Annotated in this window: 208 protein-coding genes, 2 tRNA genes, 2 pseudogenes and 1 riboswitch (2 of these 213 only partly in view); of the genes and pseudogenes, 86 read left to right on the top strand and 126 right to left on the bottom strand. The window is 66.6% G+C overall.

All coding sequences use genetic code 11. The annotated features are described in order from the left end of the window. From D106_RS0105300 to D106_RS0105275, 6 genes are all read right to left on the bottom strand, one after another. Positions 1 to 1351, bottom strand: partial view of a hypothetical protein gene (locus D106_RS0105300; protein ID WP_018879426.1) — the 5' portion only. The gene continues 377 nt to the left of window position 1, outside the view; 1351 of the gene's 1728 nt are visible here — the first part of the coding sequence; the start codon lies at positions 1349 to 1351; its stop codon lies off the left edge, out of view. A gap of 280 nt (positions 1352 to 1631) precedes the next feature. Next, entirely contained in the window at positions 1632 to 2186 is a 555-nt protein-coding gene (locus D106_RS0105295) for a sugar transferase (RefSeq protein ID WP_026280580.1), read from the bottom strand. 247 nt (positions 2187 to 2433) lie between these two features. After that, positions 2434 to 4149 carry a bifunctional sulfate adenylyltransferase/adenylylsulfate kinase gene (locus D106_RS0105290; RefSeq protein WP_018879424.1) on the bottom strand — a complete coding sequence of 572 codons (1716 nt, stop codon included), beginning with the start codon at positions 4147 to 4149 and terminating at the stop codon, positions 2434 to 2436. Positions 4150 to 4199: 50 nt separating this feature from the next. After that, positions 4200 to 5645: a hypothetical protein gene (locus tag D106_RS0105285; protein WP_018879423.1), complete on the bottom strand. Its 1446-nt coding sequence runs from the start codon at positions 5643 to 5645 to the stop codon at positions 4200 to 4202. A gap of 39 nt (positions 5646 to 5684) precedes the next feature. After that, positions 5685 to 6929 (bottom strand): hypothetical protein, encoded by a 1245-nt coding sequence (locus D106_RS0105280; RefSeq protein WP_026280579.1) that lies wholly within the window; start codon positions 6927 to 6929, stop codon positions 5685 to 5687. Positions 6930 to 7113: 184 nt separating this feature from the next. Then, complete coding sequence (locus tag D106_RS0105275; RefSeq protein WP_231372853.1) at positions 7114 to 8208, bottom strand: MraY family glycosyltransferase; 1095 nt, start codon at positions 8206 to 8208, stop codon at positions 7114 to 7116. 411 nt (positions 8209 to 8619) lie between these two features. Between D106_RS0105275 and D106_RS15250 the strand changes: the two genes are divergently transcribed. The 3 genes from D106_RS15250 to D106_RS0105260 are packed head-to-tail and all read left to right on the top strand — an operon-like array spanning position 8620 to position 12250. Next, a complete protein-coding gene (locus D106_RS15250; RefSeq protein ID WP_231372852.1) occupies positions 8620 to 9474 on the top strand; it encodes a hypothetical protein in 855 nt (284 codons plus the stop codon). Beyond that, entirely contained in the window at positions 9471 to 10304 is an 834-nt protein-coding gene (locus D106_RS0105265; protein WP_018879419.1) for a class I SAM-dependent methyltransferase, read from the top strand. The genes D106_RS15250 and D106_RS0105265 overlap by 4 nt, the downstream gene beginning before the upstream one ends. After that, positions 10301 to 12250 (top strand): ATP-grasp domain-containing protein, encoded by a 1950-nt coding sequence (locus D106_RS0105260; protein ID WP_018879418.1) that lies wholly within the window; start codon positions 10301 to 10303, stop codon positions 12248 to 12250. The genes D106_RS0105265 and D106_RS0105260 overlap by 4 nt, the downstream gene beginning before the upstream one ends. 125 nt (positions 12251 to 12375) lie before the next feature. On the opposite strand, the gene D106_RS0105255 is transcribed toward D106_RS0105260, so the two are convergent. The 3 genes from D106_RS0105255 to D106_RS0105245 form a co-directional block, all read right to left on the bottom strand. After that, positions 12376 to 13146 carry a hypothetical protein gene (locus tag D106_RS0105255; protein WP_018879417.1) on the bottom strand — a complete coding sequence of 257 codons (771 nt, stop codon included), beginning with the start codon at positions 13144 to 13146 and terminating at the stop codon, positions 12376 to 12378. Positions 13147 to 13175: 29 nt separating this feature from the next. Next, a complete protein-coding gene (locus tag D106_RS0105250) occupies positions 13176 to 14063 on the bottom strand; it encodes a class I SAM-dependent methyltransferase (RefSeq protein ID WP_018879416.1) in 888 nt (295 codons plus the stop codon). Positions 14064 to 14486: 423 nt separating this feature from the next. Then, a complete protein-coding gene (locus D106_RS0105245) occupies positions 14487 to 15419 on the bottom strand; it encodes a glycosyltransferase family 2 protein (RefSeq protein ID WP_018879415.1) in 933 nt (310 codons plus the stop codon). 297 nt (positions 15420 to 15716) lie between these two features. On the opposite strand from D106_RS0105245, the gene D106_RS0105240 reads away from it, so the two are divergent. From D106_RS0105240 to D106_RS0105220, 6 genes and pseudogenes are all read left to right on the top strand, one after another. Next, complete coding sequence (locus tag D106_RS0105240; RefSeq protein ID WP_018879414.1) at positions 15717 to 16643, top strand: glycosyltransferase family 2 protein; 927 nt, start codon at positions 15717 to 15719, stop codon at positions 16641 to 16643. A gap of 31 nt (positions 16644 to 16674) precedes the next feature. After that, on the top strand, positions 16675 to 17361 hold the full coding sequence (locus D106_RS0105235; protein ID WP_018879413.1) for a sulfotransferase family 2 domain-containing protein: 687 nt from the start codon (positions 16675 to 16677) through the stop codon (positions 17359 to 17361). A gap of 293 nt (positions 17362 to 17654) precedes the next feature. Further along, positions 17655 to 17879: pseudogene (locus D106_RS15245) on the top strand (transposase); the annotation flags it as partial. A 276-nt stretch (positions 17880 to 18155) separates the two neighbouring features. Continuing rightward, positions 18156 to 18548, top strand: a pseudogene (locus tag D106_RS14195) (IS5/IS1182 family transposase); the annotation flags it as partial. Positions 18549 to 18793: 245 nt separating this feature from the next. Beyond that, on the top strand, positions 18794 to 19330 hold the full coding sequence (gene xrtH / locus D106_RS0105225; RefSeq protein WP_018879411.1) for an exosortase H: 537 nt from the start codon (positions 18794 to 18796) through the stop codon (positions 19328 to 19330). Further along, complete coding sequence (locus tag D106_RS0105220) at positions 19299 to 19934, top strand: exosortase H-associated membrane protein (RefSeq protein ID WP_155986314.1); 636 nt, start codon at positions 19299 to 19301, stop codon at positions 19932 to 19934. The genes xrtH and D106_RS0105220 overlap by 32 nt, the downstream gene beginning before the upstream one ends. Before the next feature lie 245 nt (positions 19935 to 20179). Here D106_RS0105220 and D106_RS0105215 read toward each other — a convergent pair whose 3' ends face one another. Beyond that, positions 20180 to 28066 (bottom strand): isopeptide-forming domain-containing fimbrial protein, encoded by a 7887-nt coding sequence (locus tag D106_RS0105215; protein WP_231372851.1) that lies wholly within the window; start codon positions 28064 to 28066, stop codon positions 20180 to 20182. 187 nt (positions 28067 to 28253) lie between these two features. On the opposite strand from D106_RS0105215, the gene D106_RS0105210 reads away from it, so the two are divergent. Continuing rightward, a complete protein-coding gene (locus D106_RS0105210) occupies positions 28254 to 29261 on the top strand; it encodes an IS481 family transposase (RefSeq protein ID WP_018879409.1) in 1008 nt (335 codons plus the stop codon). Positions 29262 to 29417: 156 nt separating this feature from the next. Here D106_RS0105210 and D106_RS0105205 read toward each other — a convergent pair whose 3' ends face one another. The 18 genes from D106_RS0105205 to gspE form a co-directional block, all read right to left on the bottom strand. Continuing rightward, a complete protein-coding gene (locus tag D106_RS0105205; protein ID WP_026280574.1) occupies positions 29418 to 32732 on the bottom strand; it encodes a glycosyltransferase in 3315 nt (1104 codons plus the stop codon). A gap of 17 nt (positions 32733 to 32749) precedes the next feature. Beyond that, on the bottom strand, positions 32750 to 34663 hold the full coding sequence (locus D106_RS15235; RefSeq protein ID WP_231372850.1) for a glycosyltransferase family 2 protein: 1914 nt from the start codon (positions 34661 to 34663) through the stop codon (positions 32750 to 32752). After that, positions 34660 to 35478, bottom strand: coding sequence for a hypothetical protein (locus tag D106_RS15230; RefSeq protein WP_231372849.1), 819 nt, complete (start codon positions 35476 to 35478; stop codon positions 34660 to 34662). Before D106_RS15230 ends, D106_RS15235 begins: the two co-directional genes overlap by 4 nt. 126 nt (positions 35479 to 35604) lie before the next feature. Beyond that, a complete protein-coding gene (locus D106_RS0105185; protein WP_018879405.1) occupies positions 35605 to 36309 on the bottom strand; it encodes a sulfotransferase in 705 nt (234 codons plus the stop codon). Positions 36310 to 36409: 100 nt separating this feature from the next. Further along, positions 36410 to 38245 carry a hypothetical protein gene (locus D106_RS0105180; RefSeq protein WP_018879404.1) on the bottom strand — a complete coding sequence of 612 codons (1836 nt, stop codon included), beginning with the start codon at positions 38243 to 38245 and terminating at the stop codon, positions 36410 to 36412. A 223-nt stretch (positions 38246 to 38468) separates the two neighbouring features. Then, entirely contained in the window at positions 38469 to 39413 is a 945-nt protein-coding gene (locus D106_RS0105175) for a peptidylprolyl isomerase (RefSeq protein WP_026280572.1), read from the bottom strand. 256 nt (positions 39414 to 39669) lie between these two features. Then, positions 39670 to 41205, bottom strand: coding sequence for a hypothetical protein (locus D106_RS0105170; protein ID WP_018879402.1), 1536 nt, complete (start codon positions 41203 to 41205; stop codon positions 39670 to 39672). Between the two features lie 538 nt (positions 41206 to 41743). Beyond that, positions 41744 to 44062, bottom strand: coding sequence for a type II secretion system secretin GspD (gene gspD, locus D106_RS0105165; RefSeq protein WP_051077449.1), 2319 nt, complete (start codon positions 44060 to 44062; stop codon positions 41744 to 41746). 86 nt (positions 44063 to 44148) lie between these two features. Then, entirely contained in the window at positions 44149 to 44709 is a 561-nt protein-coding gene (locus D106_RS0105160) for a hypothetical protein (RefSeq protein ID WP_018879400.1), read from the bottom strand. After that, positions 44706 to 45293: a type II secretion system protein GspM gene (gspM, locus tag D106_RS0105155; protein ID WP_018879399.1), complete on the bottom strand. Its 588-nt coding sequence runs from the start codon at positions 45291 to 45293 to the stop codon at positions 44706 to 44708. The genes D106_RS0105160 and gspM overlap by 4 nt, the downstream gene beginning before the upstream one ends. Then, the gene (locus tag D106_RS0105150) at positions 45290 to 46492 is read right to left on the bottom strand and encodes a PilN domain-containing protein (protein ID WP_018879398.1); all 1203 of its coding nucleotides are present in this window, start codon (positions 46490 to 46492) and stop codon (positions 45290 to 45292) included. Before D106_RS0105150 ends, gspM begins: the two co-directional genes overlap by 4 nt. Positions 46493 to 46665: 173 nt before the next feature. Next, positions 46666 to 47517 carry a general secretion pathway protein GspK gene (locus tag D106_RS0105145; protein WP_018879397.1) on the bottom strand — a complete coding sequence of 284 codons (852 nt, stop codon included), beginning with the start codon at positions 47515 to 47517 and terminating at the stop codon, positions 46666 to 46668. 44 nt (positions 47518 to 47561) lie between these two features. Continuing rightward, a complete protein-coding gene (locus tag D106_RS0105140; RefSeq protein WP_081620058.1) occupies positions 47562 to 48251 on the bottom strand; it encodes a prepilin-type N-terminal cleavage/methylation domain-containing protein in 690 nt (229 codons plus the stop codon). Continuing rightward, positions 48248 to 48640: a prepilin-type N-terminal cleavage/methylation domain-containing protein gene (locus D106_RS0105135; protein WP_018879395.1), complete on the bottom strand. Its 393-nt coding sequence runs from the start codon at positions 48638 to 48640 to the stop codon at positions 48248 to 48250. Before D106_RS0105135 ends, D106_RS0105140 begins: the two co-directional genes overlap by 4 nt. Beyond that, the gene (locus D106_RS0105130; protein ID WP_018879394.1) at positions 48640 to 49110 is read right to left on the bottom strand and encodes a GspH/FimT family pseudopilin; all 471 of its coding nucleotides are present in this window, start codon (positions 49108 to 49110) and stop codon (positions 48640 to 48642) included. The genes D106_RS0105135 and D106_RS0105130 overlap by 1 nt, the downstream gene beginning before the upstream one ends. A 159-nt stretch (positions 49111 to 49269) precedes the next feature. Then, positions 49270 to 49707 carry a type II secretion system major pseudopilin GspG gene (gene gspG / locus D106_RS0105125; protein WP_018879393.1) on the bottom strand — a complete coding sequence of 146 codons (438 nt, stop codon included), beginning with the start codon at positions 49705 to 49707 and terminating at the stop codon, positions 49270 to 49272. Between the two features lie 122 nt (positions 49708 to 49829). Continuing rightward, a complete protein-coding gene (locus D106_RS0105120) occupies positions 49830 to 51035 on the bottom strand; it encodes a type II secretion system F family protein (protein WP_018879392.1) in 1206 nt (401 codons plus the stop codon). 2 nt (positions 51036 to 51037) lie between these two features. Next, positions 51038 to 52759: a type II secretion system ATPase GspE gene (gene gspE, locus D106_RS0105115; protein ID WP_018879391.1), complete on the bottom strand. Its 1722-nt coding sequence runs from the start codon at positions 52757 to 52759 to the stop codon at positions 51038 to 51040. Between the two features lie 244 nt (positions 52760 to 53003). Here gspE and rfbB point away from each other — a divergent pair, with 244 nt between their 5' ends. Genes rfbB through rfbD form a run of 4 tightly spaced genes read left to right on the top strand, consistent with a single transcriptional unit; the run spans position 53004 to position 56472 of the window. After that, positions 53004 to 54092, top strand: coding sequence for a dTDP-glucose 4,6-dehydratase (rfbB, locus tag D106_RS0105110; protein WP_026280568.1), 1089 nt, complete (start codon positions 53004 to 53006; stop codon positions 54090 to 54092). Positions 54093 to 54131: 39 nt separating this feature from the next. Beyond that, positions 54132 to 55046, top strand: a complete 915-nt coding sequence (gene rfbA / locus D106_RS0105105; RefSeq protein WP_018879389.1) for a glucose-1-phosphate thymidylyltransferase RfbA — start codon at positions 54132 to 54134, stop codon at positions 55044 to 55046. Further along, a complete protein-coding gene (rfbC, locus tag D106_RS0105100) occupies positions 55043 to 55609 on the top strand; it encodes a dTDP-4-dehydrorhamnose 3,5-epimerase (protein ID WP_018879388.1) in 567 nt (188 codons plus the stop codon). Before rfbA ends, rfbC begins: the two co-directional genes overlap by 4 nt. Then, positions 55606 to 56472 carry a dTDP-4-dehydrorhamnose reductase gene (rfbD, locus tag D106_RS0105095; protein ID WP_018879387.1) on the top strand — a complete coding sequence of 289 codons (867 nt, stop codon included), beginning with the start codon at positions 55606 to 55608 and terminating at the stop codon, positions 56470 to 56472. The genes rfbC and rfbD overlap by 4 nt, the downstream gene beginning before the upstream one ends. Positions 56473 to 56635: 163 nt before the next feature. On the opposite strand, the gene D106_RS0105090 is transcribed toward rfbD, so the two are convergent. From D106_RS0105090 to D106_RS0105070, 5 genes are all read right to left on the bottom strand, one after another. Then, complete coding sequence (locus D106_RS0105090) at positions 56636 to 57136, bottom strand: thioredoxin fold domain-containing protein (RefSeq protein ID WP_018879386.1); 501 nt, start codon at positions 57134 to 57136, stop codon at positions 56636 to 56638. Positions 57137 to 57345: 209 nt separating this feature from the next. Further along, positions 57346 to 57987: an OmpA family protein gene (locus D106_RS0105085; protein ID WP_018865885.1), complete on the bottom strand. Its 642-nt coding sequence runs from the start codon at positions 57985 to 57987 to the stop codon at positions 57346 to 57348. A 426-nt stretch (positions 57988 to 58413) separates the two neighbouring features. Then, positions 58414 to 60078 carry a chaperonin GroEL gene (gene groL, locus D106_RS0105080; RefSeq protein WP_018865886.1) on the bottom strand — a complete coding sequence of 555 codons (1665 nt, stop codon included), beginning with the start codon at positions 60076 to 60078 and terminating at the stop codon, positions 58414 to 58416. A gap of 50 nt (positions 60079 to 60128) precedes the next feature. Then, entirely contained in the window at positions 60129 to 60419 is a 291-nt protein-coding gene (gene groES / locus D106_RS0105075; protein ID WP_017942807.1) for a co-chaperone GroES, read from the bottom strand. A 150-nt stretch (positions 60420 to 60569) separates the two neighbouring features. Next, positions 60570 to 61052: an FxsA family protein gene (locus D106_RS0105070; RefSeq protein WP_018865887.1), complete on the bottom strand. Its 483-nt coding sequence runs from the start codon at positions 61050 to 61052 to the stop codon at positions 60570 to 60572. A gap of 217 nt (positions 61053 to 61269) precedes the next feature. Between D106_RS0105070 and D106_RS0105065 the strand changes: the two genes are divergently transcribed. The 7 genes from D106_RS0105065 (at position 61270) to ubiA (ending at position 68503) form a co-directional block, all read left to right on the top strand. Continuing rightward, positions 61270 to 61809 carry a thioredoxin family protein gene (locus tag D106_RS0105065; RefSeq protein ID WP_018865888.1) on the top strand — a complete coding sequence of 180 codons (540 nt, stop codon included), beginning with the start codon at positions 61270 to 61272 and terminating at the stop codon, positions 61807 to 61809. Positions 61810 to 61844: 35 nt separating this feature from the next. Continuing rightward, on the top strand, positions 61845 to 63221 hold the full coding sequence (locus D106_RS0105060; protein WP_018865889.1) for a TolC family protein: 1377 nt from the start codon (positions 61845 to 61847) through the stop codon (positions 63219 to 63221). A gap of 38 nt (positions 63222 to 63259) precedes the next feature. Continuing rightward, entirely contained in the window at positions 63260 to 64057 is a 798-nt protein-coding gene (locus D106_RS0105055) for an efflux RND transporter periplasmic adaptor subunit (protein WP_018865890.1), read from the top strand. A 3-nt stretch (positions 64058 to 64060) separates the two neighbouring features. Continuing rightward, positions 64061 to 64402, top strand: coding sequence for a divalent-cation tolerance protein CutA (gene cutA, locus D106_RS0105050; protein WP_018865891.1), 342 nt, complete (start codon positions 64061 to 64063; stop codon positions 64400 to 64402). Further along, on the top strand, positions 64390 to 66720 hold the full coding sequence (gene dsbD / locus D106_RS0105045; RefSeq protein WP_018879385.1) for a protein-disulfide reductase DsbD: 2331 nt from the start codon (positions 64390 to 64392) through the stop codon (positions 66718 to 66720). Before cutA ends, dsbD begins: the two co-directional genes overlap by 13 nt. Beyond that, complete coding sequence (locus tag D106_RS0105040; RefSeq protein WP_026280567.1) at positions 66717 to 67283, top strand: peroxiredoxin; 567 nt, start codon at positions 66717 to 66719, stop codon at positions 67281 to 67283. The genes dsbD and D106_RS0105040 overlap by 4 nt, the downstream gene beginning before the upstream one ends. Before the next feature lie 350 nt (positions 67284 to 67633). After that, positions 67634 to 68503, top strand: a complete 870-nt coding sequence (gene ubiA / locus D106_RS0105035) for a 4-hydroxybenzoate octaprenyltransferase (protein ID WP_018879384.1) — start codon at positions 67634 to 67636, stop codon at positions 68501 to 68503. 27 nt (positions 68504 to 68530) lie between these two features. Here ubiA and D106_RS0105030 read toward each other — a convergent pair whose 3' ends face one another. Further along, positions 68531 to 69301, bottom strand: coding sequence for a ComF family protein (locus D106_RS0105030; RefSeq protein WP_369773047.1), 771 nt, complete (start codon positions 69299 to 69301; stop codon positions 68531 to 68533). A gap of 36 nt (positions 69302 to 69337) precedes the next feature. On the opposite strand from D106_RS0105030, the gene D106_RS0105025 reads away from it, so the two are divergent. The 5 genes from D106_RS0105025 (at position 69338) to D106_RS0105005 (ending at position 73463) form a co-directional block, all read left to right on the top strand. Beyond that, positions 69338 to 69796, top strand: a complete 459-nt coding sequence (locus tag D106_RS0105025) for a hypothetical protein (RefSeq protein WP_026279170.1) — start codon at positions 69338 to 69340, stop codon at positions 69794 to 69796. Beyond that, positions 69793 to 70788: a biotin synthase BioB gene (gene bioB, locus D106_RS0105020; RefSeq protein ID WP_018879382.1), complete on the top strand. Its 996-nt coding sequence runs from the start codon at positions 69793 to 69795 to the stop codon at positions 70786 to 70788. The genes D106_RS0105025 and bioB overlap by 4 nt, the downstream gene beginning before the upstream one ends. A gap of 12 nt (positions 70789 to 70800) precedes the next feature. Further along, positions 70801 to 71553 carry a methyltransferase domain-containing protein gene (locus D106_RS0105015; RefSeq protein WP_018879381.1) on the top strand — a complete coding sequence of 251 codons (753 nt, stop codon included), beginning with the start codon at positions 70801 to 70803 and terminating at the stop codon, positions 71551 to 71553. Between the two features lie 28 nt (positions 71554 to 71581). Next, the gene (gene bioF / locus D106_RS0105010; protein WP_018879380.1) at positions 71582 to 72763 is read left to right on the top strand and encodes an 8-amino-7-oxononanoate synthase; all 1182 of its coding nucleotides are present in this window, start codon (positions 71582 to 71584) and stop codon (positions 72761 to 72763) included. Between the two features lie 121 nt (positions 72764 to 72884). After that, positions 72885 to 73463: a glycine zipper domain-containing protein gene (locus D106_RS0105005; RefSeq protein ID WP_018879379.1), complete on the top strand. Its 579-nt coding sequence runs from the start codon at positions 72885 to 72887 to the stop codon at positions 73461 to 73463. A gap of 27 nt (positions 73464 to 73490) precedes the next feature. Here the strand turns inward: D106_RS0105005 and radC are convergent, their stop codons facing one another. Both radC and ilvD read right to left on the bottom strand, forming a co-directional pair. Then, complete coding sequence (gene radC / locus D106_RS0105000; protein WP_018865901.1) at positions 73491 to 74162, bottom strand: DNA repair protein RadC; 672 nt, start codon at positions 74160 to 74162, stop codon at positions 73491 to 73493. An 85-nt stretch (positions 74163 to 74247) separates the two neighbouring features. After that, a complete protein-coding gene (gene ilvD, locus D106_RS0104995; protein ID WP_018879378.1) occupies positions 74248 to 76101 on the bottom strand; it encodes a dihydroxy-acid dehydratase in 1854 nt (617 codons plus the stop codon). A gap of 82 nt (positions 76102 to 76183) precedes the next feature. On the opposite strand from ilvD, the gene D106_RS0104990 reads away from it, so the two are divergent. The 3 genes from D106_RS0104990 (at position 76184) to argA (ending at position 78401) form a co-directional block, all read left to right on the top strand. Further along, entirely contained in the window at positions 76184 to 76456 is a 273-nt protein-coding gene (locus D106_RS0104990; protein WP_018865903.1) for a heavy-metal-associated domain-containing protein, read from the top strand. A gap of 3 nt (positions 76457 to 76459) precedes the next feature. Then, a complete protein-coding gene (locus tag D106_RS0104985; protein ID WP_018879377.1) occupies positions 76460 to 76933 on the top strand; it encodes a DUF192 domain-containing protein in 474 nt (157 codons plus the stop codon). Between the two features lie 100 nt (positions 76934 to 77033). Further along, positions 77034 to 78401 (top strand): amino-acid N-acetyltransferase, encoded by a 1368-nt coding sequence (gene argA / locus D106_RS0104980; RefSeq protein ID WP_081619355.1) that lies wholly within the window; start codon positions 77034 to 77036, stop codon positions 78399 to 78401. A 7-nt stretch (positions 78402 to 78408) separates the two neighbouring features. Here the strand turns inward: argA and dksA are convergent, their stop codons facing one another. Then, on the bottom strand, positions 78409 to 78834 hold the full coding sequence (gene dksA, locus D106_RS0104975) for an RNA polymerase-binding protein DksA (protein WP_018865906.1): 426 nt from the start codon (positions 78832 to 78834) through the stop codon (positions 78409 to 78411). A gap of 161 nt (positions 78835 to 78995) precedes the next feature. On the opposite strand from dksA, the gene D106_RS0104970 reads away from it, so the two are divergent. Genes D106_RS0104970 through murU form a run of 3 tightly spaced genes read left to right on the top strand, consistent with a single transcriptional unit; the run spans position 78996 to position 81454 of the window. Beyond that, positions 78996 to 79766: a phosphodiesterase gene (locus D106_RS0104970; RefSeq protein WP_018879375.1), complete on the top strand. Its 771-nt coding sequence runs from the start codon at positions 78996 to 78998 to the stop codon at positions 79764 to 79766. Continuing rightward, positions 79763 to 80758, top strand: a complete 996-nt coding sequence (locus D106_RS0104965) for an aminoglycoside phosphotransferase family protein (protein ID WP_018879374.1) — start codon at positions 79763 to 79765, stop codon at positions 80756 to 80758. The genes D106_RS0104970 and D106_RS0104965 overlap by 4 nt, the downstream gene beginning before the upstream one ends. 21 nt (positions 80759 to 80779) lie before the next feature. Continuing rightward, on the top strand, positions 80780 to 81454 hold the full coding sequence (gene murU / locus D106_RS0104960) for an N-acetylmuramate alpha-1-phosphate uridylyltransferase MurU (RefSeq protein ID WP_018875994.1): 675 nt from the start codon (positions 80780 to 80782) through the stop codon (positions 81452 to 81454). Positions 81455 to 81499: 45 nt separating this feature from the next. Here murU and D106_RS0104955 read toward each other — a convergent pair whose 3' ends face one another. From D106_RS0104955 to D106_RS0104945, 3 genes are read right to left on the bottom strand one after another with little or no spacing between them, the layout of a single operon-like run. Next, a complete protein-coding gene (locus tag D106_RS0104955; RefSeq protein WP_018865910.1) occupies positions 81500 to 81988 on the bottom strand; it encodes a DsrE family protein in 489 nt (162 codons plus the stop codon). A 22-nt stretch (positions 81989 to 82010) separates the two neighbouring features. Then, positions 82011 to 82835, bottom strand: a complete 825-nt coding sequence (locus D106_RS0104950; protein ID WP_018875993.1) for a hypothetical protein — start codon at positions 82833 to 82835, stop codon at positions 82011 to 82013. Then, positions 82825 to 83388, bottom strand: a complete 564-nt coding sequence (locus tag D106_RS0104945) for an RNA polymerase sigma factor (protein ID WP_017942834.1) — start codon at positions 83386 to 83388, stop codon at positions 82825 to 82827. The genes D106_RS0104950 and D106_RS0104945 overlap by 11 nt, the downstream gene beginning before the upstream one ends. A 148-nt stretch (positions 83389 to 83536) precedes the next feature. Here D106_RS0104945 and D106_RS0104940 point away from each other — a divergent pair, with 148 nt between their 5' ends. From D106_RS0104940 to D106_RS0104930, 3 genes are read left to right on the top strand one after another with little or no spacing between them, the layout of a single operon-like run. Then, positions 83537 to 83995, top strand: a complete 459-nt coding sequence (locus D106_RS0104940) for a hypothetical protein (RefSeq protein ID WP_018875992.1) — start codon at positions 83537 to 83539, stop codon at positions 83993 to 83995. Between the two features lie 3 nt (positions 83996 to 83998). Beyond that, positions 83999 to 85438 carry a glutamate-cysteine ligase family protein gene (locus D106_RS0104935; protein ID WP_018875991.1) on the top strand — a complete coding sequence of 480 codons (1440 nt, stop codon included), beginning with the start codon at positions 83999 to 84001 and terminating at the stop codon, positions 85436 to 85438. Between the two features lie 8 nt (positions 85439 to 85446). Continuing rightward, entirely contained in the window at positions 85447 to 86460 is a 1014-nt protein-coding gene (locus D106_RS0104930; protein WP_018865914.1) for a M14 family metallopeptidase, read from the top strand. Between the two features lie 48 nt (positions 86461 to 86508). Here D106_RS0104930 and D106_RS0104925 read toward each other — a convergent pair whose 3' ends face one another. From D106_RS0104925 to D106_RS0104910, 4 genes are all read right to left on the bottom strand, one after another. Continuing rightward, a complete protein-coding gene (locus tag D106_RS0104925; protein WP_018879373.1) occupies positions 86509 to 86718 on the bottom strand; it encodes a hypothetical protein in 210 nt (69 codons plus the stop codon). Positions 86719 to 86884: 166 nt separating this feature from the next. Next, a tRNA-Met gene (locus D106_RS0104920) sits at positions 86885 to 86961 on the bottom strand. A 65-nt stretch (positions 86962 to 87026) separates the two neighbouring features. Then, on the bottom strand, positions 87027 to 87332 hold the full coding sequence (locus tag D106_RS0104915; protein WP_018865917.1) for a ferredoxin: 306 nt from the start codon (positions 87330 to 87332) through the stop codon (positions 87027 to 87029). Between the two features lie 97 nt (positions 87333 to 87429). Then, positions 87430 to 88167, bottom strand: coding sequence for a YdiY family protein (locus D106_RS0104910; protein ID WP_018879372.1), 738 nt, complete (start codon positions 88165 to 88167; stop codon positions 87430 to 87432). A 103-nt stretch (positions 88168 to 88270) separates the two neighbouring features. On the opposite strand from D106_RS0104910, the gene D106_RS0104905 reads away from it, so the two are divergent. Further along, positions 88271 to 89464: a (Fe-S)-binding protein gene (locus D106_RS0104905; RefSeq protein ID WP_018879371.1), complete on the top strand. Its 1194-nt coding sequence runs from the start codon at positions 88271 to 88273 to the stop codon at positions 89462 to 89464. Between the two features lie 63 nt (positions 89465 to 89527). Then, complete coding sequence (coq7, locus tag D106_RS0104900) at positions 89528 to 90169, top strand: 2-polyprenyl-3-methyl-6-methoxy-1,4-benzoquinone monooxygenase (RefSeq protein WP_018865920.1); 642 nt, start codon at positions 89528 to 89530, stop codon at positions 90167 to 90169. A 57-nt stretch (positions 90170 to 90226) separates the two neighbouring features. Here the strand turns inward: coq7 and speD are convergent, their stop codons facing one another. Further along, a complete protein-coding gene (gene speD / locus D106_RS0104895) occupies positions 90227 to 91036 on the bottom strand; it encodes an adenosylmethionine decarboxylase (RefSeq protein WP_017942843.1) in 810 nt (269 codons plus the stop codon). A gap of 86 nt (positions 91037 to 91122) precedes the next feature. After that, on the bottom strand, positions 91123 to 91551 hold the full coding sequence (locus D106_RS0104890; RefSeq protein WP_018865921.1) for an OsmC family protein: 429 nt from the start codon (positions 91549 to 91551) through the stop codon (positions 91123 to 91125). 233 nt (positions 91552 to 91784) lie between these two features. Between D106_RS0104890 and crp the strand changes: the two genes are divergently transcribed. Next, complete coding sequence (gene crp, locus D106_RS0104885) at positions 91785 to 92432, top strand: cAMP-activated global transcriptional regulator CRP (RefSeq protein ID WP_018865922.1); 648 nt, start codon at positions 91785 to 91787, stop codon at positions 92430 to 92432. Positions 92433 to 92526: 94 nt separating this feature from the next. Here the strand turns inward: crp and trpC are convergent, their stop codons facing one another. From trpC to purE, 13 genes are all read right to left on the bottom strand, one after another. Further along, positions 92527 to 93342: an indole-3-glycerol phosphate synthase TrpC gene (trpC, locus tag D106_RS0104880; protein ID WP_018879370.1), complete on the bottom strand. Its 816-nt coding sequence runs from the start codon at positions 93340 to 93342 to the stop codon at positions 92527 to 92529. After that, a complete protein-coding gene (gene trpD, locus D106_RS0104875) occupies positions 93339 to 94373 on the bottom strand; it encodes an anthranilate phosphoribosyltransferase (protein ID WP_018879369.1) in 1035 nt (344 codons plus the stop codon). Before trpD ends, trpC begins: the two co-directional genes overlap by 4 nt. A 28-nt stretch (positions 94374 to 94401) precedes the next feature. Then, positions 94402 to 95580: a multidrug effflux MFS transporter gene (locus tag D106_RS0104870; RefSeq protein ID WP_018875973.1), complete on the bottom strand. Its 1179-nt coding sequence runs from the start codon at positions 95578 to 95580 to the stop codon at positions 94402 to 94404. Positions 95581 to 95612: 32 nt separating this feature from the next. Then, a complete protein-coding gene (locus D106_RS0104865; protein WP_018879367.1) occupies positions 95613 to 96206 on the bottom strand; it encodes an aminodeoxychorismate/anthranilate synthase component II in 594 nt (197 codons plus the stop codon). A gap of 142 nt (positions 96207 to 96348) precedes the next feature. Further along, complete coding sequence (locus D106_RS0104860) at positions 96349 to 97149, bottom strand: triacylglycerol lipase (protein WP_018879366.1); 801 nt, start codon at positions 97147 to 97149, stop codon at positions 96349 to 96351. Between the two features lie 11 nt (positions 97150 to 97160). Continuing rightward, the gene (gene trpE, locus D106_RS0104855) at positions 97161 to 98648 is read right to left on the bottom strand and encodes an anthranilate synthase component I (protein WP_018879365.1); all 1488 of its coding nucleotides are present in this window, start codon (positions 98646 to 98648) and stop codon (positions 97161 to 97163) included. A 102-nt stretch (positions 98649 to 98750) separates the two neighbouring features. Continuing rightward, positions 98751 to 99434 (bottom strand): phosphoglycolate phosphatase, encoded by a 684-nt coding sequence (locus D106_RS0104850; protein ID WP_018879364.1) that lies wholly within the window; start codon positions 99432 to 99434, stop codon positions 98751 to 98753. Between the two features lie 23 nt (positions 99435 to 99457). Further along, positions 99458 to 100147: a ribulose-phosphate 3-epimerase gene (gene rpe, locus D106_RS0104845; RefSeq protein WP_018865930.1), complete on the bottom strand. Its 690-nt coding sequence runs from the start codon at positions 100145 to 100147 to the stop codon at positions 99458 to 99460. 190 nt (positions 100148 to 100337) lie between these two features. Further along, positions 100338 to 100661 (bottom strand): c-type cytochrome, encoded by a 324-nt coding sequence (locus D106_RS0104840; protein WP_018879363.1) that lies wholly within the window; start codon positions 100659 to 100661, stop codon positions 100338 to 100340. 143 nt (positions 100662 to 100804) lie between these two features. Next, complete coding sequence (locus tag D106_RS0104835; RefSeq protein WP_018879362.1) at positions 100805 to 101470, bottom strand: energy-coupling factor ABC transporter permease; 666 nt, start codon at positions 101468 to 101470, stop codon at positions 100805 to 100807. A gap of 2 nt (positions 101471 to 101472) precedes the next feature. Then, the gene (locus tag D106_RS0104830; RefSeq protein WP_018875969.1) at positions 101473 to 102090 is read right to left on the bottom strand and encodes a class I SAM-dependent methyltransferase; all 618 of its coding nucleotides are present in this window, start codon (positions 102088 to 102090) and stop codon (positions 101473 to 101475) included. Beyond that, the gene (locus tag D106_RS0104825; RefSeq protein ID WP_018879361.1) at positions 102087 to 103256 is read right to left on the bottom strand and encodes a 5-(carboxyamino)imidazole ribonucleotide synthase; all 1170 of its coding nucleotides are present in this window, start codon (positions 103254 to 103256) and stop codon (positions 102087 to 102089) included. The genes D106_RS0104830 and D106_RS0104825 overlap by 4 nt, the downstream gene beginning before the upstream one ends. Then, positions 103253 to 103768 (bottom strand): 5-(carboxyamino)imidazole ribonucleotide mutase, encoded by a 516-nt coding sequence (gene purE, locus D106_RS0104820; RefSeq protein ID WP_026280565.1) that lies wholly within the window; start codon positions 103766 to 103768, stop codon positions 103253 to 103255. Before purE ends, D106_RS0104825 begins: the two co-directional genes overlap by 4 nt. A gap of 266 nt (positions 103769 to 104034) precedes the next feature. Between purE and D106_RS0104815 the strand changes: the two genes are divergently transcribed. Further along, positions 104035 to 104931: a phosphoribosylaminoimidazolesuccinocarboxamide synthase gene (locus tag D106_RS0104815; protein ID WP_018865936.1), complete on the top strand. Its 897-nt coding sequence runs from the start codon at positions 104035 to 104037 to the stop codon at positions 104929 to 104931. Then, the gene (gene bioD / locus D106_RS0104810; protein WP_018865937.1) at positions 104928 to 105632 is read left to right on the top strand and encodes a dethiobiotin synthase; all 705 of its coding nucleotides are present in this window, start codon (positions 104928 to 104930) and stop codon (positions 105630 to 105632) included. The genes D106_RS0104815 and bioD overlap by 4 nt, the downstream gene beginning before the upstream one ends. On the opposite strand, the gene D106_RS0104805 is transcribed toward bioD, so the two are convergent. From D106_RS0104805 to tkt, 6 genes are all read right to left on the bottom strand, one after another. Further along, complete coding sequence (locus D106_RS0104805) at positions 105572 to 106348, bottom strand: lipid-binding SYLF domain-containing protein (RefSeq protein ID WP_018865938.1); 777 nt, start codon at positions 106346 to 106348, stop codon at positions 105572 to 105574. The genes bioD and D106_RS0104805 overlap by 61 nt on opposite strands. A gap of 104 nt (positions 106349 to 106452) precedes the next feature. Then, positions 106453 to 107517, bottom strand: a complete 1065-nt coding sequence (gene fba / locus D106_RS0104800) for a class II fructose-bisphosphate aldolase (RefSeq protein ID WP_018865939.1) — start codon at positions 107515 to 107517, stop codon at positions 106453 to 106455. 78 nt (positions 107518 to 107595) lie between these two features. Then, on the bottom strand, positions 107596 to 109026 hold the full coding sequence (pyk, locus tag D106_RS0104795) for a pyruvate kinase (protein ID WP_018875965.1): 1431 nt from the start codon (positions 109024 to 109026) through the stop codon (positions 107596 to 107598). Between the two features lie 38 nt (positions 109027 to 109064). Beyond that, a complete protein-coding gene (locus D106_RS0104790) occupies positions 109065 to 110243 on the bottom strand; it encodes a phosphoglycerate kinase (protein ID WP_018865941.1) in 1179 nt (392 codons plus the stop codon). Positions 110244 to 110381: 138 nt separating this feature from the next. Next, a complete protein-coding gene (gap, locus tag D106_RS0104785) occupies positions 110382 to 111380 on the bottom strand; it encodes a type I glyceraldehyde-3-phosphate dehydrogenase (RefSeq protein ID WP_018865942.1) in 999 nt (332 codons plus the stop codon). Between the two features lie 41 nt (positions 111381 to 111421). Next, complete coding sequence (gene tkt, locus D106_RS0104780) at positions 111422 to 113422, bottom strand: transketolase (protein ID WP_018865943.1); 2001 nt, start codon at positions 113420 to 113422, stop codon at positions 111422 to 111424. 405 nt (positions 113423 to 113827) lie between these two features. Here tkt and metK point away from each other — a divergent pair, with 405 nt between their 5' ends. The 4 genes from metK (at position 113828) to D106_RS0104760 (ending at position 118246) form a co-directional block, all read left to right on the top strand. After that, positions 113828 to 115000 carry a methionine adenosyltransferase gene (metK, locus tag D106_RS0104775; RefSeq protein ID WP_018865944.1) on the top strand — a complete coding sequence of 391 codons (1173 nt, stop codon included), beginning with the start codon at positions 113828 to 113830 and terminating at the stop codon, positions 114998 to 115000. A gap of 33 nt (positions 115001 to 115033) precedes the next feature. Then, positions 115034 to 115115: riboswitch (S-adenosyl-L-homocysteine riboswitch) on the top strand. A 19-nt stretch (positions 115116 to 115134) separates the two neighbouring features. Beyond that, positions 115135 to 116547 (top strand): adenosylhomocysteinase, encoded by a 1413-nt coding sequence (gene ahcY, locus D106_RS0104770; RefSeq protein WP_018875962.1) that lies wholly within the window; start codon positions 115135 to 115137, stop codon positions 116545 to 116547. Positions 116548 to 116642: 95 nt separating this feature from the next. Next, on the top strand, positions 116643 to 117497 hold the full coding sequence (gene metF, locus D106_RS0104765; RefSeq protein WP_018865946.1) for a methylenetetrahydrofolate reductase [NAD(P)H]: 855 nt from the start codon (positions 116643 to 116645) through the stop codon (positions 117495 to 117497). A gap of 5 nt (positions 117498 to 117502) precedes the next feature. Beyond that, positions 117503 to 118246 carry a 16S rRNA (uracil(1498)-N(3))-methyltransferase gene (locus D106_RS0104760; protein WP_018865947.1) on the top strand — a complete coding sequence of 248 codons (744 nt, stop codon included), beginning with the start codon at positions 117503 to 117505 and terminating at the stop codon, positions 118244 to 118246. Positions 118247 to 118276: 30 nt separating this feature from the next. Here D106_RS0104760 and D106_RS0104755 read toward each other — a convergent pair whose 3' ends face one another. The 6 genes from D106_RS0104755 to D106_RS0104730 are packed head-to-tail and all read right to left on the bottom strand — an operon-like array spanning position 118277 to position 128061. Then, positions 118277 to 118768, bottom strand: coding sequence for a hypothetical protein (locus D106_RS0104755; RefSeq protein WP_018879359.1), 492 nt, complete (start codon positions 118766 to 118768; stop codon positions 118277 to 118279). After that, entirely contained in the window at positions 118765 to 124521 is a 5757-nt protein-coding gene (locus D106_RS0104750; RefSeq protein ID WP_018879358.1) for an Hpt domain-containing protein, read from the bottom strand. The genes D106_RS0104755 and D106_RS0104750 overlap by 4 nt, the downstream gene beginning before the upstream one ends. Positions 124522 to 124536: 15 nt before the next feature. Continuing rightward, positions 124537 to 126627, bottom strand: coding sequence for a methyl-accepting chemotaxis protein (locus D106_RS0104745; RefSeq protein WP_018865950.1), 2091 nt, complete (start codon positions 126625 to 126627; stop codon positions 124537 to 124539). A gap of 36 nt (positions 126628 to 126663) precedes the next feature. Further along, positions 126664 to 127245 carry a chemotaxis protein CheW gene (locus D106_RS0104740; RefSeq protein WP_018865951.1) on the bottom strand — a complete coding sequence of 194 codons (582 nt, stop codon included), beginning with the start codon at positions 127243 to 127245 and terminating at the stop codon, positions 126664 to 126666. Beyond that, positions 127242 to 127607, bottom strand: a complete 366-nt coding sequence (locus tag D106_RS0104735; RefSeq protein ID WP_018865952.1) for a PleD family two-component system response regulator — start codon at positions 127605 to 127607, stop codon at positions 127242 to 127244. Before D106_RS0104735 ends, D106_RS0104740 begins: the two co-directional genes overlap by 4 nt. A 37-nt stretch (positions 127608 to 127644) precedes the next feature. Beyond that, positions 127645 to 128061 carry a PleD family two-component system response regulator gene (locus D106_RS0104730; RefSeq protein ID WP_026279175.1) on the bottom strand — a complete coding sequence of 139 codons (417 nt, stop codon included), beginning with the start codon at positions 128059 to 128061 and terminating at the stop codon, positions 127645 to 127647. Between the two features lie 184 nt (positions 128062 to 128245). On the opposite strand from D106_RS0104730, the gene gshB reads away from it, so the two are divergent. The 11 genes from gshB to D106_RS0104675 all read left to right on the top strand — a co-directional run bounded on the left by gshB (position 128246) and on the right by D106_RS0104675 (position 136968). Continuing rightward, positions 128246 to 129193: a glutathione synthase gene (gene gshB, locus D106_RS0104725; RefSeq protein ID WP_026280564.1), complete on the top strand. Its 948-nt coding sequence runs from the start codon at positions 128246 to 128248 to the stop codon at positions 129191 to 129193. Positions 129194 to 129198: 5 nt separating this feature from the next. After that, the gene (locus tag D106_RS0104720) at positions 129199 to 130236 is read left to right on the top strand and encodes an FAD:protein FMN transferase (protein WP_018879356.1); all 1038 of its coding nucleotides are present in this window, start codon (positions 129199 to 129201) and stop codon (positions 130234 to 130236) included. Then, positions 130233 to 130607, top strand: coding sequence for a NusG domain II-containing protein (locus D106_RS0104715; protein WP_018879355.1), 375 nt, complete (start codon positions 130233 to 130235; stop codon positions 130605 to 130607). The genes D106_RS0104720 and D106_RS0104715 overlap by 4 nt, the downstream gene beginning before the upstream one ends. A 5-nt stretch (positions 130608 to 130612) precedes the next feature. Beyond that, positions 130613 to 131164 (top strand): Gx transporter family protein, encoded by a 552-nt coding sequence (locus D106_RS0104710; protein ID WP_018877222.1) that lies wholly within the window; start codon positions 130613 to 130615, stop codon positions 131162 to 131164. Positions 131165 to 131233: 69 nt separating this feature from the next. Further along, positions 131234 to 132175, top strand: coding sequence for an energy transducer TonB (locus D106_RS0104705; RefSeq protein ID WP_018877221.1), 942 nt, complete (start codon positions 131234 to 131236; stop codon positions 132173 to 132175). Positions 132176 to 132237: 62 nt separating this feature from the next. Further along, on the top strand, positions 132238 to 132816 hold the full coding sequence (locus D106_RS0104700) for a YqgE/AlgH family protein (RefSeq protein WP_018877220.1): 579 nt from the start codon (positions 132238 to 132240) through the stop codon (positions 132814 to 132816). Positions 132817 to 132818: 2 nt separating this feature from the next. Next, positions 132819 to 133214 carry a Holliday junction resolvase RuvX gene (gene ruvX, locus D106_RS0104695; RefSeq protein ID WP_018865960.1) on the top strand — a complete coding sequence of 132 codons (396 nt, stop codon included), beginning with the start codon at positions 132819 to 132821 and terminating at the stop codon, positions 133212 to 133214. Continuing rightward, a complete protein-coding gene (gene pyrR / locus D106_RS0104690) occupies positions 133211 to 133729 on the top strand; it encodes a bifunctional pyr operon transcriptional regulator/uracil phosphoribosyltransferase PyrR (RefSeq protein WP_018865961.1) in 519 nt (172 codons plus the stop codon). The genes ruvX and pyrR overlap by 4 nt, the downstream gene beginning before the upstream one ends. A 19-nt stretch (positions 133730 to 133748) precedes the next feature. Further along, on the top strand, positions 133749 to 134762 hold the full coding sequence (locus tag D106_RS0104685; protein ID WP_018865962.1) for an aspartate carbamoyltransferase catalytic subunit: 1014 nt from the start codon (positions 133749 to 133751) through the stop codon (positions 134760 to 134762). Further along, positions 134759 to 136063: a dihydroorotase gene (locus D106_RS0104680; protein ID WP_018879354.1), complete on the top strand. Its 1305-nt coding sequence runs from the start codon at positions 134759 to 134761 to the stop codon at positions 136061 to 136063. The genes D106_RS0104685 and D106_RS0104680 overlap by 4 nt, the downstream gene beginning before the upstream one ends. Beyond that, the gene (locus D106_RS0104675) at positions 136060 to 136968 is read left to right on the top strand and encodes a dihydroorotate dehydrogenase electron transfer subunit (protein ID WP_018875957.1); all 909 of its coding nucleotides are present in this window, start codon (positions 136060 to 136062) and stop codon (positions 136966 to 136968) included. The genes D106_RS0104680 and D106_RS0104675 overlap by 4 nt, the downstream gene beginning before the upstream one ends. 51 nt (positions 136969 to 137019) lie before the next feature. Here D106_RS0104675 and D106_RS0104670 read toward each other — a convergent pair whose 3' ends face one another. From D106_RS0104670 to D106_RS0104660, 3 genes are read right to left on the bottom strand one after another with little or no spacing between them, the layout of a single operon-like run. Further along, positions 137020 to 138138, bottom strand: coding sequence for a PilT/PilU family type 4a pilus ATPase (locus D106_RS0104670; protein WP_018865965.1), 1119 nt, complete (start codon positions 138136 to 138138; stop codon positions 137020 to 137022). 24 nt (positions 138139 to 138162) lie between these two features. Continuing rightward, positions 138163 to 139335, bottom strand: a complete 1173-nt coding sequence (locus D106_RS0104665; protein ID WP_018865966.1) for a PilT/PilU family type 4a pilus ATPase — start codon at positions 139333 to 139335, stop codon at positions 138163 to 138165. A gap of 53 nt (positions 139336 to 139388) precedes the next feature. Continuing rightward, positions 139389 to 140423 (bottom strand): type IV pilus twitching motility protein PilT, encoded by a 1035-nt coding sequence (locus tag D106_RS0104660; protein ID WP_018865967.1) that lies wholly within the window; start codon positions 140421 to 140423, stop codon positions 139389 to 139391. Positions 140424 to 140564: 141 nt separating this feature from the next. Here D106_RS0104660 and D106_RS0104655 point away from each other — a divergent pair, with 141 nt between their 5' ends. After that, on the top strand, positions 140565 to 141266 hold the full coding sequence (locus D106_RS0104655; protein ID WP_018865968.1) for a YggS family pyridoxal phosphate-dependent enzyme: 702 nt from the start codon (positions 140565 to 140567) through the stop codon (positions 141264 to 141266). Positions 141267 to 141275: 9 nt separating this feature from the next. Then, complete coding sequence (proC, locus tag D106_RS0104650; protein ID WP_018865969.1) at positions 141276 to 142094, top strand: pyrroline-5-carboxylate reductase; 819 nt, start codon at positions 141276 to 141278, stop codon at positions 142092 to 142094. Between the two features lie 604 nt (positions 142095 to 142698). On the opposite strand, the gene D106_RS0104645 is transcribed toward proC, so the two are convergent. Further along, a complete protein-coding gene (locus D106_RS0104645; RefSeq protein ID WP_018879353.1) occupies positions 142699 to 143607 on the bottom strand; it encodes a fructosamine kinase family protein in 909 nt (302 codons plus the stop codon). A gap of 68 nt (positions 143608 to 143675) precedes the next feature. Between D106_RS0104645 and D106_RS0104640 the strand changes: the two genes are divergently transcribed. Next, a complete protein-coding gene (locus tag D106_RS0104640) occupies positions 143676 to 144059 on the top strand; it encodes a group III truncated hemoglobin (RefSeq protein ID WP_018879352.1) in 384 nt (127 codons plus the stop codon). A gap of 268 nt (positions 144060 to 144327) precedes the next feature. On the opposite strand, the gene D106_RS0104635 is transcribed toward D106_RS0104640, so the two are convergent. The 14 genes from D106_RS0104635 to D106_RS0104570 all read right to left on the bottom strand — a co-directional run bounded on the left by D106_RS0104635 (position 144328) and on the right by D106_RS0104570 (position 159275). Further along, the gene (locus D106_RS0104635) at positions 144328 to 146394 is read right to left on the bottom strand and encodes a transglycosylase SLT domain-containing protein (protein ID WP_018879351.1); all 2067 of its coding nucleotides are present in this window, start codon (positions 146392 to 146394) and stop codon (positions 144328 to 144330) included. A 114-nt stretch (positions 146395 to 146508) separates the two neighbouring features. Next, entirely contained in the window at positions 146509 to 147048 is a 540-nt protein-coding gene (locus D106_RS0104630; protein ID WP_018879350.1) for a pseudouridine synthase, read from the bottom strand. A gap of 10 nt (positions 147049 to 147058) precedes the next feature. Continuing rightward, positions 147059 to 147718 carry a DUF1007 family protein gene (locus tag D106_RS0104625; RefSeq protein ID WP_018879349.1) on the bottom strand — a complete coding sequence of 220 codons (660 nt, stop codon included), beginning with the start codon at positions 147716 to 147718 and terminating at the stop codon, positions 147059 to 147061. After that, positions 147715 to 148671 carry a 5'-3' exonuclease H3TH domain-containing protein gene (locus D106_RS0104620; protein ID WP_018879348.1) on the bottom strand — a complete coding sequence of 319 codons (957 nt, stop codon included), beginning with the start codon at positions 148669 to 148671 and terminating at the stop codon, positions 147715 to 147717. Before D106_RS0104620 ends, D106_RS0104625 begins: the two co-directional genes overlap by 4 nt. Continuing rightward, positions 148655 to 149578 (bottom strand): malate dehydrogenase, encoded by a 924-nt coding sequence (gene mdh, locus D106_RS0104615; RefSeq protein WP_018879347.1) that lies wholly within the window; start codon positions 149576 to 149578, stop codon positions 148655 to 148657. The genes D106_RS0104620 and mdh overlap by 17 nt, the downstream gene beginning before the upstream one ends. 30 nt (positions 149579 to 149608) lie before the next feature. Next, positions 149609 to 150829, bottom strand: coding sequence for a malic enzyme-like NAD(P)-binding protein (locus D106_RS0104610; protein ID WP_018867772.1), 1221 nt, complete (start codon positions 150827 to 150829; stop codon positions 149609 to 149611). A gap of 81 nt (positions 150830 to 150910) precedes the next feature. After that, the gene (locus D106_RS0104605) at positions 150911 to 151777 is read right to left on the bottom strand and encodes a M48 family metallopeptidase (RefSeq protein ID WP_018867771.1); all 867 of its coding nucleotides are present in this window, start codon (positions 151775 to 151777) and stop codon (positions 150911 to 150913) included. 15 nt (positions 151778 to 151792) lie between these two features. Further along, positions 151793 to 152623, bottom strand: coding sequence for a hypothetical protein (locus D106_RS0104600; protein ID WP_018879346.1), 831 nt, complete (start codon positions 152621 to 152623; stop codon positions 151793 to 151795). A gap of 49 nt (positions 152624 to 152672) precedes the next feature. Continuing rightward, a complete protein-coding gene (rpmE, locus tag D106_RS0104595) occupies positions 152673 to 152879 on the bottom strand; it encodes a 50S ribosomal protein L31 (protein ID WP_018867769.1) in 207 nt (68 codons plus the stop codon). A 367-nt stretch (positions 152880 to 153246) separates the two neighbouring features. Continuing rightward, complete coding sequence (locus D106_RS0104590) at positions 153247 to 154128, bottom strand: NAD(P)-dependent oxidoreductase (RefSeq protein ID WP_081618364.1); 882 nt, start codon at positions 154126 to 154128, stop codon at positions 153247 to 153249. A gap of 9 nt (positions 154129 to 154137) precedes the next feature. After that, positions 154138 to 155760, bottom strand: coding sequence for a BCCT family transporter (locus D106_RS0104585; RefSeq protein WP_018867767.1), 1623 nt, complete (start codon positions 155758 to 155760; stop codon positions 154138 to 154140). 179 nt (positions 155761 to 155939) lie between these two features. Next, positions 155940 to 156551: a 16S rRNA (guanine(966)-N(2))-methyltransferase RsmD gene (gene rsmD, locus D106_RS0104580; protein ID WP_018879344.1), complete on the bottom strand. Its 612-nt coding sequence runs from the start codon at positions 156549 to 156551 to the stop codon at positions 155940 to 155942. Continuing rightward, on the bottom strand, positions 156538 to 157848 hold the full coding sequence (locus D106_RS0104575; protein ID WP_018879343.1) for a pitrilysin family protein: 1311 nt from the start codon (positions 157846 to 157848) through the stop codon (positions 156538 to 156540). Before D106_RS0104575 ends, rsmD begins: the two co-directional genes overlap by 14 nt. A 14-nt stretch (positions 157849 to 157862) precedes the next feature. Then, positions 157863 to 159275 (bottom strand): pitrilysin family protein, encoded by a 1413-nt coding sequence (locus D106_RS0104570; RefSeq protein WP_026280562.1) that lies wholly within the window; start codon positions 159273 to 159275, stop codon positions 157863 to 157865. Positions 159276 to 159330: 55 nt separating this feature from the next. Between D106_RS0104570 and ftsY the strand changes: the two genes are divergently transcribed. The 4 genes from ftsY (at position 159331) to rpoH (ending at position 162940) form a co-directional block, all read left to right on the top strand. Further along, positions 159331 to 160338 carry a signal recognition particle-docking protein FtsY gene (gene ftsY / locus D106_RS0104565; RefSeq protein WP_018867763.1) on the top strand — a complete coding sequence of 336 codons (1008 nt, stop codon included), beginning with the start codon at positions 159331 to 159333 and terminating at the stop codon, positions 160336 to 160338. A 10-nt stretch (positions 160339 to 160348) separates the two neighbouring features. Further along, positions 160349 to 161026 (top strand): cell division ATP-binding protein FtsE, encoded by a 678-nt coding sequence (ftsE, locus tag D106_RS0104560; RefSeq protein ID WP_018867762.1) that lies wholly within the window; start codon positions 160349 to 160351, stop codon positions 161024 to 161026. Continuing rightward, positions 161023 to 161952 carry an ABC transporter permease gene (locus D106_RS0104555; protein WP_018879341.1) on the top strand — a complete coding sequence of 310 codons (930 nt, stop codon included), beginning with the start codon at positions 161023 to 161025 and terminating at the stop codon, positions 161950 to 161952. Before ftsE ends, D106_RS0104555 begins: the two co-directional genes overlap by 4 nt. 121 nt (positions 161953 to 162073) lie before the next feature. After that, positions 162074 to 162940, top strand: coding sequence for an RNA polymerase sigma factor RpoH (gene rpoH / locus D106_RS0104550; protein WP_018879340.1), 867 nt, complete (start codon positions 162074 to 162076; stop codon positions 162938 to 162940). Positions 162941 to 163237: 297 nt separating this feature from the next. Here the strand turns inward: rpoH and ccoS are convergent, their stop codons facing one another. The 10 genes from ccoS to D106_RS0104495 all read right to left on the bottom strand — a co-directional run bounded on the left by ccoS (position 163238) and on the right by D106_RS0104495 (position 173888). Next, positions 163238 to 163459 carry a cbb3-type cytochrome oxidase assembly protein CcoS gene (gene ccoS / locus D106_RS0104540; protein WP_018867758.1) on the bottom strand — a complete coding sequence of 74 codons (222 nt, stop codon included), beginning with the start codon at positions 163457 to 163459 and terminating at the stop codon, positions 163238 to 163240. Positions 163460 to 163501: 42 nt separating this feature from the next. Beyond that, entirely contained in the window at positions 163502 to 166042 is a 2541-nt protein-coding gene (locus D106_RS0104535) for a heavy metal translocating P-type ATPase (protein ID WP_038045567.1), read from the bottom strand. A gap of 17 nt (positions 166043 to 166059) precedes the next feature. After that, on the bottom strand, positions 166060 to 166893 hold the full coding sequence (locus tag D106_RS0104530) for a FixH family protein (RefSeq protein ID WP_018879338.1): 834 nt from the start codon (positions 166891 to 166893) through the stop codon (positions 166060 to 166062). Positions 166894 to 167007: 114 nt separating this feature from the next. Next, on the bottom strand, positions 167008 to 168408 hold the full coding sequence (ccoG, locus tag D106_RS0104525; RefSeq protein ID WP_018867755.1) for a cytochrome c oxidase accessory protein CcoG: 1401 nt from the start codon (positions 168406 to 168408) through the stop codon (positions 167008 to 167010). Positions 168409 to 168587: 179 nt separating this feature from the next. Continuing rightward, the gene (gene ccoP, locus D106_RS0104520) at positions 168588 to 169517 is read right to left on the bottom strand and encodes a cytochrome-c oxidase, cbb3-type subunit III (protein ID WP_018879337.1); all 930 of its coding nucleotides are present in this window, start codon (positions 169515 to 169517) and stop codon (positions 168588 to 168590) included. Next, entirely contained in the window at positions 169514 to 169732 is a 219-nt protein-coding gene (locus D106_RS0104515) for a cbb3-type cytochrome c oxidase subunit 3 (RefSeq protein WP_026279315.1), read from the bottom strand. Before D106_RS0104515 ends, ccoP begins: the two co-directional genes overlap by 4 nt. An 18-nt stretch (positions 169733 to 169750) precedes the next feature. Continuing rightward, a complete protein-coding gene (gene ccoO / locus D106_RS0104510; protein WP_018867752.1) occupies positions 169751 to 170485 on the bottom strand; it encodes a cytochrome-c oxidase, cbb3-type subunit II in 735 nt (244 codons plus the stop codon). A gap of 19 nt (positions 170486 to 170504) precedes the next feature. After that, the gene (gene ccoN, locus D106_RS0104505) at positions 170505 to 171989 is read right to left on the bottom strand and encodes a cytochrome-c oxidase, cbb3-type subunit I (protein ID WP_028485053.1); all 1485 of its coding nucleotides are present in this window, start codon (positions 171987 to 171989) and stop codon (positions 170505 to 170507) included. Positions 171990 to 172194: 205 nt separating this feature from the next. Further along, entirely contained in the window at positions 172195 to 173067 is an 873-nt protein-coding gene (bioC, locus tag D106_RS0104500; RefSeq protein WP_018879336.1) for a malonyl-ACP O-methyltransferase BioC, read from the bottom strand. Beyond that, complete coding sequence (locus D106_RS0104495) at positions 173064 to 173888, bottom strand: alpha/beta fold hydrolase (protein WP_026280561.1); 825 nt, start codon at positions 173886 to 173888, stop codon at positions 173064 to 173066. The genes bioC and D106_RS0104495 overlap by 4 nt, the downstream gene beginning before the upstream one ends. Before the next feature lie 47 nt (positions 173889 to 173935). Here D106_RS0104495 and plsY point away from each other — a divergent pair, with 47 nt between their 5' ends. After that, positions 173936 to 174550 carry a glycerol-3-phosphate 1-O-acyltransferase PlsY gene (gene plsY, locus D106_RS0104490; RefSeq protein WP_018875941.1) on the top strand — a complete coding sequence of 205 codons (615 nt, stop codon included), beginning with the start codon at positions 173936 to 173938 and terminating at the stop codon, positions 174548 to 174550. Between the two features lie 30 nt (positions 174551 to 174580). On the opposite strand, the gene tsaD is transcribed toward plsY, so the two are convergent. Together tsaD and D106_RS0104480 are read right to left on the bottom strand one after the other, a co-directional pair. Then, positions 174581 to 175612, bottom strand: a complete 1032-nt coding sequence (gene tsaD / locus D106_RS0104485; RefSeq protein ID WP_026279313.1) for a tRNA (adenosine(37)-N6)-threonylcarbamoyltransferase complex transferase subunit TsaD — start codon at positions 175610 to 175612, stop codon at positions 174581 to 174583. Between the two features lie 76 nt (positions 175613 to 175688). Beyond that, on the bottom strand, positions 175689 to 176888 hold the full coding sequence (locus D106_RS0104480; protein ID WP_018867746.1) for a class I SAM-dependent methyltransferase: 1200 nt from the start codon (positions 176886 to 176888) through the stop codon (positions 175689 to 175691). Between the two features lie 82 nt (positions 176889 to 176970). Here D106_RS0104480 and D106_RS0104475 point away from each other — a divergent pair, with 82 nt between their 5' ends. From D106_RS0104475 to D106_RS0104465, 3 genes are all read left to right on the top strand, one after another. Further along, on the top strand, positions 176971 to 177693 hold the full coding sequence (locus D106_RS0104475) for a pteridine reductase (RefSeq protein ID WP_018867745.1): 723 nt from the start codon (positions 176971 to 176973) through the stop codon (positions 177691 to 177693). A gap of 64 nt (positions 177694 to 177757) precedes the next feature. Beyond that, a complete protein-coding gene (locus D106_RS0104470; protein ID WP_018867744.1) occupies positions 177758 to 178018 on the top strand; it encodes an accessory factor UbiK family protein in 261 nt (86 codons plus the stop codon). A 58-nt stretch (positions 178019 to 178076) separates the two neighbouring features. Beyond that, positions 178077 to 179582 (top strand): YifB family Mg chelatase-like AAA ATPase, encoded by a 1506-nt coding sequence (locus D106_RS0104465; RefSeq protein ID WP_018879333.1) that lies wholly within the window; start codon positions 178077 to 178079, stop codon positions 179580 to 179582. A gap of 81 nt (positions 179583 to 179663) precedes the next feature. Here the strand turns inward: D106_RS0104465 and D106_RS0104460 are convergent, their stop codons facing one another. Then, entirely contained in the window at positions 179664 to 180539 is an 876-nt protein-coding gene (locus D106_RS0104460) for a c-type cytochrome (RefSeq protein WP_018879332.1), read from the bottom strand. A gap of 184 nt (positions 180540 to 180723) precedes the next feature. On the opposite strand from D106_RS0104460, the gene D106_RS0104455 reads away from it, so the two are divergent. Both D106_RS0104455 and D106_RS15345 read left to right on the top strand, forming a co-directional pair. After that, a tRNA-Arg gene (locus tag D106_RS0104455) sits at positions 180724 to 180800 on the top strand. A 617-nt stretch (positions 180801 to 181417) separates the two neighbouring features. Continuing rightward, positions 181418 to 181552: a hypothetical protein gene (locus D106_RS15345; protein ID WP_018875935.1), complete on the top strand. Its 135-nt coding sequence runs from the start codon at positions 181418 to 181420 to the stop codon at positions 181550 to 181552. Between the two features lie 127 nt (positions 181553 to 181679). Here the strand turns inward: D106_RS15345 and D106_RS0104445 are convergent, their stop codons facing one another. The 3 genes from D106_RS0104445 to D106_RS0104435 all read right to left on the bottom strand — a co-directional run bounded on the left by D106_RS0104445 (position 181680) and on the right by D106_RS0104435 (position 186425). Continuing rightward, positions 181680 to 182729: a DmsC/YnfH family molybdoenzyme membrane anchor subunit gene (locus D106_RS0104445; protein WP_018867740.1), complete on the bottom strand. Its 1050-nt coding sequence runs from the start codon at positions 182727 to 182729 to the stop codon at positions 181680 to 181682. A 25-nt stretch (positions 182730 to 182754) separates the two neighbouring features. Then, entirely contained in the window at positions 182755 to 183450 is a 696-nt protein-coding gene (locus D106_RS0104440) for a 4Fe-4S dicluster domain-containing protein (protein ID WP_026279312.1), read from the bottom strand. A gap of 68 nt (positions 183451 to 183518) precedes the next feature. Further along, positions 183519 to 186425, bottom strand: a complete 2907-nt coding sequence (locus D106_RS0104435) for a molybdopterin oxidoreductase family protein (protein ID WP_018879331.1) — start codon at positions 186423 to 186425, stop codon at positions 183519 to 183521. Positions 186426 to 186652: 227 nt separating this feature from the next. Here D106_RS0104435 and moaA point away from each other — a divergent pair, with 227 nt between their 5' ends. After that, a complete protein-coding gene (gene moaA, locus D106_RS0104430; RefSeq protein WP_018875933.1) occupies positions 186653 to 187657 on the top strand; it encodes a GTP 3',8-cyclase MoaA in 1005 nt (334 codons plus the stop codon). Positions 187658 to 187849: 192 nt separating this feature from the next. Here moaA and D106_RS0104425 read toward each other — a convergent pair whose 3' ends face one another. Then, positions 187850 to 188338, bottom strand: coding sequence for a universal stress protein (locus D106_RS0104425; RefSeq protein ID WP_018880902.1), 489 nt, complete (start codon positions 188336 to 188338; stop codon positions 187850 to 187852). Positions 188339 to 188602: 264 nt separating this feature from the next. Here D106_RS0104425 and D106_RS0104420 point away from each other — a divergent pair, with 264 nt between their 5' ends. Continuing rightward, entirely contained in the window at positions 188603 to 190108 is a 1506-nt protein-coding gene (locus D106_RS0104420; protein ID WP_026280560.1) for a SulP family inorganic anion transporter, read from the top strand. 248 nt (positions 190109 to 190356) lie between these two features. After that, complete coding sequence (locus D106_RS0104415) at positions 190357 to 191085, top strand: rhomboid family intramembrane serine protease (RefSeq protein ID WP_018877195.1); 729 nt, start codon at positions 190357 to 190359, stop codon at positions 191083 to 191085. Positions 191086 to 191355: 270 nt separating this feature from the next. On the opposite strand, the gene D106_RS0104410 is transcribed toward D106_RS0104415, so the two are convergent. After that, on the bottom strand, positions 191356 to 193467 hold the full coding sequence (locus D106_RS0104410) for a TonB-dependent receptor (protein WP_231372860.1): 2112 nt from the start codon (positions 193465 to 193467) through the stop codon (positions 191356 to 191358). 225 nt (positions 193468 to 193692) lie between these two features. Between D106_RS0104410 and D106_RS0104405 the strand changes: the two genes are divergently transcribed. Next, positions 193693 to 194712, top strand: coding sequence for a porin (locus tag D106_RS0104405; RefSeq protein ID WP_018879328.1), 1020 nt, complete (start codon positions 193693 to 193695; stop codon positions 194710 to 194712). A 289-nt stretch (positions 194713 to 195001) separates the two neighbouring features. Here the strand turns inward: D106_RS0104405 and D106_RS15180 are convergent, their stop codons facing one another. The 6 genes from D106_RS15180 to D106_RS0104375 all read right to left on the bottom strand — a co-directional run bounded on the left by D106_RS15180 (position 195002) and on the right by D106_RS0104375 (position 199488). Beyond that, the gene (locus tag D106_RS15180) at positions 195002 to 195166 is read right to left on the bottom strand and encodes a hypothetical protein (protein ID WP_017942944.1); all 165 of its coding nucleotides are present in this window, start codon (positions 195164 to 195166) and stop codon (positions 195002 to 195004) included. A 90-nt stretch (positions 195167 to 195256) separates the two neighbouring features. Further along, positions 195257 to 195769, bottom strand: coding sequence for a peptidylprolyl isomerase (locus D106_RS0104395; protein WP_018877191.1), 513 nt, complete (start codon positions 195767 to 195769; stop codon positions 195257 to 195259). 16 nt (positions 195770 to 195785) lie between these two features. Continuing rightward, on the bottom strand, positions 195786 to 196136 hold the full coding sequence (locus D106_RS0104390) for a hypothetical protein (protein WP_018867728.1): 351 nt from the start codon (positions 196134 to 196136) through the stop codon (positions 195786 to 195788). Between the two features lie 157 nt (positions 196137 to 196293). Then, a complete protein-coding gene (gene aprA / locus D106_RS0104385) occupies positions 196294 to 198195 on the bottom strand; it encodes an adenylyl-sulfate reductase subunit alpha (RefSeq protein ID WP_018877190.1) in 1902 nt (633 codons plus the stop codon). Further along, complete coding sequence (gene aprB, locus D106_RS0104380; protein ID WP_038028264.1) at positions 198195 to 198674, bottom strand: adenylyl-sulfate reductase subunit beta; 480 nt, start codon at positions 198672 to 198674, stop codon at positions 198195 to 198197. The genes aprA and aprB overlap by 1 nt, the downstream gene beginning before the upstream one ends. 37 nt (positions 198675 to 198711) lie before the next feature. Beyond that, a complete protein-coding gene (locus tag D106_RS0104375; protein ID WP_018867725.1) occupies positions 198712 to 199488 on the bottom strand; it encodes a hypothetical protein in 777 nt (258 codons plus the stop codon). 583 nt (positions 199489 to 200071) lie between these two features. Between D106_RS0104375 and sat the strand changes: the two genes are divergently transcribed. Then, positions 200072 to 201262, top strand: a complete 1191-nt coding sequence (sat, locus tag D106_RS0104370; protein ID WP_018879327.1) for a sulfate adenylyltransferase — start codon at positions 200072 to 200074, stop codon at positions 201260 to 201262. A 65-nt stretch (positions 201263 to 201327) separates the two neighbouring features. Here the strand turns inward: sat and D106_RS0104365 are convergent, their stop codons facing one another. Further along, entirely contained in the window at positions 201328 to 201930 is a 603-nt protein-coding gene (locus D106_RS0104365; protein WP_018867723.1) for a CBS domain-containing protein, read from the bottom strand. A gap of 154 nt (positions 201931 to 202084) precedes the next feature. Further along, complete coding sequence (locus tag D106_RS0104360) at positions 202085 to 202612, bottom strand: YfcE family phosphodiesterase (RefSeq protein ID WP_018879326.1); 528 nt, start codon at positions 202610 to 202612, stop codon at positions 202085 to 202087. A 225-nt stretch (positions 202613 to 202837) separates the two neighbouring features. Here D106_RS0104360 and D106_RS0104355 point away from each other — a divergent pair, with 225 nt between their 5' ends. Genes D106_RS0104355 through D106_RS0104345 form a run of 3 tightly spaced genes read left to right on the top strand, consistent with a single transcriptional unit; the run spans position 202838 to position 207431 of the window. Beyond that, on the top strand, positions 202838 to 205702 hold the full coding sequence (locus D106_RS0104355; protein ID WP_018879325.1) for a molybdopterin oxidoreductase family protein: 2865 nt from the start codon (positions 202838 to 202840) through the stop codon (positions 205700 to 205702). Further along, positions 205699 to 206430, top strand: a complete 732-nt coding sequence (locus D106_RS0104350; protein ID WP_018867720.1) for a 4Fe-4S dicluster domain-containing protein — start codon at positions 205699 to 205701, stop codon at positions 206428 to 206430. The genes D106_RS0104355 and D106_RS0104350 overlap by 4 nt, the downstream gene beginning before the upstream one ends. Positions 206431 to 206447: 17 nt before the next feature. After that, positions 206448 to 207431, top strand: coding sequence for a DmsC/YnfH family molybdoenzyme membrane anchor subunit (locus D106_RS0104345; RefSeq protein ID WP_018867719.1), 984 nt, complete (start codon positions 206448 to 206450; stop codon positions 207429 to 207431). A gap of 69 nt (positions 207432 to 207500) precedes the next feature. Here the strand turns inward: D106_RS0104345 and D106_RS0104340 are convergent, their stop codons facing one another. Beyond that, the gene (locus D106_RS0104340; RefSeq protein WP_018879324.1) at positions 207501 to 208667 is read right to left on the bottom strand and encodes a hypothetical protein; all 1167 of its coding nucleotides are present in this window, start codon (positions 208665 to 208667) and stop codon (positions 207501 to 207503) included. Positions 208668 to 208818: 151 nt separating this feature from the next. On the opposite strand from D106_RS0104340, the gene adk reads away from it, so the two are divergent. Further along, a complete protein-coding gene (gene adk, locus D106_RS0104335) occupies positions 208819 to 209475 on the top strand; it encodes an adenylate kinase (protein ID WP_018877185.1) in 657 nt (218 codons plus the stop codon). A 128-nt stretch (positions 209476 to 209603) separates the two neighbouring features. Here the strand turns inward: adk and D106_RS0104330 are convergent, their stop codons facing one another. The 3 genes from D106_RS0104330 to D106_RS0104320 form a co-directional block, all read right to left on the bottom strand. Next, on the bottom strand, positions 209604 to 210812 hold the full coding sequence (locus D106_RS0104330; RefSeq protein ID WP_018867716.1) for a 6-phosphofructokinase: 1209 nt from the start codon (positions 210810 to 210812) through the stop codon (positions 209604 to 209606). Positions 210813 to 211031: 219 nt separating this feature from the next. After that, the gene (locus D106_RS0104325; RefSeq protein ID WP_018879323.1) at positions 211032 to 211904 is read right to left on the bottom strand and encodes a dienelactone hydrolase family protein; all 873 of its coding nucleotides are present in this window, start codon (positions 211902 to 211904) and stop codon (positions 211032 to 211034) included. 135 nt (positions 211905 to 212039) lie between these two features. Next, on the bottom strand, positions 212040 to 212504 hold the full coding sequence (locus tag D106_RS0104320; protein ID WP_018867714.1) for a tRNA (cytidine(34)-2'-O)-methyltransferase: 465 nt from the start codon (positions 212502 to 212504) through the stop codon (positions 212040 to 212042). On the opposite strand from D106_RS0104320, the gene D106_RS0104315 reads away from it, so the two are divergent. Beyond that, a complete protein-coding gene (locus tag D106_RS0104315; protein ID WP_018877183.1) occupies positions 212503 to 213495 on the top strand; it encodes a dihydroorotate dehydrogenase in 993 nt (330 codons plus the stop codon). The genes D106_RS0104320 and D106_RS0104315 overlap by 2 nt on opposite strands. Positions 213496 to 213749: 254 nt before the next feature. Here the strand turns inward: D106_RS0104315 and ntrC are convergent, their stop codons facing one another. The 6 genes from ntrC to D106_RS0104285 all read right to left on the bottom strand — a co-directional run bounded on the left by ntrC (position 213750) and on the right by D106_RS0104285 (position 219210). Beyond that, positions 213750 to 215186 carry a nitrogen regulation protein NR(I) gene (gene ntrC, locus D106_RS0104310; RefSeq protein ID WP_018877182.1) on the bottom strand — a complete coding sequence of 479 codons (1437 nt, stop codon included), beginning with the start codon at positions 215184 to 215186 and terminating at the stop codon, positions 213750 to 213752. Next, positions 215186 to 216283 carry a nitrogen regulation protein NR(II) gene (gene glnL, locus D106_RS0104305; RefSeq protein WP_018875920.1) on the bottom strand — a complete coding sequence of 366 codons (1098 nt, stop codon included), beginning with the start codon at positions 216281 to 216283 and terminating at the stop codon, positions 215186 to 215188. The genes ntrC and glnL overlap by 1 nt, the downstream gene beginning before the upstream one ends. A gap of 184 nt (positions 216284 to 216467) precedes the next feature. Next, entirely contained in the window at positions 216468 to 217124 is a 657-nt protein-coding gene (locus tag D106_RS0104300) for a DUF4124 domain-containing protein (RefSeq protein ID WP_018879322.1), read from the bottom strand. 111 nt (positions 217125 to 217235) lie between these two features. Then, positions 217236 to 218096, bottom strand: coding sequence for a hypothetical protein (locus D106_RS0104295; RefSeq protein WP_018879321.1), 861 nt, complete (start codon positions 218094 to 218096; stop codon positions 217236 to 217238). Next, entirely contained in the window at positions 218090 to 218485 is a 396-nt protein-coding gene (locus D106_RS0104290) for a DUF2782 domain-containing protein (RefSeq protein ID WP_018875917.1), read from the bottom strand. Before D106_RS0104290 ends, D106_RS0104295 begins: the two co-directional genes overlap by 7 nt. Then, on the bottom strand, positions 218485 to 219210 hold the full coding sequence (locus D106_RS0104285) for a TIGR00730 family Rossman fold protein (RefSeq protein WP_018867707.1): 726 nt from the start codon (positions 219208 to 219210) through the stop codon (positions 218485 to 218487). The genes D106_RS0104290 and D106_RS0104285 overlap by 1 nt, the downstream gene beginning before the upstream one ends. A gap of 119 nt (positions 219211 to 219329) precedes the next feature. Between D106_RS0104285 and polA the strand changes: the two genes are divergently transcribed. The 3 genes from polA to D106_RS0104270 are packed head-to-tail and all read left to right on the top strand — an operon-like array spanning position 219330 to position 223210. Beyond that, on the top strand, positions 219330 to 222032 hold the full coding sequence (polA, locus tag D106_RS0104280; protein WP_018879320.1) for a DNA polymerase I: 2703 nt from the start codon (positions 219330 to 219332) through the stop codon (positions 222030 to 222032). After that, complete coding sequence (locus D106_RS0104275) at positions 222033 to 222551, top strand: hypothetical protein (RefSeq protein ID WP_018879319.1); 519 nt, start codon at positions 222033 to 222035, stop codon at positions 222549 to 222551. An 11-nt stretch (positions 222552 to 222562) separates the two neighbouring features. Beyond that, complete coding sequence (locus D106_RS0104270; protein ID WP_018867704.1) at positions 222563 to 223210, top strand: SCO family protein; 648 nt, start codon at positions 222563 to 222565, stop codon at positions 223208 to 223210. 257 nt (positions 223211 to 223467) lie between these two features. On the opposite strand, the gene yihA is transcribed toward D106_RS0104270, so the two are convergent. Next, on the bottom strand, positions 223468 to 224100 hold the full coding sequence (gene yihA / locus D106_RS0104265; protein WP_018867703.1) for a ribosome biogenesis GTP-binding protein YihA/YsxC: 633 nt from the start codon (positions 224098 to 224100) through the stop codon (positions 223468 to 223470). 446 nt (positions 224101 to 224546) lie between these two features. On the opposite strand from yihA, the gene D106_RS0104260 reads away from it, so the two are divergent. The 5 genes from D106_RS0104260 to D106_RS0104240 all read left to right on the top strand — a co-directional run. Continuing rightward, entirely contained in the window at positions 224547 to 225170 is a 624-nt protein-coding gene (locus D106_RS0104260) for a cytochrome c (RefSeq protein WP_018867702.1), read from the top strand. Between the two features lie 263 nt (positions 225171 to 225433). Continuing rightward, the gene (locus D106_RS0104255) at positions 225434 to 227506 is read left to right on the top strand and encodes a cytochrome c biogenesis protein ResB (protein ID WP_018867701.1); all 2073 of its coding nucleotides are present in this window, start codon (positions 225434 to 225436) and stop codon (positions 227504 to 227506) included. Between the two features lie 26 nt (positions 227507 to 227532). Beyond that, positions 227533 to 228705, top strand: coding sequence for a c-type cytochrome biogenesis protein CcsB (ccsB, locus tag D106_RS0104250; protein ID WP_018879318.1), 1173 nt, complete (start codon positions 227533 to 227535; stop codon positions 228703 to 228705). Further along, a complete protein-coding gene (locus tag D106_RS0104245; protein ID WP_018879317.1) occupies positions 228706 to 229338 on the top strand; it encodes a thiol:disulfide interchange protein DsbA/DsbL in 633 nt (210 codons plus the stop codon). Between the two features lie 39 nt (positions 229339 to 229377). Beyond that, on the top strand, positions 229378 to 230686 hold the 5' portion of the coding sequence (locus D106_RS0104240; protein ID WP_018867698.1) for an acetolactate synthase large subunit. Its footprint extends 332 nt past the window's final position; the window shows 1309 of its 1641 coding nt (coding positions 1-1309); its start codon is at positions 229378 to 229380; the stop codon falls past the right edge of the window.

Here is a 230686-nt window from a genome sequence, read left to right as displayed (position 1 = left end):
GCAGGCTCGCGCGCAGCACCTCCAGGTGTTGTTCGGTTGCGCCGCCGGTGGCGGCCCGTAGCGGCTCGAGCAGGGCATCGTCCAGGCGCTGCCACAGGAATGCGCGGGAGCGGGCATAGCGCTGAACCAGAGCCTTGTCCGGCTGCAACGGCAGCAGGGCCTCGCGGACCCGATCGGCTGCATCGTCCGTCTGGCCGGGGCCCTTGCCCTCGGCGGGCAAGCGCAGGACGTGGCACTGGAATCCTCGTACTTCGGTGGCGCCGACCCATTCGGGTGCCGGAAGGCCCGCGGGTGGATCCGCCAGAAGGGTCGCCTCGTGTCGAGCCTGGCCGGTGTGCCGGGCACCGAACAGCTTGACCAGATAACGCGGCCCTTCCGGTGTGCGGCAGTCCAGTGCGAATACCTCGCCCGCCGCCAGTTGGCGCCAGCGGATGGTACCGTCCGCCGGCCAGGGCTCGCCGGTCAATGCCTCCAGCACGGACGGCACCCATTCCTCGCGACGCTCCGGCAGGAACAGCGGGGCCAGTGCCTTCTTCGCATCCTGCCCACTCGGCGAAAACGCGCGACGATGAAAGAACAGCGCGTCCAGCCGCGCTCGTTCGTCGTACAGCCGGGACAGCGCTGGCACCAGGGTCGAAAGGCGCGTGAATGCCTGGCGCGACAGCAGCAGGGCGATGATCGCAGGGATCAGCCCGGGCGGGGCACGATAGAGAAAGTCGACCACGAGGTAGACAAAACTCAGCATAAAGCCGACCGCGCCGAGCACGGACAGGGTCACGCCGAGCTGTTCCTCCAGCCATTCCCGAAAGCGGGCACTCAAGGCCTGCCCCAGCAGGAGTGCCGCCGCGACCCCTGCGGAATACACCAGCATCAAGCCGGCCACGGCAGGGTACAGCCAGAGAAGCAGGACTATGACCAGGAATACAAACAGCCCGCCCGCCAGCGCGTTGGCGTAGCGCTTGTAGGCGCTGGAGGCGACCTCGTCCTGCCCCTCGAACAGGACCATCTTGCGACTTCGGGCGAGGAGCTGGCTCGCCCCTCGTTCGGAACCCAGCGCGATGATACGGTCCGCCACCAGATACAGGCCGTAGAACCCGACCGCGGCCAGACTGAGCCAAACGATCAGCGCATCGCGCTCCACCGCCGCAAATGCCGGGGGGAAATAGCGTGGAATCCCTTCGGACCCGAGCAGGATGATGACCTTGAGGGGCAGGAAGAATGCCAGCAGCATCGAGACCTGCCCCACCAGGGTGGCCAGCACCACGGCGCTGGTCGCGCCGGGCACCGCCCAGAAGAACTTGGCCCCCAGCCGCGCGCTCCAGCGAATGCCGTCCTTGAGCCCATACAGCATGGGAACCCGCTCTCCTAACCCGTAGGCGGCTCATTCTAGCAGGCTGCTAGAGCCGGGCGACCCTCGCGGGTGTGACGAGGCGAAGGGTGGCGACTTCGCTGCGCGGCTCGCTGCCCCCCCCGGATGAGCGCTTTCCGGGCGGGGTGCGGCATGAACGCCAGCGGCGCATGAGTCCCGGGCTCCTCAGAGACGCGCCAATGACGTCACGCTCCTTCGGCGACAGGCCCTTTGATTGCCTGGCCCTGGCAAAGCCCGCGAGAGTTACTGCGGACCACGCCTTTCAGCGCCGGCCCACGCGATCACCACTCCCGCGCCCCACCACGGTCGAGAGGAGGTATCCGATGTATCCGGGCAGGTCCAGGCCAGAAACCAGTTGAGCATCCAGGCGAGCGAGGCGTTCCGGGTCGGACATATCCACACCCGAAATCTGAGCCGGGCCGGTAATACCCGGCCGAATGGAAAAAACGCGATAGCGCTCACGCGCGCGGATCAGTTCGACCTGCTCGGGCAAGCACGGACGCGGCCCAACCAGACTCATCTCACCCTTGAGGACATTCCAGAGTTGAGGCAGTTCGTCCAGCTTGCTGCGCCGGAGGAAGCGACCAAAAGGCGTGATCGCGGATGCTTGGGCCTCGTGCGTGGGGACTGAAGGCGTTCCCGCGCGCATGGTGCGAAACTTGATGAGTGTAAACACACGTTGGTCTTTCCCGACCCGCTGCTGACGAAACAGCGGCGCGCCCGTGTCGAACCAGCCCACGATCCACAGCAGCGCCAGCAGCGGCGAAAGCGCCAGCAATCCAAGCAGTGCCAGCATCCAATCCAGTGTTCGGTACAACGTGAACCACCCCGGCGTTCCCAGGAAAATGAGCGATTGCGGCCTTGCCGCCAGACCCGCCCCACTCGATCCGTGATGGTACTGTTTTCGCGGGCCCCGCGTTCGCCCCACAGCGATCACAGCACCCGGATTTCCGCGAGACGACGAACGGCATGATCACATACATTTTCGCGGGTTCGCGGGCGTGCGCAGGGCTGCATCCGAAGGGGGCCATTCACGCGACGTCGCCATCAGGCGATCGGCCTGTTCAAGCGCTGCGGATGAAGCCCATCGATTCCAGTTTGAGAAGGATCCGATGGGCCGCCTCGTCCGCAGTCAACTCTCGGGTATCGAGGCGAAGCTCCGGGTTTTCCGGCTCTTCGTAGGGATCGTCGATGCCCGTCACCTCCTTGACCAGTCCGGCGCGGGCCTTGGCGTAAAGCCCTTTGCGGTCGCGCTCCTCGCACGTCTCCAGGGGGGTGGCGACATACACCTCGACAAAGCCACCCACCGCCTCGATACGCTCGCGCACCGCTCGGCGCACCGACGCGTAGGGCGCGATCGGCGCACAGATCGCGGCCCCGCCATTCTTGGTGATCTCGCTGGCAACATAGCCAATACGCTGCACATTCAGGTTGCGATGCTCGCGCGAGAAACCCAGCTCGCGCGAGAGCTCCTTGCGCACGACGTCGCCATCCAGCAGCGACACGCTGCGGCCACCGAGTTCCATCAGCTTGACGCGCAGCGCGTTGGCGATCGTGGACTTCCCGGCACCGGACAGGCCAGTAAAAAACACGGTAAAGCCCTGCTGGTGGCGGGGCGGGTAGGCTTTGCGCAGTTCTCCCACCACCTCGGGCGGTGAATACCACTCGGGTATCGCCAGCCCCTCATCCAGGCGTCGCCGAAATTCGGCATCCGGCAGACGCCATACACTCTGCCCGGGCTCGCGCTGATCGGCGGGCACGTACTGGGCGCACTCCTCCACATAAGCCATCTGCTGGACCGGGACGATCTCAATCCCGATCGCGTCCCTGTGCTGATCCAGCAGTTCCTGCGCGGCATACGGTTCGTAATAGGCAGCCCTCGACCCCCCCGGCTCCGGGCCCGCATGATCGTGGCCCACGATAAAGTGCGAACAACCGTAGTTGCGTCGGATCAGCGCATGCCAAACCGCCTCGCGCGGGCCCGCCAGGCGCATGGCCAGCGGCACCAGGCTGAGCTGGGTCGTGGCCTCGGGTGCACTACGCAGGATGTGCTCGTAGCAGCGGACACGAACAAAGTGATCAATATCGCCCGGACCCGCCATACCCACCACCGGGTGGATCAGCAGGTTCGCCTCGGTCTGGCGCACGGCACGGCGGGTCAGTTCGAGCTGGGCACGGTGCATCGGGCTGCGGGTATGGAACGCCACCACGCGGCCCCACCCCAGGCTGCGGAAGTGTTCGCGCAGTTCCGCGGGCGTGTGCCGGTAACTACGGAAATCGTAGTGCGCCGGCCGCTCCACTCCATACAGGGTTCCGCCCACATACACGGGGTGAGTTTCGTGCAGGAGGCGGGATACGCCTGGGTGAGTCGGATCAACGGTGCCGAACACCTGCCTTGCCTCGTGTTCCCGATCCGGCGTCCAGCACTCGCTCACGTCCAGCACCGCGATCAGCACACCTTCCGCATCGCGCAGCGCCACACGGGCATGATCACCCAGCTCTTTGGCAAACGCCTGGCTGACATCCAGAGTCACCGGCACGGGCCACAACGTCCCGTCCACCAGCCGCATCTCCTCGCAGACACGGACGTAATCCGCCGACTCCATGAAGCCGGTCAGCGGCGAAAACCCGCCCCCCAGAAGCATCTCGACATCGCAGAGCTGCCGCGGTGTCAGGTCCCAGCTGGGGAGGTCCCGCGACTGCTCCCGAACCTCGCGGGCCGCCGCCGCGTCGAGGTAACGGTCACACAGCGTGCCGCCGTAAGGGCTGATCCAATCCATCTCGTATCCCAAGTTCGTCGTTGCTTTCCTACTCCATGGCTCCTGACACCCTATTGCCTGCCTGGCACGAGAGCCGTGGTGTGCCGGCGCGCACCGGACCACTCGGCGAGGAGCAGCATCGCCCATGCGGCGATGACTGGCACAAAGGGCAGGAGATGCCGCCCGAATCCAGTACCGTCCTGGAGCCTTCCGGCTTGGAGCGTTCCGGCGTAGGCCACAAAAGTCATCAGCCCCAGCGACACCAGGAGCACCCAGAAGAAGCGATGTGAGGCATCCCGCCAGGCGGCCGGAATCGCGAAGATCACCAGCAACACACTCAGCGGAAACAGCAGATGCCAGGAGCCTTCCAGCACCAGGCGCTGGAAGAAGAGCCCCCACTGGGGATCCAGCGAGAATTCGCCACCACGCGGCAGCACGATGCGCCCTGGCTCCAGGATGACCTGGCCCAGGACCGGCACGGTGAAATCCAGCCCCGCAAACCATACCACCAGCGCCACACCCGCGAGGACCAACATCAACAGCACGAATCCCCAGACGGGTCCCAGAACAGCGAACAAAAAGGCCGCCAGCACACACGCCGCAAACAGGATGCCCGCCTGCTTGAGAAACGGCATCGCCAGGATGACAGGCAGCAGGGCTACGCCATCCTGCCAGCGACGTTCGGCAAGCAGCGCGAACAGTCCCAGCCCCGCAAGGGCCATGGCGCCAACCATCCAGATATCGGCATACCCGCCCAGCCCGATGTGTACCCCGACCAGCGGGACCGACAGGGTCAGGTAAACACCCAGCATGGCGAACAAAATACCCAGGCCGAGGCGACGCAGATAGCCGTACACCAGCAGCCCCAGTGCCACACCCGCCAGGAACCAGGGCAGATTGACCAGCGATTCGTGCCAGCGCCCCAGTCCAAGCGCGGCCCAGAGCTGAATCACCGAAACAAGCGCCGGGTGCCGATACCCCTGCCCGTACGCATCCCCACCGTCACGCCACATCGTCCAGGGCGACACAAAGGCGTCGGAACCCCCGTGCTCCAGGAACCCGCGCGCACGATAGCTCCAGTAGTACCACGCATCCCAGGCATACACGGGCCGCAGAACCACTTCCAGTAAAAGTCCACCCAGTCGGATGACGACGAGAGCCAGCAGCACCAGTACCGCCATTCGGACCCACCACGGCGCGGCCAACCATCCCGCGCTCAGGGCGTGATCCTGCGGCGTCCGCGGGACCGGCTGTGATGCCTCCCGCCAGTGCAGCCAGATCCCAAGAACAAGCAGCCCGACGCTGGCAACCAGGATGCCCTGATAATGCCACCCCCCCAGCAGCCGTTCCGCCACCAGCAACGCGGCCGCCACCGCCAGCATGCCGAGGAAATACCCCGCGCCCAGCACACCCGGCCACCGGCCCGGCACCCCGGCAGGCCACACCCGCAACAGCAGCAGGCTGGCGGCCAGCCAGGGGGTCCCCAGTGCCAGGGTCAATCGCAGGGCATCGAGCATGCAGTTATTCCCCAGATCGGTGCGTTCGAGCCGGCATTTTCACTGAAGTTCCAGCAACAGGCCGATTTCGTTATGCATCACCAGCCGGCCCGCTCGATGCGGAGGCTGCCCCTCATGCGACGTCATGTACCATTCACCCGCATCATCCGGGTACTCGAGCCGGAATTCCTCCACTTGCGTGCCCGCCGGCAGGTCACTCAGCCGGAATTCCAGCTCCCCTCGCCGCGGCAGACCGAATCCAATAGCGTGCTCGTGCATGCCCTCCTTGGGCGCCGCGCCAAGTACATGCTCGGCAATGGTTTCGCTGGAGCGGCTCCCATCGGGCCCTGCGACTCGCTGCAGGACCTCAAAGTGAATCCGATCCGTTGGCTCCGGCACCTTCAGACGCACCACGGCACGATAGACCGCGGCCGGAATCGCCTGGTGGGCCACGCCCACCAGGGTGTCCGAGCCGCCCCCCTGATAGTCGAAAATTTGCGCATCCTCGGCACCGCGCGATGTGCCCTCCCGCAGTACACCGGGCCCTCGCATCTGCTCGGGACGGACCCCCACCGGGAAGCGCGCCCGATAGGCGAACGACAATTCCCGGCGCAACCGAGCCACACTGGATGCGGCCTCGCCTCCAAGCAGCAACAGGCCGTCTCCGGGGCGCGCGAACCTCAAAAGATCGTTGCTCGACTGATCCTGCACCATTGCGGCCAGGGGCAAGAGCCGGTAGCGGGCGTACAAACCGATACCCTCGCTCCCGGAGATGATGAGCACACGCGAGTCTTGAGGGAATGCCGCTTGGGCCCGGTTGGTCAGTTCGAGCAAGTCCTCGCCCCCCAGCACCGGGAAACTGCGCTGCTCCGCCGGGATGCCCTGAAAGCCCCCCCAGGTAGCGTGATGTTCGCGGACCAGATTGACCTGCCAGCGCAAATCCAGCACCAGCCATGCAGTCAGAACGATCGCCAGAACCCCGACTACCGAGAATGGCTGGCGGCGCAGCAACCGGTAACCGGACAGAAGCAACAAGGCCACCAGGGCCCACAGCGCCGCCGCCACCGTCGGCGGGACCACGGTCGCCCCCACGGATGAGGGGATCCCGTTAATCGTGCTCTGGGAAAACGGCACGGCACGAACCCAGGATTCGAGGAGGCCACCCCCAGGCACACCCACCCCGCCTGACCCGTGAGGCAGTGCCTCCAGGGCAACACCGCTGTCGCCGGAGGCCAGCCACACCCACAAGCCCCCCGCAAGCAGAAGCAGTGCGACCATGCCGGCCAGCAGCACCTGAATCAGCACGTGCCACCACCGTTTCGCGTTGTGCAAACGACCTCCCCCTGATGCCACCGGACATCCCCCGCGGAATGGATTGACGGCTTGCGTTGCGCCCCGGAATCGCACCACATAATGGCGGATTCCCACCTGCCAGATGCAGCGAAAAACAATCCACGGCGCTCAAATGCGCCCGGGTCCCATGCCTGAGCTACTGAACATTCAACCGGCTGCGAAGACGCGGCAAACCGAACTCCATCATGAGCAGGTGGACGCAGCCCAGCGCTACGAAAACCCAGAACAGCACAACACCGGGAACCCCCAGCAACCAGCCTGCTACGCCAACACCTCCCAGCAAGAAAGTCACCAGGAGGAGCCACAGGGTCGCCGCGCGTCGGGATAGCCCGAACCACAGCAGGTAGTGATGCAGATGCTCCCGGTCCGACTGCAGCGGATTACACCCCCGCCACAGTCTCCGAATCATCAGCGAGGCGGTCTCGATCACCGGCAGGGCCAGGACCCAGGCAAACACCATGGGCGGCACATGCTCGCCGTACGCGAAGGCCAGATCGACCGCGAACCATCCGAGCGCCAGTGCCAGCGCCATACTGCCGGCATCACCCATGAACACGCGTGCAGGCCGCGCGCCCAGCCACGGAAAGTTCCAGACCAGAAAGCCCACTACCGCGCCCAGCAGAATGGCAGGAGCCAATAGCGCCTCTGGCAGGCCCGCCAGAGCTCCCACCACCAGCAGCCACCCCAGCATGACCATCAGCATTCCACCCGCCAGACCATCCAGGCCATCGGACATGTTGATCGCATTCACCAGGCCGACCAGGCACAGGATGGTGAACGGCACGGCGGCCCAGCCCAGCCCCAGAGACACCGCACCCGTAACTCCACCGACGTGCGGCAGCAACACCCCTCCAACCATCACCGCGAAGGCGGCCACGGCCAGTTGCACCAAGAGCCGCAACCCGGTGGACAAAAAGTGAAAATCATCCAGTGCCCCGAGTACGAGCATCCCGGTCATCGCAGCCAACAGCGGCCACCCAAGCGGCATGCCGGCCAGTGCCCAGGTAATCGCAAAAGCCAGGACAATCGCCAGCCCACCTACTAGTGGAATCTCGCCAACGTGGTCCTTTCGCCCCCCAGGCAGGTCCACCAGCCCCAACCGGCGGGCCGGTCCGGCGAGCGCCGGCACCAGTAGAGCCGCAAGCAACCCCGCCAACGATGCATACAGAAAAGTGGACACAGCGCGGTCGCCCCCCGGAATCCGATCGCGAAACAGGCTCGGATTCTGCACGAACCCCACCGGTTATTCACCCGCGACCCGTCGCCCATGGGGCATACCCACGCGCGGGTGAGGCTACGATCCTCGTCGTCCCCGTCTGTCGCCGGCGAACCAGCACCGCCCGGTCGGTGGCGCCAGATCAGTCCCAAATCCGACTGGTCGTGGGTGTGCGGCATCCGCCCCACCCCTGGCTCTGGTATGCTCGCGCCCGACTTGCGAACGGGCGGCTCATGACTCCAGGAGATATCCACTGGGCTGGACAGCAGCCGCACGAGCAGCGCGGCTTCTATCCAGACCTGCACACCCCGTGGCGCATTGAGAGAGGTTTTGGAAGACGTGGAATCACGCGGGGAAACACCGACCAAGGTGCACACTCGAACGCGAGCGCGTACATCAATCGGCGTTTGCCGAGAACATGACGAAATGATCCGGCACAAAGACGAGATCGCACGCAACCTGTTCGAGAGCGACCGGGCCTATTTTGAATTGGGCGCTCGGGTTTCGCGTATCGGGCCCGCCTCGATCGCCTGGGTGCCTGGCCTGGCTCACACCCCTGCCGGCTGTGTTTGCCAGAGGGTCCCTTCGTCGGCATTCCAGGATCAATCACCGACAGGGTATCCGCCCCCATGGCTGGATGAAGTGGAGTCTGCACACCACGCCAGGCGAAACCCGATCGTCAGACTTTATACCCTGGACTTCGAGGGACCGCGCGCACTGCTCGCGGCGTCCGGTTACGTATGCCGCGAAGAGATCGGATTTGCTTATCAGGGCCCCGCTACCGCACGGCCAAGACGAATCCGCCTGCACCCCATCGAAACCCCGCTGGACTGGCTGGAAAAATTGCGCCTGCACGAGGTCTCTGCGGAGTTCTCCGACGGTCATGCATACCTGGCTCGCGAATGGGTGGAGCTGGAACGCCGAAAGTGCCTCACAGGCAGAATGGCCTGTTTCCTGATCGAGGACGAATCCGAGTTCCATGGATCTGTCTGTCTCATGCGCGAAGGGCGGGCGATACGGATCAAGAACCTCTACCTGCAGCCGGCCTCGCGTGGCCATGGCATTGGCTCGCTGGCCCTCCAGGAAATATTCGGAGCCTATGTGCGTTCCACGGATTCGGCGGCCGTTGTTTATGGAGTCAGAGGCGAACCCGGCGAGCACCTCTATCGTTCGCAGAACATGGTCGAGATTTGCAGCCAGTACGAGTGGACACGGCGAATCCGAGTAGCGCCACATTGCGCAGACCACATAAACCGGACCGCCCGGGGAGACGCCGAATGAATCGGGACAACGCCCGCGTGTGGCAACGGCATGCCGCGCAATGGAATGCGGTCGGGGCGCCCCTGAAGCCTTCGCCCGAGGACCTGCAGATCCTTGGGCAGGAGATCGGGCACGCCGAAGCTGCGTTCGGAGAAACGCCCTGGTGTCTTCTGCTGGGCGTTACCCCCGAATTGGCACAGCACCAATGGCCAAAAGCGAGCCGCCTGGTGGCCGTCGACCAGAGCGCCGAGATGATTGGAACGGTCTGGGCCGAGAACCCGAGCATATGGTCACGCCCCTTGCGCGGGCGCTGGGAACAACTGCCGCTGCCCTCCCGAAAGTTTGCCGTAATCGCAGGGGATGGCGCTCTGAATGTGCTGGCGACAGCCGAGCAAACCCGGCTGGTGGCTGGAGAACTCGCCCGGCTGCTCTCTCCGCAGGGCCGACTCCTCCTGCGCTGTTTTGTCCGGCCAGACGTACCCGAATCCACCGCCGCTGTGTGCGCCGAGGCCATGGATGGACGCATTAAAGGGTTCCACGCGTTCAAGTGGCGTCTTGCCATGTCACTGATCGATCCAAGCCATACCACGGTCGTCGTCGAAGACATCTGGAAAGCTTTCGAACGCCATATCCCCAACCGCGAGGATCTGGCGAGAAGGTCCGCATGGGACCGATGCGAGATCGATACCATCGATGCCTATCGGGGCAATCACGCGCGATACACGTTTCCTACCCTGACCGAACTGCGCTCGACCCTGAACGATGTACTGCACGTCGAATCAGTCCGCTGGGGCACTTATGAACTAGCCGAGCGGTGTCCAAACATCGCACTGTCCAGGAGGGAGCCATGAGCTCGCCACAACCCCCGATGCAGATTGCCGCCCCCTCCGTACGCGTCGAGGGGTATACGCTGGGCCTCGGTCATCCCACCTGCTGGGTTCCCGTCGTCGTCAATCGAGGAAGCATTTCACGCGATGCCCTCGGCATTCTCCAGGAGCGTTTGGCCGCAGACCTGTCCGAGCGTTTCTGGTCTCCGCTTGATTCGTTCACGCTGTCTTCGGCCGACCCCGGAGAACTGACAGCGTTCGTGCTCCGCTGGGTATTCAACTTGCAACAGGTGGCGGGTCTGTCCGTGTTCGAGCCGGGACAGCCCGTAAGCGTGGGCAGTGAAGGCCACCGCTGGTGGCTGGCAGCCACCACCAGTGCCCACGCCCAACCCGCTACGGAAAGGGCCGTCTCCTGGCTGATCGAAACCCTTGCTCAGTCCGCGGCGGGAGACCCGCAGGACCCCAGCCTGGAAGGGCTCGAGACGCTGCTCGAGTTCATGGGACAGTTCGCTGCCCCTGCGTCCAATCTGCCACGCTTTCTGCGCGCGGCTTTCTCGGAGGACATCCCCGTTGCGAGTATCGATGGGCAGGTCTACCAGTTCGGACAGGGCATCCATGCTCGCCGAATCGACGCTGGCTTCACCGATACAACCTCGAACATCGCCGTACGCCTGGCCCGTCACAAGCGACTTGCGGCCATCGCCCTCCGACGCCTCGGGGTTCCTGTACCGCCGCACCTGCCCGCCCGAAACATCGACGACGCACGAGAGGCGGCTTCCAGGATTGGGTATCCAGTGGTCATCAAGCCAGCGAACATGGACGGTGGTGTCGGGGTCACTGCTGGCATCCGCGGCCCCGAGTCGGTTCCCCAGGCCTACTCCAGAGCACGCAAACATTCAGATGACATCCTCGTCGAACGTTACGTGGAAGGCCGCGATTATCGCTTGCTCGTTTTTCAGGGTGAGCTCATATGGGCTGTCGAACGCGTCCCCGGCGGCGTAACAGGGGATGGCCAGCGGACAGTGGCCGAACTGCTCGACCTGCTGAACACCGACCCGCGCCGAGGGCGCAACACACGAGCACCGAGCCGGAAACTGGTCCTGGACCGGGAAGCAAGCGAACTGCTCGCCGAAGCAGGGTTGTCCGAGCACAGCGTGCCCCAGCCGGGCGAGTTCGTACGTTTGCGGCGTACTGCCAATATCGCAACCGGTGGTACGCCGATTGCGGTCTTCGACGATGTCCATCCGGACAATGCCGAGCTGGCCGTTCGAGCCACCGCCGCGGTGGGACTCGACCTGTGCGGAGTCGATATGCTGATCCCCGACATCCGCAAAAGCTGGCTCGAAGGCAATGCCTGGGTCTACGAGGTGAACGCCCAACCGGACATGGGGCAAACCACCTCGACCAGGCAATATCCTCGGGTTCTGAGCGGACTAGTCCAGGGCAGGGGCCGTGTGCCGATCGTTGTGCTGCTGGGCGACGCCCCTGATAACACCGGCATATCGCCCGAAATCGCAACCCGGCTGATGCCGAAGGATTCCTCGTTCGGACGGCTGGATTCAAACGGGGTTTTCCTGCGGGATCAGCCCATGGCTCCGGGTCGGATGGGCCTGTTTCACGGTGGATCCATGCTCCTGTCACACCCGCGGACCGAATGCCTGCTGGTCAGCATCAATGACGCAGAACTGGTTCGCAGCGGTCTGCCCTTTGATCGATTCGATGCACTGGTGCTGGCCGGCACGCACATTTCGCCGGCAGAGCAGGAAGGCGACGCTTCCAGCGAGCAGACTTTTTCACGGATCCTCTCGGCATTGCTACCGCATTGCGCGGGCCCTGTGCTTCAAGTCTCCGACGGGAGCGGCCCAGCGCTGCAGGCCGCACCCGGCACTGCCATGGCTGACAAGCTAAGAAGCTGCAAGGATCGCGAAGAGTTGCTCCAGGCCACACTGGATATTCTGAGGGGAACGTAGTTCCATGTATTGGCAGCCCCCGGGAGCTATGGCTGACCGTCAACCGGCCCCCAGCCCGACGGTGGTCTGGTCTTACCTGGACGCGCTGCCCGTTCCGGGCGAACCGCGAGCGCCGAAGCAGCGCCTCACAGGTCGTCGGACGCGGGAGGGATAAAGCCCGCACGCTCCCAGTCGAAGCTTACGGGCTCCGCCTTCCCCGCCAGCAATTCGGCGACCCGCCCCTCGTCCACCGGGTAGCCGAACTGACCGTTACGCATGTGGATACGCAGCCTGCTCTGCTGGACAGTCATATCGCGAAGCTGCGCCCAGTCCGCATCCGACAGAGGGTGCTGACCCAAACCGGCGATACCTTCCAGCATATGCTCCCACTCGTCTTCGAAGACGAGCTTGCTGGCAGCAGCGATGGCCTGGTCGCCGGAAGTCGCCGAAGCGTCTGCGCGCTGGGCCAATTCCATACCGGCGCTGTAGAGCGTGCAGTAGCCACCTTCGGTAAAGGCATGCGCCCGCCATCCCAGATCGGGCCGAACCTTGCGATGCGTCTTGCGCAACGCCATGAGTTGTTCGTTCTCGGGCCAGTTGCCGGCCAGGAGAGAGGCCATGTCGATCGACGCCGACGAATCCCCCGTTACCGCGCGCAACGCCTCGGCATAGGCAAGGAAATGGGCAAGCTCGGTACAGGTCCCTTCGTCTGCGGCGACACCTCCGGGTGTCAGCTCGTCCAGTCGAAAATCCCCCTGCATTGCCAACATGCGAAACAAGGCGCCATCAATCAGTTCCTTGTAGCACTGGCGGGTAATCCACAGCCGATCCGTGGTGGCATCACGGGCGGGCGAATGAAAATAGGCGCGACAGACCTCGGCCTCCGCACCCCACAAAGGTGCATTGGCCTCGACCACCGCGCGCAGTCCAGGAGACGGCCGAAGACTCATGGCCGCACCGCCACAATCTCCGCATACTCCGCGCCCTGGGCAGTGCCAGGTGCTGCAGCCGAAGCCCCTACCGCGCCCCCCAGGGTGCGCACATCAAGGCGCTGCACCGTCAGGCCGGCCTCCTCGAAAACCGCGCGGACCTCTTCGACCGAGCCCGTAGGATGGAAGTGCCCGGCACGGACGAAACGCGCCGCCCAGTCGCGCAATTGCTCGGGGGACCATTCGCAGCCCTGCTCCCTGGCGGCATCCAGGACACACTCTGCAAACTGACTCGCCTGGGTCTCGGAAACTACCGACACCGAGGACGTGAGCCGGGTCACGGTCACCACCGCGCCGCCAGGACGAAGCCGGTGGTACCAGTTGCGCAGCAACCTCTTGCGGCCGGTCGAATCGAAATAACGCAACAACGAATGCGTGGTAATCAAGTCAAACTCCTCGTCTTCAGGCAACGCAGATGAAGCCCCGGCCCGCCCCATATCGGGCTCATTCAAATCCCCGAGGACCGTACGCACCGGCAGCCCCGTCATCGCCCCATACCAGGCGCACAGCATCAGCGGGGTCGCGCAAAGGTCGACAACGGTGGGCTCCAGGAGATGACCCCCAAAAGCCCGATGCACGATCTCGAGCATCCCGAAATCGGCGCTTCCGGCGATCAGCACTCTGCGGTTCCCGGCTACGGCCTGGCGCGCGAGCTCCGTCCGGAAAAAAGTCTCGTGCCGCTCGGGGCCGGCCGCCAGCCCGAGTTTTCGCAACACCTGCCAGGGGGCATGAAAGTCCGCGCACGAACCTTCTCCCAGCCCCGAGCCGCACACCTGCTCGGCCAGCTGCCCCGACCAGCGGCTGGATTGCCCTAACAAGGCGTCGGAGCCGAGTCCTGTTACCACACGTCACCTCTCTCCCGGCGTCCTTTTGTAGCGGTCTGGCCCGTTTCCGTGACGGGCACCGCAGTAACTACCAGACTGGGGGCCTCGCCTGCCGGCGAGCCAAAGGAACTCCGCCGCCAAATCCCCTGAATCAATACGGGATACTCGCAGGCTCTGCCCGACCGATCAAGCCACTCCGGAACCCTGCCCCGTTGCGCTCGAACCACCCATTGCGGCCGCACCGGGATCGCTTACGGTCGTGCAGTCACCCTGGACCAGGGCACCACAGTGCCGTGCGCGCGTCCCTTCGCACCAACGTGCGGAGGGCAGAGCCCCTCACTGCACGGAGCGCTCGTTTCGAGAAATGAGGTTGCACCAACGCAAATAGAACACTTTGATCGGTGTTCCCCGAGCCCACCAAAGGCGAACGGCTAGATTGAGGGGCTAGTCAGCAGGCGGGACAGCTCGGGATGGAACGCGGAATCGCACCACGAGGAGACGGGGCAGAACGAGCAGAAAGTGCGCCCAGACCAGCGTGGACGCGGCCGCGAGCGCCAGGCGGTCGCGCGGCGTGGTGCCGGCAAATTTGCGGTAGTAGCGCACCATGCCGCGGTGCTTGTGCCATTCGGTGCGTACCGGGCGGCCACTACTGCTCGTGCCCTTGGCATGGGTGGCAATCGCGTCCGGCACAAACAAGACGTGATAACCCGCGTCACGGAAACGACGGCACCAGTCGAGGTCCTCGCCGTGCAGGAAATACCCCTCGTCCATCGGCCCGACACAGCCGATTGCCTCGCGCTCGACCAGCATGAACGCGCCGGAAATCGCCTCGACCGGGACAGGCCCCGGCGGCAACGGCTGACCGTTCAGGTTGAAGCTCCGCGGGCTCCGCCCCAGCCAGCGCATCGGACGCTCAAATGCCCAGGCCAGCACCCTTTGTGGAGTGGGGTCGAGACGCCGACCACCCGCCTGCTCGCTACCGTCCGGATTGCAGACTCGCGGCCCGGCCATCCCGGCCACGCCATCGTCGCGCAGAGCCGCAAGGACCCGCTCGATCGTCTCCGGCTGCACCTCGCAATCGGGATTCAGCAAAAGGACCGTAGGCTCGTCGCTCTGCTCGATGGCGCGGTTGACTGCCGTCGCAAATCCGAGATTTCGACCATGGGCGATAATGCGAACCCGGTCATCCCCACCCCAGCAATCCCGTACCCGCGTTATGCTTCCGTCCGTAGAACCATTGTCCGAGACGATGACGCTGACCGGAATCGTAGACTCGAGCACGCGAGTTATCGCCCGGTCCAGCCAGGCACCACTGTTGAAGGCGACGATGACGACTGCCACCTCGGCGGGCGGTCGACCACGAACATGTGACTGCATTAGGGGCTCGGGCACCCGGACTCCTCGTAAAACCAAGGTGTTTCAGGCTGAGCCGGAGCCTCGCCGACGTTGAGTGGCGGGGCTCCGACGCGGAACAGAATCCTGGATCGAAAGCCCGCATTCTACACGGCGCAGAGTGCCTTTCGCCGCGCGCTGCGCAGGGCTCTGACCGCCAATGGTACGGAGGTCCAAGGCGGCCACCGGCTGCGAGGCCTGCCCCAACCGATACGGAAACCAAACGAAGAAGACCTTGGCGCCTGCAGCCTTCCCCGATATCATCCGCGCTCCGGAGGCGCCATGACCAACCATCGCCGGATAGAGGTTCTCCTGTCCGCGTTCAACGGCGAGCGATATATCGCCGAGCAGATCGAGAGCATTCGACTTCAAACCGCAGGCAACGTGCTGCTTCGCATCCGTGACGATGGGTCAACGGATTCGACGCCCCAACTGCTGTCCCGTCTCGCCCGCGAGCATGCCTGGATCGAGATCGAGCGCGGGGAAAATATAGGCGCCTCACGCAGCTTCCTCAAACTGCTCGAAACCGTTTCTCGCGAGACCACGTTCGCGGCCTTTTGCGACCAGGACGACTGGTGGCACCGCGACAAGCTGGAACGTGCGGCCGGACGGCTGTCCGATCTCCCCCCTGACGTTCCAGCACTGTACTTTTCCGCAATTCGGCGAGTCAGCCAATCGGGCGCTCCCCTGCAACAGATCTCCCGCGACCGGTATCGCCCAGGGCTCGCAAACGCGCTGGTTCAGAACATTGCCCAGGGTTGCACCATGGTCTTGAACCGCGCCGCTATCGATCTTCTCAACTCGGCGCGCCCCGACATGAAATATGTCGCTATGCACGACTGGTGGGCCTATCTGGTTGTCTCGGCTTGTGGGCAGGTAATCTATGATCCAGTACCATCGCTGGACTACCGGCAGCATCGCGATAATCTCGTCGGGGCAAAGACCGGCCCCAAGGCATGGCTCGAACGCGTCGCCCGTTTCCACGCTCGGGGGAGGATGCCCCTGATACAGCAAGCACAAGAACTACTCAATGCGTATGGCCAGGGAATGCCCACTGGCAACAGAAAGCTATGCAAGGACTTCATAGCCGGAGCCGGCAGCTCATGCTTCATGGAACGTCTGGAGTATGCGCGTCGGTCCCCCGTTTATCGGCAGAACCGATCCGATGACCGAATCATGAAAATCCTTCTCACCCTGGGGTGGCGCTGACGCCGCCCCGAGAACATGCCGGCCTGACTCGATGGACGACTCCCTGATCATTTTCCTTCATATACCCAAGGCAGCTGGAGCGTCTCTTCGCAAGTGTTTCCAGATGGTCTACGGTCACGAGCGCGTCTTCTGGATACGGCCCGGATCGCGAGCCCAAAGCCTCAAGACACTGGAGGAAATGACGCCCGCCGAGAGGGACCGCATCCGGGTGGTCACCGGTCACATCCCTCTGGGACTGGTCGAAGGCTTCTTCGCGCGTCCGGTCGACTATGTGACAGTGCTCCGAGATCCGGTCGATCGGATCCGTTCCTTCTACCAGTTCGCCCTCGCACAGCCCGAGCACCCAGACCACGGAATGGCCACACGCAGCAGTCTGGCCGAGTTTGCCGCCAGCAACGTGCGCGGCCTGGAAAACCAGCAAACAAGGATCGTAAGCGGGCTTGGGGGAAAGGGGCAGGTCACCCCGGAGACCTACGCGCTCGCCCGGCGAAACCTGGCCTCGTTCGGCCATGTGGGAACTCAGGAAGGATACGCCGATTTTGTCGAACGGCTCGCCACCCGGCTTGGATGGCCGGAGATACCCGACCCCGGCACCATCCACAAGACCGACAATCCCATACAGGTCGAACGGCGTGTCGAAGAAATCATCCTGGCGAGAAATAAGTGGGATCGGAAGCTGCATGCCGACGCGAGAGCACTCGGATCCAACCCGACCTGAGCGCTGAAAAACTGCATAGTATCGGTCGCGCTACGCGAGACCGAGCAAGGAAACACTGATCAATTTACGCGATCACGTTGGCACCCCAGGTCTTCCGAAACAGGGCGCCCCGAGCAGCGGATAGAGGCTTTACCCGCCCGTCCTTCATGCAGTACGGGGCGCAACGAAGGATCGGGGCCCCCGGATAGCAACCCCAAAAGCTATCCTGATTAGCCACGAGAGTCAGCCAGGCTCACAGGGTGAGCCACCCCCGGGCGTACGCTGAGGCTACACAGCGAGCGGAGGGTGCCACCATGGCGCAGAATCGGATTCAGTTTCAGCCGGGGATGTCGTTGCCGGCATTCATCGCCCAGTACGGCACCGAGGCCCAGTGCGAGGCGGCGCTGGAGCGGGCCCGATGGCCGGACGGCTTCCGCTGCCCGCGTTGCGGGTGCCAAGCCCACTGCGTCCTGCACGGCAGCCCGCGCAAGATGTTTCAGTGCAGCGCCTGTCGGCATCAGGCCTCGCTGATCGCCGGCTTTCCACCGCGCCCAAAGCTGCGCTTTCTCTCCAGCCGAGAATCCCACCCTGCGCACTTGCACCATCTGCATCACCCCCCAAAACCAGTCTCAGGACCGAAGGTGTTGCATCGATCAATTGAACTCACCGCCCGTTACCTCGCGGCATTCGCCTACCGCTTCAACCGACTCTTTGATCTGGCGACGTTGCCGGCGCGACTGCTGGTCGCCGCCGCGCACTGCCGGCCCGTGCCCGAGCGGCTCCTGCGACTAGCTGACTCTCGTTGCTAATCAGGTACGGTGAAGGGTACGGTCGCGAACGTCTCCGGCGTGTCGCAGGTGCCGGAACTGCTCCACGGTGAGGAGCAGAGCCTGCATGGCGACGCCGGCTACATCGGTGCGGAGAAGCGGCTGGAAGGGCATCGCCCGGAGCTGCCCATCGCGCGCAAACGCGCGAAGGTGCGCACGATGCCGGAAGGTCCAGCGCGCGACCAGGTCCGCCCCAAAGAGCAGCACGAGGCCCAACTACGTTCGATCGTCGAGCATCCGTTCCATGTGGCGAAGAACCTCTTCGGTTACCGCAAGGTGCGCTACCGCGGCCTCCGGAAGAACACGGCGCAGCTGCACAGCCTGTTCGCCCTCGCGAACCTGTACCGCGCGCGACGATGGGGGCTTCTGCCGCAGGGGTAGTGTGTCCGCAGGACCGTAAAACGCCCCTGCAGCCGCCCAAAACGGCGGTTACAGGGGGTAAAGCAGGCCCGTCGTGGCCCAATCTCCTTCCAAACACGCGGTGGCGGGACGTGGAGCCGGACGCAGGGCCATTGATCAGTGTCTCCCTAAGGTAATAAAGCGCCACCAACACTGGGTCAACGCCAATTCGACAGCGCCGAAAGGTTACGTCAAACTGCGCCGAACTGCGGTCGGGAACCTCCGTCGTGATCCGATTTTTTTTGCTCTTCCTGCTTATTCAGGGTGTCCTGTTCACGGCTGAACTGACACCACCCGCCCAGGCGTATCTCGTCCAGCCATTTACCAGCAGCCTTGCCTGGGTCTCGGGACACCTGATCGAGTTGACCGGTCGCGAAATTATTGCCTCCGGCGTAATCATTCTCGACGTCTCCACCGGGTTCGCGGTCGAGATCGCAGCCGGCTGTAACGGGGTGGAAGCAATGATCCTGTTGATTGCGGCAATGCTCGCCTTCCCCTCTCCCTGGCGCTACAAGCTGTGGGGTATCCTGATCGGGATCATCGCCATCCAAGGCCTAAACTTGGCGCGGATCGTCTCACTGTTCTTCCTCGGATTGTGGAACGAGACAGCGTTCGAATGGGCGCATCTGTATGTCTGGCAGGCTCTGATCATGCTCGATGCACTGGCCGTCTGGCTGCTGTGGCTCCGGGCACTGTCACGTGCCGACGCGGACCGGAGTTCGGACGGAAGCGATGAAGACCATGCTGTACCTGCGACCTCGTAGTTTCTTGGGCCGGTTTTTCCTGCAAGCGCTGATCTGGCTGCCGATCGCATTCTTCTTCTGGTACCAGGTCGCCTGGCTGTTCACCTTGCCCAGCGCCTGGCTAAGCGAACTTCTCCTCAACCTGATTCATCCAGGAACGGTGGAACAGATCGTGGGCCTAGGCCACGAGACCGTCATCGTGACCGGATTCGAGACAGCGACCCAGGACGCCCAAGGCAACAAGGCCACGGGCCAGATCGTGCTGCCAATCAACCCCCTGATCTACAGCTGGAACCTGCCCGTTCTGCTGGCCCTTCTGTTTGCTGCCAACGAGCGATTCTTCTCCATCAGAAAGCTGATTTTGGGATATTTCCTGCTGGTCCCCGCGCATGCCTGGGGACTGACCTTCGACGCCCTTCGTTCGCTTGCCCTCCGGGGCGGCGCCGATATCCGGAACGAACTGGGCTTCACGGACTGGACGCTGGAACTGATCGCACTGGGTTATCAGTTTGGCTACCTGATGCTACCGTTCATCGCAGTGGTCACCATATGGATCATGCTCAACCTGCGCCTCGTGGAGAGCCTTCTCGAACGCGACAGCATTACTGCCAATCGCAGGCGGTAGACCAAGGCCGAGGCCGGCATCCTTCCGCTCGGCCGAGTAGTGCTTCCAGATTGTCACCTGCTGGTTGGCGGAGGTGACTCGTACCATGACTGGAAAACTCTCGGAAGCGGAATTTATCGCGGAGGAGCCTGCCAACCACTGTCAAAGTGGCGCTTTTCGGCTTTCTACCATTCACCCCATGACGACCGGTCAGGTCCGGACCGAAGACTGAGCGGGTAGGATCCCGCGGCCGAACCTGTGCAGCATCAAGTGCGCCGCGAATTAAATCGTGTGCGCAACGTCAACACCACCAAGAACAGCAGCCCCAACAGCAGGAGTCCGGCAGGGGACAACGCGGGGATCGACCTTGCCTCGGAAGCCCATTGGGCGATGTTGGAGGTCACCGGCATTTGGGACGGATCCAAGCTCCCGTCGCCGTCTTCGTCCCACTGCGCACGCGCCTGGTTGCTTACAGCCCGAGCAAGGTTCTCGATTTCGACGCGGAACACAATGATGACAGCGTTTTGCGAGTCGGTCTCGCCGGTCGCACCCGGGTCTGGCCCAATTTGCCCCTCGAACACCACTTCGTCGTTAGCGGCATCGAACGCACACAGATTGGTCTGCGAAGCTCCGTTGGCAATGCATTCCAGACTACCCGCAACAAAGGTGCTGTTTGCCGGGACCGGGTCCACCACGCGAAGCGGCATGACGTAGCTGTCATTCGGGTTAAGCCACACCATGGTCCATTCAAGTTGAGGCATCCCGTCATCATTGACCACCTTCAGGCCGCTTGGTGGGTCGAAGGGTTCGAATACGACCACCGGCACGGAGGCAGAATCCGTGGCGGTATTGCCGTCGGCGTCCCGGGCCTCCGCTTGGTTGGTCAAAAGACCAGGTTCATCGGCCACTACCCGGAAACTAACGGTGGCACTGCTCCCCGCCGCAAGGTCACCAAGGTTAACCTCAAGCACCGGCGTCTGTGTGACAACACTGCCCTGACTGGTTTGAACGCTGCCGGGCACCAGCGTGCCGATCAGGCCGATCAAGTCGTCGGTCAGGCGCACATCCTCGGCCACCGCGGATCCCGTGTTGCGAACCTGCAGCATGAAACGGACGGTTTCGCCCGGATTAACCTGGCCATCGGAGTTGGCGTCATCGATCAATTCAACCTGCTTGTCGAGTGCCAACGCCGGTTCGCCGGTCTGCCCCGCAGGGACCACCGGAAACACTGTCGGTTGCGGACTGGTATCGGGGTTGCCGTCCCCGTCGCTCAAGGTGTCTTCAACCTGATCGCTGGAGACTGTTGCCTGGTTCAGGACATCGCCATCCCCATTCGCGGTCCCGGTGATCAAGATCACGACACTGCCCCCAGGTTCGATGGTGCCAATATCGTCGATTACGACGTTGTTGCTCGCAGCGGGGGCCGTACCCTGTGTGGTGGTGATCCCGGTCACGTCCATCCCTGGCGGGCCGACTGGAACCGTGTCGGTGAAGACCACGTTGGTCAGGGCCTCCTGCCCCGTGTTGGAAATCACAAACGTGTAAGTAACCTCATCGCCTTCATTGATTGTGCCGGTGGGTGCAACGACGTCATCGGTGAGGGCGTAGTTCTTGGTGAATTGCAGACTTGCACCAGGTGTGTCATCCGAGGCCCCGCCGACCGGAACATCGGTGGGCTGGAAGCCGTTTTCGGGAATGCCATCGGCATCCGTCGGCGTGGGCACGGTCTGGTCGGAGTCGACCGAGCCCTGGTTGGAAATGATCACGCCCGACGGGAGCGGGGCATCCACCACCACCCGGAAGGTCATGGTTACCGAACCACCGCTATCCAGATCCCCGACATCCACCACAAGCGGATCGTTGCTGTCGTCCGGAGTACCCTGCGTGGTAGTCAATGACCCCTGCACATACTCCGTATTCGCGGGAAGTGGATCGGTGAACACCACGCCGGTGGCATCCGGGCCCTGATTCTCCAGTACGACGGAATACTCGAGGGTGTCCCCCGGATCCACCTGGCCATTGCCGGCCACATCATCAAAGAGTGCCACCGTCTTGACCGGATACAGGAATGCATCGGCGGTGACCGTCACAGTGGCATCGTCATCCCGCGCGTAATTGTTCGGCTCCCCGTCGGGGCCATCAGCACCGGTGCGGCCGCTGTCCGCCTCGCCAGTGCTGTCCGGGAGGCTCGACCAGGTCATCCGCAGTGCATTGGTCTGCTCGGAACCCACCACCGCAGCGGACGAGACGGCCGCACGATAGACAAACTCCCGATCCTCGCCGAGTTCCAGAGTGGAAAAGGCGAACTCAAGATCCTGACCGTCGACGTTCACGGCGCCGGCCGGCAGGCTGGCGGAGCCCTCCACGTAGGTCAGTCCGGGTGGCAGCTGATCGACGATCAGAAGATCGAACGCGTCCGCACTGCTGCCGCTGGCGTGCGCCAGATTGACCGTGAAGACCACCTCGTTGCCCAGGGCCTGCTCCTGCGGGGCCACGGTCTTGGTGACATCAAGCAGCGGCTCTACGATGTCCACCGGGATGCCCGAAATCGTGTCTTCGTCCGCCGGGTCGGCGTCGAACTCGAGGCGAACCGGGGTGTCGGGGTGTTCTCCGTATTCCACCCACACCGTTCCATCCTCACCATTGCTGAGGACGTCACCGTTCTGATTGTCCTCGGTGTTCTCAACGCGGGCCGTGATCTCGATGTCCACGAAGTTGTCATCACTCCCACTGGACGGTGGGTTCGAGACATCCCCGAGATCGAACGCCACTTCCTGCCCGCTCCCGAGCCGATCGGCGTAGTCCGGGTTGCCGAAGGCGATACCCATGTGCCCGACGCTGATATTATGCGAGACGTACGCAAGGCCATCCGGCAACGTATCTGAGACGAACACGTTCTCCGTCACCCCGGTGATGAGCGACAGCCGAATGGTGAACGTCACCTCCTCACCGATGGTGGCCTGGTTTCGGTCGACGGTCTTGTCGATCTCGAGATCCGAGGCAATCGTCAGGTTTGTGCTCCCCGAAGCCTGGTAGTCATTCAGACCACCCGGGGCATCCGCGGCGTCCCGGACACTGTCGTCTTCGCTGTTGCCGTCGGGCTGGCTGGCGAAGGTCGCGATAGCCTCGTTGATTAACGTATCACCGAAGATCACGTCGTCCGCGAGCCGGGTCGTGAAATCGACTCGCAGTACCGCACCGGCGGGGACCTCCAGACCCTCGAGAACGAACGTGTCGTCATCGACATTTGTCGTCTGAATCTGAACATCGTCATCCGAGACCAAGTCGCCATGGGCGTTCCGGATGTCCCCCGCCTGGATCGACACAGTGATTGCGCCGGGGTCCAGCGTCCCGGCGCCGTCCGGCAAGATATCGGCAAGTTCGGTCTGCCAGGCAGTGGTGGTGCCCGTATTCTCGAACTCAATCCGCCAGTCCACTTCATCACCGGCCTGGAGATTGACGCCGCCGGACGGTATGGATTTGGTCACGTTCAGCTCGGGTTCGCCGACGGTGATCGACACGGATTCCGGTCCCAGGGTGACCGTCTGCGAGGGATCCTCCGGATCCTCGAAACTCGCAACCGCTTCGTTCGCGAGCACCACGTCGTTCTGATTGCCCGCGACGTTGTCGACTTGCATGTAATAGTCGATGGTCACCGTGCTCGCCTCGGCAGCCGTCACTTCGCCGAGGTCGACCTCCAGCCTGTTATCACCCTCATTGAACGACAGCCCGGTGCCGTCCGAGCTGACCCCGTCGAGGTCCAGGCTCGCCTCGTTCGGCTCCTGATCGAGGAAGGTCAGCCCTTCCGGAAGGTCATCGACGATCACGAACTCATCGGTCGTCCCGACCGGCACCCCCATCTCAATCCGATAATGGACGATGTCCCCGATCGAATAACGGTCCTGACCGTCGATCAGAGTTTTGCTCAGGGTGGGACTGGATGTCGTCAGCGATGCGGTGTCGTTGCCGAACAGGTTGTTCACGCCCCCATCGCCGGTACGCTGATCATCCTCGTTGTCGGAGCCGGACGGCAGGGAGGTGGTAGTGGCCCCTGCGTCGTTGGTAATCGCGGTCAGGAACGGAGTGTCCTGGGCGATGGTCGCCTGGTAAGTGATCTCAATTACCGCATCAGGGGCCAGTTCGTCGATGGCACCGCTGAGCGTATTGTCCGTGAAGGCCGCATCGGTGCCCCCGTCATCCGTGATCGTCGGGTTCTCGAGCAGATCCGGCAGCTCGTCCTCGAAGGTCCAGTCGAAGCCGGTGGCATTGCCGGTGTTGGTGATGATCAGGGTGTAGGTAACCGTGTCCCCGGCGGCTGGCGACGACGGCGACACTGACTTGTCAACATCGACCGCGGGCAGAACGACGTTGACCGTGCGCTCGCCGGACTGCACGTTGCGTTCCGTGCCTTCCACATCCTCGAAGTAAATGCGCCCGCGATCGCGTAGTTCACGACCCTGGGTGTTGGCGGCCACATTATCGACCTGCAGGGTGACTGACAGCGTGTAGCGTTGAGTCTCGTTCAAATCATTGTTCGCCACATCACCCAAAAATAGACTGAAGGCGTTGTCGATCTGATCGTCTTCGAGCTCCACCGTGACTGGATCAGCAACACCTTGGCTGTTGATCGAGTCCGGGTCCTCGGCGGATTCGAGATCCTCCGAGCTTCGCGCCAGTGTCGCCTCCACCAGGCTCACGCCGTCAAAGCCGTTGGTGATCACGTCGGCTATCGTGACCGCTTGAGTGACACCTGGCGGCAAATCGAAGTGGATGTCGTAGGTAAACGTTTCGCCGATCGCGACGTCGGTGCCACTCGTAAACGCCTCGGAGGTGTCTACCAGCATTTTGGCCACGGTGGCGTCAGCGACATTGACGGTGGCGGTGTCCTCAGCCTCCGCCCGGCGGCGTTCGTCAATAGCGTCATCCTGCTGACTGAAACCTTCCGCCGTGACCGTGTTGCTGTACTCCGATCCGGTCACGACGTCATCGAGCACCGTGGCGGTGAAGGTAAACTCCAGCGAATCACCGGGCGCAAGGCTCGTGGCCGGGTCCGCAGTGGTGTAGTTCAAAACCCCAGTACCGGAGTTATAACCGAAATCGAACCCCGCAGGCGTGGTGTCTTCGATTACGGTACTCAGATCGAGCAAGTCATTGATGACGCCGCCAGCACCGTTATTCAGGACATCCTCGATGAACAGGTCGAAAGCGGGCGCGGTACCAGTATTTTCCAGCTCCAGCGTGATGGTGACCTGCTGCCCCGCAACCAGGTCTTCGTCAGGGCCGAAGCTCTTGGTGATGGCAAGCACCGGTTCGCGGAACTGTACGGTGTGGTTATCGGACACCGAACCGGCACCCTCTCCTCCGAAGCTCAGCGTGGCAGTGTTCTGGCGCGCCTGCTCCGAATCCGGGGCCGCATTGGCAGGATGATCCAGCACCGTCGCTTCGTAGGTGACCACGAACGTATTGTTCGCAGTTCCGTCGGTCGAATTGACGGTGACGGTTCCGAAGTCGAACTGCGGATTTTGCGCATCGGAGTCATCGACCAACGGGGAATCGATCGCACTACCGTTAAAATTCGTGTCGTCAATCGAGACACTCCCCGGCGCATAGGCAAAACCGTCCGGCAGACTGTCCGCAATCACGAGGTCAGGTATTTCCCCTTCCGGAAGGGCGACAGTGAGCCGGTACGTGACAACGTCACCGGGCACCACACCACCGGCACTCGGCTGCGGATCCACAGCGATGCTCGTCTTGGCCAGACCGGGGCTGGCAACGGAGGCTCGAGCGTCATCGCGGATCGTCGGGAACGGGGGCGCGCCTTCCTGCGAGGCCCAGGTGGTTTCCGCTTCGTTATCCAGTTCTTGGCGGGGCGTGACATCTTCGGACAGAGTGCAGGTGTAGGTAATGACCGCAGACTCGCCTTCATCCACTGCTCCATCGATCACCAACGGGTCGGAGAATAGATCCCCGGACGTGCCACGCGAGGAACCACCCACCGTCACCGAATCAATGGCACACGCATTCATATCCGCCGGCGGCGGATCCGTGGCAGTGACATCAAAGGCCGGGGCACCACCAGTGTTTTCCAGCGTGATGGCATAAGTCACCGTATCGCCGGCATCGGCATCGATCAGATTGCCGTCAGTAATACTGCCCTCGCCGCTCGTCCCGGTGACCGCCTTGTCGATCTCCAGCACCGGTGCGCGCACTTCAAAAGCGACGGGCCCGGTGTCCGTCGTGGTCTCCCCGGGAGTGTTGGCCGTCTCGACCTGGAGGATGTTGGTCAGGAACAGTCCATCGGCGAAGGGATCATCAGTAACGGTGGTATACAGGTCGACCGCCAGCGTCTGCTGTGCTTCCGTATCGAGGTCCGGGAAACGGATCTCGATGGCATTCTGCCCGGGCAGGGTTGTCACCTCGACCTCGCCCGTCTCTCCGAGCAATGTCTCGTAATCCGAATCAAGTTCCGCCGTTGGGGCGAGACATACGCCCGCCGAGGGGCTGGCGCCGCCGCAATCGGTCGGGTCCGTGCTAAAGCCCTCGATGACGTCACCGGCCTTGAGCACCGGCAGCGGCAGAAAGTCGGTGAAGACGATATCCCGGGTATCTCCGGAGGGCACTTCCATGGTCAAGCGATAGACCAGGGTGTCCCCCGGCGCGTAGGCATCCTGCTCGTCCACGATCTGCTTGTTGGAATCGATCGGCAGAATGCTCACCGACGCGGCGCCTCCCTCATTGCAGGACGTGGCACCCGCAACGAGGTCGTACTCCATGGAAACGCTGTTCGAGATCGAATCCGAGGCCCGCACCGGTTCGCCGGTCTCGCGGTAGGTCTGGCGGACCGTGCCCGTGTAGGTCACCGTGACTGCGCTGCTTTCAGCGATTTCGGACAACCCCGTGCCATCGAACAGGTCCATCACGATGGTTGTACCGTCCTCGGCGTTCGGGACGGTGACTTCCGGGGTGACCGAGATTGGCGAACCGCCATCAACCGTGAAGCTGACACTGTCGGCCTCGAAGTCGATACCGTCGGCGATTTCATCGGTTATGACCAGCGCATTCACGGCACCGTTAAAATCCGTCACCTGCAGGTTCAGGGTGTAGGTCACCTCCTCACCTGGCCCCTGTGCGCCGGACGCACTCTTCTGGATGGCGACATGCTCGGCGCGCACGTTCGAGCTGTCGACAATCTGCGGCAACGGGTTGTCTTCGCCCAGTTGGTCGACATAGGTCGCCTCTACGCTGGCGGTGTTCTCCAGATTCTCGATCTGGCACTGTTGCGCATCGAGGATATCGGTGATGTACGCCTGGTACGTCACCACGATGTCGTCAGCGGCGGGGGTCCCGACCGTATCGCCATCACACTGGATCTCGAATTCGCCGCCCGGTGTGGATCCAGACGGCTCCTGCGTGATCGTGCAGTCCTCGCCCCCGGTAATCTGCGCCGTGTTCTCGATGTACTGCAGGTCAGCAGGCAGTTCGTCGGAAATGGTGACGGGGTTCATCGTCGCCGTGTTGGCGATGTCGACGTTCAGCGTGTAGGTTATCGGCCAACTCGGGCCGGGCGGGCGTTCGCTCTCGGGCGCATCCTGGGTCTTGTCAAACAGGATGACGGTTGGGGTGACGGTCTGCTCGACGACATCCCCAACGATGGGCCCGTTGTCCCCCGTCGGGGTATCACCGAATTCGTAGATGGGAGTCAGGTCAACGGGGAGCGGCTCGCCAACAATGGCCTCCTCGCCGATCGTTGCACAGATGGTGGCCTCCAGGTCCGGCCCGCCATCCACTACCGAACCCACCGGCAGAACGATATTTCGGTAGCTAAACCCCTCATCGCCAGTGACCGTCTCGTCGATCCGGGTATCGGTCAGTTCGCCACTTGCGGGGAAGGTGCCCAGGTCTTCAACACCACCAATACTGGAGCCGAAGATCTCGGCCGACTGAAACTCGAGCTCCGGGGGCAGAATGAGGCGGAAGTAGGGCCCATACCCCTCGTCGCCCTGATTACTGAAACTGTTATTGAAGCAGAACTCCTCGCCGAGGAATGCCTCCTCGGGCACCCCCGCCGACAACTCAGGGGTTTGCCCCATTGCTACAGCGGGCGCAAGCAGGCAACACGCCGACACAAAAGAGACGAGCCTCAAAATAGCCATTCAACCCCCCAAAAGACGTCGCGCGAGAACGCCTTACATCGCGACGGTGCGAAGTCTGCCAGAACGTAAGTGAAATATCTAAAGTGTTGGGTAACGGATGGTTCTATACCGGACGAGAAGGCGCCCCTGTTTCGTGCCCGGGAGTGGCTGAGTATCGTGTGCGACGGGTCCACGCAGGAGGGATAGCATGGCGAGCACGATCCACTCGAACGCGCGCACCACACCCCAGGTCCGGCGGGAGTTGCAGGAGGCGCCGCCAGGCGTGAGCGACCCCGAGCTGGCCCGGCGCTACGGCATTACCCGCATGACCGTGCGCAAGTGGCCCTACCGCCGGGACGTGGAGGATCACTCGCATTGCCCGAAGCGGCTGCACACGACCCTGACACCGGAGCAGGAAGCGATCGTGGTCCAGGTTCGGGAAGTGGCCCTGCTGTCGCTGGACGACCTGCTGATCGTGGCGCGCGAGTTCCTGAACCCGGAGCTGAGCCGGGCGGCGCTGGCGCGCTGCCTGCGCCGGCACGGCGTGGGCGACCTGCGGGCCCTGCAGCGGGAACGCGACGGGGAACCCGAGGAACCGGCGCACAAGCCATTCAAGGACTACGTGCCGGGCTTTGTGCATGTCGACGTGAAGTACCTGCCGCAGATGGCGGACCAGGCCTCGAGGGGCTATCTGTTCGTCGCCATCGACCGGGCCAGCCGTTGGGTCTATCTGGAGGTACGGCGCACCAAGAGCGCCGAGGCCGCGCGCGGCTTCCTGAAGAAGCTTCTCGAGAAAGCGCCGTTCCATATCACCCACCTTGTCACCGACAACGGCAAGGAGTTCACCGACCGCTTTGCCGCGACCGGGGAGCGGGAGCCGACGGGGCATCACCCCTTCGACCGGCTGTGCGCCGAACACGGGATCGAGCATCGCCTGATCCGGCCCAAGCGGCCCCAGACCAACGGCATGGTCGAACGCTTCAACGGGCGCATCGCCGACCTGCTGCGGACGCGGCACTTCGACTCCGGTCAGCACCTGGACGAAGCCCTGCGGCACTACCAGCGGCTGTACAACCATCACATCGGCCAGAGAGCGCTGGGGCACCGGACACCGGTGGAAACCCTCAAGGCCTGGCAGCATGAACGCCCCGAATTGTTTCGAAAACGTGGATATGACCATGTGAGACCTCACATTCTCCGCTCCGCCTGTAATTAATTCGGGGCGCGACGAAGGGCCTAGGAACCCGGGGTGCCTTCCACGCGATTACACGCAGCGAACGACGCGCGTTGTCGACAAGAAGAAAAGCCAACGGTAGCGTGGCGAACGGGACCCAGCATGGCAAGCCGTGTGCGAGCCGTCACGGGTTGAAGGTCATTGCCCCGAGACCTCCGACCACTCATTGCGCACGAACAGAGTCTGATACCCATCCGGATCCGCGGACTTGAGGTCGGTCGTCGCCTTCTGCAAGAAGTGGTAGACCTTCGAGTGCGGGGTGTACACGATGGTCCGGCCGGCGATCTGACGCACGGCTTCGCAATACAGGCGATCGGAACGATAGTGCGGCCCGTTCTCGTGATCCAGAGGGCCAATCGTACTGATCGTGTCGCGCGGAATATACACGGCGAAGAAGGGCGCAAAAGACAAACCGAAGTACCCCTTTGCATGGCCCAATCCCGCCTGCAGGACATTGTCATGATGCAGGGACAGATTGACGTCCGCTTCTCTGGACGCATCCATGACCGGGTTATGCACGTCAATGGTTTTGGTCCCGGGCAACAACACCTGGCGGGGCACGATCAGGCCTGCATTGGGGACGTCGCGCCGGGCGGCCTGCAGGGCCACGGCCCACCCGGGTGTTACGACCGCATCATTGTTCAGCAAGATGACATCGTTTTCCGGCGCGGCCAGCTCGATCCCCTGATTGACGGCATAGGTAAACCCAAGGTTGTTGTCGTTCTGGATCAACCGCAGACGCCCAGCCTCGGCCTGCCCGCGCAGATAGTCGCGCACATCGTCGGCTGATGCGTTGTCTACCACGATCAGCTCGAAGGGCGACTCCGTGAAGCGATGCACTGCCTCGACGCAGACCTTCAAGTAGTCCAGACAACCATACGATGGAACCACGATGCTGACAGGCGTCGGGGCGTCCACCTGAAGCCTGTGGCGGGGAGGGTACATACGCTCGACCCCTTCTACCCCGACAGGCCCCAGCAAGTCCGAGAGTCTCGCCTGCGCGAGATACTCGTCGACGAATGCAAGGGCCTCGAAAAACGGCCGCTCACGGGTAATCTGATTCTCGGCCGCATCGTGATAATAGTTACTCAAGACGCAGGGCACGGGCTGTGGCGCACGCGCCTCGGTCGCGCGCAGAAGGAATTCCCAGTCCATCAGCCGCCGCATCGACTCGTTAAAACCGCCAGCGCGCTCGATGAGTTCGCGGCGATGCAGGATTGCCCCAAGATCGATGAAGTTGCGGTTCTCCAGTAGCGACCGACTGAACTGTGCAAAGCGGACACCTTCCTGGATCGCGCCGTCGCCCGCCCCTCGAAGGATGGATTGCGCACAGTAGACCATATCGAATTCGGGTTCGGACTCCAGCACACCCAGGAGAATCCGGACGAAGTCCCGCTCCATCGTGTTGTCGGTATCGAGATACGTCACAAACTCGCCACGCGCCTTTTCCAGGCCGAGGTTTCGCGCGACCGCGGCCCCGCGATTGCGCTCCATCCGGAAATACCGAATACGTTTGTCGTCAAACCCTCGCACGACCGATTCGGTCGCGTCTGTACTGCCGTCATCCACGATAACCAGCTCGAAATGCTCATGGGATTGCGCCAGCGCGCTGGAGATGGCCGTGGCAATGCAGGACGCACGGTTGTGCGTCGGCATCACGATCGAGACCAACGTGTTGCTCGAGGCCTGTTCGAAACGCCTCGCAAGATGTTTTTGCACGCCACTCATGTGGCCAAGCACGCGGCGATCCTCTTCCGAAAATGGCGCATCCAGGGTCAAGGTGAAGATCGACAGCCGGTTAAAGCTGCTGAAGTCCTGATAAGCACCGGCGGGAGCGCCACCCGGGCCCGACCACGCGGGCTCCGAGTTCGCTGCGCCCTCGCCGACGGACCCATTGGCACGGCCACCCCCGTGCGCCATGTAGTGCGCCAGCGGATTCAGCCCGCTACCGGACACCTCGGGATGCCGAGAAAAATACCGCAGGGTATTGAAACCAGGCCCCGGATTGCGGCCCTCGGTCGCGCCGTGCTGCACAAAATGTAGGAGTGGATGCGTACGGGAAGCGGCGACGTCTGGGTATCGCCGGATGTACCAGGAGGTATCGAACCACGGGTTGGGATTCAGCCCTTCGCTGACCCCGTGTCGCAGGTAGTGCAGCAGGGGATCCAGACCGCTCTCGCGAACCTGGGGATACTGCTCGAGATAGTATTCACGGTCGAAGAGGCCGGAGTCGCGAAGCCGCTCGTAGGTATCGAATTCCGTCGGCTTGACGCCTATCTGGCGCAAATCGCGCAGGTTCCGCGCATAGGCCGGACGGCGCGCGAGGCGCTCGAGTCGCCGCAGGGGCCCCGTCACCCGCCACGAGAGCGACCGCATGAGCGCATCCTTCTCTGCCTGCAGGCGTTGTCGCTCCCGGTGACTCAGCCGCAACTGAGCGGACTGGTCATTCAGCCGCTTTCGGGCCTCGTTGTGTTGTTCACCCAATGCCTGCAGCCGCGCTCGAACCGAGTCGAGCTCACGCTGCATTCGAGAACGCGCGGATTCCGCCTCACGCAATTTGTCGACAAGAGCACGCCGACGCAATTCGGATTGCCAGTGCCAATGATCATACGACTCCAGCAAATCGTTTGCGGCATCCAGCTCGCCAGTGCCGGCGGCAGCCAGCGCCTGCAGCCGCCCCTCTGCATCCTCATCGGGCTGCTCGGTCACTTCGCACAGAGACTGGAACAGACGGGCGACAGAGTCAGGGATACCGGACTCATCCAGCACGCGCTGGTGACGGTGCCCCTCGGACAAGAAGGCCTCGACCTCGGGGCGGCTCTCGTCCAGCGAACGCGGCCAAGCGATCCCGAGTCGCTCACCAATACCCGACACCGTTTGCTGCCAGTCCGCCAGCAGATCGTCGTAGCTTACGAAGCAACGGGAAAGGTGCTGGGTAGACCGCTCGGCCTCCAGCATGTAGCGCTCCCAGAGGCGCAGACCGACCCCATACGGGACCTCCATATCGCGCCGTGCCTCCAGCGAGCGGGCAACCTCGGCGGGATGTCGCAGCATGATTACCACGCCCGCGCGGGCGCCAAAGTCCGACAGCACAGCCTCCCACAAGGGCATCAGGCGACACATGCGCGGGTCTTTCATCACGAACAGGTTCGAGTCCGCGAAATCCTGTTCGAGGTAGTCCCGCAACCTGGCGCGCAGCTCGCGAATGTCGTCGCGCTCCCACCACTTGTCGGGCAGCGGATGCAGGCTCTGCCAGCGCTGCCCGAGAAGTCCCAGCACCTCGTCCTGCAACTCCACCAGGTCGCGGGACTCCCAGAAACCGGTGCGGTTGTTCTCGGAGGGTGGCAGCAGGTTTCGGGCAATGTCCGCGCCCTGAAGGTTCAGCACACGGGACAATGCCGACGTCCCGCTACGGTGCATTCCCAGGATAATGACGGCGGTTCGGTCGTTCACGCATTCTCCTTGCGACATCACTCCCCCCTGGCGTGGCCACCAGCCACGAGTTCCGGGGCGTTCAGTTCCCGGCGGCCCGCGAATCTCCCGGTGCGGGGAGGAAAACTGCATCGTCCCCGCTCGTCGGTAGTGGACAGGTTCGGGCTGCCAAAGGGATCTTCGTAGCCCTGTGTTCCCCATCTCGACTGCAGAAAGGCCACCTCCCGAGCCGCGCGTTCGCGCTTTTCGGGGTTCGCCGTTTCCGGCCCCCGAGTGGCGGACTCGTGATGGAACAGCAATGCGTAAGGGGTGTACCGGTTGCGATACCCCTGTGCGCGCAGTTTCAGGCACAGATCCACGTCGTTAAAGGCGACCGGCAGGCCCTCTTCCTCCAGCCCTCCGACCTCCAGAAACACCTCGCGGCGCATTACCATACACGCCGCGGTCACGGCAGTGAATTCCTGTGTATCCAGCACCCGCGACGCGTTGCGGCCTTCGCCTGGATGGGTATAACGCATGAAATGGCCCGCCACGCCACCAAACCCCACCGTAACCCCGGCATGCTGGATCGTTCCATCGGGAAACAGCAGGCGCGCCCCGACCGCGCCCGTGTCCGGACGCAGAGCATGGCCCACCATGTCGTTTAACCAGTGGCGGTCGATCACCTCAATGTCGTTATTGACCAGCGCGATCAACGGAGAATCGCACCGGGCGACCGCTCGGTTGTTCAGGCGGCTGTAGTTGAAGGGGATATCATCGCGGAACACCCGTACGCGGTCCGCGTAGGGGCCCCGCGCCAGTGAGTCGAGGTAGGACAACGTCTCGGGATCATCGCTGCCGTTGTCGATGATATGAATCTCGTAGGACGGGTACGCCGTGCGCTCGAGGATACTCGTCACACAGGGGCGCAGGACGTCCAGACCGTTGCGCGTGGGGATGATCAGCGTCACACGCGGCGCGGGGTCGGGGACGGGATAGCGGACCCGAATGCGTTGCGGATCCAGAGGGGATCTCTCCACCGTCGCAGCGCAGTGACGCCGTAACAGATATCGCTGTACCGCATCGGCGTCGGCGGGTCCGAGCCCACAGGTCAGGTGATGCTGGAGAACACGCGGGAGATGCACCAGCCCATCCTCTCCCTCCGCGGCCACGAAGAGACTGAGGGCATGGACACCCCCACACTGGTCGGCGTGAACGGCCGCCTGGAACATTCCCCCGGGTACCACACAGAAACCGCCTGCCAGGTTGCGACCCAGGGCGAGATCGGTATTCCATTCCGGCTTGAACAGCGGGTCATTGTGCCGACCTTGTCTGTCGAGCCGATCTTCGTCCGAATACAACAACCGGGCGTCGGGGCGCTGTGCAAGGGTGTCGCGGATGAGCCAGAGCGCGAGCGGATGCAGCCGGACACCCGGCTCCAACAACATGACCGCCGGTTCCGACTGCTGAGGCACGATCGAGGCCCATTCCCGCCGCTCGGAGTATTCGGCGAGGGACCGGACCAACACGATCTCTCCAGGGTGTTGAACCCGGCACAAACCGGAACACGCCGGGAGTGCCCCCGCGTCCTGCACCACGATCCAGAGGCGCCATCCGCCGCCCAGTTGCTGACACACCGAATCGACCGTATCACCCAGGAACTCGGACTGGTGCGCCGCCAGCTGGATCACAACATCGAGGACCGGCGATGCCTGATCCCCTTGAAGCTGGCGTTGTACCCAGCGGCGCTGGGCCCGCGAAATCCGGCCGAATCGACGCCACCAGCGCCGGTATTCAGCCTTGAGGTCGAGGCGGCACCAGGGCAACCGCCGCCGGATGGCCGCCCACACCGGTCGAGCCCGGCCTGCAAGGCGGCGGCGAATACGAGCCGAAGGGAATGGCAAGCGAGAATAGGCCGCCCGAACGCGCTGCTGCCAGCCGCTACTTCTCGGCTGCGTGACGGGGTCGTTCACCCACCCCTCCGGCGAAAATGGCGCCAGCGGAACCAGCGACCGGATGGCCGCAGCATTTCCGGCACCGCCCAGGCCCAGTACCCCTCGCGCCAGGCCTGGCGCACCAGTTCGTAGAGCTTCATGTCCAGCGCGTTGTTTTCCAGGATGGCGTCGATATCGCCGCTGGTCACCGAAAAACTGCGCCGGCCCCGGTTACGGCGCTCGCCCAGTTCAAGACGAAAGGACAAATCCTCGCTGGTCATAAGTAACCCAAAATCACCCAAAGAGCCCAGCGAGGCCTCCGTGATCCCCAGCTGATGGGCCTGAAGGTTTCGCTGCTGAACGGCGGCGGCGAACTCCTGCAGCGTCAGCTGGCCCGTTGCCACTCCGGTCGCCAGAGGATCTTCGGGCGCGCCACCATGGGAAAGAAAGTGCTGGTAATGGGAAATGCAGCGGTCGACCGGGTGGCGCAGGATCGACATAACCTCTCCGGTAGAGAAGGCTTCATTCCAGAGCGGGTACCGGGTGTGCCCGTAAAGTACAGACACCCCCGCGCGCTCGAGGGCATCGCGCAGTTCCCCCTGCGCACGTCCGGCCGAAGCCTTCAGCTCCGGATGAGTCAGCGGATGATCGGGACCGTAGTCGCACGCCAGCCGGGACCCGAGATTGGCCTCCAGTCGATGCCGGAGGCTGGTGCCGGCCGTTTTGGGGATATGCACAAACAGCTTCAACGGGTACTCCCTGAGAAATTCGCTTTCGGCCCCCCCGCCGCAGGCGGGCTCGTGAACCGGTGTCGCCCTGGTGATGCCGGACCACGCGCCGCATGCGGAGGCCATGCGCGGGCGCTCCTTCGCGCACAATGCGCGAGGTTCCCGACCCTTGGTCGGCCCGGTCGATTGCGGCCCGTCAGTGTACCGGGGTAACCACCGCGAGCGGTACGCGACCGTACCGTTGCGGCCCGGTCACTCGAGCCACGGTCGAGGGTCCCAGTCGATCTCGCCCGCCAGAGCCTCAACCGGATCGGCATAGAGTTCGCACAACACGTCCCTCAGGTGCCGGGGGAGTGGATGCGCCTGGCCCGCGAACACCCGCTGGCCCAGGGCCTCGGGCGTCCAGCCCGAGTGCCAGCCAAGACCCGCGAGATCAGCGACCTGGCGCAGCAGACCTTGCGGGTCCTCCCGAATCTGCTCGAAGCGAAGTACGCAGACCCGACCCGTTCCATAGGCGCCTCGCCACAAGCGCAGGGCGCGGGCATAGTCCCCACGCAGCCGGGAACCACGCGAGCGAAAGTGATCAATGAACCACTGGTCAGAGGCCTCGTCGATCGTCATCTCGGCACGCCCCAGCGCCATCAGCGCGGACGACCAGGCACGCTCGACCGGGTTGCGCAGCACTAACACCACACCGGCCTGCGGCGCGGCACGGTAACAGGCCCGCACCGCTTCCTCACCAAGGGTGGAATAGGCCGGGGTAATGTCGCATTCGCAGCGATCCGGGGCGGTGGAGAACAACGCCTGGTATGCCTCTTCCCCGCGCTCCGGGAAGTGTCGGTCCCAGAAGTGGACCTCCTTTCCGGCCGGAAACTCGACTGCGGGATGCCGCGCAAGCTGGCGGTGCAGCCACGTCGTACCGGCTTTCTGAGCGCCTATGCCAATCAGCCGCAACATACAGTCAGGCTCTCGTACCCGCGGACCAGGCAACGGCGTTGCACGTTGGATTGCATTGAAACCGAGCCAGCCGGAGGCGCCACGACCCTGGACGTTCGCATCAAAGCCCCTGCTCCGACGCCACATACTCCCTGAGACGCGGCCACAGACGCAGGCCGTGGCCCAGGACGGCGCAACTCGAGCGCATTTCATCCAGCCATGCCGGGCTTGGGGAACAACTCACCGCCAGCACATTCTCCAGATTGCGGGCATAGCGCTCGATTTCGTCACGCATTGCGCCCTGGATACGCCCATCCTCCAGGTTCGGGCCCAGCAGGCGTAGACGGAATGCAGCCGAGGAGACGCGCGACTCGTCGACCACCTTGCGCAGATCGGCATCGTTCATCCGGGCAATGCGCAGCAAATGCTCGACGACCTCGTTCAGACGACTATCCGCCGACGCCCCCTGAAGGCCAGCGACAAACTGCTGAACCATCTCACCAAGCTGCTCCACGGGTGGGGCAAGCTCCTGCCCGTCCCGCTCACCAGGATGCTGCCAGGGTCCAGGTTCGTCCAACCGGTGAGGCAGCGCCCAGGGAAACTCGAAGCGAGCCTGATCCGGATGGATTCCGGCCATCAGGGCGCCGAGCACATCGTCGTTGGAGCCGCGCCCCACAGGGGGCACACAGGGGAGCAGCGTCCGATTGTCCAGCCCCAGGAGGATGCTCATGAGCGAAGGATCGAAATAGATCGCCGGTTGGGTAACCGTGCGCCAGAAAACACGCTTCGGTTCACCCGCCTCCATGCAGCGATTGAAATACTCGGCGTTGCGCAACGCTGCATCGCCAGAACGTGCATAGAAGGAAAGCTCATCCGGCGTTCCGGGGTCTCCCGCGATCCCGTTCCGGCTGGCGGCAATGCGAGTGGCCCGCGACAGGTGATCCAGAGTGGTGGCATCGGCATGCTGCAGCCAGTCGAGGTCGCCCCTGGTCTGCCCCAGACGCTCCAGGGCATCGAACGGATGCGCCCCCAGGACATCCAGATGCTGCTGGAGCGGATTGACATCCAGCGGTTGCGAACCCTCAATGAGTGCCTCTGCCGAACCCAGCGCATCATGACTCCGGGGAAGCCGACGGAGCTGCACGGCCTCACCCGTATCCGGGCGGGCGCGCGGCGCAAGCTCGCAGTCATCGTCCATGGCGACGAGCCGCAGCCCCGGCGTGAGCAAGGTCATCAGGTTGCGCACCTGACCGAAGGTCTGAGCGGACTCCGCGAAGGCCGAAGGCGCGAGCAACCAGCGAATACTGGCCGTATCCGCAGGGAACGCATCCGCTAGCTGGCGGGCGAATCCTTCCCGGCGACTGCGTTCCCAGTAATCCACCGGCAACCCGAGCGGCTCGAGCCGCTCCGCGACCTGGGCACGATTGCGACTGACGGACGCGTCCAGACGCGAGTCATCGATGATGATGATTCGCTCAGGGGGCTGCGCGGTCGGCAGATGGCGGGCCGCGCCCTCCACCGCCCGGGCAAACCACTCCGGACGGTCGCAGGTGGTCAGCACCATGGCCCATGGAGAGGGGTCCGAGGGGCCGGGATCCATCCGCTCCAGCCAGACACTCGCCGAGACGAGCATCCCCGCATGGGCCAGCTCGCGAACGACAGAAGCCACCTGCTCAAGGGGGATCTGGCTCGAATCGAGTCGGGCCTGAATGGCGCGCGCATGCTCGTCGAGCGTGCGAAACACCAGTAGGTCGTTCAGCAACGGCAGGAACGATGCGGGCAGCTCGCCCCGTTGCCCCGTCGTTCGATTGACGAGCAACGCTCGCCCCCCCGGCAAGGGATACGTCGCCACATCATCGAGTCGATGCCAGTGCGTGACGGCGGCCGTGACCGTGGCCGCCCCGTCCGCAGGAAAGGAGAACAGGTTGTGGTCGCGTTGTCGAAAGCGAAGGTCCATTACGAATTTCCGATATCAAGAATGGGCAACCCGAGGTCACGCAGCCGGTCCGGGTGTAACGAACCAAGCGGGGAATTGTATTTTGCCGCCGGCCGCCAATTCGACGGGCCAGAGCCCCCTGACGCGGCGCCCCAGATCGAGAGGGCCACGCACGGGACACCCTTTTCGGCCGGAGTGCCCCAAGCCACGCGGTCGAGGCACCCGGCTCGAACGGGGTGGTCCGTCAGGGCTGCTGCGGAGCGATCAGGTCCTCGACCGGGTCGTCGTCCTCGGCCTCGAGCTCGTCGCGCATGGATTCGATCACCGCCACGATGGCGTCCTCATCGATCTCGGCATCCCGGGGCGAAGCAACGGAAGTCAGATAACTGGTCAGCTCTTCCTCTACATACTCGGCGAGCAGGCGTTCCTTGATCCGATCCTCGACGGCCTCGAAGGGCCGGGGCTCCCCACCCTCGATATCACGCAGGTGAACCAGGTGGTAGCCAAAACGGGTCTCGACCAGTTCGATATCGCCTGGCTCCATTGCGAACACCACCTCGTCGAACTCCTCGACCATGCGCCCGCGCTTGAAAAACCCAAGATCGCCCCCGATTTGCCGGGTGCCATCCTCGCCGTGCTCGCGGGCGTAGTCGCCGAAGTCGGCCCCATCGCGCAGCTCGGCTAGCAGGGCCTGGGCTTCGTCGCGCCGCTGCTCCTTGCGGTCCTCGTCCGGGGCGCGCAGAAGGATGTGGGAAGCACGGCGCTCCTCCTCGACCATGAATTCGTCGAGATGGGCGTCATAGTATTCGCGAGCCGCATCGGAGAAGTCCGGCAACTCCATCTGATCCACGAACCGACGAGGAACGATCTCGCGGTACAGACGCTCCTGCAGGCGCTTGAGCTGGGCCTGCACGATGGCCTCGTCCGCATAGCCAAGTTCTTCGGCGAGCACCGCCATACGCCCGCGGAAATACATCTGGTGGATCAGGTCGCGCCCGGCTTCCGGGTTCTCCAGGAGCTCCCGGCGCTGATCCTCGGGGAGGATCCGGAGCTCGTTGGCCAGGTCGGAGCGTTCGATCACGACGCCATGGCCGGCGGCCACGGGCTGGGTTTCGTCGGTGTCCGCGACAGCCAGCCCAAGCGGGAACACGAAGAGCGACAGGGCGGTGAACAATGCGGTGCTTTTCATGAAATCCTCGTCATTAAAAAAGGTGAAGTGTACGGGACGCCCGAGCGGAGAAAAAGTTTCCGACGTCAAGTTTTTCCGGGCGATCGTTCACCCGGCGTCGGGACATGCCCGGGGTATGCGCCGAGCAGCACCCAAAAACAAAAAGGCCGCCCCCCGAAGGTGACGGCCTCTTCTTTGTGTCGCGACCCGTGGGCCGCGACACTCCAAGTCAGGGACTTGGGATTGCCTACAACATCGCCAATTACGGCTCCAGCGCTTAGTCGATGGTGACGTTGGTGTCGTAGGCGTGCTCGGTCGCCTGACCGTAGTTGCGGCTCGGATCCCCGAAGTCACGCTGCTTGAAGATGAAGCCGGTAACCGGCAGCGAGGAATCACCGTCAGCACCGAAGGAGATCTCGGCCCAACCGGTGTTGGCGTTGGACACCAGCTGGTTGGTATCCACCGAGCGGGCGATCGCGGAGTTCAGCGCGGATTCCATCTCGCTCGCGTTGCGAGCGATCTTCACCACGTTGGCCTCGTAGATCAGGGTGTCGATGGTCACCTCGGGCGGCGGGGCCGGGGACACGGTGGTGCCATCGGTCTCGACACGGAAGCTGCCCTCTTCGCGGTCGTAGATATCGTAACCCACGACGATCGGAGCACGACCATTGTCTTCGGCCTGGAAGGTCTCGCTGCCGAAGATGTTACCCGGGCACTGGAGATCCGTTTCCCAGGTGCTGAGGAACGAACCACCGCCAGTACCTTCGTTACGGTAGGCGTTACAGGCGGCCTGCATGTTGTCGCCGTCCACGTCGGTATGGAAGCGCTTGGTCGGGAAAGTCAGCACCCAGTCGGTGGCCGCGCCGGTCTGCGGGTTGGAGGCCCACTCATTGGCCACGGTGCTACGGCCAATTGCATCCGTGAAGTCGCCGAGGCCGCTCATGGACCAGAGCTGGGTACCGGAGACCAGGGTCGGCTCCAGGAAGTACGGGAACTGCTGGGCGGTGACGAAGTTCTGACCCATACCGTAATCCGCCAGGTGCAGCGACTCGACGCCAGCGGCGATACCGCGGCTCTGGTTCACCAGCGAGGCGTTGACCTTCAGCGGGGTGCTGCTCATGATCGGGCCATAGGCACCCTCACCGCGGGCGGCCGGATCGCCGGAGCCATCTTCGCCCGGAATAGCGTCACCAAAGTCGGCCGGGGCCCAGGTGCCGGCGTCGGCGGTAAAGGCACTGTCGACCATGCCGCAGTCGTTCGGCACGCCGTCAACATGCTTGGCCGCCCACGGGAGGCTGTCCACGGTATCTTCGGCGCCCGCAGGGGCTTCGCCCATCGTCAGGATTTCGATGTAGCCTTCGGACATGCGGCTGATGTCGCCGTCGGTATCCGTGTGATCGCTGAAGGTACCGGAGTAGGCCAGCTCGTTGGCCGTGGCGCCGCTGTCACGAACGCTCAGCGGGATGGTGCAGGAGGTGTCCTCGGTGCGCAGGACCGGACGGCCGTTCTCGTCGGCGCTGATCCAGGCGGTCCAGACGTCACGCGGGCTGAGGGCCACGTTGAAGTCGAGCACATCGCGGGAGTTGCGGGCTTCGTGCAGACGAACCTTGATCACCATCGAGTTGTCGGTGGTGTTGGTAACGTTCAGCAGGGTGCGCCAGCCTTCGTTGATGGTGTAGTACGGCACAACCGCAGCACTGCCGGCGCCGTTGTCGGACACAGTCACCGCGCTGGCATTGGACGCCAGCATCGAGGTGGACATGAGCCCCGCGGCCAGCAGGGCCGTCGTAAGCTTACGAGTTTTAAACATCATTCGAGTTTCCCTCTTCTTCGTGAACATGAAATTTCTACTTCACGGGTTTGCCACCCCTACCGGATCGCGCTGCGACCTCAGGACGGTATTTAAACCACACCCTACGGATTATGCAATCCCCCAGTGGGAATCGGGATTGGCTCAAAAAACCTGGCCCCGACCACAGTGCTCGCCGGTCGCGCCGACTTGGTTGCAAAACCCCCTGTGTTGCCTGGTCAACGGCGGGCCCTTTCGGGACCAAGGGGCGCAGGCGCCCTTGCCAGACCATTCTCCATTTCCGGCCCCGCCAACCGCGCGGGTTCGGGACCACCGTCAACCCCGGGAGGAAATCCCGACGGGTTCTCAGGGAAGCTACACGAGCCGCCCATAAAAAACAACACCCGTTACAAGCGGTTTCGAGGGATTCTGCGCGGGATTGATGACATTTTCGCGACACCCTGCGTGCGCACAATGCAACACCCCGAAACGCACGCCACAACGCACCAGTTCGGTGCGGCTGAAGCGGCCGTGTGGTGCAAGCCGGGCCGTTCGCGAGGCATCATGGTTCCGGCACCGGGGCAGGCTCATCCGATGGCTCCCGGGTCTCTGACGATAGAGCATCCCCCGTCTGCTGCCGCTCCCACTGGTCGCGCAGGCCACCAAGGCCGCGCATTCGCTCTTTGAATTCCTGCGTGATCGCGCGCGTGTCGGCCGAGCTTTCGGCGACCCGAGGGGTCAACAGCACGAGGAGTTCCGTGCGGCGAGAGATCTCCGTGGTGGTGGAGAACAGGTTCCCCAGCAGCGGAAGACGGCGCAGGCCGGGCACGCCGATCTGACCGGAGGACGTCTGGTCACGCATCAGCCCCCCCAGCACAATTGTCTCGCCGCTTTGCACCGCGACGGAGCTTTCGATCAAGCGCTGCTGGATGGTGGGCGAATCAATCCCGGAGGTTGTGGTTTCCGAGACATCGTTCACTTCCTGCAGCACATCCAGGGAGACCATGCCGCCGGCATTCACGCGCGGCGTGACCTGCAGGTTCACACCGGTATCGCGAAACTGGATGTTGCTGATGGCCACCGGATTGTCGGTCACCACGCTGGTCGCTTCGGAGGTCCGCACCGGCACCTGATCGCCCACGCGTATGGTGGCGCTGTGGTTGTCCAACACCATGACGGACGGGGTCGACAGGATGTTGACCATGGAATCTTCGGCGAGGGCACTCAAGACGGCGCGGACCTGACCCGCACTGTCGACCAGGGAATAGTTGAATCCGGGGAACTGGCGTGACAGCGAGTCACTACGACCGAAGACACCCTCGCCCTGGTAGCCGCGAACGCTGTTCTCGAGGAACCACTGCACGCCATAGCGCAGTTCGTCCTCGAGCGTCACCTCGATGATGCTGGCATCCACCAGCACTTGCCGAGCAGCCACATCCAGCTGGCGCAGGGCCCGTTCCAGGATCTCGTAATCCGGTGTGTTGGCGTAGATCAGCAGGCTGTTGTTGCCGTCATCCGCCACGATACGGGTGCGGCCGGAGAGCAGGCCGTTGTCAGGGTCCCCGTTGTCGGATGAACTGGCCGCATTGCCGCCCATGCCGCTACTGGTAGAGCCCGGGTTGCCGCGCTCGCCACGGTCCTGACCGGAAAGGTTGGAGAACCCCTGCCCCTGGCGTTCCCCGCCGCTGCCGATCAAGGCCGGCTCGGCACCCTGGGCGAGCCCGGACCGAGTGTCCCGCTCACTGCGCGTGCGTTCCGTGGAGCTGGTTTCAGCACCGAAGACATCACCCAGGACATCTGCCACATCGGTCGCCCGGCGATGCTGCATGCGATAGACATGGAGGCGGGCCGCCTGCATGTCTCGCGTGCGATCCAGCCGCTGCACCCAGGTTTCAGCTTCCTCAAGATAGCGGGGCTGCGGGGTCACCACCATCACCGCATTCAGGCGCTGAATCGGAATGACGCGAAACATGCCGGCCATTGGCGACTCGCCCTCGGCATTCATGAGCTGGTCGACCTCCTCGGCCAGTTCGACTGCGTCCGCATTCTGGAGCGTGAACAGGCCAACCGACATCCCCGCAAGCCAGTCGACATCGAAGATATCGATCGTTTCCTGCCAGTTCGCCAGTTCGCGCCGGGTGCCCGCGAGAATGAGCAGGTTGCGGGCACCATCGACCCGGACAAGCCCGCCTTCGCTCAGAAACGGCTCCAGGATCGTGGCCATCTCGGCGGCACCGACAAACTCAAGGGGCACGATACGGACGTTCAAGCCCGCCTGATCACTCCCCAGCCGTGGGGTGGCCTGGCCGCGCAAGGCGCCCGCGCGCGGGGTGACCCGGACCATGCCCTCGCCCTCGATCAGCGCGGCGCCGTTGATCCGGAGCAGCTCCTCCAGCACCGACAGCAACGCGGACTCCGGCAGCGGGCGGGTGGTCTGCAGGGTGACTCGCCCTTCAACCCCGGGGTCGATCAGCACGTTGCGGTCCAGCATGTCCCCGAGAATCAAGTTGGCGACCTCGCGCAGGCTGGCCCCTTCGAAATTCAGCGTGTATTCGCCGGGCTCGTCGCTCGGCGTGATGGCGCCGGCGGCGACTTCGCGATCGAACAGCTCGCCGGTACCGGGGTAGATCTGCACCAGGTCGCGGGCCGGCTCTTCCGCAGCCGGCTCGAGGGGTTCGATCTCGGTTGCGGGATCCGTACGTGCCACGTCACCCCGCTCGAGAACCTCCATCACCTCCTGCGAGACCGCCCCCTCCGTTTCCGGTGTATCCGAGGGCTGCATGGTGGCACAACCGGCCAGCCCCACCGCGACCAGAGTCATCCCCAGCGCCTTGCCAAGGCCTGGGGTAATCCGTTCAATGCTGTTACGCGTTCGTTTCATAGCCAATCTCTGGGGCGTACTGCACACCATGTGAATCGGGGCATCCGCGGGCTGGGCGCTTGCGCGCGGGCAGCACGCGGGGGGGGTCAGGGCAGCGGCGGCGCCGGCTGACCCAACGGCACGCGGTCTATGTCCAGCGAGCGGGAGTCCTGCGGGCGCAATGGTACACGCTGGGTTGCGCCTTCGCTGGAAAAGTCGGCGCCCCCCGCATCCAGGGACTCGAGGACCCAGCCATCCAGTTCATCGCCGGGGCGCAGGCGATGCATACGTTCTTCCTCTTCACGCTGCACCCAGACGTGCTTGTCATGCGGGGTCAGAACCACGCTCCGCAATTGGATCGCAAGAGGCTCCACCTCGTGCTCTGCGTCCGCCTCGTCTTCGGCCTCTGGCTCCTGTTCAGCGACGTACGGACGCCGCGAAGCACTGAACAGCGGGCGCTCCAGAAAAGCAGCCATACTGCCAGGCTCCGGCCATTCGGTGGCATCCGGGAGCGGCAGGGGCGCCACCTCGACATCCTGAACACCACTCTCCTGAACCACACGATCCGGCGTGTATTGATCCATCCACACACGAAGGCCCGCGAGCTGCACGGCAAGCGCCAGCAGGAGCGTCACGACGACAATGATCAAAAATGTGCGCCACGTCACGATTGTTCCGGCCTCCAGTAGGCGGACAGCTCGAGGGTGACGTCGGTCTTGCCGCGGTAATCGGCACGGCGCTGGCGATCGAATTCACGGCTGGCGCGCACACTCAGTTGTTCAACAAACAACAAAGGCCGGGCACGGTCGATCGCCTGGAGGATGCCAGCCAGCGACTCGCTGCCCGCCTCGAACTGGACACGCACGCCAATCCGCTGCAGACCATCCTCGTCCGAAGCCGCCTGCACCCGCGTGGATTGCACGTTCCCGTCATGGTCCGCAATGATGGCCGCAACCCGCTCCTGCAGCGCGGCCGTGGCGAGGGATTCGCTCGATTCCCGCTGGGTCAGCCCCTGCTGATCGAGCGCCCTCTCGAGCGCCGATACCTCGGCCTCGACCGCCGGGAGCTGCGCTGCGGCGTCCTGCACACGCTCCAGTCGGAAGCCCGCGTCGGCCACCGATTCGGCACTGGACGCCAGTTTCTGCACAACCGGGACGACCACGCCAAGCAGTGCGATCAGGATCAGGCTTGCCAGGATTCCGACCGCCAGGATCCGCCGCTCCCGCGGCTGCAGTTGTTCCAGCCGATTCATGGGTCCACCTCCAGCGGCACCGGCGTCTCGGTGCCGCCGGCTCCAGCCGGGGGCGTGTCCCCGTCTCCGGGCGCCACTCGGTCCAGCCCCCCCCCGATGTCGGCCATGGGGCGTAGCCGGGTCGCCAACTGGAAGCTCTCGCGTCCCCGGTCGTCACGACTGATGGGCGCCGTGAAGTTCGTGCGCTCGAAATAGGGCGAAGCCTCGATCAGGGCGATCAGCCCCGATGCGGCATCGGACTCGCCGTGCAAGGTGAACCGGTCTCCGCGCCACTGAAGCGTTGTCAGCCAGGTATGGTCGGGCAGGATCCGGGCCAATTCGACGACCGCATCCGCCAGAGGCGGGTGCTCGGCCTTGAGCTCGGGAAGACGGGTCAATTCCTGCCGGAGCTCCTGCTGTCGGTCGCGCAGCTCCTGCGACTGCAGGGCCTGGGGCTGCAGTTGCTGCAGCTCCGCGCGAAGATCCAAATATTGTTCGCGCATAAGCCACCATGGCGCCACGACCAGCGCAACCAGGAGCAGGACCACCATGCCCGCGAGCCAGACATTCGGCCCCGGCATGCCCCCTCGTCGGCGCCGGCGGTCGACCGGAAGCAGGTCGATACCCGCCTCGCCTGCGGCACGAACGGCCTCGGGATAGAGATCCCAGTCACCCAGGCGCAACAGCCAGGTGTCCAGTATTTCGCGCGGCATCACGACGAGACGCACCCGAATCTGCCCGGTCGCGGGAAGCCGCTCGACCAGCCGGTAGCCGAAATGGACCTGACTGGCCGGAAACGGCGTATGCCGGTCCATCTCGTACTCAAGCACGCGCTGCAGGTTGGAGCTCGCCGCCTGCGGCAAAGTGATATCCCGGACCAGAACGCCCGAACCCTGGGCCAGCTCCAGAACCCGACGGCACCGGGTCTTCGCGGCATGGAAGGCCGAATCATTCGAATCCGGCAGGCCGGCGGGCGGAGTGTCCGCAGCATCCTGAACTTCGAATCGAGCGAGCACCTCAGACTTGGCGATCCCCCGCCTTTCCAGGACCGCCGCTGCACCATTGCACTGCAGGACCAGCTCTTCGCGCCCCAGGCGCACATTCTCCTGCCAGCCGGCCGGCAGCAGGCCAACCAGCTCGCGCAGCCACCAGCGCAGGAAAGACGCCCCCTGATGCTGCCACCGGAGAAGCCGCGGGCGGAGCACCGAAAGGTTCAGCATCGGCCACTCCGAACGGCGATACCAATACCGAACGCGCCTTCACGGCAGGCCGAAGCCCCTTGCTCGCGGGATTCCGTCCCCGAGGAGGGCACTGCGTGCTCCCACTCCGGAAACCAGGTCAGACCGGGGAACACCGAGGCAGCAGTACGAACGCACATCCTGAATTGCGCCCCCTATCGGGTCTGACGAAAGTGAAGAATCCGGAACGGCTCGGGATCCGTGGAATCTGCTTCCTGAATGACAGCCCGCACCGTGTGCCGGGCACCAGAAGGCAGCTGTGCCGTCGACCGCACAGTATGCACATCCGTTCCGCCCGAGACCACATGCCGCGCCGCCAGCGCCGGCGGCTGACGCTCCTCCCGCAAGGCCCGCGCCCGGTCCGCCTGCCATCGATCCACGGTCTCCTGGTCAAGATCGGGGAGCGCCCGAATGACTTCGGGCGGCGCCTGCGAGGGATCAACCCCCCGGGCCCCCGAGAACGTAGTCACCATCGGCCGCAGGGCCCTGAACTCGGCCGCCCCGATTCCGGGAATCAGGAGCAGCTCCTCGACCGCGCGAAACGGCTCCCCGGCAGGCCCGTATTCGAGCCCTATTCGGGCGTACTCCGCCTGCCCATCCGGTTCAGCATCAGAATCCCGGCCACCACGCCACGCGATAATCCGGCCCGCGAGGGTATTGCGCATCGATTCGGATTCGACGCCGGCCTCAGCCAGGGCCGCCTCAAGCAGCTCCCGCGGCGCTTCATTGATATCGATTCGACCGGATTCGAGCGCAAGCTCGATCTCGAGGTCCACGCCCTGCCATGTGATCCGCCGGACACCTTCGCCCGGGACCCATCGTCTTTCGCGATCCGGGTGCACAAGCCCAAGCATCGCCAACCGCACGCCCGCCTCAGCCGCCGCCCGGGCCTGCGCCTCTTCCACCAGGTGATGAGCCGCGCCGGCATCCCTTCTGACCCCCAGCGAGAAACTGGCCGCCACAACGGACAGCAGCGTGATAATCCACAAGACCAGGACCAGTGCCATGCCGGACCGGGATCTCTGTCCCGAAAGGCTACGATGAACCAGCCTCATCGAACCTCCCAGGGGAATAGCGGGGCCGTATCGGCTGGGCGGTGCCCGGAGCGTGCGGCGAGCACCAGCTCACGGCCGTCGTCGCGAGTGAGCAGCAAGGCAACAAGATGCGGCATGTTGTCGTCAGCCCATCGGTCATGCCAGCGATAAACCTCGTCCTCTGCGGAACGGCCGTAATAGCGTACGGCTAGATCCTGGACGCCCTCCAGAAGGAGCTCGGAGTCTCGTCGGTGGGGCCCACCCGCATCGAACGTATCGGGATGAAAAAGCCCATGGCGCAAGAGCAGCCCGTGCCCCCGATCAGTGCGCCCCACTTCGAACTCCACCCAGCGAAGCCCCCCGCCCCCAAGGTGCGCGGGAAGCGTTGACACAAACCCGATTCGGTCTGGCTCTCCAACAAAAGCAAGGGAAGGCTGACCCTCCGCTGGCTCATGCCAGTCCACCTGCAGCGCATACGACAGGCGCTGCTGCAGAAACCGCGCGGCAATGGCCCATTCGGTCGACGTTTCGACACGGTTCTGAGCAGCGTCCCAGCTCCCCGCACCCATCCTGAGCCCGGAAAACAGGATCACCAGCATCAGGCTCAACACGACCAGCGCCACAAGCGTTTCCATGAGCGTGAAGCCCCTGGCGCCAGCACAACGACGCAGACCACCCGTTCGGGACGCGCGAATCCCGGATTTCATGGGGCCTGCTGCAAACGAATGGTGTCGAGGACCAGTTCGCGTTCACCGCGACCCGACGGCCACCAGACGCGAATGGACACTTGAAAGGCCGCCAAATCGTCCGGCCGCGGCGCGTCCACCTGCAGTGGTTGAATCCGTTGCTCCCAGCGAAACGGTGTCCCTGCGAAATGTCCATCCCGAGTGCCCGCCTCGAGCGGCGGCGTGTCGGCCGCAAGCGCCAGGCGACCCTGCGCCAGCGTCGCCGCCTGCGCGTATTCATCGGCCGCCGCGGTCGTTCGCAGCCCAGTCCCGAACACCTGGAACAGAACGCCGAGCACGAGCGCCATGATCACAAATGCCACCAGGACCTCCAGCAACGAGAATCCTTGCTGTCGGCGCAATCCGGACATCAGCCACCCTCCGGCGCGGGCCCGGGGCGCAGGTGTACCCGCCCCGTCAGCCAGGCCACCTCGATGGTGTACTGGCCGGCATCGGAGGTCAGTGTCACATGCCCGCCGGTCGAGGAGCCATCAGGGAAGAACCGAATCAGGCCTTCGGTCTCCGACAACAGCGAAGTGCGGTCGGTAAGCAAATCGACGTCAATCGCTCGCGAAAACGCATGGACACCCTCTCCGGAAAAGCCTACGAGACGGTACTGGCGTCGCTCCACATCCACCGCCACAGCGGTTTCCTGCTGAGTCGCGATGGCGCGCCCTCGCGCCGCCCGTAATGCCGACGCGACATCCCGCGCGGCAGCACGCGTCTCCATGCCGGAAAGGGCGCCCTCGAACTGGACGACAATCAGACCCGCAACACCTGCCAGGATGGCAAGCACTACCAGCAGCTCGATGAGGGTGAAGCCATGCGGACGCCGGGCCATCACCAATCCGCACCGCCCATCGATATCGAGTGATCACCGCGGGACAAGCCAGGGCACCGGGGGGGCTTGGGAGAACACGAACGGGTAGTCCGCGAAGGGACGGCTGGGCTGCTCATCCGTATCCCTGGCAGTCTGAATTGCTCCGCCGGACCCGCCGCGTCAGTCCCAATTATTGACAGGCTGATTCTCGCCCTCACCACCCGGTTGGCCATCGGCTCCATTGGTCCAGATGTCTACCGCGCCGTGTTCACCGGGGCTACGGTAGTTAAACGCGTTTCCCCAAGGGTCGAGTGGCACCTGGTTGCGCCGCAGGTACGAGCCGTTCCAGTTTCGGACGCCTTCCGGTTCCCGGACCAGTGCCTGGAGGCCCTGATCGGTGGTGGGGTAGGACCCTACGTCGATTCGATAGAGGTCGAGCGCCGCTTCGATCTCCTGGATCTGCAGTTCGGCCGTCTGGGTCTTGGAGTCACTCAGATACCGCATAACCTGCGGCCCCACCAGACCGGCCAGCAACCCGAGAATGACGAGCACCACCAGAAGCTCGATCAGGGTGAAACCGACTGCGCGCCGGGAACTGCATACTCGCGGATGACTCATGCGTCTCTCTTTCCTGCCGGGGGTGATCCGGACGTAACAGATAGAAAACAGGACCGCCGATTGTAGGCGGAATGGGCAGATATTCAATCCGTGCCCCGATAATCAATGTGGCGCGGCAAGACTCAGAACGCCAGCTCGTTCACGCTCACAATGGCGACCAGAATCGAGATGATGATCAGCGCGATCACCACTCCGAGCGTCACGATGAGCAACGGCTCCAAGAGCGACAGCATCCTCTGCACAGCGGTGCGAACTTCGCGATCATAGAGGTCTGCCACCTGAATCAGCATTCCCTCAAGCTGCCCTGTCTCTTCACCGACCTGGATCATCTGCATGCCCAGCTTGGGAAGCAGGGCGCTTTCCTTCAGCGGCTCGCTCATCCCTTGGCCACCGCGCAGGCCTTCGATTGCGGAATCGACACCACGCACCATCAAGCGGTTCGACAGAGTCTCGCGCACGATTGTCAGCGCTGCCAGAAGTGGTACGCCATTGCCCAGCAGAGTACCCAGCGTGCGACTGAAACGCGCCGCCTCGAGCCGCCGGACCAGCTCGCCGACCAGGGGCAGCCGAAGGGTTACCCGGTCCCAGCGCTCGCGCGAATCCGGGTGGCCCAACTGACGGTGCATGTAGAAACCCGCAAGAATGACGAACAGCGGGATACTCCACCAGTAACTACCGAGCCATTCCGCCGCTCCAACCACCATCTGGGTCAGCAATGGCAGCGCTTCGCCTGCATCCTCGAACAGCTGCGTAAACTGCGGCACGACGAAGACCATCAAGATCAGCACCGAAAGCACGGATACCGTCAGCAGGATTGCCGGATACACCAACGCTGAAACCACGCTGTCGCGCAACTCTCGCGAGCGAACGAGGTAGTCGGACAACCGATGAAGCACTTGCTCGAGACTCCCGCTCATCTCGCCGGCGCGCACCATATTCACGTAGAACCTGGAAAAGGTTCCGGTTTGCGCTTCCAAGGCATCCGACAACGTGCCCCCGCCGCGGACAAACTCGAGGATACGCTCCGTTAATTGACGTGTCCGCGGACGATCGGCAAGGTCAATGAGGATCTGGAGGGAGCGGTCGAGCGGAAGACCCGCGGCCAGGAGCGTGGCTAGCTCCTGCGTAAAGATTTGCAACTCCTGAGACCGCAGGCGCCCCGCTGTCGGGAAAGCGGCCCACTTGAAGCCGCCCCCGGATGCCACCCGGATAGGGATGTGACCGGCCGCCTGAAGCTGAGCCACGGCCGCCGCTTCGTCGACGGCTTCGAGTTCTCCCTCAGCCGTCTCGCCACTGGAGGTTGCCACCTTGTAGTAGAACGTTGGCATATTCAGTCGGAGGTTACCCGAAGCACCTCTTCCAGCGTGGTCTGGCCTCGCACGACCTTGTCAAGACCGTCTTCGTACATGGTGCGCATACCCTCGGCCCGCGCGGCGCGATCAATCTCGTGAGAGGTAGCGTGGCGCATGACCAAGCTGCGGATTTCTTCGGTCAGGACGAGGAACTCGACGATGGCCAGGCGACCCCGATAGCCCGTGTGAGAACACGCCTCGCACCCAACCGGTCTGCGCATCCGCATTCCATGCTCGAGCGCCCCGGGAGCCTTTTCCAGCTCATCGCGAAGGGAATCGGGCACTGGCTGCTCTTCGCAGCAGTCGGGACACAGTCGCCGCACAAGACGCTGCGCCAGAATGCCATTGACGGTGGACGTCAGCATGTAGTCATCCACCCCCATGTCGAGCAGCCGATTCACCGTGCCCGCGGCATCGTTCGTGTGCAGCGTACTCAATACAAGGTGCCCCGTGAGGGCCGACTGCATGGCAATCTGCGCCGTTTCCAGGTCGCGCATCTCACCAATCATGATGATGTCGGGGTCCTGACGAACGATGCTGCGGAGCGCCGCAGCAAAATCGAGGCCGATCTGGGGTTTGACCTGAATCTGGTTTACACCCTCAAGTTCGTATTCGACCGGATCTTCCACGGTCAGGATCTTGGCCTCGGGCGTGTTCAATCGAGACAGTGCAGTGTAGAGCGTCGTGCTCTTGCCACTACCGGTTGGCCCCGTCACAAGAAGGATGCCATGCGGTAATGAGAGCACTTCGAGAAATCGATCCAGAACCTCCCCCTCGAAGCCCAGCCTTGCGAAATCGAAGACAATGCTCTCCTTGTCCAGAAGACGCATCACCACGCTCTCGCCGTGCATCGTTGGAACACTGGACACCCGCAGATCCAACTCCTTCCCCAGCGCCCGAACCTTGATACGACCGTCCTGCGGCAGGCGGCGTTCGGCGATGTTCAGCCGCGCCATGATCTTGACCCGCGAAATGACAGCCGCAGCGGAGCGCGACGATGGGGCGTCAATGTCATGCAGGATACCGTCGATTCGGAGGCGCACCTTGAGCTTGCCCTCGAAGGGCTCGATGTGGATATCCGATGCTCGAGACTCGACCGCTCGCTGGAGGATCTGGTTCACCAGGCGGATTATGGGCGCCTCGCTGGCCATGTCGCGCAGATGCTCGACATCCTCCTCGCGGATGTCATCCTCGCCCTCGAGATCCGCCACCGTTTCCGCCCCCTCCTGGTCAGGGCGGACGATACGCTCCAGGGCCGCCGCGATCTCGGCAGGCACACCAATGGCCGGTACCACCTTGCTACCGGTGGCCAATCGCACCGCCTCAATCACGTAGTCATCTCGGGGGTCGGACATCACCAGATCGATAACGGCCTCTTCGCGCTTCACCGGCACGACCCTCGCTTCGGCAAGAAAGCGCCGAGAAATGCCGTCCGGGTGTTCGATCACATCGGGGAAGTCGTCCTGCGTCCAGAGGCGCCAGGGTCCTGTCGCGGCCAGCGCTTCGGCGCGATCACGCTCCGTGATTACACCAAGCCGGAGCAGAACGGCCATCAAGTCGAGCCCCTCACTGCGCGCCAGGCGCCGCCCGCGCGCGAGGTCGGCGTCGCGAAGCCTGCCCTCCGAAGCCAGCCATGCAGCAAGCGCCTCGTCAGCAACGGCTTGCTGCTCGGGTTCGAGAGGGGATACTTGAACGCTCATTCGCGGCTCACTGGCTTGGGAGAACCGTTGCCCGAGAGGCAACTTCGACTATATAAGCGCGACTTTCCGCACGTAAGCCATCAATCATACCGCTAGATGCTCCCCGGAAACATGCACCCATGGGCGCCCGGTCATCTGGTTGCCGCACTCGATCACGCCTTCGTTGGTCGTCGGCTGGTATAGTTCAGCGTTTTGTCGGCGGCCGGAACGGTCGCCTCTCACTACGACATCGTGTGACAGCATCATGCCCCGAACCATACTCGTAACCGGAGGAGCCGGCTTCATCGGCTCCGCAGCCGTTCGTCTGCTCGCGAACGCCCCTGACACACATGTGGTGAACCTGGACTGCCTGACCTACGCGGGAAACCTCGATTCGCTCCGTTCGGTCGAGGCGTCCTCATCCTACACGTTCGATCGTGTCGACATTCGCGATTTTCAGGCGGTTGTTCAGGCCATCGCGCGTCACGAACCGGACGCGATACTCCATCTGGCGGCCGAGTCTCACGTGGACCGTTCGATCACCAACCCGGGTGCGTTTATCGAGACGAACATCACGGGAACCCACAACCTGCTTGAAGCCACCCGGCAGTACTGGATGGGACTTGCACCGACGCAACAGAAGCGCCTTCGCTTCCTGCATGTCTCGACGGACGAAGTGTACGGGACGCTGGGCGACTCAGGAGCATTCAACGAGGATTCGCCGTATCGCCCCAACTCTCCCTATTCCGCCAGCAAAGCGGCCTCGGACCATCTCGCACGCGCCTGGTTTCACACCTATGGGCTACCCGTGATGATCTCGAACTGCTCGAACAACTATGGTCCGTTTCAGTTCCCGGAAAAGCTGATCCCCCACATGGTTCTGAATGCACTGCAAGGGCGACCCCTGCCAGTGTACGGGCGTGGCGACAACATCCGAGACTGGCTATTCGTCGAAGACCATGCTCGCGCCTTGATCCACATACTGGAGCGTGGCGAACCCGGCGAGACCTATACCATTGGCGGGCGCACGGAACGACGCAACCTCGAGGTAGTAGAAACCCTCTGCAGCCTGATGGACGAGGCCATACCTGCGAACCGTCGCAAAACGTCCCGACATCGGGAATTGATCGAGCTTGTGGCGGACCGCCCCGGACATGACTACCGCTACGCCATCAACGATGACAAGATTCGCTCGGAACTCGGCTGGAAGCCTCAGGAAGATTTCGACAGTGGGCTTCGCAAAACCGTCCACTGGTATCTAGAGAACGAGTGGTGGTGGCGCCGTGTCCTTTCCGGCGAATACCGTCTGGAACGTGCCGGCCTCTCACCAAACACCCCGATCACCCGGGCCTGAACCATACAGGGCCACCCCCCTACAACGCAGCCGATCAGCATGACAGAACCCCCAACGAACAACAGCCGACGCCGCGGCATTATCCTTGCTGGTGGCGCGGGAACGCGCCTCTACCCGGTCACCCAGGCGGTCTCCAAACAGCTCCTGCCTGTTTACGACAAGCCGATGGTTTACTACCCGCTGAGCACGCTGATGCTGGCTGGTATCCGCGAGATTCTGCTCATCTCCACCCCTCAGGACACGCCAAGGTTCCAGCAACTTCTGGGGGATGGTCAGCAGTGGGGGCTGACCATCCAATATGCAGTGCAGCCACAGCCCGGCGGCGTAGCCGAAGCGCTGGTGATCGGCCGGAATTTCATCAAGGGGCACCCAAGCGCACTGATCCTGGGGGACAACATCTTCTATGGAAACGACCTTTCCAGCCTGTTGAGAAATTCTTGCAAACGATCTCGAGGAGGAACCATTTTCACCTACCCTGTCCAGGATCCTGAGCGCTACGGAGTCGTCACATTCGATGACCAGGGAATCGCTGTCGCACTAGAGGAAAAACCCGCAAAGCCGCGTTCCCGACACGCAGTCACCGGCTTATACTTCTATGACGAACAGGTATGTGATCTGGCGTCCCAGGTTGCACCATCCAATCGGGGCGAGCGCGAAATCACGGACATCAACCGCCTTTACCTCGAAAGAGGACTGCTGGATGTGGAGATGCTGGGCCGCGGCATGACCTGGCTGGACACAGGAACGCATGAATCACTGCTCGAGGCTTCCAGCTTCATCGAGGCAGTCGAAAAACGGCAAGGCCTCAAGGTGGCCTGCCCGGAAGAAATCGCTTTTCGCTGCGGGTACATTGATCGTACACAACTCGAGACGCTCGCCCGCCCCCTGAGCAAGAACCAGTACGGTCAGTACCTTCTGGAGCTTCTTGATGAAATCCCGGCGGTGAACCCGTGAAGATCACCGAGACTTCCCTGCCCGGCGTCTTGGTTGTCGAGCCCAAAATATTCGGAGATAGTCGCGGCTACTTCCTCGAGACGTACCAACGCGACCGATATGCGGAAGCCGGGATTCCCGACCAGTTCGTCCAGGACAACCTGTCGTTTTCGCGCGCTGGAATTCTGCGCGGGCTCCACCTGCAGCACCCGCGCGCGCAGGGCAAACTCGTTCAAGTCCTGCAGGGCGAAGTGTTTGACGTGGCGGTAGACGTACGCAGAGGGTCTCCGACCTTCGGCGTATGGGCCGGAGTCTGGCTGTCGGCCGAGAACCACCGACAGTTCTGGATACCGGAAGGGTTTGCCCACGGGTTCTGCGTTGCATCCGACACGGCGCTGTTCAGTTACAAATGCACCGACACCTATTGTCCGGAATGCGAACTGAGCATCCGCTGGAACGACCCGGACATCGGGATTGACTGGCCTTTGGTCAATATCTCGCTATCCGACAAAGACTCCGCAGCTCCAGCGCTCGCGGATATCCCGGATTCCAGACTTCCCGAATACCTCGAGACGCCCGAATGACACGCGTCCTCATCACGGGAAGAAACGGGCAGTTGGGACAAGAACTGGCGGCCACCCCCCCTGCGGGAATGGAGCTCCGCGCGCTGGATCGCGCTTCACTGGACATCACATCGGAAACCTCGGTAACCGAGGCCGTTGGCGCCCTGCGACCCGACTGGATCGTGAACACCGCTGCATACACGGCTGTCGATCAGGCAGAGCAGGCCCGCGAACAAGCATTTGCGGCAAACCAGACCGGGGCGACATATCTCGCCCAGGCTGCCGAACGCGCCGGCGCAAGGCTCATCCAGATCTCCACCGACTACGTGTTCGACGGAACGCTCGGGCGACCCGCCCGTCCGGATGACCCAACACGCCCAATCAACGTGTATGGCGCCAGCAAACGCGGAGGGGAGGAATCCGTGCTTGAGATCCTGGGCGACCGCGCACTTGTACTGCGTACCGCATGGGTATATTCAGCGACCGGCCAGAACTTCCTGAATTCGATGCTCAGGCTTATGGCAGAGCGAGAATCCCTGACTGTTGTCGAAGACCAGATCGGCACGCCCACCAGCACCAAGGGACTGGCTAGAGTGATTTTTGCGGCGATCCAGTCGGAGGTTCACGGCATCCACCACTGGACCGATGCGGGCGTGGCGAGCTGGTTCGATTTCGCAGTCGCGATCCATGCACGCGCCTGGTTGGGCGGTCTCCTCTCGCGCCCGTGCCGAATCCGGCCCATTGCTTCCAGCGAGTACCCTACGCGCGCCCCTCGGCCACCCGATTCGCGGCTGGACAAATCGTCGCTGCGCAGTATTTTGGGCGACCCAGGCGAAGCCTGGCCCGACGCGCTTGATCAGGTATTTGCCCGCATCGGTAAATGAATCCGATACCGCTACGCACTCACACTGGGGTGTCACGCACTCCGGGCCACTCTCCATGTGTGGAATGCCGCCGACCGGTCTACCGGATATTGCTCCGCCCGGCTGGCAGACTGACTAAAGCAAACGCTCACATTGAGTCCGACGGTTTCGTCCCGCGCCCGGTCTAGCCCGAGGCGTCGCGGGCCCCGTTGCGCGCCGCCTCGATGCGGGTGCGGATCTGGCTACGGTAGAGCTGCTCGTTGGGGATGCCCACCAGCGGCGTGCCGGCCGGACGACCCTCGGCATCGAAGGCCATGATGGTCGGCACGACACGCACCCCGTAATTCCGGCCGAGGCGATTCCCGGGCAGCGTCTCGCCATCAAAGTCGCGGACCTCGTCCCGGTCCAGCATCACCTTACGGATATGCACTTCGGCAAAGGCCGGATCCTCGGCCATCGGGCCCAAGTGCTGTTGTTCCGCCCGGTCACAGTAGGGGCAGCTACTGGAGGCGAACATGATCACGGTCGGTCGTCCATCACCGTTACCGGCCAGGGCCCGCAGATCGGTCGCACGCTCCACGCCACCGGCCGCCGCCGGGGGCGTCAGCACCAAGCCCGCCATCAGGGTAACGGCCCCCAGCAGGGCCGCGAACGGATTGCGTCTCGGGATTCGATGGATCGTCATGATGATCGGCCTCTCCAGATATCTGGACCCAGTCTAGGGGCACAAGATTAACGCAGACTGAAGGGCGTTTCGCGCCAACCCGGTCAACCCGGGAGCGGAGAGGGATTCATCGGCGACCTGGCGGGGGAACACGCACAAAAAAGCCCCGCCGAAGCGGGGCCTTGCACCGGCTCGCCGGCGAACCGGCGGCCGGGGTATTGCGAGCGACCTTAGTTTGCGCGCTGGCGCACGTCGGAGGTCACTTCCACGCGGCGGTTGGCCTCGCGGCCGGCCTGGGTGGAGTTGTCGGCGGTCGGGCGGTCTTCGCCGTAGCCGACGGTGCGGATGTCGCTTTCACGCACGCCTTCGCTGGCCAGGAAGTCGGCGACGGCCTGGGCACGACGCTCGGACAGACCCTGGTTGTAGTCGGCCGGGCCGATGGTGCAGGTGTGACCTTCGACCAGCACCGAGCTGTACTCGGCGTCGTCGGCGGTCAGGCTGCGGGCCAGGTCACGCAGGGCGGAACGGCCTTCGGAGCGCAGCTCGGCGCTGTCGAAGTCGAACAGCGCCTGGGCGCTCAGCGTGGTAGTGGTGAATTCCGGCTCCGGCTCCGGCTGCGGGGCAGCAGCGGGCTCGGGCTCGGGGGCTTCGGCGGTTTCCTGGATGTAGCCCGCGCACTGTTCGAACTTCACGTTTTCCGGGGCCCAGGAACGCGTGCGCACGCACTCACCAGAGCGATCGACCACGACCTTGCCGCTGCGGTCGGTGACGTTCGCGGCCGGCGGTTCCTGCGCAACGACCTGCCCGGCGGCGCCCAGCACCAGCGAAGCCACGGACGCGGCCAGAAGATTCTTAACGAGCTTATGATTCATTGCATAGCCTCCATGTAAAAACAATCGACGTCGGACCCCGTTTGCGGTCGTGCGGAAACCAGTGTCGCACGCGCATACGTAATCCAAAGCAGCGAGCTCCTTGCGCCAAGCCCTCTACAGTACCCTGATACTGGCACACAAGTTCGGGTTTTGCACGCAACGAGACGCAATTTTTGTATCGGCATCACAACGCCGTCACATTCCGCAAACTGGCCGGGATCCAGCCACTTTCGGCGGGACTGTCACGTCATTGCAACAGCCCCTGCGGGGATCCCGCGTATCTCAAGGGACACACAGTCGCATTAAGGGTTCCCTGACGCGGCGCCGACCCACGAGACCACACTGGGGCCGATCGTCGCGCCAGACAAAAAGACCCCGCCGAAGCGGGGTCCCGGGTACATCGGCGATGTACGGAGAAGGCGCGGCTTACATCATGCCGCCCATGCCTCCCATACCGCCCATGCCACCCATACCGCCCATGTCGTCGCCACCGGCGCCGCCACCGTCATCCTTCTTCGGGATGTCGGCGATCATGGCCTCGGTGGTGATCAGCAGGGCTGCCACGGACGCGGCGTTCTGCAGTGCGGAACGGGTCACCTTGGTCGGATCCAGGATGCCCATGTCGATCATGTCGCCGAACTCGCCAGTGGCGGCGTTGTAGCCGTAGTTGCCCTTGCCTTCCAGGACCTGGTTCAGGACCACGGACGGCTCGTCACCGGAGTTGTAGACGATCTGGCGCAGCGGCTCTTCCATCGCACGGCGGCAGATATTGATACCCGCGGTCTGCTCTTCGTTGTCGCCCTTGAGCTTGGTGATCGCGGCGCAGGCACGCAGCAGGGCCACGCCACCGCCGGGGACCACGCCTTCTTCCACCGCCGCACGCGTGGCGTGCAGGGCGTCCTCGACGCGGGCCTTCTTCTCTTTCATCTCGACCTCGGTGGCGGCACCGACCTTGATCACCGCAACACCGCCGGCCAGCTTGGCCACGCGTTCCTGCAGCTTCTCCTTGTCGTAGTCGGAGGTCGCTTCCTCGATCTGCGCACGGATCTGGTCAACACGGCCCTTGATGTCCTTGTTGGTGCCCATGCCGTCGATGATCGTGGTGTTTTCCTTGGTCACCTGCACCTTCTTGGCGCGGCCCAGGTCTTCCACCGTGGTCTTCTCCAGCGACAGGCCGACCTCTTCCGAGATCACCTGGCCACCGGTCAGCACGGCGATGTCCTGCAGCATGGCCTTGCGGCGATCGCCGAAGCCCGGGGCCTTCACGGCGGCGACCTTCACGATGCCGCGCATGGAGTTCACCACCAGCGTGGCCAGGGCCTCGCCCTCGATGTCCTCGGCGATGATCAGCAGCGGCTTGTTGGCCTTGGCGACGCCTTCCAGGATCGGCAGCAGATCACGGATGTTCGAGATCTTCTTGTCGAACAGCAGGATGTAGGCATCCTCCAGCTCGGCGCTCATGTTCTGCTGGTTGTTGATGAAGTAGGGCGACAGGTAGCCGCGATCGAACTGCATGCCTTCCACGACATCCAGCTCGTTTTCCAGCGAGGAACCTTCCTCGACGGTGATCACGCCTTCCTTGCCGACCTTGTCCATCGCATCGGCAATGATCTCGCCGATGGCGGTATCGGAGTTCGCGGAGATCGAACCGACCTGCGCGATCGCCTTGTGCTCGGTGCACGGCTTGGACAGCTTCTTCAGCTCTTCGGTCGCGGACTTGACGGCCTTGTCGATACCGCGCTTGAGGTCCATCGGGTTCATGCCGGCGGTGACCGCCTTCATGCCTTCGCGGACGATGGACTGGGCCAGCACGGTCGCGGTGGTGGTGCCGTCACCGGCGGCGTCGGAGGTCTGCGAGGAGACTTCCTTGACCAGCTGCGCGCCCATGTTCTCGAACTTGTCTTCCAGTTCGATCTCCTTGGCCACGGACACACCGTCCTTGGTCACGGTCGGGGCGCCGAAGGCCTTGTCCAGTACCACGTTGCGGCCCTTGGGACCGAGGGTGACCTTCACGGCGTTGGCCAGGGTGTTCACGCCCTTGGCCATGCGGGTACGGGCGTCGGTACCAAAGCGTACTTCTTTAGCGCTCATGATTCGTTCTACTCCTGAAAATTCGTGTTAGACGGACGCGGGACGGGGCCTCAGCCCTCGATGACGGCCATGATGTCGTCTTCGCGCATCACCAGGACGTCTTCGCCCTCGACCTTGACCTCGGTGCCGGAGTACTTGCCGAACAGGACCTTGTCACCGGCCTTCACGTCCAGCGGACGGGACTCGCCGTTATCCAGGATCTTGCCGTTGCCCACCGCCAGGACCTCGCCGCGGATCGGCTTTTCGGCCGCGGAATCCGGGATCACGATGCCGCCGGGGGTGGTGCGCTCTTCTTCCATACGCTTCACGATGACTCGATCGTGCAAAGGCCGCAGGTTCATGGTGCGAACTCCTTATAAAGTGTCTGCAACAGGAAAGTTGGGGTGTCGGACGGGCACCCTGTTAGCACCCGCCCCTGACGAGTGCTAATAATAGGGGCACACAAAGGCGAGTCAAGGGCGCGCGTTACAAATCCGGAGACCGCGGGGAGATCAGCGACGGTCGTCGTGATCGAGCCGGTCGTCAGGCGGCTCGCCACCGTCCTCGTGACGGCGGAACTCGCCCTCGATGGTGTCGCTGCCCTGTGCGCCGCCAGGGCCAGCCCCACGTGCGCGGACCATGCCGCGACGCAGGATGCCGTCCGCCGCCCAGCGCCGCAGCGGCGGGATCAACAGCACGAAGCCGGCGGCATCGGTGAAAAAACCCGGCAGCAACAGCAACACGGCGGCGCTCATCAGCAGCCAGCCTTCGACCAGACCCCGCGCCGGCACCTCCCCGCGCGCCAGGCTCTGCTGCAGACGGCGCCAGTGGTAGAAACCCTGCAACCGGAACAGCAGCAGCCCGGCCGCGGCCGTGATAATCACCAGCGCCACCGTCATCAGGGCGCCCACGGCGTCGCCCACCCAGGCAAAGCCGAAGATCTCGAGCAGTACCAGACCGAGAAAGACGAACAGGGGAAAGAGGGGGTTGCGCATCGAGGGGGTTCCGCAGATCAGGCCCGATTATTGGAACATGCCCCCCGGGTGCTGTCGATTGGAACCCCGGTGCGACGCGGATACTCCAAAAACCATTGACACCGGGACGCGCTGGCCGCGACCCGTTTTGTCCTTGCAAGGGGAAGGGAATTAAGCCAGTCTTCCGCACGTCTTTGGTGCATACGCCTGACGAGATATTCCGGAGAGCAAACGAACCATGCTGCGCACACCGATCCTGATGCTGGCCCTGCTGGCCTTCCTCGTCCCGGCCCTGACGACCGCCGCCGTGGAAGACCCGCGCGATCCGGAACACCACTTCTTCGACCCGACCTTCGGCGAGTTCCCCGAGGAGCTGGAGGAGGCGCGCGCGGCCGGCAAGAAGGGCATCCTGATCTTCTTCGAGATGGCCGACTGCCCGTTCTGCCACCGCATGAAGAACCAGGTGCTGAACCAGCCCGAGGTTCAGGAATACTTCAGCGAGCACTTTCTCGTATTCAGCGTCGACGTCGAGGGCGCCATCGAGATCGTCACCTTCGAGGGCGAGACCAAGACCCAAATGGACTGGGCCACCCGTGACTACCGGGTGCGCGCCACGCCCGTGTTCCAGTTCTTCAACCTCGAGGGCGAACCCATCGCCCGGTTCACCGGGGCCACGCGCGACGTCCGCGAGTTCCTCCAGCTGGGCGAGTTCGTAGCCGAGGGGCATTACAAGGACCAGAACTTCACGCGCTTCAAGCGCGAACAAGACGGCCGCTGAGCCCCATCCGCTCAACCCGCGAGGATCGACGCCTGATGTCGCCGATGCACCCCCGCTCGTCCGGCCCCCACCACCGGCGCCGACTGGCCCGCCTGCTGCTGGCCGGCCTGCTCCTGTGGCCGCTGGCCGGAGCGGTAATGGCACAGGACAGCGTCGGCGCGGCCGATGCCGGGCCCTTGCCCAACCCCATGCGGGTCGGTGACGCACTGGAACGCGTCGACGCCCTGCACCCACGGGTGCGCGCAGCACGCGCCGAACGCGAGCAGGCCCGCGCGGAGCTGGAAGCGACCCGTGCCGAACGCGACGTCAGCGTAAACGCCCGGCTCGAGGCCCGCTGGATCGAACCCAACGACCAGATCGAGGACCGCAGCCGCAACGACTCACGCGCCGCCATCGTGGCGCGCAAGCTGCTGAGCGACTTCGGCCAGTCCCACGCGCGCGAATCGGCCAGCGAGCAGCGTCTGGTTGCCGCCCGCCAGCACGAGGAACTGGCCCACGCCCGCCACCGCATCCACGTCCTCGAGCGCTACTTCGATGTGCTGCTGGCCGATCTGGCCTTTGCCCGCGACACCGAGGCAATGGCCGCGGCCTACGTCTCCAAGGAACGCGCCGAGGAGCGCAACCAGCGCGGTCAGGTGTCGGATATCGAGGTCTTTCGCCTTGAATCCGAATATCAGACCCTGCGCGTTCAGCGCACCCGCGCCCTGCAGAACCAGGCCCGCACCCGCGCCGCCCTGGCCGAGGCCCTGAACCGCCCGGACCGGCGTGTGCGCACCGTGCTCGCTCCCATGCTGCCGCTGGACCTGCCGGAACTGCCGGATCTGGACACCCTGCTGGCCGAGCTCGACAACACCAGCCCGCGCCTGCTGGCCGAACGCCGCCAGGTCGAGGCCGCCAGCCGCGAGGTGGCCGCCTCGCGCGCCCAGCGCCGTCCGCGCCTATATGCGGAGGCCGAATCCGGCTGGTGGAACCGCGACCTCGGCGGCGGAGACCGCAACCCGTTCGCCGCCGGCCTGGTGCTGGAGATCCCGCTGTACGAAGGCCGTCGCCACGACAGCCGCGTCGGCCAGGCCGTCGCCGCCCGTCACCGCGCCGAGGCCGAACTGGGCCAGGCACGCATCGAGGCCCGCAACCGCCTGCGCGAACTGCACGACGAGATCCGCGCCCTGCGCACCCAGCGCGACGAGGCCGCCTGGCGCATGGACTACCGCGAGCTCTACATCGACCGCGCGCGCTACCTCTACGACATCGAAGACCAGGCCGATCTGGGCGACTCGATGGTGCAGCAAAGCGCCGCGGCGCATTTCAATGCCAGCACCGAATACCAACTGGCCCTGGCCTACGAGCGCCTGGCCCTGCTAAGCGGCCGTGACGAGTTGAGCCCGTTCCGCGCCACCCAGGAAACCCCTTGAGCCGCCGGCCCACTGGCGACCGGACGGGAGAACTGCCCATGTCCCGCGTATTCACGAGCCCATCCCTGCTGACCACGGCCAGCCTGCTGGCCCTGCTCGCCGTCACCCCTGCGCCCTTGCTGGCCGAGGACGGCTTCGCGGCCCAGCTCGACTGGGGCGAGCGCTACCGCATCACCGCCCCGGTTGCCGGCCGCATCGAGTCGATCGAGGCCCGCGCCGGCGATCAGGTCGAAGCCGATGCCGTGCTGTTCCGCCTGGACACTCGACGCACCGATGCCGACCTGCGGGCCGCCCGGGCCACGCTGGAGCGCCTGCAGATGGAACTGGACGAGGCCGAACGCGAACGCGACAAGGCCGAGGACCTCTACGACCAGACCCTGATCGCCGCGCGCGAGCTGGAACTGGCCCGCATCGACTACGCGACGGTCGCCGCGCGCCTGGCCGAGGCCCGCGCCCAGCGTGACCGCATCCGCGCCGATCTTGACGACGCCACCATCCGCGCCCCGGCCAGCGGGCGCCTGGTGCGCGTCGAGGCCAACCCCGGCCAGTACGTGAACCCGGCCCTGCTGCCGCCGGTGCTCGCGATCCTCGGCACCACCGACCCGATGCGTGCCACGGCGACCGTCCCGGCCGACACGGCCACGACCCTGGAACCCGGGACCGAGGTTACGGTCGTAGTCGGCGACCAGCGCCTGCCCGGCACCATCGCGCGTGTGGGCTGGGAGCCGACCGGCGAGGAGCCCGAACGCGGCTACCGCGTCGAGGTCGAGTTCTCCCCGGCGGACGGTGTGCCGCTGCGGCCGGGCCAGACGGCGCGCATCGAACGGGATTCCTGAACCATGAGTACCACCCGGCAAGCCACCGAAGCCCGCGCCTGGCTGGTGATCACCACCCTGGATGACACGGCCGCGGCCGAGACCCTGGCCGGCACCCTGGTGGAACAGGGCCTGGCGGCCTGCGTGCACATCCTGCCGCCCGGACGCTCGGTCTACCTGTGGAAAGGGAATATCGAGAGCGACGCGGAAGTCACTCTACTGATCAAGACCTCGCCCGCACGTCTGGACGAACTCCAGACGCGCCTGGCGGACCAACACCCCTACGAGACACCCGAGATCATCGCCCTGCCGATCGAACACGGGCTGCCCGATTACCTGGACTGGATTACACAATGCACCTCCTGAACCCGCGCACCTGGCTGGCGAGCCTGCTCCTCGCCCTGACGCTGCTGCCCGCCCTGGCCCAGGCCGTCTTCGAGGACGACCTGCTGGACCCGGACGACGCCTTTGCCCTCAGTGCCGAGGCGATCGAAGCCGACACTGTGCGCCTCACCTGGGACATCGCGGACGAGTACTACATGTACCGCGAGCAATTCGAGTTCACGCCGGAGAGCGACGGACTCGAACTGGGCGAAGCCCGGATCCCGGACGGCGAGGTCAAGGAAGACGAGTTCTTCGGCCGGGTCGAGACCTATCGTGGCCAGGTGCAGGTCGAGCTGCCGATCGTGGCGGCCGAGAGCACAACCATCGAACTGACCGCGCGCTCGCAGGGCTGCGCGGATCTCGGCGTGTGCTATCCGCCGCATTTCCAGACCGTCTCCATCGAGCTGCCCGGCCTGCCGGGCGGGAACGGCGAGGCCGACGCGGACGAAGAACCCCGCGACGAGCCCGCGGAGGAACGCAGCGCGCTGGGCGACCTTGGCGAACTGTCCGGTGATCTGGGCGCCGCCGATGACCTGCTGGAACCGGAAAAGGCCTTCGCCGCATCGCTGGAGGCCATCAGCCAGAACGCGGTGATCCTGCGCTTCGATATCGCCGAGGGCTACTACCTCTACCGCGAACAGCTGGATGTGCGCATCGCCGAGGGCGACGGCATCGAACTGGGCCCGGTCAACCCGCCGGACGGCGAGCTGCAGGAAGACGAATTCTTCGGCGAGAGCCAGGTGTTTCGCGACCAGGTCGAGATCCTCGTCCCGGTGCTGCGTGACGCGGACGACGTCGCCGACATCACCCTGGCGATCGATTACCAGGGCTGCGCCGACGCCGGCGTGTGCTACCCGCCGCTGACCCAGGAGGTGTCGGTCACCTTCGCCTCCGACCTGGCCGCCGAGGCCGACACCGATGCCCTGCCGGAGACCGGCGACGAGCCGCGTGAGGACGACGAGGCCGCCGCGCCCGTCACCCAGCAGGACCGCATCGCGGCCCAGCTGGCCGACGGCCAGATCTGGCTGGTGGCGCTGGCGTTCTTCGGCTTCGGGCTGCTGCTGACGTTCACCCCCTGCGTGTTCCCGATGATCCCGATCCTGTCGAACATCATCATCGGGCAGAAGAACCTGACCACCCGCAAGGCGTTCCTGATCTCGCTGGTGTTCGTGCTGGCCATGGCGGTGACCTACACCGTGGCCGGGGTGTTCGCGGGTCTGGCAGGTGCCAACCTGCAGGCCGCGTTCCAGAACCCGTGGATCATCGGCACCTTTGTTGCCATCTTCATCGCGCTGGCGATGTCGATGTTCGGCTTCTACGACCTGCAGATGCCGGCCGGGGTGCAGAGCAAGCTGTCGCAGATCAGCAACAAACAGGAAGGCGGCACCTACGTCGGCGCCGGCATCATGGGCTTCCTCTCCGCCCTGATCGTCGGCCCCTGCGTGACCGCGCCGCTGATCGGTGCTCTGCTCTACATCAGCCACACCGGCGACGCGGTGCTGGGCGGTATCGCCCTGTTCGCGCTGAGCATGGGCATGGGGGCCCCGCTGCTGGCCATCGGCACCTCCGCCGGACGCCTGTTGCCGAAGGCCGGCCCGTGGATGGACACCATCAAAGCGGCCTTCGGGATCGGTCTGCTGGCCATTGGCATCTGGCTGCTCGAACGGGTCATCCCGGGCGAGATCGCGATGTTCCTGTGGGCCATCCTGCTGATCGTGACCGCGGTCTACATGGGTGCACTCAAGACCCTGCCGGAGGGCACCTCCGGCTGGCACACCCTGTGGAAGGGCCTGGGCGTGGTGCTCCTGATCTACGGCGTGCTGCTGATGCTGGGCGCGGCCACCGGCGGCAAGGACGTCTTCCGCCCACTGGCCACGCTCAACCAGCCTGCGGTGACCGCCAGCGGCGAACAGGCCGGGCCGACCGAGATGCAGTTCACCTACATCGACAGCCTCGAAGACCTCGAACGCGAGCTGGAGCAGGCACAGGGCAATAACCAGCCGGTGTTCCTGGACTTCTACGCCGACTGGTGCGTGGACTGCGTGCGCCTGGACCGCACCACCTTCCAGGACCAGCGCGTCATCAACGCGATGGCGGACGTGCACCTGCTCAAGGCCGATGTCACCGACAACACCTCGGAGCACCGCAACCTGATGCGCGAGTTCAACCTGTTCGGGCCCCCGGCCATGATCTTCTGGGACGCTGACGGCAATGAACTGCGCAACTACCGCAACGTCGGGTACCTGAATGCCGACCGTTTCCTGGCGCATGTGGAAAGCGCCATCGGGGTGACACCATGAGGCATCACACGCACGCGCTCGCCGGGCTGGCAGTCGCTACGGCCGGCGCCTTCATGCTGGCCGCCTGCGGCGATCCGGAACCGGAGATGGATACCGCTGGCGCCACCACCGACGCGGCCCCCGAGGTCGCAGCCGAGGAGGCCTCGGGTAACCAGCGCATCGACTTCACCCTGCCCGATCTCGCGGGGGACGAACGCCAGCTCAGCGAATGGGACGGCGACCTGATCGTGCTGAACTTCTGGGCCACCTGGTGTCCGCCCTGCAAGAAGGAAATGCCGCTGTTCCAGGACACCTACGAGGCGCACCGGGACGACGGCTTCACCATCGTCGCGGTGGCGGTGGACGAACAGACAGCCACCCAGCACTTCGTGGACGACTTCGGGATCGAATTCCCGGTCCTGATCGGTCAGGACGAGGCGGTCGCCGTGGGCCGCGAATACGGCAACCGCATTGGCGCCCTGCCCTACACCGTGCTGATCGCCCGCGATGGCACCATCCTCGACACCCATCGCGGCGAGGTGGAACCGGAAGACCTGGACGGGTGGCTGGAGGCGCACCTGTAGCATCCCCAAGTGCCGGAGTGGCGCGCCCGGCGCCCTTGCGCCACAAGGCTGGTAAGTTAGGGAGACACTGATTGGATTGCACGCTCGCGTTGGTACCCCCTGTTTCTCGAGACAAGGCGCGGTGCGCAGCCGGTAGTGGTTCTACCGGCAAGGGCCGCAACGCAGGATCGGGGAACAGGGGGTGCCACCCCCACAATTTATTTCACGAAGGGGCTCGGCCGCTTTTGCGTGGGAACGGCGTTACGGTTCCCTTGTGCAGAATGACTGCACGGCAGTCACCGTGCCTTGTTCGCACGCAAAAGCGACTCGAGCGCGAGCGTGCAATCCAATCAGTGTCTCCCTAAGCCGCCATGACCGAGCGCGAACGCCTGTGGGAACTCGCCCGCCTGATCCGACTGGATCGCCCGGTGGGCATCTATCTGCTACTGTGGCCCACCTTCTGGGCCCTGTGGGTAGCGGCCGACGGCTGGCCGCCCGCCTATCTGATCTTCATCTTCACCGCCGGCGTGGTCCTGATGCGCTCGGCCGGCTGCGCGATCAACGACTACGCCGACCGTGACTTCGACGCCCACGTGGCCCGTACCCGCGACCGTCCGCTGGCGATCGGCACGATCACCCCGCGCGAGGCCCTGGGCACCTTCGTGGCGCTCAGCGTGGTCGCCTTCGTGCTGGTGCTGTTCACCAATGTGCTGACCATCCTGTATTCCCTGGTGGCCGTTGCGCTGGCCGGCACCTATCCGTTCTCCAAGCGCTTCCACCACTTCCCGCAGGTCCATCTGGGCGCGGCCTTTGCCTGGGCCGTGCCAATGGCCTTCACCGCGGTCACCGGCGAGCATCCACCGCCCGTCGCCTGGCTGCTGTTCGTGACGGTTCTGGCCTGGACCGTGGTGTACGACACCTTCTACGGCATGGTGGATCGCGAGGACGATCTGAAGATCGGCTTGAAGTCCACCGCGATCGCCTTCGGCGAGCTGGACCGCCTGATCACCGCCGGGCTGCAGGTCCTGGTCTGGTACGGGCTCTACCTGGTCGGCCAGCACGCCGGGTTCGGGGGCTACTACACGGCCGGCCTGGTGATCGTCGCGATGCTGATGTTCTACCAGCAGTTCCTGATCTTCGAGCGCGAGCCCGCCGACTGCCTGCGCGCCTTCAAGAACAACCACTACCTGGGCGCCGTGGTCCTGCTGGCGATGATCGCCGACCATCACCTCGGCGCCTGACCCGCCCCCACGCGCCCCCGGGGCGACTCAGGCACGCGCCAGTACCAGCCCCTCCACCCGCTCGGCACCCGCCCGCCGCAGCACGTCGGCCAGCGCCGACAGCGTCGCCCCGGTGGTGGCCACATCATCCACCAGCAGCACATGCCGCCCCGCGAGATCCTCGCCGCGCCAGGCAAAGGCCCCCTTCACATTGCTCCGGCGGGCCTTGCGGCCCAGCGCCTGTTGCGACGCGGTGGCCCGAATGCGCCGCAACGCCCGGGTCTCCAGCGCCGCCCCCAATTCCGCCGCCACGCGCCGGGCCAGGACATCCGACTGATTGAAACCGCGCTCGCGCAGCCGCCGCCCGTGCAGCGGCACCGGCAGCACCGTATCGGGCGAGGACCGCCCCCCCTGGCCCTCACCGTCAAAGGCCACCCGGGCGACATGGCCCGCCAGCGCCGCCAGGGCCCGCTCGGCGCGAACGTTGCCGCCATGCTTGTAGACGAGGATCAACTGGTCCAGCGGCCAGGCATAGGCCCATCCGGCGTGCAGCGCGTCCAGCGCCGGGGGCTGGCGCACGCAGGCCGGGCACACCCCGGCCGTCGGCAAGGGGAGCGCACAGGTGGGACACGGGCGCTCCAGTGGTGGCAGATCGCCCCGGCAGCCCGTGCAAACCGCCGGTCCGGGCGTTAGGCACAGGCCGCAATGGGACGGGTACAGGGCGTCCGCTAGCCACTCGGCGCAGACAGCGGACCAGGCCGTCCAGCGCGCGGCCACGGCATGCACAGGGCCCGGTTGCGATGAAGGGGTCAGGGGCATGATGGTATGCTCTGCGTTTTGCATGCAGGGTAGACCATGGCCACCAGGACCGTCTCCGGGCGCAGCTCTCGGCGCGCCGCGTCGATGTTCGACATCGGCAACCTGATCAGCGTGTCGATCGCCGGCATCCCGCTGTTCGTGGTCAGCAGCGAGGGCGTCGGGGTCGGTTTCATCATCGCCGCGATCATGGGGATCGTCCCGCTGGTCCTGTGGTTCGGCGGCTCCATGCTGGTCTACGCCCTGAACAAGCACCACCCCGATCCGCGCGTCGGCCATCACACCCAGTGGGCCGCGTACCGCTACTACGCCCTGATGGGCGCGCTGATCGTGGTCGCCACCTTCTTCCCGCCGGATCTCGACTACTACCGCGCCTACTGGGCGATCGCCGCGGCCATCCTGCTGCCCTGGACGATCTACGCGCTGTTCACCATCTACCGCGAGCCCTGGGCGGATGTCGAGATCCCCGCCGAATCCGACGAGGACCACCACCTATGAGCACGCCCCGCCACGACTGGAATACCAACGAGGTCGAGGCCCTGCTCGACCTGCCGCTGAACGACCTGATCTTCCGTGCACAGACGGTGCACCGCGAGCACTTCGACCCGAACGCGGTGCAGGTGAGCACGCTGCTGTCGATCAAGACCGGGGCCTGCCCGGAGGACTGCGCCTACTGCCCGCAGAGCGCGCACCATGACGTGGAACTGGAGCGCGAGCGCCTGCTGCCGCTGGAGGAAGTGCTCGAGGCCGCGCGCAACGCCCGCGCCCAGGGCGCGACCCGCTTCTGCATGGGCGCGGCCTGGCGCAACCCCACCGACAAGAACCTGGAGCGCGTGATCGAGATGGTACGCGCCGTCAAGGACGAGGGGCTGGAGACCTGCATGACCCTCGGCATGCTGAAGGCCGAACAGGCGAAGCGCCTGTCCGAGGCGGGGCTGGACTACTACAACCACAACCTCGACACCTCGCCGGAGTTCTACGGCCACATCATCTCCACGCGCACCTACGAGGACCGCCTGGAGACCCTGGAGCACGTGCGCGAGGCCGGCATGAACGTCTGCTGCGGCGGCATCCTCGGCATGGGCGAGTCGCGGCGCGACCGCGCGCGCCTGCTGCAGCAGATGGCCAACCTGCCGAAGCACCCGGAATCGGTCCCGATCAACCAGCTGATCCAGGTCGAGGGCACGCCGCTGCACGGGATCGAGGACCTCGACCCGCTGGAGTTCGTGCGCACCATCGCCGCGACCCGCATCCTGATGCCGGCCTCCTACGTGCGCCTCTCCGCCGGGCGCACCGAGATGTCCGACGAGATGCAGGCCCTGTGCTTCCTGGCCGGCGCCAACTCGCTGTTCTACGGCGACACCCTGCTGACCACGCCGAACCCCGGCGAGAACCACGACCTCGCGCTGTTCGAACGCCTGGGCCTGCGCCCGGAGACCGGACCAGAGGCCCCTGCGGAATCGGACCGGCCCGCCTCCGCATCGGCCTGAGCCAAGCGGCCGGTGGCGGGCGACTTTCCCGATCATTTCTCGGCGGTGGCGGCGGCGTATGCCCGCCACCGCCCGGACTACCCCGCCGAGCTGTTTGACTGGCTGGCCGCGCACACCCCGCGCCACGAACGGGCCTGGGACTGCGCCAGCGGCAACGGCCAGGCCGCGCAGGGCCTGCAGCCGCACTTCCCGCAGGTCGTGGCGACGGATGCCGCCCCGGCCCTGCTGGCCGCCCTGCCGGCGACCACCGGCATCGACCGCATCGCCTGCGCCGCCGAGGCCTGCGCGCTGGCCGACGCCTCGATAGATCTCGCCTGTGTCGCCCAGGCCGCGCACTGGTTCCGCCACACCGAGTTCCATGACGAGGTCGCGCGCGTCCTGCGCCCGGGCGGCCTGCTGGCGATCTGGGGCTACGGCATCCTGCGCGCCGAGGACCCGGCGCTGGATCGCCTGCTGACCGACTTCCACGACACCACCCTGGCGCCCTGGTGGCCGGAGGAGCGCAGCCACATCCGCAGCCACTACCGCGACCTGCCCTTCCCCTGGCCGGAGATCGAGACGCCCGAGTTCCGTATCGACCGCGAGTGGGACCGCGACACCCTGCTCGGCTATCTCGGCACCTGGTCCGCCATCCGCCGCGCACAGGCCGCCGGCCAGGATCCGCTGGCCGCACTGGAGCCAGCCCTGCACGCACTGTGGCCGAACGCGGACATCACCGCCCGCGTGCACTGGCCGATCTTCCTGCGTGCCGGGCTGCGGCCGTGAGTGAGCGACTCACCATGAGCCATTCACCATGAGCGAGTCGCTGCAGGCCTTCCTGCAGGCCCGTCTCGACCGCGTGCGCACGGACGGTCGCTGGCGCCGGCTGCGCACGCTGGACGGTCCGCAGCAGCCGGAACAGGTCATCGACGGCCAGCCAGTCGTCGCCTTCTGCTCCAACGACTACCTGGGCCTGGCGGCCGATCCGGCCGTCACCGCCGCCGCCCGCGAGGCCCTCGACCGCTACGGGGTCGGGGCCGGCGCGGCCCATCTGATCAACGGCCACACCCGCGCCCATGTGGAACTGGAGCAGGCGCTGGCGCGCTTTACCAGCCGTGAGCGCGCGCTGCTGTTCTCCACCGGCTACATGGCTAACCTGGCGCTGGTACAGACGCTGGCCGGCCGCCGAGACACGGTGTTCGAGGACCGCTGGAACCATGCCTCGCTAATCGACGCCGTGCGCCTGGCCGGCGCGCGCAGCCAGCGCTATCGCCATGCCGATCCCGGGCATCTGCGCGAACGTCTGGAGCAGGCCCCCGATCGTGGTCACCGTCTGATCGTGACCGACGGGGTGTTCTCCATGGACGGCGACATCGCCCCGCTGCCGGAACTGGCCTCGCTGGCACGCGAGTTCGATGCCTGGCTGATGGTGGATGATGCCCACGGCCTGTCGGTGCTGGGCACGACCGGCGGCGGCAGCTGCCAGCACCACGGCCTCGGCGCGGACGACGTCCCGATCCTGATGGGCACGCTGGGCAAGGGCTTCGGCACCGCCGGGGCCTTCGTCGCCGGCTCCGAGGCCCTGATCGAGGCCTTGATCCAGACCGCGCGCCCCTACATCTACACCACCGCGATGCCTGCCGCCCTGGCCGCCGCCACGCTGACCTCCGTGCGCATCGCCGAGGCCGCCGAGGATCGCCGTGCGCACCTGCAGGACCTGCTGCAGCGACTGGGAGCGGGCCTGGACCGGCTCGGCCTGCAGCACCCTCCACCCCTGACCCCGATCCAGCCGGTCCACATCGGCGACGCCCGCCGCGCCAGTGCCGTGGCCGAGAGGCTGCTGGCCGCCGGCTTCCTGGTGCCGGCTATCCGTCCACCGACGGTCCCCGAGGGCCAGGCGCGGCTGCGCATCACGCTGTCCGCCAGCCACACCGAGTCTCAAGTGGATACGCTGCTACGGGCGCTGGAGCACGCGCTCGCCGCCACCACCACGTGAAACCGCGCACAGTCCCGACACGCAGCCGTTCACGCTTCCGCAAAACACCCCGCCACGTTAAACAACCGTTCAGCGAAACAACGCCAAGCTGGGCCCGTATCCGATCAAAAGGAGACGGACCATGGCACGGAAACGCACCCAATCCCGTCGCGGCCTGCCCGCGCACCTGAAGGTACTGGCCGCCGCACTGCTGTTCGGATTTGCCGCCGATACCCTGGCCTCGCCACCGCCCTGGGCACCGGCCCACGGCTGGCGCGCGCAGAACGACTCGGGCTATCACGGCTACCACGGTCACAGTTATGAACGCTGGGAGCGGGATTACGGCGTGATGGACGGGCGCTGCAACCGCGACGCGATCGGGGCCGCCATCGGTGGCGGCGCGGGGGCCGTGATCGGCCATCGGGTCGGCGATGGCGACCCGGTCGCGATCCTGATCGGCGCGGCCGGGGGCGCGGTGCTGGGCGGCATGATCGGCCGCCAGATGGATCGCAACGACCAGGCCTGCATGGGACACGCCCTGGAACTGGCCGAGACCGGCCAGACCGTGCACTGGCGCAATGCCCATGACCAGCCGGTACAGCTGACCCCGCGCCGCAACCGCGACAGTGGCTGCCGCGACTTCGAGATGACCATTGACGGCCAGCGTCACACCGGCACCGCCTGTCCGTCGGAGCCCGGGCACTGGGAGATCCGCGGCTGACCGGCGGGGCCCGCCAGGGACAAGGCGCTACAACTCGCCGCGCTCGGCCAGGGACACGCTCTCGTCGGCGACGATCAGATGATCGAGGACCCGGACGTCCACGAGCCCAAGGGCATCGGCCAGGCGGCGGGTGATGGCGACATCCGAGCGCGACGGCTCGGCCACGCCCGAGGGGTGGTTGTGCGCCAGGATCACCGCCGCCGCGTTGTGCCGCAGGGCACGCCGCACCACCTCGCGCGGGTGTACGGAGGCGCCGTCGATGGTGCCGCGAAAGAGCTCCTCGAAGGCGATCACCCGATGGCGGTTGTCCAGGAACAGGACCGCAAAGACCTCGAAGGGATAGTCGCGCAGGCGCGCCGCGAGGAACTGGCGGGTCGCGGTTGGCGAGGTCAGTGCATCGCCACGCTCCAGGTCGGCGGCCAGGTGCCGCCGCCCCATCTCGAGTACCGCCTGGAGCTGGGCGTACTTGGCATCGCCCAGCCCCGGCGCCGCGCAGAACCCCGCCTGATCGGCCTGCAGCAGCGGCCGCAGCCCGCCGAAACGGTTAAGCAAATCGCGGGCGACATCGACCGCGCTCTTGCCGGCCACGCCGGTGCGCAGAAAGATCGCCAGCAGCTCCGCATCGGAAAGCGCGGCCGCGCCGCGCTCGATCAGCTTCTCCCGCGGGCGTTCGGCCGCGGGCCAGTCGGTAATCGCCATCCCCACCTCCCTGTGGTTCGGTCGTTTGGTTTTTCGGTCCAGGGCGCCGCTCAAGACATCCTGCAAGCCCGCCTGTTGCCCTCGGTCAGTCCTCGAAGCGGGAGATGTCGCGCACCGCGCCGAAGGCGGCGGAGGTCGTCATCAGGGCGTAGGCGCGCAGGGCCTGGGTGACCGGACGGGTCCGCGACTCGGGCTTCCAGGCCTTCGCGCCGCGGGCCTCCATCGCCTCGCGCCGGGCCGCCAGGGTGGCGTCGTCGACGTCGATGCGGATCTCGCGCCCGGGGATGTCGATCTCGATGGTGTCGCCTTCCTCGATCAGGCCGATCGCGCCGCCCTGCGCGGCCTCCGGGGAGACGTGGCCGATGGACAGCCCGGAGGTGCCGCCGGAGAAGCGCCCGTCGGTGATCAGCGCGCATTCCTTGCCCAGCCCCTTGGACTTCAGATACGAGGTCGGGTAGAGCATCTCCTGCATGCCGGGGCCGCCCTTCGGGCCCTCGTAGCGGATGATCACGACGTCACCCGCCTGGATGCGGTCGCCGAGAATCGCCTCGACGGCCGCGTCCTGGCTCTCGAACACCCGCGCGGGACCCGAGAATTTCAGGATGCTCTCGTCGACCCCCGCGGTCTTCACGATGCAGCCGTCCGGGGCCATGTTGCCGTAGAGCACGGCCAGGCCGCCGTCCTGCGAGTAGGCGTGTTCGATGTCGCGGATACAGCCGTTCTCGCGGTCGATATCCAGGCTGTCCCAGGTCTTGTCCTGGCTGAACGCGACCTGGGTGGGCACGCCGCCCGGCGCCGCCTTGTACAGGGTCTCGGATTCGGCGGCGTGGCGCATCACGTCCCACTGTTCCAGGGCCTGGCCCATGGTGTCGGCGTGGACCGTCGGGATGTCGCGGTGGATCAGCCCGCCACGATCCAGCTCGGCGAGGATGCCGACCACGCCACCGGCGCGATGCACGTCCTCCATGTGGTAGAGCTGGGTGGCCGGGGCCACCTTGCACAGGTTCGGGACCTTGCGCGAAAGGCGGTCGATGTCGGCCATGGTGAAGTCGACCTCGCCCTCGCGCGCGGCCGCCAGCAGGTGCAGCACGGTGTTGGTGGAGCCGCCCATCGCGATGTCCAGGCTCATCGCGTTCTCGAAGGCCTCGAAGGTGGCGATCGAACGCGGCAGCACGGATGCGTCGTCCTGCTCGTAATAGCGCTTCGCAAGCTCGACCACGCGCCGGCCGGCCTGTTCGAACAGCGACTTGCGCCCGGCGTGGGTGGCCAGCAACGAGCCGTTGCCCGGCAGCGACAGGCCCAGGGCCTCGGTCAGGCAGTTCATCGAGTTGGCGGTGAACATGCCGGAGCAGGAGCCGCAGGTCGGGCAGGCGGAGCGCTCGATGGACTCCACCTCCTCGTCGCTGGCGCTGGAGTCGGCGGCCTTGACCATCGCGTCCACCAGGTCCAGATGGATGACCTTGTCGCTACCCGGCGCCTGCACCTTGCCGGCCTCCATCGGGCCGCCGGAGACGAACACCACCGGGATGTTCAGGCGCATCGCGGCCATCAGCATCCCGGGGGTGATCTTGTCGCAGTTGGAGATGCACACCAGCGCGTCGGCGCAGTGGGCATTGACCATGTACTCGACCGAGTCGGCGATGATCTCGCGCGAGGGCAGCGAATAGAGCATCCCGCCGTGACCCATCGCGATGCCGTCATCCACCGCAATGGTGTTGAACTCCTTGGCCACACCACCGGCCTTCTCCACCTCGCCGGCGACCAGCTGCCCCAGATCCTTCAGGTGCACGTGCCCGGGCACGAACTGGGTGAAGGAGTTGGCAATGGCGATGATCGGCTTGCCGAAGTCACCATCCTTCATGCCGGTGGCGCGCCACAGGGCGCGGGCGCCGGCCATGTTGCGGCCGTGGGTGGTGGTGCGGGAGCGATAGGCGGGCATGGTCGGGTCTCGTGAACGTTTACGCAGAAGCGGAATCGTACATAATGAGTCGTACAAACCCCAGTATCCCGAGGTCCCGGCAATGAAAATCGAGGTCGAGAACATCAAGTGCGGCGGCTGCGCCAGCTCCATCCGCAAGGGCCTGCTGCAGGTCGAAGGCGTCACTGAGGCCGAGGTCGACGTGGAAGGCGGCGCCGTCGAGGTCCAGGCCCCGGACAGCGCCCGCGAGGCGGTCGCCGCCAAGCTCGCCAGCATGGGCTACCCCGAGGTGGGATCGGTCTCCGGCTGGCGTTCCACCAGTGCCAAGGCCAAGTCCTTCGCCAGCTGCGCTGTGGGGCGCATGAGCGGCGATTAGGCCGTGCCACTCCGATCGCCGGGCCGGGCCTGGGCCGGGCTGGCCTGGCTGATCCTGTTCGTCGGCCTTGGCGCGGGGTGCGCGCAGGCCGAAAACGGGCTCCCGACGGCCGACCTGGACATCGGTGAACAGACCCTTACCATCGAGATCGCCGCGACGGACCGCGCCCGCCGGATCGGCCTGATGCACCGCGACCACCTGCCGGACGACCACGGCATGCTGTTCATATGGCCGCGTCCGGCGCAGTACGGCATGTGGATGCAGAACACCCGCATCCCACTGGATGTGGCCTTTATCGATGCCGATCACACCATCACCAACATCGCATCCATGACACCCCACTCCACCCGCATCCACGAGGCGAAACGCCCCGTGCGCTACGCGCTGGAGGTCAATGCCGGCTGGTTCGAGCGGCACGGCGTCGCGGCCGGCGATCGCGTACCCGACCTGGAGCGAATCGTCGGCGGGAACGACTGACACCTTTCCAGCACAACGCGGCCCGGGCTGCCGACGCGCAAATTGATCCGTGTTTCCCTAGACTGTCGGCTCAGGACATCCGAAGGAAACGGAACGCGCCGTGGCTACCGCCCCCCCAACACCCGCAGGCCAGCACACACCGTCGCGGCGAGCCCCGCAGCCCGGGGAACTCGCGTGGTTCCGTGATGCCGTGCCCTATATCGCGGCCCACCGCGGACGCACCATGGTGATCGCGCTGGCGGGCGAGGCCGCCCAGGCGCCGGAATTCCCGGCGCTGATGCGCGACATCGCCAAGCTCAATGCCCTGGGCATCCGGGTGGTGCTGGTCTACGGCGCCCGGCCGCAGATCGAGGCCCGCATGGGCGAGCGCGGGCTGACCCCGGCCTATGCCAATGGCCTGCGCGTGACCGACGCCCCGGCGCTGGAAGCCGTGCTGGATGCGGTCGGCCGACTGCGCCTGCAGATCGAGGGGCTGCTGTCCCGCAGCCTGGGCCAGCCGGGTACCGGCAACGCGCGGCTGCGTGTGGCCAGCGGCAACTTCGTCACCGCCCGCCCGCTGGGCGTGCGCGACGGGGTGGACTTCCATTACACCGGCGAGGTCCGCGGGGTGGACACCAACGCGCTTGCGGCCTTGCTGGAGCGCGAGCAGGTCGCCCTGGTGTCACCGCTGGGCTACTCCCCCACCGGCGAGGTCTTCAATCTCTCCGGGGAAGACGTCGCCACCCAGGTGGCGATCGCGCTGAATGCCGACAAGCTGATCTTCCTGACCGAGGCCGGCGTGCTGCGTGACCCGGAACACGGCGTGCTCGACCAGCTCACCGTACCGGCCGCGCAGGAGTTGCTGGAGACCAGCCCCGACCTGCCGGAGGAACTGGCGAACCACCTGAGAAGCGCAATCGATGCCTGCCACCAGCGCGCGATGCGGGTGCACCTGGTGGATCGGCACGACGACGGCGGGCTGCTGACCGAACTCTTTACCCGTCAGGGGATCGGGACCCTGGTCTCGCGCGAGCCGCTGGAACGCCTGCGCCCGGCGACGCTCGACGACGTGGGTGGCATCCACGCGCTGCTGGAACCGCTGGAGGCCGAAGGCATCCTGGTGCATCGCGCGCGTGAACACCTGGAGCTGGAGATCGACCGCTTTCAGGTGCTGGAGGCGGACGGCCTGATCATTGGCACGGCCGCGCTGTATCCGTTCGAGGCGGATGCGGCGGAGATCGCCTGCCTGGCCCTTCACGGCGACTACCGCGGCAGCGGCCGCGGCGACCGACTACTGCAGGCGATGGAACAGCTGGCGCGGGAGCAAGGGATCCGGCGGGTGTTCGTGCTGACTACGCGCACCGCGCAGTGGTTCCAGGAGCGTGGCTACACCCCGGGCCAGGTGGATGACCTCCCCGCGAGCCGCCAGACCCGGTACAACCAGGCGCGCAACTCGCGGGTCTTCACCCGCAACCTGACCGAAGCATAGCCAGGGACTACTGCGCGTAGCGGGCCTCGTCGCGCTCGTGGGCCTCCTGGGCGGCAACGCTCAGGGTGGCGATGGGCCGCGCCTCCAGTCGGGCAATCCCGATCGGCTCGCCGGTCTCCTCGCAGTAGCCGTATTCGCCGCGGTCGATGCGCGCCAGCGCCGCGTCGATCTTGTTCAGCAGCTTGCGGTAGCGATCCCGCGTGCGCAGCTCCAAGCCGGCATCCGTTTCGTGACTGGCCCGGTCGTTGGGGTCGGGCTCCTGCCAGCTCTCGCTGCGCAGGTGCTCCAGGGTCTGTTCCGATTCCTCGATCAGCTCGGCACGCCAGGCCTCGAGCTTGGCGCGAAAGTAGTCCAGCTGACGCGGATTCATGTAGGGTTCGTCCTCGGACGGGCGGTACCCGGAATCCGGGCGGGTCTTGGCATCTTGGCTCATCTCGGGCCCCTCGCCAGGCCCCTTGCCGCCCCATGCGGAAAGGCCCCGGCGCGATACGCGGTACACCCGATCGAGTATAGGGCAATCCCCCCGTCGGGCGGCAAACAGAAAAACCCGCCCCGATGCACATCCCTGGAACCACGGACACCGACACAGCCCGCATGCAGCGCATCCTCCAGATCAGCGACACCCACCTGGGCCGGGAGCCAGGCCCGATCCGGGCCGGCTACCCCGACAGCGACCGCCAGCTCGCACGGGTCCTCGAGGCACTGGCCCGGAACGAGGATCGCCCGGGCCTGCTCTGGCTGACCGGCGACCTGGCCGAAGATCCCGCGCCGGCCGCCTATGCGCGTCTGCTGGGCCTGCTCGACCAGTACGTAAAGGGCTGGCCCGTCGCCGGGCTGGCCGGCAATCACGACGACTGGCACACCCTGCACCGCGCGTTCGACGCGGCCGGGTATCCCCTGGACGGCCATCGCACACTGGGCGGCTGGCTCCTGATCGGCGTCAATTCGGCGGTCGCGGGCCAGGCGGCCGGCCGTATCGAACCCGCCGAGCTGGATCGACTGGATCAGGTGCTGACCACCCATCCGGACCACTGGGGCCTGATCGCGATTCATCACCCGGTCGTCCCGATTGGCAGCGCGTGGATGGACCGGATCGGCCTGACCAATCCGGACGACCTGTTCGCGGTGCTGGATCGCCACCCGCGTGTGCGCGCCTGCCTGTTCGGCCACATCCACCAGGACTTCCGCAGCAAACGCCAGGGCATCGAGCTGCTCGGCTGCCCCTCCACCTGTATCCAGTTCGCCCCCGAATCCGAACGCTTCGCGCTGGATACCGAGGCCGCCGGCTATCGCGTGCTGGACCTGCACCCGGACGGACAGCTCGACACCCACATACAGCGCGTATCCGGGGAGGCTCGCACATGATCCCGGACGATACCCGCAGCCATCAGCTCCAGTCCTGGCTCGCGCGCCAGCCAGGCGATTTCACGGACCTTGCCCTGTTGCGTGCGGATGCCAGTTTCCGCCGTTATTTCCGCCTGCGCCGCGATGGCGAGCCGGTGGTGCTGATGGACGCCCCGCCGGAGCGCGAGGCCACCGAACCGTTCGTGCAGATCGCGGGGCTGCTGGAGTCGCTGGGTCTGCGCCCGCCGCGCGTGCTGACGCACGACCCGGCAGCCGGATTCGTCCTGCTCGAGGATCTGGGTGACCGGACCTTTACCCGGGCACTGGCCGAGGGGTCCACAGAAGGCCCGCTGTACGACCGCGCCATCGACACCCTGCTCCAGCTCCACAGCGCCTGGCCGGCCAAGGCCGCGACGGCCCCGGCCCTGCCCGCCTACGACATGCCGCGTCTGCTCGACGAGGTCGCCCTGTTTGTCGACTGGTACTGGCCGGAACAGCGGGGAGCGCCGCTGGCGACGGCCCGGCGCGACGCCTTCCTGCAGGCCTGGCGATCGGCGCTGGACGGGCGCCCGAGCCTGGACGGGACCCTGGTCCTGCGCGATTTCCACGTTGACAACCTGATGCTGCCCCCCGGCGAGGACCGGGCCTGCGCCGTGCTGGATTTTCAGGACGCAGTCATCGGCAGCCCGGCCTACGATGTCGTCTCGCTGCTGGAGGATGCCCGCCGCGAGGTGTCCCCGGACACCGTGGCGCAGGGCCTGGAGCGCTACCTCGCGGCTGCATCCTGGGACCGCGCGGCATTCATGCACCACTACCGGGTCCTCGGCGTCCAGCGCACCACCAAGATCCTCGGGATCTTCGTGCGCCTCGCGCGGCGCGATGCCAAGCCCCGCTACCTGGAGCACCTGCCCCGCCTGCACCGCTTGCTGGCGCAGGGGCTGATGCATCCGGAGCTGGGGCCGGTCGCTGCCTGGTTCCGTACCGACATGCCCGAACGCTTGCAGGACAACTAGACCATGGGGACACACGGATCCATGCGCGCGATGATCCTGGCCGCCGGCCGCGGCGAACGCATGCGCCCGCTGACCGACCACTGCCCGAAACCCCTGCTGCCAGTCGGCGGGCGCCCACTGATCACCTACACCCTGGACCGCCTGGCGGCCGCGGGCTACCGCGAGGTGGTGATCAACCTGGCGCACCTGGGCGAGCAGATCCGCACGACGCTGGGCGCGCAGCACGCCGGTCTGGCGATCCACTACTCACCAGAGCCCGAGGGGGCCCTGGAGACCGCGGGCGGCATCCGCAAGGCGCTGCCGCTGCTGGGCGACGCGCCGTTCCTGGTCGTCAACGGCGATGTCTGGTGCGACCATCCGCTGACCCCGCCGGAGACCCTGCGCCGGTCCACCAACCGGCCCCTCGCGCACCTTGTGCTGGTGGACAACCCGGAGCATCACCCGCAGGGCGACTTCACCCTGAAGGACGCACAGATCGGACTCGACGACGGCGAGGCCCTGACCTTCAGCGGCATCGGCTGGTACGACCCGACCCTGTTCCGCGATCTGCCGCCCGGCCGCCATGCGCTCGCCCCCCTGCTGCGCCCGGCCATCGCCGCCGGCCGTGTCACCGGGGAGTACCACACTGGAGACTGGCGCGACATCGGTACCCCGGAGCGCCTGGCGGCTCTGGACGCCGAGCTGGGGAAACGCTGAGCGCCCGCCGTCACGAAGTGAACGGCACCCGCGCCATCGCCCCGATCAGGGCTTGATGTAGGTATACCCGGCGCGCTGCAACCGGGTCAGTTCCACGATGCCGCTGGGCACCACATCCTGCTCCGCCACCTCGTGCAGATCCTCGCGCTCCAGCCCGCGCGAGGCCATCGTGTTGCCGCACACCAGAAAACGGACATCCTGCAGTTTCAGGGTATTCACCGTACTGCGCAGATCCGGATCGCTGCGCGCGTGCTGCAGCAGGGTGATGCCACTGCCATGCATCAGCACCTTGATCTCCAGCGGTGAGCCATCAGGGCTGCCATCGATGTGATTCTGCAGATTACGCAGGGCATTCAGGTGGAGCTCCGGGTCATCGGAATTGATGTGATAAACCACCCGGAGCGGCTCGTCGGCGGCCGGGGCGTCGGCGACCGTGCCAAACAACAATGCCGTCGCGCCGCCCGCGATCAGCATCAACAGAAACGCCCCGGCCAGAAACCAGCCGGGGCGTCTTGTGCGGTTCGCGGGCGACATGCGGGGTGCCGGCAAGGCCGGATCAGACCTTGATGTAGATCCAGCCCTCGGCCTGACGGCGGGCCGCCTCGGCGACGCCAGAATCGATCAGCTCGGCCTGCGGCAGGATGTCGACCGTCTTGCCCTCCTCGCGCGCCAGGCGGTTCAGGGTCTGGGCACAGGCGGTGAAGCGCAGCGTGGGGTAATCCTGCGCCATGCTGGCAACCCGCTCCGGATACGGGGCGCTGTCGGTACGCAGCAGGTCCATCGCATTGTTGTGCACCACGACCTGCACGTTCAGATCGCGCCCGACGGTGGCCGCCTCGCGGTACATGCTCTCGATGTCATCCAGGAGCTCCGCCATCGCGCGGCGATCGGCTTCATTGATATGCAGCAGGATCTGGTCGGTCTCGGTGGCGGAAAACACCTGCTGTGGCGCCGCCGCGCCGCCCGCGACGTCATCGCTGGCGGCCATCTGCGCCATGGCCCCGGCGTCCTGATCGATCGCGGCCGACGGCTCGCCGCCGAAGAAACCAGCATCCCGGGTGATCTCGTAGCCGCCCAGCGAACCCACGACCAGCGCGAGCACTCCGGCGGCGACCGAAGGGAACCAGGCCGAACGACCGCCGCGCGACAACCGGCAGCGCCCGCCGGGGGCCCCGGTGCGACCAGCCGGCACATCCTCGTACGCCATGTTCACCAGCTCCTTGAGCTGGTGCATGTCGCAGACTTCGCGGCTCAGGTGCTCGCTGGAGGCAATCGTCTTCAGGGTGTGGAGACGATCCTCGGGAGAAAACTCGCCATCCACGAAGGCGTTGAGGATCTCCTCGCTGGGGCGGTTCCTTGCACTCAGTCGTTCATTCGACATGCCGATTCCTCACTACCTTGAGATAGGGTGTATCGGCCGCTTTCCCCGTGTCGGCCTGCTGCTCCAGCAGCACCTTCTTCAACTGTGCCCGAGCCCGGCTCAGGCGACTCATCACGGTGCCGATGGGTACATCCAGCACCTCCGAGACCTCGGAGTAGGCAAAGCCTTCGAGGTCCACCAGCGCGACCACCTGCCGGTGATCGGTGCTCAGTTCAGCCATCGCCCGGTGAACGTCCGCCACCATGCGGTTGCGTTCGGTCTGCTGCTCCGGGCAGTCCTCGCAGGGCAGCTCCATGCTGTCCACGTCCACCGTGTCCTTCTGCCGCCGTCCCCAGTCGCGGTAGCAGTTGGTCATGATCCGGAACACCCACGCCTTCAGGGCGCTCTCGTCCTGCAGCGACTTCAGCCGGGTCAGGGCCTTCATCATCGCCTCCTGCACCAGATCATCCGCCAGCGCGGCATCGTGACACCACGCAAAGGCCATGCGGTACATCTGGGGCCGCAGGTCGCATACCTTCTGGCGCAGCCTGCGCTGCGCGAACCAGGTTGCCATGTTGTGTTTCCTCCATCCGCAGGCCGTACATGCGGCCTTGCTTGTTCTTGTACCCTGTAGGACGCTACCGGGCGCGGGGCTATTCCGATACTCCGGCCTTGCGACCGCACAAATCGCGCATCCCCGATTCCGTCGATCAGGATACCCAATGCCATTCGATCCGCAACAACTGGAGCGCGCGTTCGCGTTCGACCCCGACACCGTGCAGGACCTGCGCGAGCGCTGGTCACGGCTGATCACCGACGCGGTCTGGGGCGAACTCAAGACCGGCACCATCGGGGCCGTCCCGCGCCTGCGCAAGCGCCTGCTGGAGCTGGGCGAGAACCTGCGCTCCATGCTGTCGGACCGCGCCTGGATCCCGCACGAACGCGAACGCGTGAAGGGCGCGATGGCCGCCAGCCTCAACCTGCGCGACAGCCTGCAGCAGACCGACCGCGCCGCCAAGCTGCTGAACGGTGGTGCCGATTTCGAGACCTTCGAGGCCGACTACCTCGCCTTCCGCAAGCACCTGCTGGCCTTCATCGAGCACCACGAACAGATCTGGGGCGACCTCCTGGAGAGCCTCTACGACGAGGCCCCGGACACCGACGACCGGGACGAGGACTAGATCTTGGGCCGGGAAATCCGCGAAGAGCACTTCGGCGCGGCGGATTTCGACCGTTTCCACGAGGCCCTGGCCGACGAGACGGCCCGGCTGCTGGACTGGCTGCGCACACAGCCGGCGACCGACTCCGCGCCGCCGCCGCGGCTCGGCTTCGAGATCGAGGCCTGGCTGTGCGACGCGCAAGGGCGCCCGCTGCCGGTCAACGAGGCCTTTCTCGCGGCGATGGACAGCCCGCTGGCCACCCGGGAGCTGGCCCAGTTCAATGTCGAACTGAACAGTAGCGTCTTCCGCGCCGGCCCCGGCTGCTTCGGCGCGATCCTTGAGGAGCTGCGCGAGACCCTGCGCCAGGCGCGGCGAGCCGCCCGTCATGCCGGAGCCGACCTGCTGATGGCCGGGAGCCTGCCGACCCTGGAGCCAGCCGATCTCGGGCTCCACCACATGTCCCGGCAGGCCCGCTACCGGGCGCTGAACAGCGCCATCCTGGAACAGCGCGCCCAGCGCCCGCTGGAGGTGGATATCGTCGGCCACGAACACCTGCAGCACCGCCACGCGGATGTGATGCTGGAGGCGGCGGCGACCTCCTTCCAGGTGCATATCGAGACCCGGCCCGATCGCGCCCATCGGGCCTACAACGCCTCGCTGGTGGCGGCCGCTCCGGTCCTCGCCGCCGCCGGGAACACGCCCTACATCTTCGGCCACGACCTGTGGGCCGAGAGCCGCATCCCGCTGTTCGAGCAGTCCGTGGAGGTAGGCGGATTCGCCAACTCGGCACGCGGCCCGATCCGGCGCGTGACCTTCGGCACCGGCTATCTGCATGACTCGATCGGCGAGCTGTTCACCGAGAACCTGGAGCACTTTCCGGTCCTGTTGCCGGTGGCACTGGACGAACCGGCCGACCAGCTGGCTCACCTCGCCTTCCACAACGGGACCATCTGGCGCTGGAACCGCCCCATCGTCGGCTGCGACGCCGATGGCCACCGCAGTCTGCGCCTGGAGTTCCGCTGCCTGCCCGCAGGCCCCTCACTGATCGACATGCTGGCCAACACGGCCTTCGCCCTGGGCCTGATCGAGCACCTGGTCGCCGAATCGCCGGACGGCACGCTGGAGACCCCGTTTTCCGAGGCCCGCGACAACTTCTACAATGCAGCCCGGCACGGACTGGACGCTCGCCTGCGCTGGGGCCACCGCGAACCGGCCCCGGCGCCCCGCCTGATCACCCGCGACCTGCTGCCCCGAGCAGCCGAAGGCCTGGAGCGCCTGGGCATCGAGCGCAGCGAACGCGACGCCCTGCTCGGGATCATCGCCGCGCGCGTGGCCAGCCGCCAGACCGGCGCACGCTGGCAGCGGGACTGGGTCGCACGCCACGGGCGCGACTGGCCCGGGCTGGTTCGCGCCTATCGTGGCTGGCAGAACACCGGCGCGCCGGTCCACACCTGGGGACTCTGAGGAAACCCGTGACGCAATCCATCATCGAACACTTCGAACTCCCCGACGGCTTCCTCGAAGCCACGCCCGAGACGTTGCACCAGTGCGTGCCCGGCCCGGCCCTGATCCACCTGGAAGGCCAGCGCGAACCCGCGGTGGCCGTGGTCCTGTTGCTGCACGGCAACGAACCGGTGGGCCTGCACGCGGTACAGCAGCTCCTGCGTCATTACACCGGGCGGCCGCTGCCACGCGCCCTGACGCTGATCGTGGGCAACCCGCAGGCGGCGGCCGTCAATCAGCGCCACCTGGACGACCAGCCGGACTTCAATCGCATCTGGCCGGGCACCGAACAGGCCGGTTCGCGCGAGGCCGATGTCTTTGCCGAGCTCTGCCGCCGCCTGGAGGGACGCGGCCTGTTCGCCGCGATCGACCTGCACAACAACACCGGGCGCAACCCCCATTACGCCTGCATCAATCGCCTGGAGTCCCCGTTTCTGAACCTGGCCGCGCTGTTCGGGCGCACCGTGGTCTACTTCACCCGGCCGCGCGGGGTTGCCTCCATGGCCCTGGCACGCATCGCGCCGGCCGTCACTCTGGAGTGCGGCCACCCCGGTGACGCCGCCGGCGTGGACCACGCCCGGGAGATGATCGACGCGGTGCTGCACCTGGACCACTTCGTGCCCGAGCCGCCACGCGAGGGCGCCATCGAGCTCTTCCACACGGTGGCTCAGGTCCGGGTGCGCCCCGGCTTGCAGGCCGGGCTGGAGGCACAGCACGACGTGCGCCTGGAACCCGATCTCGACGGCCTGAACTTCCAGCTGCTGCCCGCCGGTTCCCGTCTGGTACAGGTGCACGAAGATGCCGACGAGCCGCTGGTCGCGATCGCCGAGGACGGCTCGGAGGTCACCGGGGATTATCTGGAGCGCGCCGGCCAGGAGATCCGGCTCAAGCGCCCGGCCATGCCGTCCATGCTCACACTGGACACCCGGGTCATCGCCCAGGACTGCCTGTGCTACCTGATGGAGCCGCTGTCCCTTCCCTGACGCATGCTGACCCATGGGCCGGCGCAGCCGGGTGGACGCGATGCGCGATCAGGTGTCGCGTTCGACGCGCTCGAGGACCTGGGCGACGTGATCACCCTTGCGGTAGTTGGGGAGGTCGCGCTGCATGTCGGCCAGCGCCTTCTCGCGCGCCTGTTCGCTGTCGTACCAGCGATAGGATTCCCAGTCCGGCCCCAGCAGGTGCGGCATGGCCATGGTGCTGCCTTCCGGCAGGCGGATGCGGATTCCGTAGCGTTTCATGGATTCGTCCGAGGTTGCTCCCTTGAGGGGCCGCCCGCGCGCAGGCACGCGACCCGGCGCGCAGTCTATCCGAGCCCCTGCATACCGGCAATACAACACCGCCGCGCCGGGTCCCCAAACAAAACAGGGGCTGTCATGTCGCTGACAGCCCCTGTCCGGGATTCGGTGGTGGCTACGCCCTGATTCGAACAGGGGACCCCATCATTATGAGTGATGTGCTCTAACCAGCTGAGCTACGTAGCCACGCGGGCTGCGAATTCTCCGGAGGCCGGCGCATAAAGTCAAGCCAGCGCGGCGCCGGGCGGGGTTCAGATCTGCAGGCGCTCGACCACGCGCCCGTTCTTGAGGTGCTCTTCCAGGATCTCGTCGATGTCGCGCTCGTCCTGGTAGGTGTACCAGACGCCCTCCGGGTAGACCACCGCGACCGGACCCTCGTTGCAGCGATCCAGGCAACCGGCGGTGTTCACGCGCACCTGGCCCTTGCCGTGGATGCCCATGGCCTTGGCCTGGGTCTTGGCGTAGGCGCGCATCTCGGTCGCCCCGTGGTCCTCGCAGCAGTTGCCGTCCTCGCGGCAATTGGTGCAGAAGAAGATATGGCGCTGGTAGTAGCCCATGGAAGTCTCCAGTGATCCCTGCGGCTTATGATAACCCTGCCGCCCGCAACACGACGGATGGCAACGTTCGCGTCGGTGCCTTCAGCGCGCCGACACTTCAGCGAAAGCGATAAACCAGACTCACGTCCGTGATGGTGTCGGTATTTTCCACGCCGGGCTCGACGTCGGTGTTGTGCTTGACGGTAAAGCTGGTGCGCAGGGACATCCGACTGGTGACATCCGCGGTCAGGGCGAGGATGTTCTCGATCTCGGTGTTGTCGCTGCCGGTCAGGACCAGCAGCTCGTCGGTAAGACGGGCGTTCTCGCTGATCTCCCAGCGGAAATTGCCGGCCAGGCGACCGACCGGCTCGCTCTCGGTCTCGCCAGTGGTGCGGATGCGCACCTGGCGCATACCGGCACCAATCTCGCCGTCCAGCCGCACGCGTTCGCCGTCGATCAGGCGACGACCGTAACCGGCCGTGGCCGAGCCCTGGTAGTCGTAGTTGCTGAAGCGATCCCGCTCGTAGCGCAGCGCCCCGAACAGATAGTCGTGCTCGCCCAGCTTGCGGTCCGCCTGGTAGCCGGCGACGTAACGCTCGCCGGTAGTCTCGTCATCCTCCTCGAGGAAGTAGGCATCCAGCCGGATGCGATTCCGCCAGTCGATGGTGGTGTGCTCGGCGCGGAAGCGGCCCGTGGCCGTGGTGGATTCGGTGTTCCCCGTGGTTTTGGAAGCCCCCAGCTCGATGGTCGACTGCCAGCCTTCGGCCTCCCAGGCCAGGCCCTGCGAGACTGGTATGCTCAGCAGGATGAGCGAGGCAAACGCAGACCCGACGGGCCGAAACGAACGCACGAGCATGGGAAACCTCCCGGAATCAAATGAAGGCGAAACCCTAGCAAAGCCGCTGGGGGCATCGGACCAGCCCCTGAGATTCTCGGGGCTTTCCGCCGCCGACCAGTGCGTGCACTGCGGGCTGTGCCTGCCGCACTGCCCGACCTATGGCTGGCACGGCGTCGAGGGCGACTCTCCGCGTGGACGGCTGACCCTGATGCAGGGTCTGGCGCAGGGCCGGCTTGCGCCCGAATCCGAGCGCCTGCGCGGGCACCTCGAGGGGTGCCTGGGCTGTCGTTCCTGCGAGGCGGTGTGCCCGGCACGGGTACCCTTCGGGGCGTTGATCGATCGCGCCCGCGAGATCCTCGACGAGCACCCGGCCGCCCCGTCGCGGGCGGACCGCTGGCGGCACAGCGTCCAGCATCGGGCGCTGCTGCATCCAACCCTGCGCAGCCTTGGGGGACTGGTCGCGCGGACCGGTGCACGCCTGGGGGCGGAGCGCCTGCTCCCGCGCGGCGGCTGGGAACGCAGCCTCGCCCATACTCGGGACTCCCTGGCCCCCGCCCCCCGGCTGCGCCCAACCGCGACGCCGGACGACGCCGACGTCCTGCTGTTCACCGGCTGTATGGACCGCTTCTTTACCGGGCCCGACCTGGACGCGGCGCTGCACGTCCTCGAGGCCCTCGGTCTGCGCGTGGCGATCCCGCAGCGGCAGGTCTGCTGCGGCGCGCTGGATCAGCACACCGGCCATCGCGCGGCCGCGCAGGCCCTGCAGACACGAAACCTCGAGGCCTTTGGCGACGGGGATCAGCCAGTCATCGCCCTCGACAGTGGCTGCGAGGCCACGCTGCGCGAACACCCCGAAGGCACCCTGGGCCGGCGCAGCCTGAGCCTCACGCGCTTCCTGGCGCAGCACCTGGAAGCGGGCACCACCGCGGACCTCTGGGATGACACCCCCGTCCGGATCGCGCTGCATCTGCCCTGCACCCAGCGCAACGTCACCCGCGAGGCGCGCGAACTGCCCGCTTTGCTGGAGCGCCTGCCCGGGGTCTCCCTGACGCCTGTGGCCGGCGCACCGAATTGCTGCGGCGCGGGTGGCACTGCGATGCTGACCCAGCCGGCCATGGCGGACGGCCTGGGCACCGAGACGCTGCAGGCGCTCTGCGATGGCACGCCGGACGTGATCATCAGTCCAAATGTCGGGTGCAGCGTGCACCTGCGCGCCCTGGCCGGCGACCAGGCGGATATGCCGGCCATCCTGTCACCCGCGCGATTCCTGGCGCGGCGGCTGAAAAACCCTGCCCACGACCCCGCTGGGCGCTGATCCCGGGCCCCGCTTGCGGTACTCTTGAGGGGTACGCCTTGATGCCCCAACCGGACCGGAACCATGCGCCGACTCTCCCCGCTGGATCACCTGATCAACCAGGCCGATGCCTTCGTCAAGGTCATCTCCGGCCAGGCCCGTTCCACCGGCCGCCCGTCGCCGGGCGGGGACGATATCGGCCCGCATCTGGAGGATCATGAGCGCGACCTGTCCACCCGTCTGATGCGCGTGAACCACGCCGGGGAAGTCGCGGCGCAGGGGCTTTACCAGGGCCAGATGCTGACCGCCCGCACCCCCGCGATCCGCGACCACCTCGACCAGGCCTCGCGCGAGGAGGGCGACCACCTGCACTGGTGCGCGCGTCGGGTGCACGACCTGGGCGGGCGCACCAGCCTGCTGGGGCCGTTCTGGTATGTCGGCTCGTTCGGGATGGGTGCCCTGGCCGGCCTGACCGGCGACGCCTACAGCCTGGGCTTTATCGACGAGACCGAGCGCCAGGTGGAACGCCATCTGGACCGCCACCTGGAGCGGCTGCCGGCCCAGGACGAGGTCTCGGCGCGCATCCTGGCGCAGATGAAGCAGGACGAGGTGGAACACGGCGCGCATGCCATGGCGCTGGGCGGCAAGGCGCCACCGTGGCCGGTGCGCAATCTGCTGATGCCCCTGACCTCCAGCGTGATGACGCGCACCGCCTACTGGATCTGACTCGCCAGGCGAGAGGACGGGCGTCAGGTGCCGCGCGCAACGCGCGGCGCATGCCGCTCAGCTCGGGCGGCTCATGTTCTTGCCGTAGAAGATCTCCATCATCTCGTGCTTGAGCAGCTTGGAGATGCGCTTGGCCTCCTTGGCCGAGTAGTCATCCTTGCCCAGCCCGAACAGGTAGCTGTCCAGGTCAAAGTCCTTCAGCACCATCTTGGTGTGGAACAGGTACTCCTGGTACACGTTCACGTCCACCATCTGGTACTTCTCCTTGGTATCGCGCGAGAGGAAGTCCTGGATGGAATTGATCTTGTGATCGATGAAGTGCTTCTTGCCGCGCACGTCGCGGGTAAAACCGCGCACGCGGTAGTCCATGATCACGATGTCCGACTCGAAGCTGTGGATCAGGTAGTTCAGGGCGCGCAGCGGCGAGATGCGCCCACAGGTGGACACATCGATATCGGCACGGAAGGTTGCAATCCCGCCCTCCGGGTGCGCCTCCGGATAGGTGTGCACGGTGATGTGGCTCTTGTCGAGGTGACCGACCACCGTCTCCGGCAGCGGGCCGGGGCCCTCGGTGTAGCCGATCTTCTCGGTGGCCACCGGCTCCTCCGAGATCAGCATGGTCACCGACGCGCCCTGCGGATCGTAGTCCTGGCGCGAGATATCGAGGATATTGGCCCCGATCAGATGGGCCACATCGGAGAGGATCTGCGTCAGCCGCTGGGCGTTGTACGCCTCGTCGATGTACGCGATGTATTCGTCGCGATGCCGGTCACCCGAGGCATAGCAGATATCGTAGATGTTGAAGCTCAGGCTCTTGGTCAGGTTGTTGAAACCGTGGAGCTTGATCTGCTTCTTGTGACGAGGCATGGCGTGTCCTCTTGCCCGGGCCGCAGCGAGCGGCGAATTGTAGACGCCTCGGCCTCCGAGTCCAAGGAAAGAACCCGGGTTCCCGTTCAGCGCGGGGCCGGCCCCTCGACGATCTCGAAGTCGTGGGTCACCTTCGCCGAGGCCCCCAGCATCAGCGAAGCCGAGCAGTACTTCTCGGCCGAGAGCCCGACCGCGCGCCCCACCTGCTTCTCCGACAGGTCATGGCCGTACACCCGGAAATGCACGTGGATATCGGTAAAGACCTTGGGCACGGTCTCCGCCCGGGTGCCTGCGACCGTCACCTCGCAGTCCAGCACCTGCTGGCGCGCCTTCTTCAGCATCGCAATCACGTCAAAGCTGGTACAACCGCCCATCCCCAGCAGCAGCATCTCCATCGGCCGCGCGCCCAGGTTGCGGCCGCCCGCGTCCGGCGCGCCGTCCATCACCACCGCATGACCGCTGTCGGTCTCGCCGACAAAGGCCACCTGGTCCAGCCATTTCACTTTCACCTGCATCGCGCTCGTCCTTTAAAGAGGTGCCGATCAATGAATCAGTGGTCCCTTCCTGCTGTTGGATGAAGGGATCCATGCCTATACTTCAGGGGGACTCTACTCAGGGCGGACCTGCTGCACAAAATCAGTGGCCTGTCGGCGGATTTTGTGAACGGTTCCAGCCACCCCGGCGTGCGGGGGCCAGATGCTGCATTACACTGGCGCACATCCACAGGAAGCTGCTATCGGACGTGACCATGGAAGCCTTGAACAACCCGTTCGTCTACCGCCCGGCCCAGCCGTCGCCCGCGCTGGAGCGTTTTCTCGGCTACTGCCACCGCCGCCAGTACCGCAAGCGCACCACCATCATCCATTCGGGCACGGTTCCCGACACGCTGTACTACGTCGTCAGCGGCTCGGTCTCGGTACTGGGCGAGAACAACGGGCACGAGCTGGTGCTGGCCTATCTGAACAAGGGCGAGTTCTTCGGTGAGCTGGGCATGTTCGAGGACGACCCGCGCAGCGCGACCGTCACCACCCGCGAGGACACCGAGACCGCGGAGATCCCCTACACCCAGTTCCGCGAGATCGTCCAGCGCGACCCCGAGATCCTGATGCTGCTGACCAGCCAGATCGCCACCCGCCTGCGTCAGACCTCGCGCAAGGTGATGGACCTCGCGTTCGTCGACGTCACCGGCCGTATCGCCCACACCCTGCTGGATCTCGCCCGCCAGCCCGACGCGATGACCCACCCGGACGGCATGCAGCTGCGCATCACCCGCCAGGAGATCGCGCGCATCGTCGGCTGCTCGCGCGAGATGGCCGGTCGCGTGCTGAAGGATCTGGAAGAGCGCGGCCTGATCACCGCGCACGGCAAGACCATCGTGGTGTTCGGCACGCGCTGACGCCCGTGCCGCCGCGCCGGGCCCTGCGGCCGGAAAGGGCGCGACACCCGGTCACCGTCTCCAGCCTGAAGGCACGACGCCCCGCTGGAGGCGGCTACGATTCGCCGCGGAACAACTGCCCCAGGGCCTTGCCCGGATCCTCGGTCCGCATAAAGGCCTCGCCCACCAGGAAGGCATGGATCCCGGCGGCCTGCATGCGCGCGACGTCCTCGCGGGTGTGGATGCCGCTCTCGGTTACCAGCAGCGCGCCCTCCGGCGCCTGATCCTTCAGATCCAGCGTGGTTTCCAGCCGGGTCTCGAAGCTGTGCAGGTCGCGGTTGTTGATGCCGATCAGGTCCGCGCCAATCTTCTTCGCCCGCTCCAGCTCCTCGGCGTCGTGGACCTCCACCAGGGCATCCATGCCCAGCTCGCGGGTCAGGAAGTACAGCTCGTGCAGGGCCGTATCGTCCAGCGCCGCGGCGATCAGCAGCACGCAGTCCGCCCCCAGCACCCGCGCCTCGTAGACCTGATAGAGGTCGATCACGAAGTCCTTGCGCAGGATCGGCAGCTGGCAGGCCACGCGCGCATCGCGCAGGTCGCCATCGCGCCCCTTGAAGAAATCCACGTCGGTCAGCACCGACAGGCAGGTGGCCCCGTGTTCCTCGTAGCTGCGGGCGAAGGCCTCCGGGTTGAAGTTCGGGCTGATCTGGCCCTGACTCGGGCTGGCCTTCTTGATCTCCGCGATCACCGCGGCGCGGCCGGCGTCGATGTCGCGCTGCAATGCCGCGCGGAACCCCCGCGGCGCAGGCGCCGAGCCCATCCAGCCGCGCAGCTCGCGCAGCGGCCAGAACGCCTCGCGCTCCTTCAGCTCCTCGCGCTTGCGCTCCAGGATGCGCTGCAGGATATCGGGTACTGCGTTGGCTTCGGTCATTGTGTTTCCTTGTTTGCCAGTCGTGCGCTGGTCGCCTGCAGGCGCTCCAGCCGTTCGCGGGCCGCGCCGGAGTCGATGGCCCGGGCGGCGGCATCGACGCCCGCGGCCAGCGTGTCCGCGCCACCGCCGGCGTAGATCGCCGCCCCGGCGTTCAGCAGCACGATGTCACGCGCCGCGCCCACCTGACCGTCCAGCACACCGCGCAGCATGTCGGCCGAGGCCTCCACGCTGTCGACGCGCACGGCGTCCAGCGCGGTGGTCGCCAGCCCGAAGTCCTCCGGACGGATGGTGTATTCGCGGATCTCGCCGTCCCTGAGCTCGGCCACCCGGGTGGGCGACGCGATGCTGATCTCGTCCAGGCCGTCCTCGGCATGCACCACCAGCACATGCTCGCTGCCCAGGCCCTTCAGGGCCTCGGCCAGCGGCCGCACCCAGGCATCCGAGAACACGCCGAGCACCTGGTTCGGCGCCCCGGCCGGGTTGGTCAGAGGCCCCAGCACATTGAACAGCGTGCGCACGCCGAGTTCCTTGCGCGGCCGGATCGCGTGTTTCATCGCGCCATGATGGGCCGGGGCAAACAGGAAGCCGACGCCGACCTCCTCGATGCAGGACCCGACCGCCTCCGGCGACAGCCCGAGATGGATCCCCAGGTGCTCCAGCACGTCCGCGGAGCCCGACTTCGACGACACCGAACGGTTGCCGTGCTTGGCCACCCGCACGCCACCGGCCGCCGCCACCAGCGCCGAGGCCGTGGAGATGTTGAAGGTGCCGGAGGCGTCGCCGCCGGTCCCGCAGGTATCCACCAGCCCGGTTCGCGGCACATCCACCCGGGTGGCCAGCGAGCGCATCACGCCGGCCGCCGCGCGGATCTCCTCGATCGTCTCGCCCTTCATGCGCAGGGCCACCAGGAACCCCCCGATCTGGGCATCGGTGGCCTCGCCGGTCATCACCGCCTGCATCACCGCGGTCATGGTTGCCGCGTCCAGGTCCTGGCGCTCGATGAGAGCCGCTATCGCTTGTTGCACCGTCACGGGTTGCTCCTGCGGAAAATCGAAGCCGTTAGTTTAACGTCCGCGCCGGGGCGCGACGACCACGCGCCTCCGGGCCGCTCCACCACAGCAGCGCCGCGGCGGCCCAGATTACCAGCGACCCGCCGATCAGCCACGGCAGGTGGTCGTCCAGTCGGTCCACCAGGAACAGCGCCAGCAGGGCACTGAACCCCAGTTGCAGGAAGGCCTGCATGGCCGAGGCCATGCCACGGGCGCCCGGATAGCAGTCCAGCGCCAGCAGGTTCAGCGACGGAACGGCCGTGGCCAGGGAAAAGCTGTACAGCGCGAACGGGAGCGTCACCGCGACCACCGAACCCTCGGTGAGGATCCCCAGCGCCACCAGCGCCAGCGAGATCCCGGCCAGCCCCACGCCGATACTGATCGCCAGCGGCGGACTCAACAGACTGGCGGTGCGCCCGGCCACAAAACCGCCCACCACCAGGCCGCCCACCAGCGGCAGGAAGAGCCACCAGAAGTCCTGTTCCTGTCCGCCCAGGTGGACATAGATCACCGTTGGCGAGGCGGCGACGAACAGGAACATCGCCCCGAACAGCCCGGCATGTACCAGGGCCGGGCGCAGGAACGGCGGGTTGCGCAGGGTCCCGAGATACCCCCGCAGGATCAGAGCCGGCTTGCCCGAGGCACGGCCGACCGGTGGCAGGGTCTCCGGCAGCCAGGCCCGGATCGCCAGCAACAGGATCACGCCGTACAGGGTCAGGAACAGGAATACCGAGCGCCAGCCGAACCCCGCCTGCAGATAGCCGCCGACAATCGGGGCGGCCGCCGGGCCAATCGCGAACATCATGGTGATCAGCGCCAGGACACGGCGCGCATCGGTGGCCTCGAAGCGATCGCGCACCACTGCACGCCCGACCACAATCCCGGCCGCCGCGGACAGCCCCTGGGCCACCCGCAACCCGATCACCTGCCAGTATTCCACCGCCAGCACCAGCAGCAACGAGCTGAGCACGTAGCCGGCGAGCGCCCACAGAACCACTGGGCGCCGACCAAAGGTATCCGACAGCGGGCCGGCCACCAAGGTGGCCAGCGCAAAGGCGACCAGGTAGGCCGACAGGGTCGCCTGCATCGCGCCGGAGTCGACCCGCAGGGCCTCCGCCATCGCCGGGAACGAGGGCAGATAGGTGTCCAGCGAGAACGGCGCCAGCATCGACAGCGGCGCCACCAGCAACGCGAAGCGCCACCGGGTGCGGCGGGTCTGGGTCACGCCGGCTGGGGCAGGCGACGGAGGAAGTTGTCGAGCAGTTCGTGGCCCTGGCGGGTCAGAATGGATTCCGGGTGGAACTGCACGCCCTCGACGTCCAGTTCGCGGTGGCGCAGGCCCATGATCTCGTCGCGCGCGCCGTCCTCGCGCTGGGTCCAGGCGGTGACCTCCAGGCACTCCGGCAGCGAGGGCGACTCGACCACCAGCGAGTGGTAGCGCGTGGCCTCCAGCGGATTCTCGAGCCCGGCGAACACCCCCACCCCGGTGTGATATACCGGCGAGGTCTTGCCGTGCATGATCTCGCGGGCGCGCACCACGCGCCCGCCGAAGACCTGGCCGATCGCCTGGTGCCCGAGACAGACCCCGAGGATCGGGATCTCGCCGGCGAAGCGCCGGATCACCTCCAGCGATACCCCGGCCTCGTTCGGCGTGCAGGGTCCCGGCGAGATCACGATCCCCTCGGGGGCGAGTTCCGCGATCCCGTCCGGGGTGATGCAGTCGTTGCGGTGGACCACCACCTCGGCCCCCAGCTCGCCCAGATACTGGACCAGGTTGAAGGTGAACGAATCGTAGTTGTCGAGCATCAGGATCATGTCGAACGTCCCTGCAGAACGGAGGAAACAGGACCGCCGCGCGAATCGATGTTCACGCGCGTGGAGCGGACAGGGCCCAGCATAACCCGGCCCCGGGTCCGCAGGCCCGCAACCGCATGGGCGCTGGCGAAACCCGGCACCCTCATCGCGGCAACAGCAGCGCGGCCAGCAGGGTGCCGTCGGCGGCCTCCAGCCGGTGCCCGCCGGGGCTCGGCAGGGTATGCGCCCGGCCGCGCAGGGCCGGGAGACGATTCATGTCCTGACTGGCCGCATCCACCCACGGGTCGGCCAGGCGCACCACCGACACGTAGCGGATGGGCGGGTGTTCCCGCGTATTCAGCCACTCGAGGTGGGCCGCATCCGGCGAGGTGCCCTCCGGTCCCCAGAGGCCCTCGCGCCGATGCATGCCCTCGAGCCCGATAAACGGGGCGTACAAGCCCAGGGCCGAGTCGGCCAGCGCATCCGTCACCGAACGCGCCAGGGCGGACCAGCCGCCCCCCGCATGCGGAGCGGAAAACGTCACCAGGGTGGAGATGGCCGGGTGCGGCTGGCGCACCAGCAGCTCGCGCGCCACGACGCCGCCACTGGAATGCCCGACCAGCACCAGTTCCTGCCCCGGATGGCGCCGCGCCAGGGCCTCGACGACCTGACCCAGCGCCCGCACGCGCTCGGGCGGCACTCCGCCCGCCGGCAGGTCCACGGTATAGAACTGGCGCGGGGCCGGGTCGGGAGCACGATCGAACCAGGGGGCCTCCGGCCGAGCCCGGGCCCGGCCGCCATCGGCATACCCGGCGGCGTTCAGGGCCGCGGTGACGCCGGCATGGCGAAAGCCGTCGCCGCGATCCCAGCCACCGGGCACCAGCACCACGATCTGCGCCGCCGCCAGCCCCGGTAGCAGCCATACCAGCAGCGCCAGCAACAGGATGCAAAGGCGGCCGCGCATAGTTGGTCCTCTCAGTCGCGGTGGCGCCGGGGCCCCAGGCCACCCAGGGCGGTCTCGGCCGCGCGCACCACCGCACGTCCCTTGTTCAGGGTCTCCTGCCACTCGCTCTCGGGTACCGAGTCGTGCACCACGCCGGCCCCGGCCTGGATATGCAGCTCGCCGTCGTGCAGCACGGCCGTGCGGATGGCGATCGCGGTGTCCATGTTGCCGGACCAGGAGAGGTAGCCGACCGCGCCGGAGTACGGGCCGCGCTTGACCGGTTCCAGCTCGTCGATGATCTCCAGTGCACGGATCTTCGGCGCACCGGAGACCGTCCCGGCGGGGAAGGTCGCGCGCAGCACATCCATCGGCGAGTGCCCCGGGGCCAGTCGGCCCTCCACGTTGGAGACGATGTGCATCACGTGCGAATAGCGCTCGATGCTCATGGTGTCAGTCACCTCCACCGAGCCGATCTCGCAGACCCGGCCAACGTCGTTGCGTCCGAGGTCGATCAGCATCAGGTGCTCGGCGCGCTCCTTCGGGTCGGCCAGCAGTTCGGCCTCCAGCGCGCGGTCCTCCTCTTCGGTGCGCCCGCGCGGGCGGGTGCCGGCGATCGGGCGCACGGTCACGCGGTCGTCCTCCAGGCGCACCAGAATCTCCGGCGAGGCCCCGACCACGTGGTGGTCGTCCAGGTCCAGGTAGTACATGTACGGCGAGGGGTTCAGCGCGCGCAGGGCGCGGTACAGGTCCAGCGGCGGCGCGGAGAACGGCACGCTCATGCGCTGCGCCAGCACCACCTGCATCACGTCGCCGTCCATGATGTATTCCTGTGCCCGCGCGACCGCGGTCTGGAAGCCCTCGGCCGACCAGCCCGGCACGTACTCCGGCACCGCATGCGGATGCGGCGGATCCTCCGGGGGCACCAGGGGCTCGCCCAGACGGGTCTCCAGCTCATCCAAACGCGTGGCCGCCACGGCCTGGCCATCGGCCTGGGTCGCATCGGCGTGCACCACCAGGTACAGCCGGCCGGAGAGGTTGTCGTAGACCACGACCTCCTCCGAGACCATCAGCAGGATGTCCGGCAGCCCCAGGGCATCGGGCTTTTCCGGGCCTTCCAGGCGCGGCTCGATCAGGCGCACGGTCTCGAACCCGAAATAGCCGACCAGACCACCGGTGAAGCGCGGCAGGCCCGGCAGTTCGGCCACCTTGAAGCGCGCCTGGTAGGCCTCGACCCAGGCCAGCGGGTCGGTCTCCGTGGTCTGTTCGACCACCTCGCCATCGGTCTCCACCGTGATGTCATGGCCGTGCACCCGCACCCGGGTGCGTGCCGGCAGCCCGATAAAGGAATACCGACCCCAGCGCTCCCCGCCCTGCACCGACTCGAACAGGTAGGAGTACGGCCGGTTGGCCAGCTTCAGGAAGATGGACAGCGGGGTTTCGAGATCCGCCAGGACCTCGCGCACCAGCGGGATGCGGTTATAGCCCTCGCGGGCCAGCTGATCGAACTGTTCGGGGATCATCACAACGGTTCCTGACAAGGGGGATGGACGGCGCGGCGGATCATTCGCCGTCTCGCCATCGCTCCGTTGTCCGGTCCGTTGCAATCATGGGTCCGTGTTTCCCTAGGCCGCCCGAGCGGGCAGCAGTCCGGGCAGTTCGTCCAGCCGGTCGAGAACCGCGTCCGGGTTCTCGTCGCGGATGTCGTCGCCGTGATTGTAGCCGTAGGTCATGCAGACGATCTGGAAGCCGGCCGCGCGTGCCGCCTTCACGTCGCTCTTCGAGTCCCCGACCATCAGCGCCTCGGAGGGGTCTACACCCAACTCCTTCGCCGCATGCAGCAGCGGCGCCGGGTCCGGCTTCTTCTGCGGCAGGGCGTCGCCGGCGACCACGATCTCGAAGTCGTCGAGGATGCCCTTCTCGCGCAGCAGCGGCACCGTGAAGCGCTCGGCCTTGTTGGTCACGCAGCCCAGGCGGTAACCGGCGGCCTTCAGCTGGTCCAGCCCCTCGCGCACCCCCGGGTACAGCGGCGAGCGCCCGGCGGTGTTCTCCTGGTAGATGCGCATGAAGACGGGCAATGCCCGCTCGAAGGCCTCCGGGTCCGGCTCGCCCTCGAGGTCGTTCACCAGCGCCCGCTTGACCAGCCGCTCCACGCCATTGCCGACCCAGTTGCGCACGGCCGGCTCGCCGCGTTCGGGCAGCCCCAGCTCGCGCATCATCGCGTCCACGCTGTAGGCCAGGTCCGGCACGCTGTCGATCAGCGTGCCGTCCAGGTCAATCAGGATCATGCGGGGGCGTTTCAGGGACATCCCGGTCTCCAGTGGCCGTCGATTCAGGCCTTGGCCAGCTCGTCGCGCATCTGCTGGATGATGCTGTCGTAGCGGTTCGGATCGGAGTCGCTGCCGGCACCGAAGATCGCGGACCCGGCGACGAAGGTGTCGGCCCCGGCGGCCTTGATCTCGCGGATGTTGTCGGCCTTCACGCCGCCGTCGATCTCGAGGCGGATGTCACGCCCGGAGTCGTCGATCATCTTGCGCGCGGCGCGCAGCTTGTCGAGGGTGTTCGGGATGAACTTCTGGCCACCAAAGCCCGGGTTCACCGACATCAGCAGGATCATGTCGACCTTGTCCATCACGTACTCGAGATAGGACAGCGGCGTGGCCGGGTTGAACACCAGTCCGGCCTTGCAGCCCTCGGAGTGGATCAGCTGCAGGGTGCGGTCGATGTGGTCGGAGGCCTCCGGGTGGAAGGTGATGTAGCTGGCACCGGCCTGGGCGAAGTCCGGGATGATGCGATCCACCGGCTTGACCATCAGGTGCACGTCGATCGGCGCGGTCACGCCGTGCTTGCGCAGGGCATCGCAGACCAGCGGGCCAATGGTCAGGTTCGGCACGTAGTGGTTGTCCATCACGTCGAAGTGGACGGTGTCGGCACCGGCGGCCAGGACGTTGTCGACTTCCTCGCCCAGACGGGCGAAATCGGCGGACAGGATGGACGGGGCGATAAAATCGGGTTGTGCCATGGAAAGCCTCGCAGGAATCTCTGGGATAGCGGGGCCGACCATCGGCCACGCTCTCGGAACCGCGAAACTTTACCGGATGCCGCCATGCCAGGCAAAAGGCGACGCATGTGACGCGCCCTCCAACGCAAACGGGCCGGGGGAAAACCCCCGGCCCGTCGCGGTCTCGCCTGCCAGCGGCAGTGCGCCCGGATCAGTTGAACTCGGCCGCCATGTAGCTGGACAGATTGGCGATGTCGTCATCGCTCAGCCCCTGGGCCTGAGGACGCATCAGGGCCGTGTGATCACCCACCTCCTCGCCGGCGCGATAGCGCTCCAGCTTGTCGGTCAGGTAGTCCGCGTCCTTGCCGGCCAGCGCCGGGAAGATCGCCTGGCCCTGACCCTGCGCGCCGTGGCAGCTGGCGCAGGTGTTCTGGTACTTGGTCTGGCCGGCCTGGATGTCGGCGGCCTGCGCCATGGTGGACAGCATCAGGACACTGCCGGCGATACCGGCCAGCACGAACAGCTTGGTTTTCATTGTTGTGGTCTCCTCGTTCTCGATCCTGGACGGAGTTCACGCCCCGCCTTGTTGCGAACATTAGCAGGCGCTTCCTGAATGCTGCATTAACACAGAATCAAACAGGGGCATCCCTGCAGCGCGGCACCAGGCCATTCTCGGCCTTAGCGGCCGTGGATGTAGCGCTCGTCCGACCAGGTCGCCAGCCACTCGGGGCGCACCATCACCAGCCCGGTAATCACGATCCCGTTGACCACCGCCTCGGGCAGCACCAGCAATGCCAGGTAGCGCAGATAATCGCGATAGATGTCGACCCAGGCCAGATCGGTGAACAGGCCGTAGATCGCCGCCGAGGCCAGCACGGTCGCTACCACCGAAAGCGCGCCGCCGAGGAAGCCCACCGCATAGAGATAGATGAACATGTGCGCGGGCAGGTAGTTCTGGGACAGCCGCAGCAACCCCCAGGTGACCGCGACCGGCAGGATGCCGGCCAGCAGGACCGTCAGCGGGAAGGCCGCCAGCGGCAGGGCGCCGAACAGGCCCAGGGTCGCCACCACCAGAAACACCATCAGGATCGCCAGCTGCCAGCCGAACATCAGGGTCACGGTGGTCATGCCAAGGAAGTGCAGGGCGAGGCCATCGAGCGTCTGCGCCCGCAGGCTCCAGATCAGCAGCAGGCACAGCGTGGCGATCACGAACAGCTGCGCGCGACCGGGCACGAAGAAGGCCTCCCAGGGCATGCGCCGGAGCATCACCAGCATGCCGAGGCCCAGCAGCACGGCGGACAGCACGCGGAGCGCGACCGGGAGTTCGCCCGCCCCCTCGACCATGGTCAGTCGGGCTCGCGCACGGCGGCCGCGACAGTGTACTCGCGGCCCTGCTTGACCTTGTCGTAGTTGCCGAACACGTCCTTGAACCCCTTCTCGATGAACCGCCGCAGTCCGGTAATGGTTACGACATAGATGCGTCCGCCGGGGTTCATCTGCTCGTGGGCGTCCAGCAGATAGGTCTGCAGCATCTCGCGCCCGACCTTGGCCGGCAGATTGGAGGTCACCAGATCGAACCGCCGATCGCGGATGCGCGAGAAGCCGTTGCTGGTCAGACACTCCACATTGGCGATGCCGTTGAGCTCGGCGTTGCGCTGGCTGTACTCCACCGCCAGATAGTTGGTATCGACCAGGGTCGTCAGCCCCTGCGGGGCCTTGCGCGCGAGCGTCAGGCCGATCGGGCCGTAGCCGCAGCCGAGGTCCAGGCAGGCGTCCGCCGGATGCACCTCGATGCGTTCCAGCAGCATGCGGGTGCCGTCGTCGATTCGCCGCGGGGAGAACAGCCCCCAGGTGGTGCGAAACCGCAGATGCTCGCCCGCAAGGGTGTCCTCGAACTCAAGGTCGCGCTTGAGCTCCGCCTGTCGGGCGCGCCGCGCCTGGGTGTTGGGGAATGCCGCGGTCATGCCTCGCCCTCCCCGCCGGCACTGGCCAGGCCCTGCCACAGGGTCTCGGCAGTGGAGGCCACCGCGGTGGCATCATCCTCGCCCGGCAGGCCGAGTACGTTCACATGCCCCATCTTGCGCCCCGGGCGCGCCTCAGCCTTGCCGTACAGGTGCAGTCGCGCCCGGCCGGCCGCCAGCACGCCCCGCCAGTCGGGCGTGCCGCCCGCGGGCCATAGGTCGCCCAGCAGATTCACCATCGCCACCGGCGCGGTCAGCAGGGCCGGCGCCAGCCCCAGGGCGCAGACCGCGCGCACCTGCTGCTCGAACTGGCTGACGGTGCAGGCATCCAGGCTGTAATGCCCGGAATTGTGGGGACGCGGCGCGATCTCGTTGACCAGCAGTTCGCCGTCCGCCGTGAGGAAGAACTCGACCGCCAGCACCCCCTGATAATCGAGCCGCTCGGCGACGTGCCGGGCGATAGCCGTGGCGCGCTCGCGCACCTCGTCCCCGGCCCGTGCCGGGACACGCGTCAGGTGCAGGATGCCGTCGCGATGGGTGTTCTCCGCGACCGGAAAGGCCTCGGTGGCGCCATCGGCGGTACGCGCAACCAGCACCGACAGCTCGCGCTCCAGCTCCACCCGGGACTCCAGCACGCAGTCCACCTGGCCCAGCTCGGCATGCGCTTCCGGCAGTTCGCCGGCCGCGGCCAGCCGCACCTGCCCCTTGCCGTCATAACCCAGGCGCGCGGTCTTCAGGATCGCCGGGAAATCCGGGGCTCCGGCATCGGTTTGCACCTCGGGCGTCAGGCCCGCCGGCACCGCCTGCCACGGGGCCACCGCCACGCCGATCTCGCCGAGAAAGGCCTTCTCCTCGAGGCGGTCCTGGGCAACCGTCAGGGCGCGTGGCCCGGGGCGCAGACAGGCGTGGGCATCCAGCCACTCCACCGCGGCGCGCGGGATGTTCTCAAACTCGGTGGTAATCACCTCGCAGGCCCCGGCCAGCGCCTGCAGGGCATCGGGGTCGTCAAAGGCCTGGCACAAGTGGCGCGCTGCCACCCGCCCGGCCGGGCTGGCCGGGTCCGGGTCGAGCACCCAGACGGCATAACCCATGCCCTGTGCGGCCTCCACGAAATAGCGGCCGAGCTGCCCCCCACCGAGCAGCCCGAGAGTCGCAGGTGGCTGGATCATGACGGGTCCGGCGGCAGGGTCTGCCCGAGCACGGCCTGGCTCTGGGACTGGCGGAAGTCATCCAGACGCTCGCGCAGTTCGGGATCGGTATTGGCCAGCATCGCGGCGGCAAAGAGCGCCGCGTTGGCGGCCCCCGCCTCGCCGATCGCGAAGGTCGCCACCGGGATCCCGCGCGGCATCTGGACGATGGAGAGCAGCGAGTCCTGGCCCTTCAGGTGACGCGAGGCCACCGGTACGCCCAGCACCGGTACCGGGGTCTTGGAGGCGAGCATCCCCGGCAGGTGCGCGGCCCCGCCCGCCCCGGCGATGATCGCCTGCAGCCCTCGCCCGCGCGCCTGTTCGGCGTACTCGAACAGCAGATCCGGCGTGCGATGGGCGGAGACCACCCGGGCCTCGAACGGAATACCGAGTTCATCCAGTACATCCACCGCCCGCTCCATCGTGGCCCAGTCGGAGGTGCTCCCCATTACCACGCCCACGCGCGGCGCCCTATTGCCAGCCGTCTCAGTCATGGCCCGAACGATAGCGACCCCGGCCCCACCCGACAAGCCGTGTTCACCACGAAGCACACGAAGGCACGAAGAAAACCCCGGTCGGAGCTACAGAGACATGATGCGATTCGCTTTGCTCTGCACATCTCTGCACATCCTGCCGACCCCGATACCATTACGGCCTTCTCTGTGCTCTCTGTGTCCTCCGTAGAGCAACCGCCGTTGACCTTCTTCGTGTCTTCGTGAGCTTCGTGGTGCATCAAGCCCGCGCCCGGTAGAATCGCCGCATGACCGATACCCTGCTCGAAAGCCATATCCCCGACCTGGAACTCGTCCATCGCGGCAAGGTGCGCGATCTCTACACGGTGGATGCCGATCACTGGCTGATGGTCACCACCGACCGCCTGTCCGCGTTCGACGTGATCCTGCCGACCGGCGTGCCCGGCAAGGGCCGGGTGCTGACCGAGATCACCCGGTTCTGGATGGACAAGATCCAGCGCGAGCTGGGCATCCCCAACCAGCTGACCGATATCCCGCTGGAGCAGGTCATCCCGGACCCGGCGATTCGTGCCCCACTGGAAGGACGCAGCCTGGTGATCCGCCGGCTGGAGGCCCTGCCGGTGGAGGCCGTGGTGCGCGGGTACCTGATCGGCTCCGGCTGGAAGGACTACCAGGCGAGCGGCGCGGTCTGCGGCATTCCGCTGCCGGACGGGCTGGAACTCGCCTCGCAGCTCCCGGAGGCGATCTTCACGCCCAGCACCAAGGCGGACGTCGGTGACCACGACGCCAATATCGACTTCGATGCGGTGGTCGCCACCATCGGCGCGGAGCGGGCCCGCCAGGTCCGCGATGCGGCGCTGGCGATCTACGCGATGGCACGCGACTACGCGGCCGGGCGCGGGATCATCATCGCCGACACCAAGTTCGAGTTCGGCGTCGACGCCAACGGCACGCTGCACCTGATCGACGAAGTGCTGACCCCGGACTCCTCGCGCTTCTGGCCGGCCGACCAGTACGCGCCGGGGCGCAGCCCCGAGTCCTTCGACAAGCAGTACGTGCGCGACTACCTCGAGACCCTGGACTGGGACAAGCAGCCGCCGGGCCCCGAACTGCCCGCGGCGGTGGTGGAACAGACCGCCGCGCGCTACCGCGAGGCCCTGGAGCGCCTGACCCGCGCCGCATGAGCGAGACCCTGCAGGGCCTGTTCGTCACCGGCACCGATACCGGCGTCGGCAAGACCTTCGTCGGCTGCGCGCTGCTGGAGTGCTGGCGGCAGCAGGGCCTGGCGCCGCAACCGCGCAAACCGGTGGAGTCGGGCTGCCCGCCGGGCCCCGACGGCCTGCTGCCCGAGGACGGGCTGAACCTGACCCGCGCGGCCGGCCTGCCGGACACCGCGATCGCACAGGTCACCCCCTGGCGCTTCCCCGATGCCATCGCCCCCGACCAGGCCGCCGCGAACCAGGGCGTGCACCTGACGCTCGCGGAACTGGCGGCGGCCTGCGCCGGCGAAGGCACGGGGCCACGGCTGGTGGAGGGCGCGGGGGGCTTCTACTCGCCGCTTTGTGCCGACGGCCTGAACGCGGACCTCGCCGAGCACCTCGGGTTGCCGGTGCTGCTGGTCGCGGAGGACCGGCTGGGCACGCTGAATACCTGCCTGCTGACCCTGGAGGCGCTCGAACGGCGCGGCCTGAGTCTGGCCGGGATTGTGCTCAACCGCCGCCGAGCGGACTGCGACCCGCGGCTCGACAACGCCACGGCCCTGCGCGCCCGGACCCGCGCCCCGGTCATCACGTCACCGGAAGGCATCACCCGCGCGGCGCTGGTTCAGAAGCTCTCGACCTCGAAGTTGTCCGGGCGCACCCCGCCGGAGGACTCGCGCTCCTGACCACGGGCTTCGGAGTCGGCCGGGGCCGGCTCCTCGTCGGCGGCATCGGCACGGAAACCGGCCAGCGTCTCGCGCAGGGCGCGGGTCCCTTCGCGGTCGACCCGGCGGGTCTCGATGATATGCACCGGGCGCTGCGATTCGCCGTAGTAGGCCTCGTTGAAGTCGTCACGCACGGTCATACGCGAACCGGAGAGACTCATCCCCAGGTAGGCGCCGCGTGCGCGGGAATAGGAAAGGAAGTCGGCCGTGGGGGTGGCGCTGCGGCCGGCCCCTACCGGGCCCGCGGCGACCGACGCATCGGCCCCGAGCCGGATCGCGGAGCCGAACATGGAGTCGACCGCATCCTGGGTGCGCGCGACCATCACCACCTCGGCGGCATCGCCGCCGAACTGCATGCCGAAGCTGACCGAGCCGAGCGAGTAGAAGGCCACCGGGGAATAGTCGCCGCGCTCGTCGTCCCACGCGAGGAACACCCCGATTCCGCCAGACCCCCCGATCAGGAAGGCACCGCGTGCCACGCGCGGGAAAATAACCACGCCGCGCGCGTCGCGCAGGTCCTCCTTCAGGGACTCGTACTCGGGATGGGTGGCCATGTTCTCCACCGTCGCCTGGGCGCGGTCGATGATGTCCTGCGGATCGATCTCGCGGCTGAACGGGTTGGCCTGAGCCGCTCCGGCGAACGCCACGAACAGCAGAAGAGCAAGAATCTGGGGCATCCTTCGGTGCATCGAGGAATCCTCCATAACGGTGTTCCGATGGCGGCATCATGGCACAAAAAAAGGGGGCCGAAGCCCCCTTTTTCGTGCTGCAATCCGCAGGATCAGTTGACCTTGGGATCCAGCTCGCCGGACAGGTAGCGCTTGACCATGTCGTCCAGGGAGATCGGCTTGATCTTGGACGCCATGCCGGCGCAACCGAAGGCCTCGTAACGGGCCTGGCAGATGTCCTTCATGGCCGCGGTGGAGGCCTTCAGGAATTTGCGCGGGTCGAATTCCTTCGGATTCTCGGCCAGGAACTTGCGCACCGCACCGGTGGAGGCCATACGCAGGTCGGTGTCGATGTTGACCTTGCGCACGCCGTGCTTGATGCCTTCCTGGATCTCTTCAACCGGCACGCCATAGGTCTCGCCCATGTCGCCGCCGTACTTGTTGATGATGTCCAGCCACTCCTGCGGAACGGAGGAGGACCCGTGCATGACCAGATGGGTATCCGGGATGCGCTTGTGGATCTCCTTGATGCGCTCGATGGCGAGGATGTCACCGGTCGGCGGACGGGTGAACTTGTAGGCGCCGTGGGAGGTACCGATGGCGATCGCCAGGGCGTCGCACTTGGTGTTCTTCACGAAGTCGGCCGCCTCGTCCGGGTCGGTCAGCAGCTGGTCGTGGGACAGGGTGCCCTCGGCCCCGGAGCCGTCTTCCTCGCCGGCCTGGCCGGTTTCCAGAGAGCCCAGGCAACCCAGCTCGCCTTCCACGGAGACACCGCAGGAGTGCGCCATCTCGGAGACCTTGGCGGTTACGTCACGGTTGTACTCGTAGGTGGCCGGGGTCTTCATGTCGGGCATCAGGGAGCCGTCCATCATCACCGAGCTGAAACCGGACTGGATGGAACGCAGGCAGACCGCCGGCTCGGAGCCGTGGTCCTGGTGCAGCACGACCGGGATGTCCGGGTACTGCTCGATCGCGGCGATGATGTTGTGACGCAGGAAGGGCTCGCCGGCGTACTTGCGGGCTCCGGCGGAGGCCTGAATGATCACCGGGGAGTCGACCGCAGCGGCCGCTTCCATGATCGAGTGGACCTGTTCCATGTTGTTGGCGTTATACGCCGGCATGCCATAGCCATGCTCGGCGGCATGGTCCAGAAGCTGGCGAAGTGAGATCAGTGCCATGGATTCCTCCTTACGGGATTCGGACTGAGGTAGTAGATAAACCGATTCTTGACTGCTCGACCACGGGCGGTGCGCGGGTCAGGCCAGTTCGCCGACGCGCACGATCTTCATGGCGTTGGTACCGCCATGCTCGCCCTGCAGGTCGCCCTTCGTAATGATAACCAGCCCGCCATCCTGCACGACGCCCTCGGCCTTGAGCAAGTTCACCGCTTCACGGTTCACACTTTCGTGGCTCTCGGGGATCGGGTTCAGGGTCACCGGGTAGACGCCGCGATATAGCGTCATGCGGCGGCTGGTGGACTCGTGCTGGGTGAGCGCGTAGATCGGGATGCCCGAACTGATGCGCGACATCCACAGTGCGGTGGAGCCGGACTCGGTCAGCGCGGCGATCGCGGCGACATCCAGATGGTTCGCCGTGTACATGGTGGCCATCGCGATGGCCTCGTCGACCCGGCCGAAGGTCGAATCCATGCGGTGGTCGGACTGACGCGCGGCGCGCTGACGCTCCGCGGCCTCGCAGATCCGGTCCATGCTGGTGACCACGCGCGCCGGGTAGCGCCCGGTGGCGGTCTCGCCGGAGAGCATCACCGCGTCGGTGCCGTCGAGCACCGCATTCGCCACGTCGAACACCTCGGCGCGGGTCGGGATCGGGTTCTGGATCATGGTCTCCATCATCTGGGTCGCGGTGATGACCAGACGATTGAGGGTCCGTGCCCGGGTGATCAGGGTCTTCTGCACGCCCGGCAGCTCGGCGTCACCAATCTCCACACCCAGATCGCCGCGCGCGATCATGATCACCTCGGAGGCGGCGATGATCTCGTCGATCACCTCCAGGGCCTCGGAGCGCTCGATCTTGGCGCAGATCCCGGCCTCCCAGCCGGCATCCTTCAGCAGGCTGCGCGCCAGGTGCAGGTCCTGCGCGGAACGCGGGAAGGACACGGCGAGGTAGTCCACCTGCAGCTCGGCGGCCAGGCGGATGTCCTCGCGGTCCTTGTCCGTGATCGCCGGAGCGGAGAGTCCGCCGCCCTGGCGATTGATACCCTTGTTGTTGGACAGCTCCCCGCCGACCTGCACCGTGGTCTCGATCCGGCTGCCCTTCACCGCCTTGACCTTCAGCACGATGCGGCCGTCGTCCAGCAGCAGGATATCCTCCGGCACCACATCGGCCGGCAGGTCCTTGTAGGTCAGCCCCACCTGGGTGGCATCCCCGGCATCCCGATCCAGCTCGGCATCCAGCGCGAAGGGCGCGCCCTCTTCCAGATGCACCTTGCCCTGCTGGAACCGGTCGATCCGGATCTTCGGCCCCTGCAGGTCACCGAGGACCCCGACACAGCGTCCGGCGCGCTCGGAGGCCGCGCGCAACCGAGCCAGGCGCTGACGATGGTCGTCCGGGTCGCCATGCGAAAAGTTCAGCCGGACCACATCCACACCCGCCCGGATGATGGCCTCCATGGCATCGTCGCTGTCCGTGGCCGGCCCGAGGGTGGCCACGATCTTGGTACGTCTCATCCGCGTCGATCTCCGTCAGCGGTGGACGCGCCCGGGCGTCAGCCCTTGGCGCGTTCTTCCAGGATGGCGACGGCTGGCAAGGTCTTGCCTTCCAGGAACTCGAGGAAGGCGCCACCGCCGGTGGAGATATAGCTGATGCGATCGGCCAGGTTGTACTTGTCGATCGCGGCCAGGGTGTCGCCCCCACCAGCGATGGAGAACGCGTTGCTCTCGGCGATGGCCTCGCCCAGGGCCTTGGTGCCACCGGCGAACTGGTCGAACTCGAACACGCCCACCGGGCCGTTCCAGACGATGGTGCCGGCGTTGCGCAGGGCCTCGGCGTAGGTCGCCGCGGTCTCGGGGCCGACGTCGAAGATCATGTCGTCATCGGCCACCGCGTCGACCGACTTGGTCTCGGCCGGGGTCGATTCGGAGAATTCCTTGCCCACGGTCACGTCGGTGGGGACCGGGATCTCGCCGCCCTTGGCGCGGGCCGCCTCCATCAGGCGCTTGGACTCGTCCACCAGGTCGGCTTCAAACAGCGACTTGCCCACGCTGTGGCCCTGGGCGGCGATGAAGGTGTTGGCGATCCCGCCACCGACGATCAGCTGATCCACCACGTTGGACAGCGACTCCAGCACGGTCAGCTTGGTCGAGACCTTGGAGCCGCCGACGATGGCCACCAGCGGGCGCTTCGGGGTCTCCAGGGCATGGCCGAGGGCCTCCAGCTCCTTGGCCAGCAGCGGGCCGGCACAGGCCTGCGGGGCGAACTTCGCCACGCCGTGGGTCGAGGCCTGGGCGCGGTGGGCGGTGCCGAAGGCGTCCATCACGAACACGTCGCACAGGGCCGCGTACTTCTTCGCCAGGGCCTCGTCGTCCTTTTTCTCGCCGGCGTTGAAACGCACGTTCTCAAGCAGGATCACCTCGCCCGGCTGGGCGTCCACACCGTCGAGGTAATCGCGCACCAGACGCACCTCTCGGCCCAGCAGACCGGCCATGTGCTCGGCGACCGGGGCCAGGGAATCCTCCTCGGAGAACTCACCCTCGGTGGGGCGGCCCAGGTGCGACATCAGCATCACGGCGGCGCCGCCGTCCAGCGCCTTCTGCACGGTCTCGAGGCTCGCACGGATGCGGGCGTCGGAGGTGACCTTGCCGTCCTTCACCGGGACGTTCAGATCCTGACGCACCAGTACGCGGCGACCCTGCAGGTCGAGATCGGTCATCTTGATGACAGACATGGGAGTACCTCTCGAAATACGGTTGAAAAGAAAGAAAAGGAAAAAGGCTTCGGGCTAGTCCCCGAAGGGACTGGCCCCAGGCCTCTGGACCCGGGAAGAGAAACGGCCGGACCCCGGAGAGGGCCCGGCCATCCGCCATTACTTGGCGACGTGCTCCACCATGCGCAGCATGTTGCAGGTGTAGCCGTACTCGTTGTCGTACCAGGCGACGACCTTCACGAAGGTCGGGTCCAGCTGGATGCCGGCGCCGGCATCGAATACGGACGGGGCGGTGTAGCCACGGAAGTCCGTGGAGACCACCAGCTCGTCGGTGTATCCCAGCACGCCCTTCAGCTCGCCTTCGGCCGCCTTCTTCATGGCCGCGCAGACGTCGTCGTACTTGGCGTCGCCGTTCAGTTCCACGGTCAGGTCGACCACGGAGACGTCGGAGGTCGGCACACGGAAGGCCATGCCGGTCAGCTTGCCGTTCAGTTCCGGCAGCACCTTGCCCACAGCCTTGGCCGCACCGGTGGAGGACGGAATGATGTTCTCCAGGATGCCGCGGCCGCCGCGCCAGTCCTTCATGGACGGGCCGTCGACGGTCTTCTGGGTCGCGGTGGCGGCGTGCACGGTGGTCATCAGGCCACGCTTGATGCCCCAGGTGTCGTTCAGCACCTTGGCCACCGGGGCCAGGGCGTTGGTGGTGCAGGAGGCGGCAGAGACCATGTTCTGGCCCGCGTAGTCACCGTGGTTCACGCCGTAGACGAACATCGGAGTGTCGTCCTTGGACGGCGCGGACATCACCACCTTCTTGGCGCCGGCGTCCAGGTGCTTCTGGGCGGTCTCGGCGGTCAGGAACAGGCCGGTGGACTCGATCACGATGTCGGCGTTGATGTCGCCCCACTTCAGCGCGGCCGGATCCTTCTCGGCGGTCAGGCGAATGCGGTTGCCGTTCACCACCAGGTGGTCGCCGTCGACGCTGATGTCGCCGTCGAAGCGGCCGTGCACGGAGTCGTAGCGCAGCATGTAGGCCAGGTATTCCGGGTCCAGCAGGTCGTTGATGCCGACCACCTGCAGGTTCGGGAAGTCCTTGGCGATGGCGCGGAAGGCCATGCGACCGATACGACCGAAGCCGTTGATACCAACCTTGATAGACATGGGAGTCTCCTCTCTATTGCTTATGCGAAATCGTTGCGGACTCAGCCGTTCAGCACGTCACGCGCGACCTGGGCGACGTTCGCCGGCTTGAAGCCGAAGTAGTCGAACAGGGCGCCCCCCGGAGCGGACTCGCCGAAGCGGTCCAGCCCGAACACCGCGCCGTCGAGGCCGGTGAACTTGTACCAGGTGGTCGTTGCGCCGGCCTCGATGGCGACCCGCGCGCGCACCGCGTTCGGCAGCACGGCCTCGCGGTAGGCCGGGTCCTGCTGTTCGAACAACTCGACGCAGGGCATGGAGACCACGCGCACCTTCTTGCCCTCGCCGGCCAGTTCGTCGGCGGCCTGGACGGCCAGCTCGACCTCGGAACCGGTGGCGATGAAGATCAGGTCGGGGGTGCCGTCGCAGTCCTTCAGCACGTAGCCGCCGCGGGCGATGTTGGCGAGCTGCTCGCCATCACGTTCCATGTGCGGCAGGCCCTGACGCGACAGGATGAACGCGGACGGGCCATCGGTGCGCTCGATCCCGGCCTTCCAGGCCACCGCGGTCTCGACCGCGTCGCAGGGACGCCACACATTGAGGTTCGGGATCAGGCGCAGGCTCGGGGTCTGCTCGACCGGCTGGTGGGTCGGGCCGTCTTCGCCGAGACCGATGGAGTCATGGGTCAGCACGTACATCACGCGCTGCTTCATCAGCGCGGACATGCGGATGCCGTTGCGGGCGTAGTCGGAGAAGATCAGGAAGGTGCCGCCGTACGGGATGAAGCCGCCGTGCAGGGCGATGCCGTTCATGATCGCGGCCATGCCGAACTCGCGCACGCCGTAGAACACGTAGTTGCCGGCGGCGTCGTCCTTACTGACGCCCTTGGAACCGCTGTACATGGTCAGGTTGGACCCGGCCAGGTCGGCGGAGCCGCCCAGCAGTTCCGGCAGCGCCGGGGCGTAACCGCCGATGGTGTTCTGCGAGGCCTTGCGCGAGGCAACCTTCTCGGCCTTCTCGACGGTCTCCTTGATGAAGGCACTGGCCTTCTCGCTCCAGTCGGCGGGCAGATCACCGGCGATGCGGCGTTCGAACTCGGCGGCCAGTTCCGGGTGCGCCTGCTTGTACGCGGCAAAGCGCTCCTTCCACTCGGACTCGGCCTTGGCACCCTTGTCCTTCGCGCTCCAGCCGGCGTAGATATCGTCCGGAATCTCGAACGGGCCGTGGTTCCAGCCCAGCTCCTTGCGGGTCAGGGCCACTTCGTCGTCGCCGAGGGCGGCGCCGTGGCACTCTTCCTTGCCGGACTTGTTCGGCGAACCGAAGCCGATCACGGTGCGGCAGCAGATCAGGCTCGGCTTGTCGCTGTGCTTGCGGGCCTCTTCGATCGCGGCCTTGACCGCATCGGCGTCGTGGCCGTCCACGCCGCGCACCACGTGCCAGCCGTAGGCCTCGAAGCGGCCCGGGGTGTCGTCGGTGAACCAGCCCTCGACTTCGCCGTCGATGGAGATGCCGTTGTCATCCCAGAAGGCGATCAGCTTGCCCAGGCCCAGGGTGCCGGCCAGCGCGCAGGTCTCGTGGGAGATCCCTTCCATCATGCAGCCGTCGCCGAGGAAGGCGTAGGTGTTGTGGTCGACGATGTTGTGCCCGGGCTGGTTAAAGTGGGCGGCCATCATCTTCTCGGCCAGCGCCATGCCCACCGCGTTGGAGATCCCCTGGCCCAGCGGCCCGGTGGTGGTCTCGACGCCGGCGGTGTAGCCGTATTCGGGGTGACCCGGGGTCTTGGAGTGCAGCTGACGGAACTGCTTGATCTCGTCCATCGGCAGGTCGTAGCCGGTCAGGTGCAGCAGGGAGTAGACCAGCATGGAGCCGTGGCCGTTGGACATCACGAAGCGGTCGCGATCCGGCCAGCTCGGGTTCGCCGGGTTATGCTGCATGTAATCGTTCCACAGCACCTCGGCGATGTCTGCCATCCCCATCGGCGCACCCGGGTGACCGGAATTGGCCTTCTGAACCGCGTCCATCGACAGGGCGCGGATGGCGTTGGCAAGCTCTCTACGGGTCGGCATGCTGATCTCCTGCTCTAAAGTAGTGTTGGGTTTGGCTGATGGCGGGCGGCGGCGCGAGGCGACAGCGGCGACCGACCCGGACGAGTCGGCCGAACGAGGGGCTCACGGTTATCGGCCGGCGCTCCGGCGCGCGGCGGCCCGAGCAGCCTGCGGGAGCAGGTACCACCCGACGGCGCAGCCAGCGCGGCGGGCAGCTCTCCCCATCAAACGCGGTGCATTTTGGCCACTTTCGCGCACCGGGGCAAGTCGCCCCCAGGGCGCGCCACGCTGCGCCCTCGCCACCGACCAGGGGGGCACATGCCCCTACCCTCGCCGGGGAGGGGCTTAGAAAAATCCCGCGAGTCGCGTTACACTAGCGGTCGTTTTGCGCAAAACTAAATGGAAACGACCATAAAGGAACGCCTAATGTCCAACGATTACATCTTCACTTCCGAGTCGGTCTCTGCGGGTCACCCCGACAAGATGGCCGACCTGGTCTCCGACACCATCGTCGACGCCATCATCGAGCAGGATCCGCACGCCCGTATCGCCTGCGAAACCGCCACCAAGACCGGCATGGTCATGCTGCTGGGCGAGATCACCACCGGCGCGCAGATCGACTACGAGAAGCTGGTGCGCGAAACGGTCTGCGAGATCGGCTACGACGACTCCGACAAGGGCTTCGACGGCAAGACCTGCGCCGTGCTGAACGTGCTGGGCGAACAGTCCCAGGACATCGCCATGGGTGTGGACCGCGACGTCTCCGACCGCGCCACCCAGGGCGCCGGCGACCAGGGCCTGATGTTCGGCTACGCCGCGCGCGAGACCGACACCCTGATGCCCGCCCCGATCTTCTACGCCCACAAGATGGTGCGCATCCAGTCCGAACTGATGAAGAGCGGCAAGCTGCCGTGGCTGCGCCCGGACGCCAAGAGCCAGGTCTCCCTGCGCTATGAAGACGGCAAGCCGGCCGGCCTGGACGCGGTGGTCCTGTCCACCCAGCACAGCCCGGACATCTCGCAGAAGGACCTGAAGGAAGCGGTCTACGAAGAGATCTTCAAGAAGGTCCTGCCGGCCGAGTGGCTGAGCCAGGTCTCCGACGACCAGATCCACATCAATCCGACCGGCAAGTTCGAGATCGGTGGTCCCGTGGGCGATGCCGGTCTGACCGGCCGCAAGATCATCGTCGACACCTACGGCGGCATGGCCCGTCACGGTGGTGGCGCGTTCTCCGGCAAGGACCCGTCCAAGGTGGACCGTTCCGCTGCCTACGCGGGCCGCTACGTGGCCAAGAACATCGTCGCCGCCGGCCTGGCCGACAAGTGCGAGATCCAGGTCTCCTACGCCATCGGCGTGGCCGAACCGACCTCGATCACCGTCGACACCTTCGGCACCGGCAAGCTGGATGACCGCAAGATCGAAGGCTTCGTCCGCGAAGCGTTTGACCTGCGTCCGTGGGGCCTGGTCCAGATGATGGATCTGCTGCGCCCGATCTACAAGCCGACTGCCGCCTACGGTCACTTCGGCCGCGAAGACGTCGACCTCCCCTGGGAGCGCACCGACAAGGCCGAGGAACTTAAGAAGATGGCGGGCCTCTAATAGCACCCGACATTTTGTAAGCGAAATACCCATCCGGCTGAGGAGCGCTGCAGCGGTTTAACCGTCAGGCTCAGCCGGATGCTCCCCTGAAACGTGAACACGGCGCTCATCCAGATAGACGGAGAAGTTAATCCATGAATGCTGTGATGAACGACAAGAAAACGACCGATTACGTCGTCAAGGACATCAACCTTGCCGAATTCGGCCGCAAGGAAATCGCGATCGCCGAAACCGAGATGCCCGGTCTGATCCAGACGCGCGAAGAGTTCGCGGCCTCCAAGCCGCTGAAGGGCGCGAAGATCGCCGGCTCCCTGCACATGACCATCCAGACCGCGGTGCTGATCCAGACCCTGGAAGCCCTGGGTGCCGACGTGCGCTGGGCCTCCTGCAACATCTACTCCACCCAGGACCACGCCGCGGCCGCGATCGCCGACAACGGCACCCCGGTCTTCGCCGTGAAGGGCGAAACCCTGGAAGAGTACTGGGACTACTGCCACCGCATCTTCGAATTCGACGGCGGCGCCAACATGATCCTGGACGACGGTGGTGACGCCACGCTGTTGCTGCACCTGGGCGCCAAGGCCGAGAAGGACCAGTCGGTCATCGCCAAGCCGGAGAACGAGGAAGAAGAAGCCCTGTTCGCCAAGATCAAGGAACGCCTGGCCGAACAGCCGACCTGGTACTCCGACATGCTCGCCAAGATCCAGGGCGTGACCGAAGAGACCACCACCGGTGTCCATCGCCTGTACCAGATGGCGAAGGACGGCGAGCTGGCCTTCCCGGCGATCAACGTCAACGACTCGGTCACCAAGTCCAAGTTCGACAACCTGTACGGCTGCCGCGAGTCCACCGTGGACTCCATCAAGCGCGCCACCGACGTGATGATCGCGGGCAAGATCGCCGTGGTTGCCGGTTACGGTGACGTCGGCAAGGGTGCCGCCCAGTCGCTGGCCGGCCTCGGTGCCACCGTGTGGATCACCGAGATCGACCCGATCTGCGCCCTGCAGGCCTCGATGGAAGGCTTCCGCGTGGTCACGATGGAAGAAGCGGCCGACAAGGCCGAGATCTTCGTTACCGCCACAGGTAACAAGGACGTGATCACCGAAGATCACATGACCCGCATGAAGGATCAGGCCATCGTCTGCAACATCGGTCACTTCGACTCCGAGATCGCCGTGGCTGCGATGCGCAAGTACGAGTGGGAGAACATCAAGCCGCAGGTTGACCACATCATCCTGCCGAACGGCAACCGGATCATCATGCTGGCCGAAGGCCGCCTGGTGAACCTGGGCTGCGGCACCGGTCATCCGAGCTTCGTGATGTCCAACTCCTTCACCAACCAGACCCTGGCTCAGATCGAGCTGTGGACCAAGGGCGACCAGTACGACAAGAACGTCTACGTGCTGCCGAAGCACCTGGACGAGAAGGTCGCGCAGCTGCACCTGAAGAAGCTGGGTGCCAACCTGACCCGTCTGACCGACGAACAGGCCAAGTACCTGGGTCTGCCGGTGGATGGCCCGTTCAAGCCGGAACACTACCGCTACTGATCGGCCAGCCTCACATTTCAATTCGTTGTTAATGTGAACGCCGGGGCGGGCCGCATGTTCGTGCGGTCCGCCTTCTTTTTGTCTGGAGGACAAACATGTCTGCACAAGAACGCGTCTACAGCGTTGAGTTTTTTCCGCCCAAGGACGAGGCCGGAGCCGAGCGACTGGCCAAGGCCCGCAAGCGTCTGGGCGCCCTGAATCCCGAGTTCTATTCCGTCACCTTCGGCGCCGGGGGTTCCACCCGCGACCGCACCCTGGAGACGGTCAAGGACATCATCACCAACGACGGCATCCCCGCCGCCCCGCACGTCTCCTGCATCTCCTCGACCAGGGGCGAGCTGCACGAGCTGCTGTCGAGCTACCGCGACATCGGGGTGAACCGCATCGTCGCGCTGCGCGGCGACCTGCCGTCCGGCACCAAGAACTCCGGCGGCGACTTCCGCTATGCCTCCGAGCTGGTGGAGTTTGTGCGCTCCGAGTTCGATGACCAGTTCAAGATCGAGGTCGCGGCCTATCCGGAGTTCCATCCGCAGGCCCCGAACGCCGAGAAGGACCTGGAGAACTTCAAGACCAAGGTGGACGCCGGCGCGGACGCCGCGATCACCCAGTACTTCTACAACGTGGATGCCTACGAGGCCTTCATGGAACGGGTGGAGAAGATGGGCATCACCATCCCGATCATTGTCGGGATTATGCCGATCACCAACTACACCCAGATCGTGCGCTTCTCCGAGATGTGCGGTGCCGAGATCCCGCGCTACATCCGCAAGCGGATGGAGGCCTACGGCGACGACAAGGAGTCGATCCGCAAGTTTGGTATCGAGGTCGCCACGCGCCTGACCGATGACGTGCTGAACAAGGGTGCCCCCGGGATCCACTTCTATTCGATGAACCAGGCCGGGCCGACCGAACAGATCTGGAAGGCCCTGGACCTCGACAACCGGAAGTAGCCCCCGTGCGCTGCCCCCGGCTGCTGCTCGAATCCGAGGCACTGGCCGCGGGGCGGTCGCTTCCCGCCCCGCAGGACCGCCTGCACTACGCCACCACGGTCCTGCGCCTGAAGAGCGGCGCCCCCTGCCGCGTCTTTGACGGCCTTGGCAACGAATTCGAGGCCACTCTCGAACTGAACGGTCGCCGCGACGGCACCTTCCACCTGGGCGAGCGTGCCGCGCCGCCGACCCACCCTGCCTTTCCGATCCACCTGCTCCAGGGCATTGCCCGCGGCGATCACATGGACCTGGCGATCCAGAAGGCCGTGGAACTTGGGGTGCAGTCCATCCGTCCAGTGCTCTGCGAACGCTCACGTTCGGCCGCCGCCCACAAGGGCCTGGACAAGCGCCAGCGTCACTGGCACGGGATCCTGCGCGCCGCGGCGGAACAGTGCGGGCGCAACGAGCTCCCCCAGTTGCAGGAACCCGCTCCACCGGACACGGTCCTCTCGGGCTGGCATGACACCCTGGCCTTGCTTGCCGAGGAAGGGGCGCCGGGACTGGATGCGCGCCTGGACGGCCGCAGCCGACCAGCGGCGGTCGCGCTGTTCGTCGGGCCGGAAGGCGGCCTCACGCCCGCGGAGATCGCGCTGGCACAGGACCGGGGATTCCTGGGGGTCGGGATGGGCCCGCGCACCCTGCGCACCGAAACCGCCGCGATGGCCCTGCTGACCCTGGTCCAGGCCCGCCTGGGCGACCTGCAGGGATAGCGCCCGTCCCGCCCGGAGACCAATGCGGCCTCAGGCCGGCTGGGCCTCGGCAATCTCCAGCAGGCGCTGTTCGAGGGTGTCGAGGCGCAGCAGGTGCGTGGTCACACCGGAGGCCTTCACCCGCCAGGACCAGGGGGTGGCGTCGGAATCTTCCAGCGCGTAGATGTTCTGCGGGGTGATCTGCACAGGGTGCGGCGTCCCGCGCACCTCGAGCGCGTAGAACGGCAGGTGCTCCGGCTGCATGACCGCCTGCATCACCAGCAGGCGGGTAAAGCGGCGACGGTCCTCGCCGCTGTCGCGGCCAGGGTCCAGCAGCTGATTCACGTTGATCACCGGCACCTGCACGTCCTGCCAGACCAGGCTGGGCTCCAGCCAGGGGATCCCCGGGTGTTCGGCGTCCTGCTCCACGGCACCCGCGCGGGTGGTGACCTCGAGAAAGGCGCTGCGCGGCAGCAGGATGGAGCCTGTGTCCAGCTGCACGATCACGGCCTCGACCGCCTGGGTCTGTGCGTCGTCGCTCATGCCGGCACCTCCTGCAGCTGCTCGCGGATGGCATTCAGCAGATCATTCTCCAGATACGGCTTGCCCAGATAACCATTCACCCCGAGGCGGTCGGCCCGCTCCCGGTGCTTGGTGCCGCTGCGCGAGGTGATCATGATGATCGGCACCTGCCCGAAGTCCGGGTGGTCCCGCACATGGGCGGCAAACTCGAAGCCATCCATGCGCGGCATCTCGACATCCAGCAGGATCAGGTGCGGCCGGCGCTCGTCGAGCAGACCCACGGCGTCCAGACCGTCGCGCGCGGTCACCACGTCGTAGCCGTGGCGGGTCAGCAGACGGGCCGTGACCTTGCGGATGGTGATCGAGTCGTCGACCACCATAATTCGCTTCGAAGCCGAGGCCTCGGACACCGCCTGCGGGGCTTCCGGCAGCGACGCGGTGGCCTCGGCAAAGCGCACCAGCATACTGAGGTCCAGAATCAGCATCACCGAGCCATCGCCCTGCAGGGTGGCACCCGCCACCCCCGGGATGCGACTCAGCACCGGGCCCACCGACTTCACCACGACCTCCTGACTGCCCAGCAGGCCGTCGATGCGCAGGGCCACGCGCCGGTCATCCGCCCGCACCAGCAACAGCGGGAAGGGATGATCCGGGAAGTGCTCGACCCCGGCCTGGCTCTCCACGCCCATCAGGTCGCCCAGGCCACGCACCTCGTAGTCCTGCCCGATGTAGTTGTAGGTCGCCTTGGCGTCCTGCGAGTCGATCTCTTCGGCGCGGGCGCGGACCACGCCCTCGACCGAGGCCATCGGGACCGCGAAGGTCTCCTCGCCCACCTGGACCAACAGGGCCTGGGAGATGGCCAGCGTGAACGGCAGGCGCATGGTGAAGCGTGAGCCCTTGCCGGGCGTCGACTGGATCTCCAGCGTGCCGCCGAGCTGCTTCACATCGCTGTTCACCACGTCCAGGCCGACCCCGCGACCGGCCACCTGAGAGACCTCGGCAGCGGTGGAGAAGCCGGACTGCAGGATCAGCTGCAGGGCCTGGGCGTCCGAGACTTCGGCATCGGGGGCGATCAACCCGCGCTCGAGCGCGCGGGCGCGGATGGCCTCGGCGTCGATGCCGCGACCATCGTCGGTCACCTGCAGACGGATCTCGCTGCCCGACTGCTCCAGGCTGACATCGATCTGACCCTGGACCGCCTTGCGCGCCTGCTCGCGCTCGGCCGGTGCCTCGATACCATGGGCGATGGCATTGCGCAGCAGGTGTTCCAGGGGCGACACCAGTCGTTCCAGCAGGGCGCGGTCGAGTTCGGCCCCCTGGCCGGTGAACTCCACCCGCACCGGCTTGCCGAGATCCTCGCCCGCCTGGCGCACCACGCGGCGCAGACGGGGCGCCATGCGGGCGAAACGCACCATACGCTGGCGCATCAGCTGATCCTGCAGGTCCGTGCCGACGCGGCGCTGCTGCAGCAGGATGCCGCCGGCATTCTGGAGTTCGTCGCCGACTTCCTGCTTGAGGGCCTCGAGGTCACTGACACTTTCGGCCAGGGCCCGCGACAGCTGCTGGATCCCGGAGTAGCGGTCCATCTCCAGCGGATCGAAGTCCAGGGCCTCCTCGCCACTCTCCTCCTCCACCCGGAACAGGATCTGCGCCTCGGTCTCGATCTCGAGCTTGCGCAGCTGGTCGCGCAGACGCGCGATGGTGCGCTCGAGTTCGTCGACCTGGCCCTCGACCCGCCCGACCGTCTGCTCGAATCGACGATGGAAGGTTGCCAACTCGCCGGCGTTGTTCACCAGGCTGTCGAGGACCTCGGCGTCCATGCGGACCTGGTCCTGAATACGGCGCCCCTCGGATTCCGGCGGCTCGTGGCTGCGCTGGTCCCCCGCTGCGGCCGGCATTGCCGCCTCGGCAGCCGGTGCGTCGGTCTCCGCGTCGCCCGCATCGGCCTCGGTCTCCGCTGGTGCGCCCGCCTCAGGCTCGGGCGATTCGCCGGCCTCGCCGGCGGCCCAGCTCCGCAGCGCCGGCAGCGATTCGCTGGCCGACTCGTCCATCTGCCAGGCCCCGACCCCGCGCTCCACCAGATGCTGGACATCCGTCAGGGCGCGCTCGGTGAGCTGGAAGAAGCCATCGCGCGGCTCGAGACCGGTCTCGGTCTCCACGCTCAGCGCGCTCTCGAGCGCGTGCGCGATGGCGCCGACCACAGTGAAACCGGCCATGCGGGCACTGCCCTTCAGGGTATGCACCTCGCGCTGGAAGGCGTTCTGGTCCGGACCGGGCCGCCCCCCGGCCTCGCGCCAGCCATGGAGGGCGGCGAACGCGGCCTCCAGGATATCCCGGGCCTCCTCGATGAAGACCTCGGCAAACTCCCAGTCGATCTCCAGCTCGGGCTCGGCGCCCGCTTCCGGCTCCGGGGACACCTCGGGCACCGCTTCGGCGGCTTCGGGTTCGTCGAATTCCGGCGATTCCTCCTCGCTGGACTGCTCCTCGGCACGCAGCAGTTGCTCGGCGGTCGCATGATCCAGCAGGGCGTAGACCTCGGGGGCCCAGGACGGCGGATCCAGCACCTTGGCCGGATCGGGTTCCTCGTCGGCCACCGCCTCGGCGACGTAGGTCTCCAGCCGGCGCAGCAGCTCGACGGCCTCGCCCGACAGGGCCCATTCCATATCCCGGTGGATGCGAATCAGGCGCTCGAACGGGCCGCAGACCGAGTAGATACCGCGGATGTCGGCCGTGCGCGCGCTGCCGTTCAGGGTGTGCAGCGCGCGCTCCAGATCATGATTCGGGATCCGGTCCGGGCGCCATTGCGATTCATCCAGCCAGCCCCGCAGGGTGAGCAGGTGCACCTGGGCCTCGGCGGCAAAGACCTGCCATAGCTGCGGGTCGGTCTCCATGCGCGCGGCCGAGTCTCCCGCCGAGGCCTCCGCGAGGTCCCCCTCGTCCGGTGCCGGTTCGTCGATCCCCGGCTCTCCGGGCGCGACCCCCTCCAGTTCCGGGGTATCGGCCTCCGGCTCGAGCGCGCCCTCCACGGGCAGCGAGTCGCCCCCCTCCAGGATCTCTTCCGTCACCTCGAAGGCATCGGCCGGGAGCTCGAGATCGTCCAGATCCAGCGGTTCGACATCCGGCGCGGAAGCCCGCAAGTCGTCGCTGCCCGCCACCGGGGCTGACTCCCCTTCCGGCTCTGCGTCGGGAACAGACGCGTCCGACTCGGGGACGGATGGCTCCAGCGCATCCGGCGGGAGGTCCGGCACGAACGCACCGGATTCCTGGAGGAGTTCGTCGGCAGCCTCATCCTGGTCTGGCTCCACAGGCTCCAGGGTCTCGCTGGATGCCACAGCGGCCGGGGCGTCCAGATCATCCAGGGTGCGCGCCAGTGCCTCGAATTCGGCTTCCGCACCCGACGGAGCGGCGGGGGCCATGGGCTCTTCGTCCGCCTCGGCCTCGGTTTCCGGCTCGCCACCGGCCAGGGCCCGCAGGCGCAGGGCGATATCGAGGACGGGGGTATCCGGTCCGGTGTCATCCCGGACCTCGCTCACCAGGCCCGGCAGGACCCCGATGGCGTCCTCGATAACCTGCAGGGTGGCGTGGTCCGCCTCATGCCCGGAATCCAGCAGGCGATTGAGGAAGGACTCCACCGCCCAGGCGAACTCGCCCAGACGCAGGGCCCCGGCCAGCCGCCCCGAACCCTTCAGGGTATGGAAGGAGCGGCGGATCACCGAGAGGGTGTCGAGGTCCGCCGGGTTGGACTGCCACAGCGGGAAATGCTGGGTCAGGCTGGCCACCTCCTCGTCCGCCTCCTCGAGGAAGATCTCGAGGATCTCCGGATCGACGTCGGGGCCACGCACCTGGTCCGCCAGCACCGCATCGTCAAAGGGCAGGGAATCACGTCCCCCGGCGGGCACCGAGCTCGTCGGGGGTGCAGCGGCCGCGACGTCGGTCGCGGGGATCCCGGCCTCGGCCCCCGGCTCCGGGGCGTTCTCCGCCGGCAGATCCTCGAGCGTGCCGGAGTCGAACGCCACCTCGTTGTCAGTCACCGGTTCGGCCGAGTCGTGCTCCGGCGCCGCCTCCGGGGCGTCCCCGGCCTCGGGAACCGCGGCCAGCGGCGCATCCGCGCCATCACCACCGGAGATCGCGCCGATGCGCTGCAAGGCCGCGATGCCGCGCTCGTGCACGCTGTCCAGTTCGCGCCAGGGCTGACCGGACGACTCGAGGGCCACCTCGATGCTGCTGAGGACCTCGGCCAGGGCCTCGACCTCGCCCTCCTCCAGCTCCGTGGCCGCCCTGCCGGCGCGGGCATCCAGATGCCGGATCAGCGGACCGAGGAGGGCATGCAGTGCCTCGAAGCCCGACATCGACATGGCCCCCTCGATGCGCCGCAGGCCCTCGCGGGCCTCGTCGAGGCCACCCTCGCCGGCCTCCGCCCCGGCGTCGAGGAAACCAAGGAAGATGTCACGCACCCGGCGAACATCGACCAGGGCCTCCTTGTAGACCGCGGCCGCCAGCGCGCGATCGAACTCCGCCTGCGGCGTGGGGCTGTGGCTCTTCCGCCGCAGACCGGACTCGAGCAGGGATTCGAGAGCCAGCAGGTGTTCCGCCAGCACCATGTCGACCTGTTCGTCGGCCTCGCCCGCACGCTCGGGGGTCAGCGACGCCGCCAGGGCATCGGTATGGTCCTGCCCGGACTCCAGACCCAGCAGGCTGAGCGTGGAACCGATCCGCTCGACCTGTTCGCGCAGGTGAGCCAGATCCTCGGCCCCGCGCACCGGGGAGCGCATGAGTACGTCCAGCCGCTCGCGTACCTCGGCGAGGTCGTCTTCCAGCGCCTGGCGCAGGTTGTCGTAGACCGAACGACCGACCCTGCTGGCGTCGTCCTCGAGGCCGAGGCCGTCGAGGCCGAACACCTCGCGCACCGCTAGGGTCTGCTCCCCTTCCGAAGTGGCACAGGCCACGTGAAACAGCAGGGTCTTGATCAGGTCCGAAGGCGCCGCGTATTCGGGCTCCGAACCCGCATCGCCGGCTTCCAGGTGGGCCGTTAGCGCGTTCAGGTAGCGCCCGAGTTCACGATCGACCCGCCCGACCAGGCGCCGCACGTCGGTATCGGCCTCGACCCCCCCGGCGGCGACCGCCTCCAGCACCGCACCGGCGACCCAGAACAGGCGGCGGGCCTCGCCCGCCGGGACGACCTCCTCGACTGTGCGGACAGTCGCCTGCAGGCGTGCGGCCGGTGCCGTCGCATCCTCGCCGCGCACCAGTTCCAGGAGATCGCGCTGAAAACGGCGGCGCGCCTGCTGCAGGACCGGGAGCCGGGCCGCCGGGTCCAGCACCTCGCCACCGGAACCCACGCGGTCATCGTCGACGGCCTGCGGGTCCGGCATCAGCGCCGCGACGTCCAGCAACAGCGATGCCCCCCGGCTGCTGCGCAGCTCGTTCAGCAGGGGGACCAGGATCATCGGCGAGGGCAGTTCGCCATCGCCCTCGTTCTCGAGATAGTCCGGAAGCTGCAGGGACGCCCGCAGCAAGGGCTCGGTGGCCGCCACGTTGGGCTCGTCAGCCTGCTGCAGTTCGTCCAGGACCTGGAGCATCTCGTCGAGGATCAGGACGACGCTCTCGACCTGGACCATGACCAGGGTATTGCGGATCTGCTCGACTCGACTGCGCGCCTCGGCCAGGCAGTCACCGCAGGTCGGGTCGTCGGAATACCGCCGCAATGCGTCCTGGACCTCGACAAACAGCTTGTCGAGTTCGTCGCGGACCCAGTTCAGTGCGCTGGATGCCATCGGCCGGGTCCGCCGTCAGGCCCGTTGTTCGTCGGAGGACGTCGTATCGGCGTCGGGATCGGGATCCATCGCATCGGGGTCCTCGCCAACCGCCTCAGTAGCGCTGCCCGGCTCCGGCAGCTTGAAGTCCGATACCGAGGACTGCAGCTGGGCCGAGAGCTGGGCCAGATCCCCGATCGCCGCCGCGGTGGACTGCGTCCCCTGCGTGGTCTCGGAGGTGATCTCGCGGATCTGCGCCATGATGGAGGTCACGTCCTGCGCCATCTCGGACTGCTTGCGGGCCGAGGAGGAGATACCGTCGATCAGGTCCGCGAGATCGGCGGAGACCTGTTCGATCTCGGACAGCGCCTCGCCCGCGGCCTGGGCCAGTTCGGCCCCCTGGACCACGTTGGCGGTACTTTGCTCCATGGAGCTCACGGCCTCGCTGGTATCCGCCTGGATGGCCTTGACCAGACCTTCGACCTGACGGGTCGCGGAGGACGAACGTTCCGCGAGGCGCTGGACTTCGTCGGCCACCACCGCGAAGCCGCGGCCGGCCTCGCCCGCCGCGGAGGCCTGGATCGCCGCGTTCAGTGCCAGCACGTTGGTCTGTTCGGCGATGTCGTTGATCAGCCCGATGATGTCGCCGATCTCCTGCGAGGATTCGCCCAGTCGCTTGATCCGCTTCGCGGTCTCCTGGATCTGCTCGCGGATACTGTCCATGCCCTCAATGGAGCGGCGCACGGTGCCGGCCCCGCGGGACGCGATCTCCACCGAGTTACGTGCCACGGAGGCCGACTGCTCGGCATCCTGGGCCACCTTGTCCACCGAACGCGAGACCTCGTCGATCGCGTCATCCGCGCGCTGGATCTCGCGGGCCTGTTCTTCCGACTTCTCGGCCAGCCCCAGCACCTGCGAACGGGTGGACGCCGAGGACTCGCTGATGTCGGCCGCCACCGTGTTGATGGTCGCAACCAGGGTACGCAGGTTCTCGATCGCGTAGTTCATCGAGTCCGCGATGGCGCCGGTGAAGTCCTCGGTCACCGTCGCGTTCACGGTGAGATCGCCATCGGCGAGGTTCATCATCTCGTCAAGCAGGCGCAGGATCGCCTGCTGGTTGCGCTCGTTCTGGGCCTCGGTCTCGGCCAGTTCGCGCTTGGTGTCGCGGTAGAGGAACAGCCCCATCGCGATCAGCAGCAGCAGCGCCAGGCCACCAAAGCCGAAGCCGATCAGGGCGATCACGCCCGCCCGTTCGGCCTCCCGCGTGATGGCGGTCTCGAACGCGCCGGTCGTCTCGAGCATCGCGCCACTGCTGGCCTCGACACTGGAGGCCGCGGCATTGACCTCGAACACCTGGGTGGAGGTATCCAGAACCCCTTCCACCGCCTCGCTGAAGGCCACGAACAACGTGGCGATTTCCTGCAGCAGGGCCCGTGCCTGCGGGTCGTCAACCGGCTCCACACCCAGCGGGGCGAAGCCCTCGATCAGCCCGTCCAGCACCCGCCCGTACAGCGTCGCGTCACGCTCGAAGCGTTCGATGGCGGCGGCGGCCTCGGCGCCACCCTGCAGCACCCGGCCGAGGTTGTTGGCGATCCGCTGGATCAGCATGGTCTGGCGTGCCGCCACATAGACCTGCTCGGGCGGCTCGCCGATCTGGGTCATGCGCCGCACGACATCATCGGACAGCCGCGACAGTTCCGGAGAGAAGGCCGCCACCGCGTCGGAGAACTCGGTGATCAACTGGATATCCGAACGCCCGAGGATGACCGTGTTGATATGGTCCCGATAGGCGGACCACTCGCGGTCCACGGTGGCGATGTCCTCCTGCAGGGGTTCCGGCAGCGGCTGCAGCCCTTCGCCCCCGGTGCGGATCCGTTCCAGACGTGCCTCGAAGTCATCCCGCAGCGACTGCAGGTCGGAGAATGCCTGCTCGGAACCCGCGGCGGCCTCCAGCGAGCTGGTGGCCAGCCGCTGCGACAGCAGGCGCAGGTCGTTGGCCAGCGCGATCCGGTCACGATACTGGCTCTGCTCGTACTCGTGGTAGGTAAAGGCCCCGCCGGTCGCGATCAGGGCCAGCACCAGCAGCCCCCCGAGGACAAAATTACGTGCGCGACGACTCGATCCCATCAGTTCATACCCCCTGTCGCAGCCCCGCGCCCCGCGTCATCCGACTGCGGCTGCGGACTGTTCGCTACTGGATGTACCGGCCAAGCCCGTGCCGGTAAAGCGATTGTTGTCATTCAGCAGCAGATCCAGATCCAGCACCGGATGCAGCCGGTGCCCGAGATCGAATCCGCCGGTAATAAAGGGTCGGACAGCCTCGGGGACCGAGACCTCCAGACGGCGTTGGGACGGGATGCAGCGGCGCATCCCCTCGACCTGGCTGACCAGCAGCCCGGCCATACCCTGGCCCTGCGGCGCCACCACGATCCGCTGCCCGGTCGCGTCGTCCGGCAATGGCCGGTCCAGCAACAGCTTGCCCATATCGAACACCGGCAGCACCAGCCCGCGCAGGTTGCCCACCCCCAGCACGGCGGCATCCGCCAGCGGTACGCGGGTGAGCGTCATCGGATCGGCCACTTCGGCGATCGCGTCCATGTCGACCAGAAAGCGGAAATCGCCAACGCGCAGCAAGACCCCGCGCCAGCCCGTACCAATGTCCCGCCGCAACTCGCGATTGACGCGGCGCCCTTCGCGATCAAGGCTCGCGATCAGCGCAAACGGCGAGGACAGGTCGGTCTTCATGCCGAAAGGTACTTCCCGATGGTTTCCAGCAGGTTCTTCTCGACCACCGGCTTGGTGATGTAGTCCCGGGCCCCCTGGCGCATCGCCCAGACCCGGTCGGTCGCCTGATCCTTGGTGCTGACCACGACGACCGGCACATGCGCCGTCTCCTCGGCCTGGGACAGCTGGCGGGTCGCCTGGAAGCCGTTCAGCCCGGGCATCACGACATCCATCAGCACCAGATCCGGGACCTGCGACTTCGCGGCCGCGACCCCGTCCTCGCCGCTCTCGGCGGTGGTCACCGAATGCCCGTGCTTCTCGAGCATGGTACGCAGCACGTGGATCTCGGTCGGGGAATCGTCAACGATCAGAATACGGGCCATGGGGTTCGTCTTTCCTTGGTTGGTGTGGCGGAACGCGTCATGCCGAGGGGCTGGCGTACTGACGCATGGCACCCAGGAGGTCGTCCCTGGTGAATGGCTTGGTGAGGTAATCCTCCGACCCCACGACGCGGCCTTTCGCCTTGTCGAACACACTGTCCTTGCTGGACAGCATGATGATCGGCGTGGCGCGGAACTGCTTGTTGTTCTTGATCAGCGCGCAGGTCTGGTAGCCATCCAGGCGCGGCATCATGACGTCGATGAAGATAATGTCCGGACGCGACTCGGCGACCTTGGACAGCGCCTCGAAGCCGTCCACGGCGGTAATGACCTCGGCCCCGTGCTTTTGCAGCAAGGATTCGGCGGTGCGCCGAATGGTCTTGCTGTCGTCGATCACCATGACCTTGAGTCCCTGAAACTCGGTGGCCGAGTCCGCTTCGGCAAGCGCGTTAGACACCTTCTCCCCCCCTGGCCATTTCGCCCCGAATCTAGCGGAAGCGGGGCCGTGTGACAAACAGCACACCATGATATTGCATCGCGCGCAGCGCAATGCATCGAACGCCGCCACCACCCCCCCGGGTGCCGCGCGAGATTCGATCAGCGTGGCATACTGCCCGGACACCCCGCACGATCGAGGCAACGTGACCACGAACATTGCCATCCTGATGGACCCGGTGACGGACATCAAACCCTGGAAGGACACCAGCTTCGCGATGATGCTGGCCGCGCAGGCCCGCGGGCACCGCCTGCACTATCTCGAGCCGGCCGATCTGTGGATCGAGGAGGGCCGCGCGAGCGCGCGCAGCCGCCCCATCGAGGTGCGTGACCAGCGCGACGACTTCTTCCGCCTGGGCGATCCGGAGACGGGCCCGGCGGCCCGTTTCGATGTGCTGCTAATGCGCAAGGATCCACCGTTCGATCTCGAATACATCTATGCGACCTACGCCCTCGACCTCGCCGAACGCGAGGGCGTGCGGGTGTCGAACCGGCCGCAGGCCCTGCGCGACGTCAACGAGAAGGCCTTTACCGCGCACTTCCCGCAGTGCTGCCCGCCCACGCTGATCACCCGCGACCGAAGCCGCATCCGCGCCTTCCTCGAGGTGCAGGGCGATATCGTGGTCAAGCCGCTGGACGGGATGGGCGGGGCGTCGGTGTTCCGCATCCGCCAGGGCGACCCGAACACCTCGGTCATCCTCGAGACCATCACCGAATTCGACCAGCGCAGCGTGGTCGCCCAGCGCTTCCTGCCGGAGTTCACCGAGGGTGACAAGCGCATCATCCTGATCGGCGGCGAGCCCTGCCCCGATGCCCTGGCGCGCATCCCCGCCGCGGGCGAGAGCCGTGCCAATCTCGCCGCGGGCGGCCGCGGCGAGGCCCGCCCGCTGACCGAGCGCGACCGCTGGATCTGCCGCGAGATCGCCCCGGAACTCAAGGCCCGCGGCCTGGATTTTGTCGGCATCGACGTCATCGGCGACTACCTGACCGAGATCAACGTCACCAGCCCCACCGGCGTGCGCGAGCTGGACGCCACCGGTCACGACCTCGCCGGCCAGTACATCGACTATCTCACCCGCCCGATCGAAGGATGACCGGCATGCGCCGCGCGACGACCCTCACCCTGCTCCTGCTGCTCGCCACCCTCCTGCTGGCCGCCTGCGGCCGCGAGGAACCGGATACCGAACAGCTGGGCTTCTACGCCTTCGGGACTCTGGTGGACCTCAGCCTGTACCCCGCGGGCCAGTACGACGTGGAGGCCATCGGGACCGCGGTTCAGGAGGAACTGGAGATCCTGCATACCTCCTGGCATGCCTGGGAACCCGGATCCCTTGGCCGGACCAACGAACTGCTGGCCCTGCAGGGCGAATTCAGCGCCCCGCCCTCGGTCCTGCCGCTGATCGAGCGCGGCCGCGAGATGGAGGCCCTCAGCGAGGGGCTGTTCAACCCCGCCCTGGGCAGACTGGTGGCGGCCTGGGGCTTCCATCAGGACGAGCCCCAGGGCCCGCCGCCGGACGACGCAACCCTGGCGAAACTGCTGGACGACCCCCCGAGCATGCAGGATATCGAACGCAATGGCGTGCGCCTGCGGGGCACCCACCCGGACCTGCAGCTCGACTTCGGCGGGCTGGCCAAGGGGCTGGCGGTAGAGCGGGTGCTGGACCTGCTCGCGGAACTCGGGGTGGAGGCCGCGATCTTCAACGCCGGCGGCGACCTGATGACCCTGGGCCGCCCCGAGACACGCCCGTGGCGCGTGGGCATCCGCCACCCGCACGGCGGCGTGCTCGGCAGCATCGAACTGGACGGCGGCGAAGCCCTGTTCACCTCCGGCGACTACGAACGCGGCTATGACTGGGACGGCACGCGCATCCACCACGTGATCGACCCGCGCACCGGCCGCCCGAGCCAAGGCATCGACAGCGCCACCGTGCTCCACCACGACCCCGCCCTGGCCGACGCCGCCGCCACCACGCTGATGATCGCCGGCCCGGAGGCCTGGCCGGAATACGCCCGCAAGATGGGCATCGACCACGCACTGGTGGTACTGGAAGACCGCATCGAGGCCACGCCGGCACTGGCCGACCGGGTACAACCCGGACGCGACCGCGAGCCATTCGTGGTGCGCGAACTGCCGTGAACGCCGGCCGGCTGCGCTGGGGTGACGCACTGATCGGCAGCCTGGCCGCCGGGATCGTGGTGGCGGCCTTCGTGCTGGCCTACACCCCTGCGGGCGATGCCCGAGTGCTGGTCATCAACCAGGCCGGGGCCGCGCCGCAGCAGGAACCCCTGGATCGCGCCCGGGTCCTCGAGGTCCGGGGCCCGGCCGGCATCACCCGCATCGAGATCGAACCGGGCCGGGCACGCTGTGCCGACTCCCCCGGGCGCCAGGACATCTGCGAATCCAGCGGCTGGCTGCAGGCCCACGGCGACGTCGCCGTCAGCCTGCCCAACCGGCTGACGCTGCAGGTGCTCGGCACCGACCCCGGCTTCGACAGCATGCATTATTGAATCCCGTGGCGCCCGGGCATCCGCAGGCCGGCAGCGACGCCCGTGACCGGGCCATCGCCGCGCTGGCCGCCATCGCGATCGGCATCCAGATCCTCGAGGCCGCGATCCCCAGCCCGATCCCGGGCATCAAGCCGGGGCTGGCCAATATCGTCACCCTGATCACGCTGCTGGCCCTGGGCTGGCGCGCGGCTGTGGCGGTGACGCTGCTCCGCGTGGTCGGCAGCAGCCTGCTGCTGGGGACACTACTGAGTCCCGCCTTCTGGCTGTCGCTGGCCGGGGCCGTCGCGAGCCTCGCCCTGCTGGCGGTCCTGCGCCCCTTCGCCCCCCGCCATGTCGGACCGGTCGGTCTGGGCATCGCGGCGGCGATGGCGCACGTCGCGGGCCAGTTCCTGCTCGCCTGGGCGGTGATCATCCCGCATCCCAATCTGCCCCTGGTGCTGCCCCCGCTGTTGCTCGCCGCCCTGATCACCGGCAGCCTGACCGGTATACTGACCGCCCAGGTCCTCGCCGATCCGCGAATCCAGCGTCATGTCCACACTCCCCAGCCCAGCCAGTAGCCCCCGTCGAACCCGCGCGCTAGTGGGCGTCGGGGCCGTGCGTGGCCGCCCCGCCGGGCCGGAGGCGGCATGACGCCCCACGCCAGTCCGGGCACGCCCCCGCCGGAGACGCCGCGCGTGCAGGACCACCTGGGGACCATGATCTTCCTCGCGGTGGTCGCCCACGCGCTGATCATCCTGGGGATCGGCTTCGCGGTCGATCCCATCGAAAGCCCGACCCGCGAACCGCTGGACATCACCTGGGTCACCGACCCCGACGCCCCGCCGCCGGAGCCGGACGAAGCGGTCGAGCACATCGCCACCCGGGACCAGGCCGCCAGCGGCGAGGGCGAGGAGATCCAGGAGGCACAGGCGCCGGAGGCAGAGGATGCCGGGATCGGCGAGCCCGAGCCGGAGGGCCTCGATGCACCATTGCCGGAGGCCGGCCCGCTGGTCATGGACCCGGCACAGCCGGAACCCGAACCGGAACCCGACGCGGTCGCCGCCGACACGCCGGACGCACACGCCGCGGCTCCCGAGGTCGCCGACCCCGAGCCACTGGAGTCCCCCGACGCCGAAGACCGGCCCTCTGCAGCGACCCTGATGAACCGTGGCCTGGAGAGCGCCCGCGCGGCGCCCGCGGAGGAGCGCCAGGCATTCTCGACCCGGGCCAGCCGCACCCGCTACCTCGACAGCCTCGCCGCGCGCAGCGCCCCCGAGGCCGCCTACCTGCAGGCCTGGATCAACAAGGTCGAACGCCTGGGCAACCTGAACTATCCGGACGAGGCGCGGCGGCGCGGCCTGTCCGGGACCCTGGTCCTGTCGGTGCGCATCAACCCGGCGGGCGAACTGCTCGATATCCAGGTCGCCCGCAGCTCCGGGGAACCGGTCCTGGACCAGGCGGCGATCCGCATCGTGGAGCTGGCGGCCCCCTATGCCCCGTTCACGGACGCCATGCGCGAGGAATACGACGAACTGGTGATCACCCGCACCTGGGCCTTCCGCCGCGACCAGATGCAGCAGATCCGCTGACGGATCGGCCCGGCCCCGCCGGCTGCCTTGCGACCGGCCGGGTCAGCATCGATACTGGAGCCATGAATCCGACGACCGCCCGCCACGAGCCCGACAGCCTGCGCGATCACTTCCTGATCGCGATGCCGAGCCTGAACGATGGCTACTTCAGCCATGCGGTCACCTATATCTGTGACCACGACGAAGAGGGCGCGCTGGGGCTGGTCATCAATCAGCCTACCGAGTTCTCGCTGCGCGAACTGCTGGAGCACGTGGAACTGGAGCCCGGCGAGGACCTGCCGGAGATGCCGGTCTACCGCGGCGGCCCGGTGCAGCCGGAACACGGCTTCGTGCTGCATTCCGCCGAGCAGACCTGGCGCGGCAGCCAGCCCATCACCGACTCCATCATGTTGACCACCTCGCGCGACATCCTCGAGGCAATCAACGCCGGGCAGGGCCCGCGCCGAGTCCTGATCGCGCTGGGCCACGCCGGTTGGGGCCCTGGCCAGCTGGAGAGCGAGCTGGCCGAGAATGCCTGGCTCACCGCCCGCGCCGACGCCGACATCCTCTTTGACCGCCCCAGCGCCGAGCGCTGGCGCGCCGCCGCCGAACTGATCGGCATCGACGTCAATCTGATCAGCTCGGCCTCCGGCCACGCCTGATCGTGGGGCTGCTGGCGTTCGACTACGGGCGACGCCGAATCGGGGTCGCGGTCGGCGAAGAGCTGACCGGCTCGGCCCGCGGCCTGCGCACGTTCGCCAGCGACGCGCCCGACCTGTGGTCCGGCATCGACACGCTGGTGGCGGAATGGGCCCCGGAGGGTTTCGTGGTCGGCTGGCCGACCCAGGCGGACGGCAAGCCCACGCCACTGGCGCGGCGCATCCGGGGCTTCGCCCGCACCCTCGAAGAACGCTACGGGCAACCGGTATACTGGAGCGACGAGCACCTGACATCCCACCTGGCCCGCGAGCGCCGCCGGCCGGGACGCCACGACCCGGGGCTGGACGCCCATGCCGCCGCGGTCATCCTCGAAGGCTGGTTTCTGGAGAACGCATCATGACGCCGGACGTCCCGACCCTGCTCGACGACATGGCCGAACAGGCCCGCCACCATCTCAAGACCCACGGGATCGACCAGCCGATCGTCGTCGGCATCCATTCCGGTGGCGTCTGGATCGCGGAGCACCTGCGCGAACGCCTGGGGGTGGAGCGCCCCCTGGGCAAGCTCGACATCAGCTTCTACCGCGACGACTTCTCGCGCATCGGCATGCACCCGCAGGTACGCCCCTCCGAGTTGCCGGAGGATCTGGACGGAGAGCACGTGCTGCTGGTCGACGACGTCCTGTTCACCGGGCGCACGATCCGCGCGGCGCTGAACGAGCTGTTCGACTACGGCCGCCCCGCCTCGGTAACCCTGGCGGTGCTGGTCGAGCGCGACGGACGCGAACTGCCCATGGAGGCCGCGATCGTCGGGGCCCACATGGAGCTCGGCAAGACCGAACAGATCAAGCTGCGCGGGCCCGAGCCGCTGCGCCTGGAGCGGGTCGCCATCGACCCCGAGGACCTGAAGGCCTGAGCCAGCGGAAGCACGACGGATGACCGAGACCCTGATCGCCCACCCCGGCGCGCGCCTACCCGAACCGGGCCCGCTGCCCAACCGCCTGCAGCTGACCGACGACGGTCAGCTGCGCCACATGCTGACCATCGAAGGCCTGAACCGGGAGCTCCTCACCGAGATCCTGGACACCGCCGAGTCGTTCGCCAACATGAACGAGAAGGCGGTGAAGAAGGTCCCGCTGCTGCGCGGCAAGACCATCGTCAACCTGTTCTTCGAGGCCAGCACGCGCACCCGCACCACCTTCGAGCTGGCCGCCAAGCGCCTGTCCGCGGATGTGCTGAACGTGAACATCAACACGTCCTCGGCGGTGAAGGGCGAGAGCCTGCTGGACACCCTGCGCAACATCGAGGCGATGAACGTCGACATGTTCGTCGTGCGCCACGAGGAGAGCGGCACCGCGCACTTCATCGCCCGCCACGTGGCCCCGGGCATCAGCGTGCTGAATGCCGGCGACGGCCGCCACGCGCATCCGACCCAGGCGCTGCTGGACATGTTCACCATCCGCCGCCACAAGGGCGACTTCACCAAGCTGAAGGTCGCGATCGTCGGCGACATCCTGCACTCGCGCGTGGCGCGCTCGCAGATCCACGCGCTGAACATCCTGCAGACCGGCGAGGTGCGCGTGGTCGCACCCTGCTCGCTGCTGCCGGCGGATGTCGACCAGCTCGGCGTGCACGTCTACAACGACCTCGACGCCGGGCTGCAGGATGTCGACGTGATCATCATGCTGCGCCTGCAGCGCGAGCGCATGGAACACGCCCACCTGCCCTCCGAACACGAGTACTACCAGCTGTTCGGCCTGACCTCTCGGCGCCTGCAGCTGGCCCATCCGACCTGCCTGGTCATGCACCCCGGGCCCGCCAACCGCGGGGTGGAGATCGAGTCCGCAGTGGCCGACGGCCCGCACTCGGTGATCCTGGAACAGGTCACCTACGGCATCTCCGTGCGCATGGCGGTGATGTCCATGGTGATGGGGGCCCACCAGGCATGAGCGTGCTGATCGAGAACGCCCGTATCCTCGACCCGGTGGACGGCTTCGACGCCGTCGGCTCGCTGTGCGTGCAGGGCAGCGAGATCCTCGCCCGCGGCCAGGCCCCGGACGGTTTCGAGCCGCGCCGGCGGATCGACGCCAGCGGGCTGTGGCTCATCCCCGGCCTGATCGACCTCGCGGCGCGCCTGCGCGAGCCGGGGCAGGAACACAAGGCCACCGTCGCCAGCGAGACCCTGGCGGCGGCCCGCGGCGGAATCACCAGCCTGGTGGTGCCGCCGGACACCGAACCTCCGATCGACTCGCCCGCCGAGGTGGAGCTGATCAACCGCCGCGCCCGCCAGGCCTGCGGCGTGCGGGTGTACGTGCTGGGCGCGCTGACCCATCAACTGGAGGGCCAGCAGCTCGCCGAGATGGCGGCCCTGATGCAGGCCGGCGCCCGCGGGGTCAGCAACGCCAGCAAACCGCTGGCCAGCCTGCTGGTGCTGCGCCGCGCACTGGAATACGCGACCACCTTCGGCCTGACCATCGTGCTGTCCGCCCAGGACCCGGCCCTGACCGGCTCCGGCTGCATGCACGAGGGCGCGGTCTCCACCCGCCTCGGTCTGGCCAGCATCCCCGAGGCGGCGGAAACCGCCGCGCTGGGCGCCATCCTGGCCCTGGTCGAACAGACCGGGGCGCGGGTCCATGTGGCCCGCCTGTCGACCCGGCGCGGTGCGGAGATGATCACCAAGGCGCGCGCCGAGGGCCTGCCGGTCAGCGCGGACGTGGCCGCCCACCAGCTGTTCCTGACCGAGGTGGACGTCGCGGAATACGACCCGAACTGTCATGTGATCCCGCCCCTGCGGGGCCAGCGCGACCGCGACGGGCTGCGCGCGGCGGTCGCGCGCGGCGACATCAGCGCCATCTGCTCCGACCACCAGCCGCACGAGCCCGACAGCAAACTGGGGCCCTTCGCCGGCACCGAGCCCGGCATCTCGGCGCTGGAGACCCTGCTGCCGCTGACGCTGCGCCTGGTCGAGGACGGGCTGATGAGCCTGCACGAGGCGCTGGCCCGGGTGACCAACGGGCCGGCGGAGATCCTCGACTTTGCCCAGGGCCGCCTGACACCAGGGGCACGCGCCGACTTCGTGCTGTGGGACCCGACCGCGATGCAGGAGGTGCGGCGCGAGGACTGGCTGAGCGCCGGCCACAACACCCCCTTCTTCAACTGGACCTTCTCCGGTCAGGTCCGCGAGACCTGGGTCGCCGGACGCCCGGTCTGGACCCTGCCCACCGAGGGAAACCCCGAGGACACCGCATGACTGCGCGCGAGACCGCCGCCCGCCCCCACCGGGGCACGATCTTCCAGGAAGAGGGGCGCATCCTGGACCACCACGATGCCGGGGCGGACCAGTGGATCCTGCGGGTCTTCGCCCCCGAATGTGCCCGCGCGGCCCAGCCGGGGCAGTTCGCCCACCTGCAGTGCGCGCCGCGACTGCTGATGCGCCGGCCGCTGTCGATCCAGCGCGTGGACCGCGAGGCCGGCTGGGTGGAGTTTCTCTACAAGGTCGTGGGAGACGGTACCCGTGCGCTGTCGCAACAGGTCAAGGGCGACACCCTCAGCGTGCTGGGCCCGATCGGCCAGCCCTTCCGCCTGCACCCGGAGCGACCGAAGCGGCTGCTGCTGGGTGGCGGGGTCGGCATCCCGCCAATGATCTTCCTGGCCCATCGCCTGCACCTGCAGGGCGAGGCCGGGCAGACCCACGCGGTGCTGGGCTCCGAGGTCCCGTTCCCGTTTCACGCGCGCCCCTCCGAGATCCTGTGGCCGGGGCTCCCGGACGGCGCGATCGCGACCCTGCCGCTGCTGGAGGACTGGGGCGTGGCCTGTCGCCTGACCTCGAAGGCCGGGCTGCCGGGCGCCTTTGACGGCTTCGTGACCGATCTCGGGCGCGCCTGGCTGGCCGGGCTGTCGCCGGCGGAACGCGACCAGGTGGAGATCTTCGCCTGCGGCCCGCACCCCATGCTCGAGGCCTGCGCAGAACTGGCGGCGGAGTTCGACCTGCCCTGCCAGGTCTCGCTGGAGGAGTTCATGGCCTGCGCGGTGGGCGGCTGCGCCGGCTGCACGGTCCCGGTGCGTACCCCGGAGGGGGTGGCGATGAAGCGGGTCTGCGTGGATGGCCCGGTGTTCGCGGCGGCGGATGTCTTTCCGGAGCCGGAGCGGGCCTGAGGGAAAGACCCTGGCCTGACTTTGGCAGGGGCTTCGCCGGCGAGCCGGCTCCTACTTGTCAGGGAGCTTGAGCTCCTCCTCGGTTTCGTCGGCGGAGGACACACCACCGCCGAAGTTCAGGCGCCATTCGAGATCGGCGCGCGAGTCGGCCTTGTTCAGGGCCTCGTCCAGCATCACATCCCCGGTCTTGAACAACTTCACGATGGCCTGATCGAAGGTCTGCATGCCCACGGACGCGCCCTTCGCCATCACCTCCTTGATCTCGCTGATCTTCTCGTCCCGGATCAGCTCCGCGATGTAGGACGTATTGATCAGAATTTCCAGCGCGGCGACACGCCGCCCATCCTTGGTCTGCAGCAGGCGCTGGGCCACGATCGCACGCAGGTTCAGTGACAGGTCCGACAGGATCTGCGGGCGGTTGTCCTCGGGGAACAGGTTGATCACCCGGTCCAGCGCCTGGGTGGCGTTGGTCGCGTGCAGGGTGGTCAGCACCAGGTGGCCGGTATCGGCGTAGGTCAGGGCCGCGCGCATGGTCTCGCGTGAACGCACCTCGCCGACCATGATCACGTCCGGCGCCTCGCGCATGCCCTCCTGCAGGGCATGGTCGTAGCTGGGGGTATCAATCCCCACCTCGCGCTGGCCCACGATCGAACGCTTGTGGCTGAACAGGAACTCGATCGGGTCCTCGACCGTGAGGATATGCCCGCTCTTGTTCGTGCTGCGGTAGTCGATCATCGATGCCAGGGTGGTCGATTTCCCGGTGCCCGTTGCCCCCACGATCAGCACCAGCCCGTCGTTGTGCGAGACAAACTCCTTCAGCACGGGGGGCAGGCCCAGTTGCTCGATGGTCGGGATCGCTACGCGGATGAAACGGATGACCATCGCGACCTCGCCGCGCTGGCGATAGACGTTCACGCGAAAGCGTCCCAGTCCCTCGCGCGACAGGCCAAAGTTGACCGCGGTCTCGCGCTCGAAGATCTCCGCCTGGTGCTCGTTCATCATCTCGCGGGCGATACTCTCGGCCTGGCCCGGGGCCAGCGCCTTGCGCGAGATGGGCTGGAGCTGGCCGTCGACCTTGATGCTGGCCGGCGCGCCGGTCAGGAAGAACAGGTCCGACGCGGCCTTCTGCGCCATCAGTTTCAGGTAGGGCTCGATCTGCAACTGGCTCATAGTCTGTTTCCCTGACCCGACGCGCTAGCGCAGGTTGAAGTCCTCGGCGCGCTCGTCGACCGCCAGACCCTCGCCTTCATCCTTCACCGCGGGCGCGCCGTCATCCTGGGCACGCTGGCTGTCGAGCTTGATGCGCAGGCGCAGATCGTTCACCGAGTCGGCGTTGCGCAGAGCCTCGTCGTAACTGATCTGGCGATTTTCGTAGAGATCGAACAGGGCCTGGTCGAAGGTCTGCATGCCCTGCTCGCGCGAGCGCGACATGAGCTCCTTCATCTCGTGTACCTCGCCCTTCAGGATCAGGTCCGACATCAACGGGGTGTTGATCATGATCTCCACCGCCGGCACCCGACCCTCGCCACTCTCCTTGCGCACCAGGCGCTGCGAGATCACCGCCTTCAGGTTCAGCGACAGGTCCATCAGCAGCTGCTCGCGCCGGTCCTCGGGGAAGAAGTTGATGATCCGGTCCAGCGCCTGGTTGGTGCTGTTGGCATGCAGCGTGGACAGGCACAGGTGACCGGTCTCGGCGAAGGCGATGCCGTAGTCCATGGTCTCGCGGTCGCGGATCTCGCCGATCAGGATCACGTCCGGGGCCTGGCGCAGGGTGTTCTTCAGCGCGATCTCGTAGTTCTCGGTGTCCACCCCGACCTCGCGCTGGGTGATGATGCTTTTGTCGTGCTCGTGCACGAACTCGATCGGATCCTCGATGGTGACGATGTGGTCGGCCGTGGTGCGATTGCGGTAGCCGATCATCGCCGCCAGCGAGGTGGACTTGCCCGACCCGGTACCGCCCACGAAGATCACCAGCCCGCGACGCTCCTGGGTGATCTTCTCCAGCTGCGGCGGCATCTGGATGTCCTCGAATTTCGGGATCACCGAATTGATGGTGCGCAGCACCATGCCCGGGCTGCCGCGCTGGGTGAAGACATTCACGCGGAAACGCGACACACCCTGCAGGCCGATCGCGAAGTTGCACTCCTGGTGGCGCTCGAACTCGGCCGACTGCTTGTCGTTCATCAGCGAGCGCACCAGCGCCTGGGTGTGCGAGGGCGTCAGCTTCTGCTCGGTCATCGGCACCACGCGGCCGTCGATCTTGGCCGCCGGCGGCATCCCCACAGTAATGAACAGGTCCGACCCGCCCCGGTCCACCAGGGCCCGCAGCAGGTCATGCATGTACTTGATCGCCTTGTCACGATCCATGGCGTTCTCCCCTGATACCCGGTGCGGCGTTCACGCCAAGCGGGCCGTCTCGATCAAATGGAATCCGGGTTGGCCGCCTTGCGGCGAGCATCCTCGCGACTGATCACGCCCTGCGCCAGCATGTCCTTCAGGCACTGGTCGAGCGTCTGCATGCCGGTGCCGGCACTGGTCTGGATGGTCGAGTACATCTGGGCGATCTTGTTCTCGCGGATCAGGTTCCGGATCGCCGGCGTGCCGAGCATGATCTCGTGCGCCGCGATCCGGCCGCCACCGATCTTCTTCATCAGGGTCTGCGCGATGACCGCGCGCAGCGACTCCGACAGCATCGCGCGGACCATGTCCTTCTCCGCCGCCGGGAACACGTCGACGATACGGTCGATGGTCTTGGCCGCGGAGCTTGTATGCAGGGTGCCGAACACCAGGTGCCCGGTCTCGGCCGCGGTCAGCGCCAGGCGGATCGTCTCGAGGTCGCGCAGCTCGCCCACCAGAATCGTGTCCGGGTCCTCGCGCAGCGCCGAACGCAGGGCCTCGCTGAAACCGTGGGTATCGCGGTGCACCTCGCGCTGGTTGACCAGCGACTTCTTCGATTCGTGCACGAACTCGATCGGGTCCTCGATGGTGAGGATATGCCCGTAGTCGTTCTCGTTGCGGTGGTTGACCATGCCCGCCAGCGTGGTGGACTTGCCCGAGCCGGTGGGGCCGGTGACCAGCACGATGCCGCGCGGGTAGTTCGAGATCTCCTCGAAGATGCGCGGGGCGCCCAGCTCTTCGAGGGTCAGGACCTTGGAGGGGATGGTCCGGAACACCGCAGCCGCGCCGCGGTCCTGGTTGAAGGCATTGACACGGAAGCGCGCCAGCCCGGAGACCTCGAACGAGAAGTCCGTCTCCAGGAACTCCTCGTAGTCCTTGCGCTGACGGTCGTTCATGATGTCGTAGATCAGGCCCTGGACCTCTTTGTGGTCCATGACCGGCACATTCACCCGGCGCATGTCGCCGTCGATGCGCACCATCGGCGGCATGCCGGCGGAGATGTGCAGGTCCGAGGCCCCGTTCTTGACCGCGAAGGCCAGCAACTGCGTGATATCCATGCATCCCCCTGTTGTCGGGCGCCACGCCAAGGCGCGCCAGCACCCGGGTGGCAGCCGCAACCACCACGCCCTGTCGCTTGATGAAGGGCCGCGTAAAAATCCGCGGTGACCTTGTGTTCTTCCGGACTATATCATAGGGAAATGACCACACCAGACCATGCCCTGAGCACCGTTCGGACCCGTATCGACGCCGCCTGCCGCGAGGCCGGACGCGACCCGGATACGGTCCGGCTGCTGGCCGTCAGCAAGACGCGCGACGCGGACGAGATCCGCGCCCTGCATGCCTGCGGCCAGTCTGCGTTCGGCGAGAACTACGTGCCCGAGCTGGTGGACAAGTACGACGCCCTGGAGGCACCCCCGGCGCCGCTCGGACTCGAATGGCACTTCATCGGCGCACTGCAGGGCAACAAGACCCGCGCGGTGGCCGAGCGGGCGGCCTGGGTGCATACCGTCGATCGCGAACGCATCGCGCGGCGCCTGTCGGACCAGCGCCCGGCGGGCCTGCCGCCGCTGCAGATCTGCCTGCAGGTCAACATCAGCGAAGAACCGCAGAAGGCCGGCGTGGCGCCCGCCGAGGCCGCCACCCTGGCCAATGCCGTGCGTGACCTGCCGGGACTGGAACTGCGCGGCCTGATGGCCATCCCCGCCGCCGAGGACGACCCGCGGCGCCAGCGGGAACCCTTTGCGCGCCTGCGCGCACTGCGCGATACCCTGAACAGCCAGGGGCATACACTCGACACCCTGTCCATGGGCATGTCCGGCGATCTCGAGGCCGCGATCCTCGAAGGCGCCACCCTGGTGCGGGTCGGCACCGCCCTGTTCGGCCCGCGTCCACCCAAATAAGGAGTCTGCATGACGGAACACCGCTTCGAGGTCGGCTTCATCGGGGCCGGCAACATGGGCGAGGCCCTGATCCAGGGGCTGGTCCAGTCCGGCCACGCCGCCGAACGCATCGCGATCGCCGACAAGAGCGCCGAGCGCGTGCGCGACCTGCAGGCCCGCTACCCGGGTCTGGCCAGTGCCGAGGCCACGGAACTGGCCGCCGAAGCCGCCACCCTGGTCCTCGCCGTCAAGCCGCAGACCCTCCCGGATCTGGCCCCGACCCTGCGCGAGGCGGTGTCCCGCGGCGAGCCCCTGGTGATCTCCGTGGCCGCGGGCATCACCACAGCCCAGCTGGCCGGCTGGCTGGGCGACGCCACGCGCCTGGTCCGGGCGATGCCGAACACCCCGGCCCTGGTGGGCGCCGGGGTCACCGGGCTGTACGCCGCCCCCACCGCCGGCCCCGCGGACCACACCACCGCGACCCGGCTACTGGAAGCGGTCGGACGCGCGATCTGGGTCGAGGACGAGGAGCAGATGCACGCGGTGACCGCCACCTCCGGCAGCGGGCCTGCCTACGTGTTCCTGATGATCGAGGCCATGCAGGAGGCGGCGCAGTCGCTGGGCCTGCCGGCCGATACCGCACTGGAGCTGACCCTGGGCACCCTCGCCGGCGCCACCCGCCTGGCCACCGAGAGCGACGAGAGCCCCGCCGAACTGCGCCACCGCGTGACCTCCCCCGGGGGCACCACTGAACGCGCCCTGCAGGTACTGGAGGACGGCGACCTGCGCGACCTGATGCGCCGCGCAATGACCGCGGCCGCCGACCGCTCGCGCGAACTCGGCCGCTGAAACCCCAGGGAGACGCTGATTTAATCGCACGTCCGCGCTCGAGTCGCTTTTGCGTGCGAACAAGGCGCGGTGACTGCCGTGCAGTCATTCTGCACAAGGGAACCGCAACGCCGTTCCCGCGCCCGTTTTTGATCAACAACGGGCGGCCGAGCCCCTGCTTTCAATAGCTTGTGGGGTTGGTGCCCCCCGATTCTGAATGAATATGGCCCGATCCTGCGTTGCGCCGCTTGCGGGTAGAACCACTACCCGCTGCACGACGCGCCTTGTCTCGGAACGATTGTCTCGAACAACTGGGGGGGCACCAACGCGGACGTGCGATTAAGTCAGCGTCTCCCTAGTTCACCACGAAGCGCACGAAGGCACGAAGAAGGGCCAGGTCAAGAGCGATTCACAGGAAGTTCGGAAGGAGGAAAATGGGTTGGGGGCTGAGGCCGGCGCCAGCCGCGACCGCAAAGGCAAAAGCGCGGGGCCGCGCCCCACAGCCGCCCCACAAGACCTCTTCCTGACTTCCCTTCTTCCTGTAAACCCGCCCTTGACCTTCTTCGTGACTTCGTGAGCTTCGTGGTAAAACCGCCCTTGCCTTTCAAAGTCTCGACGTGGGCCGTCAGCGCAGTTCGGCGAGGAGCTGGCGGATCATGCGCTCGGCCTGGGCGCCGTAGCCGCCGCCGAACAGGTGGTCGTGGTTGAGGATGTGGTAAAGGTTGTAGAGCGTACGGCGCACGCCATAGCCCGGGTCGATGGGCAGGATCTCCTCGTACGCGGCCACGAAGTCCTGCCCGGGGTGGCCGAACAGCTCCATCATTGCCAGATCGGCCTCGCGGTCGCCGTAGTACACCGCCGGATCAAAGATCGTCGCGCGCCCGTCCGCCAGGAATCCCCAGTTGCCGCTCCACAGGTCGCCGTGCAGCAGCGATGGCTCGGGGCGGTAGTCGACAAAGAAGCCGTCCAGGGAGGCCTCCAGCTCCTCCAGCACCCCCAGCAACGAGCGCGAGGCCCCGCGCTCGCGCGCCAGCCGGCGCTGGAAGCCCAGGCGCTCGTCGCGATAGAACGAGACCCAGTCGTCGTGCTCGGTATTCGACTGCGGGGTGCTGCCGATGAAGTTGTCGTGATCCAGCCCGAAGCGCGTCCGGGTCTTCTGGTGCATGTCGGCGATCCCGTGCCCCAGGGCCACACCGTCGCGACGCCCGCCCAGCGCGAGATCCTCCATCACCAGGAAGTGGGTACTGCCGGCGGAGCCAGTCCCCACCACCTCGGGGATCTTCAGCCGTTCGCAGCGCGCGAGTTCTTCCAGGCCGCGCGCCTCGGCGGCGAACATCGCGGCGCCATCGCCCCCGCTCAGCTTGACGAAGAAGCGACGCCCGTCGGTCCCGGTCAGGCGCTGCGCCTGGTTGATGGAGCCCCCGGAACAGGCCTGGCTTCCTGTCGGCTCGAACGGCGTTCCGGTATGGTCGGCAATGCACTGGGCCACCGCCGCCGTCACGGCATCGGGGCCCGCTGAATCGAATCGGTTCATCCTCGGCATCCGGGTTGCTCTGCAACATGCAGGGTACCGGCTGACGCAGGATTCGTCAGGAGACCCCCATGGCCTTTCGCAAGCTCGAACCCCTGTGCGACAAGATCGGCGCCGAGCGCATCCGCGCGGTGATCGACGACTTCTACCGCCGCCTCTCGGCCGACCCCGAGATCGGTCATCACTTCGAGCGCATTCAGGACTTCCCGGATCACGTGAACCGGATCGCCGATTTCTGGTACCAGAACCTGGGCGGGCGCCTGGAACAGCCGCCGACCATCGACATGGTCGGCAAGCACGCGCCGCTGAACCTGACCGAGGCCGACCTGGCCATCTGGATGCGCCACTTCAAGGCCACCACCGAAGAACACCTGGAGGCCCCGCTGGCGGCCGAATGGCAGCAACTGGCCGACGGCATCGCCAGCCGCATGCGCGAGGACATCATCCGCGGCTAGTTCCAGCACCCTGTTCTTCACCACGAAGCGCACGAAGAAGGTCAAGGGCAGTTTTACAGGAAGAAGGGAAGTCAGGAAGAGGTCTTGTGGGGCGGCTGCGGGGGCGGCCCCGCGCTGTTGCCTTTGCGGTCGCGGCTGACGCCAGCACCCAGCGGCGGCCCCAGCCCCTCAACCCATTTTCCTCCTTCCGATCTTCCAACCTTCCTGTGAATCGCTTTTGAACTGGCCCTTCTTCGTGTCTTCGTGAGCTTCGTGGTGAACAGACGCCCTAGCAGGCGTTTTCGGTGTAGCCCGGGGCGTCGCAGAAGGCGCGGCTGAGGGTGATGCCCGCATCGCCCGGCAGGGCGGCCAGGTGGCGTTCGCGGCTGGCGGCCAGGCGGTCCTGCGGCGTGACTGGATACAGCAGCGTGGACAGCGACGGCGGCTCCTGCCCCAGGCGCACCGCGTACAGGATACGGTAGGCAAACACCCGGCGAATGTAATCGCGAGTCTCGGAGAACGGGATCAGTTCGGCCCAGATATCCGGGTCCATCGCCCGATCCTCCGGCAGCCAGGAACGCACGCGGTGGGCCCCGGCGTTGTAGGCCGCGGTGGACAGCAGGCTGTGACCGCCAAAGCGGTCGAGGTTGCGCCGCAGGTAGTAGGTCCCGAGCCGGGCGTTGGTCGCCGGGTCGAGGATGTCCCAGTCGGAGTTCACCCGTACCCCGGCCGCCGAGGCGATCGAGCGGCCGGTCGCCGGCATCACCTGCATGATCCCCAGCGCGCCGGCCCCGGAACGCACGTCATGCAGGAACGCGCTCTCCTGGCGCGCGATGGCCATGGCCCAGGCCGGGTCGATGGCCTGTTCGCGGGCCCCGGTCACGATGAGGTCGTCAAAGGCCAGCGGGAAGCGCAGTTCGATGTCGTCCCAGTTGCGCGCCCGCGCGGCGGTGAAGATCGCGCGGTCATGCCAGCCCCAGTCGGCGAAGGTGCGCGCCGCCGACTCCAGTTCCGGCGTATCCCAGCCCGCGATCGCATGGGTCCACTCGCGGCGGGCCTCGGCGTAGCGATCCAGGCGAACCAGCTCGCGCATGCGCTGCATGCCGGCATGCTCACGCATGGCCGCCCGGCGCCCGTCGTCCAGCACCAGGGGCTCATGCCCGATACGGTAGGGCTGGCCCAGCCGGTCAGCGGCCAGGAAGCCGTGGAAGTTGCGCTCGCGGGCGGCGCGCTCGTAGAAGCGCCGGGCAGCCTCCAGCGACTCGGTCTGCTCCAGCGCCCGGGCGTACCAGTACTGCCACGCCGCCTCGTCACGCACGTCGCGATCCATGGCGCGGATCGCATCCATCACCGTCGCCCAGTCGCGCTCGTACAGGGCCGCCCGCACCTGCCACTGGCGCAACTGAGTATCGAACACCTCGGGTTCCAGGCGGGCCATGAAGTCCAGGGCCTCGGGGCGATAGCGCAGGGCCAGACGCAGGGCAAGTGCGTGCTGCACGCGCCCGGCGGCCTCGGTCGACAGCCCGAGCGCGTCCCCGGACGCCTCCCAACCTTCCAGCGCGGCGTCCAGATCCTGTCGGACCCAGCGGGTAAAGGCCCGCTCCAGCAGCGCCTCGGCCGAGCGGTGATCGTCGGCCTGGAAGTCGACCTCCACCACCCGCGCGGGGCGGCTGGCCAGGTCCAGCCAGCGTTCCGCCCAGCGGCGATCGGCATCCGCCAGATAGCGCCGCAGATAACGGGCAAGACCGGTCTGGCCAGCCTTTACGGCAAGCTCGAAACGCTCCCAGGCAAGCTCGCCGGTCAGACCGTCGGCGTCGCGCCAGGCGGCCAGCACGGGGTCGCAGGCGGACGGGCGGGATTGTCCGTGCAACCAGATGGACTCCATGTCTTCCAGCGCGGCATCGCGGTCGCCGGCCTTCAAGAGCGCCTGGCGCCGATAGCAGTCCTGCTCGACCGACAGCGACGGCTTCGCCCCGGTGGCCGCGACAAACTCAAGGTAGTCCTCCCACTGTTCCTCGCGCGCGAGGTGCGTCAGGTAACTACTGCGCAGCCGCGCGGCCAGCGGGGTGTCGTCATGTTCGCGCACGAAGTCGCGCACGGCGTCCGGTTCGGCGCGACCGAGATTGCGCGCGAGTTCGCGGTAATCCAGATAGGGGGTCAGCGGATAGCCGGTCAGGGTGCTGCGCGCGGCGCGGTAGGCGGTCATGTCGCCTCGGTTCAGCGCCCGCTCCGCCAGCAGGAACAGACTGCGCTCGAAGACGTAGCGGTCGTCCTCCGCGGCCGCCGCCGGCAGCGACGCGGCCAGGGCCAGCAACAGGCCGGCCAGCCCGACGATTACGTTCCTGGAAAGGCGCATGCCCTGCCCTCGCATCAATGGTTCTTCATGATCGGCCAGCCCCGGGGCGCTTGCAACGGGTTCCGGCCGGTTTCGCGGGGGCATGCCGGCAGTTCCGGCAGGAAGGCGGCCGGATCAGGACTCCAGCACGCGTGACTCGCCGCGCGCCAGGCCGTCAAGGGTCCAGGAGCCGACCCGGTAGCGCACCAGCCGCAGGGTCGGGTGACCCACTGCTGCGGTCATCCGGCGCACCTGGCGATTGCGCCCCTCGCGCAGGGTGATGGCCAGCCAGCGGGTCGGGATATGGCGGCGGAAACGCACCGGCGGATCCCGCTCCGGAAGATCCGGTGGATCCATGCGCTCCACCTTCGCCGGGCGCGTGAGGCCATCCTTCAGCTCGACGCCCTCGCGCAGGGCAGCGAGCGCGGCATCGTCGGGCTCGCCCTCGACCTGGACCCAGTAGGTCTTGCTGGTCTTGTGCTGCGGCTGGGTCAGGCGCGCGTTCAGGCGGCCGTCGTCAGTCAGGACCAACAGGCCCTCGCTGTCGCGGTCGAGGCGTCCGGCCGGATAAACGCCGGGGATCTTGATGTAGTTGGCCAGCGTCGGTCGCCCCTCGGGGTCGGTGAACTGCGGCAGCACACCCCAGGGCTTGTGGAACAGGACAATCCGGGCCATGAACGGCGCGTCAGTCGCAGCGCAGGGTGACGCGCTCGGCGAAGTAGCGACCGAGGTCGTAATCGACGCTGGCGCCGTAGTCCAGCGCCATCGCGCGCGCCACCATGGCCGGATCCGGGCGCGGACGCTCGAGCTGCGCCTGGCAGGTCGCATCCACCAGGCCGGAGGCATCGACAATACGCGTGCCGTGGGGCTCCTCGTGCAGGATCTCGATGAAATACGTCGGGTCGTAGACCTTGTACTCCAGCGGTGCGAGGGCGGGATCCACGGGGGTCTCCAGCTCCAGCCGGAAACGGAACTGCAACAAGCCGTCCTCCATCGCCATGCGCGGCGCCCCGGCGGCGGCGATTGCGATCGCCTCGCCTTCCACCTTCAGGTGGCTGTACCAGCGGTACTCGTCGAGGTTGTCGAGGATTTCGGTCGCCAGCCCCTGCAGGCGCGCCTCCGGGGTGTCACCGGACTGGTGTTCCTGGGCGTCGTCATAGAGGTATTGCCCGTAGGTCGGGTCGAAGCGCCAGTGGTGGAGCATGTGGGTGATCTGCCCGTCGGCATCGCGCTCGAAACTAATGCGCAGGTCGATCCAGGCGTGCGGGTGGGCCTGTACGGCGACCGGCAGTAGTACCAGCGCCATCAGGATCAGGATCGCGGGGAATATCCGGTTTCGGTTCATGCGCTCTGTCTCGTATCGGCCCGGAGCCAGGCATTGGCGGCGGCCAGCAGCGACGCGTGATAGGCCGGGGCCACCCCCAGCTCCCGCAGCCAGGCGGGCGTATCCGGGTCCGGGCCCCGGGGCCGCAAGTGTCGGACCGCCGGCAGGCCCGGGATACGGTCCGCGAGTCCGGTCAGGCGACGCGCCCGGCGCAGGCTTTCGGCATTCGCGGCGACTGCGGCCGCCACTGCGGGCGCGCGACGGATATTGCAGCGGGCCACCGCCGCCGGGTCCGCCAGCACGGTGTCCAGGTCATGCAGCCGGCGCAGGATGCGCGCGGCAGTCTTCGGGCCCACGCCGTCGATGCCGGGGATGTTGTCGCTGGCATCGCCGGCCAGCGCCAGCATGTCGGCGACCTGCTCCGGGCGGATGCGGAAGCGCTTCTCGATCGCGCGGCGATCGAGGTCGGCCCCGCGTTCCGGGTCGTGCAACCGGTCCGCACCCCCCAGGATGACCTGGGTCAGATCCTTGTCCGCACTCTTCACGTCGATGCGATACCCGGCCGCGCGGCCGGAGCGGGCCAGACTGGCGATCAGGTCATCGGCCTCGTATTCCGGGTCGGCCAGAGTCGTGAAGCCGAGCCTTCCCAGAAGCTCGCGGATCCGTTCGAACTGCTCACGCAGCTCCGGCGGTGCCGGCGGGCGATGGGCCTTGTAGGCCGGATCGATGCGGTGACGAAAGCCCCGGCGCAGCCCGGTGTCGAGGCAGAACGCCACGGGCCCCGGCGCGCAGGCCGGCAACCACTGACAGAGCGAATGGACCAGGCCGTGCAGCGCGCCGCCCGGGCGGCCCTGCGGGTCGGGATCCAGGCCGCGCGCGAACCAGGCACGGAAGACGAAGATGCTGCTGTCGATCAGCGTCAGGGTCGGCCGTGGCGCATCCGGGAGCGGCGCGGATTCAGGCGAGGCGTTCAAGGTCCTTCCGCACCCCGGCGATCGACTGGTCGAAGGCGGCGCGCTCCTCGGCGTTCAGATCCAGCTCGATGGCGCGTTCCATGCCGCCCTGACCGAGGATACAGGGTACGCCCATGGCGACATCGCGCTCGCCGTATTCGCCGTCCAGCAGCGCAACCGTGGGCAGCACCCGGCGCCGATCCAGGGCGATCGCTTCGACCATCTCGGCGATGGCCGCGGCCGGGGCGCCGTAGGCGCTGGAGGTCTGTTTCAGGGCGAGGATCTCGGCCCCGCCGTGGCGGGTGCGCTCGACGATGTTGTCCAGCGCGGCCTGGTCCATGAAGTGATGCAGCGGCACCCCGTTGACCGAGGAATAGCGCAGCATCGGGACCATCGCATCGCCATGGCCGCCCAGTACCAGCGCCTGGATGTCGTGGGTGGACAACCCGGTCTCCAGCGCAATGAAGGCGGCCATGCGCGAGGTATCCAGCACCCCGGCCTGGCCGAATATCCGGTCGCGGCTCCAGCCGGTCTTCTGCCAGGCGCGGTAGGTCAGCACGTCCACCGGGTTGGAGACCACCAGGATGCGGCTCTGCGGGGCATGGACCAGGATGTCCTGCAGGATCAGGTCGAGGATCTCGACGTTCTTGTCCAGCACGTCGGAGCGCGACATGCCGGGCTTGCGCGGCAACCCGGCCGTGATGATCACCAGTTCGGCACCGGCGATCACCGAGGGCTCGTGGCTGCCGCTCAGGCGGGTGTCGAAGCGCAGCAGCGGCGCGGTCTCCTGGATATCCAGGGCGGCACCGGCCGCCGCGCCCTCGCGCACATCCAGCAACGCGATCTCGCGGGCGACGTCACGCCGCGCGAGGAACTGGGCGGTGGCTTCACCGACGCGTCCGGCGCCGACGATGGCGATCTTCTGCATGCGCTGCTCCTCCTCTGCGGTTGGGGCGAACTACAGGCGGGCGACCCCGCTGTCGCGGGCGGCCTGACTGATCGCCTGCGGCACGGTGTCGATCAGGCGCGGATCGAACGGGGTCGGCAGGATGTAGTGCGGGCCGAACTCGAGCGCATCCCGCCCGTAGGCATCCAGCACGGACTGCGGTACCGGCTCGCGGGCCAGCCCGGCGAGCGCGTGGACCGCCGCGACCAGCATCTCGTCGTTGATGGTCCGCGCGCGCACATCCAGCGCGCCGCGGAAGATGAACGGGAAGCCGAGCACGTTGTTCACCTGATTCGGGTAGTCCGAGCGCCCGGTGGCCATGATCAGGTCATCGCGGGTCTCGTGCGCAAGCTCCGGGCGGATCTCCGGGTCCGGGTTGGACAGCGCGAAGACCACCGGCTTCGGCGCCATGGACCGCAGCATCTCCGGGGTCAGCAGGTCCGGACCGGACAGGCCGATGAAGACATCGGCGTCACGGCAGGCATCCGCCAGACTGCGCGCCTCGGTGTCCACCGCGAAGATCTGCTTGTACTCGTTCAGGTCGTCGCGCTGGCTGTGGATCACGCCCTTGCGATCCACCATGTACAGGTTCTTCTTGGCCGCGCCCAGGCGGACCAGCAACTGCATGGAGGCGATCCCGGCGGCGCCCGCGCCGACGCAGACGATCTTCGCCTCACTGAGCTTCTTGCCCTGGATCTCCAGCGCGTTGACCAGGCCGGCCGCGGTGATGATCGCAGTGCCGTGCTGATCATCGTGGAAGACCGGGATGTCCAGGCGCTCGGACAGGCGACGCTCGATCTCGAAGCAGTGCGGCGCCGCGATATCCTCGAGGTTGATGCCGCCGAACCCGCCGGCGATGCGCGCGACGGTGTTGATGAAGTCCTCCGGCTGCGGGGCGTCCACCTCGATATCGAAGACGTCGATATTGGCGAAGGTCTTGAACAGCACGCCCTTGCCCTCCATCACCGGCTTGGAGGCCAGGGCACCGACGTTACCCAGCCCCAGCACGGCGGTCCCGTCGGTGATCACCGCGACCAGATTGCCCTTGCCGGTATAGCGATAGGCCAGCTCCGGATCCTCGGCGATCGCGCGCACCGGCGCGGCGACACCCGGCGAGTAGGCCAGGGAGAGGTCGTCCTGGGTCGCCGTGGGCTTGGTGACCTGGATGGCCAGTTTTCCGGCTGGCTGCTGTTCGTGGTACTCCAGCGCGCGCTGATTGAAATCCTTGGACATGGTGTAGCGGGGCCTTTTTTCGATCGGGAACAAATAAACGGCGTGCCGCCCGGCGCGAGTCCGGGCGACGGAAGAGATCCTTCAGTTGACCGGGTGCGTGGGGACGCGGCTGTTGCGCGCCTCTTCGTACAGTGGCCGGAAGCGATCGGCCATCCGGGTGAGGTCACGCTGGCGCGACTCCGGCGCCGGGTGGGTACTGAGGAAGACCGGGTGGCGCCCGTTGGACTGGGCCGCCATCTTGCGCCACAGGCTCGCCGCGGCGTCGGGGTTATAACCCGCGCGGGCCGCAAGCTCCATACCGATCTCGTCGGCCTCGGCCTCCATCGCGCGACTGTGCGGCAGCTGGACCGCCAGTGCCGCGCCCAGCGCCGCCCCGGTCAGGGCAATCTGCGAACGATCCCCCGTCATGGCGTAGCCGGCAACCGCCATGTTGCTGGCCAGCGCCACCGACATCTTCTCCGCGGTGTGGGCCGACAGCGCATGGGCGATCTCGTGCCCGATGATCTGGGCCAGTTCGTCGTCGGTCAGCTCCAGCTGCTCGATGATGCCCGAGTAGATCGCCATCTTGCCGCCCGCCATGGCGAACGCGTTGATGGTGTCCGGGGCCTCGATGACCACGATCTCCCAGTCCCAGTCCGCGGTCTCGGAGCGGTACTTCACGGCCTGGGCGACGACCTTTTCGGTAATGCCATGCACTCGCGCGGTCATCTCGGGGTCGGCATTGATCCGGCCTTCCTCCCGTGCCGGTGCCAGCATCTCCACGTAGGCGGTACGCGAGGCACTGATGGCCTGGCTCTCGGAGACCAGCATCAGCTGCGAGCGACCGGTCACCGGGTTGGTGGTGCACCCGGGGATCGCCACCGCAAGGCCACCGGCAACCAGCACCGCCAGGAGCAGAGAGCCCAGGCGACCGCGGACCGGCCGCCACGACTTGGGAAACGCACGCATTATTCCAGCACCTCGCTAGTCCTCTACCTCGAGATCGAGCGGATGCCGAATGCGCATCCGGAGTCGGTCTCTCCAAGGATACACCTGACCGCGCGCGACCACCGCCTCACCAATCAAGGATTCGGGATCCAGCTCGGGCCAATGATCGCGGTCATCCCCGCGGATCAGCAAATCCAGGGGGCCCTCCAGCACCAGCACCCAGTGGCGCCCGGTCGCGCGTACCGCGGTCACCTCGGCCATCACCCGCAGCCGGCCCTGACGCAGCGCGCCATCCAGCGGATCCAGTACCCGGGCGGGCATGGCCGCCGGGCGCTCCAGCCACAGCCCCCGTTCTGCGGCTCGCGCCTCGGCCTCGGCCGCGTACAGGCAGGCATCCAGCGGCACCGGTCGCGGCCCGGGCCGCGGCATCGCCGCGCCCGCCGCGATCAGATCCGCCGCCAGCAAGACGCCATCTTCACTCCAGGCATGCATGCGCGGGGTACCTCCCGGGTCCCGCGCGGGGTCCGCGGGGCGCAGCGTCAGGCGCTGCCCCGCCGCAGCCAGGCGGGTTTCAAGGGCTTCACGTATTCCCTCATGCAGGCGCAGATCGCGCAGCGGAGTCAAGGCCTCCGGCAACGGGGCGGCCGGGGCCAGACCGATCAGGCGGATCGTCCGCCCATCGGCCAGGTGCAACCGGTCGAACCCCACGACACGCTCGACCTCGACCTTCTGCAACCCGCGCGGGTCCTGATCCGCCAGCCGGCACTCCGCCGCAGCCATTCCGGCCAGCAGCAGGAGCACGGCCCCCACAACGCAGACGAGGGCGCCCCGCAGGACGCCCTCGTCGGTTCGGACACGGCCCGCCATCGCGGTCACGCACCCGGTCGCGTTGCGCGCCTGACGGCGCGCCGCGGCTTCAGAATGCGAAGCGGCGGTTGAACTTGTCGACCTGGCCGGCGGTATCAACGATCTTCTGCTTGCCGGTGTAGAACGGGTGGCACTGCGAGCACACGTCCACATGCATCTCGTCGCCGGAGGCGAGAGTGGAGCGGGTCTCGAACTGCGTACCGCAGCTGCAGATAACCTTGACGTTGTGGTAGTTCGGATGGATGTCGGCTTTCATGGTCGGCTCACGCAGGTTCTGGCGAAAAGTCCAATAGGATAGCCGGCTCCGGGCCTTCAGCGCAAGACCGGTTTACGGTGCCATTTGGGCAGGGCATTTGAAATCCAGGCGGCAAACCCCTGAATGGCCACGTGGTTTTGCCCACCGAACAACCTGTGGATAACTTTGTGGACGAATTGTCGCCCCCGGAACGAGACGCTCGCGGGACGTCAAGGGGCGCCGCCACCGATGAGACAAAAAACCCACGCAACACCTTGATCTCAATTGTTTTACTCTCCGAAAACCACCACGACCCGGCGTCCCTGACGGACACAGGCGTACCCGCTCGGACTGCGGAGACGGCTGTGCATAAAGCCGCGGTCCGCCCTCATCGCCCTGGCGAGTCCGGGACAATCGCCGTGTAGATGGCAGAGTAATCCGCGTCCGCCAGGCCCTGGGCCTGCGCCCGATCCAGCAGATCCGCCAGCAACGGCAACCATGGGCCCACCAGATGGGCATCCTCGACCGCCTGCTCGGTCAGGCGCACATCCTTCAGCAAGTGCTTGACCGGAAAATTGGCCGTGCCGAAGTCGCCGGAGACCATCTTGCCCAGCTTCTTGTCGAAGGTCGGGGCGTACAGGGCGCTGTCACGCAGGATGTCCATGAAGGTATCCACCTCCACGCCCTCGCGCCGCACCAGCCCCAGGCTGAGGGAAAACGCAGCGGTCAGGCTCGCAATCAGCTGGTTGAAGGCGAGCTTCAGAGCCGCCCCCTGCCCCACGGCGCCGACGTGCCGGGGCGTCTCGCCCAGGGCCGCCAGCACCGGCCGCGCCCGGACAAAGTCCGCCTCGCGGTCGGCACCCGCCATGATCAACAGCCGTCCATCGCGCGCCTCCGGGATGGAGCCCAGCACTGGCGCCTCCAGGTAGTCAGCCCCGGCGGCGCGGACCCGCTGTGCCAGGGCCCGGCTCTCGGCCGGCAGGATGGTCGCCATCTGGATCACGCAGCGCCCGTCCAGCGCCCCGTCCGGCAGCTCGTCGAGCACCGCGCCAATGGCGCCGGCATCGCTGAGCATCAGCACCAGCACATCGGCCTCCGCGACGGCCGCGGCGGGGGCGTTGTGGACGGTGACCCCCTCGGCCGCCAGATCGCTCGCGCGAGCGACCGTGCGGTTGTAGGCCACCACGGGAAATCCGGCCTGCAAAAGACGCAGGCCCATGGGTTGCCCCATGAGCCCGCATCCCAGCAGCGCCACTCGGGACGCAGTCATGCTGACCCCCTACTTGATCTTGTCGTCCAGATCATCCGTGTACCCGAGCAGGGTATGCGGCGGCGGGGCCTCCTTCTGGTACTTGCTCGGCGTGACCGCCTCGGTCTGGTGCAAGCTTCGCCACAGGCCGATCACCATGATCAGCATGATGACCGAGAACGGCAGACCGACACTGATCGCGGCCGCCTGCAGCGCGGCCAGTCCGCCCGCCAGCAGCAGGATGGAGGCGACCACCCCTTCGAGGATGGCCCAGTACACGCGCTGGGTGACGGTCGGGTTACGCACGTCGCCGGAGGCCAGGGTGTCGATGACCAGCGAACCGGAGTCCGAGGAGGTCACGAAGAACGTCACGATCAGCAGCGTCGCCGCCGCCATCACCGCCACGGCCAGCCAGTCGAAGAGCGGCAGGGCCTGGAGGGTGACAAACAGCGCGGTGGACACGTTTTCCGAAACGGCGCCGGCCAGGTCCGCAACGCCGTCGAGCTCGTAGCTCATCGCGGTACCCCCGAACACGGCCAGCCAGACGAAGGCCGCGGCGGTCGGGGCCAGCAGCACCCCGGCGACGAACTCGCGAATGGTGCGCCCGCGCGAGACCCGCGCGATGAACATACCGACGTACGGGGCCCAGGAGATCCACCAGCCCCAGTAGAAGATGGTCCAGGAGGTGGCCCAGCCGGAGTCCTCGATGGTGTCGGCCCACAGGCTCATTTCAGGCAGGGACTGCACATAGACGCCGGTGCTTTCCACCAGCAGACGCAGGATGAACAGGGTCGGCCCCATCACCAGCAGCAGGGCGATCAGGATCGCCGCCAGGCCAATATTGAAGTTGGACAGGCGCTTGATGCCCTTGTCCACACCCAGCGCCACCGAGACGACGGCAATCAGGGTGATGATCGCGACCAGGACGATCTGCATGAAGGTGGATTCCTCGATCCCGAACACGAAGTTCAGGCCCGAGTTGATCTGCATGACGCCAAGGCCCAGCGAGGTGGCCACCCCGAACATGGTGCCGAACAGCGCTACCACGTCGACGAGATGTCCCCACGGACCATAGATCCGATCACCGATGAACGGGTACAGCGACGAGCGGATCAGCAGCGGGAGGTTGTGGCGGTAGGCGTAGTACGCCAGCGACAGGCCAACGACGATGTAGATCGCCCAGGCGTGCAGGCCCCAGTGGAAGAAGGTGTAGCGCATGGCCTCGGTGGCCGCCTCGGCACTCTCGCCCTCCGCATGCGGCGGGCTGAGGTAGTGGAACATCGGCTCGGCGATGCTCCAGAACAGCAGCCCGATCCCCATGCCCGCGGAGAACAGCATCGCGAACCACGCGGCGTAGCTGAAACGCGGGGTCTCGAACTGGTCGCCCAGGCGCACGCCGCCGTAGCGGCTGAACATCAGATACAGGGAAAAGACCAGGAACACCGTCACGACCAGCATGTAATACCAGCCGAGATACTCCCCGATGCCACTTTGGAGCTGCTCGAAGATCGCCTCGGCGCGATCCGGGAAGATGGCCCCGAAAGCCACGAAGGCTGCGATTATCAGGCTGGCGGTATAGAAGACCGGGCTGCAGATCACGCCAAAGCCGCCGAGGCGGGTTTGCGTCAGACCCGGGGTGGACTGCTCATCCATTCGGTTTCCCCTTTTGTTCCTGTGGCAAGCGCAAGACCGAGCGGTCCGGTTCCGGAGTTTTCCGGAAGCCGCGCGGGGAGGCGCCCGATGGGCGTTGTCGCGGTAGGTGGGACAGCATCACCGTAGCGAAAGACTCGCCGCACTGCAAAACCGCGACAGGCGTCACGGCCCGCGCGGCCTCACGCCTCGGCGCGGGTCGAATTCCGGGCCAGCAGCAGGGCCCGAGCCTGCCCGCCCTGGCGCTCGCGCTCGATCTGCCAGCCCCCCGCGGCGAGAAAGGCGAGATCCGCCTCGGACTCGAGCTCCACATAAACCCGGCTGTCGGCGTGCAGCCAGCCCTGCGCGAGCAGGGCCTCCAGCACCGGTGGGACATGCCCCTGCCCGAACGGCGGGTCCACCAGCACGAGATCGTAGGCAAGGCCCTCGGGGGGTGGGCCGGCCAGCAGGCGCCGGGCGTCATCCCGACGCACGCTGACCTGCCCGGCGCCCAGGGTCTCGCAGTTGGCCTGGAGCTGGGCCGCGGCGCGCGCATCGCGCTCGACCAGCAGCACCGCATCGGCCCCGCGCGAGGCCGCCTCCAGCCCCAGCGCCCCGGTTCCGGCGAACAGGTCCAGCACCCTTGCGCCCGGCAACCGGGGCTGCAGCCAGTTGAACACCGTCTCGCGCAGGGCATCGGCAGTCGGCCGCAGGCCGCCCACCGCAGGGACCGGCAGCCAGCGTCGCCGCCAGGCGCCGCCGATGATGCGGATGCGCGCCGGGCGCCCGGCGGGGGCCCGCCTACTCCTGCCCACCCACGATCACCGTGACCATCGCATCCGGGTTGATGCGCTCGCGCAGCCGGGCATTCAGTTCATCCAGCTCCACCGCCTCCATGCGCTCGATGTAGCGCTCCAGGTAGTCCAGCGGCAGGTCGTAGAAGGCCATCATCCCCAGCAATCCGACGATATCGCTGTTCGAGGCCAGCGACAGCGGGAAGCTGTTGACCACATTCTCGCGCGAGGCCTCGAGTTCTTCGGCATCGACCCCGTCGGCGTGCCAGCGCACGAGCGCCTCGCGCAGGGCGGTCACCGCCTCGTCCGCCTGGTCCACGCCGGTCTGCATCCCGATCCGGAAGGGGCCCTCGGCCGCCATCGGCTGCAGGCGACTGCTCACGGAATAGGCCAGACCACGCTGGCTGCGGATCTCCCGAAACAGCCGCGAGGTAAAGCCGCCGCCCCCGAAGGCGTGATTGGCAAGCGTCAGGGCGTAATGATCCTCGTCGCCACGTCGCAGCGCCGGGGCGCCCATCAGGATATGGGCCTGCTCGGAGGGAAACTCGATGCGTTCCTCCACCGGCTCGTCACGCGGCTCCACGGCCGGCAGCGGCTCCGCCGCCGCCCCCTGCGGCAGCGCCGCGGAGATCCGGTCGGCCACCGTCTCGGCCTCCTCGCGGCTCAACCCGCCGGTGATCGCCAGGGCACCGTTTCCGGTGGTGTAGAAGCGCTCATAGAACGCACGGGCATCCGCCGGCGCCAGGGCCTCCAGGCTCTCGCGCTCGCCGCCCGGCCAGTTGGCGTAGGGGTGGTCGCCATACATCAGTTCGTAGAAGCGCCGGCTGGCGACGCTGCCCGGGTCCTGGCGCTCGCGCTGCAGCCCCTGCAGGGCCTGGCGCCGTGCCCGCTCGAAGTCGGCCTCGGGGAAGGCCGGCGCGGCCAGCACGGCGGTCAGGGTCTCCACCGCGGTATTCATCCAGTCCGGCTCGGTCAGGCTGCGCAGGCTGACGATGGCCATGTCGCGCAGCGAGTTGGTGCTGAATTGCGCGCCCACCGACTCGAAGCGCTCGGCCAGTTCGTCCGAATCCATCTCCTCCGTGCCGTGGCGCAGGGCGCTGCTGGTCAGCGAGGCCAGGCCGTGCTGGCCACCGTCGCGCGAGGCGCCGCCGTCGAACGTAAGACGCAGGTCGACCATCGGCAGGTCCGGCGCGGCCACATAGAGCACACGCAGGCCCTCGTCGGTCTCCCACTGCTCGATCTCCACCGCCTGGGCCGGCAGCGCCAGCGACAGCGCCAGCAGCCACACGCAGGCCGTCAGCCATCCTGCACGCATCATCTTGCCTCCCGTCATCACATGCCCCCCGCGGTTTCGCCATAGGGTTGCGCCGCCCCCGGATCGGGCGGGTCTTCGCCATCCAGGGGCTGCGGGTCGAGGATCCCGACCGTGCGGCGCTGCGGCACCAGATACTCGCGGGCCACGCGCTGCACGTCCTCGGCGGTGACCGCCCGCACGCGCTCGACGAAGCGATCGCCTTCCTGCCAGCCGACCCCGATGGTCTGCAGCATGCCCAGCTGGAAGGCCTGCGAGCGCACCGAATCGCGCTGGTACACCTCGGAGGCGATCACCCGCGCCTGCACCCGCTCGAGCTCGCTGTCGCTGACCGGCTCGTCCTTCAGGCGCTCCACCTGTTCCAGCAGGGCGGCCTCCAGCGTGTCGACGTCGGTATCCGCCGTGGGCACGGCCGCGATCAGGAACAGGTCATCCAGCCGGCTGAAGGGGCTGTAGCGGGCCGACGTCGCGCCGGCCAGCTCCTCGCCGCGCACGATCTCGCGGGCAAAGCGCGAGGCCTCGCCGGAATCGAGGATCCCGGCCGCCACCATCAGCGCATAGGCATCCACCGGATCCTCGACGGTGTTCAGCACCGGAGTCTTCCAGCCCATCATCAGGTAGGGGAGTTCGGCCGGGGCCTCCACCGTGATACGGCGCTCGCCCTTCTGCGGGGTCTCGCTGCGCGGCTTCGCCTCCGGCAGCTCCCCGGCGGGGATGTCGCCGAAGTGCTCGCGGGCGGCGTCGATCACCCGCTCGGCGTCGACATCGCCCACCACCACGACGACCGCATTGTTGGGGTGGTAGTAGCGGTCGTACCACGCCTGGTTATCCTCCAGGGTGTAGGCCTCGATGTCGCTCATCCAGCCGATCACCGGGTTGCCGTAGGGGTGGTTGAAGAAGGCGGTGGCCATCAGCTGCTCGCGCAGCAGGGCGTTCGGCTGATCCTCCACCCGCAGGCGGCGCTCCTCCTGGACCACGCTCAGTTCCGGGCGGAACTCGTCTTCCTGCAGCTTAAGGTTCTGCATGCGTTCCGCCTCCATCGCCATCACCGTCTCCCAGTGATCGCGCCCGATCACCTGGAAGTAGCTGGTGTAGTCACGACCGGTAAAGGCGTTCTCGCGTCCGCCCAGGCGCGAGATGATGCGCGAGAATTCGCCCGGCTCGTAGCGTTCGGAGCCGCGGAACATCATGTGCTCCAGCATGTGCGAGATCCCCGTCACACCGCTGTGCTCGTCGGCCGAGCCGACCCGGTACCAGACCATATTGGCCACGACCGGGGCCCGCCGGTCCTCCAGCACCAGCACCGTCAGCCCGTTGTCCAGCGTGGCCTCGACCACGTCCGATTCGATCTCCGGCGGCGCGGCCGACCCGACCGCCGGCCAGGCGCACACCAGCGCTGTGATGAGCACTGTGACCAGTTTTTTACCGCGCATGATTCATGAATCCTCGTGCTAGCATTGGCGAACTCTCTACTTGACCACATCGAGCATGTTCGGTTTCCGCAAGAAGAAGTCCGAAGACTCCACGGCCGCCCCGCCGGAGACGGCGAACGCCGAGCCGGAAAAGCCCGCCCGCGGGGGCTGGTTCCAGCGCCTGCGCCAGGGCCTGGCCAAGACCGGGCAGGCCCTGGGCGGCGATCTGGGGTCGCTGTTCCGGCGCAAGATCGACGACGAACTGTTCGAGGAGCTGGAAGAACGCCTGCTCCTCGCGGACGTGGGCCTGGATGCGACCCAGCGGATCATGGATCGTATCACCCGCGAGGTAAAACGCGGCCAGCTGGATGATGCCGAGGCCCTGATGGACGCCCTCGAGGCGGCCATGATCGAGATCCTCGAGCCGGTCTCGCAGCCGCTGGAGATCCCGGAGGCCGAACGCCCGTTCTCGATCCTCGTGGTCGGCATCAACGGCGCCGGCAAGACCACCACCATCGGCAAGCTGGCGCACCACCTCCAGGCCAACGGCCGCTCGGTGCTGCTGGCGGCCGGCGACACCTTCCGCGCCGCGGCGGTGGAACAGCTGCAGACCTGGGGCGAGCGCAACAACGCCCCGGTGATCGCCCAGGGCACCGGAGCCGATTCCGCATCGGTGGTCTACGACGGGCTGCAGGCGGCGCAGGCGCGCGGCATCGACGTGATGATCGCGGACACCGCCGGGCGCCTGCATACCCAGACCAACCTGATGGACGAGGTGCGCAAGGTAAAACGCGTGATGGGGCGGCTGGACGAACACGCCCCGGACGAGGTCCTGCTGGTGGTGGATGGCGGCACCGGGCAGAACGCGCTGAATCAGGCGCGCCAGTTCCACGAGGCGCTGGGCCTGACCGGGATCGTGGTGACCAAGCTGGACGGGACCGCCAAGGGCGGCGTGCTGTTCGCGCTGGCCGAACAGCTGGGGGTGCCGGTGCGCTTCATCGGGGTCGGAGAGAAGGCCGAGGACCTGCAGGTCTTCGATGCACGCGCCTTCGTCCGCGCCCTGCTCGGCCGCGACAGCGACTGACCCGCTCCGGATGATCCAGCTGCAACGCGTCACCAAGCGGTTCGGCAGCGCGGCAGAGGCGCTCAGCAATGTCAGCCTGCGCGTGGATGCGGGCGCGATGGCCTTCATCACCGGGCCCTCCGGTGCCGGCAAGAGCACGCTGCTGCGACTGATCGCCGGGCTCGAGCGGCCCACCCGCGGCCGCATCCGCGTCAACGGCCACGACCTCGACCGCCTCTCCAGCCGCGCCATCCCCGGCTTTCGCCGCAGTATCGGACTGGTGTTCCAGGATCACCGCCTGCTATTCGACCGTCCGGTGTTCGACAACGTCGCCCTGCCGCTGGAGATCCTCGCCTATCGCCGCCCGGAGATGCGCAAGCGCGTACGCGCGGCCCTCGACAAGGTCGGTCTGCTGCACAAGGAGGCGGTGAACCCACGCACCCTGTCCGCGGGGGAACAGCAGCGGGTCGGGATTGCCCGGGCCATCGTCCACCGCCCGGTCCTGCTGCTGGCGGACGAGCCCACCGGGAACCTTGACCCGGCGCTGTCGCGCGAGATCCTGCAGCTGTTCGACGACTTCAACCGGGTCGGCATGACCGCGTTGATCGCCAGCCACGACCTGGGGCTGGTGGAGCGCATGGGCAAGCCGGTCCTGCACCTGGAGGACGGCCGCATCGAGGCGCGCGGCGCCGCGGAGTCCGCGACGTGAAACCCGGACGCCGCCTCCTGGACACCGTCCCGGCCTGGCTGGAGGCGCACCGGGATGCCGCCCGGCGCAGCCTCCAGCGCCGCCTGCAGGCACCCGTCCTGAGCCTGATCAGTATCGCCGTGCTGGGGTTCATCCTCGCCCTGCCCGCCTACCTCTGGGTCCTGCTGGACAATGCGCGCGCATTGTCCGCCCACGTCAACCACGAGCCGCGCATCGCCCTCTATCTCGATGCCGTGGAGCCGGACACGGTGGCGGCGCTCGAGCGCCACCTGGAGACGGATGCGCGGATCGAGCGCTGGACCTGGATCGACGCCGACGAGGCCCTGGCACGCTACCGCGAGGGCCTGAGCGACCCGGGCCTGCTGGACTGGCTGGATGACAACCCCCTGCCGGATGTCGTGGACGTGCTCCCGGCCACCGCCGAGCCGGAAACCGTCGCGGCCCTGCGCCAGGCGCTCGCCGACACGGCACCGGGCGCCACCGTGGTCAGCGACGACGAGTGGGTCCGGCAACTCAACAGCCTGCATCAGCTGGGGCTGCGCATCCTGGCGGTCGTCGGGGCACTGCTGGGTCTGGGGGCCCTGCTGATCCTGGCCCTGGCCACCGCCTCCGAACTGCGCGAACGCCGCGAGGAGATCGCCATCTCGCGCATCAGCGGGGCCACCCACCGCTTCCTGCGGCGGCCGTCGCTGTACGGTGGTCTGATCACCGGGCTGGGGGGCGGGATCTTCGCCGGCCTCCTGCTGCTGGTCGGGATCGGCCTCAGCCGGGCACCCCTGGAACAGGCGGCCGCGGCATTCGACCTTCCGTTCCAGCTCGCGCTCCCCGGAGGCAGCCATCTGCTCACCCTGCTGCTGGCCGGGCTGCTCCTGGGCTGGCTGGGGGCCCGACTGGGCAGCGGTCATGCGCTGCGGGATGCGCCCTAATGAAACGCGATTAATGTACACGCTCGCGTTGGCAGAACACAGCCGGAACTTTTACAGGGTTTAGCACTCTCACCCTCAGACTGCTAATCTAGAGCCATAGAACCGGGAGGAATCACCACGCATGACCCAGGCCCTGACCACCCCGCGCGTCGACATGCCCGTACCGGTGGGCGACCTCGATCACTACATGCAGGCCGTCGGCCGCATCGAGGTGCTGGACGCCGAACAGGAACGCGAACTGGCCGTGGCGCTGCACGAGCGCCAGGATCTCGATGCCGCGCGCCAGCTGATCCTGCACAACCTGCGCTTCGTGATCCACGTCGCGCGCGGCTACCAGGGCTACGGCCTGCCGCTGGGTGACCTGATCCAGGAAGGCAACGTGGGCCTGATGAAGGCCGTGCGCCGCTTCGACCCCAACCAGGGCGTGCGCCTGGTGTCCTTCGCCGTGCACTGGATCCGCGCCGAGATCCACGAGTTCATCCTGCGCAACTGGCGCATCGTGAAGGTGGCGACGACCAAGGCGCAGCGCAAGCTGTTCTTCAACCTGCGCAGCGCCAAGCAGCGCCTCGGCTGGCTGTCGAACAACGAGGTCTCCGCCGTGGCGCAGGATCTGGGCGTGTCGGAGAAGGACGTCTGGGAGATGGAGCGCCGCCTGTCGAGCCAGGACGCGAGCTTCGACCCGGGCCCCGAGGCGGACGACGAACAGGGCTACCAGGCCCCGTCCGAACGCCTGAGCCTGGAGGACCTGAGCGACGACCCGGCGCACGTCACCGAAGACGAAGACTGGGACCGTCACTACCAGGAGCGACTGAGCCAGACCCTGGGCGAACTCGACGAGCGCGCCCGCGACATCCTGATGCGCCGCTACATGGCGGACCAGAAGGCGACGCTGCACGAACTGGCTGCGGAATATGGCGTCTCGGCGGAGCGCATCCGCCAGATCGAGAACAACGCAATCAAGCGCATCCGCGCCGCCTTCGACGACTGACCCGGGCCTGCGGCCCGGCGATCCCGGCCCCGAACGCAAAAAGGCCCCGGCACAAGCCGGGGCCTTTTGGGTTACCGAACGGGGCGAGATGGCCCCGCCGGCCCGTTCCGCGCCGGATCAGCCGAACAGGATCACCGAGAAGAAGCTGATCCAGGACCAGATGATCAGGGCTGCCGTAAAGGTCAGCGGGAAGTTCTCAAAGGTAAACCAGTCGCGCATCTCGCAATCCTCGGAATTTTCCAACCAGAATAGGCGAAGGGTAAGCGGCACCGCGACGCGGCGCAAGTTCGACCGACGTCAGCGCTCGGACTTTTGGCCCGGACGGCCCTCGCGGTCCCGCCCGGGCGGGTCGTCTCCCGAACGGGTGGGGATCCGCGGGTCGTCGTCATCCATCAGGATGCGGTGCGCCGGTCCCTGGAGATCGTCGTACTGGCCGGAACGGATCGCCCAGAAGAGCACCAGCCCCACGACCAGGGCAAACAGCATCGCCAGCGGAATCAGGAGGTACAGGATGGTCATGACCCCAGTGTACCCAGCCAGACCAGCCGCTTAAACCAGCACCTACACCGGCGGCCGCGGCGGCGCCACGGGCTCGGCAGGGCGAACGGGGCTGCGCTCCGCGGTCTCCCGCGCCGGTCGCAGCCGCAGGGCGTTGCCCACCACCAGCAGCGAACTGAGGGACATGCCCAGTGCCGCCAGCCAGGGGGTCAGCAGGCCGGCGGCCGCCACTGGCAGCGCCACCACGTTGTAGCCGATTGCCCAGGCAATGTTCTGACGGATCACGCGCCGGGTGTGGCGCGCCTGATCCAGGGCCTGCGGCAAGTGGTCCAGGCGATCCGACAGCAGGACCAGGTCGGCCTGGGTCTGGGCCAGCTGGGTGCCGCCGCCCATCGCCATCGACACGTCGGCGCCGGCCAGCACCGGGGCATCGTTGATGCCCTCGCCGGCCATCAGCACCACCCGGCCCTCGGCCTGGCGCGCCCGCACGTACGCGAGCTTGTCCTCCGGCGTCAGTCCCCCCTCGGCCTCGGCGATGTCCATCTGCGCGGCAAACGCCTTGGCGGCCTCGGGGCGGTCTCCGGTCAGCAGGACCACCCGCAGGCCGCGCGCCCGCAGGTCACCGAGCACATCCCGCACCTCCGGACGCGGGGTGTCGGCCAGCCAGAACAACGCGACGGGCTGATCGTCGACGACCAGCCAGACCGGCGTGGCCAGCGGATAGTCCGCGGGTGCGGCCGGACTCGGTGCGTCGACGCCGGAGGGCAGCATGGAGGCCCCGCCAATCGACACCCGGCGCCCCTCGATGCTGCCCTCGAGGCCCCGGCCCGGCAGGTTCCGGACCCCGGTGGCGTGGATGCGGGAGGCCCCCGCCGACCCGGCCAGGGCCCGGGCCAGGGGGTGTTCGGAATGGGACTCCAGCGCCGCCGCCCACGCCAGCCAGTCGTCGCCCTCGGGGGCGGGCTGCAGGTCCTCGCGGGCGACCAGGCGCGGCATGCCGGCGGTCAGGGTACCGGTCTTGTCGAGGCAGACCATGTCGACCCGCGGCAAGGCCTCCAGGGCACTGCCGCGGGTCACCAGCAGACCCATGCGCGAGAGTGCGCCGGTGGTGGCCGTCAGCGCGACCGGGGTCGCCAGCGCCAGGGCGCAGGGACAGGTCGCGACCAGCATCGCGACCATCACCCAGAGGGCGCGGGCCGGGTCGATCCAGGCGTACCAGACCAGGCCGGCCAGTGCCGTAAGCACCAGTACCGCGCCCACGAACCAGCCGGTACCGGCCTCGGCGATCCGAGCCATACGGGGCTTCTCGGTCTGCGCGCGGTCGAGCAGGCGCTGGATCGCGGCCAGGGTGGTCTCCGCGCCGACGCGCTGGACCTCGACGGACAGAGGGCCGTCGACGTTGACGGTGCCCCCGGTCACGGCATCGCCGGGGCGCGCCGGGTGGGGCTCCGGCTCGCCGGTCAGCAGGGCGCGGTTGACCGTGGATTCGCCCGCGCGCACGACACCGTCGGTCGGGATGGTCTCGCCGGGGCGGACCCGCACCCGGTCGCCGGGGGCCAGTTCGCCGACCGGGACCGCCTCGATCTGCCCGTCGGGGCCCTCGCGGTTGGCAATCGCCGGCACCAGTCGGTCGAGGCGGTCGATGGCATGGCTGGCGCGCTGGCGCGCGATCAGCTCCAGGTAGCGACTGGTCAGCAGGAAGAACACGAACATGACCACGGATTCGAAGTAGACGTGTTCACCGGTGCCGAGGATCACCGCGTAGAGGCTGGCGAGGTAGGTGACGATGATCGCCAGGCTCACCGGTACGTCCATGCCGAGCTGGCGATGGCGCAGGTCGCGCCAGGCGCTCTGGTAGAACGGGATCGCGGAGTAGAGCACCACTGGCGTGGTGAGCGCGGCGGCGACCCAGCGCATGAACTGCAGCAGGTCCTCGTGCTCGGTGTCCTCGGCGCCCAGCCAGAGGGCCACGGCCAGCATCATCACCTGCATCATGCCAAGGGCGGCCACCGCGATTCGGCGCAGGGCCAGCCCGCGTTCGCGGGCGACGGCCTGCTCGCGGGTGCCGGGGTCGTAGGGGTGGGCGTGATAGCCGATGTCGCGGATCGCCTTGAGGATATCCGACAGGGCGATCCGTTCGGGGTCCCAGACGACCTGGGCGCGATGGGTGGAATAGTTGACGCGAAAGCTCTCCACACCCGGGAGGGTCTGGACATGGCGCTCGTTGAGCCAGACACAGGCCGCGCAGGTGATGCCTTCCAGCATCAGGGCCGCTTCGCGGCGCTCGCCGGCCGCACCCGCCGGCGTGACGAACTGCTGCTGCACGCCGGGATGATCGAACAGTTCCAGCTCGCGCAGCTCGTCCGGGATCAGGGGACTGCCGCTTTCCGCCGGCGGGGCATCGCGGTGATGGTAATAGGCCCCCAGGCCGCGCTCGATAATCGCCCCGGCCACGGCCTGGCAGCCGGGGCAGCAGGTAGGCTCTTCCCGCCCCTCGAAGGTGACGGGATAGTACGCGCCCGCGGGCACAGCGAGCCCGCAGTGGAAACACCGGGTCGGGGCCGCGGACGCTGCCGGGGCCTGCGAGTCGGACGCGAGCGCCACGGCGGGAGCGCGGGGGATCAGCCGGACTGGGCGCTGCGCACGCGGGTCCGGGCCTGCTGTTCCAGGAGCTGGTCATCGCGCTGGACCTGGAAGCGCAGATCCCAGCGCCCCGGGGCCGGCAGTGCGACCTCGACCTGGTACAGGCCTTCGCCCATGTGCTGCATCTCGAAGCCCTGGTCGCGGCGCTCGTCGGCGAGCCACATGAAGATGCCGCGGATGCTGGCGTCGTTGATCGGGACGCCATCGGCATCCCGGACCTCTACCTGGAGCGTGGCGGCCTGGCCCTCGGTGGGACGCTCGACCCACCCCTGACGAACCTGCCAGCCCTTCTCGCGCTGGGCCTGCAGCTCCGAGACGCGATGGACGGCGAGCGCCTGCTTGCGGCTCTCCATGCCGGCCACGGTGCCCGGGAATGCCGAGGTCACCTGCTCCGCCCGGTTCTCGGGCTCCGGCAGGATGGAGCCGATAAACTGCTGCGGCATCCCGTTATGGGCCAGCGTGATCAGGACGGCCTGGACGGACGCGACGATCGTGAAAAATCCCACGAGAACCAGCGGAGCCCAGTGCAGCCGGCCAATCTTGGCCTTGCCGCCACTCTCGGCCTCCGCCTCTTTCTGCGTGAAGACGATCCCCAGCCCGTAGGGCACGATGATGTACAGCGCGAGATGGATGGCGAAGACATCCGCGCCCTGCCAGGTCAGGATCGAGTAGGGAATGAACACAAACAGCATGAGGGCGACGACCACCGCCGATGTGCTGTAGGCCTTGAGCCGCGTGAAGCGGTAGATCAGCGCGAACAGGATGGCCAGGGCCGCGGTACCGACGCCGAGGGTAATGACGAGATTGCTCATGATGTCTTCTTCGTTTCCTGCGTGATCGCAAGCTAGGGGCTCGCGGGGTGCCGCGCGATTTCCGGCAGCACGAATACTGTTTCTCGCCCGGGCGCAGTGCGCAACGGAACACCGTTAGCGATGACTGAACTGGGACGTCACTTCGAGCGGTTCAATATGACCCTCGCGATCCGTAATCACAAAACGGAACGGCTGCGGCGAGGGGGCGCCCTCGGGCACGTCGTGGCGCACGCGCGCGACCACGGTGAGTCGCTCCCCGGGCTCCAGGCGGATCCGCTCCACCTGCCCGAGGTCGAGCTCCGCGCCGTCGAGCCCGGCGAGTCCGATCTGGAAGTCCAGCTCCCGGTCCGCGGTATTGTTCAGGCGAATCTCGTAGCCGTTCTGGATGCGCCCGTCGGACATCTGCACATACAGCGGCTGGCGCACCTGGTTCACGTTGGCGTCCACGGGCGGGCGACCCACGATGCTGGCAACCAGTGCAACGATAACGACCAGCACGGCCGCCCCATAACCCAGCGTCTTGCCCCTCAGGAACCGAGTCTTGCCGCCCTCCTGCTCGCGCTCCGAGGTATAGGCGATCAGCCCGCGTGGCCAGCCCTGCTTGTCCATGATCGTGTCGCAGGCATCGATGCACAGCGCACAGTGAATGCACTGGTACTGCAGCCCGTCGCGGATATCAATGCCGGTCGGGCACACCTGCACGCAGTAGCCGCAGTCAATGCAGTCCCCGACGCCGGCGGCCTGGCGCTGCTCGCGGGTCTTCAGACCGGCCTGGACCTTGGCGCGGCCGGCGGTGCCCTCGCCGCGTGATTCGTCGTACGACACGATCATGGTGTCGCGGTCGAACATCACGCTCTGGAAACGCGCGTAGGGGCACATGAACGTGCAGACCTGCTCGCGGGCCAGCCCGGCAAACGTGTAGGTGGTGGCGGTCAGGATCCCCGCGGTCACATAGGCGGCGTACACTGCCTGGCCGGTAAAGAAGTCCGCCACGATGGAAGGCGCATCGCCCCAGTACAGGACGAACCCGAGCCCGGTGGCGAAAGCCACCAGCAGCCAGGACGCATGGGTGAGACCATATTTCGCCAGCTTTTCGGCGTTCCAGGGCTGTTTGGCGAGCCGGAGGCGCGCGGGCCGCTCCCCCTGAATCTTGCGCTCCAGCCACATGAAGACATCGGTCCACAGGGTCTGGAAGCAGAAGTAGCCGCAGAACACGCGCCCGGCCACACCGGTCACAAAAAACAGCAGCAATGCGGCGAGGACCAGAAAGCCTGCCAGCCAGAAGATATCCTGCGGATAGACAACCAGGTCGAAGATATGGAACTGGCGCCCGGGGATGTCGAACAGCACCGCCTGATCCGGCCCGTATTCACGTTCCCAGCGGATCCACGGCAGACCGAAGAATACCCCGTAGGCCAGGAGGAGGATTCCGGTCTTCAGGTTGCGAAACCGCCCCTTGACCGATCGCGGGTGGATCGGGATTCGCGCCTCGTATAGCGGCTGGGACTGGGACATCGGATCCTCCCGGAGCGTATCCGGCAGTGCGGCCCGGCGGCAATACACGGGCCGCGGCAACAGTTCAAAACAAAAAGGGGCACCCTCGGGCGTCTATCCACCCGGCGGGCACCCCTGTCAACGCGTGCATCCTGGCAGGCCTCCGCACCCCCGGGGCTCGCCAGGTCGACGGAGCCGGCCTACTGCCCCCCGCCCAGGGAATGCACGTAGGCGGTCAGCATCTTGATCTCCGCATCCGACAGTCGATCACCGAATGCCGGCATCTCACGCTGGATACCATCGCGAATGAAATTGGCGACCAGGCGCTGACGCTCGCTATCGCTTTCCGCGCCGCGCACGTCGACCAGACCCCAGAGATCGTTGGTCAGGTTGGGCGCGCCCTGCGAGGTCAGCCCCTGGGCGTCCATGCCGTGGCACTGGAAGCAGCCACCGTCGGTCCCGGTAAAGATCCGGGCACCGGCATCGGCGTCGTCCTGATCCACGCTGTAGTCGTTCAGCGACAGCACGTAGGCGGCGACCTGATTCAGCTGGTCGCTGCTCAGGGTGTCGCGGTACCCGGGCATGTAGCCCAGGCGGCCCTGGTGCAGGGTTTCCTCGATCTGTTCGACCGTTCCGCCCCACTTCCAGTGGTCATTGCGCAGGTTCGGGTACTGCCCGACCACGCCCGCGCCACCGACCTGGTGACACGCCGCACACCAGGTACCGAAGGAGCCCTGGGCGTACGCGTTGACGAAACTCATGCTTTCAGCGTCCTGCAGGATCGTGTCGTAATCCTGGGCGGCCACCTGTTCCAGCATCTCGCGCTGGCGCACCGCGTAGGTGCCGGTCTGCATGTCCTTCGCGAGCAACGCACGGGTGTTCCAGTGCATGGTGCGCTCTTCGCCGCCCTGCTCGAAGGTGATGGTGTTGAAGCCCTTGGTGAAGCTGTCGCCAATCGGCCAGGCCGGGTAGATCAGCCAGTACACCAGCGCGAACACGATCGTGGCGTAGAAGCCCCACAGCCACCAGCGCGGGAGCGGATTGTTGTATTCCTGAAGGTTGCCGTCCCAGACGTGCCCAGTGGTCTCGACCTGGCTCGGGTCCTTATCACGGTTGTCCTGTGTGCTCATTGCTCGTCACTCTTGGTTTTGTCACGCCGGGCCACGGGCTCCCGATGTGAATCATCGTCGTCCAGAGGAATGTAGCGATACGTCTCGAACTTCCGGGCACGCCGACGATTGGAAAACAGGAAGATCACGACCCCGATAAAGGTGCTCATGAAGAGAATGAGGGCAACGATCTTGCTGTTGCCCATATCCGTGATCCATTCCCAAAGTCCCGTCATCGTGGCGCCCGTCCTCCCTTACCGGAATTCGGCAAAGTGCCCGTCGTCGTATTCGCTGAAGTCGACCATGGTCCCGAGGACCTGGAGATAGGCCACGAGGGCATCCATCTCGGTGATCGTCCCGGGGTTGCCGTCGAAGTTCTCGGCCTGCGCCTGCGCCACCAGATTTTCCTCGGCGTCGCGGATGTCGAACATCCGGGCGTGTTGCTCCCCGAACTTCTCGACGTTGGCCTGGTATTCCTCGTCGGTGAGCGAGTACGGCACGCCCACGCGCTTCAGCGCGATCATGCGACGATCGATATCGGAGTAATCGAGCGGCGTGGTCGCCAGCCAGGGGTAGCCCGGCATGATCGACTCCGGCACCAGCGACTGCGGGTCGATCAGGTGCTGGACCTGCCACTCGTTGGAGTACTTGCCCCCCACGCGCGCCAGGTCCGGACCGGTGCGCTTCGAGCCCCACTGGAACGGATGGTCGTACTGCGATTCGGCCGCCAGCGAGTAGTGACCGTAGCGCAGCATCTCGTCACGGAACGGACGCACCATCTGCGAGTGGCAGGTGTAGCAGCCCTCGCGGACGTAGATGTCACGCCCGCGCTGTTCCAGCGGGGTGTACGGGCGCACGCCGTCCACTTCCTCGATCGTGTCGTCGATGTAGAACAGCGGCACGATCTCGACCAGGCCGCCGACGCTGATCACCGCCAGGGTGAGGATGATCAGCAGGCCGGCATTGGTTTCAACGCTTTCATGCTTCATGGATCTAGTCTCTCCCTAATCAGGCCGTGCGGGCTTCGGCGGACGCGGCCTGGGCCTCGCGGGCCTCGGCCTTGATGCCCGAGCGAACGGTCATCGCGATGTTGAACGCCATGATCAGCATGCCGGCCAGGAAGAACCCGCCACCAATGGCACGCACCACGTACGGCTTGTGCAGGAACACCACCGACTCGGTGAAGGTGTAGGCCAGGTTCCCGTACTGGTCAAAGGCGCGCAGCATCAGGCCCTGACCGATACCGGCCACCCACATCGCGGTGATGTACAGCACGATCCCAATGGTCGCCAGGAAGAAGTGCACATACACCAGCTTCAGGCTGTACAGGTTGACGTTCCACAGCCGCGGGATCAGGTGATACAGCGAGCCGAAGGAGATCATCGCCACCCAGCCGAGGGCGCCGGAGTGCACGTGGCCCACGGTCCAGTCGGTGTAGTGCGACAGCGCGTTCACGCTCTTCAGGGACATCATCGGACCCTCGAAGGTCGACATGCCGTAGAACGCCAGCGCGGTGATCAGGAACAGCATGATCGGGTCGGTGCGCAGCTTATCCCAGGCGCCCGACAGGGTCATGATGCCGTTGATCATGCCGCCCCAGGAGGGCAGCAGCAGCAGGATAGAGAAGGTCGCCGCCAGGGTGGAGACCCAGTCCGGCAGCGCGGTCCAGTGCAGGTGGTGCGCACCCACCCACATGTACAGGAAGACCAGCGCCCAGAAATGGATGATGGACAGCTTGTACGAGTAGATCGGGCGACCGGCCTGCTTCGGCACGAAGTAGTACATCATCCCGAGGAACGCGGCCGTCAGGAAGAAGCCCACCGCGTTATGGCCGTACCACCATTGGGTCATCGCATCCTGCACCCCGGAGAAGATGGAGTAGGAATGCGGGTGGAACAGGCCGACCGGGACCTGGATGTTGTTGAAGATGTGCAGCAGCGCGGTGGCCAGGATAAAGGCCATGAAGAACCAGTTCGCCACGTAGATATGCGGCTGGTTCCGACGCAGCAGGGTCATCAGGTAGATCATGAAGTAGGCGACCCAGACCACTAGGATGATGATGTCGATCTGCCAGTTGAACTCGGCGTATTCGCGGCCCTGGGTGATCCCCATCATGTAGGTGATCACGCCGAGGACCAGCGCCAGGTTCCACCCGTAGAAGGTGAAGCTCGCCATGGAGTCACTCCACAGCCGGGTCTGACAGGTCCGCTGCACCACGTAGTAGGACGTGGCGAACAGCGCGTTACCCCCGAAACCGAAGATCACGGCCGTGGTGTGGACCGGACGGAAGCGCCCGAAGGTGATCTGCGCGATATCGAAGTTCAGGAACGGGAACGCCAGCTGCGAGGCGATCCAGACACCGGCGGCCATCCCGAACACGCCCCAGAGGACGGCGGCAATGGCAAACCGCTTGATAATCGCGTAGTTGTACTGCTCGGAAGTCGCGACTGACGCTGCGGGTGCGGCACCCGCCGTAGTGGCTGCTTGTGACATGACTTTTCCACCTTGCTGCGGGGAACACGGATGTCCCGATGGTTCGGGGGCGTGAACTCTACCCCATTCCGGGCCCACAAAAAACCAATACCGCCTGTGTCACTCGGATATTGAGCGGGACGGGCGGAACTTTTCCTGTCCAAGAGAATACATCTTCCGGTGGATCGCCCGCGAGGGACGCGGGCGGCATTTTCGTTGATCCAGATCAACGAACCGGCTGAACCGGGATCACGCGCCCGTCTGGCCGCGACGGGGGCGGCGCATCCGGCACCCAGGCATGACCATAGACCACCTCCCAGGTCGCGGGCAGACGACCCTCCACGCCGAAGTCGCGGGCATAGGCCTCGGCGACGGCCACCAGACGCCGGGGGCCAAACAGACCCGACGAACGCCCCGCCAGGGCGTTGCGCACCCCGACCCCGCGCAGGTCGCGGATCAGGCCGGTCAGATCCGGGTAGGTCAGGGTCAGAGCCTCCTGGTCCATCACCGGATCGGCAAAGCCGGATCGCACCAGGGCATCGCCGATGTCGTGCATGTCCATGAAGGCGTTGACATGTGCCCCGGCGCCGCCATCCACAGCCGCGAAGGCGGCGCGCAACTCGCGCAAAGTGTCCGGGCCAAAGGTGGTAAACAGCCACAGCCCGCCCGGGCGCAGGATACGCCGCACCTCGGCGAAGGCCTGGTCGAGGTCGCTGCACCACTGCAGGGCCGAGCTGGAAACCGCCAGATCAAAGGACCGCTCGGCCAGCGGCAGGGCCTCAAGGTCACCGCAGACCACCTGCGGCCGCCGCAGCCAGCGCCCGCGCCGCCGCGCCCGCGCAACCATCTCCGGGGCGAAGTCCACGCCGGCCAGGTGCGCCCCGCGGTAGCGGCGGCTCAGGTGATCCAGGGCCTCGCCGATGCCGCAACCCAGATCGACGATGCGTTCCGGCTCCATCCGGATCCAGTCCAGACGCTCCAGCATCCGCTCCTGCACCTCGCGCTGCAGGACCGCATGCTCCTCGTAGGTGGCAGCGGCCCGTGCAAAGGCCTCGCGCACCCGCGCCTTGTCGAGATCGAAGCTGTCGGGTCGGGTCATGCGGACTCCCCTGCACTGCAGTGATCCAGGAACTCGGAAACAAATCCGGCCAGCCGCTGCGGCCGCGCCCACCAGTCCGCATGACCGCCCGCCCCGCGACCGATCCGGCCATCGGGGCGCAAGCTCGTCAGTCCCGCCTCCACCGCGACCGGCACCAGCGCGTCCTCCGGCTCCAGCCAGCACGCCACCGGCGCCTGCACCCCGGCCCAGGCGGCGCGCAGGTCGGCACCCTGCAGCAGATCCAGACCCGCCGCCAGTCCATCCGGAGAGGCGGGGGCCGCCTGCATCCGGTCCGCCAGTGCGCGCGCGAGCGAGGCCGCATCGGGACTGCCACGAGCACAGAGCATCGCCAGACGCCGATTGAGTCGGCGGCGGTCGCCTCCGAGGGCGGCGCGGAAGTCCTCCAGCTCGTCCAGCGGCAGGGCGGCCGGCCAGTCATCATTACGGATGAAGCGTGGCGTTGCCCCAATCAGTACAAGCCCCTGCGGGCCCGTCCACTGGCGCGCCGCCGCGAGCGCCACCAGGCCGCCCAGGGACCAGCCAGCCCAGACCGGGTACTCGACGTCCGCGGGCAGCGCGGCGATCAGGGCCGCGGCGGCGCCCTCCGCATCCGCCAGCCGCCAGCCGTCGCCCGCGGCCCCATGACCGGGCAGATCCGGCGCCAGTACCCGCGTGCCGGCCGGCAGCTTGGCCCGCAGGGGCGCCCAGACCGCGCCGGAAAAGCCCCAGCCGTGCAACAGCACCAGCGTCGGGTCATGGACCGGACGGGTCACACCCCCCATCTCAGCGCGCTGAACGCCGGCCACCGGCTTGCGTATCATGTGCGCTCGCAATCTCTTGCCCATCCGCGCAGACAGGCTCACCGCTCATGGCTATTACAATCGGCATCATCATCGCGTATCTGCTGGGATCGCTTTCCACGGCCATTCTGGTCAGCAAGCTGCTGCGTCTGCCGGACCCGCGCACCACCGGGTCGAAGAACCCCGGCGCCACGAATGTCCTGCGCTCGGGCGGCAAGAAGGCGGCCATCATCACGCTCATCGGGGATGTCGGCAAGGGCTGGCTGCCGGTGTTCGTCGCGCTCCAGCTGGAGCTCTTCCCCGGCTGGGCGATCGGCCTGATCGGCCTGGCCGCCTTCCTCGGTCACGTGTTCCCCGTGTACTACCGCCTTCAGGGCGGCAAGGGTGTGGCCACCGCACTTGGCGTGATCCTCGCGATCAGCCCGGCGGCCGGCGGACTGGTGCTGCTCACCTGGCTCGTGGTCGCCGCGATCTGGCGATATTCGTCGCTGGCGGCCCTGGTCGCGGCCGGCATGGCCCCGGTGTACACGATCCTGCTGGGCATGGATCACTGGATCAGCGCCGCGGTCGCGCTGATGAGCGTAATCCTGTTCATCCGCCACGACAGCAATATCCGCCGTCTGATGCGCGGCGAGGAATCGCGGATCGGCCAGAAGAACAAGGCCCCGGCCCCCGGAGACTGACGGCCCGCCGAGCACGGGCCGGGCAGGGCTTCAGCCCGGTCCGGCCGGAACCGGCGCCTCCAGTTCGGCCAGGGGCCAGCGGGCCCGCGCGGCGACAACCGGGGCCCCGGCATCCCCTACGCCACCGGCCTGCAGCCGCCGCAGCCCGGCCAGCGCGATCATCGCCCCGTTGTCGGTGCAGAACTCCGGGCGCGGGAAATACACCGGCACCCCCTGGCGTTGCGCCATGGCCTGCAGCCCCGCGCGCAGCGTGGTGTTGGCGGCCACGCCACCGGCCACCACCAGCGCCGGGGCCCCGGTCTGCTCCAGACCGCGCCGGGTCTTTTCGACCAGAGTGTCGGTCACGGCCTCCTCGAAGGCGCGGGCGACATCCTCCGGGCGGTAACTTTGCTTCTTCAGCGCGGTCAGGACGGCGGTCTTCAGGCCGGAGAAGCTCATGTCCAGCCCCGGGCGATCCAGCATGGGGCGCGGCAGCCGCAGGGCATCCGGCGCGCCCTGTTCCGCCAGGCGCGCCAGCGCCGGGCCACCCGGATACCCCAGCCCCAGCAGCTTGGCGGTCTTGTCGAAGGCCTCGCCGGCAGCATCGTCGATGCTCTCGCCGATCAGGTCGTAGTCGCCCAGGGCCCTGGCATGGATCAGCTGGGTATGCCCCCCGGAGACCTGCAGCACCAGGAACGGGAAGTCGAGCCCGGTATCCTCCAGGAACGGCGCCAGCAGGTGGCCCTCCAGGTGATGCACCGCCAGCGCCGGGATACCCCAGCCCCAGGCCAGGGAGCGAGCCACCGAGGCACCGGTCAGTAGCGCCCCCAGCAGTCCCGGCCCGCCGGTGTAGGCCACCGCATCCAGGTCCGGCCCGTCCACGCCCGCCTCCTCCAACACCGCGCGCACCAGCGGCAGGAGCCGCCGGATGTGGTCACGCGAGGCCAGTTCCGGCACCACGCCGCCGTAGATTGCGTGCAGATCCGTCTGGCTGTACAGCCGGTGCGCGAGCAGGCCACGGTCGCTGTCGATCAGCGCCACGCCCGTCTCGTCACAGGAGGTTTCGATACCCAGTACCTTCATGGCGCCAGCATGCCGGGTTTCGTCGATGCCACCAAGCATCCCCGGAACGACCGCGCCATTGCGCCAGGACCGGGGTTCACAGGCGCCCCCGGCGATCGGGGATACCCCCCAGCGGCAGATGCGCGCAGCCGCGACCGAGAGCCATAACCTGGAAGCGCTCGCCCATCTCGCCCGGCAGGGTCAGCATGCGCACGGCCTGCGCCGCCTGCATGGTCAGGCGGGCATCCTCGCCGCTACCGACGCGGGCCTCGAAACGCTGCGGCAGCCCCGCCCCCAGGAGGAATTCGCCCTGCCCGGCGTAGGTCAGCACATCGAGGCCCGCGGCATCCGCCGCCTCGGCCACAGCGGTGAAGTCGACACTGGCGGTCAGGTCCATCAGCCCCGGATGGGCCAGAGGGTCCTGGATCATCTGCTGGCGGTAGTAGCCGACCAGGGTCCCCTGGTGCCGTTCCGGGGCGTAATAGGCGGCCCGCGGGAAGCCGTAATCCACGATCACGGCCACCCCCTGCTCCAGCCCCTCGGCGAGCGCACGCACCCACGCCGCCTGCGCCGGCCGCCACTCGGACAGGTAGCCCTCGGGCCAGGGGCCATAGTCGGCCGCCAGCCGCGTCACGGGTTCGGCCAGGGCTGGCGGGGCCTCGCGTTCGGCCAGGGTCAGCGCCCCGTCCGCCTCGGTAGTGACGCCGACCTGCCACACGCGCCCCTCGCGCCAGCGGAACAGCTCCACCGGCAGGGCATCCAGCACCTCGTTGGCCAGCACCACCCCACGCAAGGGGGCCTCGGGGAGGGCATCGAGCCAGGCCACACGCGCGTATTCCGCCGGCTCCAGCTGGGCCTGCAGGTGGGCCTGCTGCCGGGCGCGCAGGTCCGGGCTCACCTCGATGATCCAGTACCGCCCCCAGGCCACCCCGAGCTCGCGCAGGGTGGTGATCACGTCCCCCGCCAGGCGGCCACTGCCGGCACCGAATTCCAGCAGCGTGCCGGCGCCGTCGAGGTCATCGCGCAGCACCGGGGCCAGCCAGGTCGCCAGGGTCTCGCCGAACAGCGGCGAGAGCTCCGGCGCGGTGACGAAGTCCCCGCCCTCGCCCAGCTTGTGGGCCCCGTTCACGTAATAGCCCAGGCCCGGCGCATACAGGGCCGCCTGCATGTAATCGACGAACGGAAGGAACCCCTGGCCCGCCGCAATACTCTGTTGCAGGTGAATGCGCAGACGCGCGGCGATCTCCCGGGCGACCGGATCGTCGGCGGCGTTTGTGCTAGGTTTCGGCGGCAACATGGCGACGCATGGTACCAACCCGGGGATGGACGTGGCGCAGGCACCCACCGACAATTTGAGCAGGACACCCGACCCGGCGGGCGTGGTGCTGATCACCGGGGCCGCACGGCGCGTCGGCGCCACCATTGCCCGGCACCTGCACGCGGCCGGGTTGCGGGTGCTAATCCATTACCGCGGCTCGCGTGACGAGGCCGACGCGCTCGCCGCCGATCTGAACGCGGTGCGCCCCGACAGCGCCCGCACCCTGCAGGCCGACCTGCTCGACCCCCAGGCCATCGAAGTCCTCGCCCGCGACGCCGAGGCGGCTTGGGGGCGGCTGGACTTTCTCGTCAACAACGCCTCGACGTTCTATCCAACCCCCGTTGGCGAGATCCGCGAATCCGCCTGGAACGACCTGATCGGCTCCAACCTGAAGGCGCCGACCTTCCTCACCCAGGCCTGCAACCCGGCGCTGCAGCGGGCGCGGGGCGCGGTCGTCAATATCGTGGATATCCACGCGCTGCGCCCGCTGAAGGGCTATCCGGTGTATTCGGCGGCCAAGGCCGGGCTCTGGGCCCTGACCCAGGCCTTTGCCCGCGAACTGGGGCCCGGCGTGCGGGTCAACGGGGTTGCGCCCGGCGCGATCCTGGCGCCGGAGGATGCGGAGAACACCGGCACCCACGAGGCCATGATCGAGCGCACTGCCCTCAAGCGCGAGGGCAGCCCGGAGGATATCGCCCGCACCGTGCGGTTCCTGCTGCTGGATGCGCCGTACATTACCGGCCAGGTCATCCCGGTGGATGGCGGGCGCTCCGCATCGCAGTAGCCGTACCCGGGGTCAGCCGCGCTACACTGGCCAGAACCAAGAACCTGCGTCAGGAGACCGCCCGATGATCGATTCCAAACGCTTCGACGACCTCGCTCGCCGGATCACCGAGAGCCTGCCGGAGTCCGTGCGCCACATGCAGGAAGACGTGCAGCGCCAGGTCCGCTCATCGCTGCAAAGCGGCTTCGAGCGCATGGACCTGGTCACCCGCGAGGACTTCGACATCCAGGTCGCCCTGCTGGAGCGCACCCGCGAACGCCTCGCCGAACTGGAGGCTCGCGTAGCCGCGCTGGAGGGGCGGCCGGACGACACCCCGGGGCAGTAGCCACCACTGAAACCACCCGCCGGGGACGGACCCCCGGCGGCCGAACGGAGGGGCACGGATGCCCGTCACCATTGCCTACGCCCGCGCCATCGACGGCATTCATGCCCCGCTGGTGACCATCGAGACCCATCTGGCCAATGGCCTCCCGGCCTTCCAGATCGTCGGCCTGCCGGAGGCCGCGGTGCGCGAGAGCCGTGATCGCGTGCGCGCGGCGATCCAGACCAGCGGCTTCGAATTCCCGCGGCGGCGCATCACCGTCAACCTGGCCCCCGCAGACCTGCCCAAGGACGGCGGCCGCTTCGACCTCGGCATCGCCCTGGGCATCCTCGCCGCCAGCCAGCAAATCCCGGCCGAAGCCCTGGCGGCACACGAATTCCTCGGCGAACTGGGGCTGGACGGCCAGTTGCGGCCGGTGGGCGGCACACTGGCGGCCGGACTCGCCGCCGCGGATGCCGACCGCGCCCTGGTGGTCAACCCGGAGGACGGCGCCGAGGCGGCACTGGCGAGGCGCGCGCGAGTCCTCACCGGGTCACACCTGACTGCGGTATGCGCGGCGCTGGCCGGGCGCGACGCCCTGGCACCCGCCCGGCCGCCCGAGCCGGAACCGCCGAGCCACCCGGACCTCGCGGACGTACGCGGCCAGCACCAGGCGCGGCGCGCCCTGGAGATCGCCGCCGCCGGCGGACACCACCTGCTGATGGTCGGCCCACCCGGCAGCGGCAAATCGATGCTGGCGGCGCGCATCCCCGGCATCCTGCCGCCGATGGACGAGGCCGAGGCGCTGGAGACGGCCGCCATCCACAGCCTGCGCGGCAGCACCCACCTGCGGGGTGACTGGCGGGCCCGCCCGTTCCGCTCCCCCCATCACACCGCATCGGGCGTGGCCCTGGTGGGCGGCGGGAGCACCCCGCGCCCCGGGGAGATCTCGCTGGCGCACCAGGGCGTGCTGTTCCTGGACGAACTGACGGAGTTCGACCGCTCGGTTCTGGACGTGCTGCGCGAGCCGCTGGAGACCGGCGTAATCCACATCTCGCGCGCCGCGCGCCAGGCCGAGTTCCCGGCCCGCTTCCAGCTGGTGGGCGCGATGAACCCCTGCCCGCAGGGTTTCGACTGCGACCTGGCCGAACGCTGCGAATGCACCCCGGAGCAGCGGGCCCGGCACCGCAAGCGCCTGTCCGCCCCCCTACTGGACCGGATCGACCTCGCCATCGAGGTGCCCCGGATCCCGCCGGCCGACCTGGCCGGCGCGACCGAGCCGACCGAGACGTCCGCTACGGTCGCGACGCGCGTGACCCGGGCGCGCGACCGGCAGCAGGCGCGCCAGGAGGGACTCAACAGCACTCTGGATGGCGCGGGACTCGACCAACACGCCGCCCTTGCGGCCGCCGACCGCGAGCTACTGGACAAGGCGGCCGAGCGCTTCCGTCTCTCGGCACGGGCCTATCACCGCATCCTGCGCGTGGCGCGCAGCATCGCCGATCTGGAGGGCGCGGAAGCGATTGCCACCCGACATCTCACCGAGGCGCTGAGCTACCGCGCCCTGGACCACTGGCGTACCCAGTAAACGGGAAAGCGTCGTCCCGCAAAGAAAAGGCCCCGCCCGGTCTACCGGGCGGGGCCTTTGTACGCGGCAACGGCGCGACGATCAGTCTTCGAAGGTCGCCACGTAGACGGCCAGATCGGCGATATCCTGATCCGACAGGTTCGCGGCGTTCGGCGCCATCAGGGCCGTCTGGTCACCAACGGTCTCGCCGGCGCGGTAGCGCACCAGCTTGTCGGCGATGTACTCGGCATCCCGGCCGGCCAACGCCGGGAAGACCGGGGTGCCCTGACCCTGCGCACCATGGCAGGCCACGCAGGTGTTGTAACGCGACTGACCGCGCTCAACATCACCCTCGTCGACCGCAATAGCGGCCACGGCTTCGGCCTCTTCCTCGGCGGCCGCTTCGCCCGTGTCGGTGGTGGCCACCGGCTCCTCGCCTTCAGCGGCGGCGTCGTCCGCGGCGGTGTCGCCGTTTCCGTTGGAACTGCCCTCGTAGCCGTGATCAACGCCTGCCTGATCGAGCATGTAGGCCACGACTTCATTCATCTGCTCGTCGGTCAGGCTGGAATCGCCACCGCGGGCCGGCATCGCGCCGATGCCGTTGATCGAGTTCTCGAACAGGGTCTCCAGACCCTTGTCGTTCAGACGGTTAGTCCACTCGTCCGTGTCATCCTTGAGCGGGGCACCGGAGGCGCCCGAGTCATGGCAGGCGGCGCAGACGTTGGCGTAGATGTCGCCCGGGCTGAGGTCCGCGGCTTCCTCGGCGGTATCCACCTCACCGGAGACCACCCGGCCGATCGGCGCGATGCGCTCGGCAATACGCTCCTCGCTCACGGCCTCCGCCTGGGAACCCATCATGCCCCCAATCCAGCTCGCAAGCTGCGACACCAGAAACAGGACTGTCGCCAGCAGGGCCAGGGACGAGATAAACAGCAACACCTTGTTCCCGGTGTCCATCTTGATCGGTTGATTTCCCACTTCTCTCCCTCCGAGATCCTGGCCATGCATGGCCTTGTGGTGTGCTCTTTCGAAAGCGCTCGCGCGGTACGCGCAAATCGGGCGCAGAGTATAGGGCATCATGCCAGGCGCGACCACAAACCCAGCGGCGCGGTCAAATATGGCTGGACGCACCCGCGGCCCCGCCCGTATCATTGCAGCCCTTGCGCCCGTAGCTCAGCTGGATAGAGCGCTGCCCTCCGGAGGCAGAGGTCAGAGGTTCGAATCCTCTCGGGCGCGCCATTACGCAAAAAGGGACACTCGTGGTCCCTTTTTGCGTAATGGGGTGTCTGAGGGCCTCGATTCGAACCTCCGTTCGAATCGAGGCCCGCGAAGCGGGCCGACATCGCGGTGCAGCCAACGGCTGCACCGGTCCGAAGGACCGAGCCGCCACAGGCGGCGAAGCCATCCTCTCGGGCGCGACGCCCGAACACCCCGGGCGTAGCCCCAAGCTCCATTCAAGCCGAGACCCGCAGCGCGGGCTGAGCGCGCCACAGCCACGGCCCGTGCCGGCTCGAAGGACCGGCGGCGCAACGAGCCCAGCCCCTCGGCGGCAGCCTCGGGACGTTCGCCGACACGAAGCCAGCCTCGCGCCCCCCACCCTCTCGGGCGCGAAGCACGAACACCCCCGAATCCAACCCGGCGAACCTCCAGTTCGAGCCGAGGCCCGCGCAGCTGCGCTGACATCCCCGTCCGCCGGATACAGCCCGAACGTTCCGCCAGCCTTCCGTTCCGCCCTTACCCGCCACAGCGCCCGCGGCGCACTGTCCGAATCGACTCCCGGCATGATCTGGATCAAATCGGAGGCCGGCTCCGGGGGCTAGCGTCGAAGGTGCATGGACCCAACTAGAGGAAAGATCATGCTGATGGAAATCATGTTTCAGTCGCCCATCGGGATCCTGACGATCGTGACGCTGGCGGGCATCGCGGCCTTCTTCGCGTACGTGATTTACTTCATCGTTCACGGGATGCACGAGAACGACAAGGGGCAATAGGCCCGGACGGATCCTGCCCGGGGCAGCCCCTCCAAACAGAAAAGGCCGGGGCGTCGGTCATCCAACGCCCTGGCCTTTGGTACGGGTTACCCGGAGCGCCCGGGTAACCCGTATGGTTGCGTCCGACTCAGGAGCCGGAGCCCCCGGGCGTATCGCCCAGTTCGGCGCGCGGTGCGTCGCCACGGCGAGCATCCGCGGCCACTTCCGGGCCGACGCGGCTCGGCTCGGCCAGGGAGTCGGTGCAGGTCTGGGCACCGTGGTACAGGCGCACGACGTGCTTGGCCTCGGCGAAGAACAGCCAGCGCTCCATGCCGATCCCGACCAGGCTCGACACCGCCGCCAGCCAGGCGATACCGGCCGGCGCACCGGAGAGGATCGAACCGAAGACCAGTACCGGGGCGATGAAGCCGAGCAGGAAGACGCCCATCTTGATGTTGTCGATGGTGTCCTTGCGCGGGTCGTAGCCGAATTCGTCGGTCAGGAAGGTGCCGGCGGTGTGGCCGGTATCCAGCAGACGCACGGTCGCCCGGTTGAAGGTGGTCGCGGTGTTGATGGTCGGACCGTTCACGCGCGAGATCCAGAAGTAGTAGATCCCCTTGAGCAACGCGGCGGCCAGCAGCGCGACGATGGCCACGCCCGCATGCAGCGTGGTGGCATTGCCGAACACCGCGGCGATGGCGGCGAACAGCGTGGTGCCGGTCGCGATGCCCAGCATGATGTAATTCGCCGGGGTCAGCGCCGTGTTCCACTGGCGGATGGTCTTCAGGCAGCCATAGATCATGCCCGTGGAGAACAGCGTGATCACGGCCAGCACGGCAGCGATCGCGCCGGCCATGGCGGGCAGCGGCCCGATGGCCGAACCCTGCAGCAGCACACCCAGACCGTAGATACCGGCGAAGGGGTAGAACAGCACCGCGAACACGGCCTCGCGCGACAGCCAGGAGGTCTTGAAGCGCATGAAGGAACGCCAGGCGTTCTTCTTGTTCGCCAGGTGACCGGTGGAGAGCATCAGCCCCAGGGTGATCATCCCCAGCGACACCAGGCCGTGCGCCAGCAGCTCGCCGTGGCTCATGGCCGGGCCGATACCCGCGAGATGGAAGGCCGCCAGCAGGATGAACAGGCCGTAGCCCGCACCCGAGATGACGGTAAACAGGATGACGGAAAATGCCGGATGCATATGAATTCTCCCGTTCGGGCCGCGCCTAGCGCGCGACCATCTTGTTGACCCAGTCCTTCACCGAGGTGACGAGCTTGTTGGCGCGCACGTCGTCGGTGGGGATCGGGCGGGTGATACGCGGGGGCAGATAGGTGTTGACCGGCTTGTAGCCCAGCTCCGGCATCTGCTTCACGCCGCCGCGCTCGCGCACCAGGCGGCTGACCTCGGAGTCCTGGTCGTCGAAGTCACCGAAGAACCGGGCGTGCGCCGGGCAGGTGATCACGCAGGCGGGCTGGCGCTCTTCCGGCGGCAGCTGCTCGTCGTAGATACGGTCCACGCACAGCGTGCACTTCTTCATCACGCCGTCTTCGCGGTCCAGCTCGCGCGCACCGTAGGGGCAGGCCCAGGCGCAGTAGTTGCAGCCCATGCACTTGTCCTGGTCGACCAGCACGATGCCGTCTTCCGGGCGCTTGTAGGAGGCGCCGGTCGGGCAGACGTTCACGCAGTCAGCATGCTGGCAGTGCATGCAGGACATCGGGATGTTCACGGTCTTGTTGTTGGGGTAGTCGCCGACTTCGTAGTGGCGAATACGGTTGAACCACACGCCGCTGGGGTCCTCGCCATAGGGGCGATAGTCGGTCAGCGCGCCGGTGGTACCGCTGGTGTTCCACTGCTTGCAGGCCACCGCGCAGGCGTGACAGCCCACGCAGGTATCCATGTCGATTACGAGTCCAAGTCGCATTTCAGGTACTCCTCAAATTCTCTCGGGCCGCCGGCTTCGGCCGGCGGCATGGCCCGGATCCGTGATGCCTACTGTTCGTCGTCCAGCGAGCCGCGCGTCAGCACGTCGCGGATGGAACGGTTCAGGTGCACCGGCTTGTGCGCTGCGTAGCGGAGCTGGTCCGGGGCCTCGGACATGCCGGGCGCCGGCTTGATCGTGTCGAAGTCGGGCCAGGTGCTGGCCTCTTCCGGGTCGGCCGGGGTGATCTTGACCTTCAGGTCGTACCACGCGGCCTGGCCGGTGACCGGGTCGGAGTTGGTGATGTTGTCCACCGGGTCGCCCTTCTTCGGCAGCAGCTCACTGATCAGGTGGTTCATCAGGAAGCCCTTGTTGGACTCGTTCGCGTCCGGCTTCAGACCCCAGGCGCCCTTCTGCTTGCCGATGGCGTTCCAGGTCCAGACGGTGTTCGGCTCGCAGCCCTCGATCAGCTTGACCTGCACGCGGATCTTGCCGTTGTGCGACTCCAGCCAAACCCAGGACATGTCCGCGATGCCCATGGACTCCGCCTTGCCACGGTTCATGTACAGATAGTTCTGGGCGCAGATCTGACGCAGCCAGGCATTCTGCGAATCCCAGGAGTGGTACATGAACATCGGGCGCTGGTTGACCGCATAGAACGGGTACTCGTCCTCGTCGATCCGGGTCTGCTCCAGCGGCTTGTGCCAGATCGGCAGCGGATCGAAGAACTGGGTCAGGCGATCCTTGTGCTCCTGCTTGGTCGGCTGCGGGCCGTCATACAGGCCCTGGCCGGCCAGCTTGAAGCGCTGCTGGGTCTCGGAGTAGAGCTCGATGGTGATCGGATCGGTCTTGCCCACCCAGCCGGCGTGCTTGGCCAGCTCCAGGTAGTCCTTGTTGGCGAAGCGGTAGAACTGCTGGCTCGGTGCCAGGTGATGCACGAAGAACCCCTGATTCTCGATGTACGCCTCCCACTGCTTCGGGTTCGGCTCGCCACGCAGGTGGGTCTTGCCGTCCTTGCCGCGGTAGCCGGACAGGAAACCGATGCCGGGCTCCTTCTCGAAGTTGACGATGAAGTCCTTGTAGTCCTCGAACTTGCGGCTGCCATCGTCGTTGGTGAACGCCGGGAACTTCAGGCGGCCGGCCAGCTCGACCATGACCTCCTGCCAGGGACGCACGTCGCGGTCGACCTCGAGGATCGGGTGGCGGATGGAGTCCGCCGCCGCGGCCGGCTCGGAGATCGGGCGGTCCAGCATGGAGATGGTGTCGTATCGCTCCAGATAGGTCGTATCCGGGAGCACCAGATCGGCAAAGTTGACCGTCTCCGAGTGGAACGCATCCGCGACCACCAGGAACGGGATCTTGTACTCGCCGCTGTCGTCCTTCGCCCGCAGCATGTCCATCACCTCGGCGGTATTCATCGAGGAGTTCCAGGACATGTTCGCCATGAAGAAGATCAGCGTGTCGATCGGATAGGGATCGCCGTTGACCGCATTGGTCACCACCATGTGCATCAGGCCATGGTTGGAGATCGGCGCATCCCAGGAAAAGGCCTTGTCGATGCGCAGCGGGTTGCCTTCGTCATCGATGACCAGGTCCTCCGGCGCGGTCGGGAAACCGAGCGGCGGGCTCTTCAGCGGGGTGTTCGGCGCGCATTCCTTGGCCGGCTTGATGCCCGGCGGGACGTGCTTGGGATACGGCGGCTTGGCCAGGTGACCGCCGGGGCAGTCCACCGAGCCCAGCATGATCTGCAGCAGATGGATCGCGCGGCAGGTCTGGAAGCCGTTGGAGTGCGCGGAGATGCCGCGCATCGCGTGCATGGACACCGGGCGACCGAACACCTTGTCGTGCTTGCGGCCCCAGGAGTCGGTCCACTCGATATCGAGTTCGATCGTCTCCTTGAACGCGACGTGCGCCATCTCCAGCGCCAGGCGCTCGGTCTGGTCGGCCGGGACGCCGGTGACCTCGGCGGTGTTCTCCGGGGAATACTCGTCGCTCAGGTAGCGCTCGGCCAGCAGCGTCATCACGGTCTTGACCGGGCGGCCGTCGGGCGCGGTGTACTCGCCGAACAACGCCGGCTTGATGTCGACCTGGGTGCCGTCGACGAACGCCTCCTGTTCCAGCTCCCAGACCAGCGGGTTGCCGGCCTCGTCACGCAGGATCAGGCCATCGCCCTTCTGCCCCGGGGTCTGCACCACCAGCTGGGTGGCGTTGGTGTAGCGCACCAGGAAGTCCCAGTCGAACTGGTCGTTCTTCAGCAGCACGTGCAGCATCGACAGCGCGAACAGGCCGTCGGTACCGGGCTTGATGCCCACCCACTCGTCGGCGATCGCCTGGTAGCCGGTGCGCACCGGGTTGATCGCGACAAACTTGCCGCCGCGGCGCTTGAGCTTCTCCAGACCGATCTTGATCGGGTTGGAGGCATGGTCTTCCGCCACGCCCCAGAGCATGTGGTACTTGGTGCGGTCCCAGTCCGGGTCGCCGAATTCCCAGAAGGCGAAGCCGGTGGTATACAGACCGCCCGTGGCCATGTTCACCGAGCAGAAGCCGCCGTGGGCCGCCCAGTTGTAGGTGCCGAACTGGGTCGCCCACAGACCGGTCAGGGCCTGCATCTGGTCGCGGCCGGTGAAGAACGCCAGCTTGCGCGGGTCGGTCTCGCGGATCTTCTGCAGCCGCGTGGACAGCATGTCCAGGGCCTCGTCCCAGGAGATCGGCTCGAACTCGCCGGCGCCGCGCTCGGTGCCGGGCTTGCGGCGCATCGGCTGGTGCAGGCGCGCCGGGGACTGCTGCTTCATGATCCCCGCGTTACCCTTGGCACACAGCACCCCCTTGTTGATCGGGTGATGCCGATTGCCCTGGATATAGCGGACCTTGTTGTTCTGGACGGTAACCTTGATGCCGCAGCGGCAGGCACACATGTAGCAGGTGGTGTACTTGATCTCCTGCTCGCTGTGGTTCTCGAACTCGGGCAACGCGCTCATTCAGACGACCCCATAGATTACGGTTTGCTTATTCATGGGCCATATTGGCCATAAGCCGGGCTTTTGGCCAACGAAAAGTTCTTATCTTGGAATAAGACAAAATTATCTGTGAGAGATTTTGTTTATTGCCGCAACGATTCTGAGGCATTGTTGTTGCGTTCCCGGAGAAGTGGTCTACGATGTGTGTGATGAAACATATCGCCCCCATCGGCAGGACGGAGCACCCCATGGAACAGCCCCTCAAGGACGAGAACGCACTGGTGGATGCCTTCGGCCGCCGCATCGAATATGTCCGCCTCTCGGTCACCGACCGCTGCGACCTGCGCTGCTTCTACTGCATGCCCAAGGGCTTTCGCGACTTCGAGGAGCCGGATCACTGGCTCAGCTTCGAGGAGATCGAGCGCGTCATGGGAGCCTTCGGACGTCTGGGCACCCGCCGCGTGCGCCTGACCGGCGGCGAGCCGCTGGTACGCAAGAACCTCCCGGACCTGGCCGCACGCCTGAACGCCCTGCCTGGCATCGACGACATCTCGCTGTCCACCAATGCCACGCGCATGGCGCGCCATGCCCAGGAACTGAAGGATGCCGGCGTGGCGCGCATCAACGTCAGTCTCGACTCGCTCAAGCCGGAAGTCTTCAAGGAGATCACCGGCGGCAAGCTGGAGAAGGTCCTGGACGGGCTGATGGCCTCCAAGGCCGCCGGGCTCGACCCGATCAAGATCAACATGGTGGTAATGGGCGGGATCAACGAGCCGGAAGTCGAGGACATGGTGGACTTCTGCATCGAGCACGGCTTCACCCTGCGCTTCATCGAGACCATGCCGATGGGCGACACCGGCCGTGAGGCGAAAGAGGGCCACTACGTGAACCTGCAGGACGTGCGCGCCCGTCTGGAGCCGCGCTACAACCTGGTACCCGGCGTGATGCCCGGCGGCGGCCCGGCGCGCTACATGCAGATCCCGGACACTCCCGTGCGCATCGGCTTTATTACGCCGATTTCGCAGCACTTCTGCGATACCTGCAACCGCGTGCGCCTGTCGGTGGACGGCACCATCTACACCTGCCTGGGCAACGACCACAGCCTGAACCTGCGCCCCTACCTGCGCGAGGGCTGCACCGATTCCGAACTGGAGGATCTGGTGGTCCAGGCCATCAACCTGAAACCGGAACGCCACGAATTCTCCGAGCGCCCGGAAAAGGTCATGCGCTTCATGTCCATGACCGGCGGCTAGCGTCACGGCGGGGCTGGCCCCGATCCCGTAGGAGGCCAGCCTTCTGGCCGATGGGGTGTGACAAGCGTCCCATCGGCCAGAAGGCTGGCCTCCTACATGCCTGGGGCCTCGACACCGCGCGAGCATTCCACAGGAACGAGGAAGGCCCGCTGGAAAGCGGGCCTTCTACGTGTCGGCGAACGGCGATCGGGCTCAGTCGACGGCGCCTTCCGGCGGCAGCTTTTCCTTCATGGAGTCGGACAGCGGCACGTCGTGCACGACCAGTACCGGCAGGCGGGCGTTGCGCACCAGCCACTCGGTCGCGGAACCGGAGAGCATGTTGGCGATCTGACTGCGCCCGCGGGTCCCCATCACGATCATATCCGCGCCCCACTCCTCGGCATGGCGGGAGATCTCCTCCGGCGCACTGCCCACGGCGATGGCGACCTCGTCATCTGCCTCCGCCCACTCCTGCAACTGCGACCGGATTTTTTCTTCCGCCGAATGGCGCATTTCCTTTGCATTCAGGGGCGACGACCCCGCACCACTGAACGCACCAGCGGAACTGGGCCCTGCCACGTCCGACGGCTTCATCACATAGAGCAGCCGCTTCTTCGCCCCCGGACAGTGCTGGCGTGCAACGGCCAGGGCCGCGGCAGAGGCGGGCGAGAAGTCGACGGCGATGATGACGCGCTGCAGCATGAAGATCCCCAATTGAACGCATGGAAGAGCCCCGGCAAAGGCTTGAGCGGGGCGGCAAACTTCAGGACGGGCTTATGAAGTGCTAGACTTTGTCGCCTTTCCTGGCGGTTTCAGTCTGTACCGGCATTGAACCGCTTGCAACCGCGCCATCCACTGGTGGCAACCGGGCCCGGCTACTTCGCACAAGTCTCTGGTACCTGTTCGTTCACCCGTTGATCCCGACGCATGTCGGCTTCGGCGCGCATGGGTATTGGGGACCATATCGTGCAGCAGACCCTACAAGACTTCCTCTCCCGCCAGCGCAAGATCTGGTTGTTCAATGTGCGCGCGGACCTGATCGCCGGGATCGTGGTCGCGCTGGCCCTGATCCCCGAGGCGATCGCGTTCTCGATCATCGCCGGGGTCGACCCGAGCGTGGGCCTGTACGCCTCGTTCACCATGGCGGTGGTGATCGCCTTCGCCGGAGGGCGCCCCGGGATGATCTCGGCCGCGACCGGGGCCATGGCCCTGCTGATGGTGACACTCATCGCCGAGCACGGACTGCAGTACCTGCTGGCCGCGACCATCCTGACCGGGATCATCCAGATCCTGTTCGCCTGGGCCAAGCTCGCGCGCTACATGATGTTCATCCCGCGCACGGTGCTGGTCGGCTTCGTGAATGCGCTGGCGATCCTGATCTTCCTGTCCCAGGTGCCCTACCTGGTGGATGGCGACACCACCATGTGGGCGCTGGTCACGGCCGGCCTGATCATCCTCTATGGCCTGCCGATGATCCCGGGCTATCCGAAGCTGCTGCCGCCGCCGCTCGTCGCGATCGTGGTGCTCAGCGTCGTGGTCTATTTCATGGGGCTGCCGACGCTGGAGGTCGGCGACATGGGCGAGCTTCCGGACGGCCTGCCGGTGTTCCTGTTCCCCGACATCCCGCTGAACTGGGAGACGCTGCAGATCATCTTCCCGACCGCGTTCGCGCTGGCGATCGTCGGCCTGCTGGAGTCGCTGCTGACCGCCTCCATCCTCGACGATCTGACCGACACGCCCTCTGGCAAGAACCGCGAGGCCCAGGGCCAGGGCATCGCCAATGTCGTCACCGGCTTTTTCGGCGGCATGGCGGGCTGCGCGATGATTGGCCAGTCGGTGATCAACATCAAGTCCGGGGGTCTCGGTCGTCTGTCGACCTTGTCGGCGGGGATCTTCCTGCTGCTGTTCATCGTGTTCCTCGGCGACCTGGTCTCGATCATCCCAATGGCCGCGCTGGTCGCGGTGATGATCATGGTCTCCATCGCCACCTTCGACTGGGGCTCGCTGACCACCCTGCACAAGCTGCCGCGCACCGACGCCACCGTGCTGATCGTGACCGTTGGCACCACCGTGATCACCCACGACCTGTCGCTGGGCGTGTTCGCCGGCGTGCTGCTCTCGGCGATCTTCTTCGCGCGCAAGATGGTCAAGGCGGTCGAAGTCACTAGTGCGCTCTCCGAGGACGGCCGGACCCGGATCTACACCGTGCGCGGCCAGCTGTTCTTCGTCGCCGTGGACAAGTTCATCGACAGCTTCGACTACCGCGAGGGCATCCATCACATCGAGATCGACCTGACCCGCGCCTCGCTGTGGGACAGCTCGGCGGTGGCCGCCATCGACAAGGTCGTCGGCAAGTTCCGCCGCAACGGCATGGAGGTCGAGGTGAAGGCCCCGCGAGGTGAAAGTGGTGAACTGCACGACAAGCTCGCGCAGCACGACAAGGGCGCCGACCTGGGGCCGGGCGGGCACTAGCACCGCCACCGTCATTGCGAGGAGTGCAGCGACGAAGCACAAAGGCGCGAAGCGCGTTGAACGGCCGCAGGCCGGCCCGAAGGGCGAGCGCAGCGAGTAATCTCCCTCCGAAACCCTCGGACCCCGACACTGCGCAAGCTTCAGGAGGTTGCCGCGGCCCCTGCGGGGCCTCGCAATGACGGTGCCCGTAACGACGCCGGGAGATGGGAGAGATTGGACCTCTTGTCCAGGCGTGGCAGGCTAGGCGGATGATGAATCTTCGCCGGCCGGCACCCCCGGCCGACCCCCGGGCCGAGCAGGAGCGGATTCGGCGTGCGCTGCTCTGGCCCATGCTGGGGGCCGCTATCCTGATCGTGATCCACGCCCTGCACGACCTGCTGGGCGGGGACTGGTCGCGGCTGGGCATCCTGCCGCGCGACGCGGTCGGGGCGCTGGGCATCATCACCTCGCCGCTGATCCACGGCTCCTGGGGCCACCTGCTCGCCAACGTGCCCACCCTCTGGGTGCTCGGCATGCTCACCCTCTATGGATTCCCTCGCGCCACGCGCGTGGCGGTCCCGTTGATCTGGCTGATGGGTGGCCTCGGCGTCTGGCTCTTCGCCCGCGAAGGCCTGCACATCGGGGCCTCGGGCCTGACGCACGGCCTGATGTTCTTTGCCGTAGTTATTGGCATTCGTCGGCGCGACGCGCTGTCCATCGCGCTCGCCATCATCATCCTGTTCCTCTACGGCAGCATGATCTGGGGCATATTCCCCAGCGCGCCCCGGGTCTCATTCGAGGCGCACCTGTTCGGCGCCGTGGTCGGTGCGATCTGCGGCTGGTTCTTGTACCGGCGCGACCCGCTACCGCCCGCGCGACGGCCCTCCTGGGAGGAGGACGACGGGACGGATCCGGAGACCCTGCGCAAAATCGAGCAGGGGCGACTGGACGAGATCGAGCCGAAAGAACCGCTGGAGGGGCCCGGGCGTCGCGACTAGCCGAACACCCGTCCTTAATGCAGCTCGCGTCGGTCGGGGCATCCCGCGACGTTGCGGCGACGGCCCCTCTTCATGGCACCGTCATTGCGAGGAGGCGAAGCCGACGTGGCAATCTCCGAACGCTGGCAACGCGGTGCTTCCGGAGGGAGATTACTCGCTGCGCTCGCCCTTCGGGCCGGCCTGCGGCCGTTCAACGCGCTTCGCGCCTTTGTGCTTCGTCGGCTGCGCCTCCTCGCAATGACGGTGCAGGGTCCGGCGTGGTGGCGCGCATTAGCGCCCGAAGGTCATGCGCATGCCGGCCATCAGGGTCAGGCCCGGGGCCGGCTCGTAGTAGCGGCGGTTGCCGTCGTTGATGCGGATATTGTCGACGTGGTCCGCGTCGAGCAGGTTGTTCGCGGCCACGAAGGCCTCGACATGGGCGTTGCCATCCTGCCAATGGCGGCCCGCGCGCAGGTTCAGCGTGGTCTGCCCACCCACCCGTTCGTCATTGGCGTCGTTCACGTAGCGCCCGCCCGTGTACAGCGCATCGACGGTGAAAAAGTAAGGCCCCTGGCGCCAGTCGGCCTCCACGAACAGCTGCTCGCGCGGCAGCCCGGGCAGGCGGTTGCCATCGCGCCGCTCACCCTGCTGGTCCACGAAATCCCGATAGCGGAAGTCGTTCAGGCTGAGCGCGCTGGACAGCGTCCACTGCTCGGTCGCGGCCCAGTCGACCGCCAGCTCGAAGCCGTTGCGCGCGGTTCGGCCGGCGTTGGTGTAGAAGGTGCGACCGTCCACGTTGGGCTCCTCGAACGGGGCGATCTCGTCGCGCACGCGGGTCGCGTAGACCGAGGCATCCCAGGCCAGGCGACCGGTCTCGCGGCGGATCCCGACCTCGATGCTGCGTGCCCGCTGGGGGTCGAGGGCGTCGTTGAAGCCGCCCCCGCCCTCGGGGTTCGCGAACTCGGTGAAGGTCGGGGTCTCGAAGTTGGTGGCCACGTTCACGTAGGCCCGGTAGTCCGGCTGGAAGTGCCAGATCAGCCCCGCCATCGCGCTGGTCTCGCGGAAGGTCCGCGCATCCGAGCGATCCGGTTCGCCGACCCGGTCAGAGAAGTGGTCGTCGATGGACATGCGGATGCGGTCGTGGCGCGCGCCGAGCACCATGTTCCAGTCCGACCCCAGCGCGGTGTCGGTTTGTATAAACACTCCTCGCGAGCGGGCGCGCTCTAGCTGGTCCAAGGCCAGATCTCCAACGACTTCGTCTTCGTCACAGTCCAGCCCCGGTGCGAAAGTCCCCGACGTACAGCGCCGGGTGCGGTCGTCACGCTGCTCTTCCAGGTCGATCCCGGTCAGCACCCGGGTCGGCCCGATGTCCTGTTCGTACTGGGCGTTGAGGCCGTAGAAGTCACGTTCGTAGGCCACCCGCGAGTCACCGGGGAATGGCAGTTGCTGCGCGTAGTCGCGCTGGGTCCAGAACCCCCCGAGGCGCAGCTCGCCGGGTCCGAGGGGCTGTTCCCACTGCAACCCCGTCGTGAGCTGCTCGGCCGCCTGGGTACTGTCAAGGGCCGTGGCCAGCGGGGCGGCCGCGCGCCGGTTCTGACGCATCTCCTCGCGGGTGAGCCCGCCGGGGTCGTCGGTGCGGGGAGCATCGAGGTAGCGCAGGTGGAAGTTCAGCGTGCCGGCCTCCAGCTCCGAGGCGGTGTGCAGGCGCAGGTAGCGCTTCTCGGCGGTGGACTGGTCGCGGTAGCCGTCGATCGCGAAGTCGTGGGCGGTCAGGGAATAGCGATGGGTGCCGTGGTCCTGTTCGGCCATGGCCTCGGCGCGGCGATAACCGTAGCTGCCCAGCAGCACCCCGCCACCAAAGCCACGCGGGTCGCGGCCGTCGCGGGTGCGCGCCGAGATCACGCCTCCGGAGGCATTGCCGTACAGCGCGGCGCTGGGTCCGCGCAGCACCTCGATGTCGCGCAGGTTAAGCAGGTCGATCGCGTCCACCTGTGACTGGCCGTCGGGGGTGGTCTCCGGGATGCCGTCCTGCAGGATGCGCAGCCCGCGCACGCCAAAGGGAGCGCGCGATCCGAAACCGCGGATCGAGATCCGGACATCCTGGGCAAAGTTGTAGCGGTTCTGGGCGAACAGGCCCGGCACGCGATTGAGCGCCTCGTCCAGCTGCAGGCCCTGCCGCCCCTCGGTCGCCTGGCGCTCGTCCACGCGCGATACCGCGGCCGGCAGGTCCGCCAGCGGCGTGGCCAGGCGCGGAGCAGTGACAGTCACTTCGACTGGATCCAGGACCGTGGGCCCGTCGTCGGCCTGTGCGGTGACCGCCACCAACAGGCTGGCGAACAGGGGCCAGCGCACTCGCCCAGAGAACGTCGGATCCGGCCGTCGCGCCACCACGGTCCCTCCCATTCGGTACTGCATCGTGACGGGCCTCGAACCCGCTCACCCTTTAGAGGACTCGCCGCTCGCTAGCAGGTTCCCGGCCCAGGTGTTTCATTTGCGCAACAGTGTCGCGTTTTAACGCGATCTTCACCGCCCCGTAACGGACACGTCACTCGCCCTCCCCATGCTTGCGCCCTGTCGGGACGCCCTCGCGGCCCGCCAACCTGCACACTTTATGAAGGGGAGAATCCCATGAATCGCAAGCACCTGCTGACCAGCCTCATCGCCGCCGGACTCGTCGTACCGGCCCTGGCTACCGCCGACTGGACGCTGTACGGCCGCGCCCACCTGTCCGCCGATGTCCTCGACGACGGCGCCTACTACAACGAATTCAATGTGTCGAGCAATTCCAGCCGCCTGGGCTTCAAGGGCGAGCGCGAGTTCCGTGAACAACTGGTCGGGATGTTCCAGATCGAACAACAGATCAATTTCGACACCAACGGGACGAATTTCGCGACTCGCGATACCTTCGTCGGCATCAAGGGCTCCGAGTGGGGCATGCTGCGCATCGGCAAGTTCGACACCCCCTTTAAACGCGCCCGCGGTCCGGCCAACTTCTTCGGCGACCAGGTCGGTGACATGCGCAACCTGACCCGTTCCGCCGCGCAGACCGGCCGCTTCGACGAACGCTTCAATAACAGCATCCACTACCAGACCCCGAGCTTCGGCGGCCTGACCTGGAACATCCAGTACTCGAACGAGACGGACGGCGCCACCACCGCCGACGGGGCCCCGAACAAGGCCTACTCCACATCTCTGAACCTGAGCATGGGCGACCTGACCGGCGCCCTAGCCTACGAAAAGCAGGAAGATGGCGATGTGAACCCGGATGCCTGGCGCCTGGCCGTCGGCTATCGCATCACGCCCGCCTTCCGCATGGGCGCGTTCTACCAGAATTCCGAGACCGTCGGTGGCGACGACGCCGATGTCTACGGCCTGGGCGGCCAGTTCCGCCTGACCCCGAGCATGTACCTGAACGGTCACGTCTTCCAGCTGGATTCCGATCTGACTGATGCTGACGCAACGATGTACGCCCTGGGCCTGGAATACCGCCTCGACAGCGACCTGCGCTTCTACGGCAACATCGCAATGGTCGACAACGACGACAACTCGGCCCTGGCGCCGTGGAATGCCGCCAAGAGCGTCAGCCAGCCGGGTGTGGGTGGCGAGAACGCTACCGCCCTCTCGATCGGGATGCGTTACGACTTCTGACCGAGCAATACCGGGGCCGGCGGCCAGGACCGCCGTCCCCGTTTTCCGAGCCCCGCCGGACTACGCCCCGGCGGGGCTTTTTTGTGAGCTCAACGAGGCGCTGGCGGCGCAATTCCGTTGCGACACCGGGACCTTCAAGAATCGGGGAAATACAGGTAGAGATCGGTTTCGGTGCAACAGGCGCACACCGCAGTCCCGTTGGCGGGCTATCCGGGATGGGTTCATCGCCGCCGTTAAAGGATCGACACGGTCGCGCGCCTGCGGGGCAGATGCGCGACCGGCGATCGGCTCAGGGGCGTTTGGGGGTCTGGTATTCGGCTTCCTTCTGGAAGGGTTCCCAGATGGTCTCGTAGCCGACGAAGCCCTTTTCGTTGGGCTTCATCTGCCGGGTTACCAGAAAGCGCGACTTGCCGTCCGGCACTTCCGGGTGCTTCTTGTCAGATTGCTGACTCATGGTGCATTCACCTCGCTTCGATGAAAAAAGAGGGGCGGAGAACTGGCGTCGCCCTGCCCCGACATACTCACGCGCCGAACGCCTGCTCCATCACTCGATAGGGACCGCGCGCCCGCTGTCGATCTCCGGGCCCGACTCCACCTTGCCACCGTGTGCGATTTCCTCGTCGGTGGCATCGCGTACCAGCAGGATGTTCAGCTTGAAGATCACCTGACGGCCGCACAGTGGATTGTTGCCGTCGATGGTGATGGTCTTGTCGTCGAGCCGTGTCACCAGAAAGCTCTTGGTCTGGCCGCGATCGTTCTCCATCAGGATGGCGGTCCCCACCTCGCGGTACTCCTCCGGCACGTTTTCGATCGCGTCCGTGATCACGAGCGACTCGTCGCGCGGGCCATAGAGGGCGTTGCAGTCGATCGGCACTTCGATGGTTTCGCCTTGGGCGCGGCCTTCCAGCTCGCCCATGACCTGGGGCGACAGGACCTCGTTGACGCCGTGGACATAGCCCAGCGGGAACTCGACCTCGGTCAGCACCTGGCCGGTTTTCTGGTCGATCACCTGGTAGTTCAGCTCGACGTACTTGTTGTCCTGGATTACTTCGGTCATGAACAGTCCCGCATTGTCAGAAAATGGACGCACCAAAGATGCGTACCTCGCCTTCCTCGTAGCCGAGGACCATCCGGCCCAGCCACTCGCCCTCCTTCTTCGTGCTGCGCACGCGATACAGGACGGTGACATGCTCGCCACGGCGAATAATGCCCAGGAAATCCCAGTCCTCGCTGAGATTGCGGGTCAACTCGCTCTGGGCGAACTGCTTGCCCACCTCGACCTCGTTGAGGCCAAACAGCAGGTGGTAGGAGAACCGGCGGACGAACTTGCCGTACTGCCCCTTGTTGGAGTGCTTGATTAGGTCGCTCCAGATGGGGTGGGCAATCTCGAGGATCTCCTGGTCGGAGTGGTCGATGATGTTCATCGAGGTCTCCGGCAACGTCTGTGCTTCAGCTGCACTGGTCATATTGAAAACCCTCAGGTGTGGCGGTTGAAAGGGATGACCGACGCGCGAACGCGTGGGTCATCGCGGCTGCCGAGCATGGTGGCGGGGCCGGCTGCGGCCCCGCCACCGCAGCACCCTAGGCTTCCTCCTTCTCGGCCTCCTTGGCCGGCGCCTCGTCCTTGTCGACCAGGTGGTAGCAGGGCGCCTTCTCCATGGTGTACTCGCCCGTCTTCGGGTCACGACGCGAAACCGTCAGGTGGTGCCAGTTCTTGTCGTCGAGCTTCATGTAGTCGCCGCGGTAGTAGTAGCCCGGCCAGCGGGTTTCCTTGCGGAACAGGGTGTGGTGGAAGACGCTCTCGGCGGTGCGCACGCGGTGCTTCAGCTCCCAGGCACGCAGCAGCTCGTGGATGTCCTCCGCCGCCAGCTTGTCCAGATCCTCTTCCAGGATCTTCATCTTCTTCAGGCCGATATTGAGCAGCTTCTCGTTGGTCATGTAGCTGACCGTTACGCCGCCACAGTATTCATCCATCAGCTTCTGCAGGCGGTCAAGACCCTGGCGCGGGTTGATGAAGTTCGGGTTGACCGAACCGGCCACGACCTCGTTGCTGTAGATCTTGTAGTGCTCCAGCGGCTTGTAGATCTCCTCTTTCAGCTTGTTGATCTGCGAGTCGGAGACCCGGATACCGTCGGCCTTGCCATCGTCGATGTACTTGCAAGCGGCCTTGGCGGCCAAGCGGCCCTCGGTGAAGGAACCGGAGGAGAACGCGTGCGGCGTCCCGCCCACGGCATCGCCGGCACCGAACAGGCCCTCGACGCTGGTCATGCGGTTGTAGCCCCAGAAGTACTCGGGCGGGGAGACATCCTCCGGACCGGAGCACCAGGCGCCACAACCCGTGGCGTGCGAGCCCATCACGTAGGGCTCCGAGGTGGTGAGCTCGGGGTTCTCGTTCTTGGGGTCCACGTCGGTGGCGGCCCACAGCACGGCCTGGCCGACGGTCATGCCCAGGAAGTTCTCCCAGCCCACCTCTTCAAGGTGCGGATCCTGGAAGGCCTCCATGGTGACCATGTGGATCGGGCCACGACCGGCATTCACCTCGTTCAGGAATGCGTGGTTGCGCAGGCAGGTCGGGATCGGGCGATGGGTCCGGTGGGAGGCCTCCGGATCGAGGTACTCCTTGCCGACCATCTCCTGCAGCTGCGGCCACCACTTGGATTCGTACTCTTCGCCATTGCAGTTCTGCGTACGGGTCTTGAGATGGAGGAAGTACGCACCGACCGGGCCGTAGCCATCCTTGAAGCGGGCCAGCACGATGCGATTTTCCATCTGGGTCATCTTGGCGCCGGCATTGATCAACAGGCCATAGGCGGAGCCGGAAGACCACGGGGCGTACCAGACGCGACCCGCACCCTCGCCGACCGAACGCGGCTTGAAGATCATCGAGGCGCCACCGGCAGCGACGATCACCGACTTCGACTTGAAGACGTGGTAGTTGCCGGTACGCACGTTGAAGCCCACGGCACCGGCGACGCGGTTCTCCTTGGACTCGTCCATCAGCAGATGGGTCACGCAGATGCGGTTGTAGATCGTGTCGGCGGACTTCTTCGCGGCCTCGGCCACGATCGGCTTGTAGGACTCGCCGTGGATCATGATCTGCCAGCGGCCTTCACGCTGATAGGCGCCGGTCTTCGGGTCGCGCATCAGCGGCAGGCCCCATTCCTCGAACTGGTGCACGGTGGAGTCCACGTGGCGCGCCATGTCGAACAGCAGGTCCTCGCGCACCATGCCCATCAGGTCGATGCGGGCGTAGCGCACATGGTCCTCGGGGTTGTTCTCGCCCCAGCGGGTGCCCATGTAGCAGTTGATCGCGTACAGGCCCTGGGCCACCGCGCCGGAACGGTCGATGTTGGCCTTTTCGGCAATCACGACCTTCTTGTCCTGCCCCCAGAAGCGGGCTTCCCAGGCGGCACCCGTGCCGCCGAGCCCGGCGCCACAGACCAGGATGTCGATGTTGTCTTCGACGATTGTCTTGTAGGCCATCAGTAGTACACCCCTTCTTTCAGTTTGAGACCGGCGGCCTCAAGCGTGTGCAGATCCCCCTCATCCATCCGGATGTACTTGGGCTCGTTGAACAACAGCTGGCTGTCGCGCATGGACTTGTCCGGTGCGGGGACGTCCGCCAGCTGCGGGATGTGCTTGCCCCAGGGCTTGGTGGTAATCGGCGACAGGAAGTCCTTCTCCCGACCGTCGCGGAACTTGATCTTCCAGGCGATGGTGCCGCGCTCTTCGTCGCGATCGACGCGCACGCTGTGCCCCAGTGGGGCGAAGTCCGCGTAGCCGCGCACGTCAATCGCATGGTGCGGGCAGGCCTTCACGCAGGAAAAGCATTCCCAGCACATGTTGGGCTCGATGTTGTAGGCGCGACGGGTGGTTTCGTCGATATGCATGATGTCTGACGGGCAGATGTCCACGCAGTACCCACAGCCATCGCAACGGGTCATGTATACGAAAGTTGGCATGGTTGTCCTCGATCGATGCTGGTGTTCGGGTTAATGGCTAGTAGTGGTGCGGCGCTTCACGCTGGATGCCCTTCCCCATCTCCATCGGCGCATCGCGCAGCAGTTCCATGGAATGGCGCTGCTGTTGCTCGGGATCGTCGCGCGTGAGGGTCGGGAGGTTCTCGGCGGAGCCGTCGGCACGGGTAATGCGCTTCTGGTAGGCCGCGGCAGGCTTGAAGAACATGTGCGCGAACTTGGACCAGTAGACGGTCGCGAACAGGGTCGTGGTCGCCGCGAGGAAGAGCGCGAAGAACAGCCACCCGAGGGCGCCGGTGCCCTGGGTCAGCGACCACAGGATGGCGAAGGTCGACATCGCCAGCAGCGACACGATGAACAGATCGGCCCGGACCAGCTGGTACCAGCGACGGCCCTCGGAGTAGACGTCGACGCGAATGAAGAACCAGAACCAGTAGCCGCCGAAGGCCAGCGACAGGGCGCCCAGATGCCACAGGACCGGCCACACGCCCGCGGCGGGCTCGCTCGCGTAGCCAAAGATCAGGACCGCGGAGGAGACCACGAACAGGATAAAGCCCCACATGGTGAACAGATGGGACGCGCGTCGTTTCGGGTTCTTGAATTCACCGGAGGTGATGACCTCTTTTCCCAGGGTCTGCATGGCCTGGGAGAATTTTTCGCCGCCGCTCACGCTGCGGGTCGCGTTCTTCTCGGCTTTCTTGGCGTTCTCGAAGAAGTACTGGGCACTCCTCTTGTGCATCATGTCGAGGATCGTGCCGGCGGCCACCAGAATGACCATGAGCACGACATACGCCTGCATTGCGGCTGGTGGAATAAACGCAGCCAGTTCGGCAAAGGGATTGCTAGTGATCACGGCGTCAGGCCTCCTCAGAGTGTCCAATGGGCACACCGAGTCTGTGCCAACTCGATCTTTTGCTTCAAATCAAACTTGCTTCCCCGCGCATAAGCCCGATGAATGAGGTCATATGCTTATTTATGGAAACACTTATCTAGCGGCCCGGGTCGACGCCATCGCAAGCCGCCAGGCTGGCCCGGGGGCGGCACACCGCCCGCTGCCCGCAGCACGCGGGTCCGGGGCGCCAGCGAGGGCACCGGAACGAACGCCCGGGCCGGGTGAGACAAAGGGAGAACGGCCGCTGATCGGGGCGCGCCCGGGGCAGGGCTGACGGCCCTGACGGGCGGACAGATCCGGATGTGCGGCTGCGGGGACGGTCAAGAAACCCGAACCTTTATGGACTATCTTGTGCTACGTTCGGGGTCGACCAGCAGCGCGCCCGACCCGTCAACCGGGTGGGCGCATGCGCCCCGAACACGACTTACGTGTGGCACAGACCACCCCATCCATGCAGTTCACATCCAGCGTCGGCAGGAGAGAAAGCCCCATGATCAAACCGCACGGTGCAGACACCCTGAAGCCCCTGTTCGTCTACGACCCCGATCAACACCACGCCCTGCTGCAGGAGGCCGAGACCCTGCCCTCCGTGGTCATCAGCTCCGGCGCCGCCGGCAACGCCGTCATGATGGGCGGCGGCTATTTCACGCCGCTGACCGGGTTCATGAATGTCGCCGACGCCATGAGCTGCGCGGAGAACATGCGAACCACCAGCGGCCTGTTTTTCCCGGTGCCCATGGTCAACCTGCTGGAGGATGCGGACGCCATTCGCGGGGCCAAGCGGATTGCCCTGCGTGACCCGAACATGGAGGGGAACCCGGTCCTCGCCATCCAGGAGGTCGAGGCGATCGAGGAATTCACGCCCGAGCAGATGGCGACCATGACCGAAAAGGTCTACGGCACGACCGACATGGAACACCCCGGGGTCGCCGCCTTCAACAGCGTGGGCCGCGTCTGCGTATCGGGGCCCATCCAGGTGCTCCACTTCTCGTACTTCCAGGACGATTTCCCCGACACCTTCCGCACCGCCGTCGAGATCCGCAACGAGATCGCGGAACGCGGCTGGAACCGGGTGGTCGCGTTTCAGACCCGCAACCCGATGCACCGCGCCCACGAAGAGCTGTGCCGCATGGCCATGGAGCAACTGGATGCGGACGGCGTGGTGATCCACATGCTGCTGGGCAAGCTGAAGCCCGGCGACATCCCGGCCCCGGTGCGCGACGCCGCCATTCGCAAGATGGCCGAGCTCTACTTCCCGCCGAACACGGTGATGATCACCGGATACGGCTTCGACATGCTCTATGCCGGTCCGCGCGAGGCCGTGCTCCATGCGCTGTTCCGCCAGAACATGGGCGCGACCCACTTCATCATCGGGCGTGATCACGCCGGGGTGGGGGACTACTACGGGCCGTTCGATGCCCAGACGATCTTCGACACCGAGGTACCCGCGGGCGCGCTGGAGATCGAGATCTTCCGGGCCGACCACACGGCCTACTCGAAGAAGCTCGACCGGGTGGTGATGATGTGCGATGCACCCGACCACACGAAGGAGGATTTCGTGCTCCTGTCCGGCACCAAGGTTCGCGAGATGCTGGGCCGAGGCGAGGCACCGCCGGTCGAGTTCTCCCGCCCGGAAGTGGCCAAGATCCTGATGGAGTACTACCAGGGGCTGAACCGGTAGCAGAAACGCGGTTCAGGCATCCGGCGACCCGCACACTCGCGCGGGCGGCCGGATGTCGGCTCCGGCTAATAGGTCTTGGACAGGGTCGCCTGGATCTGCGCGAAGGTCCGCGCGACATCGAAGGTCTGCACCTGAATCCCCAGCTGACGCCCGATCTGGGTCGCCGAGAATATCCCCCGGATGCGAGTCTCACCCGTCTGGGGATCCCGCTGACCAACCAGCGCATGCTGGCGTCCCCAGTCCTTCAGCGTCGCGACGATATCCGCCACGTCCGCCTGCATCACGCGCTGCATGTCCAGCAGGTCCACGTCATCCAGCGGCACCATCAGGTCACGCACCCGGAGGTCGTCGTACCGCATGCCGCGCTCGTTCACCATCTGGACCGGGCGCTCCCCCTGAGTGTCGCGGGCCGTGATCAGACCCAGCACGCGCTCCGAGTCCACTACGATCAGCAGCCGGACACCCCGGGCGATCATCTGCTCGGTCGCCTGGTTGAGCGTCGCCTCGGGACCGATCGTCGCAACCGGCACCCGGCGGAAATCGGTCATTACGCACAGCGCCGAGGAAGCCAGGGTGACCTGGGGGTCTTCCTCCGACACCTGCTGGAGCCCGATTCCGGGGGCCGCCTTTTGCGACGGAAGGGGCTTGTGCGGGAATTCTGCGGTCATCGCGTTTCTCCATCCACGGTGGAATCCAGAGGGACACGAATGATGCGCCCTCTCCTAGACGATGCCCTGAGACGAAGGCGCTGACAAGCGGGTCGATCATCCCGCGCCGAAACGCCACCCCGTTGACGAATGCGGGCCGTATGACCGAGTCGGATCAGGCCGCGCTCTCCTCGGGTGTCGCCCGGATCGCGAAGTCCATGGTCTCGAGATCGCCCAGCGCCCAGGTCGCCCGCGGCGCCCCAAGCCCGGCCACGGTGCCCGGATTCACGAGCCAGGTGGCGCCATCCTTCACGTGCGGCTGCTGGCGGATCTCGGTCTCGTGGCTGTGGCCGCAGCAGACGAGGTCATAGTCCCCGGTGCAGGCCATCGCATGGGCGTAATGGGGGTAGTGCGTGACGAAGATGCGCCGGCCACCGAGGGTGATGGTGGCGTCCAGCCCGTAGTAGTGCAGGAGGCCATCGGACTGGTGCGCGATGCGCGAGATCGCGACCGGGTCCCCCAGGTTGTTGCCGTGCACCGCGTGGATCGGCACACCCAGCTTCAGTGACGCCCGCAGCGTGTTGCCGCCGATCACGTCACCACAGTGGATGACCGCCTCGACGCCCTCGGCAATGCCGGCCTCGATCGCGCGGGCCAGCATCGGGCCACGGTCGTGACTGTCGGAAACAATGCATACCTTCATGGGTTGGCAGGCCTCTGTTGTGAAATTCCGGTGCCGGAACGATAACACTGCCGCGCCCCGCCCTGCGTCCGGGCCCGATTCGGGGCATCCGAACGGGCGCAAAGAATCCATCTTTGACTCCCTTGTGGTGGATACTCCGGAACTGCATAGTGGGGGTAACCCCGATCGAAGTAAGGGGTATTGCAGTATATCGCGATTGTCTAACTTACAAGGCGTTGACGATTTATGGCACAGACCCCGTCGCAGGAAATCAAGAACACCACCTGTTACATGTGCGCCTGCCGCTGCGGCATCCGGGTGCACCTGCGCGACGGGGAGGTGCGCTACATCGATGGCAACCCGGAGCACCCGATCAACGAAGGCGTGATCTGCGCCAAGGGCGCCTCCGGGATCATGAAACAGCACTCGCCCGCGCGGCTGACCCAGCCCCTGCGGCGCAAGGCCGGCGCCGAGCGCGGGGATGGCGAGTTCGAGCCGATCTCCTGGGAAGAGACCTTCGAGATCCTCGCCGAACGCCTCGGGCACATCCGCGAGACCGACCCGAAACGCTTTGCCCTGTTTACCGGGCGCGACCAGATGCAGGCCCTGACCGGGCTGTTCGCCAAGCAGTTCGGCACCCCCAACTACGCGGCCCACGGCGGCTTCTGCTCGGTGAACATGGCCGCCGGCATGATCTACACCATCGGCGGCTCGTTCTGGGAGTTTGGCGGCCCCGACCTGGAACGCTCGAAGCTGTTCGTGATGATCGGCACCGCGGAGGACCACCACTCCAACCCGCTGAAGGTGGCGATCTCCAAGTTCAAGCGCCAGGGCGGGCGCTTCATCTCCATCAACCCGGTGCGCACCGGCTACTCGGCCATCGCCGACGAATGGGTGCCGATCCGCCCCGGGACCGACGGTGCCCTGCTGCTGGCACTGATCCACGAGATCATCAACAAGGGCCTGTACGACCGCGACTTCCTGGTCCGCTACAGCAATGCCGGCCAGCTGGTGAACATGAACGAGGAGCAGGACGACTTCGGCATGTTCCTGCGCACCGAGGATCCGCCCGAGGAGGGCTGCTACGACGCGCAGAACCAACTGTGGTGGGACCGCAAGACCGGACGCGCGGTGCCGACCCACACGCCGGATGCCGATCCCTTCCTGCTCGGCGAGTTCACCCTGGATGACGGCACCCCGGCCAAGCCCGCCTTCCAGCTGCTGCAGGACCGGGTCGCCGAATACACGCCGGAATGGGCCGCCCGGATCACCGGGATCGATGCCAAGGACATTCGCCGGCTGGCCCACGAAATGGGCGTTACCGCGCGCGACCAGCGCATCGAACTCCCCATTGCCTGGACCGACTCCTGGGGCGTGGAACACGAATCCGTCACCGGGAACCCGGTGTCGTTCCATGCGATGCGCGGACTGGCCGCGCACTCCAACGGCTTCCACACCATCCGTTCGCTGTCGATTCTGATGTCGCTGCTGGGCACCATCGACCGCCCCGGCGGCTTCCGCCACAAGGCGCCGTTCCCGCGTCCGATTCCACCCTGCGCCCGCACGCCCAAGGGGCCGGAGGGCGTGCAGCCGGGCAAGCCGCTGGACGGCATGGTGCTCGGCTGGCCCGCGGACCCGGACGACCTGTTCGTGGACGACAAGGGCGAGCCGGTACGCCTCGACAAGGCCTTCTCCTGGGAATACCCGCTGGCCGTGCACGGCATGATGCACAACGCCATCACCAACGCCTGGCGCGGGGACCCCTACCCGATCGACACCTTGCTGATCTTCATGGCCAACATGGCGTGGAACTCGACCATGAACACGGAAGAGGTCCGCAAGATGCTGAACGACAAGGATGATAACGGGGACTACAAGATCCCGTTCCTGGTCGTCGCGGACGCGTTCCAGTCCGAGATGACCGCGTTCGCGGATCTGATCCTTCCGGATACCACCTATCTGGAACGCCACGACGTGATGTCCATGCTGGACCGCCCGATCTCCGAGTTCGACGGCCCGGTGGACTCGGTGCGCATCCCGGTGGTGCCGCCCAAGGGCGAGTGCAAGCCGTTCCAGGAAGTCCTGATCGAGCTCGGCTCGCGCCTGAAACTGCCGGCGTTCGTGAACGAGAACGGGGAGCGCAAATTCCGCGACTACCCCGACTTCGTCGTCAACTACGAGACCGAACCGGGCTCCGGTATCGGCTTCCTGGCCGGCTGGCGCGGCAAGGGCGGGGAGAAATCCCTGCGCGGCGAACCCAACCCCAACCAGTGGGAGATGTACGCCCAGAACAACTGCGTATTCCAGTACGAGCTGCCGCGCAGCTACCAGTACATGCGCAACTGGAACAAGGGTTATCTCGAGTGGTCGCAGCGCAACCGCATCACGCGCTTTGGCGAGCCGATCCTGATCCACCTCTATTCCGAGGTGCTGATGAAGTTCCGCGCCGCCGCCCAGGGCAAGGGCCCATCGCGCAAGGCCCCGGCGCATCTGGCCAAACGCGTGGAGACCTTCTTCGACCCGCTGCCGTTCTACTACGACCCGCTGGAGTACCAGACCACCAACAAGCACACCTACCCCCTGGCCGCGATCACCCAGCGTCCCATGGCGATGTACCACTCTTGGGACTCCCAGAACGCCTGGCTGCGACAGATCCACGCGCACAACCTGCTCTACGTGAATTCGCGCACCGCGCGCGCCGCCGGGATCAACGACGAGGACTGGATCTGGGTGGAAAGCCAGTGGGGCCGGGTACGCTGCATGGCCAAGTACTCCGAGGCGGTCGAACCCGGAACGGTCTGGACCTGGAACGCGATCGGCAAGGCCGCGGGGGCCTGGAACCTGACACCCGAGGCCAACGAGTCGCGCAAGGGTTTCCTGCTGAATCACCTGATCTCCGAGGAGCTCCCGGGCGATGAAGGCCCGATCTCCAACTCCGACCCCGTCACCGGGCAAGCCGCCTGGTACGACGTGCGCGTGCGCATCTACAAGGCCGAAGAAGGGGCGCCGCAGGAGACATCGCCCCAGTTCAAGGCCCTGCACCCCTACCCCGGCCAGTCCAAGCGGGCCCGTGTGGTGAACTTCTTTGCGGGAATAGGAGGTAAGAAATGACCCAACTCGCCCTTGTCATCGATCTCAACGTCTGCGTGGGCTGCCACGCCTGCGTCACCAGCTGCAAGGAATGGAACACCTCGGGCGATGCCGGCCCGCTGGTCGACCAGAACCCCTACGACGCGGACCCCACCGGTACCTTCTTCAACCGCGTGCAGAGTTTCGAGGTCGGTGAATACCCGAATACCGAGACGGTCCACTTTCCCAAGTCCTGCCTGCACTGCGAAGAGCCTCCCTGTGTGCCGGTCTGCCCGACCGGGGCGTCCTACAAGCGCGAGTCGGACGGCATCGTGCTGGTCGACTACGACAAGTGCATCGGCTGCAAATACTGCTCCTGGGCCTGCCCCTACGGGGTGCGCGAGGTAGACACCGAAAGCAAGGTGATGACCAAGTGCACCCTGTGCGTGGACCGCATCTACAACGAGGAGCTGCCGGAGTGGGATCGCAAGCCGGCCTGCGTACGGGCCTGCCCGACCAACGCACGACTCTACGGGGACATTCATGATCCCGAATCGGTCGTCTCGAAGGCGATCCGCGAAGCAGGCGGCTATCAGCTGATGCCGGAATGGGGCACCAAACCGGCCAATCACTACCTGCCACGACGCAAGACTCAGCTGACCATCCGCGAGGACGAGGTGGAGCGCGCCGACAACCCGCTGAAGATCGACAGTCAGCTGCCGAAGCCCGGGCAGGAAGAACCCTCGCTCGACGACGTCACCAGCTGGTAAACAGGGACGAAGACACTATGCATCCAGCCTTCTCGGTTATCTTTCTCACCACCCTGATCGGCGCCGGCCAGGGCCTGTTTCTCGGTCTGTTCGGTGCCGAGTCTCTCAGTCTTCTGGGCGTGCTGCCGCCGCCCGGTTCGGACTTCCTGGCGCTGGGCTCCGCACTCGCCCTGGTCTTCCTGGTCCTCGGGCTGGTCGCCTCGTTCTTCCACCTGGGGCGCCCGGAACGCGCCTGGCGCACCGCCACCAAGTGGCGCACCTCGTGGCTGTCGCGCGAGGTGATCGTGCTCCCGGCGTTCATGGGCGTGGTCTTCCTGTACGGCGCGGCCCACGCGTTCGGGTTCAACCCGCCTCTGGGCACGCTGGCCGGGGACGTCCCCATCCTGCCGACCGTCGTGCTCGGTGCCATCGGCGCGCTGCTGGCGATCGTTCTGTATGTCACGACCGCGATGATCTACGCCTGCATCAAGTTCCTGCAGGAATGGCACTCCCCGCTGACCGTGGTGAACTACACCGTGCTGGGCGCTGCCAACGGCTTCACGCTGGCGGCTGCCTATGCGGCCTGGGCCGGTGTCCCGCTGGTCGCGTTCCTGGCGACGGTGGCGATTGTGCTGACGCTGCTGGGCCTGGCCACCCGCATCGCATCGCTGGTGCGCAACGCCCGTATCAAGTCGAAATCCACGGTGCAGACCGCGATCGGCGTGAAGCACCCGAAGATCCAGCAGAAGTCCCAGGGCTTCATGGGCGGTTCGTTCAACACCCGGGAGTTCTTTCACCACATGTCCGCGACGTTCCTGCGCGGGATGAAGTGGATCTTCCTGCTGGGGGCGTTCGCGATCCCGGCGCTCCTGCTCCTGATCGCCCTGGTCACCCGGGTCGACCCGGTCAATGTGCTGATCGCCGCGTTTGTCATCCAGTACCTGGGCCTGGTGGCCGAGCGCTGGTTCTTCTTCGCCCAGGCCAACCACCCGCAGAATATCTACTACCAGTCGGTCGCCTGACCCCGGTTGGGGGGCGGCCTGGCCGCCCCTCGTTCACCCCCACTACGGGCCCTGTTTCAAACGGACCGCTCAGATGGCAGGCCAGCCCTCCGTCGCGATGCCTTCCCCCAGATCGACCTCTACCAGGCGGCGACGCACCTCCAGCAGCTTCTCGACCAGGGCCGGTTCGACGCGCCCGTAGGCCTCCGCGTCCGGCACCCGGTTGACCACCACCCCCAGCAGTTCGGTGATCGCGTTGCCGATCGAGTTCTGGCTGATCGTCACGATCAGACGGCCCTCGTCATTGCGGTAGATCAGCTGCTTGAAGGCCGGCTGCCAGCGAATGGCATGGGCGTACTTGGCATCGGTAAAGCAGCGGTCGCGCACCTTCTTGGCAGTCTTCAGGAAGTCGTTGTTGAACAGCAGGACCTCCTCCACCGCATCGGGAAAGTGCACGCCCTCGGGCATCGGGGCATTGCGGGTGGAGACCTGGGAGAAGAAGGTGCGATAGAAGTCCAGGAAGCCCTGCAGGATGGCGTCGTATTCGCGCCAGAAGCGGATGTCCTTCAGCGCCTCGATCCCGCCCTGGATCTCCCAGCTCGGCAGGCCGTGCGGGTAGCCGGTCAACCCGAGGCGCGCCTCGTGATCGGACGCCGGGCGCAGGATCTGCAGGTCCAGGGCCCGGGTAAAGAACGCCCGGTAGACCTCGCGCATATAGGCCTGAAACAGGCTGTGCTGCCCGCCATCAGTCAGATTGGGATTGCCCGGATCCGCCAGCGGCGCATCGGCCAGCGACGCCATCGGGAAGACGATGAAATGGTTGTGCAGCATGCGGATGCTGGGCACCCCCGGCGCGGTCAGCGGCCAGGTCGCGTCCAGGCTGGCCTCGCCCGCCAGCACCAGGGCCTCGGCCGGGTCCGGGTACTGCTCCAGCATGTACTCGATGATCACCCCGTTCATCCGGTTCCAGACATGCCGCACCGGCTCCGGCACCTGGGTGCGCCGCACCGGGCGGCCCATCGGGTCGAGGATGGTCTGCGAGGTGTTGTAGATGATGGAACAGTCGAACTCGTTGCTGTGCCCCAGCGCCTTGCGATAGAGCAGCAGGTTTTCCGGATTCACCAGCAGCCCGTTGTTGTGGACCAGGTCCGCCAGGTTTTCGGTGCTGTTGAAGAATTCGTTGGGTTTCATGCCCTCCGGGATGTCCAGGGGGATGGGCCGAAACGGCGTGGTGATCTCGCGGGGGCCGGCTTGCATGACGGTCAGTGACTCCTTGCAGGGGGGCGATGCCAGGGCGGCGCGGGCGGACTTGTACCTACAACCACAATGCCTGTACTGTAACTTGCGCGGCTCGGGAGTGTCTGCCGCGACCATAGCACAACCACCCACTCCTCAGAGGAGCGAGAGCATGCGACTGATTCTGTTGGGGGCGCCCGGCGCCGGCAAGGGCACGCAAGCCCAGTACATCTGCGAGAAGTACAACATCCCGCAGATCTCTACCGGCGACATGCTGCGCGCGGCGGTGAACGCAGGCACCCCACTGGGCATGAAGGCCAAGGAGGTCATGGATGCAGGCGGCCTGGTCTCCGACGACATCATCCTGGGTCTGGTGAAGGAACGCGTGGAGCAGCCCGATTGCTGCGACACCGGCTTCCTGTTCGACGGCTTTCCGCGCACCATCCCGCAGGCCGAGGCCCTGAAGGAACAGAACGTGCCGCTCGACTTTGTCGTGGAGGTGGATGTCCCGGACGAAGAGGTGATCCGGCGCATGAGCGGGCGGCGGGTGCACCCGGGCTCCGGTCGCACCTACCACGTCGAGTTCAACCCGCCGAAGGTCGAGGGCAAGGACGACGTCACCGGCGAGGACCTGATCCAGCGCGAGGACGACAACGAAGAGACGGTGCGCAAGCGCCTGGAGGCCTATCACAGCCAGACCCAGCCGCTGGTCGAGTTCTACTCGAAGTGGGCGGACAGCGATGACCCGTCGGCGCCGCAGTACGTCCACATCAAGGGGACGGGGTCGGTGGAAGACATCCGCGACCAGATCTTCAAGGCTCTGGGCTGACGATCTCGCGGAAGGCCCGGAAAGTGCCTCCCACGAGGTAAAAAGGCCCGCCCGGAGCACCGGGCGGGCCTTTTCGATTCGAGGACCAGCCAACCGGCCAGCCCCCTTTGCTGCCGAGCGGGCCGCGACTAGCGCCCCAGGACTTTGGTCACCTTGTTCTGCCGCAGCCGGTAGGCATCCGGCATACCGGAACCCAGCAGGGGCCGCAGGTACATGCGGAAGGCATCGGTCACATCGGTGCCCGAGGCATCGATGAACTCGTCCGGCATCACCTTGGTCTTGCCGGCGACCGCCTCCAGCGGCACATACTCGTAGTCCACCGAGTAAAAGCCGGTGCGCTTGATCGCCACCGAACCGTCGCGACCTTCCCACATCGCGAACTGCACGGCCTTCTCGCCCACCTCGCGGGCCTCGCGCTGATCGACATCCGACACGCAGCCAATAAAGGCCCGCTGCAGATAGCCGAAGGTGTCGCCACGCACCCGCTTCACCCCCAGCTTGTCGCGGATCTCGCCACACAGCATGTCCGCCAGCGCCCCGGTACCGGAGAGCTGGACGTTACCGTGGGCATCCTTCTCGACATCCTTCGCCAGCTTGGTCGCGATGGGTTCATCGTTGGCATCGTGGATGCCCTCGCTGACCGCGATCACACAACGGCCGTGGCGATCCATGGTGGCCTTCACATCCTTCAGGAACTGGTCGACCTCGAACACCCGCTCCGGCACGTAGATCAGGTGCGGCCCGTCATCCGGGAATTTCTTGCCGAGCGCGGAGGCCGCGGTGAGAAAACCGGCATGACGCCCCATGACCACCGCCAGATAGATCCCCGGCAGGGCGTAGTTGTCGAGGTTGGCACCAATAAAGGCCTGCGCCACGAACCGTGCCGCCGACGGGAAACCCGGCGTGTGGTCGTTCTCCACCAGGTCGTTGTCGATCGTCTTCGGGATGTGCACGCAGCGCATCGGGTAGTTGGCCTTGCGCGCCTCCTCGCTGACGATGCGCACCGTGTCGGAGGAGTCGTTGCCGCCGATATAGAAGAAGTAGGTGATCTCGTGGGCCTTCAGGACCTTGAAGATCTCCTTGCAGTAGTCAAGGTCCGGCTTGTCGCGCGTGGACCCCAGGGCGGACGAGGGCGTCTGCGCGACCATCTCCAGGTTGTGGGTGGTCTCCTGGGTCAGGTCCAGGAATTCCTCGTCGATGATCCCGCGGACCCCGTGGAAGGCCCCGTAGACCAGTTCGACGTCGGTGAATTTCCGGGCCTCGAGGACCGCACCCACCATGGATTGATTGATTACCGCCGTCGGGCCTCCACCCTGGGCGATCAGAACCTTGGCCATCTTCGTCCTCCTTTTGCGACTTGCGTGCGAACCATCGGTGAACCGGCCGCATAGCGACCGGGGCATCTCGATGCAACAAAGCCCGAAGATAGCAAATTCCGCACCCTGTGTACGGAATTGTTTAATTGTATTATCAGAAACTTATTTAATGGCGCACAGCCCGGCGGGCCTACCTGCATAAGCGTCAGTTGTGCCCCCTGGCAGGGGGCAAGGCAGAACTCAGTCGCGCAGGTGCTGATTGACGAAGTGCGTGACCCGAATCATCGCGTCGCGCGAGGCGAGGTCGTCGGCGAAGGTGCGGTTATTGCCGTTGCGGAAGTCGAAGCCGCGGCCCACACCGGGATATTCGATCCAGGTGACATCACCGCCGCGGCTCTCCAGTCCATCCGCGGCCATGCGCGCGGTACGGTGGCGCTGGTACTGCTCCTCGTCGCCGATCAGGATCATCATCGGGATCTCGAGCTGATTGACCTCGTTGGCGTAGCGGTACACCTGGTGCGGCTCGCCCAGATTCGGGTCCTGCAGGTGCGGGTAGTAGCCGGCCCAGCAGGCGACATCCTCGACCTGGCGCTCGAAGGTGACGGCGACCTTCAGGGTCTTGTAGCCGCCACGAGTGATGGAGACCAGGCAGGCACGGTCGCCCGCGATGTCGTCACGCGCCAGCAGGACATCCAGCCCGCTGTTCAGATCGCCTTCCAGCTCGTAGTCATGATCCAGCGGGTGGCTCTCCATGAAGCGGCCGGTGTACAGGTCCGGCGCCAGCACCACGAAGCCGCGGGCGGCCAGGCGCTTCACGTGCAGTTCGGCCAGGTCGTCCAGGCCGCGCCGGCCGTGGGTCCAGAGGATCGCCGGATAGGCCTCGCCATCGGCCGGTCGTGCCACCATCGCCGGGATGTCGATGCGGTCGCGCTGGTATTCGATGCGTTCAATGGTGACCTCGTGGTTCTCCAGATCGGAATACATCACGCCGTCTTCCCACCAGTCGTCATCCCACCACCAGTTGTCGGAACCGGTGGGTTCATCGGCCGCCAGCGGCGCTACGAACAGGCTGGCAGCCGCCAGGAACAGGAGAGGACGCAGTACAGAAACCATCGGGAACCTCGTGCGGATCAATGTGGACAGGGCCGTCACAGGGAGACGGGCCGCTCGCGGGCTTTCTTCCGAGGGTAGTGCAAATGGCGAGGCCCTGCCGGGGGGCGCAGCAGATCGCCCAGATCCGACAGACTCCTAGTCTCCGCCGGAAAACCCGAGCTGGCGCCAAGCCTCGTAGACGACCACGGCGACTGCGTTGGAGAGATTCAGGCTGCGGCTGCCGGGCTGCATGGGCAGGCGCAAGCGCTGCCCGGGAGGCAGGGCTTCGAGCACCGAGTGGGGAAGACCGCGGGTCTCGGGGCCAAACAACAGGGCATCGCCAGCGCGGAAGGCCGGCGCATCATAGCGGGCGTGGCCGCGCGTGGTGATGGCGAAGACCCGGTCGGGCCGCACCGATTCCCGCCACTGTTCGAGGCTGTCATACTCTTGCACCCGGGCCAGCTCGTGATAATCGAGCCCGGCGCGGCGCGCCCGCGCACTGTCCAGCTCGAAGCCGAGCGGATGGATCAGGTGCAGCGCAGCGCCGGTATTGGCTGCCAGACGAATGATGTTGCCGGTGTTCGGCGGGATCTCCGGTTGAAAGAGGACGATGTGAAGCATGAGTGATTCGCGCACCGATCCGCGGCTGGCCCTGGAGTTCTGCGGGCTGCATTTGAACACGCCGCTGGTGCTGCTGTCCGGCTGCGTCGGCTTCGGCGAGGAGTACACCCGCGTGGCCGGCTTCTCCAATCGCGACGCCGGTGCGATCTGCCTGAAGGGCACCACCGGCCAGGCCCGTCTGGGCAACGCGCCGCACCGGGTCTACGAGACCCCGGACGGCATGCTCAACGCCATCGGCCTGCAGAACCCGGGCGTGGACCACGTGGTGGACCACACCCTGCCGCAGCTGGACTTCGAGGAGACCCGCTTCTTTGCCAATGTCTCCGGCTCCACCATCGAGGAGTACATCGAGGTCACCCGCCGCTTCGACGACTCGCCCATCGACGCCATCGAGATCAACATCTCCTGCCCCAATGTAAAGGAAGGCGGCGTCGCCTTCGGCAACGACCCGGACATGTCCGCGCGCGTGGTCGAGGCCTGCCGCAAGGTCACCTCCAAGCCGCTGATCACCAAGCTTTCGCCCAACCAGACCGACATCGCCGAAAACGCCCGCCGCTGCATCGAGGCCGGCACCGATGCTTTTGCGGTGATCAACACGCTGATGGGCATGGCGGTGGACGTCGAGAACCGGCGCGCAGTGATTGGCAACAACCAGGGCGGACTCTCGGGGCCCGCGATCAAGCCGATCGCGCTGCTGAAGGTCCAGCAGGTCTATCAGGTGGCCGCGCCCCACAACGTGCCGATCATCGGACAGGGCGGCGTGATGAACGCCACCGACGCGCTGGAATTCCTGATCGCCGGGGCCAGCACCGTCGGCGTGGGCACCGGGCTGTTCTACGACCCGCTGTGCCTGCCCAGGATCCTCCACGGCATCAGCGACTACATGGACCGCCACGGCTACACCCACGTACGCGACCTGACCGGCACCCTGCAACTCAACGGCGCCGTCTCCGCCTGCGCCCCGCCCGCCCCGCAGGACCCCACCACCTGAAGGCCTGTTTCACCACGAAGCACACGAAGGCACGAAGAACGGCCAGGTCAAAAGCGATAGAGCATTAACAGGAAGATGGGAAGGACGGAAGAATGCGGGAATGGTGCCCCGGGACTGATCAACCCGCCGGGCAGGCCCCAGGACACGGGCCAGCGGCCTTTACCCAAAAACCCTTCCCATCTTCCCTTCTTCCTGTGAACCGCTTTTGACCTGGCCGTTCTTCGTGCCTTCGTGGGCTTCGTGGTGAAATCAGCCTAGTCGTCGTCGAGGCCGAGTTCGTGGATCTTGCGGGTGAGGGTGTTGCGCCCCCAGCCGAGCAGGGCCGCCGCCTGCTGGCGGTGGCCGCCGGTGGCGTTCAGGGCCTCGCGGATCACCGTGCGCTCCAGTTGCGGCAGCACCGAACCCAGCAGGTCCTGGTCTCCACGCTGCCAGTGCTGGCGGGCCACCTGGGCCAGTTCGGCCGTCCAGTCCCGCGGGCCGGCGACCACGCCGGCCGGACCACCGTCCGGCTCGGCCCGGGTCTCGGCGGGCTGGTGCAGCTCGGCCGGGAGGTCGTCCAGGTGGACCTCGCGGCCCGACGCCATCACGGTCAGCCAGCGGCAGGTGTTCTCCAGCTGACGCACGTTGCCCGGCCAGGGCAGGCGCTGCAGCTCCGCCACCACCTCGGGGCGCATGGTCTTGGCTTCGACCCCCAGTTCCTGCGCCACCTCGGCCATGAAATGCTGCACCAGCAGCGGGATGTCCTCCGGGCGCTCGCGCAGGGACGGCACATGGATCCGGATCACGTTCAGACGGTGGAACAGATCCTCGCGGAACAGCCCCGCGCGCACGCGTTCCTCCAGATCCTGGTGGGTCGCGGCGATGATGCGCACGTCCACCCGGATCGGCGTATGGCCACCCACGCGGTAGAAGGTGCCATCGGACAGCACGCGCAGCAGCCGGGTCTGCAGGTCGAACGGCATGTCGCCGATCTCGTCGAGAAACAACGTGCCACCATCGGCCTGTTCGAAACGGCCCTTGCGGCTCTGGTTGGCGCCAGTAAACGCACCACGTTCGTGGCCGAAGAGTTCACTCTCCAGCAGATCCTTGGGGATGGCCGCGGTATTCAGGGCAATCAGCGGCTGATCGGCGCGCGGGCTGTGCTGGTGCAGGGCACGGGCGACCAGTTCCTTGCCGGTGCCCGACTCCCCGTTGATCAGCACGGTGATGTTGCTGCGCGACAGGCGGCCGATGGCGCGGAACATCTCCTGCATCGCCGGGGCCTCGCCGATGATCGGGGTTTCCTCGATCTCGGGGCCAGCGGTGCCGTTGTCCTGCCCGGCGCGCCGCGCCTCCAGTGCCCGCTGCACCAGAGCCACGGCCTCGTCCACATCGAACGGCTTGGGCAGGTACTCGAAGGCCCCGGTCTGGTAGGCGCCCACGGCGCTCTCCAGATCGGAGAAGGCCGTCATGATGATCACCGGCGGCGGATCGGGGCGCGTCTGCATGCGCGCGAGGAAGTCCAGGCCATTCAGGCCCGGCATGCGGATATCGGCGACGATGGTGTCCGGCACCGGGTCCCGGTCGAGCGCCGCCCAGGCGGCGTCCGCGGTCTCGAAGCCGCGCACCGCGATCGCGTGACGCTGGAGGGCACGCTCCAGCACCCAGCGAATCGAGTCGTCGTCGTCAATGATCCAGACAGTGGGCTCCATCACTTCCTGGCCTCCCGGGCCTTCGGGGGTTCAAGGGGCAGCAGGATGTCGAACGTGGTCGCCCCCGGGCGCGAATGGCATTCGATCAGACCGTCGTGCAGCTGGATCAGGCTCTGGGCAATGGGCAACCCGAGCCCGGTCCCGGCGGCGCGGCCGGTCACCATGGGGAAGAAGATGCGTTCGCGGATCTCCTCCGGGATACCGGGCCCGTTGTCGCGCACGCTCAGCTTGGCGACCAGGCGGTGGCGATGGCCGGAGATGGTGTACTGGCGCAGGATGCGCGAGCTCAGGGTGATCTCGCCCCCGTCCTCCAGCGCATGCACCGCGTTCTGCACCAGATTCAGGATCGCCTGCACCAGCATGTCGCGATCGGCCTGCACGTCCGGGATGCTGGGGTCATAGTCGCCGCGGATCTTCAGCCCCAGCGGCAGCTGCACACTGACCAGGCCCCGCACGTGCTCCAGCACCTCGTGCAGGTTGACGGGCTCGCGCCGCGGCAGGTTGTTCGGCCCCAGCATGCGATCGACCAGGCTGCGCAGCCGGTCGGCCTCGCGAATGATGATCTGGGTGTATTCCTTCAGGCCCGAGTCGTCCAGTTCGCTGGCAAGCAACTGCGCCGCCCCCCGCAGTCCGCCCAGCGGGTTCTTGATCTCGTGGGCCAGCCCCCGGGTCACCGCGCGGGTGATCGCCTGCTGCTTCTGTAACTGCTCCTCGCGGCTGATGCGCTCGTGGCGATCGATCGCATTCAGCTCGAACAGCAACTGCCCCGGCTTGTCGCCCTCGCCACGGAGCGGGGTGATGACCACGTCGGCGAGGAAACTTTCGGCCCGCAGCGGCTCCATCTGGCGCGCGCGCAGGGTGATCGGCTGATCCAGCGTCAGCGCCGAGCGCAGGCGGCTGGACAGATTCCGGTCCAGCTTGAGCCACTGGCCCAGACCATGCCCGACGATGCGTTCGCGACTGAGACCGAGCAGCACCTCGGCGGCGCTGTTCATGCTCAGCAGGCAAAGCTCGGCATCGGTCACCAGCACGGCCGTGGAGAGGTCGTCCCACCAGGGCGGGGTGGCCGGGCCGGAATTGGAAGCGGGCGTGGTCATCAAGAGGCCTCAAGCAGGAATCGCGCCAAGCGGGAATCGCCCGGCGGGGCGCCGAAGCCGGGGGCACGGTCACAAAACGCAGCCGAATCGCCACCCCCCAGAACCTAAAACGCCCCATGATGGTGCAATTATAGCACCATCATGGGGCTTTGGTCGCACTATTTCAGTGCAGAGATCGAGGTTATCAGTTCGGGGCCGGCGTCACCGGCTGGGGCGCCCTGGGTGCCTGTGGGGCCCTGGGCGCCTGCGGCGCACCCCCGGGCGGGAATTGCTGCGGCCGCTGCTGCTGTTGCTGCTCGCGCGGAATGGCCATCCGCAACACGTTGAACTCGATGGTCGCGCTCGCCCCCAGCTCCTCGCCGGATGCGTCCACGATCCGGGCCTGCAGCGTATGCTCGCCGCGGTTCAGCCCCTCGAAGGTCGCCGTGGGCGACTGGCCCTCGCCCGCCTCCTCGCCGTTCAGCACCCAGATCACGCGATGGCCGGCGTCGGCATCCAGCGCTGGCTCGAGATCCAGCTCGGCACTCACATTGCCGTCGTTCGCCCGCACCCCCGAACCATCCTCCGGACGGGCAATTGCGACCCGCGTGTACACACCCTCCGCCTCCGGCTGACCGCGGGGCCGCACGGGCCGTTCGAGAATCTCCCGCGCGCCTTCCAGCGGGACCGCGCGCATGGGCTCGCGCACGTCCACGGGCTCGCTGGCGCGCCCCTCGGGCGGACGGTCACCAAAATGGACATTGCCCTGATCGTCGGTCCAGCGGTAGACGTCGGCACTCGCAAGCGCCGGGGCGAGAAGGACAGCCAGCGACAAGGCCAGCCAGAGCGTGGTTCGGAACATGGGTCTTCCTCCTTGGGCGGGATGGCGCGGCACCACCACCCTGCCTCCCGTGTACGTTCGGACCACCACAAGCCCGGAAGCTCCCGCGCCACCGGCACGGGCCAGCCGGGATCAGGCGGCCGCGCGAACCCAGACGCCCTGCAGCCGAGCCGCATCGGCCTGCAGGGTCGCGAGGCGATCCCGCTCGACCGCCGCGGCCGTTCCCGACTCCAGCGCGGACAGCCAGTCATCCAGCGCAGCCAGGCGGAGCATCGTGGGCGCCGCCCCGCGTTCGATTGCAGTCAGTGGCCGCCGGGCATTGAACCCGGCCAGCACGGCCCGGTACCGATCGGCATCCGGCTGTCCGGAGGCGTCCACGGCGAGCGCCAGGGCGATGCGCGCGAGCTGCCAGAAGGCCGGTACCGGCGCGGGCGGGATCACCAGATCGGCAAGACCGGCACCTTCCGGGTAGATACGCACGGACTGCCAGTAGCTTCCCGCCAGCGGCAGGTCCTCGAAACGGTAGAGCCCCTGGTGGTGCAGCTCGGCGTCCAGGATCGCCCGGGACTCGGCATCCAGCGTGGACGCCATCGCATCGGCGCGCTCGCGCATCTGCTGCTGCAGCACCCCGCGCCGGTAGCCCTCGCCGACGGGCAAGGCCCCGGCCGTGTGACGCCCCTGCCAGTCGGCGGCGCGCTCGCCCAGGGCCTCCAGACTGCCGGGCCCCTCGGCCGCAACCACGCCCTGCAACGCCTGACCGCGCTCCAGCACCAGCAGGACCTCACCAGGATCGGGATCCGCACCCCGGCCGATCACGCGACCGCAGCCGCCAGGTACCTCGCCGAGCGCGGATTCGAGCGCCGGCGCCACGGCGGATGCCAGGCGCAGACACTGCACCGGCCGGCCATCCAGTTCGAGGCCGCCCGGGCCATGGGTCAGGGCCACGCCGGTCGCATCGGCGCAGGCCCGGGTCTCGGATTCGTTCTCTACCATCGGAAAATCACCCAGGAAGGGGGTACGAAGTTGGGGTCGAGCTCGTTGCGACGGCCGTCCAGCGTGCCGTCGCCCGTGGTGTCGATCAGGTAGTAGGTCGGGCCCACGGCGGGCGTGACCTCGACCATCACCAGCTCGCCACCCATGCGGTATTCGCGCCGGGTCTCGCCGTCGCGCTCGATGATGATGATGTCGGCGTCCTCCAGCGAGCGCTGTTCGCGGGCGCGTTCATCCAGCACCGGGGGCGGCGGATCCGCGCCCTCTTCAAGCTCCGGCGGCGGCGGGGCATCCCCCCACTCGCGGTCTTCCTGCGCCAGCGCCGTGCCGGAAACCAGCAGCAGGGCCGCCAGCAGCGACAGGGGCAGGCTCGCACGCATCGAGGTCATCATCACAGTTCCATCAGTCGTTTCTTTTCTTCCGCGGACGGCTCGAAGCTGCGCGCCTCGTAGTACTCGAAGATCACGTCCACCACGTCTTCCGGTGAATCTACCAGCGAGTATAGCTGGAGGTCTTCCTCGTCAATGGTGCCCTGCTCCACGAGCGTATCCCGGAACCAGTCGAGCAGGCCCTTCCAGAATTCGCTGCCCACCAGCACGACCGGGATGCGCCGGGTTTTGCCGGTCTGCACCAGGGTCAGGATCTCCGCCAGCTCGTCCAGCGTCCCGAAGCCCCCGGGCAGCACCACGTAGGCCGAGGCGTACTTGACGAACATCACCTTGCGCGAAAAGAAGTGACGAAACCCCAGGCCCACGTCCTGGTAATCGTTCGCACTCTGCTCGTGCGGCAACTGGATATTCAGGCCGATGCTCGGCGAGCGCCCGGCGAACGCCCCCTTGTTGGCCGCCTCCATGATGCCCGGACCGCCGCCGCTGACCACCGCGAAACCGGCGTCCGAGAGCTGCCGCGCGGTTGCCTCGCCCAGCTGGTAGTAGCGATGCTCCGGCGGGAAGCGGGCGGAGCCGAAGATGCTCACCGAGGGCTTGATATGCGCCAGGCGTTCGAAGCCCTCCACGAACTCCGCCATGATCTGGAAGATCTTCCAGCTCTCGCGGGTCAGGGCGGAGTCATCGATCGGGCGCAGGCCCGGGTGTTCGGCACGTTCGCGGTTGTTCATGCAGCGGGTTCCCAAGGGTGAAGGCTTCAGCGTACCGGCGCCCCCGGGCGCGCACAAATGGTCGCGGCCCGGGCCGGGCCTGTAGAATGGCGCGCGTTCCCTGTCCGGATTCCACCTTCATGTCGCAAGCGCCTCTTGTCCTGGTCGACGGCTCGTCGTACCTGTTCCGCGCCTTCCATGCGCTGCCGCCGCTAACCGCGCCGGATGGCGCCCCGACCGGGGCGATGATTGGTGTGGCCAACATGCTGCGCAAGCTGCGCGCGGACTACGGCCCGGAACACATGGCGGTGGTGTTCGACGCCAAGGGCAAGACCTTCCGCGACGACATCTATCCGGAATACAAGGCCACCCGCCCGCCGATGCCGGAAGAGCTGGCCGCCCAGATCGAGCCATTGCACGAGCTGGTGCGGGCGATGGGCTTGCCGCTTTTGTGCGTCGAGGGCGTGGAGGCCGACGACGTGATCGCGACCCTGGCCGACCAGGCCGCCGCAGCCGGGCACGACGTGGTGATCTCCACCGGCGACAAGGATCTCGCCCAGCTGGTGAATGACCGCATCACGCTGGTCAACACCATGAGCGGGGTCACGCTGGACCCCGAGGGCGTGCAGGAGAAATTCGGCGTGGCCCCGGAGCAGATCGTCGACTACCTCGCACTGATGGGCGACAGCGTCGACAACATCCCCGGCGTGGACAAGGTCGGCCCCAAGACCGCGGCCAAGTGGATCGCGAAGTACGGTGACCTCGACACCATTCTGGAACTGGCCGACGACATCGGCGGCAAGATCGGCGAGAACCTGCGTGCCGCGACCGAGCGCCTGCCCACCTCGCGCGAGCTGATCACGGTCAAGCGCGATGTCGAACTGGACGTCGGCCCCGACGACCTCAACATCCGCGAGCCGGATCACGAGCGCCTGCTGGAGATGGTGCGCCGCTACGGCTTCACCCGCTGGCGCGCGGAGCTGGAGGGCGGCGAGGACGAGGCCGCCGGCGGCAATCCGGGCTCGGCGCAGGCGAAGGGCGACTACCGCACGTTGCGCGAGGAGGCCGAACTGGCCGAGCTGCTGGAGCGTCTGGACCAGGCCGAGCGGGTCGCCTTCGATACCGAGACCACCAGCCTGGATGCGATGCGCGCCGAGATCGTCGGCATGTCCTTCGCCTTCGAGCCGGGGACCGCCTACTACCTGCCGCTGGCCCACACCGGGCCGGACGCCGACCCGCAGCTGCCGCGCGCGGAGACGCTGGAACGTCTGAAGCCGTGGCTGGAATCCGAGGACCACGGCAAGCTGGGGCATCACCTGAAGTACGACCGCAACGTGCTGGGTAATCACGGCATCAGCCTGCGCGGCATCGTCGACGACACCCTGCTCGAGTCGTTCTGCCTGGACGCCGGCGCCAACCGCCACGACCTCGACTCCCTGGCCGAGCGCCACCTGGACTACCAGACCACGCATTACGAGGACGTGGCCGGCAAGGGCGCGAAGCAGATCCCGTTCGCCGAGGTGGATATCGGCATCGCCACCGATTACGCCGGCGAGGATGCCGACATCTGCCTCCAGCTGGATGCGGTGTTCCAGCCGCGCCTGCAAGAGGCTGAAGGCCCCGCGTTCGTCTACCGCGAGATCGAGATGCCGCTGGTCCCGGTGCTGGCGGATATCGAACGCGTGGGCGTAAAGGTGGACCCGGATCTGCTCGGCGAGCAGAGCCAGGAGCTGCTGGCCGAGATGGAGCGCATCGAGCGCGAGGCCTTCGAGGAGGCCGGCGGCGAGTTCAACCTCGGATCGCCCAAGCAGATCCAGGAGATCCTGTTCGAGCGCCTGGGCCTGCCGGTGCTGCGGCGCACGCCCAAGGGCCAGCCCTCCACCGCCGAGGACGTGCTGGAGCAGATGGCGGACGACTACGCCCTGCCGCGCCTGATCCTCGAGCACCGCGGCCTGTCCAAGCTGCGCAGCACCTACACCGAGACCCTGCCCCGGCGCATCCACCCGGAGACCGGACGGGTGCACACCTCCTACCACCAGGCGGGGGCAGCCACCGGGCGGCTGTCGTCCTCGGAGCCGAACCTGCAGAACATCCCGGTGCGCACCGAGGCCGGCCGGCGCATCCGCCGCGCATTCATCGCGGATGAGGGCCACCAGTTGCTGGCGGCGGACTACTCGCAGATCGAGCTGCGCATCATGGCCCACCTGTCGCAGGACGCGGGCCTGCTGAAGGCATTCGGCGAGGGCCAGGACATCCACCGCGCGACCGCCGCCGAAGTCTTCGGGCTGGACCCGGAGCAGGTCTCCGGCGATCAGCGTCGCGCGGCCAAGGCGATCAACTTTGGCCTGATCTACGGCATGTCCGCCTGGGGGCTGGCGCGCAACCTCGGCATCGAGCAGGGCGAGGCGCGCGAGTACATCGACCGCTACTTCAATCGCTATCCCGGCGTGCACGACTATATGGAACGCGCGCGCGCCTCCGGGCGCGAGAACGGCTATGTCGAGACCCTGTTCGGCCGCCGCCTGTACCTGCCGGAGATCAACAGCCGCAACGGGGCGCGACGCCAGCAGTCCGAGCGTGTCGCCATCAACGCCCCGATGCAGGGTACCGCCGCCGACATCATCAAGCGCGCGATGGTGCGCGTCGCCAACGATCTCGCGGACTCGAATATCGACGCCCGCATGATCATGCAGGTGCACGACGAACTGGTGTTCGAGGTGGCCGATGCGGCGGTGGAAGACCTGACCACGCTGGTGCGCAAGGCCATGAGCGGGGCCGCGGATCTCGACGTGGAGCTGGTGGTGGATGTCGGCACCGGCACCAACTGGGATGACGCCCACTAGATGGCCGGCTCGCTTGCCAGGGGTTTCAACCGGGCCGCCCCCTGGGTAGTCGCGGTCCTGCTACTGGCAACTGCCTGGGTGCTGGCCGACCGCTATCTGGACACCGGCAGCTCGAGCGGGATCACCATCGTCCAGCCGGAGGACTGCGACCTGAACGCGGGGCCCTGCAGCGCCGACCATCCGGCGGGCGGTACGCTGACCCTGGCGATCACGCCACGCCCCGTGCCGATGCTGCAACCACTTGAGCTGACCCTGGAGCTGGACCCAGCGGCCCGGGGCAACCTCGGCGAACCCGAGGCCCTGGAGCTGGATCTGGCCGGGGTGGAGATGTACATGGGCTTCCAGCGCCCGCGGCTGGAACATACCGGCGACGGGCGCTACGTCGGCGAGACGACACTGCCGATCTGCACCACCGAGGCCATGACCTGGGCCGCCACCGTGATGCCCGCGGGCGATGCGGATGCGGCCCGGGTCCAGTTTCGTTTTGTCACCCGCCGCAGCCACAGCGACAACCCCTGAGGAAAACCGACATGCAGCGTATCCCGCTGAGCAGCCTGCTCTGGGCACTGGCCGTGCTGGCGGCCGGCGCCCTGCTCGTCTTCGTGATGCTCCGCCCGGCACCACCCCCCGTGTCCCAGGGGGCCGACCACGAACGCCTGCCGGTGGCCGATGCGGTATCCGGCGGGCCGATCGAACTGCCCGTTTCCACCACGGGCGAGCGGTTCCGGCTGGCGGACCTGGAAGGGCAATACGTCTGGGTCTACTTCGGCTACACCGCCTGCCCGGATGCCTGCCCGACCAGCCTGGGCTGGATCAGCGCCGCGCTGGACCGCTTGCCGCCCGAGCTGGAGGGCGAGGTCGCGGCGGTACTGGTAAGCGTCGACCCGGAACGTGATGACCGCGAGCGCCTGGAGACCTATGTGGGGCACTTCCACCCGGCCATCCAGGCGGCGACCGGGTCCCACGAAGAGCTGCAGCCGATCACGGAACGTTACGGCGTGTTCTACGAACGCACCGAGATCGACTCGGCCATGGGCTACGTGGTCGATCACAGCTCGTCCACCTACCTGGTCGGCCCGGAAGGCGACTTGCTGCAGATCTACCCGCACGGGACACCCGCCGCCGAACTGGTGGAGGGCCTGCGAACCCATGCGGAGGCCACCGGGACAGCCAACTGAGCCACACCCCGGACGGCAACGATGGATTCTGTGAAAAAATTCGCAATCGAGAGGCACGCGGCAGGAACTTTGCCCGCGCAGTGCTTTCTCACTTACTGAGCGCTCTAGCCCAGCGCGGCCCGCTTCTCTCCCTGAGCGGGCAATAGGCCTCTCTCCCCCCTGTAGAGGCCGAAATTAGCCCCGGTCCCACCCCAAGGCCGGGGCTTCTTTTTGTCTGCGTTTCGTGTATCCGCTCGACCGTCGGGCAGAGACGGGCCTCAGCCGGTCGCGGGAGCCGACTCCGGATCATGCTCGGCCAGCCAGCCACCCAGCAGGCCGCGCAGGTCATCGACACCCTGGTTCTTCAGCGAGGAGAAGGTCTGCAACGTCGCCTCGACGCCCATGGCCTCCAGCTCGCCATGCGCCTTGCGCAACTGGCGGTCGGCCTCCTGGCGCGAGAGTTTGTCCGCCTTGGTCAGCAGGCAGTGCAAGCGGCAGCGCTCCAGAGGCACCCAGTCCAGTAGCTGGCGATCCAGCTCGGTCAGCGGCCGGCGGATGTCCATGATCAGGACCAGACCGATCAGGCACTGGCGTTTTTGCAGGTAGCCACCAAGGAGCTGGTCCCATTCCGCGCGCTTGCCGGCCGAGACCTTCGCGTAGCCGTAGCCCGGCAGGTCGACCAGCCGCCAGTGCTCGGCCGGCGGCAGACGGAAAAGATTGATCTCCTGTGTGCGCCCCGGGGTACGGCCGACCCGCGCGAGCGCCTTGCGTCCACACAAGGCGTTCAGGGCGCTGGACTTGCCGGCGTTGGAGCGCCCGGCAAAGGCGATCTCGACGCCCGTGTCGGCCGGGAGCTGGGCAATCTGCGCCACGCCACGCAGGAAGTCGGTTTCGCGAAATCGGGGTTCCATGGGGCGAGAGAGCGTCCTAGGGAAACACTGATGAATGTACACGCTCGCGCTCGAGTCGCTTTTGCGTGCGAACAAGGCGCGGTGAGTGAAGTGTAGCCGAGCTACATAAGCGAGCCGCAACGCCGGGCGCACGCAAAAGCGGCCGAGCCCCTGCTTTCAATGGCTTGTGGGGCTGGCACCCCAGGTTCCCCGATCCTGCGTTGCGCCGCTTGCGGGTAGAACCACTACCCGCTGCGCGACGCGCCTTGTCTCGGAAAACCTGGGGTGCCAACGCGAGCGTGTACATTCATCAGTGTTTCCCTTGGCCGAGTGCCGGACTCGGTTTATTTTTGAGCACAAATTAGCATTGTGCTATAAACTGCGCCCCTTATGTTGATCGCCCTACGATGGGGCACAAGGAACGGGTCGCGACCCGGCACGCATTTACAAGCAGGAGATTCTCCGTCATGAACCACAAGCTTTCCGCTCTCTTTGCTGCCCTGTCCGTATCCCTGCTGCTCCCGCTGTCGGCAGCCCAGGCGGGCGATCCCCAGCGCGGCCAGGAACTGTCCCAAGCCTGCGCGGCCTGCCACCAGGCGGATGGCAACAGCGTGAACCCGGAATGGCCCAAGCTGGCCGGCCAGCACGCCAAGTACACCGTGAAGCAGCTGCAGGACTACAAGTCCGAGCGCCGCGAGAACAGCCTGATGCTGGGCCAAGTGGCCAACCTGGACGAGCAGGACATGCGCGACTTGGCGGCCTTCTATGCCGAGCAGGAAATCAGCGCCGGCACCGCCGACGAGTCGGTGGTCGAACGGGGCGAGCAGATCTACCGCGGCGGCATCCCGTCGCAGAACGTCGCCGCCTGCATTGCCTGCCACGGCCCGAACGGCAACGGCAACCCGGAAGCCATGTTCCCGGCCGTCGCCAGCCAGCACGCGCAGTACAGCGCGGATCAGCTGCGCTACTTCCGCAGCGGCGAGCGCGCCAACGACAATGGCCGCATGATGCGCAATGTGGTGCGCAACATGTCCGATGAAGACATCGAGGCCGTGTCCCAGTATATGGCCGGCCTGCAGCCGAGCAACTGATTCGGCTTCGGGTACGCCGCGCAGGAGTGGCGGCGAAGCGACCCAGGGAAGGGGCGGCCTTGGCCGCCCCTTTTTTGTGGGCGCAGAAAAACGCACCCAGTTGGAATGCAATCCTGTACAGGGTCGTCATGGTGGGGCGCGCGAACTCCCCGGCGGATCATCGGTCCACCTTCTGCTCGTGCAACGCCCGCGCAGTTTGTCTTGGAAATTGAACCCCTGTCGGGTTGCTTCGCATAGTCCGTCAGGCTAAAGCAGGTTTCAGCATGTCGAATAACGATCAGGCCGCCACCGCCGGCCCGGCCCCCGCATCCCGCCAGAAGGCCGCGCGCAAGCCGCGGCGCAGCCGCATACTGGTCGATTTCATGGGCTCGATGAGCCTGGCGATCACACTCCTGGTGGCCCTCGCGATCGCCTCGGTCATCGGCACCGTCCTGGTGCAGAACGAACCGTACACCGAGTATCTGATGGACTACGGGCCTTTCTGGCACGAGATCTTTGCCGGGATGGGCCTGTACCAGGTGTATTCGGCCACCTGGTTCCTGCTGGTGGTGGCGTTCCTGGTCATCTCGACCTCCTTTTGCGTCTATCGCCAGACCCCCGGGCTGCTGAAGGACCTGCGCCGCTACAACACGCAGGTCAAGGAAAAGTCCCTGCGCTCGTTCCATTCCAGTGCCACCGGCGATCTCGATCAGTCACCGGAGGAGTTCATCCAGCACGCCCACCGGGTGCTGAAGGCACAGGGTTTCAAGGCGCGCGAGAAGAACCACGACGGACAGACCGTGATCGCTGCCATGCGCGGGCGCTGGAACCGCATGGGTTACCTGCTGACCCATGTCGGCATCGTGGTGATCTGTGTGGGCGCCCTGGCCGACGGCACGACCCTGCTGAAGGTTAACGAGTGGCTGGGTAATCTCGAGATCGAGACCCGCAGCGTACCGATCTCCGAGGTCCCGCGTTCGGCCTGGATACCGGACTGGAACCCGTCCTTCCGCGGCTCGGTGGAGATCCCCGAGGGTGCATCGGCGAATGTGGTGTTCCTGCCGATGCGGGAAGGCTACTTCGTGCAGGAGCTGCCCTTCCGCGTCGAACTGGAGGAGTTCCGGATCGAACGCTTCTCCACCGGTGCCGAAAGCTCCTACGAGTCGGACCTGGTTATCCATGATCCGAACCGCGACGAGCCGCTGCGGCACACCATCTCGGTCAACCACCCGTTGATCTACAACGGCTTCGCGATCTATCAGGCAAGCTTCGCCGACGGCGGCACCCGCCTGGATATCGACGCCATCCCGCTGGGCGCCGAGGCCCTGCGCGAGCTCGAGGTGCCCGGTCGTGTGTTCCAGGAGATGGAGGTCCCGACGCCGGACGGCGACACCCGGATCATCGAGTTCACCAACTTTCAGCTGGAGAACGTGGTTCCGCTGCTCAACGAAGAGGGCGTGCGCGAGAACCGCCATATGGGCCCGAGCTTCGATTTCCGCCTGATGGACCGCACCGGCCACGGCCTGTACTACCGCAACTACCAGCGCCCGGCCCTGCAGGAAGGGGCGATGTATTTCCTCAGCGGCGTGCGCGAGAGTCCGGCGGAGGAATTCCACTACCTGTTCCTGCCGGCAGATGCCGACGATTCGCTGGAGCGCTTCCGCACCTACCTGGCCATGCTGCACAACCCCGAAGTGCGCAACGAGATTGCCCGCCAGGTGGCGCGCGACGACGAGACGGTACCCAACGAGCAGACCCAGGCCATCGCCCGCACGACGGCCGAGCTGATGGGGCTGTTCGCCGAGGGCGGCTACATGGCCGTCAACAACGAGATCGAACGGCGCGTACCGGGCGAGCGCATCGACGAGGTGCGCGACCTGATGATCCGCATCCTGCACGCCGGCCTCCAGGGGCTTTACATGGAAGTCCTTCAGGACGAGGGTGTAGTCTCGATCCAGGAAGAAGAGCAGCGTTTCCTGGAGGATACGATCTCCGCGATCAATGCCATCAGCCTTTATCAGTCGCCGTTCTTCTTCCACCTGAAGGATTTCGAGCACCGCGAGGCGTCCGGCCTGCAGATCGCACGCGCCCCCGGCCAGAGCACCGTCTACACCGGCAGCGTGATGCTGATCGTCGGGATCTTCTTCCTCTTCTACGTGTCCTATCAGCGCCTGTGGATCATGGCGCGGCGGAGCGAGAACGGCGAAGGCACTCACGTGGTGATGGCCGGCACGAGCAACCGCCACCAGGTGGAATTCGAGGAACGTTTCGCGCATCTTAAGAGGTGGATCATCGATCAGAAGCCGGTCGATGGCGCCAGCGACGGCACCCATGAGTCCAACAACAAAAACGACTAAAAGCTAAGCAGTCGGAGGAGCACCCCATGTCAGTCCCCCACGAGGCCCTGGATTTCGAACGGCCCGGCATCTTCCGGCGCATCCAGCCGCGCGACTGGGCGTACATCGCCCTGACGATCGCCGTCGGGCTGATCGCCTTCTGGCAATACGGCCACATGATGGACCGCTACGACACCGGCGGCCTGATCCTGGCCGTCGGCCTGAGTGCCTGGATGGGCTGGTTCTGGCGCCCGTGGCAGGCGTTCTCGATCATTGTCGGGGTCCTCGCACTGTTCGGTATCTGGATGTACGGCGACGACCTCGCCCGCGGGAGCACCAACTTCTGGCTGAACTACGTCGGTTCGGGCCAGGCCGGTGTCATGTGGATGAGCGTCTTCCTGTACCTGTCCACGGTGGCCTACGTCACCGGGCTGTTCAGCCGCTCCGACTTCCCCACCCGGGTCGGCGGCGCGTTCGCCTGGATCGGTGCCGGCGCCGGGCTGATGGCCCTGCTGGTGCGCTGGCGCGAGATCTACCTGACCGATCCGACCTGGGGCTATATCCCCGTCGCCAACCTCTACGAGGTCTTCATCCTGCTGGCCGCCCTGACCACGCTGATGTACCTCTACTACGAGAGCCGCACCGGCCAGCGCACCATGGGTGCGTTCGTCATGCTGGTGATCGCCGCGTCCGTCACCTTCCTGATGTGGTACATGTGGGACCGCCAGGCACACGAGATCGAGCCGCTGGTGCCCGCTCTGAACAGCTGGTGGATGAAGATCCACGTGCCTACCAACTTTGTCGGCTACGGCGGCTTCGCCATCGCCGCGATGCTGGGGGTAGCCTATCTGGTCAAGCATCGGCTCGAGCGCACCCGGCCCGACGCCGCCCTCACCCAGCGCATCCCGAGCAAGGAAGCGCTGGACAGCGTGATGTACAAGGCCATCGCGATCGGCTTCGCCTTCTTCACCATCGCCACTGTGCTCGGCGCGATGTGGGCCGCCGAGGCCTGGGGCGGCTACTGGACCTGGGATCCGAAGGAGACCTGGAGCCTGATCCTCTGGCTGACCTACGCCGCCTGGCTGCACATGCGCTTTACCAAGGGCTGGCGCGGGCCGGTCATGGCCTGGTGGGCGATCATCGGGCTGTTCGTCACGACCTTCACCTTCCTGGGCGTGAATATGTTCCTGTCCGGCCTGCATTCCTACGGAGAGCTGTAAATGAAGCGTCGTGAATTCATGGGCGCCGTGGGCGGTGCCGGCCTGCTCCTCGCCACCGGCACCAGCCTCGCGGCCGAGTTCCGCGAGGGCCAGCACTACCGGGCCATCCAGCCCCCGCTGGATACCGGGCTGGAGGACGGCAAGATCCAGGTGGTCGAGGTGTTCTGGTACGGCTGCCCGCACTGCTACGCCTTCGAGCCCAAGGTCCAGGCCTGGAAGCCGAACCTGGCCCACGACGTGCAGTTCGAGTACCTCCCGGCACCAATGAACGACGTCTGGGCGCTGCATGCGCGGGTGTTCTACACCGCCGAGAAGCTGGGCGTGCTCGACGACGTGCATCAGGCGTTCTACGACGCGATCCACGATCAGGGCCGTCAGATGCGCTCGGAAAGCGCAATTCTGCGCTTCATCAACCAGCGCGGGCTGGATGCGGACGAGTTCCGCGAGACCATGCGCTCCGACGCGATCCGCCGCCGGATCGTCGAGGCCACCGAGGCCGTGCAGGACTACGGCGTTGGCGGCGTGCCGACCCTGGTCATCAATGGCGAGGCCATCGTCTCCGCCAGCATGGCCGGCGGGCACGACGAGATGCTGGAGGTTGCCGACTACCTGATCGAACGTGCCCGCGGCTAGCGCGCGGCTTATGCCGCGGGCCGCCGGGGCGCCTTCAGCATGAGCACGCCGACCACCGCCCAGCGCCTGGTCGAATGCCTCGAGCAGGAGGGCGTCGAACGCATCTTCGGTCTGCCGGGCGAGGAGAACATGGCCGTTCTCGATGCCCTGGCCGACTCCTCCATCGAATTCGTCACCACGCGCCACGAACAGGGCGCCGCCTTTATGGCCGACGTCCACGGGCGCCTGTCGGGCAAGGCGGGCGTCTGCCTCGCGACCCTGGGTCCCGGCGCCACCAACCTGATCACCGGCGTTGCCGACGCCAATATGGATCACGCGCCGCTGGTCGCGATTGCCGGCCAGGCCAGCACCCATCGCCTGCACAAGGAATCGCATCAGGTCCTCGACCTGAAGGGCCTGTTCCAGCCGATCACCAAGTACAGCTCCAGCGTGGTCGAGCCCGAGATTCTCCCGGAGGTGGTGCGCAAGGCCTTCAAGTGGGCCGAAGGCGGCAAACCCGGGGCCAGCTTCCTCGAACTACCCGAGAACATCGCCTCGCAGCCGTGCCCCAACCCGCCCCTGCCGGTCCACGCCGGCCCGGCGGCCGTGCCGGCCGACGCCTCGCTGGAGGCCGCGGCCCGGTTGCTGAACGAGGCCCACCACCCGCTGATCCTCGCCGGCAACGGTGTGATCCGCTCCGGCGCCAGCGGGGCCCTGGCCACGCTCGCCAGCGCGCTGAACATCCCGGTGGCCAATACCTTCATGGCCAAGGGCGTACTGCCGTTCCGCCACCCGCTGGCGCTCGGCTCGGTCGGGCTGCAGAGCCAGGACTTCGTGAACTTCGGCTTCCACAAGGCCGATGTGATCGTCTGCATCGGCTACGACCTGGTCGAATACCCGCCGAGCTTCTGGCATCCGGACGGCGACCGCACCCTGATCCACATCGATTCGGCCCCGGCCGAGATCGACGGCCACTACAACGTGACGGCCGAGGTCCTCGGGGATTTGACGACCTGTCTGCACCGTCTGGCCGAGCAGGTCAGTCCGCGCGAGGAGACCATCCTGCGCCCGCTGCGCCAGAGCCTGATCGAGGACATGAACGAGCACCGCGACGACACCCAGGTGCCGCTCAAGCCACAGAAGCTGATCTGGGACCTACGCACCGCGGCGGATCTCGACGCGATCATGATCACCGATGTCGGCGCCCACAAGCTCTGGATGGCGCGCATGTTCCGCTGCGAGCTACCCAACACCTGCCTGATCTCCAACGGCTTCGCCAGCATGGGGATCGCTCTGCCCGGCGCCATCGCCGCGGCCAAGCTCCATCCCGAACGCCAGGTCGTCGCCGTCACCGGCGATGCCGGCTTCC

Origin of the sequence: Thioalkalivibrio sp. ALE9 (assembly GCF_000377445.1) — a bacterium.
Taxonomy (GTDB): Bacteria; Pseudomonadota; Gammaproteobacteria; order Ectothiorhodospirales; family Ectothiorhodospiraceae; genus Thioalkalivibrio.
This window is presented reverse-complemented; position numbering and strand designations above follow the sequence as displayed.

Coding starts and splice junctions, on each gene's coding strand:
- D106_RS0105290 (WP_018879424.1), bottom strand. CDS start 4,149: ATGGATTGGATCAGCCCTTACGGCGGCACGCTGTGTGACCGTTACCTC.
- D106_RS0105285 (WP_018879423.1), bottom strand. CDS start 5,645: ATGCTCGATGCCCTGCGATTGACCCTGGCACTGGGGACCCCCTGGCTG.
- D106_RS15250 (WP_231372852.1), top strand. CDS start 8,620: ATGATCCGGCACAAAGACGAGATCGCACGCAACCTGTTCGAGAGCGAC.
- D106_RS0105265 (WP_018879419.1), top strand. CDS start 9,471: ATGAATCGGGACAACGCCCGCGTGTGGCAACGGCATGCCGCGCAATGG.
- D106_RS0105260 (WP_018879418.1), top strand. CDS start 10,301: ATGAGCTCGCCACAACCCCCGATGCAGATTGCCGCCCCCTCCGTACGC.
- D106_RS0105245 (WP_018879415.1), bottom strand. CDS start 15,419: ATGCAGTCACATGTTCGTGGTCGACCGCCCGCCGAGGTGGCAGTCGTC.
- D106_RS0105240 (WP_018879414.1), top strand. CDS start 15,717: ATGACCAACCATCGCCGGATAGAGGTTCTCCTGTCCGCGTTCAACGGC.
- D106_RS0105235 (WP_018879413.1), top strand. CDS start 16,675: ATGGACGACTCCCTGATCATTTTCCTTCATATACCCAAGGCAGCTGGA.
- D106_RS0105220 (WP_155986314.1), top strand. CDS start 19,299: ATGAAGACCATGCTGTACCTGCGACCTCGTAGTTTCTTGGGCCGGTTT.
- D106_RS0105215 (WP_231372851.1), bottom strand. CDS start 28,066: ATGGCTATTTTGAGGCTCGTCTCTTTTGTGTCGGCGTGTTGCCTGCTT.
- D106_RS0105210 (WP_018879409.1), top strand. CDS start 28,254: ATGGCGAGCACGATCCACTCGAACGCGCGCACCACACCCCAGGTCCGG.
- D106_RS15230 (WP_231372849.1), bottom strand. CDS start 35,478: ATGGCCTCCGCATGCGGCGCGTGGTCCGGCATCACCAGGGCGACACCG.
- D106_RS0105185 (WP_018879405.1), bottom strand. CDS start 36,309: ATGTTGCGGCTGATTGGCATAGGCGCTCAGAAAGCCGGTACGACGTGG.
- D106_RS0105180 (WP_018879404.1), bottom strand. CDS start 38,245: ATGGACCTTCGCTTTCGACAACGCGACCACAACCTGTTCTCCTTTCCT.
- D106_RS0105175 (WP_026280572.1), bottom strand. CDS start 39,413: ATGAAAAGCACCGCATTGTTCACCGCCCTGTCGCTCTTCGTGTTCCCG.
- D106_RS0105170 (WP_018879402.1), bottom strand. CDS start 41,205: ATGATGTTTAAAACTCGTAAGCTTACGACGGCCCTGCTGGCCGCGGGG.
- gspD (WP_051077449.1), bottom strand. CDS start 44,062: ATGAAACGAACGCGTAACAGCATTGAACGGATTACCCCAGGCCTTGGC.
- gspM (WP_018879399.1), bottom strand. CDS start 45,293: ATGAATCGGCTGGAACAACTGCAGCCGCGGGAGCGGCGGATCCTGGCG.
- D106_RS0105150 (WP_018879398.1), bottom strand. CDS start 46,492: ATGCTGAACCTTTCGGTGCTCCGCCCGCGGCTTCTCCGGTGGCAGCAT.
- D106_RS0105145 (WP_018879397.1), bottom strand. CDS start 47,517: ATGGCACTGGTCCTGGTCTTGTGGATTATCACGCTGCTGTCCGTTGTG.
- D106_RS0105140 (WP_081620058.1), bottom strand. CDS start 48,251: ATGAAATCCGGGATTCGCGCGTCCCGAACGGGTGGTCTGCGTCGTTGT.
- D106_RS0105135 (WP_018879395.1), bottom strand. CDS start 48,640: ATGTCCGGATTGCGCCGACAGCAAGGATTCTCGTTGCTGGAGGTCCTG.
- D106_RS0105130 (WP_018879394.1), bottom strand. CDS start 49,110: ATGGCCCGGCGTCCGCATGGCTTCACCCTCATCGAGCTGCTGGTAGTG.
- gspG (WP_018879393.1), bottom strand. CDS start 49,707: ATGAGTCATCCGCGAGTATGCAGTTCCCGGCGCGCAGTCGGTTTCACC.
- D106_RS0105120 (WP_018879392.1), bottom strand. CDS start 51,035: ATGCCAACGTTCTACTACAAGGTGGCAACCTCCAGTGGCGAGACGGCT.
- gspE (WP_018879391.1), bottom strand. CDS start 52,759: ATGAGCGTTCAAGTATCCCCTCTCGAACCCGAGCAGCAAGCCGTTGCT.
- rfbB (WP_026280568.1), top strand. CDS start 53,004: ATGCCCCGAACCATACTCGTAACCGGAGGAGCCGGCTTCATCGGCTCC.
- rfbA (WP_018879389.1), top strand. CDS start 54,132: ATGACAGAACCCCCAACGAACAACAGCCGACGCCGCGGCATTATCCTT.
- rfbD (WP_018879387.1), top strand. CDS start 55,606: ATGACACGCGTCCTCATCACGGGAAGAAACGGGCAGTTGGGACAAGAA.
- D106_RS0105090 (WP_018879386.1), bottom strand. CDS start 57,136: ATGACGATCCATCGAATCCCGAGACGCAATCCGTTCGCGGCCCTGCTG.
- D106_RS0105085 (WP_018865885.1), bottom strand. CDS start 57,987: ATGAATCATAAGCTCGTTAAGAATCTTCTGGCCGCGTCCGTGGCTTCG.
- groL (WP_018865886.1), bottom strand. CDS start 60,078: ATGAGCGCTAAAGAAGTACGCTTTGGTACCGACGCCCGTACCCGCATG.
- groES (WP_017942807.1), bottom strand. CDS start 60,419: ATGAACCTGCGGCCTTTGCACGATCGAGTCATCGTGAAGCGTATGGAA.
- D106_RS0105070 (WP_018865887.1), bottom strand. CDS start 61,052: ATGCGCAACCCCCTCTTTCCCCTGTTCGTCTTTCTCGGTCTGGTACTG.
- D106_RS0105065 (WP_018865888.1), top strand. CDS start 61,270: ATGCTGCGCACACCGATCCTGATGCTGGCCCTGCTGGCCTTCCTCGTC.
- D106_RS0105060 (WP_018865889.1), top strand. CDS start 61,845: ATGTCGCCGATGCACCCCCGCTCGTCCGGCCCCCACCACCGGCGCCGA.
- D106_RS0105055 (WP_018865890.1), top strand. CDS start 63,260: ATGTCCCGCGTATTCACGAGCCCATCCCTGCTGACCACGGCCAGCCTG.
- cutA (WP_018865891.1), top strand. CDS start 64,061: ATGAGTACCACCCGGCAAGCCACCGAAGCCCGCGCCTGGCTGGTGATC.
- dsbD (WP_018879385.1), top strand. CDS start 64,390: ATGCACCTCCTGAACCCGCGCACCTGGCTGGCGAGCCTGCTCCTCGCC.
- D106_RS0105040 (WP_026280567.1), top strand. CDS start 66,717: ATGAGGCATCACACGCACGCGCTCGCCGGGCTGGCAGTCGCTACGGCC.
- ubiA (WP_018879384.1), top strand. CDS start 67,634: ATGACCGAGCGCGAACGCCTGTGGGAACTCGCCCGCCTGATCCGACTG.
- D106_RS0105030 (WP_369773047.1), bottom strand. CDS start 69,301: ATGCCCCTGACCCCTTCATCGCAACCGGGCCCTGTGCATGCCGTGGCC.
- D106_RS0105025 (WP_026279170.1), top strand. CDS start 69,338: ATGGCCACCAGGACCGTCTCCGGGCGCAGCTCTCGGCGCGCCGCGTCG.
- bioB (WP_018879382.1), top strand. CDS start 69,793: ATGAGCACGCCCCGCCACGACTGGAATACCAACGAGGTCGAGGCCCTG.
- bioF (WP_018879380.1), top strand. CDS start 71,582: ATGAGCGAGTCGCTGCAGGCCTTCCTGCAGGCCCGTCTCGACCGCGTG.
- D106_RS0105005 (WP_018879379.1), top strand. CDS start 72,885: ATGGCACGGAAACGCACCCAATCCCGTCGCGGCCTGCCCGCGCACCTG.
- radC (WP_018865901.1), bottom strand. CDS start 74,162: ATGGCGATTACCGACTGGCCCGCGGCCGAACGCCCGCGGGAGAAGCTG.
- ilvD (WP_018879378.1), bottom strand. CDS start 76,101: ATGCCCGCCTATCGCTCCCGCACCACCACCCACGGCCGCAACATGGCC.
- D106_RS0104990 (WP_018865903.1), top strand. CDS start 76,184: ATGAAAATCGAGGTCGAGAACATCAAGTGCGGCGGCTGCGCCAGCTCC.
- dksA (WP_018865906.1), bottom strand. CDS start 78,834: ATGAGCCAAGATGCCAAGACCCGCCCGGATTCCGGGTACCGCCCGTCC.
- D106_RS0104970 (WP_018879375.1), top strand. CDS start 78,996: ATGCAGCGCATCCTCCAGATCAGCGACACCCACCTGGGCCGGGAGCCA.
- D106_RS0104965 (WP_018879374.1), top strand. CDS start 79,763: ATGATCCCGGACGATACCCGCAGCCATCAGCTCCAGTCCTGGCTCGCG.
- murU (WP_018875994.1), top strand. CDS start 80,780: ATGCGCGCGATGATCCTGGCCGCCGGCCGCGGCGAACGCATGCGCCCG.
- D106_RS0104955 (WP_018865910.1), bottom strand. CDS start 81,988: ATGTCGCCCGCGAACCGCACAAGACGCCCCGGCTGGTTTCTGGCCGGG.
- D106_RS0104950 (WP_018875993.1), bottom strand. CDS start 82,835: ATGTCGAATGAACGACTGAGTGCAAGGAACCGCCCCAGCGAGGAGATC.
- D106_RS0104945 (WP_017942834.1), bottom strand. CDS start 83,388: ATGGCAACCTGGTTCGCGCAGCGCAGGCTGCGCCAGAAGGTATGCGAC.
- D106_RS0104940 (WP_018875992.1), top strand. CDS start 83,537: ATGCCATTCGATCCGCAACAACTGGAGCGCGCGTTCGCGTTCGACCCC.
- D106_RS0104925 (WP_018879373.1), bottom strand. CDS start 86,718: ATGAAACGCTACGGAATCCGCATCCGCCTGCCGGAAGGCAGCACCATG.
- D106_RS0104915 (WP_018865917.1), bottom strand. CDS start 87,332: ATGGGCTACTACCAGCGCCATATCTTCTTCTGCACCAATTGCCGCGAG.
- D106_RS0104910 (WP_018879372.1), bottom strand. CDS start 88,167: ATGCTCGTGCGTTCGTTTCGGCCCGTCGGGTCTGCGTTTGCCTCGCTC.
- coq7 (WP_018865920.1), top strand. CDS start 89,528: ATGCGCCGACTCTCCCCGCTGGATCACCTGATCAACCAGGCCGATGCC.
- speD (WP_017942843.1), bottom strand. CDS start 91,036: ATGCCTCGTCACAAGAAGCAGATCAAGCTCCACGGTTTCAACAACCTG.
- D106_RS0104890 (WP_018865921.1), bottom strand. CDS start 91,551: ATGCAGGTGAAAGTGAAATGGCTGGACCAGGTGGCCTTTGTCGGCGAG.
- crp (WP_018865922.1), top strand. CDS start 91,785: ATGGAAGCCTTGAACAACCCGTTCGTCTACCGCCCGGCCCAGCCGTCG.
- trpC (WP_018879370.1), bottom strand. CDS start 93,342: ATGACCGAAGCCAACGCAGTACCCGATATCCTGCAGCGCATCCTGGAG.
- D106_RS0104865 (WP_018879367.1), bottom strand. CDS start 96,206: ATGATCCTGATGCTCGACAACTACGATTCGTTCACCTTCAACCTGGTC.
- D106_RS0104860 (WP_018879366.1), bottom strand. CDS start 97,149: ATGCGCGGCCGCCTTTGCATCCTGTTGCTGGCGCTGCTGGTATGGCTG.
- trpE (WP_018879365.1), bottom strand. CDS start 98,648: ATGATCCCCGAACAGTTCGATCAGCTGGCCCGCGAGGGCTATAACCGC.
- D106_RS0104850 (WP_018879364.1), bottom strand. CDS start 99,434: ATGTCCCTGAAACGCCCCCGCATGATCCTGATTGACCTGGACGGCACG.
- rpe (WP_018865930.1), bottom strand. CDS start 100,147: ATGGCACAACCCGATTTTATCGCCCCGTCCATCCTGTCCGCCGATTTC.
- D106_RS0104840 (WP_018879363.1), bottom strand. CDS start 100,661: ATGAAAACCAAGCTGTTCGTGCTGGCCGGTATCGCCGGCAGTGTCCTG.
- D106_RS0104835 (WP_018879362.1), bottom strand. CDS start 101,470: ATGGTCGAGGGGGCGGGCGAACTCCCGGTCGCGCTCCGCGTGCTGTCC.
- D106_RS0104830 (WP_018875969.1), bottom strand. CDS start 102,090: ATGACCGCGGCATTCCCCAACACCCAGGCGCGGCGCGCCCGACAGGCG.
- D106_RS0104825 (WP_018879361.1), bottom strand. CDS start 103,256: ATGATCCAGCCACCTGCGACTCTCGGGCTGCTCGGTGGGGGGCAGCTC.
- purE (WP_026280565.1), bottom strand. CDS start 103,768: ATGACTGAGACGGCTGGCAATAGGGCGCCGCGCGTGGGCGTGGTAATG.
- D106_RS0104815 (WP_018865936.1), top strand. CDS start 104,035: ATGACCGATACCCTGCTCGAAAGCCATATCCCCGACCTGGAACTCGTC.
- bioD (WP_018865937.1), top strand. CDS start 104,928: ATGAGCGAGACCCTGCAGGGCCTGTTCGTCACCGGCACCGATACCGGC.
- D106_RS0104805 (WP_018865938.1), bottom strand. CDS start 106,348: ATGCCCCAGATTCTTGCTCTTCTGCTGTTCGTGGCGTTCGCCGGAGCG.
- fba (WP_018865939.1), bottom strand. CDS start 107,517: ATGGCACTGATCTCACTTCGCCAGCTTCTGGACCATGCCGCCGAGCAT.
- pyk (WP_018875965.1), bottom strand. CDS start 109,026: ATGAGACGTACCAAGATCGTGGCCACCCTCGGGCCGGCCACGGACAGC.
- D106_RS0104790 (WP_018865941.1), bottom strand. CDS start 110,243: ATGTCTGTCATCAAGATGACCGATCTCGACCTGCAGGGTCGCCGCGTA.
- gap (WP_018865942.1), bottom strand. CDS start 111,380: ATGTCTATCAAGGTTGGTATCAACGGCTTCGGTCGTATCGGTCGCATG.
- tkt (WP_018865943.1), bottom strand. CDS start 113,422: ATGCCGACCCGTAGAGAGCTTGCCAACGCCATCCGCGCCCTGTCGATG.
- metK (WP_018865944.1), top strand. CDS start 113,828: ATGTCCAACGATTACATCTTCACTTCCGAGTCGGTCTCTGCGGGTCAC.
- ahcY (WP_018875962.1), top strand. CDS start 115,135: ATGAATGCTGTGATGAACGACAAGAAAACGACCGATTACGTCGTCAAG.
- metF (WP_018865946.1), top strand. CDS start 116,643: ATGTCTGCACAAGAACGCGTCTACAGCGTTGAGTTTTTTCCGCCCAAG.
- D106_RS0104755 (WP_018879359.1), bottom strand. CDS start 118,768: ATGAGCGACGACGCACAGACCCAGGCGGTCGAGGCCGTGATCGTGCAG.
- D106_RS0104750 (WP_018879358.1), bottom strand. CDS start 124,521: ATGGCATCCAGCGCACTGAACTGGGTCCGCGACGAACTCGACAAGCTG.
- D106_RS0104745 (WP_018865950.1), bottom strand. CDS start 126,627: ATGGGATCGAGTCGTCGCGCACGTAATTTTGTCCTCGGGGGGCTGCTG.
- D106_RS0104740 (WP_018865951.1), bottom strand. CDS start 127,245: ATGAAGACCGACCTGTCCTCGCCGTTTGCGCTGATCGCGAGCCTTGAT.
- D106_RS0104735 (WP_018865952.1), bottom strand. CDS start 127,607: ATGGCCCGTATTCTGATCGTTGACGATTCCCCGACCGAGATCCACGTG.
- D106_RS0104720 (WP_018879356.1), top strand. CDS start 129,199: ATGCGCCGCGCGACGACCCTCACCCTGCTCCTGCTGCTCGCCACCCTC.
- D106_RS0104705 (WP_018877221.1), top strand. CDS start 131,234: ATGACGCCCCACGCCAGTCCGGGCACGCCCCCGCCGGAGACGCCGCGC.
- D106_RS0104700 (WP_018877220.1), top strand. CDS start 132,238: ATGAATCCGACGACCGCCCGCCACGAGCCCGACAGCCTGCGCGATCAC.
- pyrR (WP_018865961.1), top strand. CDS start 133,211: ATGACGCCGGACGTCCCGACCCTGCTCGACGACATGGCCGAACAGGCC.
- D106_RS0104685 (WP_018865962.1), top strand. CDS start 133,749: ATGACCGAGACCCTGATCGCCCACCCCGGCGCGCGCCTACCCGAACCG.
- D106_RS0104680 (WP_018879354.1), top strand. CDS start 134,759: ATGAGCGTGCTGATCGAGAACGCCCGTATCCTCGACCCGGTGGACGGC.
- D106_RS0104675 (WP_018875957.1), top strand. CDS start 136,060: ATGACTGCGCGCGAGACCGCCGCCCGCCCCCACCGGGGCACGATCTTC.
- D106_RS0104670 (WP_018865965.1), bottom strand. CDS start 138,138: ATGAGCCAGTTGCAGATCGAGCCCTACCTGAAACTGATGGCGCAGAAG.
- D106_RS0104665 (WP_018865966.1), bottom strand. CDS start 139,335: ATGGATCGTGACAAGGCGATCAAGTACATGCATGACCTGCTGCGGGCC.
- D106_RS0104660 (WP_018865967.1), bottom strand. CDS start 140,423: ATGGATATCACGCAGTTGCTGGCCTTCGCGGTCAAGAACGGGGCCTCG.
- D106_RS0104655 (WP_018865968.1), top strand. CDS start 140,565: ATGACCACACCAGACCATGCCCTGAGCACCGTTCGGACCCGTATCGAC.
- proC (WP_018865969.1), top strand. CDS start 141,276: ATGACGGAACACCGCTTCGAGGTCGGCTTCATCGGGGCCGGCAACATG.
- D106_RS0104645 (WP_018879353.1), bottom strand. CDS start 143,607: ATGAACCGATTCGATTCAGCGGGCCCCGATGCCGTGACGGCGGCGGTG.
- D106_RS0104640 (WP_018879352.1), top strand. CDS start 143,676: ATGGCCTTTCGCAAGCTCGAACCCCTGTGCGACAAGATCGGCGCCGAG.
- D106_RS0104635 (WP_018879351.1), bottom strand. CDS start 146,394: ATGCGCCTTTCCAGGAACGTAATCGTCGGGCTGGCCGGCCTGTTGCTG.
- D106_RS0104630 (WP_018879350.1), bottom strand. CDS start 147,048: ATGGCCCGGATTGTCCTGTTCCACAAGCCCTGGGGTGTGCTGCCGCAG.
- D106_RS0104625 (WP_018879349.1), bottom strand. CDS start 147,718: ATGAACCGAAACCGGATATTCCCCGCGATCCTGATCCTGATGGCGCTG.
- mdh (WP_018879347.1), bottom strand. CDS start 149,578: ATGCAGAAGATCGCCATCGTCGGCGCCGGACGCGTCGGTGAAGCCACC.
- D106_RS0104610 (WP_018867772.1), bottom strand. CDS start 150,829: ATGTCCAAGGATTTCAATCAGCGCGCGCTGGAGTACCACGAACAGCAG.
- D106_RS0104605 (WP_018867771.1), bottom strand. CDS start 151,777: ATGCGTGCGTTTCCCAAGTCGTGGCGGCCGGTCCGCGGTCGCCTGGGC.
- D106_RS0104600 (WP_018879346.1), bottom strand. CDS start 152,623: ATGGCGGGCCGTGTCCGAACCGACGAGGGCGTCCTGCGGGGCGCCCTC.
- rpmE (WP_018867769.1), bottom strand. CDS start 152,879: ATGAAAGCCGACATCCATCCGAACTACCACAACGTCAAGGTTATCTGC.
- D106_RS0104590 (WP_081618364.1), bottom strand. CDS start 154,128: ATGACTGCGTCCCGAGTGGCGCTGCTGGGATGCGGGCTCATGGGGCAA.
- D106_RS0104585 (WP_018867767.1), bottom strand. CDS start 155,760: ATGGATGAGCAGTCCACCCCGGGTCTGACGCAAACCCGCCTCGGCGGC.
- D106_RS0104575 (WP_018879343.1), bottom strand. CDS start 157,848: ATGATGCGTGCAGGATGGCTGACGGCCTGCGTGTGGCTGCTGGCGCTG.
- D106_RS0104570 (WP_026280562.1), bottom strand. CDS start 159,275: ATGCGCGGTAAAAAACTGGTCACAGTGCTCATCACAGCGCTGGTGTGC.
- ftsY (WP_018867763.1), top strand. CDS start 159,331: ATGTTCGGTTTCCGCAAGAAGAAGTCCGAAGACTCCACGGCCGCCCCG.
- ftsE (WP_018867762.1), top strand. CDS start 160,349: ATGATCCAGCTGCAACGCGTCACCAAGCGGTTCGGCAGCGCGGCAGAG.
- rpoH (WP_018879340.1), top strand. CDS start 162,074: ATGACCCAGGCCCTGACCACCCCGCGCGTCGACATGCCCGTACCGGTG.
- ccoS (WP_018867758.1), bottom strand. CDS start 163,459: ATGACCATCCTGTACCTCCTGATTCCGCTGGCGATGCTGTTTGCCCTG.
- D106_RS0104530 (WP_018879338.1), bottom strand. CDS start 166,893: ATGAGCAATCTCGTCATTACCCTCGGCGTCGGTACCGCGGCCCTGGCC.
- ccoG (WP_018867755.1), bottom strand. CDS start 168,408: ATGTCCCAGTCCCAGCCGCTATACGAGGCGCGAATCCCGATCCACCCG.
- ccoP (WP_018879337.1), bottom strand. CDS start 169,517: ATGAGCACACAGGACAACCGTGATAAGGACCCGAGCCAGGTCGAGACC.
- D106_RS0104515 (WP_026279315.1), bottom strand. CDS start 169,732: ATGACGGGACTTTGGGAATGGATCACGGATATGGGCAACAGCAAGATC.
- ccoO (WP_018867752.1), bottom strand. CDS start 170,485: ATGAAGCATGAAAGCGTTGAAACCAATGCCGGCCTGCTGATCATCCTC.
- ccoN (WP_028485053.1), bottom strand. CDS start 171,989: ATGTCACAAGCAGCCACTACGGCGGGTGCCGCACCCGCAGCGTCAGTC.
- bioC (WP_018879336.1), bottom strand. CDS start 173,067: ATGACCCGACCCGACAGCTTCGATCTCGACAAGGCGCGGGTGCGCGAG.
- D106_RS0104495 (WP_026280561.1), bottom strand. CDS start 173,888: ATGATACGCAAGCCGGTGGCCGGCGTTCAGCGCGCTGAGATGGGGGGT.
- plsY (WP_018875941.1), top strand. CDS start 173,936: ATGGCTATTACAATCGGCATCATCATCGCGTATCTGCTGGGATCGCTT.
- tsaD (WP_026279313.1), bottom strand. CDS start 175,612: ATGAAGGTACTGGGTATCGAAACCTCCTGTGACGAGACGGGCGTGGCG.
- D106_RS0104480 (WP_018867746.1), bottom strand. CDS start 176,888: ATGTTGCCGCCGAAACCTAGCACAAACGCCGCCGACGATCCGGTCGCC.
- D106_RS0104470 (WP_018867744.1), top strand. CDS start 177,758: ATGATCGATTCCAAACGCTTCGACGACCTCGCTCGCCGGATCACCGAG.
- D106_RS0104465 (WP_018879333.1), top strand. CDS start 178,077: ATGCCCGTCACCATTGCCTACGCCCGCGCCATCGACGGCATTCATGCC.
- D106_RS15345 (WP_018875935.1), top strand. CDS start 181,418: ATGCTGATGGAAATCATGTTTCAGTCGCCCATCGGGATCCTGACGATC.
- D106_RS0104445 (WP_018867740.1), bottom strand. CDS start 182,729: ATGCATCCGGCATTTTCCGTCATCCTGTTTACCGTCATCTCGGGTGCG.
- D106_RS0104440 (WP_026279312.1), bottom strand. CDS start 183,450: ATGCGACTTGGACTCGTAATCGACATGGATACCTGCGTGGGCTGTCAC.
- D106_RS0104435 (WP_018879331.1), bottom strand. CDS start 186,425: ATGAGCGCGTTGCCCGAGTTCGAGAACCACAGCGAGCAGGAGATCAAG.
- moaA (WP_018875933.1), top strand. CDS start 186,653: ATGGAACAGCCCCTCAAGGACGAGAACGCACTGGTGGATGCCTTCGGC.
- D106_RS0104425 (WP_018880902.1), bottom strand. CDS start 188,338: ATGCTGCAGCGCGTCATCATCGCCGTCGACTTCTCGCCCGCCTCTGCC.
- D106_RS0104415 (WP_018877195.1), top strand. CDS start 190,357: ATGATGAATCTTCGCCGGCCGGCACCCCCGGCCGACCCCCGGGCCGAG.
- D106_RS0104410 (WP_231372860.1), bottom strand. CDS start 193,467: ATGGGAGGGACCGTGGTGGCGCGACGGCCGGATCCGACGTTCTCTGGG.
- D106_RS0104405 (WP_018879328.1), top strand. CDS start 193,693: ATGAATCGCAAGCACCTGCTGACCAGCCTCATCGCCGCCGGACTCGTC.
- D106_RS15180 (WP_017942944.1), bottom strand. CDS start 195,166: ATGAGTCAGCAATCTGACAAGAAGCACCCGGAAGTGCCGGACGGCAAG.
- D106_RS0104395 (WP_018877191.1), bottom strand. CDS start 195,769: ATGACCGAAGTAATCCAGGACAACAAGTACGTCGAGCTGAACTACCAG.
- D106_RS0104390 (WP_018867728.1), bottom strand. CDS start 196,136: ATGAACATCATCGACCACTCCGACCAGGAGATCCTCGAGATTGCCCAC.
- aprA (WP_018877190.1), bottom strand. CDS start 198,195: ATGGCCTACAAGACAATCGTCGAAGACAACATCGACATCCTGGTCTGT.
- aprB (WP_038028264.1), bottom strand. CDS start 198,674: ATGCCAACTTTCGTATACATGACCCGTTGCGATGGCTGTGGGTACTGC.
- D106_RS0104375 (WP_018867725.1), bottom strand. CDS start 199,488: ATGCAGGCGTATGTCGTGCTCATGGTCATTCTGGTGGCCGCCGGCACG.
- sat (WP_018879327.1), top strand. CDS start 200,072: ATGATCAAACCGCACGGTGCAGACACCCTGAAGCCCCTGTTCGTCTAC.
- D106_RS0104365 (WP_018867723.1), bottom strand. CDS start 201,930: ATGACCGCAGAATTCCCGCACAAGCCCCTTCCGTCGCAAAAGGCGGCC.
- D106_RS0104360 (WP_018879326.1), bottom strand. CDS start 202,612: ATGAAGGTATGCATTGTTTCCGACAGTCACGACCGTGGCCCGATGCTG.
- D106_RS0104355 (WP_018879325.1), top strand. CDS start 202,838: ATGGCACAGACCCCGTCGCAGGAAATCAAGAACACCACCTGTTACATG.
- D106_RS0104350 (WP_018867720.1), top strand. CDS start 205,699: ATGACCCAACTCGCCCTTGTCATCGATCTCAACGTCTGCGTGGGCTGC.
- D106_RS0104345 (WP_018867719.1), top strand. CDS start 206,448: ATGCATCCAGCCTTCTCGGTTATCTTTCTCACCACCCTGATCGGCGCC.
- D106_RS0104340 (WP_018879324.1), bottom strand. CDS start 208,667: ATGCAAGCCGGCCCCCGCGAGATCACCACGCCGTTTCGGCCCATCCCC.
- adk (WP_018877185.1), top strand. CDS start 208,819: ATGCGACTGATTCTGTTGGGGGCGCCCGGCGCCGGCAAGGGCACGCAA.
- D106_RS0104330 (WP_018867716.1), bottom strand. CDS start 210,812: ATGGCCAAGGTTCTGATCGCCCAGGGTGGAGGCCCGACGGCGGTAATC.
- D106_RS0104325 (WP_018879323.1), bottom strand. CDS start 211,904: ATGGTTTCTGTACTGCGTCCTCTCCTGTTCCTGGCGGCTGCCAGCCTG.
- D106_RS0104315 (WP_018877183.1), top strand. CDS start 212,503: ATGAGTGATTCGCGCACCGATCCGCGGCTGGCCCTGGAGTTCTGCGGG.
- D106_RS0104320 (WP_018867714.1), bottom strand. CDS start 212,504: ATGCTTCACATCGTCCTCTTTCAACCGGAGATCCCGCCGAACACCGGC.
- ntrC (WP_018877182.1), bottom strand. CDS start 215,186: ATGGAGCCCACTGTCTGGATCATTGACGACGACGACTCGATTCGCTGG.
- glnL (WP_018875920.1), bottom strand. CDS start 216,283: ATGACCACGCCCGCTTCCAATTCCGGCCCGGCCACCCCGCCCTGGTGG.
- D106_RS0104300 (WP_018879322.1), bottom strand. CDS start 217,124: ATGTTCCGAACCACGCTCTGGCTGGCCTTGTCGCTGGCTGTCCTTCTC.
- D106_RS0104295 (WP_018879321.1), bottom strand. CDS start 218,096: ATGGTAGAGAACGAATCCGAGACCCGGGCCTGCGCCGATGCGACCGGC.
- D106_RS0104290 (WP_018875917.1), bottom strand. CDS start 218,485: ATGATGACCTCGATGCGTGCGAGCCTGCCCCTGTCGCTGCTGGCGGCC.
- D106_RS0104285 (WP_018867707.1), bottom strand. CDS start 219,210: ATGAACAACCGCGAACGTGCCGAACACCCGGGCCTGCGCCCGATCGAT.
- polA (WP_018879320.1), top strand. CDS start 219,330: ATGTCGCAAGCGCCTCTTGTCCTGGTCGACGGCTCGTCGTACCTGTTC.
- D106_RS0104275 (WP_018879319.1), top strand. CDS start 222,033: ATGGCCGGCTCGCTTGCCAGGGGTTTCAACCGGGCCGCCCCCTGGGTA.
- D106_RS0104270 (WP_018867704.1), top strand. CDS start 222,563: ATGCAGCGTATCCCGCTGAGCAGCCTGCTCTGGGCACTGGCCGTGCTG.
- yihA (WP_018867703.1), bottom strand. CDS start 224,100: ATGGAACCCCGATTTCGCGAAACCGACTTCCTGCGTGGCGTGGCGCAG.
- D106_RS0104260 (WP_018867702.1), top strand. CDS start 224,547: ATGAACCACAAGCTTTCCGCTCTCTTTGCTGCCCTGTCCGTATCCCTG.
- D106_RS0104255 (WP_018867701.1), top strand. CDS start 225,434: ATGTCGAATAACGATCAGGCCGCCACCGCCGGCCCGGCCCCCGCATCC.
- ccsB (WP_018879318.1), top strand. CDS start 227,533: ATGTCAGTCCCCCACGAGGCCCTGGATTTCGAACGGCCCGGCATCTTC.
- D106_RS0104245 (WP_018879317.1), top strand. CDS start 228,706: ATGAAGCGTCGTGAATTCATGGGCGCCGTGGGCGGTGCCGGCCTGCTC.